This is a genomic window from Salipaludibacillus neizhouensis, assembly GCF_002886185.1.
GTDB lineage: Bacteria > Bacillota > Bacilli > Bacillales > Salisediminibacteriaceae > Salipaludibacillus > Salipaludibacillus neizhouensis.
Map to the genome: position 1 here is coordinate 1,348,930 of NZ_KZ614146.1, position 230,686 is coordinate 1,579,615.

The 230,686-nt window shown below is 36.2% G+C and carries 222 protein-coding genes and 16 pseudogenes (1 of these 238 cut by a window edge); 191 read left to right on the forward strand and 47 right to left on the reverse strand.

Going from position 1 to position 230,686, the window contains the following annotated elements; genetic code table 11:
• From CEF18_RS06390 to CEF18_RS06400, 3 genes are all read left to right on the forward strand, one after another.
• The coding region (locus CEF18_RS06390; protein WP_190238700.1) for a conserved phage C-terminal domain-containing protein at positions 1-409 on the forward strand (409 nt) is incomplete at its 5' end.
• A 3-nt stretch (positions 410-412) separates the two neighbouring features.
• Complete coding sequence (locus tag CEF18_RS06395; protein ID WP_110935700.1) at positions 413-694, forward strand: replicative helicase loader/inhibitor; 282 nt, start codon at positions 413-415, stop codon at positions 692-694.
• A complete protein-coding gene (locus CEF18_RS06400; protein ID WP_110935701.1) occupies positions 672-1,949 on the forward strand; it encodes a replicative DNA helicase in 1,278 nt (425 codons plus the stop codon). Before CEF18_RS06395 ends, CEF18_RS06400 begins: the two co-directional genes overlap by 23 nt.
• Positions 1,950-2,268: 319 nt before the next feature.
• Here the strand turns inward: CEF18_RS06400 and blaI are convergent, their stop codons facing one another.
• Both blaI and CEF18_RS06410 read right to left on the reverse strand, forming a co-directional pair.
• Entirely contained in the window at positions 2,269-2,652 is a 384-nt protein-coding gene (blaI, locus tag CEF18_RS06405) for a penicillinase repressor BlaI (RefSeq protein ID WP_110935702.1), read from the reverse strand.
• On the reverse strand, positions 2,633-4,447 hold the full coding sequence (locus CEF18_RS06410; RefSeq protein ID WP_110935703.1) for a BlaR1 family beta-lactam sensor/signal transducer: 1,815 nt from the start codon (positions 4,445-4,447) through the stop codon (positions 2,633-2,635). The genes blaI and CEF18_RS06410 overlap by 20 nt, the downstream gene beginning before the upstream one ends.
• 231 nt (positions 4,448-4,678) lie before the next feature.
• Between CEF18_RS06410 and bla the strand changes: the two genes are divergently transcribed.
• From bla to CEF18_RS06440, 7 genes are all read left to right on the forward strand, one after another.
• Positions 4,679-5,623: a class A beta-lactamase gene (gene bla, locus CEF18_RS06415; protein WP_110935704.1), complete on the forward strand. Its 945-nt coding sequence runs from the start codon at positions 4,679-4,681 to the stop codon at positions 5,621-5,623.
• Positions 5,624-5,786: 163 nt separating this feature from the next.
• On the forward strand, positions 5,787-5,921 hold the full coding sequence (locus tag CEF18_RS26780) for a hypothetical protein (protein WP_259458003.1): 135 nt from the start codon (positions 5,787-5,789) through the stop codon (positions 5,919-5,921).
• A gap of 72 nt (positions 5,922-5,993) precedes the next feature.
• A complete protein-coding gene (locus tag CEF18_RS06420; protein WP_110935705.1) occupies positions 5,994-6,539 on the forward strand; it encodes a DUF1697 domain-containing protein in 546 nt (181 codons plus the stop codon).
• Positions 6,540-6,860: 321 nt separating this feature from the next.
• On the forward strand, positions 6,861-7,007 hold the full coding sequence (locus CEF18_RS25775) for a hypothetical protein (protein ID WP_183041227.1): 147 nt from the start codon (positions 6,861-6,863) through the stop codon (positions 7,005-7,007).
• A gap of 267 nt (positions 7,008-7,274) precedes the next feature.
• Positions 7,275-7,526 carry a hypothetical protein gene (locus CEF18_RS06430; RefSeq protein WP_120689098.1) on the forward strand — a complete coding sequence of 84 codons (252 nt, stop codon included), beginning with the start codon at positions 7,275-7,277 and terminating at the stop codon, positions 7,524-7,526.
• 85 nt (positions 7,527-7,611) lie between these two features.
• Positions 7,612-8,037, forward strand: coding sequence for a hypothetical protein (locus tag CEF18_RS06435; protein ID WP_110935708.1), 426 nt, complete (start codon positions 7,612-7,614; stop codon positions 8,035-8,037).
• A gap of 41 nt (positions 8,038-8,078) precedes the next feature.
• Complete coding sequence (locus tag CEF18_RS06440; RefSeq protein WP_110935709.1) at positions 8,079-8,285, forward strand: hypothetical protein; 207 nt, start codon at positions 8,079-8,081, stop codon at positions 8,283-8,285.
• Between the two features lie 320 nt (positions 8,286-8,605).
• Here the strand turns inward: CEF18_RS06440 and CEF18_RS06450 are convergent, their stop codons facing one another.
• Together CEF18_RS06450 and CEF18_RS06455 are read right to left on the reverse strand one after the other, a co-directional pair.
• A complete protein-coding gene (locus CEF18_RS06450) occupies positions 8,606-9,430 on the reverse strand; it encodes an alpha/beta fold hydrolase (protein WP_110935711.1) in 825 nt (274 codons plus the stop codon).
• 45 nt (positions 9,431-9,475) lie between these two features.
• Positions 9,476-10,522 carry an SDR family oxidoreductase gene (locus CEF18_RS06455; protein ID WP_183041228.1) on the reverse strand — a complete coding sequence of 349 codons (1,047 nt, stop codon included), beginning with the start codon at positions 10,520-10,522 and terminating at the stop codon, positions 9,476-9,478.
• A gap of 327 nt (positions 10,523-10,849) precedes the next feature.
• Here CEF18_RS06455 and CEF18_RS06460 point away from each other — a divergent pair, with 327 nt between their 5' ends.
• From CEF18_RS06460 to CEF18_RS25780, 5 genes and pseudogenes are all read left to right on the forward strand, one after another.
• Positions 10,850-11,152 carry a Fic family protein gene (locus CEF18_RS06460; protein ID WP_220693840.1) on the forward strand — a complete coding sequence of 101 codons (303 nt, stop codon included), beginning with the start codon at positions 10,850-10,852 and terminating at the stop codon, positions 11,150-11,152.
• A 491-nt stretch (positions 11,153-11,643) separates the two neighbouring features.
• A complete protein-coding gene (locus tag CEF18_RS06465; protein WP_110935713.1) occupies positions 11,644-12,033 on the forward strand; it encodes a PDDEXK family nuclease in 390 nt (129 codons plus the stop codon).
• Positions 12,034-12,976: 943 nt separating this feature from the next.
• Positions 12,977-13,273: a hypothetical protein gene (locus CEF18_RS06470; RefSeq protein ID WP_110935714.1), complete on the forward strand. Its 297-nt coding sequence runs from the start codon at positions 12,977-12,979 to the stop codon at positions 13,271-13,273.
• 1,232 nt (positions 13,274-14,505) lie between these two features.
• Positions 14,506-14,688 carry a dihydrofolate reductase family protein gene (locus tag CEF18_RS27115; protein WP_110937612.1) on the forward strand — a complete coding sequence of 61 codons (183 nt, stop codon included), beginning with the start codon at positions 14,506-14,508 and terminating at the stop codon, positions 14,686-14,688.
• Positions 14,689-15,664: 976 nt separating this feature from the next.
• Positions 15,665-15,892: pseudogene (locus tag CEF18_RS25780) on the forward strand (IS4 family transposase); the annotation flags it as partial.
• Between the two features lie 9 nt (positions 15,893-15,901).
• Here the strand turns inward: CEF18_RS25780 and CEF18_RS26340 are convergent.
• Positions 15,902-16,102, reverse strand: a pseudogene (locus tag CEF18_RS26340) (transposase); the annotation flags it as partial.
• Here CEF18_RS26340 and CEF18_RS26345 point away from each other — a divergent pair.
• The 9 genes and pseudogenes from CEF18_RS26345 to CEF18_RS06540 all read left to right on the forward strand — a co-directional run.
• Positions 16,102-16,176: pseudogene (locus CEF18_RS26345) on the forward strand (recombinase family protein); the annotation flags it as partial. The pseudogenes CEF18_RS26340 and CEF18_RS26345 overlap by 1 nt on opposite strands.
• Before the next feature lie 236 nt (positions 16,177-16,412).
• Positions 16,413-17,189: an HpcH/HpaI aldolase family protein gene (locus CEF18_RS06495; protein WP_110935715.1), complete on the forward strand. Its 777-nt coding sequence runs from the start codon at positions 16,413-16,415 to the stop codon at positions 17,187-17,189.
• Positions 17,190-17,216: 27 nt separating this feature from the next.
• Positions 17,217-18,137, forward strand: a complete 921-nt coding sequence (locus CEF18_RS06500; RefSeq protein WP_110935716.1) for a dihydrodipicolinate synthase family protein — start codon at positions 17,217-17,219, stop codon at positions 18,135-18,137.
• 132 nt (positions 18,138-18,269) lie between these two features.
• Positions 18,270-19,727, forward strand: a complete 1,458-nt coding sequence (gucD, locus tag CEF18_RS06505) for an alpha-ketoglutaric semialdehyde dehydrogenase GucD (protein WP_110935717.1) — start codon at positions 18,270-18,272, stop codon at positions 19,725-19,727.
• Positions 19,728-19,748: 21 nt separating this feature from the next.
• Positions 19,749-20,741 carry a 2-hydroxyacid dehydrogenase gene (locus CEF18_RS06510; RefSeq protein WP_110935718.1) on the forward strand — a complete coding sequence of 331 codons (993 nt, stop codon included), beginning with the start codon at positions 19,749-19,751 and terminating at the stop codon, positions 20,739-20,741.
• A 272-nt stretch (positions 20,742-21,013) separates the two neighbouring features.
• On the forward strand, positions 21,014-22,309 hold the full coding sequence (locus CEF18_RS06515) for an Nramp family divalent metal transporter (protein ID WP_110935719.1): 1,296 nt from the start codon (positions 21,014-21,016) through the stop codon (positions 22,307-22,309).
• A gap of 121 nt (positions 22,310-22,430) precedes the next feature.
• Positions 22,431-23,108 (forward strand): GntR family transcriptional regulator, encoded by a 678-nt coding sequence (locus tag CEF18_RS06520; RefSeq protein ID WP_110935720.1) that lies wholly within the window; start codon positions 22,431-22,433, stop codon positions 23,106-23,108.
• A 93-nt stretch (positions 23,109-23,201) separates the two neighbouring features.
• Positions 23,202-24,125, forward strand: a complete 924-nt coding sequence (gene kdgD, locus CEF18_RS06525) for a 5-dehydro-4-deoxyglucarate dehydratase (RefSeq protein ID WP_110935721.1) — start codon at positions 23,202-23,204, stop codon at positions 24,123-24,125.
• Between the two features lie 1,406 nt (positions 24,126-25,531).
• The gene (locus tag CEF18_RS06540) at positions 25,532-25,924 is read left to right on the forward strand and encodes a DNA/RNA nuclease SfsA (protein ID WP_183041231.1); all 393 of its coding nucleotides are present in this window, start codon (positions 25,532-25,534) and stop codon (positions 25,922-25,924) included.
• A 281-nt stretch (positions 25,925-26,205) separates the two neighbouring features.
• On the opposite strand, the gene CEF18_RS06545 is transcribed toward CEF18_RS06540, so the two are convergent.
• Positions 26,206-26,490, reverse strand: coding sequence for a type II toxin-antitoxin system RelE/ParE family toxin (locus tag CEF18_RS06545; protein WP_110935725.1), 285 nt, complete (start codon positions 26,488-26,490; stop codon positions 26,206-26,208).
• Positions 26,491-26,967: 477 nt separating this feature from the next.
• Here CEF18_RS06545 and CEF18_RS06550 point away from each other — a divergent pair, with 477 nt between their 5' ends.
• From CEF18_RS06550 to CEF18_RS06665, 26 genes and pseudogenes are all read left to right on the forward strand, one after another.
• Entirely contained in the window at positions 26,968-27,186 is a 219-nt protein-coding gene (locus CEF18_RS06550; RefSeq protein ID WP_110935726.1) for a hypothetical protein, read from the forward strand.
• 80 nt (positions 27,187-27,266) lie between these two features.
• Complete coding sequence (locus tag CEF18_RS06555; protein ID WP_110935727.1) at positions 27,267-27,584, forward strand: hypothetical protein; 318 nt, start codon at positions 27,267-27,269, stop codon at positions 27,582-27,584.
• Positions 27,585-28,537: 953 nt separating this feature from the next.
• Positions 28,538-29,153 (forward strand): annotated as a pseudogene (locus CEF18_RS26960) (transposase); the annotation flags it as partial.
• A 291-nt stretch (positions 29,154-29,444) separates the two neighbouring features.
• The gene (locus tag CEF18_RS06565; protein WP_110935728.1) at positions 29,445-30,203 is read left to right on the forward strand and encodes an IclR family transcriptional regulator; all 759 of its coding nucleotides are present in this window, start codon (positions 29,445-29,447) and stop codon (positions 30,201-30,203) included.
• A 311-nt stretch (positions 30,204-30,514) separates the two neighbouring features.
• Positions 30,515-31,273, forward strand: coding sequence for an IclR family transcriptional regulator (locus CEF18_RS06570; RefSeq protein ID WP_223292255.1), 759 nt, complete (start codon positions 30,515-30,517; stop codon positions 31,271-31,273).
• A gap of 23 nt (positions 31,274-31,296) precedes the next feature.
• Positions 31,297-32,190 (forward strand): fumarylacetoacetate hydrolase family protein, encoded by an 894-nt coding sequence (locus CEF18_RS06575; RefSeq protein WP_110935730.1) that lies wholly within the window; start codon positions 31,297-31,299, stop codon positions 32,188-32,190.
• A gap of 14 nt (positions 32,191-32,204) precedes the next feature.
• Positions 32,205-33,221 (forward strand): galactitol-1-phosphate 5-dehydrogenase, encoded by a 1,017-nt coding sequence (locus tag CEF18_RS06580; RefSeq protein ID WP_110935731.1) that lies wholly within the window; start codon positions 32,205-32,207, stop codon positions 33,219-33,221.
• Between the two features lie 33 nt (positions 33,222-33,254).
• On the forward strand, positions 33,255-34,439 hold the full coding sequence (gene rhmD, locus CEF18_RS06585; protein ID WP_110935732.1) for an L-rhamnonate dehydratase: 1,185 nt from the start codon (positions 33,255-33,257) through the stop codon (positions 34,437-34,439).
• Between the two features lie 43 nt (positions 34,440-34,482).
• Positions 34,483-35,547, forward strand: a complete 1,065-nt coding sequence (locus tag CEF18_RS06590; protein WP_110935733.1) for a TRAP transporter substrate-binding protein — start codon at positions 34,483-34,485, stop codon at positions 35,545-35,547.
• Between the two features lie 56 nt (positions 35,548-35,603).
• A complete protein-coding gene (locus CEF18_RS06595) occupies positions 35,604-36,068 on the forward strand; it encodes a TRAP transporter small permease (RefSeq protein WP_110935734.1) in 465 nt (154 codons plus the stop codon).
• The gene (locus CEF18_RS06600; protein WP_110935735.1) at positions 36,065-37,342 is read left to right on the forward strand and encodes a TRAP transporter large permease; all 1,278 of its coding nucleotides are present in this window, start codon (positions 36,065-36,067) and stop codon (positions 37,340-37,342) included. Before CEF18_RS06595 ends, CEF18_RS06600 begins: the two co-directional genes overlap by 4 nt.
• Positions 37,343-37,555: 213 nt before the next feature.
• Positions 37,556-38,119: a helix-turn-helix domain-containing protein gene (locus CEF18_RS06605; RefSeq protein WP_110935030.1), complete on the forward strand. Its 564-nt coding sequence runs from the start codon at positions 37,556-37,558 to the stop codon at positions 38,117-38,119.
• Complete coding sequence (locus CEF18_RS06610) at positions 38,083-38,949, forward strand: IS3 family transposase (RefSeq protein WP_110935029.1); 867 nt, start codon at positions 38,083-38,085, stop codon at positions 38,947-38,949. The genes CEF18_RS06605 and CEF18_RS06610 overlap by 37 nt, the downstream gene beginning before the upstream one ends.
• A 444-nt stretch (positions 38,950-39,393) precedes the next feature.
• Positions 39,394-39,996, forward strand: a complete 603-nt coding sequence (locus CEF18_RS26355) for a helix-turn-helix domain-containing protein (RefSeq protein WP_223292256.1) — start codon at positions 39,394-39,396, stop codon at positions 39,994-39,996.
• 12 nt (positions 39,997-40,008) lie between these two features.
• A pseudogene (locus CEF18_RS27120) lies at positions 40,009-40,236 on the forward strand (conserved phage C-terminal domain-containing protein); the annotation flags it as partial.
• Between the two features lie 3 nt (positions 40,237-40,239).
• Entirely contained in the window at positions 40,240-40,521 is a 282-nt protein-coding gene (locus CEF18_RS06620) for a hypothetical protein (protein ID WP_110935736.1), read from the forward strand.
• Positions 40,518-40,859, forward strand: coding sequence for a helix-turn-helix domain-containing protein (locus CEF18_RS06625; RefSeq protein ID WP_190238679.1), 342 nt, complete (start codon positions 40,518-40,520; stop codon positions 40,857-40,859). The genes CEF18_RS06620 and CEF18_RS06625 overlap by 4 nt, the downstream gene beginning before the upstream one ends.
• 525 nt (positions 40,860-41,384) lie before the next feature.
• Entirely contained in the window at positions 41,385-41,594 is a 210-nt protein-coding gene (locus CEF18_RS26785; protein WP_407690386.1) for a class II fructose-bisphosphate aldolase, read from the forward strand.
• Positions 41,595-42,212: 618 nt separating this feature from the next.
• Positions 42,213-43,049: a sugar phosphate isomerase/epimerase family protein gene (locus tag CEF18_RS06635; RefSeq protein WP_110935738.1), complete on the forward strand. Its 837-nt coding sequence runs from the start codon at positions 42,213-42,215 to the stop codon at positions 43,047-43,049.
• Between the two features lie 57 nt (positions 43,050-43,106).
• Positions 43,107-44,102 carry a tripartite tricarboxylate transporter substrate binding protein gene (locus tag CEF18_RS06640; protein ID WP_110935739.1) on the forward strand — a complete coding sequence of 332 codons (996 nt, stop codon included), beginning with the start codon at positions 43,107-43,109 and terminating at the stop codon, positions 44,100-44,102.
• A 60-nt stretch (positions 44,103-44,162) separates the two neighbouring features.
• Positions 44,163-44,681 (forward strand): tripartite tricarboxylate transporter TctB family protein, encoded by a 519-nt coding sequence (locus CEF18_RS06645; protein WP_110935740.1) that lies wholly within the window; start codon positions 44,163-44,165, stop codon positions 44,679-44,681.
• A gap of 23 nt (positions 44,682-44,704) precedes the next feature.
• Positions 44,705-46,216 (forward strand): tripartite tricarboxylate transporter permease, encoded by a 1,512-nt coding sequence (locus tag CEF18_RS06650; RefSeq protein ID WP_110935741.1) that lies wholly within the window; start codon positions 44,705-44,707, stop codon positions 46,214-46,216.
• 80 nt (positions 46,217-46,296) lie between these two features.
• Positions 46,297-47,295: a PdxA family dehydrogenase gene (locus CEF18_RS06655; protein ID WP_110935742.1), complete on the forward strand. Its 999-nt coding sequence runs from the start codon at positions 46,297-46,299 to the stop codon at positions 47,293-47,295.
• Positions 47,296-47,638: 343 nt separating this feature from the next.
• Positions 47,639-48,655, forward strand: coding sequence for a dihydroxyacetone kinase subunit DhaK (locus tag CEF18_RS26370; RefSeq protein WP_220693825.1), 1,017 nt, complete (start codon positions 47,639-47,641; stop codon positions 48,653-48,655).
• The gene (gene dhaL, locus CEF18_RS26375; protein ID WP_220693826.1) at positions 48,655-49,317 is read left to right on the forward strand and encodes a dihydroxyacetone kinase subunit DhaL; all 663 of its coding nucleotides are present in this window, start codon (positions 48,655-48,657) and stop codon (positions 49,315-49,317) included. Before CEF18_RS26370 ends, dhaL begins: the two co-directional genes overlap by 1 nt.
• On the forward strand, positions 49,310-50,083 hold the full coding sequence (locus tag CEF18_RS06665) for a triose-phosphate isomerase (RefSeq protein ID WP_110935743.1): 774 nt from the start codon (positions 49,310-49,312) through the stop codon (positions 50,081-50,083). The genes dhaL and CEF18_RS06665 overlap by 8 nt, the downstream gene beginning before the upstream one ends.
• A gap of 60 nt (positions 50,084-50,143) precedes the next feature.
• Here the strand turns inward: CEF18_RS06665 and CEF18_RS06670 are convergent, their stop codons facing one another.
• Positions 50,144-50,911: a DeoR/GlpR family DNA-binding transcription regulator gene (locus tag CEF18_RS06670; protein WP_110935744.1), complete on the reverse strand. Its 768-nt coding sequence runs from the start codon at positions 50,909-50,911 to the stop codon at positions 50,144-50,146.
• A 310-nt stretch (positions 50,912-51,221) separates the two neighbouring features.
• Between CEF18_RS06670 and rpiB the strand changes: the two genes are divergently transcribed.
• The 4 genes and pseudogenes from rpiB to CEF18_RS06690 all read left to right on the forward strand — a co-directional run bounded on the left by rpiB (position 51,222) and on the right by CEF18_RS06690 (position 54,484).
• Positions 51,222-51,704: a ribose 5-phosphate isomerase B gene (gene rpiB / locus CEF18_RS06675; RefSeq protein ID WP_110935745.1), complete on the forward strand. Its 483-nt coding sequence runs from the start codon at positions 51,222-51,224 to the stop codon at positions 51,702-51,704.
• A gap of 65 nt (positions 51,705-51,769) precedes the next feature.
• Positions 51,770-52,726 (forward strand): class II fructose-bisphosphatase, encoded by a 957-nt coding sequence (gene glpX, locus CEF18_RS06680; protein ID WP_110935746.1) that lies wholly within the window; start codon positions 51,770-51,772, stop codon positions 52,724-52,726.
• A 368-nt stretch (positions 52,727-53,094) separates the two neighbouring features.
• A pseudogene (locus CEF18_RS06685) lies at positions 53,095-53,469 on the forward strand (transketolase-like TK C-terminal-containing protein); the annotation flags it as partial.
• Positions 53,470-53,518: 49 nt separating this feature from the next.
• On the forward strand, positions 53,519-54,484 hold the full coding sequence (locus CEF18_RS06690; RefSeq protein ID WP_110935748.1) for an ATP-dependent 6-phosphofructokinase: 966 nt from the start codon (positions 53,519-53,521) through the stop codon (positions 54,482-54,484).
• A gap of 350 nt (positions 54,485-54,834) precedes the next feature.
• Here the strand turns inward: CEF18_RS06690 and CEF18_RS26790 are convergent, their stop codons facing one another.
• On the reverse strand, positions 54,835-54,960 hold the full coding sequence (locus CEF18_RS26790) for a hypothetical protein (protein ID WP_259457924.1): 126 nt from the start codon (positions 54,958-54,960) through the stop codon (positions 54,835-54,837).
• Between the two features lie 84 nt (positions 54,961-55,044).
• On the opposite strand from CEF18_RS26790, the gene CEF18_RS06695 reads away from it, so the two are divergent.
• Entirely contained in the window at positions 55,045-55,311 is a 267-nt protein-coding gene (locus tag CEF18_RS06695; RefSeq protein ID WP_110935749.1) for a hypothetical protein, read from the forward strand.
• 16 nt (positions 55,312-55,327) lie between these two features.
• Here the strand turns inward: CEF18_RS06695 and CEF18_RS06700 are convergent, their stop codons facing one another.
• On the reverse strand, positions 55,328-55,828 hold the full coding sequence (locus CEF18_RS06700; protein ID WP_110935750.1) for a hypothetical protein: 501 nt from the start codon (positions 55,826-55,828) through the stop codon (positions 55,328-55,330).
• A gap of 481 nt (positions 55,829-56,309) precedes the next feature.
• On the opposite strand from CEF18_RS06700, the gene CEF18_RS06705 reads away from it, so the two are divergent.
• The 4 genes and pseudogenes from CEF18_RS06705 (at position 56,310) to CEF18_RS06710 (ending at position 57,709) form a co-directional block, all read left to right on the forward strand.
• The gene (locus CEF18_RS06705; RefSeq protein WP_110935751.1) at positions 56,310-56,693 is read left to right on the forward strand and encodes a PDDEXK family nuclease; all 384 of its coding nucleotides are present in this window, start codon (positions 56,310-56,312) and stop codon (positions 56,691-56,693) included.
• A gap of 197 nt (positions 56,694-56,890) precedes the next feature.
• Positions 56,891-57,154: pseudogene (locus CEF18_RS26380) on the forward strand (ATP-binding protein); the annotation flags it as partial.
• Between the two features lie 85 nt (positions 57,155-57,239).
• On the forward strand, positions 57,240-57,416 hold the full coding sequence (locus CEF18_RS25785; protein ID WP_183041109.1) for a hypothetical protein: 177 nt from the start codon (positions 57,240-57,242) through the stop codon (positions 57,414-57,416).
• A 41-nt stretch (positions 57,417-57,457) separates the two neighbouring features.
• Positions 57,458-57,709: a hypothetical protein gene (locus CEF18_RS06710; protein WP_110935752.1), complete on the forward strand. Its 252-nt coding sequence runs from the start codon at positions 57,458-57,460 to the stop codon at positions 57,707-57,709.
• Between the two features lie 97 nt (positions 57,710-57,806).
• Here CEF18_RS06710 and CEF18_RS06715 read toward each other — a convergent pair whose 3' ends face one another.
• Both CEF18_RS06715 and CEF18_RS06720 read right to left on the reverse strand, forming a co-directional pair.
• Positions 57,807-60,320 (reverse strand): DEAD/DEAH box helicase, encoded by a 2,514-nt coding sequence (locus tag CEF18_RS06715; protein ID WP_110935753.1) that lies wholly within the window; start codon positions 60,318-60,320, stop codon positions 57,807-57,809.
• 4 nt (positions 60,321-60,324) lie between these two features.
• The gene (locus CEF18_RS06720; RefSeq protein ID WP_183041110.1) at positions 60,325-62,733 is read right to left on the reverse strand and encodes a site-specific DNA-methyltransferase; all 2,409 of its coding nucleotides are present in this window, start codon (positions 62,731-62,733) and stop codon (positions 60,325-60,327) included.
• Between the two features lie 929 nt (positions 62,734-63,662).
• Between CEF18_RS06720 and CEF18_RS06725 the strand changes: the two genes are divergently transcribed.
• The 9 genes and pseudogenes from CEF18_RS06725 to CEF18_RS06770 all read left to right on the forward strand — a co-directional run bounded on the left by CEF18_RS06725 (position 63,663) and on the right by CEF18_RS06770 (position 74,796).
• Positions 63,663-64,253: a DUF3990 domain-containing protein gene (locus CEF18_RS06725; protein ID WP_110935755.1), complete on the forward strand. Its 591-nt coding sequence runs from the start codon at positions 63,663-63,665 to the stop codon at positions 64,251-64,253.
• Complete coding sequence (locus tag CEF18_RS06730; protein ID WP_110935756.1) at positions 64,216-64,710, forward strand: hypothetical protein; 495 nt, start codon at positions 64,216-64,218, stop codon at positions 64,708-64,710. Before CEF18_RS06725 ends, CEF18_RS06730 begins: the two co-directional genes overlap by 38 nt.
• 1,541 nt (positions 64,711-66,251) lie before the next feature.
• Complete coding sequence (locus tag CEF18_RS06740; protein WP_110935758.1) at positions 66,252-66,620, forward strand: HIT family protein; 369 nt, start codon at positions 66,252-66,254, stop codon at positions 66,618-66,620.
• 18 nt (positions 66,621-66,638) lie between these two features.
• Positions 66,639-68,976, forward strand: a pseudogene (locus CEF18_RS06745) (DEAD/DEAH box helicase family protein).
• A gap of 81 nt (positions 68,977-69,057) precedes the next feature.
• Complete coding sequence (locus tag CEF18_RS06750) at positions 69,058-69,279, forward strand: YdbC family protein (protein ID WP_110935759.1); 222 nt, start codon at positions 69,058-69,060, stop codon at positions 69,277-69,279.
• Between the two features lie 467 nt (positions 69,280-69,746).
• Positions 69,747-70,151 carry a (deoxy)nucleoside triphosphate pyrophosphohydrolase gene (locus tag CEF18_RS06755; protein WP_110935760.1) on the forward strand — a complete coding sequence of 135 codons (405 nt, stop codon included), beginning with the start codon at positions 69,747-69,749 and terminating at the stop codon, positions 70,149-70,151.
• Between the two features lie 83 nt (positions 70,152-70,234).
• Positions 70,235-73,021 carry a DEAD/DEAH box helicase gene (locus tag CEF18_RS06760; RefSeq protein WP_223292258.1) on the forward strand — a complete coding sequence of 929 codons (2,787 nt, stop codon included), beginning with the start codon at positions 70,235-70,237 and terminating at the stop codon, positions 73,019-73,021.
• Positions 73,022-73,213: 192 nt separating this feature from the next.
• Positions 73,214-74,599 (forward strand): YHYH domain-containing protein, encoded by a 1,386-nt coding sequence (locus tag CEF18_RS06765; RefSeq protein WP_110935762.1) that lies wholly within the window; start codon positions 73,214-73,216, stop codon positions 74,597-74,599.
• 11 nt (positions 74,600-74,610) lie between these two features.
• Positions 74,611-74,796 (forward strand): hypothetical protein, encoded by a 186-nt coding sequence (locus CEF18_RS06770; protein WP_110935763.1) that lies wholly within the window; start codon positions 74,611-74,613, stop codon positions 74,794-74,796.
• Between the two features lie 59 nt (positions 74,797-74,855).
• Here the strand turns inward: CEF18_RS06770 and CEF18_RS06775 are convergent, their stop codons facing one another.
• Positions 74,856-75,683, reverse strand: coding sequence for a nuclease-related domain-containing protein (locus tag CEF18_RS06775; protein WP_110935764.1), 828 nt, complete (start codon positions 75,681-75,683; stop codon positions 74,856-74,858).
• Between the two features lie 120 nt (positions 75,684-75,803).
• On the opposite strand from CEF18_RS06775, the gene CEF18_RS06780 reads away from it, so the two are divergent.
• From CEF18_RS06780 to CEF18_RS26795, 6 genes are all read left to right on the forward strand, one after another.
• On the forward strand, positions 75,804-76,478 hold the full coding sequence (locus tag CEF18_RS06780) for a restriction endonuclease (protein WP_110935765.1): 675 nt from the start codon (positions 75,804-75,806) through the stop codon (positions 76,476-76,478).
• A gap of 369 nt (positions 76,479-76,847) precedes the next feature.
• Positions 76,848-77,948, forward strand: coding sequence for an NERD domain-containing protein (locus CEF18_RS06785; protein WP_110935766.1), 1,101 nt, complete (start codon positions 76,848-76,850; stop codon positions 77,946-77,948).
• A 373-nt stretch (positions 77,949-78,321) separates the two neighbouring features.
• Entirely contained in the window at positions 78,322-79,467 is a 1,146-nt protein-coding gene (locus CEF18_RS06790) for an SIR2 family protein (protein ID WP_110935767.1), read from the forward strand.
• 12 nt (positions 79,468-79,479) lie between these two features.
• The gene (locus tag CEF18_RS06795) at positions 79,480-81,285 is read left to right on the forward strand and encodes an ATP-binding protein (RefSeq protein ID WP_110935768.1); all 1,806 of its coding nucleotides are present in this window, start codon (positions 79,480-79,482) and stop codon (positions 81,283-81,285) included.
• 268 nt (positions 81,286-81,553) lie between these two features.
• Positions 81,554-82,378 (forward strand): hypothetical protein, encoded by an 825-nt coding sequence (locus CEF18_RS06800; protein WP_110935769.1) that lies wholly within the window; start codon positions 81,554-81,556, stop codon positions 82,376-82,378.
• 54 nt (positions 82,379-82,432) lie between these two features.
• Positions 82,433-82,558 carry a hypothetical protein gene (locus CEF18_RS26795; protein ID WP_259457925.1) on the forward strand — a complete coding sequence of 42 codons (126 nt, stop codon included), beginning with the start codon at positions 82,433-82,435 and terminating at the stop codon, positions 82,556-82,558.
• A gap of 269 nt (positions 82,559-82,827) precedes the next feature.
• On the opposite strand, the gene CEF18_RS06805 is transcribed toward CEF18_RS26795, so the two are convergent.
• Complete coding sequence (locus tag CEF18_RS06805; protein ID WP_110935770.1) at positions 82,828-83,325, reverse strand: class II fructose-bisphosphate aldolase; 498 nt, start codon at positions 83,323-83,325, stop codon at positions 82,828-82,830.
• A gap of 531 nt (positions 83,326-83,856) precedes the next feature.
• Between CEF18_RS06805 and CEF18_RS06810 the strand changes: the two genes are divergently transcribed.
• The 11 genes from CEF18_RS06810 to CEF18_RS06860 all read left to right on the forward strand — a co-directional run bounded on the left by CEF18_RS06810 (position 83,857) and on the right by CEF18_RS06860 (position 96,578).
• Positions 83,857-84,561 carry a GntR family transcriptional regulator gene (locus CEF18_RS06810; protein WP_110935771.1) on the forward strand — a complete coding sequence of 235 codons (705 nt, stop codon included), beginning with the start codon at positions 83,857-83,859 and terminating at the stop codon, positions 84,559-84,561.
• A gap of 1 nt (position 84,562) precedes the next feature.
• Positions 84,563-85,573 (forward strand): zinc-dependent alcohol dehydrogenase, encoded by a 1,011-nt coding sequence (locus CEF18_RS06815; protein ID WP_110935772.1) that lies wholly within the window; start codon positions 84,563-84,565, stop codon positions 85,571-85,573.
• Positions 85,574-85,593: 20 nt separating this feature from the next.
• A complete protein-coding gene (locus CEF18_RS06820) occupies positions 85,594-86,349 on the forward strand; it encodes a glucose 1-dehydrogenase (RefSeq protein ID WP_110935773.1) in 756 nt (251 codons plus the stop codon).
• Positions 86,350-86,376: 27 nt separating this feature from the next.
• Positions 86,377-87,630, forward strand: a complete 1,254-nt coding sequence (locus tag CEF18_RS06825) for an enolase C-terminal domain-like protein (protein WP_110935774.1) — start codon at positions 86,377-86,379, stop codon at positions 87,628-87,630.
• 35 nt (positions 87,631-87,665) lie between these two features.
• The gene (dctP, locus tag CEF18_RS06830) at positions 87,666-88,682 is read left to right on the forward strand and encodes a C4-dicarboxylate TRAP transporter substrate-binding protein (RefSeq protein ID WP_110935775.1); all 1,017 of its coding nucleotides are present in this window, start codon (positions 87,666-87,668) and stop codon (positions 88,680-88,682) included.
• On the forward strand, positions 88,682-89,188 hold the full coding sequence (locus CEF18_RS06835) for a TRAP transporter small permease (protein ID WP_110935776.1): 507 nt from the start codon (positions 88,682-88,684) through the stop codon (positions 89,186-89,188). Before dctP ends, CEF18_RS06835 begins: the two co-directional genes overlap by 1 nt.
• Before the next feature lie 33 nt (positions 89,189-89,221).
• Positions 89,222-90,499, forward strand: coding sequence for a TRAP transporter large permease (locus CEF18_RS06840; RefSeq protein ID WP_110935777.1), 1,278 nt, complete (start codon positions 89,222-89,224; stop codon positions 90,497-90,499).
• A gap of 36 nt (positions 90,500-90,535) precedes the next feature.
• Complete coding sequence (locus tag CEF18_RS06845; protein WP_110935778.1) at positions 90,536-91,486, forward strand: D-2-hydroxyacid dehydrogenase; 951 nt, start codon at positions 90,536-90,538, stop codon at positions 91,484-91,486.
• Positions 91,487-91,906: 420 nt separating this feature from the next.
• On the forward strand, positions 91,907-93,352 hold the full coding sequence (locus CEF18_RS06850; protein ID WP_110935779.1) for an NADP-dependent glyceraldehyde-3-phosphate dehydrogenase: 1,446 nt from the start codon (positions 91,907-91,909) through the stop codon (positions 93,350-93,352).
• A gap of 893 nt (positions 93,353-94,245) precedes the next feature.
• Positions 94,246-95,388, forward strand: a complete 1,143-nt coding sequence (locus tag CEF18_RS06855; protein ID WP_183041112.1) for an SMP-30/gluconolactonase/LRE family protein — start codon at positions 94,246-94,248, stop codon at positions 95,386-95,388.
• An 869-nt stretch (positions 95,389-96,257) separates the two neighbouring features.
• A complete protein-coding gene (locus CEF18_RS06860; RefSeq protein ID WP_259457937.1) occupies positions 96,258-96,578 on the forward strand; it encodes a PAS domain-containing protein in 321 nt (106 codons plus the stop codon).
• 80 nt (positions 96,579-96,658) lie between these two features.
• Here the strand turns inward: CEF18_RS06860 and CEF18_RS06865 are convergent, their stop codons facing one another.
• Positions 96,659-98,062, reverse strand: coding sequence for an LVIVD repeat-containing protein (locus CEF18_RS06865; protein ID WP_110935781.1), 1,404 nt, complete (start codon positions 98,060-98,062; stop codon positions 96,659-96,661).
• 810 nt (positions 98,063-98,872) lie between these two features.
• On the opposite strand from CEF18_RS06865, the pseudogene CEF18_RS06870 reads away from it, so the two are divergent.
• Both CEF18_RS06870 and CEF18_RS06875 read left to right on the forward strand, forming a co-directional pair.
• Positions 98,873-99,714: pseudogene (locus CEF18_RS06870) on the forward strand (Rpn family recombination-promoting nuclease/putative transposase).
• A 405-nt stretch (positions 99,715-100,119) separates the two neighbouring features.
• Positions 100,120-100,269: a hypothetical protein gene (locus CEF18_RS06875; RefSeq protein WP_110935782.1), complete on the forward strand. Its 150-nt coding sequence runs from the start codon at positions 100,120-100,122 to the stop codon at positions 100,267-100,269.
• A gap of 294 nt (positions 100,270-100,563) precedes the next feature.
• Here the strand turns inward: CEF18_RS06875 and CEF18_RS26800 are convergent, their stop codons facing one another.
• Together CEF18_RS26800 and CEF18_RS06885 are read right to left on the reverse strand one after the other, a co-directional pair.
• A complete protein-coding gene (locus tag CEF18_RS26800; RefSeq protein ID WP_183041113.1) occupies positions 100,564-100,728 on the reverse strand; it encodes a YeeE/YedE thiosulfate transporter family protein in 165 nt (54 codons plus the stop codon).
• An 11-nt stretch (positions 100,729-100,739) separates the two neighbouring features.
• Positions 100,740-101,198, reverse strand: coding sequence for a YeeE/YedE thiosulfate transporter family protein (locus tag CEF18_RS06885; protein WP_110935784.1), 459 nt, complete (start codon positions 101,196-101,198; stop codon positions 100,740-100,742).
• 260 nt (positions 101,199-101,458) lie between these two features.
• Between CEF18_RS06885 and CEF18_RS27125 the strand changes: the two genes are divergently transcribed.
• Positions 101,459-101,614 carry a restriction endonuclease gene (locus CEF18_RS27125; RefSeq protein WP_407690412.1) on the forward strand — a complete coding sequence of 52 codons (156 nt, stop codon included), beginning with the start codon at positions 101,459-101,461 and terminating at the stop codon, positions 101,612-101,614.
• A gap of 111 nt (positions 101,615-101,725) precedes the next feature.
• The gene (locus CEF18_RS06890) at positions 101,726-101,944 is read left to right on the forward strand and encodes a YdbC family protein (protein WP_110935785.1); all 219 of its coding nucleotides are present in this window, start codon (positions 101,726-101,728) and stop codon (positions 101,942-101,944) included.
• A 184-nt stretch (positions 101,945-102,128) separates the two neighbouring features.
• Here the strand turns inward: CEF18_RS06890 and CEF18_RS06895 are convergent, their stop codons facing one another.
• Positions 102,129-103,640 (reverse strand): bifunctional metallophosphatase/5'-nucleotidase, encoded by a 1,512-nt coding sequence (locus CEF18_RS06895; protein WP_110935786.1) that lies wholly within the window; start codon positions 103,638-103,640, stop codon positions 102,129-102,131.
• A gap of 254 nt (positions 103,641-103,894) precedes the next feature.
• Here CEF18_RS06895 and CEF18_RS06900 point away from each other — a divergent pair.
• The 3 genes and pseudogenes from CEF18_RS06900 to CEF18_RS06910 form a co-directional block, all read left to right on the forward strand.
• Positions 103,895-104,176: pseudogene (locus CEF18_RS06900) on the forward strand (IS5/IS1182 family transposase); the annotation flags it as partial.
• 272 nt (positions 104,177-104,448) lie between these two features.
• Positions 104,449-104,679 (forward strand): annotated as a pseudogene (locus CEF18_RS27130) (phosphorothioated DNA-binding restriction endonuclease); the annotation flags it as partial.
• Positions 104,680-104,903: 224 nt separating this feature from the next.
• Complete coding sequence (locus tag CEF18_RS06910) at positions 104,904-105,989, forward strand: PDDEXK family nuclease (protein ID WP_110935788.1); 1,086 nt, start codon at positions 104,904-104,906, stop codon at positions 105,987-105,989.
• 420 nt (positions 105,990-106,409) lie between these two features.
• On the opposite strand, the gene CEF18_RS06915 is transcribed toward CEF18_RS06910, so the two are convergent.
• The gene (locus CEF18_RS06915) at positions 106,410-107,105 is read right to left on the reverse strand and encodes a FadR/GntR family transcriptional regulator (RefSeq protein ID WP_110935789.1); all 696 of its coding nucleotides are present in this window, start codon (positions 107,103-107,105) and stop codon (positions 106,410-106,412) included.
• A 375-nt stretch (positions 107,106-107,480) separates the two neighbouring features.
• Between CEF18_RS06915 and CEF18_RS06920 the strand changes: the two genes are divergently transcribed.
• From CEF18_RS06920 to CEF18_RS07005, 19 genes are all read left to right on the forward strand, one after another.
• Positions 107,481-107,792, forward strand: a complete 312-nt coding sequence (locus tag CEF18_RS06920; protein WP_223292259.1) for a UxaA family hydrolase — start codon at positions 107,481-107,483, stop codon at positions 107,790-107,792.
• Positions 107,779-108,954: a UxaA family hydrolase gene (locus tag CEF18_RS06925; RefSeq protein WP_407690387.1), complete on the forward strand. Its 1,176-nt coding sequence runs from the start codon at positions 107,779-107,781 to the stop codon at positions 108,952-108,954. The genes CEF18_RS06920 and CEF18_RS06925 overlap by 14 nt, the downstream gene beginning before the upstream one ends.
• A gap of 107 nt (positions 108,955-109,061) precedes the next feature.
• The gene (locus CEF18_RS06930) at positions 109,062-110,144 is read left to right on the forward strand and encodes a C4-dicarboxylate TRAP transporter substrate-binding protein (protein WP_223292359.1); all 1,083 of its coding nucleotides are present in this window, start codon (positions 109,062-109,064) and stop codon (positions 110,142-110,144) included.
• Positions 110,145-110,313: 169 nt separating this feature from the next.
• Positions 110,314-110,790: a TRAP transporter small permease gene (locus tag CEF18_RS06935; RefSeq protein WP_110935792.1), complete on the forward strand. Its 477-nt coding sequence runs from the start codon at positions 110,314-110,316 to the stop codon at positions 110,788-110,790.
• Position 110,791: 1 nt separating this feature from the next.
• Complete coding sequence (locus tag CEF18_RS06940) at positions 110,792-112,075, forward strand: TRAP transporter large permease (RefSeq protein ID WP_110935793.1); 1,284 nt, start codon at positions 110,792-110,794, stop codon at positions 112,073-112,075.
• A gap of 62 nt (positions 112,076-112,137) precedes the next feature.
• Positions 112,138-112,902 (forward strand): SDR family NAD(P)-dependent oxidoreductase, encoded by a 765-nt coding sequence (locus tag CEF18_RS06945; RefSeq protein ID WP_317624098.1) that lies wholly within the window; start codon positions 112,138-112,140, stop codon positions 112,900-112,902.
• Between the two features lie 104 nt (positions 112,903-113,006).
• Entirely contained in the window at positions 113,007-114,020 is a 1,014-nt protein-coding gene (locus tag CEF18_RS06950; protein WP_110935795.1) for a zinc-binding alcohol dehydrogenase family protein, read from the forward strand.
• A gap of 127 nt (positions 114,021-114,147) precedes the next feature.
• A complete protein-coding gene (locus CEF18_RS06955; protein ID WP_110935796.1) occupies positions 114,148-115,047 on the forward strand; it encodes a fumarylacetoacetate hydrolase family protein in 900 nt (299 codons plus the stop codon).
• Between the two features lie 49 nt (positions 115,048-115,096).
• Complete coding sequence (gene gucD, locus CEF18_RS06960; protein WP_110935797.1) at positions 115,097-116,563, forward strand: alpha-ketoglutaric semialdehyde dehydrogenase GucD; 1,467 nt, start codon at positions 115,097-115,099, stop codon at positions 116,561-116,563.
• Between the two features lie 92 nt (positions 116,564-116,655).
• A complete protein-coding gene (locus CEF18_RS06965; RefSeq protein WP_110935798.1) occupies positions 116,656-117,426 on the forward strand; it encodes an SDR family NAD(P)-dependent oxidoreductase in 771 nt (256 codons plus the stop codon).
• A 62-nt stretch (positions 117,427-117,488) separates the two neighbouring features.
• A complete protein-coding gene (locus tag CEF18_RS06970) occupies positions 117,489-118,379 on the forward strand; it encodes a fumarylacetoacetate hydrolase family protein (RefSeq protein ID WP_110935799.1) in 891 nt (296 codons plus the stop codon).
• A gap of 386 nt (positions 118,380-118,765) precedes the next feature.
• The gene (locus CEF18_RS26390) at positions 118,766-119,059 is read left to right on the forward strand and encodes a hypothetical protein (protein ID WP_223292260.1); all 294 of its coding nucleotides are present in this window, start codon (positions 118,766-118,768) and stop codon (positions 119,057-119,059) included.
• Between the two features lie 75 nt (positions 119,060-119,134).
• Positions 119,135-119,722 carry a LytTR family DNA-binding domain-containing protein gene (locus tag CEF18_RS26395; protein WP_223292261.1) on the forward strand — a complete coding sequence of 196 codons (588 nt, stop codon included), beginning with the start codon at positions 119,135-119,137 and terminating at the stop codon, positions 119,720-119,722.
• A gap of 162 nt (positions 119,723-119,884) precedes the next feature.
• On the forward strand, positions 119,885-120,733 hold the full coding sequence (locus CEF18_RS06980; RefSeq protein ID WP_110935800.1) for an ABC transporter ATP-binding protein: 849 nt from the start codon (positions 119,885-119,887) through the stop codon (positions 120,731-120,733).
• Entirely contained in the window at positions 120,733-121,428 is a 696-nt protein-coding gene (locus CEF18_RS06985; RefSeq protein ID WP_110935801.1) for an ABC transporter permease, read from the forward strand. The genes CEF18_RS06980 and CEF18_RS06985 overlap by 1 nt, the downstream gene beginning before the upstream one ends.
• Before the next feature lie 857 nt (positions 121,429-122,285).
• Complete coding sequence (locus CEF18_RS06990; protein ID WP_110935802.1) at positions 122,286-123,113, forward strand: STAS domain-containing protein; 828 nt, start codon at positions 122,286-122,288, stop codon at positions 123,111-123,113.
• Between the two features lie 391 nt (positions 123,114-123,504).
• Entirely contained in the window at positions 123,505-124,035 is a 531-nt protein-coding gene (locus CEF18_RS26400; RefSeq protein ID WP_110935803.1) for a general stress protein, read from the forward strand.
• Between the two features lie 124 nt (positions 124,036-124,159).
• Positions 124,160-124,369: a helix-turn-helix transcriptional regulator gene (locus CEF18_RS07000; RefSeq protein ID WP_110935804.1), complete on the forward strand. Its 210-nt coding sequence runs from the start codon at positions 124,160-124,162 to the stop codon at positions 124,367-124,369.
• Positions 124,366-124,683, forward strand: a complete 318-nt coding sequence (locus CEF18_RS07005; protein ID WP_223292262.1) for a hypothetical protein — start codon at positions 124,366-124,368, stop codon at positions 124,681-124,683. The genes CEF18_RS07000 and CEF18_RS07005 overlap by 4 nt, the downstream gene beginning before the upstream one ends.
• 111 nt (positions 124,684-124,794) lie before the next feature.
• Here the strand turns inward: CEF18_RS07005 and CEF18_RS25795 are convergent, their stop codons facing one another.
• Complete coding sequence (locus CEF18_RS25795) at positions 124,795-125,049, reverse strand: hypothetical protein (RefSeq protein ID WP_190238701.1); 255 nt, start codon at positions 125,047-125,049, stop codon at positions 124,795-124,797.
• A 252-nt stretch (positions 125,050-125,301) separates the two neighbouring features.
• Positions 125,302-125,598 (reverse strand): YrhK family protein, encoded by a 297-nt coding sequence (locus tag CEF18_RS07010; RefSeq protein ID WP_110935805.1) that lies wholly within the window; start codon positions 125,596-125,598, stop codon positions 125,302-125,304.
• 820 nt (positions 125,599-126,418) lie between these two features.
• Here CEF18_RS07010 and CEF18_RS07015 point away from each other — a divergent pair.
• Positions 126,419-126,808 (forward strand): DUF1259 domain-containing protein, encoded by a 390-nt coding sequence (locus CEF18_RS07015; RefSeq protein ID WP_110935806.1) that lies wholly within the window; start codon positions 126,419-126,421, stop codon positions 126,806-126,808.
• 372 nt (positions 126,809-127,180) lie between these two features.
• Entirely contained in the window at positions 127,181-127,363 is a 183-nt protein-coding gene (locus CEF18_RS07020) for an aspartyl-phosphate phosphatase Spo0E family protein (protein WP_223292263.1), read from the forward strand.
• A gap of 578 nt (positions 127,364-127,941) precedes the next feature.
• Here the strand turns inward: CEF18_RS07020 and CEF18_RS07025 are convergent.
• Positions 127,942-128,418, reverse strand: a complete 477-nt coding sequence (locus tag CEF18_RS07025) for a hypothetical protein (protein ID WP_110935807.1) — start codon at positions 128,416-128,418, stop codon at positions 127,942-127,944.
• Between the two features lie 603 nt (positions 128,419-129,021).
• Here CEF18_RS07025 and CEF18_RS07030 point away from each other — a divergent pair.
• The 3 genes from CEF18_RS07030 to CEF18_RS07040 all read left to right on the forward strand — a co-directional run bounded on the left by CEF18_RS07030 (position 129,022) and on the right by CEF18_RS07040 (position 131,512).
• Positions 129,022-130,203 (forward strand): aminotransferase-like domain-containing protein, encoded by a 1,182-nt coding sequence (locus CEF18_RS07030; protein ID WP_110935808.1) that lies wholly within the window; start codon positions 129,022-129,024, stop codon positions 130,201-130,203.
• Between the two features lie 124 nt (positions 130,204-130,327).
• Complete coding sequence (locus CEF18_RS07035; RefSeq protein ID WP_110935809.1) at positions 130,328-130,717, forward strand: hypothetical protein; 390 nt, start codon at positions 130,328-130,330, stop codon at positions 130,715-130,717.
• Positions 130,718-130,750: 33 nt separating this feature from the next.
• Entirely contained in the window at positions 130,751-131,512 is a 762-nt protein-coding gene (locus CEF18_RS07040) for a PAS domain S-box protein (RefSeq protein WP_110935810.1), read from the forward strand.
• Between the two features lie 317 nt (positions 131,513-131,829).
• Here CEF18_RS07040 and CEF18_RS07045 read toward each other — a convergent pair whose 3' ends face one another.
• From CEF18_RS07045 to CEF18_RS07055, 3 genes are read right to left on the reverse strand one after another with little or no spacing between them, the layout of a single operon-like run.
• Complete coding sequence (locus CEF18_RS07045) at positions 131,830-132,105, reverse strand: EVE domain-containing protein (protein WP_223292264.1); 276 nt, start codon at positions 132,103-132,105, stop codon at positions 131,830-131,832.
• Entirely contained in the window at positions 132,099-132,491 is a 393-nt protein-coding gene (locus tag CEF18_RS07050; protein ID WP_110935811.1) for a rhodanese-like domain-containing protein, read from the reverse strand. The genes CEF18_RS07045 and CEF18_RS07050 overlap by 7 nt, the downstream gene beginning before the upstream one ends.
• Positions 132,492-132,509: 18 nt before the next feature.
• Positions 132,510-132,929, reverse strand: a complete 420-nt coding sequence (locus tag CEF18_RS07055) for a MarR family winged helix-turn-helix transcriptional regulator (RefSeq protein WP_110935812.1) — start codon at positions 132,927-132,929, stop codon at positions 132,510-132,512.
• Between the two features lie 468 nt (positions 132,930-133,397).
• Between CEF18_RS07055 and CEF18_RS07060 the strand changes: the two genes are divergently transcribed.
• The 5 genes and pseudogenes from CEF18_RS07060 to CEF18_RS07080 all read left to right on the forward strand — a co-directional run bounded on the left by CEF18_RS07060 (position 133,398) and on the right by CEF18_RS07080 (position 136,207).
• Positions 133,398-134,306: an NAD(P)-dependent alcohol dehydrogenase gene (locus CEF18_RS07060; RefSeq protein ID WP_110935813.1), complete on the forward strand. Its 909-nt coding sequence runs from the start codon at positions 133,398-133,400 to the stop codon at positions 134,304-134,306.
• Between the two features lie 94 nt (positions 134,307-134,400).
• Positions 134,401-134,502, forward strand: a pseudogene (locus CEF18_RS26405) (DUF4351 domain-containing protein); the annotation flags it as partial.
• 161 nt (positions 134,503-134,663) lie between these two features.
• Entirely contained in the window at positions 134,664-135,155 is a 492-nt protein-coding gene (locus CEF18_RS07070) for a DUF2975 domain-containing protein (RefSeq protein ID WP_110935814.1), read from the forward strand.
• 9 nt (positions 135,156-135,164) lie between these two features.
• Positions 135,165-135,386: a helix-turn-helix domain-containing protein gene (locus CEF18_RS07075; RefSeq protein WP_110935815.1), complete on the forward strand. Its 222-nt coding sequence runs from the start codon at positions 135,165-135,167 to the stop codon at positions 135,384-135,386.
• Between the two features lie 59 nt (positions 135,387-135,445).
• The gene (locus tag CEF18_RS07080; RefSeq protein WP_110935816.1) at positions 135,446-136,207 is read left to right on the forward strand and encodes an isoprenyl transferase; all 762 of its coding nucleotides are present in this window, start codon (positions 135,446-135,448) and stop codon (positions 136,205-136,207) included.
• Positions 136,208-136,277: 70 nt separating this feature from the next.
• Here the strand turns inward: CEF18_RS07080 and CEF18_RS07085 are convergent, their stop codons facing one another.
• Together CEF18_RS07085 and CEF18_RS07090 are read right to left on the reverse strand one after the other, a co-directional pair.
• Positions 136,278-136,697 (reverse strand): MarR family winged helix-turn-helix transcriptional regulator, encoded by a 420-nt coding sequence (locus CEF18_RS07085; protein ID WP_110935817.1) that lies wholly within the window; start codon positions 136,695-136,697, stop codon positions 136,278-136,280.
• Positions 136,698-136,997: 300 nt separating this feature from the next.
• Entirely contained in the window at positions 136,998-137,630 is a 633-nt protein-coding gene (locus CEF18_RS07090; protein WP_110935818.1) for a type 1 glutamine amidotransferase family protein, read from the reverse strand.
• Between the two features lie 598 nt (positions 137,631-138,228).
• Here CEF18_RS07090 and CEF18_RS07095 point away from each other — a divergent pair.
• The gene (locus CEF18_RS07095; protein ID WP_110935819.1) at positions 138,229-138,639 is read left to right on the forward strand and encodes a hypothetical protein; all 411 of its coding nucleotides are present in this window, start codon (positions 138,229-138,231) and stop codon (positions 138,637-138,639) included.
• A gap of 259 nt (positions 138,640-138,898) precedes the next feature.
• A complete protein-coding gene (locus tag CEF18_RS07100; protein ID WP_110935820.1) occupies positions 138,899-139,315 on the forward strand; it encodes a hypothetical protein in 417 nt (138 codons plus the stop codon).
• Between the two features lie 174 nt (positions 139,316-139,489).
• Here the strand turns inward: CEF18_RS07100 and CEF18_RS26965 are convergent, their stop codons facing one another.
• From CEF18_RS26965 to CEF18_RS07120, 4 genes are all read right to left on the reverse strand, one after another.
• Positions 139,490-139,894, reverse strand: a complete 405-nt coding sequence (locus tag CEF18_RS26965; protein WP_310793578.1) for a CBO0543 family protein — start codon at positions 139,892-139,894, stop codon at positions 139,490-139,492.
• Positions 139,895-140,135: 241 nt separating this feature from the next.
• On the reverse strand, positions 140,136-141,845 hold the full coding sequence (locus CEF18_RS07110) for a GMC family oxidoreductase N-terminal domain-containing protein (RefSeq protein WP_110935821.1): 1,710 nt from the start codon (positions 141,843-141,845) through the stop codon (positions 140,136-140,138).
• 14 nt (positions 141,846-141,859) lie between these two features.
• Entirely contained in the window at positions 141,860-142,594 is a 735-nt protein-coding gene (locus CEF18_RS07115; RefSeq protein WP_110935822.1) for a hypothetical protein, read from the reverse strand.
• A 584-nt stretch (positions 142,595-143,178) separates the two neighbouring features.
• Positions 143,179-145,044 carry a glycoside hydrolase family 15 protein gene (locus tag CEF18_RS07120; protein ID WP_110935823.1) on the reverse strand — a complete coding sequence of 622 codons (1,866 nt, stop codon included), beginning with the start codon at positions 145,042-145,044 and terminating at the stop codon, positions 143,179-143,181.
• Positions 145,045-145,510: 466 nt separating this feature from the next.
• Here CEF18_RS07120 and CEF18_RS07125 point away from each other — a divergent pair, with 466 nt between their 5' ends.
• The 34 genes and pseudogenes from CEF18_RS07125 to CEF18_RS07295 all read left to right on the forward strand — a co-directional run bounded on the left by CEF18_RS07125 (position 145,511) and on the right by CEF18_RS07295 (position 171,708).
• On the forward strand, positions 145,511-146,056 hold the full coding sequence (locus tag CEF18_RS07125; RefSeq protein ID WP_110935824.1) for a GNAT family N-acetyltransferase: 546 nt from the start codon (positions 145,511-145,513) through the stop codon (positions 146,054-146,056).
• A 76-nt stretch (positions 146,057-146,132) separates the two neighbouring features.
• Positions 146,133-146,669, forward strand: a complete 537-nt coding sequence (locus CEF18_RS07130; protein ID WP_110935825.1) for a prephenate dehydratase domain-containing protein — start codon at positions 146,133-146,135, stop codon at positions 146,667-146,669.
• A gap of 598 nt (positions 146,670-147,267) precedes the next feature.
• Complete coding sequence (locus tag CEF18_RS07140) at positions 147,268-147,618, forward strand: RDD family protein (protein ID WP_259457933.1); 351 nt, start codon at positions 147,268-147,270, stop codon at positions 147,616-147,618.
• A gap of 671 nt (positions 147,619-148,289) precedes the next feature.
• Complete coding sequence (locus CEF18_RS07145; RefSeq protein ID WP_220693829.1) at positions 148,290-148,835, forward strand: alpha/beta fold hydrolase; 546 nt, start codon at positions 148,290-148,292, stop codon at positions 148,833-148,835.
• Positions 148,836-148,840: 5 nt separating this feature from the next.
• Positions 148,841-149,107: an alpha/beta fold hydrolase gene (locus tag CEF18_RS26410; protein WP_407690413.1), complete on the forward strand. Its 267-nt coding sequence runs from the start codon at positions 148,841-148,843 to the stop codon at positions 149,105-149,107.
• A gap of 271 nt (positions 149,108-149,378) precedes the next feature.
• The gene (locus CEF18_RS07150; protein ID WP_110935827.1) at positions 149,379-149,825 is read left to right on the forward strand and encodes a GNAT family N-acetyltransferase; all 447 of its coding nucleotides are present in this window, start codon (positions 149,379-149,381) and stop codon (positions 149,823-149,825) included.
• Between the two features lie 148 nt (positions 149,826-149,973).
• Positions 149,974-151,011 carry a serine hydrolase domain-containing protein gene (locus tag CEF18_RS07155; protein WP_110935828.1) on the forward strand — a complete coding sequence of 346 codons (1,038 nt, stop codon included), beginning with the start codon at positions 149,974-149,976 and terminating at the stop codon, positions 151,009-151,011.
• 26 nt (positions 151,012-151,037) lie between these two features.
• A complete protein-coding gene (locus tag CEF18_RS07160) occupies positions 151,038-151,409 on the forward strand; it encodes a GNAT family N-acetyltransferase (protein WP_110935829.1) in 372 nt (123 codons plus the stop codon).
• A 450-nt stretch (positions 151,410-151,859) separates the two neighbouring features.
• Positions 151,860-152,756 (forward strand): GNAT family N-acetyltransferase, encoded by an 897-nt coding sequence (locus CEF18_RS07170; RefSeq protein ID WP_220693830.1) that lies wholly within the window; start codon positions 151,860-151,862, stop codon positions 152,754-152,756.
• Between the two features lie 64 nt (positions 152,757-152,820).
• Positions 152,821-152,931, forward strand: a pseudogene (locus tag CEF18_RS07175) (GNAT family N-acetyltransferase); the annotation flags it as partial.
• A 213-nt stretch (positions 152,932-153,144) separates the two neighbouring features.
• Positions 153,145-153,656: pseudogene (locus CEF18_RS07180) on the forward strand (DinB family protein).
• Positions 153,657-153,831: 175 nt separating this feature from the next.
• A complete protein-coding gene (locus tag CEF18_RS07185) occupies positions 153,832-154,317 on the forward strand; it encodes an HIT family protein (RefSeq protein ID WP_110935831.1) in 486 nt (161 codons plus the stop codon).
• A 259-nt stretch (positions 154,318-154,576) separates the two neighbouring features.
• Positions 154,577-155,284 (forward strand): DNA alkylation repair protein, encoded by a 708-nt coding sequence (locus tag CEF18_RS07190; protein WP_110935832.1) that lies wholly within the window; start codon positions 154,577-154,579, stop codon positions 155,282-155,284.
• A gap of 406 nt (positions 155,285-155,690) precedes the next feature.
• Positions 155,691-156,131 carry a hypothetical protein gene (locus CEF18_RS07195; RefSeq protein ID WP_110935833.1) on the forward strand — a complete coding sequence of 147 codons (441 nt, stop codon included), beginning with the start codon at positions 155,691-155,693 and terminating at the stop codon, positions 156,129-156,131.
• 389 nt (positions 156,132-156,520) lie between these two features.
• Entirely contained in the window at positions 156,521-156,817 is a 297-nt protein-coding gene (locus CEF18_RS07200; protein WP_110935834.1) for a hypothetical protein, read from the forward strand.
• Positions 156,818-157,135: 318 nt separating this feature from the next.
• Positions 157,136-157,909 (forward strand): SDR family oxidoreductase, encoded by a 774-nt coding sequence (locus CEF18_RS07205; protein ID WP_110935835.1) that lies wholly within the window; start codon positions 157,136-157,138, stop codon positions 157,907-157,909.
• Positions 157,910-158,099: 190 nt separating this feature from the next.
• Complete coding sequence (locus CEF18_RS07210) at positions 158,100-159,122, forward strand: serine hydrolase domain-containing protein (protein WP_110935836.1); 1,023 nt, start codon at positions 158,100-158,102, stop codon at positions 159,120-159,122.
• Between the two features lie 148 nt (positions 159,123-159,270).
• Complete coding sequence (locus tag CEF18_RS07215; protein WP_110935837.1) at positions 159,271-159,843, forward strand: MFS transporter; 573 nt, start codon at positions 159,271-159,273, stop codon at positions 159,841-159,843.
• A gap of 75 nt (positions 159,844-159,918) precedes the next feature.
• Positions 159,919-160,242: an NUDIX hydrolase gene (locus CEF18_RS26970; RefSeq protein ID WP_310793579.1), complete on the forward strand. Its 324-nt coding sequence runs from the start codon at positions 159,919-159,921 to the stop codon at positions 160,240-160,242.
• 3 nt (positions 160,243-160,245) lie between these two features.
• Positions 160,246-160,545 carry an NUDIX hydrolase gene (locus CEF18_RS26975; protein ID WP_317624099.1) on the forward strand — a complete coding sequence of 100 codons (300 nt, stop codon included), beginning with the start codon at positions 160,246-160,248 and terminating at the stop codon, positions 160,543-160,545.
• A 466-nt stretch (positions 160,546-161,011) separates the two neighbouring features.
• Positions 161,012-161,476, forward strand: a complete 465-nt coding sequence (locus CEF18_RS07230; RefSeq protein ID WP_110935839.1) for a hypothetical protein — start codon at positions 161,012-161,014, stop codon at positions 161,474-161,476.
• Positions 161,477-161,679: 203 nt separating this feature from the next.
• A complete protein-coding gene (locus CEF18_RS07235) occupies positions 161,680-161,940 on the forward strand; it encodes a DUF4937 domain-containing protein (RefSeq protein WP_110935840.1) in 261 nt (86 codons plus the stop codon).
• 32 nt (positions 161,941-161,972) lie between these two features.
• Positions 161,973-162,272, forward strand: a complete 300-nt coding sequence (locus tag CEF18_RS07240; RefSeq protein WP_110935841.1) for a hypothetical protein — start codon at positions 161,973-161,975, stop codon at positions 162,270-162,272.
• 200 nt (positions 162,273-162,472) lie between these two features.
• A complete protein-coding gene (locus CEF18_RS07245; RefSeq protein WP_110935842.1) occupies positions 162,473-162,901 on the forward strand; it encodes a MarR family winged helix-turn-helix transcriptional regulator in 429 nt (142 codons plus the stop codon).
• A gap of 159 nt (positions 162,902-163,060) precedes the next feature.
• Entirely contained in the window at positions 163,061-163,942 is an 882-nt protein-coding gene (locus CEF18_RS07250) for an NAD(P)H-binding protein (protein WP_223292265.1), read from the forward strand.
• On the forward strand, positions 163,935-164,420 hold the full coding sequence (locus tag CEF18_RS07255) for an anthrone oxygenase family protein (protein ID WP_190238680.1): 486 nt from the start codon (positions 163,935-163,937) through the stop codon (positions 164,418-164,420). The genes CEF18_RS07250 and CEF18_RS07255 overlap by 8 nt, the downstream gene beginning before the upstream one ends.
• A gap of 529 nt (positions 164,421-164,949) precedes the next feature.
• Positions 164,950-165,312: a VOC family protein gene (locus CEF18_RS07260; RefSeq protein WP_110935844.1), complete on the forward strand. Its 363-nt coding sequence runs from the start codon at positions 164,950-164,952 to the stop codon at positions 165,310-165,312.
• 72 nt (positions 165,313-165,384) lie between these two features.
• Positions 165,385-165,531, forward strand: coding sequence for a hypothetical protein (locus CEF18_RS25800; protein ID WP_183041115.1), 147 nt, complete (start codon positions 165,385-165,387; stop codon positions 165,529-165,531).
• A gap of 155 nt (positions 165,532-165,686) precedes the next feature.
• The gene (locus CEF18_RS07265) at positions 165,687-166,367 is read left to right on the forward strand and encodes a class I SAM-dependent methyltransferase (protein WP_110935845.1); all 681 of its coding nucleotides are present in this window, start codon (positions 165,687-165,689) and stop codon (positions 166,365-166,367) included.
• 62 nt (positions 166,368-166,429) lie between these two features.
• The gene (locus tag CEF18_RS07270) at positions 166,430-167,521 is read left to right on the forward strand and encodes a flavin monoamine oxidase family protein (protein WP_110935846.1); all 1,092 of its coding nucleotides are present in this window, start codon (positions 166,430-166,432) and stop codon (positions 167,519-167,521) included.
• Between the two features lie 398 nt (positions 167,522-167,919).
• Complete coding sequence (locus CEF18_RS07280) at positions 167,920-168,285, forward strand: PH domain-containing protein (RefSeq protein WP_110935848.1); 366 nt, start codon at positions 167,920-167,922, stop codon at positions 168,283-168,285.
• 372 nt (positions 168,286-168,657) lie between these two features.
• A complete protein-coding gene (locus CEF18_RS07285; protein ID WP_110935849.1) occupies positions 168,658-169,095 on the forward strand; it encodes a DUF6376 family protein in 438 nt (145 codons plus the stop codon).
• Positions 169,096-169,843: 748 nt separating this feature from the next.
• The gene (locus tag CEF18_RS07290; RefSeq protein ID WP_110935850.1) at positions 169,844-170,839 is read left to right on the forward strand and encodes an ATP-binding cassette domain-containing protein; all 996 of its coding nucleotides are present in this window, start codon (positions 169,844-169,846) and stop codon (positions 170,837-170,839) included.
• Positions 170,836-171,708, forward strand: a complete 873-nt coding sequence (locus tag CEF18_RS07295; protein WP_110935851.1) for an ABC transporter permease — start codon at positions 170,836-170,838, stop codon at positions 171,706-171,708. The genes CEF18_RS07290 and CEF18_RS07295 overlap by 4 nt, the downstream gene beginning before the upstream one ends.
• 183 nt (positions 171,709-171,891) lie before the next feature.
• Here CEF18_RS07295 and CEF18_RS07300 read toward each other — a convergent pair whose 3' ends face one another.
• Positions 171,892-172,023, reverse strand: coding sequence for a DUF4023 domain-containing protein (locus CEF18_RS07300; protein ID WP_110935852.1), 132 nt, complete (start codon positions 172,021-172,023; stop codon positions 171,892-171,894).
• Positions 172,024-172,626: 603 nt separating this feature from the next.
• On the opposite strand from CEF18_RS07300, the gene CEF18_RS07305 reads away from it, so the two are divergent.
• Complete coding sequence (locus CEF18_RS07305; protein WP_110935853.1) at positions 172,627-174,567, forward strand: fructose-1,6-bisphosphatase; 1,941 nt, start codon at positions 172,627-172,629, stop codon at positions 174,565-174,567.
• 208 nt (positions 174,568-174,775) lie between these two features.
• Here CEF18_RS07305 and CEF18_RS07310 read toward each other — a convergent pair whose 3' ends face one another.
• Both CEF18_RS07310 and CEF18_RS07315 read right to left on the reverse strand, forming a co-directional pair.
• A complete protein-coding gene (locus CEF18_RS07310; RefSeq protein WP_110935854.1) occupies positions 174,776-175,405 on the reverse strand; it encodes a cell wall hydrolase in 630 nt (209 codons plus the stop codon).
• Between the two features lie 692 nt (positions 175,406-176,097).
• On the reverse strand, positions 176,098-176,961 hold the full coding sequence (locus tag CEF18_RS07315; protein ID WP_110935855.1) for an SDR family oxidoreductase: 864 nt from the start codon (positions 176,959-176,961) through the stop codon (positions 176,098-176,100).
• Positions 176,962-177,153: 192 nt separating this feature from the next.
• On the opposite strand from CEF18_RS07315, the gene CEF18_RS07320 reads away from it, so the two are divergent.
• The 3 genes from CEF18_RS07320 to CEF18_RS07330 all read left to right on the forward strand — a co-directional run bounded on the left by CEF18_RS07320 (position 177,154) and on the right by CEF18_RS07330 (position 181,581).
• Positions 177,154-177,594 (forward strand): Rrf2 family transcriptional regulator, encoded by a 441-nt coding sequence (locus CEF18_RS07320; protein ID WP_110935856.1) that lies wholly within the window; start codon positions 177,154-177,156, stop codon positions 177,592-177,594.
• 432 nt (positions 177,595-178,026) lie between these two features.
• Positions 178,027-179,004, forward strand: coding sequence for a DUF3895 domain-containing protein (locus CEF18_RS07325; RefSeq protein WP_110935857.1), 978 nt, complete (start codon positions 178,027-178,029; stop codon positions 179,002-179,004).
• 1,074 nt (positions 179,005-180,078) lie between these two features.
• Positions 180,079-181,581, forward strand: a complete 1,503-nt coding sequence (locus CEF18_RS07330) for a malate:quinone oxidoreductase (protein ID WP_110935858.1) — start codon at positions 180,079-180,081, stop codon at positions 181,579-181,581.
• Between the two features lie 77 nt (positions 181,582-181,658).
• On the opposite strand, the gene CEF18_RS07335 is transcribed toward CEF18_RS07330, so the two are convergent.
• Positions 181,659-182,243, reverse strand: a complete 585-nt coding sequence (locus CEF18_RS07335) for a GGDEF domain-containing protein (protein ID WP_110935859.1) — start codon at positions 182,241-182,243, stop codon at positions 181,659-181,661.
• Entirely contained in the window at positions 182,225-183,346 is a 1,122-nt protein-coding gene (locus tag CEF18_RS07340; RefSeq protein ID WP_110935860.1) for a PAS domain-containing protein, read from the reverse strand. The genes CEF18_RS07335 and CEF18_RS07340 overlap by 19 nt, the downstream gene beginning before the upstream one ends.
• A 281-nt stretch (positions 183,347-183,627) precedes the next feature.
• Here CEF18_RS07340 and CEF18_RS07345 point away from each other — a divergent pair, with 281 nt between their 5' ends.
• Both CEF18_RS07345 and CEF18_RS07350 read left to right on the forward strand, forming a co-directional pair.
• A complete protein-coding gene (locus CEF18_RS07345; RefSeq protein ID WP_110935861.1) occupies positions 183,628-184,470 on the forward strand; it encodes an aldo/keto reductase in 843 nt (280 codons plus the stop codon).
• A gap of 162 nt (positions 184,471-184,632) precedes the next feature.
• Positions 184,633-185,457 (forward strand): ion transporter, encoded by an 825-nt coding sequence (locus CEF18_RS07350; RefSeq protein ID WP_110937618.1) that lies wholly within the window; start codon positions 184,633-184,635, stop codon positions 185,455-185,457.
• Between the two features lie 66 nt (positions 185,458-185,523).
• On the opposite strand, the gene CEF18_RS07355 is transcribed toward CEF18_RS07350, so the two are convergent.
• The 5 genes from CEF18_RS07355 to CEF18_RS07375 all read right to left on the reverse strand — a co-directional run bounded on the left by CEF18_RS07355 (position 185,524) and on the right by CEF18_RS07375 (position 191,280).
• Positions 185,524-186,021, reverse strand: a complete 498-nt coding sequence (locus CEF18_RS07355; protein WP_110935862.1) for a PTS sugar transporter subunit IIA — start codon at positions 186,019-186,021, stop codon at positions 185,524-185,526.
• A gap of 29 nt (positions 186,022-186,050) precedes the next feature.
• Positions 186,051-186,761 (reverse strand): trehalose operon repressor, encoded by a 711-nt coding sequence (gene treR, locus CEF18_RS07360; RefSeq protein WP_110935863.1) that lies wholly within the window; start codon positions 186,759-186,761, stop codon positions 186,051-186,053.
• Positions 186,762-187,046: 285 nt separating this feature from the next.
• Positions 187,047-188,750 carry an alpha,alpha-phosphotrehalase gene (treC, locus tag CEF18_RS07365; RefSeq protein WP_110935864.1) on the reverse strand — a complete coding sequence of 568 codons (1,704 nt, stop codon included), beginning with the start codon at positions 188,748-188,750 and terminating at the stop codon, positions 187,047-187,049.
• A gap of 32 nt (positions 188,751-188,782) precedes the next feature.
• Positions 188,783-190,219, reverse strand: a complete 1,437-nt coding sequence (gene treP / locus CEF18_RS07370; RefSeq protein WP_110935865.1) for a PTS system trehalose-specific EIIBC component — start codon at positions 190,217-190,219, stop codon at positions 188,783-188,785.
• A gap of 176 nt (positions 190,220-190,395) precedes the next feature.
• On the reverse strand, positions 190,396-191,280 hold the full coding sequence (locus CEF18_RS07375; protein ID WP_110935866.1) for an SIR2 family protein: 885 nt from the start codon (positions 191,278-191,280) through the stop codon (positions 190,396-190,398).
• Between the two features lie 733 nt (positions 191,281-192,013).
• On the opposite strand from CEF18_RS07375, the gene CEF18_RS07380 reads away from it, so the two are divergent.
• The 9 genes from CEF18_RS07380 (at position 192,014) to nagZ (ending at position 204,017) form a co-directional block, all read left to right on the forward strand.
• Positions 192,014-192,988, forward strand: a complete 975-nt coding sequence (locus tag CEF18_RS07380) for an N-acetylglucosamine kinase (protein WP_110935867.1) — start codon at positions 192,014-192,016, stop codon at positions 192,986-192,988.
• 9 nt (positions 192,989-192,997) lie between these two features.
• Positions 192,998-193,912, forward strand: coding sequence for an N-acetylmuramic acid 6-phosphate etherase (murQ, locus tag CEF18_RS07385; protein WP_110935868.1), 915 nt, complete (start codon positions 192,998-193,000; stop codon positions 193,910-193,912).
• Between the two features lie 78 nt (positions 193,913-193,990).
• Complete coding sequence (locus CEF18_RS07390) at positions 193,991-195,388, forward strand: ABC transporter substrate-binding protein (protein WP_110935869.1); 1,398 nt, start codon at positions 193,991-193,993, stop codon at positions 195,386-195,388.
• Between the two features lie 222 nt (positions 195,389-195,610).
• Positions 195,611-196,504 carry a carbohydrate ABC transporter permease gene (locus CEF18_RS07395; protein WP_110935870.1) on the forward strand — a complete coding sequence of 298 codons (894 nt, stop codon included), beginning with the start codon at positions 195,611-195,613 and terminating at the stop codon, positions 196,502-196,504.
• Between the two features lie 114 nt (positions 196,505-196,618).
• Positions 196,619-197,482 carry a carbohydrate ABC transporter permease gene (locus CEF18_RS07400; RefSeq protein ID WP_110937619.1) on the forward strand — a complete coding sequence of 288 codons (864 nt, stop codon included), beginning with the start codon at positions 196,619-196,621 and terminating at the stop codon, positions 197,480-197,482.
• A gap of 62 nt (positions 197,483-197,544) precedes the next feature.
• Complete coding sequence (locus CEF18_RS07405) at positions 197,545-198,381, forward strand: MurR/RpiR family transcriptional regulator (RefSeq protein ID WP_110935871.1); 837 nt, start codon at positions 197,545-197,547, stop codon at positions 198,379-198,381.
• A 627-nt stretch (positions 198,382-199,008) separates the two neighbouring features.
• Positions 199,009-200,337: an exo-beta-N-acetylmuramidase NamZ family protein gene (locus CEF18_RS07410; protein WP_110935872.1), complete on the forward strand. Its 1,329-nt coding sequence runs from the start codon at positions 199,009-199,011 to the stop codon at positions 200,335-200,337.
• Between the two features lie 172 nt (positions 200,338-200,509).
• Entirely contained in the window at positions 200,510-201,877 is a 1,368-nt protein-coding gene (locus CEF18_RS07415) for a serine hydrolase domain-containing protein (protein WP_183041116.1), read from the forward strand.
• 37 nt (positions 201,878-201,914) lie between these two features.
• Complete coding sequence (gene nagZ, locus CEF18_RS07420) at positions 201,915-204,017, forward strand: beta-N-acetylhexosaminidase (RefSeq protein WP_110935874.1); 2,103 nt, start codon at positions 201,915-201,917, stop codon at positions 204,015-204,017.
• Positions 204,018-204,403: 386 nt separating this feature from the next.
• Here nagZ and CEF18_RS07425 read toward each other — a convergent pair whose 3' ends face one another.
• From CEF18_RS07425 to CEF18_RS07440, 4 genes are all read right to left on the reverse strand, one after another.
• Positions 204,404-205,747, reverse strand: coding sequence for a (Fe-S)-binding protein (locus CEF18_RS07425; protein WP_110935875.1), 1,344 nt, complete (start codon positions 205,745-205,747; stop codon positions 204,404-204,406).
• Complete coding sequence (gene glcD / locus CEF18_RS07430; RefSeq protein ID WP_110935876.1) at positions 205,744-207,156, reverse strand: glycolate oxidase subunit GlcD; 1,413 nt, start codon at positions 207,154-207,156, stop codon at positions 205,744-205,746. The genes CEF18_RS07425 and glcD overlap by 4 nt, the downstream gene beginning before the upstream one ends.
• A gap of 93 nt (positions 207,157-207,249) precedes the next feature.
• Positions 207,250-208,374: a CdaR family transcriptional regulator gene (locus CEF18_RS07435; protein ID WP_110935877.1), complete on the reverse strand. Its 1,125-nt coding sequence runs from the start codon at positions 208,372-208,374 to the stop codon at positions 207,250-207,252.
• A 518-nt stretch (positions 208,375-208,892) separates the two neighbouring features.
• The gene (locus CEF18_RS07440; protein WP_110935878.1) at positions 208,893-209,186 is read right to left on the reverse strand and encodes a hypothetical protein; all 294 of its coding nucleotides are present in this window, start codon (positions 209,184-209,186) and stop codon (positions 208,893-208,895) included.
• 449 nt (positions 209,187-209,635) lie between these two features.
• Between CEF18_RS07440 and CEF18_RS07445 the strand changes: the two genes are divergently transcribed.
• Positions 209,636-210,052, forward strand: coding sequence for a hypothetical protein (locus tag CEF18_RS07445; RefSeq protein WP_110935879.1), 417 nt, complete (start codon positions 209,636-209,638; stop codon positions 210,050-210,052).
• Positions 210,053-210,559: 507 nt separating this feature from the next.
• Here CEF18_RS07445 and CEF18_RS07450 read toward each other — a convergent pair.
• Positions 210,560-210,865, reverse strand: a pseudogene (locus CEF18_RS07450) (transposase); the annotation flags it as partial.
• 645 nt (positions 210,866-211,510) lie between these two features.
• Here CEF18_RS07450 and CEF18_RS26805 point away from each other — a divergent pair.
• The 15 genes and pseudogenes from CEF18_RS26805 to CEF18_RS07525 all read left to right on the forward strand — a co-directional run bounded on the left by CEF18_RS26805 (position 211,511) and on the right by CEF18_RS07525 (position 226,345).
• Positions 211,511-211,642: a hypothetical protein gene (locus CEF18_RS26805; RefSeq protein ID WP_259457934.1), complete on the forward strand. Its 132-nt coding sequence runs from the start codon at positions 211,511-211,513 to the stop codon at positions 211,640-211,642.
• A gap of 45 nt (positions 211,643-211,687) precedes the next feature.
• The gene (locus CEF18_RS25805) at positions 211,688-211,828 is read left to right on the forward strand and encodes a hypothetical protein (RefSeq protein ID WP_183041118.1); all 141 of its coding nucleotides are present in this window, start codon (positions 211,688-211,690) and stop codon (positions 211,826-211,828) included.
• A 348-nt stretch (positions 211,829-212,176) separates the two neighbouring features.
• Positions 212,177-213,166, forward strand: a complete 990-nt coding sequence (locus CEF18_RS07460) for a LacI family DNA-binding transcriptional regulator (RefSeq protein WP_110935881.1) — start codon at positions 212,177-212,179, stop codon at positions 213,164-213,166.
• A gap of 117 nt (positions 213,167-213,283) precedes the next feature.
• Positions 213,284-214,303: a substrate-binding domain-containing protein gene (locus CEF18_RS07465; protein WP_110935882.1), complete on the forward strand. Its 1,020-nt coding sequence runs from the start codon at positions 213,284-213,286 to the stop codon at positions 214,301-214,303.
• A gap of 235 nt (positions 214,304-214,538) precedes the next feature.
• A complete protein-coding gene (locus CEF18_RS07470; RefSeq protein WP_110935883.1) occupies positions 214,539-216,053 on the forward strand; it encodes a sugar ABC transporter ATP-binding protein in 1,515 nt (504 codons plus the stop codon).
• Positions 216,046-216,850 (forward strand): annotated as a pseudogene (locus CEF18_RS27135) (ABC transporter permease). Before CEF18_RS07470 ends, CEF18_RS27135 begins: the two are co-directional and overlap by 8 nt.
• Positions 216,851-216,862: 12 nt before the next feature.
• Positions 216,863-217,897 carry a Gfo/Idh/MocA family protein gene (locus CEF18_RS07480; RefSeq protein WP_110935884.1) on the forward strand — a complete coding sequence of 345 codons (1,035 nt, stop codon included), beginning with the start codon at positions 216,863-216,865 and terminating at the stop codon, positions 217,895-217,897.
• 173 nt (positions 217,898-218,070) lie between these two features.
• On the forward strand, positions 218,071-218,679 hold the full coding sequence (locus tag CEF18_RS07485; protein WP_110935885.1) for a DUF421 domain-containing protein: 609 nt from the start codon (positions 218,071-218,073) through the stop codon (positions 218,677-218,679).
• A 10-nt stretch (positions 218,680-218,689) separates the two neighbouring features.
• Positions 218,690-219,982 carry a voltage-gated chloride channel family protein gene (locus CEF18_RS07490; RefSeq protein WP_110935886.1) on the forward strand — a complete coding sequence of 431 codons (1,293 nt, stop codon included), beginning with the start codon at positions 218,690-218,692 and terminating at the stop codon, positions 219,980-219,982.
• Between the two features lie 345 nt (positions 219,983-220,327).
• The gene (locus CEF18_RS07495) at positions 220,328-221,029 is read left to right on the forward strand and encodes a Rossmann-fold NAD(P)-binding domain-containing protein (protein WP_110935887.1); all 702 of its coding nucleotides are present in this window, start codon (positions 220,328-220,330) and stop codon (positions 221,027-221,029) included.
• Positions 221,030-221,155: 126 nt separating this feature from the next.
• Positions 221,156-221,689, forward strand: a complete 534-nt coding sequence (locus CEF18_RS25810) for a CueP family metal-binding protein (protein ID WP_183041119.1) — start codon at positions 221,156-221,158, stop codon at positions 221,687-221,689.
• 160 nt (positions 221,690-221,849) lie between these two features.
• The gene (locus CEF18_RS07510) at positions 221,850-223,901 is read left to right on the forward strand and encodes a catalase (RefSeq protein ID WP_110935890.1); all 2,052 of its coding nucleotides are present in this window, start codon (positions 221,850-221,852) and stop codon (positions 223,899-223,901) included.
• Between the two features lie 127 nt (positions 223,902-224,028).
• Positions 224,029-224,577 carry a 3-dehydroquinate synthase II domain-containing protein gene (locus CEF18_RS07515; protein ID WP_110935891.1) on the forward strand — a complete coding sequence of 183 codons (549 nt, stop codon included), beginning with the start codon at positions 224,029-224,031 and terminating at the stop codon, positions 224,575-224,577.
• 117 nt (positions 224,578-224,694) lie between these two features.
• Positions 224,695-225,153, forward strand: coding sequence for a MarR family winged helix-turn-helix transcriptional regulator (locus CEF18_RS07520; protein WP_110935892.1), 459 nt, complete (start codon positions 224,695-224,697; stop codon positions 225,151-225,153).
• Between the two features lie 19 nt (positions 225,154-225,172).
• Positions 225,173-226,345: an MFS transporter gene (locus CEF18_RS07525; protein WP_110935893.1), complete on the forward strand. Its 1,173-nt coding sequence runs from the start codon at positions 225,173-225,175 to the stop codon at positions 226,343-226,345.
• Between the two features lie 52 nt (positions 226,346-226,397).
• On the opposite strand, the gene CEF18_RS07530 is transcribed toward CEF18_RS07525, so the two are convergent.
• The gene (locus CEF18_RS07530; protein ID WP_110935894.1) at positions 226,398-227,096 is read right to left on the reverse strand and encodes an HAD family hydrolase; all 699 of its coding nucleotides are present in this window, start codon (positions 227,094-227,096) and stop codon (positions 226,398-226,400) included.
• Positions 227,097-227,252: 156 nt separating this feature from the next.
• Here CEF18_RS07530 and CEF18_RS07535 point away from each other — a divergent pair, with 156 nt between their 5' ends.
• The gene (locus CEF18_RS07535) at positions 227,253-228,728 is read left to right on the forward strand and encodes a protein adenylyltransferase SelO (protein ID WP_110937620.1); all 1,476 of its coding nucleotides are present in this window, start codon (positions 227,253-227,255) and stop codon (positions 228,726-228,728) included.
• A 72-nt stretch (positions 228,729-228,800) separates the two neighbouring features.
• Here the strand turns inward: CEF18_RS07535 and CEF18_RS07540 are convergent, their stop codons facing one another.
• Positions 228,801-229,349, reverse strand: a complete 549-nt coding sequence (locus CEF18_RS07540) for a GNAT family N-acetyltransferase (RefSeq protein WP_183041120.1) — start codon at positions 229,347-229,349, stop codon at positions 228,801-228,803.
• 160 nt (positions 229,350-229,509) lie between these two features.
• On the opposite strand from CEF18_RS07540, the gene CEF18_RS07545 reads away from it, so the two are divergent.
• Both CEF18_RS07545 and CEF18_RS07550 read left to right on the forward strand, forming a co-directional pair.
• Positions 229,510-230,154, forward strand: coding sequence for a CAP domain-containing protein (locus CEF18_RS07545; protein ID WP_223292266.1), 645 nt, complete (start codon positions 229,510-229,512; stop codon positions 230,152-230,154).
• Between the two features lie 323 nt (positions 230,155-230,477).
• Positions 230,478-230,686, forward strand: partial view of a two-component system sensor histidine kinase NtrB gene (locus CEF18_RS07550; protein ID WP_110935897.1) — the 5' portion only. It continues 1,522 nt past the right edge of the window; 209 of the gene's 1,731 nt are visible here — the first part of the coding sequence; its start codon is at positions 230,478-230,480; its stop codon lies beyond the right edge, outside the window.

Sequence of the window (230,686 nt, forward strand, 5' to 3'; positions counted from 1 at the left end):
CCAACCGCAATCGACCGTGAACGAACAAGCTGACACAAACGAGCAAACATCCTTTTTCGAGGAAGACCAAGCACCAGAAGCAGCAGACCGAGCCGAACCAACACCATCACCCGAGAAGATTCCTTACAGCGAGATTGTCGCCTATTTAAATGACAGCACCGGCAAGCATTTCCAAGCAACGGCGGTGAAAACACGAGATCTCATCAAAGCCAGATGGCGAGCTCATCCAAACCAAGACCACTTCGAAAAAGTCATCGACACGAAGACAGACCAATGGCTAAACGATCCAACGATGAACAAATTCTTACGACCAGAAACCTTGTTTGGACCCAAATTTGAATCCTACTTAAACGAAGGCACCACCCCAATAGAAACCGATTTTGAAAAATACTTAAAGGAGCTGGAATAAGCCATGTCACAAGCAGAAACAGCACAAATACTGCAAGAAATCGCCCGGTTTTATCCCGGCAAAATCAACCTGGAACGGAAAACAGTCCAAGCCTGGTACCGCTTATTGAAAACACAGACTTATGAAGACGTCATCGACCGCCTCGATCGCTATGCAGCCGAGAATAAATACTCCCCACTCGTGCATGACCTAGTCGAAAAACCGCGGCCAGAACGAAACAAAGACGTCATCGAAATCATCAGTCTATGGGAGGCGAACGCCAGTGGCGGACCAGTACAACCTTGAAGCGGAGAAAATGCTCCTCGGGTGTCTCCTGCTCGAGTCCTCCCTCGTCAAAGAACTCGAAGTCGAACCGAAGCAGCTCTCGTTCCATCACGAACCCCTGCTCCGCACCATGATCAACCTCGACAACGACAACGAAGACATCAACCGAGCAACCCTATTGGAACGCCTCGGCCCATCATTTATGAACCAAGTCAACATCGGCGAAATGATGCGAGCCGTGCCATCCATCTACGCCGTGAAAAAGTACGAGCAAATCATCATTCGCACCTGGCAGAAAACACAGCTGCGCCAAACCGCCCAAACCTTTCTGGTGAAAACAGAAGAGGTCGTTGATGACGCGACGGTTGATTCCTTTCTTTCCAGTGTTCGAACCATTGAGACCTTCGGCGCACGGGAGGATGATTTTCAATTAAAGAAAGTCTTGGTAACGATGTATGACCAAGTACTGGATGGGGTTGTCAAACGAGGGTTACAAACATCTTTCACTACCTACTACAGATTAACGAATGGCCATAGTGAAGGACAGTTCATCATCGTCGCCGCAAGACCTTCCGTCGGAAAAACCGCCTTTGCGTTAAACGTTGCGATGGGCCACATGAAAGAGAACGCCTTCGGGCATTTATATTCGCTGGAAATGAGTAAAAAGCAGTTTTTGAACCGGATGATCTCCGCCAAAGGAAAGATCGACTCGCAAAAGCTGCGTGATCCGATGAAACGATTTGATGCCGATGATTGGAAGAGATACACCCAGGCGATCAGTGACTTGTCAGAAGAGAATGTGTATATTTCTGATCGTTCCTCGGTCAAGATCCCGGAAATTTACGCGACAACACGAAAGATCATGCGTCAGCACCCGGACAAGCAGCACTTCATCATCATTGATTATTTACAGCTGCTTCAATCCGCCGCCAATAAGCAGAACCGTCAAGAGGAAGTCAGTGAAATATCTCGGTCGTTGAAAGCCATGGCACGCGACCTTTCGGTCCCCGTCATCGCGCTTTCGCAATTATCCCGGGGAGTCGAATCACGAGCCGATAAACGCCCGAATCTCTCAGACTTACGCGAATCAGGCAGCCTCGAACAAGATGCCGATGTCGTTGCGTTTCTCTACCGGGACGATTATTACAACCGGGATGGAGAGTCAGATAATAGCATTGAAATTATCATAGCCAAACAACGAGAAGGTCCCGTTGGCACGGTAGAGCTTGGTTATGAAAAAGCGTTTAATTTGTTTGTTAATAAAAAGGAAGAATGAAGTTGCTATACACAGTAGAGAGTTTTATAAAGTTATCGGTGTTTTAGAGATTGTTGTTTTCGTCGAACAGAGAGGCTCGAATCCGCTCTAGGCGGACGCTTTCCGCGGGCAATGCTTCAGCCTCCTCGGACAAAGACCGTCCTCCGGGGTCTTCACCTATTGCTTTTCCCGCAGGAGTAGCCGCCTTCGCTACTTCGAGCTTTTATAAATCTAGGGTTAAGAAAGCGATAGTTACATGAGAAATAGAAATATGTCCCCAGCTATTTCGATTTCGACCGAAAAAAGCGATTTGGAAAAATTCCCAATCGCTTTTTTAATATTATTGCTTTTTAGGTTTTTTATTTAAAATAGAGCGTAGTTCATTGATATCATCATCAGATAGGGTATCTTCCTGAATGAATTGGACAAGCATGGATTTCAGGGTACCTCCATAGATACGCTTGATAAATGATTCGGTCTCGGCACGCTGGTACTTTTCCTGTGTATAGAGCGGGTAAAAGGTGTAAACTCTTAGATTTTTATTGACACCTACTACATCTTTTTGAACTAATCGATCGAGAAGAGTGCGTATGGTTTTCGGCTTCCAATCTGTACACTCCTGTAAGGAAAATATGATGTCATTCGCTGTTTGAGGGGCTTTATCCCAAAGTACGTTCATGATTTCCCATTCCGATTCTGATATACTAGGAATGTTTTTCTCCATATTTCTCCCCTCCATTTTCTTTATAGATTCCTAAATCTTTTAAAATTGATAAAGTAATTTCTCCCGCCTTGCTTCCAGATGAATCATCTTCATTTTGTATATTGGTAGCAAAGAAATAAGTATTGTTCTTCGTCTCTACATACCCGATAAACCAACCATTGATGTTTTTTCCATTCACTGCTCCTGTACCTGTTTTTCCTGATAGGCGAGCTTCTTCATTCTTTTCTAAGAGTAGTGCTTCCTTCACAGCTTGGGTATGCATTTCCTTATATCCCAATTGATTGTTATAAAAGGCTTGCAGCAGTTGGACTTGCTCCACTGGAGAAATTTTTAATGAGGATTCGTGCCAGAATTCACCAAATCCCCCAGATACATCGTAGTTTCCATAGTTTATCTCTTGTAGATTGGATTGTATTGTTTCAAATCCTGTTCTACGATCTAATTCTTGGAAATACCAGTTTACAGATTTTTGTAACGCAGATGAGACATCCTGATCCATATTCCAAGCGTCATAGGGTTGCTCCGTACCATCCCATAAAAGGGAGGATTCTTCGGGTGATATCACATTTGATTCTAGTGCAAATAAGGCACTATAGATTTTGTATGTGGAATCAGGTGATACCCGCAACATACTTTTCTCTTCATTATAAATGCGATATTGCTGTGCGTTATGATCATATAAAACAAAGCTTCCTTCATATCCTTTAAAGAATTGATGTAAATCCTCATAAACTGCTCCGTCATGATTAAAATAGTATCGGTCGTTTTCCGACGCAAATGCGGAAATGAAAGGTAATTGGATTGTCAAAATGATACTGGCTAACACATAAATAAAGACGCTTTTTCTGATTGATTTTTTTGCGGAATGCTTATAGGCAGAAATTTGTTCCATTCGTTTTTTGATTTGAAGCTTCGAACCGTTTAATTGTGTCACTAACTGTAGCTTACTAGACCGTTTTGAAAGATCCAAAAAATTAATGATTGTATTTCCATATTCACTAAATGAATTATCATCATCTAGTAACTGTAAAACAGATGTATCACATGCGATTTCCCGATCCAATCTCATTTCTCTAAAAGCAAGCCAGACAAGGGGATTAAACCAATAAATGATTTGATAGAACAATATGAAGTAATTTGTCAGCAAATCCTTGTTTTTATAGTGATTCAGTTCATGAAGAAAGATATACTCATAATTTTTCAAATTAAGCCAGTTTTCATGCTGAGAAGGTAAGACGATATATGTTTGAAAAAGTCCGAATATTATTGGAGATTGGACTCTTTTCGAAATAACAATCTTTATTGATTTTTTAATTTGTAGTCTTTTCTTGCATTCTTCGAAAAGCACGAGAACTTCTTGATTGGAAAACGCTGAAGAATAATTCTTTATCCTTCTAAGTGTGAGCCAACCACGAATCATAGTAAAGGTAAATAAAAGCATCCCTGACATCCATAAACCCATCACTCCCATATTAAGTAAGGACAGGTCCGGCCGATTGACCGATACAGAAAAGTCTTGTATCAGGTGTAGGCCCTGCATCATATCAGTTCCAGTTTTTTCCACATTAGAACTGGGAGCATTAGTCTGATATGTATCCCCACCGCTAAAGAGAGAACTAAAATTATATAAATCAGTAGGTATGAATGGAAGTGTTAAAGTCATAAAAAGAAACATCCACAAATGATAGCGCCATTTTGCTGTTAGTTGTCTTCCAAACCATTTTCGTATAAGTAGAATAACGGTAACGGAAAATGAACACACCAATAGACCTATTATAAAATGAGTTAAAAACATGTCCTTCAACACCAACTCTCTTGATTTTAAAATTTTTTAAAAACAGGTATATAGCATATTTATAGTAGCTTGAGTTAGAAAATAAAGAATTGACTTTATTTGATTACATATGTAATACTATACTACAGATGTAATCAGACTACAAATGTAATCCGTTAAAACTCCTTGAATAAGGTTGTTTTTTCAATTCGTACATAAGAGTCTAATCAAATAATTAGGAGGTTTTACATCATGAACAAAAGATGGTTTTATCAAATACTAGCACTGATAGGCTTGGTGCTTATGGTTGTAGGCTGCTTAGATGAGAAAAAACAGGTTGTACAACAATCAGAAACAGAAAATACGGGGGGAACTAACCAAACGTCAGAAAATATAACGGCAAAAGAAACCTCAATGGAGAAATTTGAACAACTTGAGAAGGAATATGACGCGAGGCTTGGGGTCTATGCCATTGACACAGGATCAAAAGAAACCGTGGAATTTTGTGAGGACGAACGATTTGCGTACACATCTACATCCAAAGCCCTAGCTACAGCTGTTTTATTAAAGCAAAATCCGATATCAGTGCTTAAGGAAATAAGGACATTCACCAATGAAGATATTGTTACCTATTCTCCGATTACAGAAGACTTTGTGAACAAAGGGATGAGTCTGGGAAAGATAGCTGAAGCAGCGATGCAGTATAGTGATAATACAGCAGGGAATCTTCTGTTCGAAGAATTAGGCGGACCAGATGGATTTGAAAAGGCGTTACGAGAAAGTGGTGATACTATCACAATGGTTGACCGTATTGAACCAGATTTGAACGAAGCTATTCCTGGGGATTCACGGGATACAAGTACCCCTAAAGCACTTGCAACTACTCTTGAGGTGTTTGGAATCAGTGAGTACCTTCCTACCGATAAGCAAGAAATTTTTACAAATTGGCTAAAAGGGAATACTACAGGTGATTCCCTCATTCGAGCTGGTGTACCAGAAGGTTGGGAGGTTGGAGATAAGAGCGGAGCCGGTGGCTATGGAACTCGAAATGATATAGCGATTGTGTGGCCACCAAATCGAGAACCGATTATTATTGCGATCATGTCAAGTCGCGATGAAGAGAATGCGAGCTTTAATGACGAACTCATTGCAAAGGCTACAAAAGTGATTGCTCAGGCGTTTTCTAACAACAAATAGATTAACATTTTAGAGAGAGAGTACGACTCTTCGGATGAATGTCGTTTTTTACTTGTTAGTAACAGACATATTGTATGTTGAGATGTCAGTTACTGACACAATCTTGTAGATACCCCATATAGGTGGCATATCTAGCGACAACTATGATTTCTAAAGCGAGACTGTGAAACTATATGAACAAGAGATTGAAAATAAACAGAGTGGAGAAAAATTTGAGTTTGATGAAGCAGTGCTTTGGAAGTTTGAAGTAACAGTTGATGATGGGCCTTATAAAAGCTTTGTCGTAGAAGCAAAGTAACTCAGCACTAATATCAATTCAACAATTGGAGCGCAGTTGTTGAATAAGTAAAAAGTCGAAAGGATGATGATTTTGGTTAATGTCGCTCTTCTTCGAGGGATTAATGTGGGTGGAAAAAATAAAATTGATATGAGGTTACTTAAACAAACTTTTGAAAAAGCTGGGATGAATGATGTGGTAACATACATCAATACAGGTAATATTATTTTTTCATATAAAGGTCCATCAACAACCGAGCTACCACGCATTTTGGAAGAAGCAATCCATTGTGATTTTGGATTACAAATTAAAGTAGTAGTTCGTAGTTTCGATGATGTAAGTCGAATCATTAAAGCTATTCCATACACATGGAAAAATGACAAAGATATGAAAAGTGATGTCATGTTTTTATGGGATGAAATTGATGATGAATCTGTACTTATGAATTTGGTCATCAAACCAAATATCGACACGGTAAAATATGTCCCCGGTGCGATTCTATGGTCCGTTGATAAGATAAATGTAACCAGAAGCGGAATGTCAAAGATCGTTGGATCAAAGTTATATAAACAAGTTACGATAAGAAACGTCAACACAGCTCGTAATATATATAAACTTATGCAAAATCAAAATGATTAGTTCACCTGATGGTAATTATACAATTTGATTTTTCTTAGAAAGTGATGTGTATGTGCAACATCTACTCAAGGCAACAGTGTTAGTTGAATAGAAATTAAGTGAAATTAGGATTGAGACCATATTTTAGTTATTCCGTTAAAGGGCGCGATTCTGTAATAAGAATTGGGCCCTTTCTTTGTGAATAGGGGCAGATTGTGGAGAAAATTATATCTTTTTAATTGGATATTTATGTTAAAATAGAATGGGATTGTGAAGAAATATACTTAAATTAAAGGGAAGTATAGATGAATAATAGTGTTGAATTCTACATAGAGAAAATAAATGATTTTAGACTTTTATGGGACTGTTGTACACAAAGATGGAAAAATTATTGCGAATATTTGTAAACAAATAAAAGAAAATTCAAAGACAGAAGCAACTTTATCTGAAGTTGGAGGTTTTTGGTGGACGGAAAGTTTTCTACTCTAATTTGTTGGGGGCGGTACCCTGTGTGAACTGTAACCCGAATAATGGACACTAAAAAAAAGTGCCTCATTATTCGGGTTTTTATTCGTTTTACCTCGGTTGACTGAACGACGCGACTACCCCACCAATGCCAATGAAGCACAGAACCGTCCCCTGTTTCCAATTCAAAACCCTCATCCAAAAAAACTTTCACATTTTTCAAAACACCTCCTCCTTTTTTATCTGTCGTCTGTACATATTCAGTGAAAGACGAAAATGGAAAACGAAAGGATGAGAATGGAAATATGCCCCACTCGTGTAGGGATGACAATCAAGGAATTGTATCAGGAAGCTGTGATCGAAGACTTTAAGAGCCTCATCTATTTAATCGAGTGGCTCGTCTACGAAAAGAAAGCCATTACGATGGATCGTGACGCCAGGAATATTGAATATTTCACAGAAAAATATCGTGGCAGGCTTAATCCGGAACTGGCAGCGTATAAAGCGAAGGTCGAAGGTAGGGGAGAGCAAGAGGTCATCTAGGTCGTTTTCCATTCTAGTAAGCAATGAATATTAAGCAAAATAACAGACAAGCATCATTTAAATTAAAATTATAGGGGGAAGAAACATGAACAGATTAGAGCTAGAATTAGAATTACGAGGATTTTTTGTGACAGAAAAAGAGGGAGCTATCCGATTCAGTGACAAGAACCATCCGGATGATATCGTCCTCCTGAAGAGACAATTGAAAAAACTACAAATTGACCATACGTTCAAAGGAAATGACCTTATTGTGGCAGATGATCAGCTGGACAATGACGTGATAAAACAACTTATTTGGTCGGAAGTGAGAAATACAATGACACCGGCCTTCGGTTTTAGAATGTCGAGCTCATTTGTAAAGTTCAATGGGAATTCTAGCATAAGTACATTCCATTTAGAAGCGGGTGTAGCGCTGTTAGTAAAATCCCTTAACGCTGCAGGTATTTCTACTCTCGCAAGTTGTGACGGACACGGAGAAAAAGCGCCATCTATTATGTTTAACGGTCGTTAGCGTGTTGGTTTAAGCTGCTTTATGAAGAGGTAATAAAAGAAATGGACTTAAACTATCAATGGGAACTCGTTCAAGTAACTAAGTCTGATATGGCAATACAGGCAGTGAGTAAGAATGATACATGGAAGTTAAAGGATGTACTCGCAGACACGTATCAAATGTCTAGATACTTTCGCCATTACGCTCCGACAATGATCAAGATAAAAAAGGAGATTTTTGAAGGGAGAATAACAGTACTGGTAAGGTAGTGAAGGAAATGGATGAGGAAGAACTTTATCGATGGATGGTGGTGGGGAGGTGTTTTGGGGGTAAGCACCAACAAGAGCGTCAGTCCTGGTCTGGTGGTCTTTTAATATGGTTGTTTTCTAAAAGATTGTTGCTTTCAAAAAGATATGATAGCCCTCGATTTCAACAGTCTGATGCTTACCGCCGGGGAACACTTCAGAGCAATACCAGCAAAGGAAGAGACAGTTGACTCTTTCGCTTCTTCAAGCTTTTCTAGAAACAACAAAGATGACGGAAACAGCTTAATGTAAATCTCCGTTTGACCCGTTAGAGAAGCCTCCTCTTATTTGGCAGTTGGCAAATACTGCGGAGAATCATGATGAAGCAGAGAACCGTCCCCATGCTTCTTCATGAATGTTAGGGAGGTGGTGTTGAAGGCTTCTGCGTTTTCGATGTTACATACATGACCACAATCTTCTATAATATGAACATGCGCACTTTGATCATCTTTCACATCTTTTTGTAATCTCTTTATAAATAAATGGTCTTCTTCTCCTGAGATATATAACTTTGGGACATTTTTGCTTACTTCTTGCACGCAAACATACGTACTTTCTACATTTCGAGCTATATCAAACCATTTAATAAAATTATGTCTCTTCATTTTCTTCGCTTCTTGGATAAAGAACTCTCGAGATACCGCATGGTTTTTTTTAGGCATCATGATGTTAGCGAATAATCGGTAAATGAACATATGTGGTGTGACTTCTTTCAACAAGCCCCCCGTAAAAAGAAGGGATTTGGAAAAGAGATTGAACTTTGTTACAGCTCCTCCAAGAATGGCACTTTTAACTCGTTCTGGACGTAATTGGAGTATATTGTGAAGAATGACCGAACCGAGAGATATTCCTACAAAATGACACTTTTTTAAACCAATCGCATCCATTGTTTTAAAGATCTCTTCAGAAACGATATTAAAGCTAAACGGCAGACGATAATCCGCTATATCTGGAGAATTTCCATGACCTGGTAATGTTATAGCGAGTACACTAAACTCTTTTCGATATTTTTTCATTTGTTTATGGAAGACGTTCCGTCCACCACCAATGCCGTGTAACAGAACGATGCATTCTTTCCCTTTATTTTCAATAAACTGATAATCAAGCATAAGCTGACACCTCTTTACCGCTGAAAGGTATTGGTGATCGACACCTTATACTTTTTCAGTAGTTAATTTAGTTGGAATTCTCGCATGTATAATAGTAGATAATATCTCATCTGAGACATCTAGTTCTTTTAAGTTGGAGCATGATAATAATTTTATTGTGTTCTCGTTATGAAACGTTAACTGACGAACAAGGTAGTTTTTCAACGTAGAGATTTTATCATAGAATAGTGTTTCTGATTGATTCATAGACTCTATTTTTAAATCATTCACAATCGTAAATTGGTCGAAGTTCAGCATATCTGTAATCAGTCTGATACTCTTCCTATACGAAGGGGGATGACTATTTGTAATGTGATAGATGGTTTGATTCTCGTCATCTTCTAAACCAGCAAATAAAACGGCGACGACATAATCTACAGGTACAACATTAACGGTAGAGGACCTTGGTGCTATAAAACGAAACGATTCATTTTTTGACTCAGAAAGTTTCTTAATAAGACGTATGATTTTAATGAAGGAATTCAAGGTGAAGTCACTATTGGCTTCTCCAGTTTTCGAATCTCCAATAATAACAGACGGTCTATAAATAGAAACCGAAAAATAGGTGGAGTAAGACATAACCAAATGCTCTGCCATACACTTTGATTTTTCATACGCATTATTGAAATTCGTTTCTTTCGAGTACAATTCTTCTTTGCCTATGGAATTGGATAAACCTAACGTAAAGGCAGTACTGACATATTTAAAGTTCTTAATTTCAAGTAATTTAGCTAAATCTAAAGCGTTTTTTGTCCCGCTATAATTTGTTTTAAGGTATTCGCTATATTCCAAGCCAAATTGGACTTGACCAGCGATATGATACATCGCGTCAATCGGACCATTCATAAGATCATGAAGCTTTTTATTAGATAATCCAAAGGAAGGTTCGTGGAGATCACCGGTCAAAAATGTAATAGTTGAACTTTTAGAAAACTGAGCTTCGGCTTTCTCTATATTTCGAACGACACTGATTACTTCATGTCCTTCTTGCAACAATTTCTTAGTGAATTCACCACCAACAAAACCAGTGACACCAGTTACAAAAACTTTCATTACAAAAACCTCCATAATTCGACAATGAGGAAATTGTATCACATGCGTATGATGTTTAACACAGTATTTCAGTCTAATTATATGTAAAATCAACCAACTGAAAAAATACAGTAGTCTAGCTCTGTAAAACTCAAAGATTAAAGGGAGGTTTTTACATTGTAGAAATGATACAGAAAGTAGTTTCAGAGGCTTAACAGCAGTGTTTGAGGGTTTTTATTTGCAACAGACTCAGTCAACTGTCAATAAATCAAACCATCAGCCGAAAAGAGGCAAGAATGTGACAGTAGGGACGGTTCTCTGCATCACAATTTTTCTAGGCTCCTTTGAATGATGAATAGCCCTGAAGTCAAAGCTAAAAATGAAGCAGAGAACCGTCCCCTTGTTTCCTTTGTTGGAATTTACCCATTTATTGATGGAAAAGATCGAACATCACGTTTGTTATTAAATTTAGAACTCATGAATGTTGGTTTTCCACCAATAGTTATTAAAGTGGAAAATCGAATAGCTTATTATGAAGCATTAGATAAAGCACATACACAAATAGAATATGATGACTTTATTAAGTTAGACACCAACGAAATAGAAGATTCATTAAACCTATATTTAAGTACAATTAATAAAAACGCTTAGTAAAATACATAGAGTTGTCAGCTTAAGATACCCTCCATTATCTAACATTTTGCTAACGCAATAAAACTCTGGTTCCTGCTCCCCAGTCCGTTAAAACATTAACGCACTGGGGGTCAGGCGCTTTTTAACATTAGGTGCCTATATTTTAAACAAAGTGGCCTATTATTTTCTCATCACTCAAACACTGGTGGTCTAATATTTTGCTGGAGTGTGGGTTAATTTTTAATTAACATTCAGTCCAGACAGGCCTCAAATCTCTCATTGGATCTATTTCATACTCAGATCCAATCTCAGAGAGTGGGTCTTACCCTTTACATCCCTCATTTCATCATGTGCCGCCTTTCAACCTTTAATTCCATTTTTAGCTGAAAACTAATTTAGTACACGAACACTTATGAAAATACAACACTTTTCAAATCTCCTCCTCCTTTTATGTCATTCGAGAGTACTTGATATATGAAAGGCTTTTAAATTGAGAGGAGATGAGTAGGATGAATGAAGCAGAATTAACGTATGGACTTATCAATTATTCAGATTTAATTGAACCAGGATTGACGTTTAAAGGAAGGGAAGTAAATCTAGCTGGAAAAAGATGTGATTTATTTTTTGTTGATAAAGATGGAAAGGATCTGTATGTGGAAGTGAAAAAGCATGTAGACCCAAACGGAGGAGGTCAGTTGATGTTTTATAGTGGATTAGTCAGTGATAGTTCGGCACGGTTCATGCTGGTAGCCTTTTCTATCATGGACATGTTATTCATGGGGTGCACAGAGCCGGTTATGAATATTGAAATTAAGGAAGAGGATATCTATTATCGATTCTTCTCCAGTAAAATAAAAGAAGGTGCGCAAAAGATCATTAGTGAGACTTCAAGAAGTTAACATGAAAACAATCAAGCTTATCCCAAAACTGTGAATGACATTGCGCCTATGAACGAAGTAGCATAAATGAACCTCAATTTCTTACATTTACATGGTAGTTTAAACGAATAAAAGGTCCTTCGCTGTTGAAGGATCTTTTATTCGTTTTTTCCTCGGTTGAGTGAACCACGCGAGTCCCCCAACAATGCCAATGAAACACCAAACCGTCCCCTGTTTCCAAAACAAAACCTCCTGCACCAACATCGTGATTCGATCTTGCCTGAAACGAACAAAGATAGATCGCGATGCCAGGAATAAAGAATATTTCACAGAAAAATATCGTGGCAGGCTTAACCCGGAACTGGCAGCGTATAAAGCGAAGGTTGAAAGTGTGGGAGTGCAGAAAGTCATCTAGATCATCTTACATTCTAGCAAGCGATGAATAACAAGTTAAGTAACTTACAGGCATTTAATTTAAAATTATAGGGGGAAGAAACATGAACAGATTAGAGCTAGGATTAGAATTACGAGGATTTTTGTATCGGAAAAAGAGGAAGCTATCCGATTCAGCGACAAGAACCATCCTGATGATATCGTTCTCCTGAAGAGAAAATTGAAAAAACTGCGCATTGAACATACTTTCAACGGAAATGACCTTTTTGTGGCACAAGATCAACTAGACAATGACGTGATAAAACAACTGATTTGGTCGGAAGCGAGAAATACAATGACCCCGGCATTTGGTTTTAGAAGGTGGAGCTATTTTTATAAAGTCCAATGGAAATTCTAGAATAAGTACATTCCATTTAGAAGCGGGAGTAGCGCTATTAGTAAAATCTCTTAATGCTGCCGGCATTTCAACCCTCGCAAGTTGCGACGGACACGGAGAAAAGGCACCATCTATCACGTTTAACGGTCCAACGCGTGTTGGTTTAAGCTGCTTTATGAAGAGTTAATAAAAGAAATGGACTTAAACTATGAATGGGAACTCGTCCAAGTAAACAAGTCAGATATGGCATTACAGGCAGTGAGTAGGAATGATACATGGAAGTTAAAGGATGTACTCGCCGACACGTATCAAATATCTAGATACTTTCGCCATTACGCTCCGACTATTATCAAGATTAAAAAGGAGATATTTGGAACAGAGAATAACAGTATTGGTAAGTTAGTGAAGGAAATGGATGAGGAAGAAATTCATCGATGGATGGTGGGGAGGTGTCAGGCGTTGAGAGGGGATTTGGCCAAAGAGAGTGTTTGAGTTTGTGGGGAAAGGAATGAGTAGATTATTAGACTCGGATTATGATTTGAACCATCATCCGAGTGTTTTTTGCGTTTTATGGAGGTATATGAGAATTAATGTCGAAGGAGTAATGGCAGAGTAGTAATGTTGTATGGAAATAGAAAGATTTATATGCAGCCCTCTACAAACTAATTGATTATAGACGACGGTGGATGACATTGGTTTGTGTAATTAGAGTATACCTCAACTGAACAAACAAGAATGTAGTCTTACTAGGTTGTTGAATTGTTCATTTAGGGTTGTTCAATTAATAAACAGAGATTTGTACATTATTTCATTTATGGTAAAATAAAGGTGCCTCAAAAGTAATCATAGCTTCACCCTCTTTCTAACTTTGGAAAGAGCCGGGAAGTCTAAGTATTTTTCAATGCTTGGGCTTTTTTTGCTTACAGAAAATGAAATTGTACCAATGAATAACAGACTATAAATTCTGGATGTTCAAAGCTAAAAATCCATAGATTTATGAATCAAAGATTTTATAATTATACTTGTCGTACAAATTGACAAGAAGAATAGTCTTCTCAATAGGGGCAGATTGTGGAGTAACTGTCATAATACGTAGAGACTTTTACTGCGCAACAATTGTTTTCGTTTTCAGGTGGATTTGTTAAATAATATACTTAAGCTAACGGTTTCTTCAATTCAAGTGTTACCTCTTCATCTGCAATAAACTTTAAAAATCGCTTCCATTCTTTCTCTTTGTTCACGCCTTCGCTTCCTCGTGGTACCCTTTGAAGAATTCGAACACAAACTTAAATAACTGATGAAACATGACGTTGGAAAGTATGACATTCTCTTCTCGTATTCAGCGAGGTCATCCATAAATTTGTCGCATGCACTAACCAAAGTGTTAAGAGGTACTAACTTTGTACTTTTACCACCAATTGAAGTACTGTTCATTTCAATTTGGCATTCAGATAGGACTTTCGATATGTCAATGACCGCAAACATAAAACGGGTCCGAGGATCAGCATCCCTATATACATTTACCGCACGGGTAGAGTTGGCTTTGGTATTCCCTTGATTCCATTGAATCTTTACTGGGCCGAAAGGCGAAGAAGACGACATGGTAAGCTGGGCGATGCCTGGCATCATAGATTCCACAGATTACTCTCTGATGTAATGTCGAAAATAAGGGACCTAAATAGAGAAGTCAAGGGTGATATTATTGTTTCCGCAAGCGCAGGCTTATTCAAAGTCTGATAAATGCTATTTTACTTGATGAACTGCGAATCATCATTCATCCGGTCATACTGGGCAGCGGTAAACGTTACTTCGACAACATCGACACACGTCAGGATTTGAAGTTGATAGAAACCAAGCTTTATAAAACAAGTGGTTCAATGCTGATGCGATATGAGATCGTTAAATAATGGCCATTGTTTTTTTGGAATATAATTAAACTGAGGTAAAGAAGGTTCTTAAACAATCAGGCGCAATTGTTGAAGATTAGGAGTCTAATTCCTTGTTAATAATTTGAGGAATTAGACTTTTTTATCTTTAAAATCCTTAACTTTGTAAATTAGTATTTTCTTGGAAAACACTCCCTTGGTAAAATGCTTTGGAAACAAGTGGAAATTCTTGTGTAATCAGTGCGTTAGCAAAATGCTAACATTTTGCTAACGCACTGAAGTAAAAAACGTAAATTAACATGAAAGATGTTACAGCTAAAAAATTCAAAAATGTTGATTTACCACGATTTTATCACTTATCGTTAAAACACTCTCACCTTACTGGCGGCATGATGTTAGTTGCCCCCAAACCCCTTGATACGTGAGGGTTTTATGTAAGGTGAGAGTGAAATGCTAACATTTTGCTAACATAGAGGATTTTTAATCGAGGCTTCTCATGAGTTCAGCGAACTTTTGGGAAGCTTCTTTTTTCATTTCTTTCATGACGTGAAGATAGACATTCTTCGTAATTTGATCATCGCCAAATAGGCTCTCCAAAAAAAATGATATTAAATGAAAAATGAATGTTATTCTAATGTTCGTGGACATGTTGTGGTATTGTTTCATTTTCTACACTTGATTTATTGCTATCTATCGTTTGTAAGGTCCCCAATGAATGAACCAAAAAAAATGACATTAAGGGAAAAAATTATACAAAGAATAGCAATATTTTTATGAGGATAATTTTTTACTATTTCGGGAAGTTTTTGTGGTCAGAAATAACAGTGGTAAAAACTTATAATATATATATAATCAGTTGCTATGACCATGGTGAAAATTTCAGTTGGTGAGAGCATCACGCCTAACATAGCACCCATTAAGATTGAAGCTTGTGCCTCAAGTAGCCCGTTTATTCCAAAACCTTTACTTATGAATGCTACTAATGCGCTTATTATAAAAGAGTTCTCTCTATTCGAGGATCGGTATGGAAGAATTCATGAATCAACTAGGACCAGGAGAAACGCATGAACTATCCGAAGCTTGTATTCGAAGCAATCACAAACTACCTTCCCGAGTCATCATTCATCGATTTACCCAGGAGCAAATGGAAAAGAGATTGAAAGATCAAGAGAAGAGAGAAAAAAAGAAAGGGATTACGTATAAAGAACGAAACAAACGATTAAGCGTTTACCTTTCCATTTCGATAATATTCGGGATTCTCATTCCTTATATAAATCCTTGTATTCCCTTTTAAACGGGAGATATAATAAGCTTATTTTTCATGAATCATGAATAGATCTTTTAAATCGAAATAGCCTAAATCTCGTATACATAAATCTTTCTTCTGTACGCTGTGAAGACTAGTTGAACCGAAGCTTTTATCATTTTCTCTTCCTTTCACAAAAGGGAGCGCATTTAAAAAGTTTAAAGGAGTCCTGGCTTGATACAACAACTACCCATGGGAAAATGTAGTTTACTATCTTTGTGGGTATTGCTCAATTTGAGAGAGATTTAACTTCTGAAAGCATATTTATTCGGATACTTTTGACTTTTACAATAAATTGAAAAATCTGAATTTTCTATTGACGTGTACAACAACCTGATATATCATATATCATATATCATAAAAAAGTGTCGCTTTCGAAAATCCATTTGATCTATTCTATTTGTACAGAAATTGACCAAATATAGGAAGGGTGAAACATATGTTTCAAAACCAACTGAAACAAAAATTAAATGGACCGACTAATGAACCCTCATTGGGAGTTTTCATTGGCTTTCCATCGACCCAGCTAGTTGAAATGGCGGCACTAAATAACTTTGATGTGGTAGTAATAGACAATGAGCACGGCATGCTTTCACCTGAAAATGTCGAACATATGGTAATTGCTGCTGAGAATCGGGGGATTACACCTTTAGTTAGAGTAGTTTCAAGTAATCCCCATGAGATTTTAAAAGTAATGGATAGAGGGGCCCACGGTGTTCATGTGCCTCAAGTGGATTCTAAAGAAGAAGCGGAAAGGGTCGTCGAAGCTGTAAAGTACCCTCCTTTAGGTAAGAGGGGAGCGGCGTTTTCCATGAGGGCTGCTGATTACGGAAATATTCCAATCTATCAGTATTTAGAACAGGCGAATCAAGAATCACTTATCTGTCTCCATATTGAGAGTGAAAAAGCAATGAAAAATCTAGATGAAATCCTAAGTGTAAAAGGAATTGATATGGTTTATATTGGTCCGACGGATCTGTCTGTATCGCTTGGGTATGGCGGACGAATGGATTCCCCCCAAGTATTAAAATCAATTGATAGAATTTACCAAACTGCTCAAGAGGCGCGAGTAAAAGTGGGAATCCATACAAAAGATAGCAATGGAGCACAAATGAGAAAGGAATGGGGAGCCGATTATATTGGTGTTACTGTAACCTCACTGATCAACCAGTCCTTTTCTCACTATGTAAATGGTGTGAACTTAATGAAACTATAATTTATAAAAGTTGGGAGTGTTATTTTTATGGGATACGCACATCTTATCCAAAGGTTGAATACGATTTCGGCGATTAACTTGACCCCTTTTTATGAGGATACGAAAGAAATAGATTGGGATAGTCTCGAAAAAAATACTAATTTTCTTATTGATCACGGAGTAAAAGTAATTGTTCCTGGTGGAAATACCGGAGAATTTTACGCATTAAGCCTTGATGAAATGAAAAAAGTGACAAAAAAGGTTATTGAAATTGTTAATGGAAGAGCATTAGTGATGGTGGGTATAGGATACGCTGTACCGACAGCCATTGAATTAGGTAGGTACGCCCAAGCAGCAGGTGCCGATTGCGTAATGATACACCAGCCAATTCACCCTTATTCAAATAATGAAGGAGCAGTTACTTACTTCAGTGAAATTATTAATGCTCTTGAAATTCCATCTGTTATATATTTCAAAAATCCAAATCTTAGTGATGACGTTTTATATAAATTAGCTCCTTTAGAAAAATTTATTGGTGTAAAATATGCGATTAATGATCTACCTCGTTTCACAAAAATCATCCGTTCAATTTCAAAAGAACACCAAATTGCTTGGATCTGTGGCACTGCCGAAACATGGGCACCATATTTCTTTCAAGCTGGCGCAACAGGCTTTACGTCTGGTTTGGTTAACATCCATCCAACGAAATCTTTTGAATTATTACAGGCACTTGAAAAGAAAGAAATGAACAAAGTATGGGAACTATGGGAGGAATTGCTTCCGTTTGAGGAACTAAGAGCAAAAAATAATGATGGAAACAATGTTGTAGTAATTAAAGAGGCACTAAGACAAATTGGTTTTACCGCAGGAGTTACGAGACCTCCAGTGGCTGAGTTGGATCAAACGGACAAAGTAGCAGTAGCAAAGATTCTTCAAGGCTGGGGATTAATAAACAATACCATTGTATAGGAGAAAAAAAGCTATTTTGGAACATATGGCGAATTCTTTAAAGCTATCCTTTGATTAATTAAACAATCTTTTATTGAAATGAGTTAAAGCATAAAAAAAATTTATTTATTTTTATAAAAGGAATGGTGCAAAATGTGCAAAGTCTATTTAAATTATATAAATGGCGATTGGTCTTCTGGTAGTAATGGTGAAACAATACCAAGTGTTAATCCTGCTAACACGGATGAAATCGTCGGTTACGTGCAGAGTTCAACCGTTGTTGATGTAAATATTGCAGTAAAATCCGCCAAAAGTGCCCAAAAAAAATGGGAGAATATTTCATCGGTTCAAAGAGGGAATATTCTTCATAAAGTAGCAAATGTGCTAGAAGCAAGAACAGAAGATATTGCTGTGACAGCTACAAAAGAAATGGGAAAAACATTGGCCGAAACTACGGGTGAGCTAGCACGTGCGGTCTCCATTTTACGATTTTACGCACAAGAAGGTTTAAGAAAAACTGGAGATGTTATCCCATCTCAAGACAACAACAATTTACTTTATACAACAAGAGTCTCACTTGGTGTAGTTGGAGTTATTAGTCCATGGAACTTTCCTATTGCAATTCCTGTATGGAAAATTGCACCTGCTCTCGTTTTTGGGAATACCGTTGTTTTTAAACCAGCAACAGAAACTGCCATAACAGCAGTTAAAATCGCCGAGGCATTTCATGAGGGAGGTATTCCGAAAGGTGTTTTTAATTTAGTTACAGGCAAAGGATCAGTCATCGGGGATGCTCTTATTGAAAATGAAAGTATTGATGGAATTTCCTTTACAGGCTCGAATGTTGTTGGAAAGAAAGTCGCCTTGGGGGCAATCGAAAGAGGAGCTAAATATCAGTTGGAAATGGGCGGGAAGAATCCAGCCATAGTCATGGACGATGCAGATTTAGATGTTGCAGAAGAATTGACAGTGAATGCAGCAATGAAACATACAGGTCAAAAATGTACGGCAACAAGTATAGTATATGTGCATTGTGACATATATGATGAATTTAAAGAAAGAATACTAAAACGAGTTCATGATATAAAAGTCGGATCCGGCATAGATCCATCTGTATATATGGGTCCACTTTCCTCAAGAAATCAGTTAGAAGGAGTTATGAAGTATATTGAGAAGGGAATAGAAGAAGGGGGAAAGTTGATTTATGGAGGTAAGAGAATGGAAGGTCTAAAATATGATAAAGGTTACTTCATCGAACCAACAGTATTTGAGAATGTCTCCAAAAATATGACCATTGCCCGTGAAGAAATATTTGGACCTGTACTTGCCTTAATCAAGATAGAATCTTTAGAGGATGCATTGACCCAGGCGAATGAATCAATATTCGGCTTAAGCTCTTCTATCTTTACACGTGACCTAGCTAAATCTTTACAATTTGTGAAGGAAATACAAGCAGGAATGGTAAAGGTAAATGGAGAAAGTGCTGGTGTTGAACCTCAAGCTCCATTTGGTGGTATGAAACAATCTAGTTCAGGTTCAAGGGAGCAAGGTACAGCAGCTATTGAGTTTTTCACCTCTATAAAAACAATAACAATTACACCATTACTTTAAATCCGAATAGGAGAGATTGACATGAAACCAAAGGTTATTTTATATAACCGGTTACCAGAAGACTTACTGGAGAAGTTAGAGAAAAATTGCGATGTACGTCAGTATAATCTGGAATCTAGTTCAAATCCTGATTTTTTACAGGATCTACAGGAAGCTGAAGGGATTATTGGGTCCGGTTTAAAGGTAAACGGAGAACTATTGGACCAAACACCTAAGTTGAAAATCGTTACGAACATTTCGGTAGGTTATAACAATTTAGATATTGAGGAACTAACCAAACGTAACATTATGGCGACAAATACACCAGATGTACTTACAGACACGACTGCTGACACAGTTTTTGGCTTGTTGTTGTCAACAGCTAGAAGAATACCAGAACTTGATCATTATGTTAAATCCGGTCAATGGCAGCAAAATATCACACAAGATTTATTTGGTGTTGACGTTCATCATAAAAAGCTGGGTATAATTGGCATGGGAAGAATAGGATATGCCATTGCTGAAAGAGCACATTTTGGTTTCAAAATGAACATTTTATATAACAACCGTTCACGAAACATCTCTTCTGAAAATGAATTGAACGCAGAGTTTACTAGTCTTGATGAATTGTTGGTTAATTCGGATTTCGTATGCCTGATGGCCCCTCTTGTTCCTGAAACAGTAAATTTAATTGGAAAAAGAGAATTTCGTCTGATGAAAAAAAGCGCAATTTTTATTAATGGGTCTCGTGGAGCACTTGTAAATGAAGATGAGTTAATTTACGCCCTGACGAATCGGGAAATTTTAGCAGCAGGATTAGATGTTTACAAGGAAGAACCATTAAACTTAGAAAGTCCACTTCGTAATTTAAAAAATGTTGTTACGTTGCCTCACATTGGTTCGGCAACAGAGGAAACAAGGTACAAAATGGCACATCTCGCAGTAGAGAATCTTATTAAAGGCTTACAAAAAGAAACACCTCCTAGTTTACTAAATACTGAAGTTTTAAAACTGTGGGAAACAAACGGACTATAATTTACACAGAACCAGGGAGGGGAGAGATTTTTAATTTGTTCTGCCCTCAGATAACAGAATATTAGTAATTTTTGAAATAATTAATTTTTTCTCCATCCTAACAAATTTAAAGGAGATGAAACATTTTACCTACAAAAGGTGAAGTATTGATAAAAAAGTAAGCGCTTTCATATTTTCGTAATTAAACTTAGTCTTTTTTATTAGAAATTGAAGTGTTTGGCCGGTAAAAAATCTTACAATTACTTATTATTGAAATGGAGGTTGAATGAAAAATGGAATTACAAAAAGAAATTAATGCCCAACCTGATAAGACTCTTCTTCAAAAGATGAAGGATACGCTAAGATTATATGGACCGGGAATTGTTATGATACTCACAATGATGGGTGCTGGTGACCTCGTGAGTTCATCAGTATCTGGTTCAAACTATGGCTATGCCCTAATGTGGCTTCTTGTTGGATCATTATTAATTCGCTATGTCATCTGTAATATTATGGGGCGATTCCAGATGTTCAATAATCAAGAAATGACTATTTTAGAAGGCTATTCACGGATCCACAAATTTTTTCCATACTTTTTTGGGATTGCTTCCTTAATTATAGGACATTTAATTATTGCACAAATGATAAAAGGATCAGGAATAGCACTTGCATGGATGTTTGGTGTTGGGGATGAGTTCCTTTGGTCAATTGGAGTCGTGTTAACTAGTTTGTTTATTATGGGAAGAAATGCTTACCGAAATGTAGAACTAGTTATGAAGGTATTATTAGGTGTTTTAACTTTCTGTTTTGTAGGATTGGCAGTATATAGCGGACCGAGTGTGGGAGGCATTATTAAGGGGACAATTGGATTTGGATTACCAGAAGAAACAGGTACTTACAGTGTTATTCTAGTGGGACTTGCACTAGTGGGCGCAGTAGCTGGTTCGCTTACAAATTTAATTTATCCATATTTTTTACAAGATAAAGGCTGGACGAAGCCAATTCATAAAAAAATTCAGCGTAATGATTTATTGTTTGGATTTATTTGTGCAATCATACTTAATTTAGCTATTTGGATTGTTGGTGCGGAAATACTTCGTCCGAATGGAATTCAAGTGGAGAGCGTAGAGGATATTTCTCGTGCTTTATCCATGCACATGGGCCAACTTGGATCTTGGATTTTCTACTTGGGTGTTTTTGGAATTCTATACAGCAGTGTAATTGGAACTGCAAACGGTTATGGGAAAGTAATTACGGATTGTTATTATAAGATTACGAATAAAATTTTGAAGAAAGATCAGAAAATAGAGGGTGATCCGACATTTAAATGGATCAGTTTATTCCTGCTTATTTCCCCAATCATCTGGTCAATACCAGGGGTTACTGGATTTATAGCGCTTGTACTCTTTACGAATGCACTAAATGTAGTAGGTTTACCAGCAATTGCCGTTGGTCTTCTCATCATTTCTAATCAAAAAAAATATTTAGGTAAAGCTACAAATAACTGGTTTGAAAATACCGTGCTAGTAGTGACAACAGTGTTAGCTATTTGGGGATCTTATAAAATACTAATGAGTTTCTTTGCTTAATTTGAAAGTTAATTAAATTCATTTCAGAAATAGACTTGTTGTAACTTAAGAGTTAAATGTTAATATAGTATAGTTCAAATGCTATACTATATTAACACTGTTCCCGAAGGAGAATTTTAAAATGGAAGAAATAAAAAAAAAGATAAAAATGCAATCACGGCCTGTTCGAGAGATGATTTATGAAGAGCTTAAAGAAGGAATATTAAATGGAAATTACGAACCGGGATTTCATTTGAGAGAAAGAGAGTTAGCTAAAGAGTTTGATGTAAGTACAACACCCATCAAAGAAGCATTAAGACTTCTTGAAAATGACGGGTTAATAGTTACACAAGCAAGAAAAGGTTCATTTGTTTCCACCAGTGTCATGAGTTCAGTGGAAGAAATTAGATGGGCAAGAGCTGCACTGGAGGGTGTTTCCGCACGTTTAGCTGCTATTAAAAGGACTGAAGAAGAATTAGAAAAACTTGAATCTATCATTAAAAGTATGAAAATCTATACGCAGGAAAGAAATAGCGAAATGTTGGAAAAATATAATAGTACATTCCATGACTTCATTCAACAAATTGCAAAGAATAATTATATCTCCAACCAAATAAATGCTGTTTGCTCCTTCGACAAGTTTTTCCGTAAAAGGAATATGTCTGATAAGGAGGAACACGATCGAGCTTTTCAAGACCACTTTTTCATTTTCGAGAAAATAAAAGAGCAAGATGCGGTAGGAGCAGAGGATGCCATGCGAAACCATATTAATCGTTCGACAACATTTGCATTAAACAAGAATAAAGTCAACGATGAATAATACCAAAGATAGTGCTCACTTAAGATTTTAACTGCAAAGGTAATTTTGTTGATATATCAAATATCAAATGATAAATTGAAAGGATGATATTTCATGAATAGTCAAAGAAAATCACCTACAGGGATCCTAGGTTTCCCTATCACACCATTTGATGAGCACGGAAGAATTGATGAACAGGCGTTATCACGAAATGTGGAATTTTTAATAAATAACGGGTTAGAAGCTATCTTTATTTGTGCAGGATCAGGAGAGTTTCAGTCACTTAATAGAAATGAATATGAATTGATGGTCGATATAGCCGTATCAACAACGAAAAATAAAGTGCCTGTCTATACTAGTATAGGAGGAAATATTTCTACTTCGATAGAATTAGCTGAAATTTCAAAGGATAAAGGGGCTGATGGTTACCTTATTTTTCCTCCTTACTTAATTGATCCGGAACAAGAAGGTTTATATAACTATTATAAAACATTAATAAGAAGTACAGATCTAAATGCCATTATTTATCAACGTGGAAAGGCCGTTTTTACAGTTGACACAATTGAACGATTGGCGGAATTTCCTCAGTTCGTCGGATTAAAAGATGGAATTGGAAATATGGAATTGAACATTGAATTAACTCAAAGCCTCGGCGGTCGTCTCGAGTGGATTAACGGCATGCCATTTGGAGAAATTACAATGCCTGGTTATTTTGGTACAGGTTTTCATTCCTATTCATCAGCTATAGCTAACTATATCCCACATATTGCAAGGACATTTTTTGAGGCCTTGAAGCGGAATGATAAGGAATTAGTAGATGAACTTTATAAAAATGTACTGTTTCCTATTAATAATTTGAGGAAACAACGAAAAGGATATAATGTTTCCCTTATTAAAGCAGGGATGGAAATCATAGGTCTGCCAATTGGTTCAACGGTGAGACCACCATTAATTCCTGTTGAGAAGGAACACTTTCTTCAATTAGAAACCATATTGAAGGAAGCACTAGAAAAATATCCTGTACACATTTGTAAATGAATAGAATATAACAGAAAGTCTGCCTCTGTAGGTATGAAGAGGTACCGTCAGGAAAATACGGTTTTACAACGCTAAGCCATTGTTCTGTTAAGTAACTCCTAAAATAAAGTCCACTTATTCCACAAACTGGCCTTTAACTTAATAATAGTTATTTCAATTTTCCTATATTTTAACAAGGAGTTACTTAACAATCTGTCCCGATTGTTTCAACCACCTTTGAACCAAACTAACGATAACTCTCGAAGTGACCTAATAAGTCCTAAAAACCCCTTTTATCTCAGTTTCAATGATAAAGGGGGGCGGAGATGATGTTCTCTCTTTATTTAGTCCTCATTAAGTGTAATATATAATCTTATAAAACTTGCTCTTATTCAAGCATGGGGACGAAAGTTTCCATCTTGGTTGTTGCTCGCTTCAGCATGGGTAGCGTTCTAGTATTGGGCTTGCGCGGTGGTATGGGCAAAATTCAAACCATGTTGGAATTAGAAGCAGTCCCTTTACTATTAGAACCGTTTTTCTTGTTAGGAGATATCTTGTATGGTCTTGTTGCTTTTCTTAACATTTATGCCTCCAGTAATGGAGGCATAATAAAACGGAACGGGATAAATATGAGGTGACCTATCGTTATTCTAGAAACAGGCGCTTTTCCGGAATAACGATAAAAGTCCAATTTCTCAATTTTAATGCTGAGAAATTGGGCTTTTTTATATTATAACGATTTAATCTGTAAAAATGGTGTCGACAATATTTACATGAATTTCAGTTGTATTTAATTGATGGATATTTAAATCCTCATCTTTAATTAAAAGTGGGAGTTCTGTACACCCAATATGACACCTTGTTATATCACCTCTAAGCACCATTTCATTGATGATATTTAAGAATACTTTTTTAGTTTCAGTATTCACAACGTTTGGTCATGTTTGATTCTCCTAGGTTTTTATTTGATCCAAGTCTAATTGACCTTAACCAAATTGTCCAATCAAGTGTAACCTATTCAGAATAACGGCTATCGCTTATTGTGCATCCCTACTCGATTTGAAACTTTCTTAAGAGGATGTGGACAACTCGGGATATTTTCCTTTTAAATGGAGTGCCGACAAGTTGTGTAGATACTAATAAATGCCTGAATCTCAGTAAAAAAAAGAATGGATAACTTAATGAGTAAATAACAGTTCTGGTGTGATTTGTTATAATTTTTACTAATAAAGTCCTTGCTTACCCTTTAGAACTCTCATTTCATCATGTGCGGCCTATCAACCTTTAATTTCATTTTTAGCTGAAAACTAATTTTTTACACGAACACCTATGAAATGACAACACTTTTTAAATCTCCTCCTCCTTTTATGTCATTCGAGTGTACTTAATATATGAAAGGGCTTTTAATTTGAGAGGAGATGATTAGGATGAATGAAGCAGAATTAAAGTATGGACTTATCAATTATTCAGATTTAATTGAACCAGGATTGACGTTTAAAGGGAGGGAAGTCAATCTAGATGGGAAAAGATGTGATTTACTTTTTGTTGATAAAGATGGAAGGGACCTGTATGTGGAAGTGAAGAAGCATGTAGACGTAAACGGAGGGATTCAGTTGATGTTGTATAGTGGATTAGTCACTAAAAGATCCGCACGGTTCATGCTGGTAGGCTTTTCTATCATGGACAAGTTAATTCATGGGGTGCATAGAGCCGGTTATGAATATGTTGAAATTAAGGAAGAGGATATCTATTATCGATTCTTCACCAGTAAAATAAAAGAAGGTGCGGAAAGAATTATTAGTGAGACTTCAAGAAGTTGAAAACAATCAAGCTTATCCTTTAGGGAATTGATTGGAAGAAACATAGTCAATGATATTTTATTTAATAATGACATATTATAAGGAAAAAGGGGTTCCTTGGCTGGAACCCCTCTTCATATTTGCCTGAACTCTGGATCCTGGCCCCCAGTGCGTTAATGTTTTAACGTACTAGGGGCCAGGCGCTTTTACCAAGAGGAAGAGCCAAATTTTTATGTAGCACTAATCGCATTTTCACAATTACGACAAAAAAATAATAATAGCATAAAAAGCCATGATGAATATTATTCTAACTCATTAAAAAGCCTCGCGTTGTGAATATTACGAACGATCTCCATTGTTTCATTATTAATTTTATGTATCATTCGATAATTTGTTAAAACTAGTTCTCTTATCATTTCATTTATCAATTCAGGAACTACCCTACCAGGGAAAACAGCGAGTGTCTCAATCGTATCAATGATTTTACTGGCAAAAATACTAGCATATTCATCAGAACCTTGAGGGATATATGCACAGATTCCTTCTAAATCTTTAACAGCAGATTCTGCCCATATTAATTCAGGCATTTCCCTAATTTCTCCTTAACTTCATTATGAGAAACAACCTTGCCAGAATGGGGATCGTGTAGTCCTGTTTCAATTTTTTTAAACATAAAGCTCCTTAATTATATCCTCAATAGTAACATTTTCTGGTAAATCTTTTATAAGTTTTATTACTTCCTCTTTCGTGCTCACAGTTTATCTCTCCTTCCACTAATATCATTATAAACCATGTGTAAGCAAATATGATCATGTCATAAGCCAGGATTTGGGTTACCACAGTTCTAAGCAGATCCCTTCCTAAAAAAGATTATTAATTTTCTATTTAAATCTTGTTATAGAAGACCCCACCGGTGCCAATGAAGCACAGAACCGTCCCCTGTTTCCAATTCAAAACCCTCATCCAAAAAAACTTTCACATTTTTCAAAACACCTCCTCCTTTTTTATCTGTCGTCTGTACATATTCAGTGAAAGACGAAAATGGAAAACGAAAGGATGATTAAATGACGATCAAGGAATTGTATCAGGAGGCGGTGATCGAAGACTTTAAAAGTCTTATCTATTTAATAGAGTGGCTCGTTTACGAAAAGAAAGCCATTACAATGGATCGTGACGCCAGGAATATTGAATATTTCACAGAAAAATATCGTGGCAGGCTTAATCCAGAATTGGCAGCGTATAAAGCGAAGGTCGAAAGTGGGGGAGAGCAGAAGGTCATCTAGGTCCTTCCATTCTAGCAAACGATGAATAACAAGGTAAGTAACATACAGGCATTTAAATTAAAATTATAGGGGGAAGAAACATGAACAGATTAGAACTAGGATTAGAATTGCGAGGATTTTTTGTAACAGAAAAAGAGGAACTATCCGATTCAGCGACAAGAACCATCCTGATGAAGAGACAATTGAAAAAACTACGAATCGAACATGCATTCAAAGGAAATGACCTTTTTGTCGCACAAGATCAGTTGGACAATGAAGTCATAAAACAACTGATTTGGTCAAAAGCGAGAAATACAATGACACCAGCCTTTGGTTTTAGAAGATGGAGCTCTTTTGTAAAATCCAATGGAAGTTCTAGAATAAGCACGTTTCAGTTAGAAGCGAGAGTCTATGTTTGAATTGAAATTTTTTCTTTATAAAATAGGTTGTTAAAGGCAAATTTATAGGTTTTAGAAAACGCGTTCTAAAAACATACCTTTATAAACTTACCGTAACAAATTTTTGTAAAAGCAGGTAGTTTGACAAAAATTGTTGAATTAGTCAAAAGGGTAATGCAAATTGATAGGGGATAAACAGAGGAGTGTGAGTATTAATGAATAGAATTAATTACTTGAAACAGCAGTATATGAATCATGAGAATTGGATTAATCACTTATCTTACCATAATCATGACAGCCCATATATTTATAATTTACTATTTGAACAAAAACCTATTACCTATAATTATTATAGACATTTTTCATAATTGTATATAAAGAAATTAACAGGAGAATAAGGTTTCTGAGAATAAACATAACAAAATGAAGAAAATCGTAAATTGAACTAGGGTAAGTCCCAATGGAGTACATTCTATTGGGGTATTTTGCATTTATTAATTTTCAAGGGTTTCGAGTATCCTATTTACTTATTCCAAAAGTAGTTGTTGACATGTTTGTTCAAGGTGTACTTTAATTGAATATCCAAAATCAAAGATAAATTAATTAAAATAAATCTTTTGAATTTCATTTATGAAAACTGGAGATAAATATAGCTAAGAGGAGTTGAGTAAATTGATAAAAACTATGAAATATAATTTTAAGTTTGATAAGCAACTTTACAACCTGTTGAATGGAATACAGAATTTTGTTTTAAACAGTAACCATAGCCTGAGATTGGCAGCAATTCAGTTTCAGCTATAATAAGCGTTTTGGCAAATGACCAAAGGAAAAAGAGTTCAACCAGTAATAAACTGAAGTTGTTATATAGTCGAATGAATTTCGTAATTATTAGTCCATATACACTAAGGGTTTCAAGACACAAAGAAAAGGGAGTATCTCAAAACTTGCCATTACTATAAAAATCAATAGATTGAAGTACATTGCCACTTAATTTAACTAGCTATAAATGGACAAAATGCCGCAAGACAAAGGCTGGTGTGAAATTACATCTACTCCTTGTGTTTATGGAAAAGGGAACTTCCTAACCAGAAAAGGCCGTTATAACATCGGAAAAAGAACATGATCGTGGTCAGTTTGAAGCATGGTGGGTACTTTTTTCTTTCAATGCTACGAAAAAATGATGTCACACGTGTTGTCTACGACTTTACGATGATACCGCAGTTTTATCCGGAGCAAATGTTTTAAATGTATGACACAAACCGAAAATAATTTTCGGTTTGTGTCATACATTTAAAAGGAAATGAACTCCATTTAATTACAAATCGTTTTGATTTGAGTGCCGAAGAAATTTCAGAGATGTATAAGTCTAGATGGGCCATTGAATTGTTTTTTAAATGGATAAAACAGCATCTCCGTATCAAAAAGTTCTACTGTCAAAGTGAATAGCAATCCCAAATCAAGTATTCATTGCGTTAATTGTTTTTTGCCTGCGCATTCTCGCTCAAATAGCGACGAAAGCGAAAAACCTAACCGATTAGGAAGCCAGAGAATATTTGGCTGCGTAAAATTCAAGGAAAAACGATTCCTTAATAAGCTAATAAATCTACCAAATGGATAAAGCCACCTTTAATAGGGTATTTACTTTTTAGGCTCTAAACAGAATAGGAGATTAAACTGAAAATTAAGACAATACAAATGCAACACTAGTGGTATAATATAGTTAAATTATCTTGTTTTTGTTTTAGATTTAGGTTAACAGTTTTAATACTAGATCCTGTTGGGGATTTTCAAGATATTACAATTCAAGGTATTATAATAATATAGGACATCATTATAAATGATGATGTAAGCAAGTATTAACAATAAAAAGGTGTGAAAATATTGGTTTATAAATATTGGGTTCCTGGAATAGAACGAGCAAATTTAGTACTTAATTTAATTGCAAGAGAACCAAATCAATACCGGTTAATCGATATAACAAAAACTATAGAGATAAATAAAAGTACATTATTTTCCCTATTAAATACACTTGAGACCCTTGGTTGGATTGTTAAGGGAAAAGGTGATACTTATTCTCTTGGTCCAACATTAGGATCACTAGGTGCTGCATATTTTAAGCAGTTTAATATTTTGCAAGCGTTTTACTTAGAGGCTGCTAAATCAGTCAATGTTGTTAATGAAAATATTCAGTTGGGTATTTTAGATGGTACGGATGTTGTGTACTTGGCAAAAGAAGAAGGAAAATCACAGGTTAGATTATTAACAGACCCTGGAATGCGTTTTCCTGCCCATGCTTCAGCAATTGGTAAAATTCAATTATCAAAATACAGTTTAGAAGAATTAAACAGGCTATATCCGGAAAAAAAATTAGAGCAAAAAACACATAAAACTATTTGCTATCTAAATGAGCTTTGGGACCAATTAGTTAAGGCTAAAGAACAGGGTTATATTTGCGAGGAGCAAGAAGGTTCATTAGATTTTTTTTGTGTAGGTGCTCCGGTATATGACCATGAAGCTAAAATTATTGCAGGTGTTAGCTTTACAATGCTTGAGAATAGTTGGTTGAAAAAAAAGGAAGTAGCGATAGAAGAGATAAAAAATCTAGCGCAACGTTTATCAAATCAAGCAGGGGCATTATAGTTTTGGGTATGGGACAGTTTTAGCTAATTTATAGAATTTAGATAATTTTTAATTTAGCAAAAAAAAGTATTCCTTAACGTATTTGGCTTTTTTACACGGTGGTGCTTCATATTAATTCTTTTCACGTCGGTGCTAATAGCGTGGGTGATAGCACATATATTGGTAAAAACCTTAGTTCTATACGAGCTAGGGCTTTTTTTTGTTTAAATATTAAAAAAAGTTTGATTATTATGTATTTTATGATAATATGTATTTATGAGTTCACAATAAAAAACCTGGTTCTAAATAATAAACCATAAAGGGGGACAGTGGTGAAACAAAAATATTGGGTACCTGCAATAGAAAGAGCTAATTCAATAATTGAATTAATTGCTAATAACTCGTCCCAATTAAGGTTAATAGATCTTTCAAAGCAACTAGAGATTAACAAAAGTTCGATGTACTCATTGTTAAATACACTTGAGACGATTGGCTGGATTAAAAAAGATAAGAATGAACTGTATAAATTAGGGGCAAAATTAGGCTCATATAGTTCTGCTTATTTTAGTCAATATAATATTTTGGAAGCGTTCTCTTTTGAAGCGAGGAAATCTATTGATGTTGTCGATGAGCATATTCAGTTAGGGAGATTAATAGGAGGAGAAGTATTTTACTTAGCTAGGGAGGAAGGGAATTCACCAGCAAGATTGGTAACTGATCCTGGTATGAGATATCCAGCCTATGCTTCTGCTATTGGAAAAATGGTGTTGACTCAATTTAATTACGAAGAGTTAATAGAAATATATCCAGAGCGAGAGTTTGAAAAAAAAACAGAGAACACAATTGAAAATGTAGATGAATTATGGGAGCAATTATTGCAAGCTAAAAAAAATGGTTTTATCACTGAAGAGCAAGAAGGAGCTATAGGTTTTTGTTGTGTTGCTGCACCTATATACAATAAAGAAAAGCAAATTACTGCTGGCATTAGTTTCACAATGTTAGAAAATGTGTGGATTAAAAAGCAAGATCTTGCTACAGAGGAAATTATAAAATTAGCAAAACAACTGTCTGCTAATGGTGGATATAAATAAATTAAAGAAAAGGAGTATTTTAAATGAAATTAGTAACATTTCAAGAGAACAATGAAGAAAAGGTTGGGGTTTTAAAAAATGATAGCGTGTATACTCTATCTAAGCTAGTAGAACTTTATAACGTATCAAATAATGAAAGCGTATTAATGGAAGATAACATGCTTTCAGTCATTAAAAATAATGATCGAGATATAGCAAAGGTGTGGGATTGGGCCCAATCTGATTTTGGTCAGGTATCAGCTGCTGAAAGTTCAAAGAATGAAGTGAAAATTTCTGCTCCGATTTCAAACCCAGGGAAAGTGGTTTGTGTAGGTAACAACTATATGGACCATTGCATTGAACAAAATGTTGAGCCACCTAAAAAGCCAATGATATTTTCAAAATGGCCGTCTTGCATTATTGCAAATGGGGAAGAAATTAAATTGCCAAAAGATTCTGAGCAGGTTGATTATGAAGCAGAGTTGGCAGTTATTATTGGTAAAGGAGGAAAGAATATTTCCGAAGAGGATGCACTGGATCATGTGTTTGGTTATACCATTATTAATGATGTAAGTGCACGTGATATTCAGTTTGAAGATGTACAGTGGGTTAGAGGTAAGTCGTATGATACATTTGCTCCGTTAGGGCCAGTTATTGTGACAAAGGATGAAATTGAAGATCCTCATAATTTAGATATCAAATTAGAAGTGAATGGTAAAGCGCTACAGGATTCTAATACTAAGAATTTAATCTTTAAAATTCCTAACATTATTTCTTACTTATCGAAAGGTTTTACGTTTGAGGCGGGCGATATAATTGCAACTGGAACTCCTCACGGTGTTGGTGTATTCCGTGATCCGCAGGTTTTCCTACAATCAGGAGATACATGCAAAATTGAAATTGAATCAATCGGTACATTAGAAAATAAAGTGAAATAGGAGGTATGAAAAATATGAAAGTTTTATCATGGAATGGGCCAAAACGAATAGATGTAGAAGATCGCCCAGTACCAGAAATCAAAAGAGATGAAGTGTTAGTTAAAGTAGATGTCGTTGGTATTTGTGGATCGGAAATTGAGGGTTTCCTAGGTCATAATAGTTTACGAATACCGCCATTAGTAATGGGGCATGAGTTTAGTGGGTATGTAGAGAAAATCGGGGAAGAAGTGACACATTTATCTGAAGGAACTAAGGTTGTTGTTAATCCTTTAATTAATTGTGGTCACTGTGCAAAGTGTCGGAAGGGTTTAGAAAACTTATGTGATGAGAGACAAATTATAGGAATTCATAGACCTGGAGCTTTCGCTGAATTTGTAGCAGTACCTGGAAGTGCTGTAATTGAAGTGCCTTCAACTTTAGATTCATATACGGCCTCTCTTGCAGAACCATTGGCCTGTTGTCTAAGAGCATCAAGAAGAGCTGTAGCTAATCATAGTTTTTCAAATGTTCTAATATATGGGGCGGGCGCAATTGGTGTTTTAAGTGCATTTGTAGCAAAAAATTTAGGCGCTAGCCGTGTTATAGTTGCAGACATCAATGATGATCGTTTAAAAACAGTTAGAGAAGTAGGTATAAAGGACACACTTAATCCAAATGATGAAAATTTTGAGCAGAACATTAAAGCTATTGCTGGAGATAAAGGTATAGATGTAATTATTGATGCTGTAGGTTTTTTACCAACTAGAAAACAAGCTGCCAACCTAATCAATACCGGTGGTGTGATAATGAATATTGGATTAGGGATTGACGAAACTCCTCTTCCAATTAATAACTTTATCAGAAGTGAGGTTACTGTTCTAGGGTCTTTTTGTTATACAAAACAAGATTTCTATGATGCAGTCCAACTTCTTGTAGATTCAAAGATTAATATTAAAGGATGGACAGAAGTTCGAAAACTTGATGAGGGCCATCAATCTTTTATGGATCTTATTGAGAATAAAGTTGAAAAAAGCAAAATTTTCTTAGATTAATCATGAAGCATTATTTTTAGGAGGTAAAAGTTTATGGGTTTAACAGGACGTAAGATTGTTAGTATTCGTGCCTATGTGGCAGGGGGTGGTGGTGGTGATTACCACGATCAAAAAGAGGATCATTGGATTGTAAATCAGATTTCTACTCCGATGAGTATATATCCGGAATATAAGAAAACAAGAACAAGTTTTGGTATTAATGCATTGAAAACGTTAGTTGTTGAAGTAGAGTCTGATAATGGAGAAATCGGTTTTGGAGTTTCAACTGGTGGATATCCTGCAGCATGGATCGTAATGAATCATTTAGACCGTTTTATCGAAGGTCAACCTGTTGAAAATATTGAAAAGATGTGGGATCAGATGTATCGTTCAACAATGTATTATGGGCGTAAGGGGGTGGTAATGAATGCAATCTCAGCTATCGACCTTGCTTTATGGGATTTGTTAGGGAAAATTAGACAAGAGCCTGTTTATGCCATGATTGGCGGGAAAGTTCGTGAAGAAATTCCGTGTTATGCGACTGGGCCACGACCGGATCTAGCAAAAGAAATGGGATTCATCGGGGGAAAACTTCCTTTAGTTTATGGTCCTGCAGATGGAGAGGAAGGTTTAAAAAAGAACTTAGAATTAGCTGAGTCGATGAGAAATAAAGTTGGGGATGAATTTTGGCTTATGTGGGATTGCTGGATGTCATTAGATCTCCAATATGCTCAAAAGCTTATGCAGAAATCAGATGAACTAGGTTTTAAGTGGATAGAAGAGTGCTTTAATCCAGATGATTACTGGGCTTACAGAGATTTAAAAAAGAGAGCATCTAATAACATATTAGTTACAGGGGGTGAGCACGAAGCTACTAGATATGGGTTTAGAATGCTATTAGAATTCTGTGATTTAGATATTATACAACCAGATGTCGGCTGGTGTGGTGGTTTAACTGAATTAATAAAGATTGGAAATATGGCTGAAACTTATGGTAAATATGTTATTCCACATGGCAGTGGAATATATAGCTATCATTATGTTATTACAAAAACGAACAGTCCATTTGCAGAATATTTAGTTATGAGCCCTAAAGCAGATAAGGTTGTACCACAATATTATCCATTATTAGAGGGTGAAGTCGTACCTGAGAATGGCAAGGTTAAACTAACTGAAAAACCTGGATTTGGAGTAACGTTAAACAAAACTAGAAATTTAGAATTAATATACAAAGATTAAAGCTAACATGTAAGCGCTCAATAAAAGAAGGAGGCTGAAAAATATGAAGAAATTATCTTTGTTTTTTGTAATGATTATTTTATCAATTGGACTTGTTGCATGTGGTGGAAATAATGAAGGGGTAAATCAAGAAGTAAATCAAGAGATAGAAACAGAGCCTACTAACACAGATTCTGCTACTGAAACTTCTAGTGATAAAGAAGATAGTATAACAATTCGTCTAGGTTCACATTTACCACCTAGCCACTCTGTTATTGCTGTAACTGAAAAGTTTAAAGAAATTGTTGAAGCTAATTCTGAAGATCGTATTACTATTGAAATTCACCCTTCAGGTGAGCTTGGTGGGCAGAGTGAGTTAATTCAATCACTACAGATTGGTTCTTTGGAAATGACAATTAATGATGCTGGCGTTTTATCTAATTTTGCACCAAAAGTCGGGGTGTTAGACCTACCATATACTTTTAATGATTACGAACATGTTCATGCTGTACTAGATAGTCCAGTTACAGAAAAATTAGAATCTGAACTAGACGCAATAGGTATTAAATCAATTGGTTGGGTTGATTCTGCATTCCGTGATCTATTATTGAATAAGGAAATTTCTTCTATTGAAGATGTTGATGGACTAAAAGTACGTGTTCCTGATGCTCCACAATATTTAAGAACAGTAGAATCTTGGGGAGCAGCAGCTACTCCAATCTCATGGGGGGATCTATATACCTCGTTAGAAACAGGAGTAGTAGATGGTTTTGAAGGCTCTGCAGAAAGTATTTATGCTTCAGCATTACACGAAGTAGTAGGTTACCGTGTACCAACCGAACATATCTTTACAGTACTTTCTTTAAATATTAGTAAGATAGTTTTTGAAGAATTATCAAGTGAAGATCAGAAGTTAATCGAAGAAGCAGGTCGTGAGGCGGCTATTTATGGTCGTGATTTGGCTATGGAACGTGATGTTGAGTATAAAGAAAAGTTAGCAGAAGAAGGTTTACAATTAATTGATATTGATAAAGCAGCGTTCAAAGAAGCTGCTATGAATTTTGTGAATAGTTACGCTCAAGAAATTGAAGTTACTGATTATTTGGAAGAAATCAGAGAACTTCAATAAACAAATGAGCCAGCATTTTTTGCTGGCTTTCCTTTTTAAAATAAGGAGTGATACTCTTGGAGAAAATATTTAATAAAATAATGCGAGTATTGTTAGCTACATTATTTAGCGTGATCACTTTAATAGCTGTATTACAAGTGTTATCTCGGTTTTTGGGGATATCAATGAGCTGGACTGATGAAGCAATGAGGTTTCTCTTTATTTGGTTTACGTTTCTAGGTACAGGATATGCAATACGTGAAAAGAAACATATTGTAGTAGATTTCTTAAGTGGATCGATTTCCGAACCTGTTTTAAGAATAATAGATATCTTTGTACATTTGATAATGTTATTTTTTATTTTTGTGTTAATTAAGTACGGCTTCGAAGTAACACAAGTCACAGCTATTCAGAAATCTTCGGTGATGAGAATATCTATGTCTTATGTGTTTTGTGCCATACCGGTGAGCGGTATTCTGATGATGTTTTACACAACTTTGAATATTGTAGATTTACTAAAAGGGAAGGAGGGGAGGTCATGACACTATTATTAATGTTTGGGACTTTATTGATTCTGCTTATTTTAAGAATGCCTGTAGCGTTTGCCATTGGTGTATCCTCGATTGTAACGCTTTTGGTAACTACTGATATAACTTTATCCCTTATTATCCCAAGAATGTTAAATACGTTAAATAGTTTTACCTTTCTCGCCATTCCATTTTTTATGTTAGCTGGCTCAATTATGGAGCATGGAGGAATATCAACCCGCCTAGTTCGTTTTGCTAATAGTTTATTAGGTCATATAAAGGGTGGCCTTGGCCATGCCACAATATTTACAAGTACAATTTTTGCTGGTATTTCTGGATCAGCTTCAGCGGATACATCTGCTGTTGGTTCAGTTATGATACCATCTATGGTTAAACGTGGATATCCAAAAGGATATGCGGCTGCATTAACTGCTTGTGCAGGTGCCATTGGACCAATCATTCCCCCCAGTATAATTATGATCATTTATGGATCTTTAACTGGATTATCCATTTCAAAGTTGTTTTTAGCTGGTGCAATTCCAGGTATAGTTATGGCTATAGGGTTAATTATTATTAATTATCTAGGAGCAATAAAATACAATCTACCTTATGAAAAACGCGCCTCTTTTAAAGTAGTATGGAATAGTTTTATAAATGCTTTTTGGGCTTTGCTAGCTCCTGTAATCATTATTGGCGGTATCTTATTAGGTCTATTTACTGCTACTGAAGCAAGTGTTGTTGCTGTTATTTATTCGCTCGTTATTAGCATGTTTATTTATAAAGAATTAAGCTTTAAAGACTTATATAAAGTGTTAGTTCAAGCCACACATACAAGTATAATGGTTTTATTTATTGCAGCTACAGCATCAATTTTTGGTTGGATATTAGCTAACGAAAAATTGCCATTAAAAATATCAGTGTGGTTAAATGAATTTACAACTAATCCCTATATAATAATGTTGTTAGTTGTAATTATTCTTTTAATTATTGGGTGTGTAATTGAAACGATTGCCGCATCAATTATTTTTATTCCAGTTCTGGCAGTTATAGCTGAGGCAAGTGGGTTTGATCCATTTCATTTTGCTACTGTTGTTGCCATTTGCTTAATTGTTGGTGGCGTTACACCTCCAGTCGGGGTACTACTTTTCATAACTAATAGTATTGCAGAGGCGAGGTTTAAAGATACTCTAAGGTATCTAATACCATTTTTCACTCTAATACTAGTCGTAATATTACTAGTAGCGTATATCCCAACTTTGTCAACGTTCTTACCAGGTTTGTTAGAGTAGGTCATATTGATATTACGAACCTTTCTCCATAATTTAAGTTTTGGAGGAAGGTTTTAAATGTTTTATTACACCTTTATTAATGAAAAGAATATCAAACTATCTATATGAACTGTAACCCGAATAATGGACACTTAAAAAAAGTGCCTCATTGTTGGGGTTAGGTACCGACCCCCGAAAGTTAGAGTAGAAAATCTAACTTTCGGGGGTGTTTTTATGGCCAAATATAGTGAAGAATTTAAAATGAAGCTCGTCACCGAGTATTTGTATGGGAATCTTGGATACAAATCGTTGTCGAAAAAATATAATATACCCAGTTCCACCCCATTAAAAAATTGGGTGAGATCCTATAAAACACAGGGCATGGATGGATTAAAACGAAGAAAGATGCAGGAAGGGTACTCTGTTCAATTTAAATTAGATACGATACAATTTATACTAGAGACAGGTGCTTCTTATCAGGAAACTGCTGATCAATTTAGATTGAACAATCCTTCCTTAATTTATCGTTGGATGAAAACATTTAATGAACGAGGGATAGAAGGCCTAAAACCAATATCAAAGGGGCGACCTTCTATGTCTAAGAAACCAACTAAATCCAAGAATAAGGAAGAGACAAAGTTAACACGTGAAGAAGAATTAGAACGTGAGAATGAACTACTAAGACTAGAAAATGCTTACCTAAAAAAGTTGAAAGCTTTTCGGGAGAATCCAAATGCCTTCCACGAAAAGCACAGGCAAAAGTGGCATTCGAACTCAAAGAAGAAGGATTCCGATTAAAAAATATATTCATTGTTGTAGGTATTCCTGAAGCAACCTATCACTATCATGTGAAAAACTTTGGACAAGAAGACTCAGATACAGAACTAAAAAAACTGATTACAAGCCTATTTAAGCAGTTTCATGAACGCTATGGTTATAAACGTGTCACAAGAGAATTAAACAAATTAGGACATTCTATCAACCATAAAAAAGTGTATCGCATTATGCTGGAACTAGGGTTAAAATGTGTGAAATTTATGCGGAAATCCCGTAAATACAATTCATATAAGGGAAACGTAGGAAAAGTAGCGATAAACCGATTGTCCCGCCGCTTTAGCACACCTATCCCTCTTCAAAAGTTAGTAACCGACATTACAGAATTCAAATGTCTAGGCGAAGAGAAGTTATATTTAAATCCAATTCTTGACCTTTATAACGGAGAAGTAATTGCGTTTGAAATCAGGAAACGTCCAACACTAGATCTTGTCATAGAACCTTTAACAAGGGCGCTACAGATAATAAAGAATCATGCAACTTATCGCACTACCATTCATTCTGATCAAGGTTGGCATTACCAGCACAATCAATGGGTGAGGACATTAAAAGAAAATAAAGTATTCCAAAGCATGTCACGTAAAGCAACCTGCGCAGACAACGCTTCAATGGAAAATTTCTTTGGCATCTTAAAACAAGAAATGTATTATGGGGAAAAATTAGTAAGCTATGAAGAATTAAAAAGACGGATAGAAGAATATATCGACTGGTATAACAATGAACGATCAAAAATAAAATTGGCCGGATTGAGTCCAGTAGAATACCGAACTCAATCCAGCCAATCAGCTGCATAAAAAAACTCTAACTTTTGTGGGTAGCCACCCTGTTGAAGGGTCTTTCATTCGTTTTCCTCGGTTGATTAACCCACGTGAGTCTCCCACCCGTGCCAATGATGCACAGAACCGTCCCCTTGTTTCCCGTGTTTCCAAGCACCAGCTTGGTGGTTGGAGCTTGCACAGCGGAATTTTGAAATTCCCTCAATGGTTGAACAATACCAGAGATTACTACCAGAGATTACTTCAGAGAATACATACAGAGATCTCTTGAGACCTCCAAGCCTTCTCCAAAATCTTGCCTGAAACGAACAAACCCCAGCCCATAAAACTCTAACCCAAAACCTTCCCAAAACCCTCAGCCAAAAAAAATTTTCACATTTTTCAAAACATCTCCTCCTTTTTCATCTCTCGTCTGTACATACTCCTTGAAAGACGAAAACGAGAAACGAAAGGATGATTAGAATGAAAGGATTTAAACGATCGGTCATTAAAGAAGAGCTGTTGATGCTCACAGGAGACTATAAACTAGCGATTATGCTGAACCAAATGATCTACTGGTCCCAGTGCGTCAGAGATTTTGACAAATTTATTGCCGAAGAGAAAAAGCGAAACGAGGATTACGAGTTAGAGCTCACCCATGGCTGGTTTTACAAAACGGCCAATGAACTTGCTCAAGATACACTAACCGCCATGGCACCATCGTCCATCCGTCGCTATTTAAAAAAACTTCTCGAAGCCGGATGGGTAGAAGAGCGCGGCAATCCAAAAATAAAATGGGATCGCACCAAGCAGTACCGCGTGAATCTCGTTAAAATCCAACAAGATCTAAACCGAATCGGACTGTATTTAGAAGGCTATAAAACCGATATTCCGGTTCCAGCCGAGGAACTCGACCTAGACTACCAACCGCAATCGACCGTGAACGAACAAGCTGACACAAACGAGCAAACATCCTTTTTCGAGGAAGACCAAGCACCAGAAGCAGAAGACCAAGTCGAACCCACACCCAAGAAGATTCCTTACAGCGAGATTATCGCCTATTTGAATGACAGCACCGGCAAGTAATTCCAAGCCACGGCGATGAAAACACGAGATCTCATCAAAGCCAGATGGCGAGCTCACCCAAACCAAGACCACTTCGAAAAAGTCATCGACACGAAAACAGACCAATGGCTAAACGATCCAACGATGAACAAATTCTTACGACCAGAAACCCTGTTTGGACCCAAATTCGAATCCTACTTAAACGAAGGCAGCACCCCAACAGAAACCGACTTTGAGAAATACTTAAAGGAGCTGGAATAACCGATGACCCTAGCAGAAACCGCACAAATATTGCAGGAAATCGTCCAGTTTTATCCCGGCAAAATCAACTTGGAGCGGAAAACAGTCCAAGCCTGGTACCGCTTAATGAAAACACAGAACTATGAAGACGTCATCGACCGCCTCGATCGCTATGCAGCCGAGTACAAATATGCCCCACTCGTGCATGACCTCGTCGAAAAACCGCGGCCAGAACGAAACAAAGACATACTCGAAATCATCAGCCTATGGGAGGCGAACGCCAGTGGCGGACCAGTACAACCTTGAAGCCGAGAAAATGCTCCTCGGGTGTCTACTGCTCGAGTCCGCTCTCGTACTATCACGAGCACCTATTACGCCAGTTTGCAGAAAAGGAACTAGGAAATTCATTAAAGTATAATTTAGAAAATGATACGGAACTGACGAAGACCCCTTATGTTTACTTGGTCAATGAATGTAACATGTACAAGACGGCTAAAGAGTTAAATCTTTCCGTTAGTGGCTTTCGTTATCGTCTAAAGCGAATTCTAGAAATCTATCCGAAAAATATCCAATCTGCTGAAATTTTTCAATTATTCATACCTTTAAAATATATCTTAACGAATGAACTTGAGATTACGCCATGATCTTTTAAACCCTTGACAGGTTGCCTAGTTGTTGAGGTGTTTTTAAGTTTGCTCCTTAGGATGGGTGACGAATTCTGCACAATGAAGATATACCATTCTTCAAAAATATTCAAGATCATAAAAAGACATTAGTGACCTAATCTAATTTGATTCTAAAAATTCGATAATTCATATTGTAGTCCAAATAACGCATAATTGTATCAATTTTCGCATGACGTAGTTGTTCCTGAATAGAAAATTCATTAACTCCATTTTAAAAAAGAAGTTGGTCCATGGTATGCCTGATGCTAAGGCACTTGAATTGTTTAAAATCGGAGGCAATGGTTTAATGTATAAACTTTTGTTTTCTACAGGATTAAAACAAAGGGAAATTTTAGCATGTACAGAGGGTAATGATTTTTTAGTTATGAAACAATATTTTCGCTTTTATTTGAAATGAGGTAAGACGTTAAATATAATGAAGATAATTTAATATATTTAACCGTAGTAATACATTGTTACTAGAAGGACTAGGGCAATGGATTAGTGAACCTCACTATATCCATGCCCTTTTTATTATTTGACAGTTTTGATTACATAAGGCAACGGGAGGAGGAAGCTAGTGTTCTGCACGGTGGTTCTGGTACACCAGATGAGATCCTCATTCAAACGATTCAATCAGGAATTTGCAAAATCAACGTAAACACAGAAGTATCGATTTCGGTTATCAATTATTTACAGCATGCTAATAGTTAACAATCAGCATCTTTCTGTTGTGATGGCAGAAATAAAAAAAACGATGGTAAAGTGATGACAAAGTTTGTTCGGCTATTTGGAAATGTGAAATTAGTAAAGAGAGAATTCTACTTTACTTGGGTTAAGGTTATAGAGCCCCATAAGTTAATATAGAGCGTCCGCCTTAATTGGAAGAGCGCTCTTTTTCCAGCTGTGATGAACCTTTTTAAGTATAAATTACTTAATCATAATATACAGATTCATTTAATCGTAACCCTAATGTTCATGATTAGTTCTGTTGAATGCTAAAATGAAGTTGTAGGCTGTTTTTAAAAAGGGGAAAGAGTAATTTTTGCAACAGAAAAAGCAGAATAAAAACTATCTTTGTTACAAAAAGGGCTATTAGAATTTTTCATTTATAGCAAACAAAAAACTTTCGTTTATTTTTGTTTACCTTTCGTTTGTTATCTTATGATTATATTATTAACTTTTTTTGTTATTTAATTTTGTTTTTTTGTTATTTTAAGTTGACAAAATAAAAATAAATGATAATATAAAGAAAGTAAGGTGATGAAAACGGTTACAAAAATAGGACATTAAAATTCTGAATTTTACTACTACTTTTAAGGAGGGAGAAGGATGACAATGAAATTTGGATGTCATGGATCTACATGGGAATTAGATTATGACAAGGAATGTGACTATCTGGATAAAATAATGGATACCGTCAAGGTAGCAGGATTTAAGGGTATTGACGTTCAAGTAGCATTATTAGGAAAATATAAAAATGAGCCTGAAAGACTTAAAGAGGAGCTTGCAAAAAGAGAAATAGAGTTGGCTGCCTTAACTGTTCCGTTTACTTGGTTAAGAGAACAGGAATCGGATGAGGAGAAAGGGCATGCAAATTATTACATTAATTATTTGAAACATTTTCCTGGTTCTGTTATGAATGTTCCTGCTAGAGTAGGTCCAAACAGAGATAGTTTATTAAGGAGACAAACAGAAATTATTAGTTGTGTCAATGATCTTGGAAAACGTGCATACGAAAATGGAGTCACAGCGTCTTTTCATCCTGCATCTCCAAAAACCTCTTATTTTAGAATAAAAGAAGACTATGATGTTCTTTTTGAGAAACTAGATACAAAGTATATTGGTTACACTCCAGATGCAGGTCATATTATGGCTGGCGGAATGGATCCTATCGAAATTATAAAAAATAACTTATCTATTATAAAACATATTCATATTAAAGATTGTTCAAATACTTTTGAATGGAGAAAAATGGGGACAGGAGATATTGATTTTCTGGCAATTATGGAAACGCTTTATAACAATCATTATAGTGGATGGATTATGGTCGAAGAGGAAACAGAAGAAGCATCTCAAGATCCTGATAATGTTATTCTTGAAGTTAGTAAATATATTAATAGTCATTTACTTCCCATTACTAGAGGAGTAAAAAGTAGTTTTCAATAAGTTCAGAGATTTAAAAAATCATAACTTAAAATAGAAAATTAAAAGGGGGAATTAATAATGAAAAAATTAATGGGTAGTATTCTTCTGGTTGGTCTTGTATCTATATTAGCAGCATGCGGTGGGGGTTCAGAGCAATCTGGTGGATCTTCTGATGAAGGTGTAGCTGCAGAAACTACTTATCCTGAAAGAAACATTGAAATTCTAGTAGGGCATGGTGCAGGTGGAGGAACTGATATGTTTACAAGAGCAGTAACAAAAGAATTAGAAGGGATCTTAGATGTTAATATCAATGTTGTCAACCAAGAAGGCGGAGCAGGGGTTATCGCAGCGAAAAATGCATTTAATGCACCTGCTGATGGTTATACTTTAGTTGGAGATGCAGCATTTCCTATCACAACTGCAGCGGGTACTAATGAACAAGGGCTAGAAGGCTTTATACCAGTTGCTCGTTTCCAAAGTGATACTTATGGTTTATGGGTAGATCCTGCAAAGTATGAAAGCATTGATGATTTTATTCAAGCAGCAAAAGATAATCCTGGAAAGCTTACAATTGGTGGTACAGGATCTATGGGAATGGATGAAATTACAGTATTTTTACTTGGGCAAGCAGCAGAAGTTGATATAAGCTTTGTTCCAATGTCAGGCTCAGGTGAAATGCATGCTGGTGTTATTGGTGGTCATTTAGATGCAATGGTAGATGAGTTTGGTCCAACAAAAGCTTTATATGAGGATGGATCAGTCAAGCCACTTGTAGCATTTTCAGAAGAAAAATTAGAGCAATTCCCTGATCTTCCAACTACTGTAGAAAAAGGTTGGGATTTAACCGATGGAAATGAACGCGGCTTCTACATTAAAACGGGAACAGACCCAGAAATCATTAAAGTTTTAGAAGATGCGATGAAAACAGCCTATGACTCGGAAGAATATCAAAAATATGAAGAAGAAAACTACCTACATTTAAGAGAAGGTTGGTTGAACTCTGAAGAATTCACAGCACGTACGGAAGAATTAATTGAGAAGTATACAGGTGTTATGGCAAAACTTCAAAAATAAAAATGATAGTGTAGGAGGGTTAGCCTCCTACCTTATCTAAATTAGTGAGGAGGGATAAAAATGAGCAATATAAAAAAAGATTATATATTCTACAGTATAGTCATTGTATTTGCTATGATCTTTCTAACAATGACCCCGCAAATTAAAATTACTAATGCATCCTTTATTATCGGACCAAAGACTTGGCCTTATACATTATTAATTTTATTATTGGTTTTGGGAGCTTATGGAATTATTAGTAGTTTCTTTAAATCAAAAAAAATACAAGAAACAGAAGCAACGGAGGATAATGAAGACAATGAGCCTGAAAGAAGATTGTTTAAATTATCTATACCTATCGTTTGCTTAATAACTGTTATATTATATGTTCTATTACTTAGTGTATTTGGTTTTATTCTCTCTTCGCTTATATTTTTATATGGTTTATCCTTCTTGCTTGGAGAGAAAAAACAATTGAATGCAATCATATTTTCAATCGCAACAACGACAGTATTTGTCTTTTTATTTCCGGTTTTATTAAGCATTCCGTTACCTAGGGGGATGGGGGTATTCAGGCATTTCAGTCTACTATTCTATTAAAAAATAAGGGAGGGGGGGATAATATGTTTGAATATTTGATTACTGGTTTACTTAATGTGTTAACTGATCCAATGAATATCGTGATGTTACTTGCAGCAATTTTTATAGGCTATATTGGTGGTGCTATACCTGGAGTAAGTGGAACGATGCTAGTTGTTATAATGATTCCAGTAACATACACATTAGAGCCAGAAGCAGCTTTTATATTACTCACAGGTATTTATGCCATCACATCATTTTCTGGAGCAATCAGTGCTATTTTACTTAGAACTCCAGGTACACCAGAAGCGGTAGTAACAACATTTGATGGCTATCCAATGGCTCAGCAAGGAAACGCAGGCCGTGCGTTGGGGATAGCCATTCTTTGTTCAGTCGTTGGAGGCGTTATTGGAACATTATGTTTAATCACGATAACCCCAGCTCTTGCTAAAATAGCTTTATCCTTTTCATCTCCTGAATACTTTGCTTTAGCAGTCATGGGTCTGACTGTCGTTGCCTCTCTTAGCGGTAAAGAGTTAGCTAAAGGATTAATTGGTGTTTTATTTGGATTAATGATAGCAGTAATCGGAATGGATCCTTTAACTGGAACATTACGTTTTACATTTGGAACAACAGCTTTAACTTCTGGTATTAATTTAATACCAGTCATTATAGGACTTTTTGCTTTATCAGAATTTCTAAAGAAATCAAGAGATAGTCATGTTGTCCAAGAAGCTATTTCAAATGTGCAAACAAAAATCTTTGAGTTAGAAATTTTCAAGAAAATATATAGCACAATGGCTCGATCTTCAATTATAGGTGTATTCATAGGAATACTACCTGGAGTAGGTGCAACAACAGCTTCCATGTTAAGTTACAGTGAAACAGTTAGATGGTCAAAAGAAAAAGAAAAAGCAACTTATGGAAAAGGTAATCCTAAAGGTATTGCTGCATCTGAAGCTTCGAATAATGCTGCAGCAATGGGAACGTTAGTACCCTTGCTTTCACTAGGTATTCCAGGTGGGGCAACAGCAGCTGTTCTATTAGGTGCTTTTATCTTACATGGCATGCAACCAGGTCCTATGTTATTTAAAACAGAACCTGAACTTATGTATACAATTTTTGCTGCTTTATTATTAGCTAATATTGCAATGTTAATTGTTTCAAAACCTTTCATCAAAATTTTCCAAAGAGTAGTGAATATTCCTTATTATGTATTGGGTCCATTAATTGTTGTATTTTGTGTAATTGGAACATACACAGTAAGAAATAACTACACGGATATTTTAATTATGGTATTGTTTGGAATACTAGGTTATACCCTTGAAAAATATAGATTCCCATTAGCAACTATTATTTTGGGGGTTGTATTAGGACCGCTTACGGAAAGCGAGTTTCGCCGCTCAGTTGAGATGGCAAATGGGGACTTTTCAGTATTTTTTACACGTCCAATTAGTTTAACCCTATTAATTATTTCTGCGTTAATGTTATTCTATCCAATGATTAATGACTACTTTAAAAAACGGAAATTAAAAAATACTGATATTGCAGTTTGATAAAAATGTGACGGCTACAGTTTTATTAAATATTTTAAAAATAATGAAGGCAGTTAGATACTTACTGAGGAGGAAAAATAATGAATAAACCTAAAATTGGATTGTTATACGGAGATGCTGCAGGTGTTGGACCAGAATTAGTGGCAAAGGCTTTAGCGAAGAAAGAAATTTTAGAATCAGCAACTTGGATCTTAATGGGTGATGAAAGGGTTTTTAATAAAGGTGCTAATATAGTTAGTAAAGAATTAAACTATCAAAAAGTAGAAAATATAGATGAGGTTAATCCAGAGGTTTCTTCACTTTGGTTAATAGATACAAAAGTTACAGATCCTGACGAGATTGAAATGGGTGTTCTTTCAGAGAAATCTGGGAAGGCTGCTGGAGATAATTTAATGTTTGCTTTAAACCTTGCAAAAGATAATAAATTAGATGGTCTTTCTTATGCACCTATGAACAAAAGTGCACTCTATAAGGGAGGCTACGAGTTCATGGATGATATTCATTTAGTAGCTTCTGTTTTTGGTCTCAAATCAGGGTTTAGTGAAGTAAACGTAATGAATGATGTATGGTTTACACGTGTTACTTCACATATTCCGTTAAAAGAAATTGCTGAAAATATTACAAAAGATAATGTTTTAGAAAGTATCTATTTTGCTAATGAAATTGTATCTAAAGCTGGTATTACTCCCAGATTAGCTGTTGCAGGTTTAAATCCACATGCTGGAGATGATGGATTATTAGGAGACGAAGAAAATGACATTATTATTCCTGCAATTGAAGAAGCTAAAAGCAACGGAGTAAATGCATTTGGACCTTTCCCTGCTGACACGATGTTCTTACGATTAGAAAAAGAAGGATATAATTGTTTATTAGCTATGTACCACGATCAAGCTCAAATTGGTATGAAAACGATGGGCTTTAATAAAGGTGTAACAATTAGCGGTGGACTTCCTATCGTTATTACAACTGCTGCGCATGGTACAGCTTTTGATATAGCCGGAAAAAACATAGCAGATCCTGGTGCATTTGAGGAAGCTTTAAAGATGAGTGTAAAACTGATTAATAATGGATATAAGTAATATTCAAGTTAAAGCACAGTTAAACGACAGTGTTGATAATTAAAGGGAAACTTCTGAGACTTAGCAATTAATAAGTTATCATAAAAGCAGAATGCCTTTCCATATAAGAATCAACAAAAGGATATATGAAAGACTATTAAAAGAGAAAGGGAGTGTCTAGTCATTAGTTTGTGGCTATTAGACACTCTTTTTTAGAAATATGTTAATAATCTCAAGTTTAACAATATGAATATAAAATGCAAATTGACAGAAAATAAATAAAAGTTTAAAATAATAAATGAAAGTAAATAAAAGAAAATTAAAATAGAAATGAAGATTCATATCCTTATAGGAGGTTCTTGAAATGAAAAAAATTATAAATAATCCTGGTAATGTTGTTGAAGAAGCAATAGAAGGCTATATGTATGCATACAAAGATTCATTAACAAAAGTCAACAATGTAAACGGAATCATCCGTAAGGATCTTAAAGATAAAGTTGCAATCATCATAGGTGGAGGAAGTGGACATGAACCATTATTCCTTGGATTTGTCGGAGAAGGGCTTGCTGATGGAGTAGCAATTGGTAACGTATTCGCAGCACCAACGCCAAATACTATTCAAGACGTAGCAAAGTCTGTTGATCAAGGAAAAGGTGTTTTATTTATATATGGGAATTATGCAGGGGATGTTCTTAATTTTGATATGGCAACTGAATTATTAGAATTTGAGGAAATTCAAACACAAACCGTTTTAGTAGCGGATGATGTGGCATCAGCACCAGAAGAACGTAAAGGTGACCGCAGAGGAATTGCTGGAGATGTTGTTGTATTTAAAATTGCAGGTGCAGCATCCGAAAAAGGGTGGTCTTTACAGGAAGTAGTACGCGTAACACAAAAGGCAGCAGATCAAACATTTTCTATTGGTGTGGCTACAGCGCCAGGCTCCATTCCAGGAGAAGAGGAACCACCATTTGTACTAGGTGATGATGAAATCGAAATAGGTATGGGGATTCACGGAGAACCTGGAATGAAACGCACGAAACTAATGGAAGCAGATGATTTAACAGATGAGTTATTAGACATATTATTAAAGGAAAGTAAAATACAAACAGGTGATGAAGTAACTGTTTATGTAAACGGCTTAGGATCTACTACATTATTAGAATTACTTATAGTGAATCGTAGAGTAGCACAAATTTTAAATAAAAAAGGAATTAAAATATACGATATGGATGTAAATAGTTACTGCACAACACAAGAAATGGGCGGGTTTTCTATTACATTTTTAAAATTAGATGATGAGTTAAAAGATTTATATGATGCTCCTGCCGATTCACCTTATTACAAAAAAACTCAAAAGATTGGAGAGGAAGTTAAATAATGTCTATTGAAACAGTAAACAGTGTGAACACAAGACAACTGAAAGATATGTTTTTATATGTGGGGGACCAGGTAGTTGCATGTAAACCTTTACTTACTAAAATTGATAGTGCTATTGGGGATGGTGATCATGGCATAGGAATGTCTGTTGGTTTTACAAAGGCTGATGAGAATTTAAAAGCAAATGAATTTACATCAATTAATGATGTGTTTAAAACAATAGGCATGTCTATGATTTCCTCTATGGGTGGCGCATCAGGAATTATTTTCGGTACAATGTTTGTTGGAGGGATAAAAGGATTAGAAACGAAAGTTTCTTTAGATTTACCGTTATTAGCTGGGATTTTTAATAAAGCGTTAGAAGCTATAAAGCAACGTGGTAAAGCTGACCTTGGTGATAAAACTATGATTGATGCTTTGCAGCCTGCAGTTGAAGCTTTAGAAAAGAGCGCCGCAGCAAATGAAAGTTTAGTAGAAGGGCTTAGAAAGGCAGAGATTGCTGCACTTCAAGGAGTCGAAAATACAAAGCAGTATATTGCAAATTTCGGTAGAGCTAAATCTTTAGGAGAAAGAGCCATTGGTCATCAGGATGCAGGTGCTACTACGGTTTTGATTATTTTTAAATCAATGAAGGAATGGTTAGAAGGACAGGAAAATGGATAAAATATGGGTTGGTACCAATTGGAAAATGACGAAGACGATATCTGAAGGAATCTCCTATACAAAGGAGCTTAAACATTTAGCTGAAAAGATTACTTCTGATATTGAATTGTTTATCATCCCTTCCCATACAGCTTTGATTGATATAAAGAGAGAGGTTTCTAATTCCAGGATCCGATTAGGTGCACAAAATATGCACTGGGAAGATAACGGAGCGTATACTGGTGAAATCTCACCAAGAATGCTCCATGAAATAGGGATAGACTTAATTGAATTAGGTCATTCTGAGCGAAGGCAATATTTTAATGAAAATGATTATGAAATTAATAAAAAGATATTTGCTGCATTAAGATATGGGATGAAACCAATAATTTGTATTGGGGAAAATATCGAACAAAAAAACAACTCTGCTTCCTATGAAACACTTGCTTCTCAACTAAAAATATGTCTAAACGGATTGACGGAAAAGGAGGCCAAACAGGTTCTTGTTGCTTATGAACCTGTTTGGGCAATTGGTGAAAAAGGAATTCCTGCTGATTCTAAATATGTAGGTGAAATACATACATACTTACGTCAAGTATTAGTTGAAATGTTTCCAGAAAGTGGTCTTCAAATCCCATTGTTGTATGGGGGAAGTGTAAACTTAGATAATTTTTTGAAATATATTGAGCAAAAAGATGTAAATGGTCTTTTTGTTGGAAGAACTGCTTGGAATATGGAGACGTTTACGGTAATGATCAAAGAGCTGGAGAAACATCTTTATAATTAAAATGAAAAAAGGATACTCCTAGGAGTATCCTTTTTTCTTATTCTAGATAAAAAGAGCTTTTTAAATAATTTCTATATTTTCTCGAACAATTTTGTTATGAAGTTCCTTATCTAAAGATTTATCAGTGATAATCGTATCGATTTGCTCACATGTTGCAAAGGTGGCTATTGAGCTTGTTCCTATTTTGGAATAGTCCACCATCGCAACAATCTTATGAGCCTTTTCAACCATAAATTTTTTTAATTCTACTTCATATACATTAAAGTCTGTAAGTCCTTCTTCTATACTAAATCCGCTAGCAGATGTAAACATAGTGTCAATATTGATTTTATTCAATATACTTGTTCCTAGTAATCCCTCTAATGCCATTGAACCCATTCTGACCATTCCGCCTACTAATATGACATTAATTCCAGGATTCTCTTTTAACTCGATAGCAGACGATAAACCGTTAGTTACAACGGTAATATTTAAGTTGGAACCTCTTAATAATTTTGCCAATTCAAGAGCTGTTGTACTTGCATCAAGTAGTATGCAATCTTTTTGTCTAATATGTTTAATGGCCTTCTGACCTATGATTACTTTTGAATCACGGTTTTTCTTTTCGCGTTCAGAAAAGCTCTTCTTTGAAGAGAAGTCTTCATTTAAAACAGCCCCACCATGAGTGCGAGTTAACAGACCTTCTTCCTCTAAAATATTTAAATCAGTTCTTAATGTGGCTTCGGAAACATTTACATCTTTTGCTAAATCTTTAACAGTTACTCGTTTTTTTTTCTCAAGTATATTTAAAATTAATTGTCTTCTTTCACTTGCGAATAATTTATTCATAATTACCCCTCTTTATTTTGATATTCCATTAATCATTTGAATATAAATAAAAACAAAAAAAATAAAAAGTTAAATAAAACATATTACCTGTATTATAAGTCTAATTCAGGTCTAATTCAAGTCAAATCTCTTATGAATTCGTATTTTCAGAGGTAAAAAATGATAATTAATTTTAAAATATAAATATATCTTCGATAAAACAAAAGTAAACGAAAATAAACATTGAAAAATAAAAACAAATGTAATAAAATAAGAATAGGGATAATAAATAAATAAAGTATATTAAAAGAAAACGAAAGGGGATTTTTAAATGAAAGTTGGAATTGGTTGCGATAACAATGCTTTTGATTTAAAAGAAGTAGTAAAAAATTATATTGAAGAGTGTGGCCATGAAGTTGAGGATTACGGTTGCTATTCACAAGATGCTATTGATTATCCAGATGTTGCCTTAAAAGTTTCAAAAGGAGTAAGTAATGGCGTTGTAGAACGTGGGATTTTACTTTGTGGTACTGGAATTGGAATGTGTATAGCAGCTAATAAGTTTCCTGGTATTCGTGCTGCACTTGCCCATGATGTTTATTCAGCTGAAAGAGCACAACTAAGTAACGATGCACAAATTTTAACAATAGGTTCTCAAATTATTGGATCCGAGGTTGCGAAAAAAGTTGTTTCTAGTTACTTAAATTCTAATTGGTCAGGCGGTTCTCAACGTAAGGTAGATAAAATTGTTGAAATAGAAAATGAATATTTCACAGAGGTTAGCAAAGAATTATCTTCTAAATCTTGTAGTTGATTTACTAAAAGCATTAAAAAATATTTACTTTACCTATTAGGCAGTTTAAAAGGAGTGGGTCTCAAATGAATCAATTAATATATGATTTTTTACATGTTACAGAATCGGCAGCATTAGCATCACTACCGTGGATTGGGACTGGGAACAAAATCGAAGCTGACAGAGCAGCAACAAACTCCATGCGAATCTTGCTGAATAAAATATCAATGGATGGTGTTGTGGTGATTGGGGAAGGTGAAATTGATGAAGCGCCAATGCTTTTTATTGGTGAGAGAATAGGAACAGGAACAGGACTAAAAATCGATTTAGCTGTAGATCCCATTGATGGTACTACTTCTACTTCAAAAGGAAAAAATGATGCCATCACAGTTATTGCAGCTGCTCCTAAAGGTAAATTACTCCATGCTCCAGATATGTATATGGAAAAAATCGCTACGGGGCCAAAGGCAGCAGGGAAAATAGATATTGATGCACCGATTGAAGATAATCTGTATGCGGTTGCAAAAGCTACTGGGAAACAAATAAATGAGTTAACGGTCGTCATCCAGGATCGAGAAAGACATCAACAATGGATAGATACCATTCGAGGATTAGGTGCGAAGACTTACTTGTTTGAAGAGGGTGATGTTATTCCCGCGATTGCAACTTGTATCGATTCATTAAATATTGATTTATTTTTAGGTATTGGAGGAGCTCCTGAAGGTGTATTAGCTGCAGTTGGAATAAAAAGCTTAGGCGGAGATATGCAAGCTAGACTTTTACCAAAAACTGATGAAGAGTATGAAAGGTGTAAAAGCATGGGGATTGTGGAACCAAATCAATCATTGAAACATGAACAATTAATAGGTACCGATAATTGTGCATTTGTTGCAACAGGTATTACAAGTAATATGTTGCTAAAAGGTATCCGATGTGATCAGAAAAAGTTTATTACTCATTCAATGGTGATAAATGGATTAGACAAAAGTTTGAGGTGCACGGAAACGGTGCATTCGGCACTTTTAAGCGAAACGATAGTCTAGTAGCTTTTTAAACTCCTTTATATAGAATAATCTACTAGTTTTGCGGTAAAGAGAAGTTAAAGAGCAATTGAGGAGATTCAGTTGCTTTTTTTCTTAAATTGTTTGTGATTAATTTGACTCAGTATCATCAGGATGTAACTTAAAAAAGTAAGCAAAGACTGAATACTATTAGGAAGAATAGTCATCTTCAATTAATGATTTTAAAAAAACTTATTCTTTCAAAAATAATCAATTATTGAATGAACTTAAAATGATAGGTTTTGACATAAATAGGTTTATAAAGAGGTTTTATGGGGAGGAATTAATTTGATCAGAGACAAAGTGAATATTGATCAGTTATCTGTTCAAACAATGAACAATCGATGCAATTGAAAAAAGGAGCATATGTTATTTCTGAAGCAAATGAAAAGATCGATGGTCTTCTATTAGCTTCTGGATCTGAAGTGTCATTAGCGAGTGCATCTCAAAAAGGTTTAGAAAGAGAAGGGACTTTTGTTTCGGTTATAAGCATGCCGAATTGGGATCGTTATGAGAAACAACCACATTCTTATAGAGAAATTGTCATTCCGAAACATGTCAAGGTACGTCTTGGAATTGAAATGGGCGTATCATTTGGTTGGGTAAGATACGTAGGAGATAACGGGTTCGTTCTAGCTATTGATCATTTTGGGGCTTCGGCACCTGGAGAGAAACTGATAGAAGAATACGGTTTTACTGTAGAAAATGTTATAGCGCGTTTTAAAAACTACTTTAACGTACACATTTTTAATGAGATGAAACGGGGGCGGGAAAATGAAAAAAATTGCAGTTTTAACTGGTGACAGTGCTCCAGGAATGAATGCGGCCATTCGTGCTGTTGTACGACAAGGGATAGGTAAAGAAATGGATGTTTACGGTATCCAAGGTGGTCTTACAGGACTAATTGATGGGAATATTATTGAAATGTCACTGGAGATTGTATGTGACTTAATTCATAGAGGAGGATCAGTGTTACAGTATTCACATTTTGAGGGTCTCGAGAATGTCGATATTCAACAAAAAGCATTAGATCAAATTGAAAACTTAGGTATCGAAGGGTTAATTATTCTTGGTGGAAATAGAACTATGAGAGCTGCAGAGAAATTAAGCTCCCTAGGAGTTCCTACGGTTGGAATTCCTGTAACGATAAATAATGACATTGCTGGAACAGAATATACAATTGGATTTGATACAGCTGTAAATACAGTAGTAGAAGCCATTGATAAAATTCGATATACTGCATCATCAAATGAACGAACCTACGTTATAGAGGTGGCAGGAGGCCGAGTTGGGAATATAGCTCTTTGGTCAGGCGTGTGTACAGGAGCGGAATCGATTATTATTCCGGAAGCAAAACATGATGTTGAAGATATTACTGACCGAATTCATCAAGAATATGAGAGGGGAAAAAACCACAATATTATTGTAGTTGCAGAAGGAGTAGGTGTAGGAGCTGGAAAAGAGTTAGGTAAGATAATCCAGGAAAAAACCAACTTAGATACAAAAGTAACAATTCTTGGACTTCTTCAACGTGGTGGCCCACCAAGTGCATACGACCGAATGATAAGTAGCCAAATGGCAGCTGAATCTGTGGACTTATTAGTGGAAGGAAAGAAAGGTATCATGATTGGATTGAAAAACGGTAGATTGATTCATACACCTTTTGAGGAATTAGGAAAAGATAAGCCTGGGTTCGATCACAACACATACCAATTAGCAAGAAGTCTAGCAACATACTAATTATAAAAAGTAAATGGGGGAGTACATAAGTTAATTTTTCATTGAAACTGCAAGTCTTGAAACCTGACGTTATGGCAGGACAGAACATAAATACATCATAGATTTTATACTTGCTATTCATTATCTTCGACAAGGAAAAATATATTGTTAAAGGTATTACATACTCCCACCTCACGGACGGCATGAAGTAACAATTTCAATGTAGAAAATATATTAGCATTGTATTCAGTTTTGCCTTTCAATTATTCAAAGACATGACTTTTGATTAAGGGTTGACATCATTGCGATATTTTTTGCGAATGTTTACAAAGAAGCTAAAGGCCGTTCCCTTAATGTGCAAAGTAGTTTGTTTAACAAAGACTCTTCTCCAAGGAAGGGTCTTTTTTGTATTTTTCTTCGTTTTGAGTGAACCATGTGTGTCTTCCACCAATGCCAATGAAGCACAGAACCGTCGAACCGTCCCCTTGATTCCACATTTTTTAAAACACCTCCTCCTTTTTTATCAGTCGTCTGTACATACTCATTGAAAGACGAAAATGGAAAACGAAAGGATGATTCGAATGAAAATATGCTCTACTCGTGTAGGGATGACAATCAAGGAATTGTATCAGGAGGCTGTGATCGAAGACTTTAAAAGTCTGATTTATTTAATCGAGTGGCTCGTCTACGAAAAGAAAGCCATTACGATGGATCGCGATGCCAGGAACATTGAACATTTCACAGAAAAATATCGTGGCAGGCTTAATCCGGAACTGGCAGCGTATAAAGCGAAGGTCGAGGGTGGGGGGGAGATTACAAGAGGTCATCTAGATCGTATTGCATTTTAGCAAGTGATGAATACTATTAAATTAGAAGGTTATAATTTAAATTAGATTGTTCTGTAGCAATATCAAATATGACATTGACCAATGAGTTTAACTCATTTTCCTCACATAATTTAATAAAGTCTTCGTATTTTAATGCGCAAAAATTCATTCCTTTGTTTTCAAGTAAACCACTTTTTATAAATTTCAGATTCTTTATTGTTCTTTCTGGATTGTAGTGTTTATTAGCATGAATAACTAAGAATACCTCTTCTGATGTATTTTCCTGATATAATTCATTCAGTAAAATATATTGACCAACAATTAACTTTGCATAATTGCCTGTATCGAATTCTATAAGAATAGTTGAATTATCTGTACAATCTATTTTTTCATCTACCGAAATACTCACCGAATCTTCATTAGAGAAAGTTGTATTTCCAATAAAATACTCTGACCCATACTTTTGCCTCAAGTATCTTTTAAATTCGTTCTCCCTAGTTCTAGCTTTCGGCTTTTTAACCTGTTTCAATTCATTCATTATAACCCCCAAGTTATACATGTTTACTTTTTCATTCTAACACTATTTTTGTACTAATGTTATTCTTGTTTTGGATAAACACTAATACATTAACTTATGTAAAGGGAACATAATAGCTGTTTAGTGAATTTGTAGCTAGAAGTGTTACTAGTAAAATATTAACATTTTGCTAACGTAATCTCATTGATGCACTTCCACAACCACTTCTATTTTCCACACCTTCCTGATCCCAAAAAATCAGTTATTTTTATACTTCCTTATAATAACTGATAGGTGAAGATTTGAGCAGAAATTGTTCAGTTTTAGTTTAGCAGTTACACATGAGAAGCCTATCAACCTTTAATGTCATTTTTTAGCTAGAAATAATTTTGCACACAAACACCTCTGAAATTACAACACTTTTCAAATCACCTCTTCCTTTTATGTCATTCGAGTGTACTTGATATATGAAGGGCTTTTAATTTGAGAGGAGATGATTAGGATGAGTGAAGCAGAGTTAAAGTATGGACTTATCAATTATTCAGATTTAATTGAACCAGGATTGACGTTTAAAGGGAGGGAAGTAAATCTATATGGGAAAAGGTGTGATTTACTTTTTGTAGATAAGGATGGCAAGGATCTGTATGTGGAAGTGAAGAAGCATGTAGACCCAAACGGAGGGGGTCAGTTGATGTTGTATAGTGGATTAGTCAGTAATAGTTCGGCGCTGGTAGCCTTTTCTATCATGGACATATTTATTCATGGGGTGCACAGAGCCGGTTATGAATATGTTGAGATTAAGGAAGAGGATATCTATTATCGATTCTTCTCCAGTAAAATAAAAGAAGGTGCGGAAAGAATCATTAGTGAGACTTCAAGAAGTTAAAATAAAACAATCAAGCTTTCCTTAAGGGAATTGATTGGAAGAAACATAGCCAATGAAATTTTATTTATTAATGACATATTATAAGAAAAGAGGGGCTGTAAATGACATTGCACCTATGAACGTAGTAGCATAAATTAACCTCAATTTCTTGCATTTACATGGTAGTCTAAACGAATAAAAGACCCTTCGCTGTACACGTTGAGATGCTTTTTATTGATGATTTATTCAAACCAACTAGAGGTAAGCGACGAGCTACAGAGTGGCAAGTTGAACAAACACATGCAATGATTAATTACCGATATCTAAATCACAAACCAATAATGATCTCATCGGAATTAACTATAGATACAATATGTAATATTGATGAGGCGCTTGGAACACGAATATATGACATGTGCAGGGACTTCACAGTAACAGTTCAAGGTTATCCTAAAGTCTTGAATTATCGTCTAAGGGATTAACTGAAGAGTGTATTTTAAATCCTTATTATCATGAAAAAATCTCTATATATGCTTATACATTGGCTTTTTTAGGAGTTCAAAAAAAGTGAGTGATAATAGACGAGGGGTAAAAATATATAAATCAAGTCATGTACGTGTTCTATTAAATCGAGTAGTAAATGAGATGCTTGATAACGATACAGATTTAGCTACAAAACGCACTAGGGTTGTCGTTACAGTGCGTGTAATACTATACTTAAAATTTTGGAACAAGGGGAACTAGAAGAGCGGTTAGACAAGCTAGAAGAACGATATAAGGGGGGGATGTCTATTAACTGTAGGTTCAGTAGACTGGAAGTTAATCAAAATAAAAAAGTTGATCCAATAATGACAGAAGAGGAGTTTAGAGAATGTCGGGAAATGGTAGAAGAATTTTTTCCTAATAAACAGTATGAAGAAAACGGAAAAAATGAAGAAGGAAAGTATCATTCTTTATTGGAATCATTGGACATAGACGAACTTAAATATCTTCAATCCGAATTTGAGCAAGATGAAGATTCAGAAAAATTGGAATGATGGAACTAGGGGACTTGTTACAGTCCCTAACAGTAGGGATACTGCAGAAACAGTCAACCTAAAAAGGCAACCCCGTTGTGGAGTTGCCTTAAGTGCATCACAATGTTTCGCCATATTCTATAAATAAATCATCTAACTGTGTATCAGTCGTTATTTTCAATACTTTTTTTCTAACACTCGTGTTGGACACGTTTAGTAAGTAATAGCGTTCTTGCTTATCTTTTCCATTTTGTTTTCGAATTAGTCCAATTCTCGGGAACAAAGTCCAATACTTCTCAGCATAACGAGCTAGACCTTTAATTTTTGGTACATTATCTTTTTTATTCGAATCATGTGGGTCAAATAAATCAAATACATACTTATCATTCTGCTTACGAATAAAGATGAAATCTGGGAACATTGGAGTAATTTTGCCACCATCTTCATACGGAACACACATAGACCAATATTTCCTGTCTGGGTTTCTTAACCATGCATACACGTCAGTTTTTTCAAGCATTGTTTTTACAACATCTTTTTCCCAACCATTAAGCTCAATTTTGAATTTACCTTCCTTATCAACGTAAATATGCTTTTCAATTTCAATCGATTTATCACTTACGGTATATCCAACAACCTCAGGAAGATAAAACGGTTTATCGATTGGATTTTCTACTTGTGAAAGAAGTCGCTTAAACTCAGACCCTATATCTTCTGTTTGATTGGCTATATCAAACTTCCAAGTTTCATATAAATCATTAAATTGATTTTCGCAGTAAGTAAATAATTTTTTCATCTGTTTTTCAGAATTATATAAAACAAGCACTTCAAGTTTAAGTTGACGATAATTTTTTTCGACTTTAGTGTATTTAGACCAATAAAAAACATTTAGACCATCAAATAAACTCTTAAGCTTATCAAATGCCGTCGATATATCAACTACATCCGCTATTAATGAATACTGATTTGTTGTATCGACCACATTATCTCTCACACTAAATTCAATTTGATTGATACCAATATTTTCGATTGTTTCTCGGATTGAATCAAATTCACCATCAGTTTTCATTTCTTCTATTAATTCTCGCATTTTTGTAACAATTGCATCGTACGCATTTTTCTGAGCTTCCATATCAATCTGATTCATAGTCAATAGCCTTGATAATCTAGAATACTGCTTCAAGAATGAAAGTGAACTTTTCCCTGGAACTTCATATGTAGTTATAAAATTAAGCTCGGGGAATAGTTCTTCAAATTCGGTACTTCTTACATAATCAACGAGCGTTCTCTTTGTCCCTGTTTCACCGGGAACAAGAGCATCACTTTCTTGTAGAGAAATTACTACTCTATTAACCGTTTCTTGATCGTATCCAGGAAGGAACAACGAAACAGAGTTCAATTCAGAATTGGTACTAATTCTTCGGGCGAGCGGTGTTCGAACCATACGACCAAGTAGCTGAGCAATATAAGTAGCATCGTTTGCCGTACGATAGGAAACCATTGTTTCAGCTCTAGGACAATCCCACCCTGTAGATAGATTCATTTTGAATAGAACAAATCGGATATTCTCATCATCTTGAATTCTATACGGTTCAACATATGGGATGACCTTACCACCTATTTCCATAGATGATTTCAAATCAAAAGTTTGAATCAGTTCTCCATCGTATAACTCTCTTCCAAGATATTTTTCAATGGTTGCAACGATTAAAGCTAAATCTGTATTAGAAATATTATCCTTAGAACCGTCAGCAACTTGAATAACCATAATAGGTTTAACCAAAGTCTCATCTTGGCCATCTTCATAATATGATTTCCATTGCTTACCTTTATTGTCCCAATCAGTTAATGCATCATTTAGCATCGTCACCTCATTATCTAATGCTAAAGCAGGATAGGCTATTTTAATTCGGTCTTTTATCAATCCCGACTCTCGAACATCCTCTGGCTTAAGCAATATCTTTAATGCAAGTGATTCACTTTGCTTAATAAGTTGCATAAATCTTTCGGGTGTCGCAGTAACCCCAATTGTTAGTGGCACAGGAGATAACTTATCTTCTACACTACCTAACAAAAACTTCTGCATAATTGACTGTGCCTTCTTTTCTGACTTGGCATTATATACAGCACCTCTATGGGCTTCATCGATAACCAAATAGAAATTTGAAGGATACTTTCTAGCTGTATTTTCAATCGTATCCCAAATTGTATATTCTCGTTCATCTGAATATGAAGTGAGTTTCTTATCCGACCCTAACTTCTGTGTATTTAAGAAGTAGAAATGACCAAATTCAAAAAATTCCTTATCAAACGCCTGTTCAATTTGTACTATTTGGTTTACATTTATCTTATTTGATTGAGCTTCAATTTTGCTTTGCGTTTGTTTATTTAACTCTGGCGAATCAGATAGCCACAAAAATATTGAATTTTTATTACCTTCATTTACTTCTGAACCGAACAATATTTCTTCATATAGCTTTATAATTACAATTGTTTTCCCGGAACCTGTCGGAGAAGAAAGTGAGATTACTGAATTTTTACCAAATTGCTCATTGGTTGATTGTGCAAATTTAATATTTTCGTGAAGACTAACCAGTGCTTCCTCTTGAAATGGAAACAATACTGTTCTCATTATTTTACACTCCTTGTATCATGAAATTATCTAAGTAATCTTTATACAGTTGATAACTATTGACACCCGAAAATTCTGAAGCCATTTCTGAAAAAGCTTCATTTGAATTCGTAACTATATAAAAATATTCAATACCAACGTGATTTTTCATTTCTTCTTTGAACTGAGCAAATGCATATTCATTAATTAGAACTGAGAAATTGCTTTCGATTGGGAAGATAAAATCAACATCTTCGACATTCTCTGGGCGCATTCCAACACAACCCGACTTAGCCCATAAAATAGGAAGAATACTCTCGAATTCATTTCCTAGCTCGACATCATCCTTGTTTAAAAAGTCTAATGAAAAAAACTCACAGTTCGATTTAAAACCTACTGACTTCGCTCTTTCTTCTTGAAAGTAAGAATCTTTGGTACCGAGAATTTCAATACTCTTCTCAGAAATTCTTTTATAAGCCGATTTATCTTCTGTGACAATTAGAACCTCAGTGACATTATCTTTGGCCTCGAGCTCTTGATACCATTCTTCCTCATATGACAAATCAAATAGAATTGCTGTTGGCTTTTCATTGTCTATTGCAAAAGCGCCCGAGCTTACAAGTTTTGTGCTTGGAATTCTTTTCGTTCCTAATAGAGAAATAATCTTCTTCTTCTGTGCTACAGTCGTCACCTTGGAAGGCGATAAATAGTCAATTTGCTTAACCGTTCTTTTCTTACTCTCCATTCGATACTTATCAAGATAGTAATTTCCATCAATTGAAACTCCATCAGTATCTACACCTAATATTGAGTGTTTCACACGTGGCCAAGTCACGGAACGACATATGCCGTTGTCCTCCCATACATCATCACCTGGCAAGTATCCTTTGCCTAGAAACTCGGTCTCCTCGCTCGAAGAAACTTCATTATTAGTTACTAAAATCCCTCTTCTGTTACCGCCGTCTTCTAAATTTAATAAGTTCAATGCATGTAAAGTTGTCCCACTTCCTGCAAAGAAATCAACTACAAGTCCATCCTTCTTATTACTCAAAAAGGATTTGAGAGTGTCATGAACAGCATATAAAGATTTTGGAAAAGGAAATTGTTTGTTCTTAATAATTGAACTGACAATCTGTGTCCCATACTTATTAGCGTCGTAAAGATTTTTCTTCCAGACAGTTGTTTTTCTCTTAGAGGAACTTTGGGTACTAACAACAATCTTTGAACCATCATCTCTTCGACCCACAACACTATAATCTCCATTTTCTACCTTCACTATTGAAGGAGCAGTTACATATTTTATTGTATATGGTTGAAATTTATTTTTTTTATTAAAGTTAACCTGTACATAATCCTCATCTACTGCTAATTGAAGGCTTGGTCCAGTTAACCCCCAAATCATTTCTAGACCTTCTTCAGTCACAGGAAACACAGCTGTACATCCATTAATTTGCGGGACACTATTTCTATCTACCTCAATTGTTATTGGTTCACCAATTTTAAAGATTTTTTTTGTTTCATTTTCAACATAGATCGGATAGAATTGATTTTTTCGCGAGGAACGAACAGATGAGGGTTCACTTCGTCTCAAATAAGGCCATCTTATCTCCTCTAGCCCTCCTTCATCTAACATTTCTTGAGCTCCACCATTCCCGAAATATACCACCAAAAGATATTCATCTACTTGTGAAAGTCGTTGTTCCCGAGCTTTTCCTTTGGGATTTATAGTAATATTAATGATTTGACGTTCTGAGCCTTTGAATAGCTCTTCTAGCAACATACCAAGAGCAAACAATTCACTGTCGTCAATTGCGATAATTAAAACAGAATCATCTGGCTTCAAAAGTTTTTTTGCTAATTCTAAACGACGTTTCATAAAAGCTAACCACTTACTATGTCGCCATTCGTCATTACTATCTACAAAACTATTATTGTATTTCCAATCTCTAGCTCCTGTATTATACGGAGGATCAATATAAATGCAGTCGACTTCTCCAGGATACAGATAATCTAATAATTGAAGGGCATGATAATTATCTGCTTCAATTAGCATATGCCAAGCAGCATCTTTTGAACCTTTTTGCACTGAATCAACATGTTTTAACACAGGAAAGACAGCTTCTCCAAATCTACGAATTTGAACTACTTTCCGTTTTTCTTCTGAAAATAACTCACCTGTCTTCAAGTTTCTTAGTGTGACCTCGTTATCATTTATATCTGTAACTAGATATGTATCATCAACAGACTTGTTTTTATAGCAGACCGTCATACCTACTTGTAATTCTGAATTGTATAATAAAGTCTTCTCTGGTAAGTGTTCTTCAAAGACTAAACCAAACTTTTTCTTTTTCGTCAAATATGCAACTTCTTCAGACAATCTTGCTCTAAGGTGTACATCTGAAATTTGATTAACCAAGTCATTTATTGCTGCCATCATTCTTCCTCCAATTTCCAAATTCTATAACTTTAATTTTATCATAATTAGCATAATAAAAATCGCCAATATCAGACAAAAACTAAACTGTTATTGACGATAGTTTAATTTTCTTGATATTTGGTGGGAAACCATAAGGTAACTTTAGCCATTTAAATAATGGTGAAATAATTTCAATTGATATTATTGATGCAGAAACGGTATTTAATCATGTTTCTTCATATGAATTTTCAAAATCAAAGAGCGTAGAAATACGGTACTAAATGAACTCCAGCTTGTTTTAGCTGGGTATTCTTAATATTTAAGGTTTATAGTGAGACATCATACTTTTCTGCAATATCCTTATTTTATGCCTTCCACGTATCAATTTTGTTTATAGGTAGTAAAGGTAATAATTCTGTTGTAGATAAAAGCCTTAATGCATTCCTAATTTATCAGATGTATAAACAACAAATTACGAGTATAATTAATTGACCACATAGTCTATATAACTATACATAACTATACAGATATAAATATAACAGGTAACATATGAAAGTATTGTTTTTAAAGATTTTACAAACATAATGAAAATGAAATTTATCAGAAATAACATAGATGCGCTATGGGCGGAATGATGTATAAAGGGAGTCAAACCCCTTTTATATCAACGTTCATAACCCTTAATTTCTAACTTAGTGTCCGAAAAAGTGTCGGAGCAATTCTATAAATGTCTGTTTCAATCATTGCTGTTTCCTCCATTGTCATTTGTAATTTTTCCTTTTGTGTTGTCCTAAAAGTATGCTTTTTTATGAATGTACAAGGAAGTTACTTATGCATTAGAACTATAATTAGAAAAAAATTAATTTATTTTTGGATTTTTTCTTAAAACAAGTAGGAACACCCTCTTCTTCTGTCGAAATGTTTAAAGCAGTACTAGGAGGGGAAAAATGTCTATAATCTTACCTGAAATACTTTATCATGGAACTACAACAAAATCGTTACATATAATGAAAAAAGAATTAATAAACAAGGGTTATTGGAAAACTGGTAGAGATTTTGGAAAAGGCTTATATACAACTGTGAATTTGGCTCAGGCAAAAGTTTTTGCTAACATAAAATCAAATAATCCGAAAAATCTACCCTGTGTGATTAAGTTAAAAGTCGAAAATATTGATTTAAGCACATATAGAAAGAAAATTTTTTTAGGAGCTTCAATAAATTGGGCTTCATTAATATATAATCACCGGATTCATGAGGTTGGATTTTCCGAATATGATCTTATAGTAGGTCCACTTGCGGACAGTTCAATGAGGAAGGTTATCTTAGAATGTAAATTGAAACAACACAGTATAAATTGGTTTTATGAAAACGTAATAAGAAATAAGGAAAGTAAACTGATTGAGGATTTAGGAAGTCAAATTGTTTTTTCTAACGGTGAATTCGCAAAAGAGGTTCTATCTATTGATGGATGGTATATTAGAAGTAATGGAGGGTGGATCTATGAAAGTGTTGGCAAAAGAGATGCAAGCTCATTATAAAATAGAAATTGTGGCTACACTCAGAAAATTGGGGAATTTTAATCAAGAAAAAGCTTTAAAAATATATAACGATTATCAAGAACCAATTAAAAACTTAAATAGTTATCTGAGTCCGGAGGATGTAGCTGAACAAGTTTATGATAATTATTTAGACCGTGTAACCGCAGAAGAATGGATTTCCCACTTAGAATGGTTAAACTCAGATGACGACGAAGGATTTGTTTCATTTCGTAGTGAAAACAAAGAAATTAAGAGGGGAAAAACAGGTACAGGAAGGGTCCTTGTAGTATCTGCGAGCAATATAAAAAAAACTAATTATGTGGATGAAGTACCCAAAGTAGCCTGGAGTAAAGAAACAAAGAAAACTGTGACTCCGAGAAGAGTAATGGTGGGAAAAACATCTAACGATAAATCATTTAGGGGAGTTACAGGCAAAAGATTTACACAAAAAAAATAATAAAATCGAATGAAGCTCCTATTAGTGCTTTTATTATGTCTTTGTAATTCGGGGCAACTGATTATTATGAAAAAGGGTAAGGAAAAGTGCCTTACCCAATGATTATAAAAAAGCTCATAATATTGCTCATAGTATTTCTCTATTTTTTTCGTTGATGAATGGGCGAAATGATGTAAAAGAGTAAAAAATAAGTGTATAAAGTATATCTGATAAGTGGATCGGTGATTCATTTTTGACCACATTTTGACCACCAAATATATATTATTGTGTTTATTCCATTTACACTTTACAGATGAAAGAGCTTGTTAAATCAGGCACCTTTAATATTTTATTATTTCGTGTTTCTTCATATTATATAGATAAATCAAAGAGCGTAAGAAATACAGTTTAAAAAACTCTTTACTCGTTACAAACCAATTTAAATCGAGATTTAAATTGGAGTAACATGCGGGTAACGTAATATCGAAATAAATTATTATTTAGCGTTAAAGATGTTACAAAAGAAACCCTATAAAAACGTTTGTATGACGTGAGTTAATAGGCTTACGTTAACTTACGTTAAACATGTTACACAGCGACGGACTTATGGGCGGCATGATGTAAGTTGGCCCTGAAACCCAAGATATTAAGGATTTTTAAATGATTTGCTAACATTATGTAAAAAAGTAGAAGAGGCTTCTCATTAGTTGACTAAACTAATGGGAAGCTTCTTTTTTAATTTCTTCCATAATTTGTTCTAGTGCTACACTAGCTTCTGCTAGAATAGAAGTGTGTAATGTGTGAAGTAATGTGGGCTTTGTGTTTGAATGATTTTAAAAAAGTTACCTCCAAAAATTCTTCGTATTAACCCTTTAGTAAACGTTTTTTAAAAATTGTTTTTGATATTTTTCACGAACAGTGCCAGGAACTGTTCGTAATAGCAGAATAACGCCTATCGCTTATTGTGCATCCCTACTCGATATGAGGATTTCTTAAGATGATGTCGACAAATCGGGAGATTTGGCTTGTAAATGGAGTGCGATAAGTTGTGTAGATACCAATAAATGCTTGAATCTCAGTATAAAAAAAGAATTGATAACTTAATGAGTATATAACAGATCTTCTCGGTTATGAATATGTTGAAATTAAGGTAGAAGATATATATTATCGATTCTTCTCCAGTGAAATAAAAGAAGGTGCGGAAAGGATCATTAGTGAGACTTCAAGAAGTTAAAACGAGAAAAATCAAGCTTATCCTTTAGGGAATTGATTGGAAGAAACATAGTCAATGAGATTTTATTTATTAATGACATATTATAAGAAAAGAGGGGTTCCTTATTGGCTGGAACCCCTCTTCATATTTGCCTGGACTCTTGTTCCTGCCCCCGGTGAGTTAATATTAAGACACTGGGGGGGGGGCTGGCTCTTTTATCCAATTTATTTAATTGGGTTCAAGAATTTTAATGTCACCTAGAAAAAAAAGTTATATTTCATGGTGTTATCAAAAGAAAAATAGTAAAATGTACCCTATATTGATCTTTAGGAATGGAGAATTATTGTTTATGAGTAATGAATGCGCATTTTGTCAGTTGAACAAATACATACTAGAAAATAACCTAGCTTTTGTGATATACGACAAATACCCTGTAGCAAAGGGACATGCCTTGGTGATTCCGAAGCGGCATGTGGCGGATTATTTTGATACGACGGAACAAGAAAAAAGAGCGATGCAGCAATTAGCCGAAGAGATAAGGGGAATTCAAATAGCAGAGTTTTCTCCTGATGGATTTAATATCGGTATCAATTGTGGTGAAGCGGCAGGGCAAACGATTTTTCATGTTCACATGCATGTGATTTCTCGTCACAAGGGAGATATGAAAGATCCGGCTGGGGGAGTTCGTGGAGTGATTCCAGGAAAGCAGAAATACTAAGGAACCAGGAGGATGAATATGAGTGAAGTCAAATTAATCACCAAACAACTGATTCAAGAAATTACAACGAAAATTGATCAAGCTTCGACGATATACATCCTCGTTTCGTTCTCGATGAAAACTGGTGTCAAACTATTAGCACCACCTTTAAAACGTGCTGCTGATCGGGGAGCAGATATTAAAATATGTACGGGTGACTACATGTATGTGACTCAACCAGAAGCGCTTGAGATGTTAATACATATTGATTCTCGCATTGAAACCCGCCTTTGGAGAAGTGAGGGGAAGTCATTTCATCCAAAGGCTTATTTGATAGAGGGGGAAGAAGAAGGATATTTATATGTTGGTTCATCAAATCTTTCTTCATCAGCACTTACAAATGGAGTGGAATGGAACTTAGCCGTTTCGAATAAAGTGGCAGCAGAAACAATAAATGAAGCTCGAGACGAGTTTCTAGGTTGTTTTACTTTGAGCAAACAGTTTCTTTAAATGAACTAACATTGAAAAGTTATCAAAAAGTATATGAAGAGAAACGTCAACAAGTACCAGAGTTTGTTCGGTGGTGGACAGAAGACGATGAAAAAAGTTTAATGCTAGCTGATGATCGTCAAGAAGTGAGTAAGGTTGCGGAAACGAGAGAAGAATATAACACGTTGATTGAACCACGAGGTCCACAAATCGATGCGTTGCAAGCTTTGGATAATACAGTTGAAGAAGGATATGACAAGGCGATGATTGTCATGTCAACTGGACTTGGTAAAACATACTTGGCTGCCTTTTTTGCTAAGAAATATAAGAAAGTTCTTTTCATTGCACATCGTGAAGAGATTTTATTTCAAGCACAGCAGTCTTTCAAACATGTGATGCCAGATAAATCTCGCGGTATTTTGAATGGGAAATACAAAGAATCGGAAGAAGATCATGTCTTCGCCTCGATATTCACGCTTTCCAGCGACCGTCAATTGAAGACATTTGATCCAGATGAGTTTGACTTGATAATTGTGGACGAGTTTCATCACGCAGCAGCGAATTCGTATTCAAGGGTGATCGAGTATTTCGAGCCAGCCTTTTTGTTGGGCCTAACAGCAACGCCTGATAGAATGGAAGGTAAAGATGTGTTTGCGATTTGTGAAGGCAATATCGCCTTTCAAATGCATTTTCTTGAAGCGATCCAAATTGGCTGGCTCGCTCCGTTCAAATATTATGGCATTTATGATGATACGGATTACTCGCAAATTACATGGCTCGGAACGAGCATAAACAGTCAAGAACATTGGCTTTTTGTTCATCTATTAAACAAGCCTCTTTTTTAACCCAGTTTTTCAGTAAACAGGGTGTGAAAGCCGTTGAAATTCATTCTTCTGCATAAGGAATGAACCGAAAAGAAGCGATTAAACAAATTAGCGAAGCAAAGATTGATATTATATTCACGGTAGATTTGTTTAACGAAGGGACAGATATCCCATCTTTGGACACGCTACTATTTGTACGTCCAACGGAGTCATTGACGATCTTTACTCAGCAAATTGGACGGGGCTTACGTCTTCATGAAGCGAAAGAGCATTGTGTCGTTATTGATTTGATAGGAAACTATCGAAATGCAGATCTCAAGCTAAGTCTGTTCGATACAAGAGCAGAAGAAACAAGGGGAAAAAGTCGAGATGTTGTGCCTCAAGTACCAGCTTCTTGTTTGATCGATATTGATGTTCGTGCCATTGATTTATTGGAAGAGTTCAAGAAAAAGCAGCAACCCCGAAAGCAAAAGATATTAAGTGACTACCTACGTTTTAAAGAAGAGTTTGGTTATCGTCCGTCTTATTTGGAATTTCATCGTCACGGTTATGAGAATTCAAGAGCGATTCGACAAGAATTTAAATCGTATGTTGGCTTTTTATATTGGGCTGATGAACTGTCAAATAAGGAACAACAAGCATTTAAGGACGGAGAAGCATGGCTTATTGAAGTTGAAAAAACTTCCATGAGTAAAAGCTATAAAATGGTCGTTTTGCAATACATATTGAAGCGTGGAGCAAGTGAATGGTTGAAGCCAGTCACACCAGCTGAAGTGGCACCTTATTTCTTTACCTATTTAACAGAAAAAGAATACCGCCGAAGAATTGACTTTAATGACAAAGATAAGAGAAACTGGACAGAAGATGATGTCACGAAAGTCGCCAAGTTAATTGCACGAATGCCGATGACGAAGTTCGGTGGTAGTACTTCCTTTGATGGCGAGTTGTTTAAACTCGATCTTGATTTTGACGATGACAATCAGGATGACATTTATAAATGGACCCAGGAGATATGTGAGTATCGGTTGGAGAGTTATTTTGAGAAGAAGGAAGAGAGAAGATAGCCTAATTAGCGAGTTTAAAAAAGACTAAATGTTGAAGTAGCTTATTTTAAAAATTAGAATTTTTAGGAGGACATAGAAATCATGGCAGAAATCAAATACGAAATTGTTGAACAACTAGGAGTATTATCCGAGTCTTCTAAGGGATGGAAGAAAGAATTAAACCTCGTAAGTTGGAATGGAAGGGACCCAAAATACGATGTTCGAGAGTGGTCACCAGATCATGAAAAGATGGGGAAAGGGATAACTTTAACGAAAGAGGAAGTTGAATCTCTCACAAGAATATTGAAAGGCCATCTTGTATAAAAACATCGGTAGAATAAGGGGAAGCTCCAACATAACGGGAATGTGAAACTGAATTGTGAATAGATGTCGATGCAAAAATGGCTGAAAGAACTTTTCGGTTGGTCTAGCATATTTTTGCATGCCCTAAAACAGATTGGGGATGTTTTAATTTGCTTATCTATCAAAAGTTGTTAAGATTTCTAAGCATTTGAAGGAATTTGGTATAATTTGTTGAAACATACAATATAAGATTAATTAATTGAAGTTAAGTACGGCCATAGTATTGGAGTGTCTAAAGTGAAAATATCATTGAAGAAAAGATAATAATTTAAATATTAAGGAACTAAAAGAACTGATAAAAAACAACCGACGTATATAATATGTGAAAATGACGTTCTTTTTACTAAATAACAAAAGTGAAGTTGAAGCAATTCATCGGAAATTATAGTTTCCGTATATTAAAGACAAAAATGTAAACGGAGGACGCCATGAAAAAAACAATTCGTGTTGTTGGTGCAGTCATTATCGAGAACGGAAAAATATTGTGCGCGCAGAGAGGCCCTGATAAATCTTTGCCATCCATGTGGGAGTTTCCAGGAGGTAAGATAGAAGCTGATGAGAGTCCGGAAGATGCGTTGAAACGAGAAATTCAGGAAGAGATGCTATGTCACGTAGAGATTGGTGACCAGGTTGAACGGACAGTTTATGAATATGATTTTGCAATAATCGATTTAACGACGTTTTATTGCAAGTTAATAGAAGGAAAACCAACGTTAACCGAGCATGAAAGAATAGAATGGTTACTTCCAAATGAATTAGCGTCACTAGAATGGGCACCGGCAGATATACCTGCTATTGAAAAGCTTGCTAAAGTTAAGGTGGAGGAACTTTAAGAACAAAGATATTTTTGAATGCGGTATGTAAAGTTAAAATGATGAATTAGGTGATAGTATTGGATGTTGAGAAGAGACTGATAGTGAATTCAGGTAAAGGAAACTTGTTGAATGAATTGGTGAAATCATTAAAGGAATGTGAGAGCTTTTATTTTAGCGTGGCATTTGTTAATTTTAGTGGTCTGCAACTATTACTAGATTCTTTAAAAGAAGGTCAGGCAAAAGGTGTCAAAGGGAGAATAATTACTTCGACGTATTTAAATTTCACGGAAGCAAAAGCGCTTCACAAAATTACGACTTTTAATAATATTGATTTGAAGGTATTTGTAACCGATAGAGACATAGGTTTTCATACGAAGGTATACATATTCGAATTCAAAGAGTGTTACAAGGTCATTATAGGTTCTTCCAATATCACACAAAGTGCTTTGAAAAGTAATATTGAGTGGAATGTAGAAATTATCTCCAAATATAATGCGGCGTTTTTAAGAGATGTCTTGAAAGAATACGACACTTTATGGAAGAGCAGTGTGAATGCTGACAAGCGTTTTATCGATGAGTACGAGCAATTTATCAAAACGCTCACGACGGAACACAAAGTTCCAAACCTTATTTTTGAAAACTCCGAATACATTGTTCCAAATCGTATGCAAAATCGAGCAATGGAAAACCTCGAGAGAGTGAGAGCCTTTGGAGAGAGCAAAGCACTCGTAATTGCCGCAACGGGAACAGGGAAGACATATATGTCAGCGTTTGACGTGAAAGCTTATAAGCCTCGTAAAATGCTGTTTATTGTACATAGAGAAGAAATATTAAAGAAAGCGAAAGAAACGTTCGAGCATCTCATTCCTAACAGAGGGATCACGTTTGGTCTATTAACAGGTAATCATAAAGACCATGAGGCCGATTATTTGTTTGCAACAATTCAAACGATGTCGAGATACTATACTAATTTCACACAAGACGCTTTTGATTATTTAATAATTGATGAAGCTCATCACGCAACAAGCCCAACATATCAAACCGTGCTCAATTACTTTAAACCAACATTCACCTTAGGAATGACGGCAACGCCAGAACGAAGTGATCATAATAATGTGTTTGAACTATTTGATAATAATGTCGCATTAGAAGTCCGATTACATGAAGCGTTGGAAGATGAGCTCGTTATTCCTTTTCACTATTTTGGAATTACTGATATCGATGAAGTGGATTTAAGTGATATAGATATCGATGATGTCGCAGAAGTAACGAGGAGATTGAAGGTCAATGAACGCGTGGACTTTATCATCGAAAAAATGACGTTCTATGGAAATGATGGCGTAAAACGAAAGTGCCTTGGTTTTTGCGCTAGTATTGATCATGCCAAATATATGTCCGAGCAGTTTAATGTGCGAGGAATTAAAAGTATTCATCTATCTGGGGAAGATTCTGTAGAAACACGGGAGAAGTTCACGAAAAGATTAGAAGATGATACGGATGAACTTGAAGTCATCTTCACGATTGACATTTTTAATGAAGGAGTCGACATCCCTTCTGTAAATACTGTCTTGATGTTAAGACCTACGAACTCGCCGATTATCTTTATCCAGCAATTAGGTCGAGGGCTTCGTAAACATGAAGGGAAAAACTTTTTAACTGTACTCGACTTTATTGGGAATCACAGTAAAACATTTTTAATTGCGATTGCTTTAAACGGAAGTCGCTACTATGACAAAGAAAGTTTGAAAGTGGCGATCGCTACCGACTTTGCGAATATCCCAGGTGCTACACATATTCAAATGGATGAGATCGCACAGGAGAGAATTCTAGCTCAAATTGATCAAGAAAACTTCAACTCGATGAAATACTTAAAGGATGAGTACTTTGAATTTAAAAAGATGAATGAGGGTTACATCCCTTATTACCTCGTTGATTATTTGAAATTTGACGGTGCACCTGATCCGGTTAAATTTATTGATAAAGAAAAAACGTACCTTGGTTTTGTCGGCAAAACAGAAAAAGATGATACGTTGAAAGCCCTGTTAACGAATGAAGTATTCGAAAAAGCTCTGAAAGAATTATCTAGTAAACTACCATTAAAAAGAATTCATGAATTCGTGATTATCAAGTTTCTATTAAAACATGACAATATTTCCATTGACAGAGCGAGAAGAGAAATACTTAAATTTGTCAAAGAAGTAGATGATGATACTATTCTGCATGCTTTTGAGTGCTTAAATCAAGATTACTATGATAGTTCGCAACAGAACAGGACCGTAAAGCTTTGTGAGTTGGAGAATGGCCAATTGTATAAGAGTAATGCATTTACGTCACTTCTCGAAAATGAAAACTATCTAAGTTATCTAGAAGACGTCTTAGTTTACGGAATCTTCCGATATGAAAAAGAATTTAAACAAGATTACTATGGCGTCCCACATTTCAAGTTATTTGAACAATATCAAATGATAGATGCAGCTTTGCTTTCGAATTATCGAAAAACGCATTCGGCCTTTCGAGGATCAGGCTTATTAGCCAATGGGAACGAATATTTTCTTTTCATCGACTTGCACAAAGAAGAAGACATTGACGAAAGCATCAATTATAAAGATAAATTTATCGATCAACAATTCTTCCAATGGCAAAGTCAAAATTCTACCAAACAATCATCTGAAAGAGGAAAAAACATCATTATGAACAGACAAAGAGGCATCAACCTCCACGTATTTGTACGTAAATACAAAGAGCTCGATGGCAAAACAGAGCCATTTATTTATATTGGCACAGGCAATACCGTTGAATACGAAGGCGAAAAGCCAATCACCGTCAAACTAGAACTGGAAAACGAAGTCCCACCAAATATTTATACGGAATTTGTAGAAAAAGTGTAGCCTTCTCGGATGAGGAGGTTTTTATTTTTCCATATTTTTTTCGATAAAGTTAACGATATCAAATAAAATATAAATTATTGATGAAAAACATGTATTTAGAACCATAATTTGGTGATATAGTAGAAGGAGTATAGTCCTATTCAGTAGAAATGAATCTTGACTAACCAATAGAAATTGAGAGGGAGAATTAAAATGAAGAAGAAATTATTATGTTTTTCAATTATTTTGCTATTATGCTTTTCTGTATTCACTACGGTCAATGCTCACTCGGGGAGAACAGATAGTAGCGGTGGTCATAACTGTACGGAAAAATCGGTTGCAAAAGGTTTGTGTACGGAGTATCACTATCATAACGGAGGTACTAGTGAAAGTTCGCCTTCCTCATCTAGTGGCTCAACTTCTACCCCTGTAGAAACAAAATCAGCAACTCAAATTGCTCAAGAAGAGAAAACAGAAGGAGAGAATAAAGGTTACACAACTGGAGTGAATGAAGGGTATGAAGGTCAAAAAACCAATTCTACCTCTAGCGGTTCGGATGCTTATAAAGAAGGGTACCAATTAGGCTATGAAAAAGGATATAGTGAAGGTTTAGCCAAGTTAGAAGCGGAGAAGAAAAAGAAATTAGAACAAGAGAGAGCAGAAGGAGAAAAAGAAGGATATTCGGTGGGAGGGGATGATGGTTATGAAGGAAAAAAGACCAATTCTACTACCAGCGGAACAAATGCTTATAAAGAGGGATATGGTACAGGGTATGACAATGGATACGAAGAAGGAGTAGAGAAATTTGAAAAAGAAAGAGCAAAAGGAGAAAAAGAAGGATATGCAATAGGCGTGGCAGAAGGTTATGAGGAAGAAGAGATCGATTCGTCTACAAGTGGTACTGATGCTTATAAAGAGGGATATAAGAAAGGGTTTGAAAAAGGGTACGATGAAGGACTAGAAAAATTAGAAGAAGAGAAAAAGGCTGCGGAAGAATCTGGGGTTGAACAGGGGTTGGCTCAAGATGAGATCGATATACCTGAAGAGTATGAAGAAGATGATAAATTAAAGAAAGCTTATGAAGTTGGTTTTAAAAAAGGCGTAACAGAGCGTGATGAAGAAAACATGAAAGTGTACATGGAACAAGGCGTTAAAGATGGAAATGCAGATAAAAGAAATGAACCAATGGATGTAAAGGCAATTTACATTGAAGCTTATGACGAAGGTTATGAAGATGGACAAGTTCAATTAAAAGATAGTTATATTGAACAAGGGTTTGAAGCAGCATTCACAATGCTTGCTTACGAGGAACCTAATTTAGCTAAAGATAGTTATAATGAGTGGTATAAAGAAGGTTTTGATTCTAATACGAAGATTTCTTCTATAGTCGAATCAGCATATGATATGGGCTTAAATGGAGACGATCTAGTTATTCCTGAAGAGTATGATAAAGCAGAATTTCTCTATCAACACCACTATGATCTGGGGAATCAACAAAGAAGTGCGGATAACACTAAAACAGCTGGTGGACTGTTCGGGGCTGGCTTTTTAAGTTGGTTTGGAAGACGGTTTTATGTAGCTAGAAAAATGATTAAATAGGAGGAGAATAAATGGGTATTTATCAAAAGCTTTGTTACAAAGTAGAAGATGCATTTGTAGGTGTGATGGCTAAGAAACAAGACTCGGAAGTGGTTAGAGAAAAAGTTGAAAGTTATAGAATATCGAAAGAAGATGCTAAAAAAACAACTAAATTAGAAAAAGTGCCTGAGGAAGAACAAGTGGAAGAGGTTAAATAATTTTTCTGCACCATGCTCACATAAGTGGTTTTATGTGAGCATGGTTTTTGTTTAAGGATTTATTTAATCGCTTTCTGATGGTCAAAACAATATATCTCACCTTTGAACTTCTGTTTAGACAAACAATAGCTCCTCACTTTAGCAGAAACAGGCTTATGACATTTTGCACAAGTAAACGGTTGATTTGTAACTTCGTTGATAGTCTGGTTTTTCAATGCTTGAGTATGTCTTTCTCTGATTTTTGCATCAGCAATGTTCGCATTTGAAAACCTCTTATAAATGATAGAAATATCATCACTACTTAATAACGGTTCCTTATGTTGGAGTTTCAAAGTGGAGATTTTCCTATGTATGAACTCTGATAATTCGATGTCATATACAAGAAGTTCATCAGAAGTAATTTTACGGTAATCGACTCCTACTTTAAATGTGCAGCGCTTTGTAAATGATACCATTGAAATGAATATTTCTTTATGGTTTAAATCTACTAATGTTTTTAGTGCTTGTATATGACCGTAGTTTTGTACAAAGGGGTTCATCATTTTGAACTTCCCGTTTACTAACCACGTATTTCTTTCCTTGCCGCCATAAATGGTCCCCTTGTAATTTTTCGTTTCAATCACAATGATGCCATAAGGAGAAAGTATGACGTGATCAATTTGTGAATAGCCGGATTTTGCTTTCTTGTTTTCTATGAGTAGATCACTTAAATACAGAATATCTTTTGGTAACTGATCCAATTGAATATCAATCTTATATTCTCCGATTTCTCCCTTTCTAGCAGCAACCATCTCTGTCGAAATATTAGGCTTTGGTGGGTGAGTGTTCTTTTCGCTTTTTTTAGAAGGCTCATCTTTCTTTTTCTTAAAGAAGTTTAAAAATGACATAATATCCTCCTTATTTGATTTTACATTCCCTTTAACACATCTTTAGAACCATGTTAAGAACATAATAACATATTTATATGATAAAATAGACTCATATGATAAAGAGGGAGGAAAATCTAAATGACTAAGAAGACCAAAAAACAATTATCGAGAGGTATTGCTGCATTTATTTTTCTTGTAGGGATATATTTTTATTACATGATTTATGAAGGGACAAGTGTAGTAATTTTCATTGGTTTGTTCATAGCTGTTCCAGTTATTGAAGGAGTACTTAATATGCTACTCAATAATAAGAAAACCTCTAAGAAGAGTGTGCAAAGACAGCCAAGTAGTAAAAATATCCGAGTAAAAGAAAAATCTAACCGGCTATTACCTGATAAAGAACTAATTAATATCTCATTGGGTGAGCTGTCATGGCGTGAGTTTGAAAGGTTATGTTTCTTGTACTTTAAGGCAATGGGATATAAGCCAAGAGAAACTAGACAGGGGGCGGATGGTGGTGTGGATTTAATCATCTACAATCGTTACCATAAAGCAGATGAAGCAATTCAGATCAAACATTACATACATTCCAAAAATCAAATTACTATTAAAACCATCCGAGAATTAAATTCAGCGAAACGTAATCATAATTGTATTCTATCAAGGTTTATTACTTCATCAACCTATACAAAGAAAGCTTTGAAACAAGCTGATGATTTAAAGATGACTTGTAATGATATTACATGGGTGACAAACAAACTTGTAAAATGGCAGGAACAAGAACGTATGAAGAGAGTCGGAAAAACTGTCTAGTAACTATATATAGTCTTAAACTGCTGCTTGGCATTTAAACAGGAGATTAAGAGGTTGTTTTTGATTAACGAGGACTTACTAACCTTAAAGAATATCATGTAACTAATTTAGTAATTGATTGAATGGCACTGAGAACTCTTACTCTTAGCTATCTGAATAAGAACTAAAAAATGTAAACATAAATTTCAATATTTTCTAGAGATGAGCATTCTAATCTCTATATGAATTTTTCAGTTTTAAATAGGTTATACGGGACTTTTCTAGTGGTATTTAATAATAATTGTCTTTTTCAACAAATTTCGACGGTATATTTATAGGGATAATGATATAGTTCGAACATACATACATAATTAAAAGGGTGTGCTGTGAATGTTATTAAAGAATATTTTCAAAGCCTTGTCTGATAAAAGGGATATAAAAACAGCAATTTTTAAAAAGGAATTCTCAGAAATTCCTCAGAATATTACGCAATTACAGTCATTATTGGAGGATACATCAGGGATCATTGATAAAAAACGTGTAGAAAATGATCTGAAGTTATTTAAAATCGGGTTAATTGGCGAATCAAATGTGAACTACGAGTTAAAGAACTCCATGCTTCCGATGATTTGTTTTCATGATGTTCGATTACAGGTGGAGGATTATACGGCGCAGTTTGATTTCATTGTCGTTACCCACAGTGTGATCTATGTCATTGAAACGAAGAAACTATATGGAGACATTGAGGTCAATGATTCTGGCGCATTTATTCGGAAAATTAGGTATGGCAAGGGGCTTAAAAGAGAGGGAATGTATAGCCCTATCACACAAAGTGAAAGACACTGTAGGATCCTCAAGAAAATCTTAACCGATCAAGGTTTTATAAAGAAAACACCCGTTAAACCCGTTGTTGTACTCGCTAATCCTAAATCAATTATCGATAAAAAGCGTGCCCCACAGGCTGTGAAGGATCTCATTATAAAGTCTGATCAACTCGTAAACTATTTATCAGAAGACATGAAACGACATAGAAAAGATCGCTATATGATGGACGATTTCATCACGAATATTAGTGATTTCATAATGGCCAATAATAAAACAGTAGACATAGATATGGAGAAATATAAATTAGACGCAAAACGTAAACCAGCAACAAAAACAAGAGTAGTGCTAGACACGGAACTAAAAACGAAAACAGAATCTGAGCCAAAGTTAAAAGTAGAGCCTGTGAAAAGTATAAAGCCTATTGCACCGATTAAGAAAGAAACTAGTAAAGAAGCGCTATACACAGAGCTTAAAGAATACCGGCTAAAGCAAGCAAAGCTTGAGGAAATGAAACCATACTTGATCTTCTATAATTCAACATTAGATGAAATCATTGAGAAAATGCCGACAAGTGTAGATGACCTCTTGAACGTAAAAGGCTTTGGAAAAGTTAAAGCAGAGAAGTACGGCCCGGCTGTTATTGAGATTGTGAAGATGTATCGTTGAGTAAAATAACATTACTGGCTTACAGGTAATGGTAGAGGCTCTACTTTAATAGAGTAAGGAAAATTGCTAGTTGTAAAACATGTATACTCTGTATACTCCATTAAGATAACCCTCTGAATTGGCAGAGCTATTTATGAAATCAAATCAAATGAATAAATGGTAATCTGGCAAATACTGTGTAGCGTGCAATATTAGGAGAAAGAGGCTTTTTAAATAGCAGAAATTATTTTACTTATAGTATATATAAATGAATATGAGCTTGCAGTGGTAATTTACAGGGAAGTTTACTCTATTACTTTAATGAGTAAACTTCACATGATAACTAGAAATTTAACTAAAAAACTTTCAAGGTCCTATACTAGGAGTGATAGATATGAGTAAATTTGATCAATTGTTTGAAGAATTAAATAAGCACCTTGATAGCACTAATCAAAATTGGCTCTTTGGAGCTGGAATAAGCTATCAATCGAATATCCCTTTAATGATACCAATGACTAAAAAAATTGAAGAAGATCTTCTTCAAGATAATACGACAACATTTTTAAGTATAAAGGAATTTTTACCTGTTGATTCTCACATCGAGCATTATTTAAGCCATATTGGAGATTTAATAGCCTTAATAGAAAGATCGAATAAGCATGAATTAACAATTAATAATGTAACTTATAATTATTATTCTTTAGTAACTTTGTACAATGAAATCATAAGCCTAATAGGAGACTTAGTGAGATATGGGTATAAGGAAAGTGAAAAAATTCAAGGCAACATAAATTGGCCTATAGTAGAAATTAAGTATCATAAAGCTTTTGTAAGAACACTATTCAATAGAAGATCAAACTTAGAAAACATTACAAATATTAATTTTTTTACTACAAACTATGACACGTTGTTAGAAGATGCTCTCGCACTTGAAAAGAAGTTAGTTATTGATGGGTTTACAGGTGGATCTATGGGTTTTTGGAATCCAAAAGTATTTAATACTAGCTATCAAGCTAGCACATTCAAACTTTTTAAACTTCATGGTTCTATCGATTGGCATAAGGATGATGAAAATGGCTTAATTAGATGCAGATATGGGACGAAATACTTGTCAGATAATTCTAATCTTTTAATCTATCCCCAAGCAACCAAATATATTGAAACACAAAAAGATCCATTTGCTTTTCTATTTAATAAATTCAGAGAAAGCCTCAATATAGAAAGAGATAATGTTCTAGTTACATGCGGTTACAGTTTTGGTGATAACCATATAAATAATGAGATTGAAATGTCAATGTCTCTACCAGACAATAAAACTAATCTCTTAATATTTATTAAAGAGAGCTGGATAGAGGCTGAAGACAAAACTACACTGCCAGAGATACTTATTAAATGGTTAGATGATAGTAATTTTCGGAATAGAGTATTTGTAATGAGTGATCAAGGCTTATATAACGAAAGTAGTAATATAGAGAAGGAACAAGGAGAAAATACATATGATTGGTGGACGTTTGAAGGATTGACTAATTTATTAGATTAACGGAGGTTCTTGATGGCAAATTTTTCAGTGGTTAACGATTTGAGTTTAGGAAGAGTTGTCGAAGTTGAAGGCACGAGTATTAAAATTGAACTAGATAACAATTTAACAGACTTAACTCGCTCTTATAACGGCAGAGTTTATTCAGTAGGTCAAATAGCTAGTATTTTGAAGATACATTTCGGTAGAAAAATATTATTTGTATATGTAAAATTGTTAAGAATGAGCTCTGATGTTGAAAATCAAGAGAAAAGTTCTTCGATCAATGCCGATTCTAGAATTATAGAGGCTGACTTGTTAGGTGAAGGTGTATGGGATAAATCTAATAAAACATTAAAGTTTTCTCGAGGTGTAGAGTTATACCCTTTGCCATTACAATCAGTCTACTTAATGACAGATTATGAGTTGGATGCTTTATATAGTGGTGCTGAATCGGATGCTCAAAATAATTCTGTAACACCTTTGGTAGAAATAGGTACTTATTCTGGAAGTAATCAAATAGTCAGAGCAAATATAAATAAATTATTTGGTAATCATTGCGCTATACTTGGTTCGACTGGATCGGGTAAGTCGGGAACTGTAGCAGCAATTTTACACTCAGTAATTGATGCTACTGGAGTAGAAAATAAAACTCTTCATCCTCGAATTATTATGATAGATCCTCATGGAGAATATGGAAAAGCCTTTAATGGAAAGGCAGTTGTTTATAACGCATATAGCGATGCAACAGCTGAAGCTAGTTCTTCTGAAGAAATTATTTTACCTTTTTGGCTTATGACGGCTGATGAATTTCGGTCTTTAGTAATAGGGAAGACAGAATTTGAAGCAACTTCTCAGAATAATATAATTTACGAAGCATTAGCTTATGCAAGAATGGTTAATTTAGGGATATTGAAACGAATTGAAGATACCGATCCAAAAGGAGGTACAGAAGCTGACCTGCAGGATGGGAAATCGGAGAAAGACAAATTACTATTTGATAGGGATAAGCCAATCCCCTTCAAGCTAGAAGACTTTCTATTTCATATTGACAAAATTCAAGGCAGGAAACTTGGAAAAACCGAAAAAATTTCACAATCGGGTAGAGAAAGTATTGACGGTATTTTAAGGAAATTTAGGATTTTAAGATCGAACCCACAATTAAATTTTATTATGAAAGAATTAGATGGCGATACACCACAATTACCCGAGATCATTAGTCAGTTGTTAGGAGAAAACGCAGGGGGGAATTTAAGGATAATTGATATATCTGGTCTTCCTAATGAAGTAGCTGGAATTTTAACCGCATTAATTGCAAGATTAACATTTCAGTATAAATTATGGCAATCGCGTGAAGAAAGAGAAAAAGATCCAGTTTTATTTGTATGTGAAGAAGCACATAGATATGTGCCTAAATTTGGAGAAGCTCAGTATAAAGAAGCACAAGTAGCTATTAGAAGAATTGCTAAAGAAGGTAGGAAGTATGGTATAGGCTTAATGTTAATTTCTCAACGACCTTCCGATGTAGAGACAACGGTTCTTTCGCAATGTAACTCTTGGATTATTTTACGATTAACAAATTCGAATGACCAAAGCTATGTTTCAAATTTTATTCCTGATAGTCTTTCAGGATTAACAAAAATTTTATCTTCTCTAACTCGTAGAGAAGCAATATTCGTTGGAGAAGCAGCTGCACTTCCTAGTAGAATTAAAATACGAAAATTAACTAGCGACAAACTGCCGGATTCTTCGGATGTAGATTTCTTAAAAGGCTGGAGTGCGCCTCAACTTACTCTGGATGACATAAAAAAGACTACGGAAAAATGGGTTAAAAATACTTAGTTGTAACAAATCTTATTCGAAAAATTAAGAATAAATACGAAAAAACGGTTAAGAGAGAAAGGATCTACAGTCCAATCGAATAAAGTGATAGGGATTGTAGACTTAAAGAAAATTTTAGTAGAGAATGATTCCATCAAGAAGACATTGGGAAGGTAAAGGGTGAAAAGTACGGACTATCGATTTTTGAGAGAATCGGCAGTAGGCATAGGTAATAATTAGGTCTGCAATACTATCATTAAAAAATCTATATATAGAGGAGGAAATCTAATTGTTTATAAGGGATGGTAATGAAGTTTTAAAAGACATTTTAATTAACAATTTAGAAAGTGATTCCTCTGTAAAATCTACTTCTGTAAAACACCCAATATATAGCCATGATTTAAGTTTAAGAGAAAAAAATATTGTGGAAAGCTTTTTTAAATATGTCTATTTGATTCATCCATCAGAAGTCGAAAAAGCACCTGTAATACATCCAGAGTTCATAAGGTATCCAACTGATAAAGAGGTATATAAAGAACCAAAACAACTAGATAACTTCTTTCTTGGCAGGAAGTGGTCAAGATACGTAACTGTTGACGGAAAAGAATATCGAGCAGCAAAAAACAATGTAAGAGCAAAATATGCATTTAGAGATTATACTAATGTAAATTTAACAAATGATAAAACATCTAATAGGCTATATGGCTACACTGTTGCACATATATTTGGTGGTGCAAACAATCCAATTCTCTTTAGTGCTGGTTTTAATTTAGCTCTAATTTTAGATGGTTTTGTTAAATTTACAGATGAACAGCACTTAAACAGTGAGATATTCTGGGCATTAACTTCTGCTAGTTATTTACTTAATTACTCAATATTAAATAATCCTAGATTAATTCATCAAAAGTACGGCATACCTTTTCAAGAAAATGATTTGTTTCCCTTATTTCCCATGATGAAAGATAATAAAATTATTAAAGAAGGGTTTAGAATAAAATACCAAAGAGTACCTGCTTTTCCTTTTTGGTTTGATATCAACGTAATTAGGAAGAACGGAAATACATATAAGATCGAAAAAGTAAGACCAGATTGTAAAAGAAGAGGACTTCAATAAGTAAAAGTGAATATATAACAATTTAGTATACTTTCATTCTTTTGGAGGGGTGCTATGTCTTTAACTTACGTTTTTGAGGACTACAGTAACAGTACGGAATCTATTGATCATATTCACCCTAAGCGAATCTCCATAAGCAAAATAACTGATAATGCCGGAGTAAAATTGATCCATGCTTAATATTTGTTATTAGACCTTATCAGCAAGCGATGGGGGTCAGGCATTTTTTTTCAGTTTTTCTGGACAGCGTTGTACGGCAATTAAATTTTTAATAAGCCTAAAGTTCGACAGTGTGATATTTTAAAAGGATCTGTTCTCTTAACAGTGTAAGAACAGATCCTCTATAAAAAGATAGCATTATCATTAAATAGAAAAGAACTGTAAGTAACTACGCTTGAAAATAAATGGGTGATTCTTATCTTTGACATTTAAATGATGTTTTTTTACGCTCATACCTTAGAATTACTACCGAAAAGTTGCATTTTGTTTCTGACAATGTTTTTCATTGCTTCACGACCGGCTCCTTGGTAAGCTCTCGGATCAAATGCATCTGGGTTAGCTTGAAGATATTTGTGTACAGCATTTGTATAAGCTACACAACTTTCTGTGTTAACATTTATTTTTCCTACTCCCATGGATATTGCGTCGACAATTTGTTGATCAGGGACACCTGAGCCCCCGTGAAGGACAACCGAGACTCCAATTGATTCTGCTACTTTATGGATATTATCTAATTGAATTTTAGGTTCTTTTTTATAAATACCATGTGCAGTTCCAACTGCAATTGCCATGGCATCTACTTTTGTTTCGTTCCAAAAATAGATCGCTTCGTCAGGGTCCGCTAACATGGCATCTTCCTCAGAAACTGACAGCCCGTCTTCTGTACCACCAATCGCTCCTAATTCACCTTCTACCGATACTCCCACTGCATGGGCAGCTTCAACCACTTGTTTTGACGTTTTATATTTTCTTCCAAATTATATTTTGAGCCATTACGAACAGTGCCTGGCACTGTTCGTAAAAATGTAGCCAAGTGTAAAGGGACATCTCTCTATTTCTTTTTATGGAAATCATATTGAATGAGGAGAACTGTCGAATCGCCCATGGGATACTTCTGATGAAACAGTAATTCTTAATAATGAATTGCTGTTTTTTGATTTCATTTTCTTAAAAGGGAAAAGAAGAGTGTCCACATTCTTAATAATGATTATCTATCAAAGTAATTTTCTAATTAGGAAACTAGGTGGCTAATCTTTTGTTTGCTATATAATAACCTCGGCTGTGCTTGATATTCAGATATTTTTGGTTGGATTTTCTGTATATGAAGTTATCTTGATTAAATTGTGTAAACACTATGAATTTAGAAAAAAAGTATTGTAAACGCTTGCAGTAATTAAAAGACTGTTGTATACTTCTATCTAACAGGTTGAATACATTGTATACAACGTATTCACAATACATAAAATGAGGTGAAAACAATGAAGTTTCCGATAGATAAATTAAATCCTTCTTCTAAAGGAGAAGAAATTGCGGGATTAATGCGTTTTGAAATTATTTCAGGGCATTTAAAACCAGGGGATATTGTGTCAGAAAACTCCATCGCTAAAAAATATAACTCTAGTCGTTCACCATCAAGAGAAGCATTACGTATTCTTCAAAATGAAAGATTACTTTCCTTGAACAGAACAGGGGTTGAAATCATTGGATTATCTCAAAAGGATATTGAAGAATTAAGTGATATTCGATACTTAATTGAAAATTTCGCAATAAAAGAATGTACTAAGAAGAACGATGACGAACTTATTGCTTTCTTAAATTTCACAGTAGAAAAAATGAAAATTGCTATTAATAAAGAAGACCCGACAGAATTGGCATTTCAAGACATAGCATTTCATGAAGCAATTATAAAAGCTAGTAATCATGATCAAATACATCATTGGTGGAAAAACATTGAAAAACTAATTGTAACGGCACTTTTAATTGCTACTGAAAAAAGGTTTTCGACCGAGACGAAAACCGACTTTAAAGAATTTTTAGTTGAGAGTCATTTAAATATTGTAGACGTAATTAGGGATGGAAGAATTGATGAAGTTGAAGAAATTCTTCAAACTCATTTCATTGATACTAGAGCTACAGTAAGAAAAAGTGTATTTATTAATAATGAATTTAAAAAGGGGCATTGAAATGAAGGCTGGAGTATTTAATGGACCAGAAATTGTTGAAGTAGAAGAAAAAAGTATTCCTATTATAAATGAGAATGAAGCGTTGATTAAAGTCTCGTATGCAGGAATTTGTGGAACAGATATGATGATATATTCTGGTTCACATCCTAGAGTAAAACCACCATTAATAATGGGACACGAGTTTTCAGGTCAAGTAAAAGAGATAAAAGGTAACGAAACGATTAAACCAGGTGATAGAGTTACGATTAATCCTCTTATAAGTTGTGGAAAGTGTTATGCGTGTCACATAGGAGAAAATCATATATGTAATAATTTGAATTATATAGGAATCTATAGCTCTGGTGGATTTGCTGAGTACGTGAGAGTACCTTTAAATAATTTAATGTTGTTAGATTCTTCAATAAGTGATGAAGAAGGGGCTTTAACGGAACCTCTTGCTGTGGCAGTTCATTCTCTTAGAAAATCAAGTTTAAGATTTGGTGATGTGGCCGTAATTCTTGGGGCTGGTCCAATTGGTATGCTAATTGCTATGCTTGCAAAAAAAGCTGGAGCATCACATGTTGTAATATCAGATGTTAATGAATATCGACTAGATTTAGCGAAGAAATTAGGTTTCTACACAGTAGATGCAAGAGAAGAGAATGTAGTTGAGGTTACTCGTGAATTGACTAACGGGATTGGAGCGGATGTTGTATTTGAAGTGGCAGGTACTCAAAGTACTGCTAATCAGATGATTGACGCTATTAAACCACAAGGAGAAATTTTATTAGTCAGTGTCTATAAACAAGCACCTCAAATAAATTTAGCTCAAATGCATTTTAGAGAAATCTCATTAAAAACTACGAGATGTTTTTCAACATATGATTTTGAACGAGCGCTTCATATTTTACGAAATAAAGAAATAGATGTTAAACAAATAATCTCTCATAAACTTTCGATTGAAAAGTTTGATGAAGGATTTCAACTTATGAAAAATGGGAAGGAATCTTTAAAAGTATTATACGAATTTTAAAAATAAGGAGGGGTTTTATTATGTATAGTAAGGACATGTTGAAAGGGCAAGTTGCAGTAGTAACAGGAGCAACAAGAGGAATTGGGAAATCCATGGCAGTTGCGTTGGCAGAAACTGGAGCTGACGTGGCATTAATTCAACGATCAGAAAATGAAGAAACGAAACGCGAGATTGAAAGTTTAGGGGTGAGATGTGAAATATTCCATTGTGATTTAAACAATATGGAGAGTGTTAGGTCTGTGATACCTGCAATTGCGAACGAAATGGGTACAGTTGATATTCTTGTAAATAGTGCTGGCATTCAGAAGCGACATCCAGCTGTAGAGTTCCCTGAAGAAGATTGGGATCAAGTCATTAATATTAACCTGAAAGCTGTATGGATTCTATGTCAAGAAGCTGGAAAAATTATGGTTTCAAAAAACAGAGGGAAGATTATTAATATTGCGTCTCTAGTATCTTTTCAAGGAGGAATTACAGTACCGGCTTATACTTCATCTAAAGGCGCTGTAGGACAACTTACTAAAGCACTTGCCAATGAGTGGTCCTCAAAAGGGGTGAATGTCAACGCCATTGTTCCAGGTTATATTGACACTGATATGAATACTGCTTTAATTAATGATCCTACTCGTAGTCGTCAAATATTAGAAAGAATTCCTGTAGGTCGTTGGGGACGACCAGATGATTTCAAAGGTCCCGTATTATTTTTAGCGTCTCCAGCATCAGAATATGTACATGGCCATTTATTAGCTGTAGATGGTGGATGGTTAGGAAGATAAAAACTAGAAAGGGGGAGAATTTTCACGTTGAATAATTATAAAATTCTAGATGTAGAGGTGTTTGTAACTGCTCCAAATAATATTGATTTGGTAGTAGTAAGGATAAAGACAAATAAAACCGGCTTATACGGACTTGGTTGTGCAACGTTTACTCAGCGTGCAATTGCTGTTAAACATGCAATTGAAGACTATCTAAAATCCTTCTTGATAGGAAAGGATCCTTCTAACATAGAAGATATTTGGAATAGTGCAAATGTAAGCGGATACTGGAGAAACGGTCCAATTATGAATAATGCTTTATCTGGAATAGACATGGCTTTATGGGATATAAAAGGAAAAATTGCAGATTTACCTGTGTACGAATTACTTGGTGGAAAGTCTAGAGATGGAGTCGCTCTTTATCGTCATACGGACGGATCTTCAAAAGAAGAAGTGGTAGAAGATATTCGTCAGGCCATAAAAGAAGGGTATCAACATGTTCGCTGTCAATTAGGAATGTATGGGGGGGCCGGCACTGAAGATACTGGTTTAATCTCAAAAAAAATGGAAGCAGCTAAAGGGTTGGTGAAAAAACGCTCCCCTGATAACTTAAGAGAAGGTCAATATTTTGATACTGACGGATACCTTAAAAGTGTAGTAGAACTTTTATCTTATATCAGAACTGAGGTAGGGGAAAATATCGAATTAATTCATGATATTCATGAAAGAGTTTCGCCTATTGATGCTATAAAACTCGCTAAAAAAGTCGAAAAATTTAATTTATTTTATCTGGAAGACCCTTTCCCACCCGAAAATTTAGAGTGGCTTAAAATGTTAAGAGAGCAAACAAGCACTCCAATTGCTATAGGGGAATTATTTTCTCACCCCAATGATTGGAAACAGCTAATCATTTCACAGCAAATTGATTTTATTCGGGCACATATCAGTGCCATTGGGGGGATTACACCTGCAAGGAAATTAGCTGTATTAGGAGAAATCTTCGGCGTAAGAACTGCTTGGCATGGACCTGGTGATATCTCACCTATTGGTGTTGCAGCTAATCTCCACCTTGATATCAGTGTCTCAAACTTTGGTATTCAAGAATGGACACCTATGAATCAACAATTAAGAGAGGTGTTTCCAGGTGGACCTATAATAAAAGAGGGATATGCATATTTAACCGATGCTCCAGGTTTAGGTGTAGATTTTTGTGAAAAAGCGGCATTAGCTCATCCTCCACGTAACGAACCTCCAGAGTGGACGCTGGCTAGAACATATGATGGGACTTCAGTGAAACCTTAGTTTTTACTATAAAATTATAAAGGGAGTAGATTGTAATGAAAAAATATTTATTTTCCATTTCAGCGACAGCATTAATCATTGCTTTATCGGCGTGTCAAGGAGAAGAGGGATCTAGTAATGCTACTAGTAATGCGAATGAGGAAAATGAAGAGGAGCATACCATTCGTATTGGAATAACTCAAAATGACCAAAATGCTGAGTATAAAGGATTGGAGCAATTTAAAGAAGGTGTTGAAGAACGCACAGATGGTGCTGTTAAAGTTGAACTTTATCCTAGTGACCAACTAGCTAGCATCCCGGATCTCGTAGAACAGGCTTCATCTGGTACCAATGTAGGTACAATAACAGACGCTGGACAAATTGGAGATTTAATGAATGAATTTTATATTTTGCAGTCCCCTTATATGTTTGAAGATTACGAAGAAATAGATAAATTGTTAGAATCAGACCTTTATCATCAATGGGTGGAGGATTTTACAGATAATGGTATCCGGATCCTTTCCTTTAATTGGAAATTAGGGGAAAGAAATTTGGCCACAAACACAAAAATTGAGACTCCAGATGATTTAGAAGGTAATGTCATTAGAACAAATGGTTCTCAAATAGTTGATGGTGCCATTTCAGCAATGGGTGGTTCACCAAGTGGAATGCCTTGGACTGAAGCATATCCTGGATTAGAGCAGGGTGTTATAGACGGAGTGGAGGCACATAATCTTGCTATTTATGAATCTAGTTTATATGAGGTCATTGATCATATCGCTTTGACTAATCATTTTCAATTGGTTTCAGGTTTGGTTGTAAGTAATGACTGGTATAGCGAATTACCTGAGGAGTACCAGGATATTTTGACTGAAGAAGCTCAAGGGGCTGGTGAGACTGCTTTTGAAATTGCAAATGAAACCGCAAAAGAGTACGAAAAATTAATGAAAGAAGCGGGCGTAGAATTCTCAGATGTGGACAGAGAAGCGTTTAAAGAGCGTGCACAAGATGTATATTCAGAACTTGGATTGGAAGACATACAAGCTCAAGTGAATGAGGTGCTAAATGATTAATGTTTAATAGTGCATTTTTCCCAAGAATAAGAAATGGTTATATTAAAATCGAGAATCTCGTGCTAATAACCTTGCTTACCTCACTAGTGGCACTAGTTTTTATGGAAGTTGTTGTACGCGCTTTCAATCAGCCGACGAGGTGGTCTGTTGGAGTAGCTCAATTAATATTTATGTGGGTGATCTTTTTAGGAGCTAATCGTGGGCTAAGACAGAATTCTCATATTGGTATTGATTTATTTACTAACATGCTTCCTAAAAAAGTTCAAAAATATCTTGAAATTTTTAATCAGGTAGTAATACTTACTTTTTTATCGGCATTAATTTATTACGGATTTCAAATGACATTTGCAAATACAGGTAGATTGATTACTGGTACTTCTATAGGTTACTACTTTATTACACTAGCGATACCTGTTGGAGCAACTATAATGATTGTTACTGCAATATGCAAAATGATTACGTTAATAAAGGATCGTAATAATACAGATATTCAAGGTGAAATATGAATATGAGTTATCAGAAATATAGGTGGTTATAGTATGACTATGATGCTAATCGTGTTTTTTATATTGATATTTGCTAATATTCCTATTGCTTTTGCTATTGGTATATCCGGGTTACTTTATTTTATTACATCCCCAGATATTATGAACATGGTTGCTATACAACAATATACGACGGGGACACAATCATTTCCTTTGTTAGCCGTACCGTTTTTTGTATTAGCGGGTCATATTTTAAATGTATCTGGTATTACAACAAGATTAATAAATTTTGCAAATTTACTGACCGGTCATTTAGTAGGTGGATTAGCACATGTATCAATTGTATTAAGTACTATGCTAGGTGGGATATCTGGATCTGCAACAGCAGATGCTGCCATGCAAAGTCGAATCCTTACAAATGATATGGTCAAAAGAGGGTATTCAAAAGGATTTTCGATAGGGGTAATTGGCGTTAGTTCATTAATTACCTCTACTATACCTCCAAGTATAGGGTTAATCTTATATGGATTTATTGGTGGGGTATCCATTGGCGATCTATTTATGGCGGGTATCATTCCAGGAATATTGATGTGTTTTACTTTAATGTTGACAGTATATCTTGTTTCCACAAAGAGAGGTTATGATGCAGGAAGGTCAGTTGAGAAACCTACATTCAAAGAACTTGTAGTTAGTTTTAAAGACTGTATATGGGCTCTATTATTTCCAATTATATTATTGGTGGGAATTCGCTTCGGAATATTTTCCGCTTCTGAAGGAGGAGCAGTGGCAGTAGTATACGCTATTTTGGTAGGGAGACTCATCTACAAAGAATTAACTTGGAAGAAATTTAAAACAGCGATTGTTGATGCCGTACAAGATAATAGTATGATTATGTTAATCATAGCTGCAGCGTCGATATTCAGTTACGTCATAGCATTTGAAAATTTACCCAGAAGCTTCTCAGAATTTACTATGGGGGTGACTACTAATCCGACACTCTTATTGTTACTAATCTTGCTCATCGTTTTTATTGCGGGCTTGTTCATGGAAGCGACAGCAAACACCTTATTATTAACTCCAATTTTTCTTCCAATAGTACAACAAGCAGGTGTTGATCCGGTACACTTTGGAATACTGATGATTGTATTAATTACACTCGGGGGTATGACTCCGCCGTTAGGTGTTACAATGTTGGCGGTTTGTTCTATTACAAAAACATCAGTTACAGAGTTTAGTAAGGGAGCATTTCCATTTTTAATCGCAGTAATTTTCTTAATTATAATATTGGTATTCTTCCCGCAAATAGTTTTATTTTTACCCAATACATTTTAAGCGTTATTAGTACGAACAAAATTAGGAGGGAACATCTTGAACATTCTATCATCAGCAGCATTACCTATAGAAAACCGTAAAAAACTAAATAAAACATTTCCAGAAATTAATTTTATATTTTGTGAAAGTATTGAAGAAGCAAAAGATCATCTTTCAACAGCTGAAATCATAATCACGTATGGAGATGATTTATCTGAAAATATATTAAATCAAACGTCAAATTTAAAGTGGGTCATGGTCATTGCAGCAGGAATTGACAAACTTCCATTTGAAGCATTACACAAACGTGACATTTTAGTTACTAGTGCAAAAGGGATTCATAAAGCACCTATGTCAGAATATGTTTTTTTTATGATGATGTCAGTGTATAGGCAAGGAAAAAGATTAATCGAGAATGAAAAGAATAAGGTTTGGACCCGGGACATTCAAATGGAGGAAATAACAGGAAAGAGTCTATTAATTGCAGGTACTGGAGTAATTGGACAAGAGATTGCAAAAGTAGCTAAAGCATTTCAAATGAAAACCATAGGGGTTTCACGAAGTGGTAAAACAGTCAATCATTTTGATAAAAATATCACTCATAAAGAAATGAAAACTCACCTTAATGAAGTAGACTTTGTCGTTTCAGTACTTCCAAGCACTTCAGGGACGCAGGGATTTTTCAAATATGAACATTTTGAAGCTATGCCTAATCACGCTGTATTTATAAACATAGGGAGGGGAGATGCCGTTCGAGCAGAAGATGTCCTTAAGGCTGTTCAAGAAAAAGAAATATACCATGCGGTCTTAGATGTCTTTGAAACAGAGCCCCTTTCTTCTGATCATCCTTTTTGGGAAGAAGAAAATATTACGGTAACTACTCATTTATCTGGAGTGTCTCCTCATTATTTCAATAGAGCACTAGAAATTTTTTCGGAAAACTTAAAATCATTCCAAGAAGATGGTAGAGAATTAGTGAATATTGTAGATACTCAAAAAGGTTATTAAGCGTGAATCCCAGGTTTAAATTAAACTAGAGAGTTCAGATATCGATTAAGAAAGAAATGTTTCTGTCGTTAATAAATCTATACTGATTGATTATGATTAGAGTTCTACTAGCTTGCTGAAGAACGCTAGATGTATGGCGTTCTTTATTTATTTAATATCCCCATATTAGTAATAGTTTTTACCAACATTTAAATTCTAGCCTTCGATATTATTAGAATGAGAAAGATAGCTGGTTGTATTCGCTTTTAGAAGAAAACTAAATCTAAATGTCTATGGTTAAAGAAAAATAATTTATAACTTAGCTTTTTGATTATATAGAATGATTACACTGAGTATTCCACTTAATTCTAAGTCCTCTTTTGTATTAGATATTAATATCTATCAAATGCAGTTATATAAAAATTTTAAAGGAGATGTATCATGCCATTACAAAAAAACTTTAAATTACATCAGTATCTTTATAACAATGAATGGAAGAGTAGTGACACAGGGAACACTATTGAAATTAACTCCCCCGATGATGGAAGTATCGTAGGTGTAGTACCTGCAATGTCCCAGGAAGAAGTAGATCGATCAATAATTAAAACTGCTAATGTACAAGAAGAATGGGCTGCAACAGATGGTCATGAAAGATCAGATCTCCTTCATAAATGGGCTGAAGAGCTTGAGAATATGAAGGATGAAATTGGGAATATGATACATTTAGAAGTAGGCAAAACTTTAACAGCAGCTAAAAGTGAAGTGAAGCGTACAGCTCAATTAATTCGTCATACAGCAGAGGAAGGTCTTCGAACACACGGAAGCTTTATTCAGGGAGATGCGTTTCCAGGGGCCTCTAAATCAACTAAAGCAATGGTTCAAAAAGTTCCTCACGGTGTTGTACTTGCTATATCTCCATTTAATTATCCTGTTAATTTAGCAGCATCAAAAATTGCACCTGCACTCATTACTGGTAACACCGTGGTGTTTAAGCCAGCTACACAAGGTGCTATTAGTGGTCTTCTCATGATAAAGGCTTTAGTTAAAGCCGGGTTACCTAAAAGTGTAGTGAATGTAGTTACTGGACGCGGTTCTATCATTGGTGACTTTTTGGTCACTCATCCTGAAGTGGATATGATTACTTTTACTGGCGGTACCTCTACAGGACAACATATTGCAAAGAAAGCATCAATGATACCTGTTGTTCTTGAGCTAGGAGGTAAGGATCCTGCAATAGTTCTAGAAGATGCAGATTTAAATAAAGCAGCTAAAGAGATAGTAAGTGGTGCATTAAGTTATTCTGGACAGCGTTGTACGGCGATTAAGCGTGTAATGGTAATAGATAAAGTTGCAGATGAACTAGTAGAGAAAATAAAAACTAATATAGCTACATTGAAAGTAGGGAAATCTACTGAGGAAGCAGATATTACCCCTTTAATTGACCAAAAATCTGCAGATTATGTTATTTCATTAATTGATGATGCAGTGAAAAAAGGTGCAACGGTCGTATCAAAAGGAATTATTCAAGATAATTTAATCGGTGTAACATTACTTGACCATGTTTCAGAGGATATGAGAATTGCTTGGGAAGAACAATTTGGTCCAGTATTACCGATCATGAGAGTTTCAAACGAACTGGAAGCTATTGATTTAGAGAAACGTAATGAATATGGTCTGCAAGCAAGTGTTTTCACAAAAAACCTTGAAAAAGCCTTCGTATTAGCCGATCGACTTGAGGTTGGAACCGTTCAGGTTAATGGGAAAACATCACGAGGTCCAGATCATTTTCCTTTTTTAGGTGTTAAGAATTCAGGACAAGGCGTTCAAGGAATCGGAAGAAGTATTGATTCTATGCTACGTGATAAAGTACTTGTACTTAATCTCTAATTCTTGAGTGAGCAAAACTAAAGGAAATATGTTCAGTGTAAGAATGTTAGGAGACCTGTGCTCCTAACATTCTTTTTAATGATGTCGATAATTAAACGCTCTGTATTTTTATGTTAAATAAAGAGGAATAACCCTAAGTTATTAGGACGCAATTTGCGAATTATCACTTTTTTAACAAATGGAAAATAACTATCGGTGGGGACATGCACTTTTTACCGATTAACTCAGCCAGGAGACTACTTGTCTTAGAAGAAGCAAATGGCAATGGGTTTGATGAGTGGCGCATGAGTTTTCACGAGAGAGAAATTTGTTCGTGAAGCAGGGGACGGTTCTCTGCTTCATTTTTGTTGTGTGAAAGAAACAGAGAATTGTCTTGTTAAAACGCTGAAAATTTTTAAAATGGAAATTGTCGATGTTGGATGTTCAGTATATAATGTTTTACTCAACGTTGGTTGCAGAGGAGCACGTGTTAACGGAACATGAGAAGATTAGCGTGGCTTTCTCCAAGAGAGTTGAATTCACTTGAGTGGGCACTAGCTTTAGCCTTTGACCTAAAAGCATATGAAACGATAGGGGTCAGGCACTTTTTTACTTTTTTAAAATAGAAAGTATGAAGAAACAGGGGAATGGCACTCTTATAAAGAAGCTATTATTCACGAATAGTGTCAGGAGCCGTTCGTCAAAGAATAAAGCATAAGAACTTCAACTTGCTGGTTGCACTGGTGAAATATTGAAAGTAGAGAAGCTTGTTTCTATTGAAAAGAGCAAAGACTTGATTCATATAGTTCTGGCTTATGAATGATGGCTTTCTCTCTATCATACAACTATAAAAGAGGAGATGAAATCGCAGAAGATAGTGCATGCCCCCAGCATATAGAGAAGGGAAAAAGATTATGAGCCTAAAGTTGAAAGGTTATGTAATAGTTCTAGGTACGTTATTCCTACTCATACTTTATTTAACGTTATGGCCGGTACCGATTAATCCTCCTTATTGGGAAGCTCCACAGGCGGAAGGATATACAGGTCCTCATAAAGAGAATAATAGGCTAGCAGGTATGGAATTTATTGAACTAGATAATTACAAACAACCGGAGCATATTGTGTATCGGAAAAATTGGCTGTATGCCGCGATGAAGGATGGAGAAATTATTCGCGTTCGTCCTGATGGATCAGAAAGGGATGTTGTAGTAGATACAGGGGGGGGGCCGCTTGGATTTGCATTCGATTCCAAGGGAGCACTTATCATTGCGGATCCTTTGTATGGAGACCATGGTGGATTGCTTCGGGTGACAAACACTGATGGGGAAGCAGAGATAGAACTTCTAACAGATTCCCACGAAGGAAATCCAATTCATTTTCCTGACGCAGTTGTAGTGGCAAAAAACGGGTTGATTTATTTTTCGGATGCCTCATCACTAGTGAAGGCAAAGGAAATTGGTGATGTTGGAAAAGCTGGTGAACTAGACATATTAGCCAATAGCAGTACAGGAAGGGTATTGGAGTACAATCCTAAAACACAACAGACACGAGTATTAATGAATGACTTAAGTTTTGCAAATGGAATTGCTTTAAGTGAAGATGAACAGTATTTATTAATCAATGAAACAGGAAAATATCGTGTTTGGAAGTTAGATGTAACTGCAGTAAATATCAGTGCATTTGAACAGAATATATCAGCAAAAATAGTCATTGATAATTTGCCAGGTCTACCTGATAACATCATGCAAGGGGAAGATGGAAGGTACTGGATCGGGTTAATCTTACCTCGAAACGACTTTTTAGATTATAGTGCAAACAAACCATGGCTTCGATCTATAGCGATGCGTTTACCAAATTTTTTGTTGCCTAAAGGTAATGGATATTCCCATGTTATAGCGATTAATGAGTCCGGAGATATTTTAGCTGATTTACAAGATTCAGGTAGTTCATATACAGAAATAACTGGAGCAACGGAGTCAGACGATAAGTTGTTCTTCCATCATTTAAATAATACGAACACAATTGGTTGGATTAAAAAAGAAGATATAGGATTTTGACTTAGAGAGTTACACTAGTTTTATTTAATGGGCGGTAGCTCATGACAGAGAGACATATACCTGATAGATTGAAAGGTTGTTAATGATCTACTGTGACTTTCTAAATAGTAGGAAACAATCGCTTTGAATTTAAGGGCTTGGTTAATATTCCTTGCACCCCATAGTCTGTCAGACTATTAAAAAACAACGTAGGGATGGTTTGATACGAAGCGGGATTCTGCTTTTTCCGCAGGTCGGCAAACCCCTTGATGACACGTTCACGATAAAGGGATTTGATATCCGCATTTACACGTCAATCTGAATGAAAACTGGCAGGAGATCCATGAACGATTGTTGGAAGTACTTGGCCTTAAATGAGGTTAAAACGGGCATGGATTTTTAGGAATGGAGACGATACATATGGAGGAATCAGAACTAAAAGACCGTCTGTAGCAACTAAGTATCTGGAAAAAGGGAGATCAGAGGGCTCCTCATGCCGAGTGTCAACAATTTCAATAGGGTCCTGAATTTCTAAAATTTAAAAATTCATGAGATTCACCTCTTTTTTGTGGTACTATACCCAAAATTTTCACCCCATAACTTCACCAAAAGTACGTAAGAATCTCTCATATGTAGTTTTTGGCAGTATGTTAATCAACAAAATTGTATAATCCTTTTTCTTATTGAACAAAATTCTTCTTCTTGTGTACAACGATAAAATGATTTACTCTTTGTTTAGGGAGAGATAGTCATGAGTGAAAATATTGAAGGTATTGATTACAAAAAAGTAATTTTGAATATGCACTTGATCCGCTAATTGTTCATTCGCAACTGAAATATATATAAATGAAGCATCAGAAAATTTTTTTAGAGCTTCAAAAGACGAGATAATTGGGGCAAGTCCTTTGGATATCTTTAAAAGTACCTCTAAACCCGCGATTATAAAAAGAATATCTGGGGCTTATAGGGAACCAGCAGAGCTTATTGAGGAAACTATCTATAGAATGGATGGGACCTCAGTTGATGTTGAGTTATATTGTCATCCTATCAAGATAGGAGAAACACGAGCCCTTCAAACTTATGTAAAAGATATCACAGAGAGAAAGCAACATGAAAAAGTACAATATGAAATGAATATACAAATAAATGAACTAGCCAGCAAAATTGTACCACTTTTATGCACATACTCTAGCAGTTACATTTTTAAATAAACGACCATTCAAAATAGATAAAAATAAGCGTCAGCAACTTAGGCTAACGCTTATTTTTCCGTTGTTACAGGTAACTTATTTTACTTCCCTCTTGTAAGTACCTTCAACCCTTGTCCCATATCTGAAGCAAGGATATAATTGCGGTCAACGAACACACCCCATACATCTGATTGAGCTGGAACATACTGACCAATTTGCGTTGGCTTACTTGGGTTTGAAATGTCGACCATATAAACCCCGCCAGAATAATGGCTTAAATAAAGAGTATTTCCATGAACTTTCGGGTCGTGGACTGTATTAGCAAACGTCCGTCCATCCTCAATGTTATCTACTAAATCTGTTTTAAATTCGCTTAATAGAATTGGATTTGACTTATCTTTGATATCGAAAATACGTGTATAGCCATATGATGATTCAAATCCTTCTCTAACTGGATTAGAAACCTCTCTCGTTTCAATTAAGATGTTTCCACCTTTAGCAAGTGCTGCAGAGTGGGCAGACCCTTGTTGGTCAGACGCATAATCTGTACGACCAAGGTAGACTGGATTTTCAGGATCTTTTATATCAAAGATCACAGTTCCTAAATCCCACATTGAAACGTACGCGTACTGGGCATTGTTATCTGTTATGACGCTATGGTTGAAGACAGCTCTTGATTTGCCATGTTCATCTGTCCAATGGTAGCCATTGAATGTGGGATTTGCTTGAATTTCCGGCAACGTTCTTGGGTCAAATTCCCAAATAGTCTTTGGCTCAGCTGGATTCGTTACATCAACGATTTGGAAGTCTTTTTGTCTACGTTCTTCTGGCTCGTGGTAAGCTGTACTATAGTAATCTGCATACGGATTTGATGCAAATACTAGTGTACGGTCCCCTTGTTGTGCTAAGTAAAGCTCATGAGTACCGTTTGTCCGATCATACGTTTCCCAGAACCCTAGTTTTTTAGGATTATAAGGATCAGTTACATCATATAATAGAAATCCACCAGCTGTATCTGCATTGCTATTCAACTGCTGTACACTAACAACAGCTAAATCTCCTTTAAAGTGCGGTGTATTTACACTTTTGACAATCACTTTTTCTTGCCACGTTCCTGGTACATCATCGTTCGCAAACACAGCTACTTCTTTTGGATCTGAAGGATCTTTTAAATCAAAAACACGCACGCCACCGTTCGCACCGTTTGCAATATGGGTTCCTAAATAAGCAAATCCTTTATGTGCATAAACGTCGGCGGTGTTATTTTGAACACCATTTAATTCACTAATCTGCACGGCAGCTGCCTCACTAAAACTAGAAACCTTCTTCTGGCCATTAAAGCTCGCCTCTGGCAAACTTTGTACTTGAACATTCGAAAGAACCGTTCGTTCACCTTTTGATACCCCATCAACTTCTAATTCATCATGCGCAAATACTGCTGGCGCCACTGCAGACATCGCCATGATACACGCCAAAGTCGTGCTTAAAATAACTTTCTTCTTCAATAGAATCCCTCCATGAAATAAAGTTTTGTGTAACGAAGTATTTCAAGGAAAATTATATCACTAAGATAATTAGTTTTACTATCGTAATTTTCAGATTAATCAAAACTGGTTATATTTAACTATAATGTAACTTAGTAGTCTATCTTTGCTCCCTTAACAAGCTCGTTCTAGGTAGTATCTATTAACTTTCTCTACCTAACTACTTAATTTCTCTGGAAATCTAGTGTGAGAAATTTAACTTCCATTGCTATAGTAGGGAATGTTTTTTGTTTTATCTAGGTATAAAAGAGGAACAATCAAGTTAAATTTAAACGAGAAACATTTATGATTTATCAGAAATCCTCGCATCCCAATCACCATGTTCACTGTAATTAAAAATCCAGGTGGTCAAAGGCACACGAACTTCTAGAATAAAGGAACTCTTGCAAGAAACTCTTTAAACTCTATGCATAGCATAGGACAATCACAAATGCTCATAAGTATCTCTTATCTAAAAGACTTTCTGTACCAAAGAGCAGAATGGAGGAGTTTAACGGGAACGATTTCTGTCTTTTATAGGGAGACACTGGATTTGCACCGATTCTTCTTCTTTTCATCGCCATGCCTAGAGTCTCTTCTTTGATGAGATTCTAATAACATTCATGAAGTGAGGCAGGGGACGGTTCTCTGCTTCATTTTGTTGGGTTTAGTAAGCCATTAATCAAGTTTTGGACATACTGTAAAATATTGAAAATTGGTGTTGAAGATGTTGGAAGCTCCGTATATAGTAAGATCATAGGAATGTATGTTCGATTAAAAAGGAGGGTGCCAATGGCTATTGACCATGATCGTTTATTTAAGGAGTTATTATCCACGTATTTTGAAGAGTTTATGATTGCATTTTTTCCTGAGGCTTATGAAGAGATTGATTTTAATCACGTAAGATTTCTTTCGGAGGAACTCTACACAGATGTGACAGCAGGGGAAAAATACCGGATTGACCTTTTAGCAGAGACGAGGCTGAAAGGAGAAGAAGCCTTGATCATCGTTCATATGGAACCTCAAAGTTATGTGCAAAAGAAATTTAACGAACGCATGTTTATTTATTTTAGCCGATTGTATGAAAAATATCGATGCAAGATCCTCCCCATTGCCATATTTAGTAACGATATGATCCGTGATGAAACCGCTACCTTTCAGCTAACCTTTCCGTTTGCTAATATACTAGACTTTAAATTTTTAAAACTAGAACTAAAAAACAAAATTGGCGTGATTATATCCGTACACCAAACCCTGTCGCTGCTGCATTGCTCTCCAAAATGGGCTATACTGAAGATGAGCGAGTTGAAGTGAAAAAAGAGTTTTTACGTATGATTGTAAAAATGAATATAGATATGGCTAGACAAACGCTAATTACCGGATTTTTCGAAACGTATATCCAACTGACGCCCACAGAAGAAGAACAATTAATGAATGAGGTGAAACAAATGGACAAAAAGGAAGGAGAGAAAGTCATGGAAGTAATGGTTTCTTATGAGCGGAAAGGCGTGGAGAAAGGAAAAACGTCAATAGCAAAGAATATGCTAAAAAAAGAAATGGAAGTAGATCTTATTGTTGAATTGACGGGACTTAATAAAGAGGAAGTATTGAAGTTGAAAGAGGAGATGGATTGAATCAGGGAACGAATTTTTGGTGGCTGCCCCACTAATGTAACGTTTTACAGTGGTGGGGGCAGGCACTTTTTTCAGATTTTCATTATGGAGTCGTTGAAGTTTTAAAGGAAGAATATGATTGTATACTCCTGCTAAGAATGAACCTCATCGTCACTGTATTTACAAAAGAATATACAGAATAATAAAATTGCTTTCCGTTTAATCTAATGTGTAAACTATATAAACATATCTCTGAAATGAATACCATTTGGCGATGATTTATTTTACTAAGTTTTTATTGTTTTTATTGATATATGCAAAGTTAGCAGTACACTATTAAAGTAATAAGGTTTACTTTAGTAAAATAAGGTATATTATATTTGTTGAATAGATTATTTTTAAAGAAAAGAAAAGTAGGTGAACAAAGTGGGGAAATATCAATTGGATTCCAAAAGTAAGGCAGCAGTGACAAAGTTTCATGAAAAACAGAAGTCTGCCAAATTTGATAAAAAGCAACAAATTGAAAAAATACGTGCGGAGTATTTGAAAAAGAAGCAAAAACAAACAGATAAATAATATGAATGAAAACATAGGAAGACTAAAACCTCCCTATGTTTTTCTTATTCGAAATTCTTTTTTGGGTGGACCACACATCTTAACCTTATCTAAGGTGTGTGGTCTTTTCGTATCAACTGCTTTCCTTATCTGACGTTTTGTATTTATTTTTCATTTTCTGAGCTGATGGGATACTTATAATCATTAATAAAAATAATGACAAACATCCTGTGAGATAATCGATCTGCACAGGATGTTTTTGAATTTTTGGTTGTCTGTTAGGGTACCGGGAGAAAAAATACATACGATATTGGCTTATTTAGATGCTAGAAAAGGAATTTTCCGGCTGATGATGTAGGCTGTATAAACCCCGGTTACTGCCATGCCTGTCCAGATCCAGGCATGCAAACTCATGGATGCGACACCACTGAAATAAGCGCCTACGTTGGCTCCCGATGATATAGTTGCTCCGTAACCCATAGGTATACCCCCTAACAGGTAATACCCGCCATTCGAATGGTAATCTTCGCGAAACGAAAAAGACCAGCAAGTGCCATCGTAAGGAGTGCACATGTTATTATTCCGAAATTTAATACACTAATACTGCTAGTGAAAACGGAATCGGTTAGTTCGTGAACAGGTTCCTGTTCTCCCCAGTAACTCCATGATACAGGATCAAATCCCATTTGATCAGCGAGCTTTGAGCCCCATAGGGTAAATGCACCTGTTACTTTCCAAGGGCTGCCTTGTACCATAAGCACTGCGGCATTTAATAGGGTGAAGGCTGTAGCACCGACCCAGATTGGCCAAGTTCGAAACAGAATTTCCGTCCGATTTGTACCGCGAGGCATCGGTGGAAGGGGAGGTGGTAGTTTCCGTTTATGGTGTAAATAGGTTCCGATAATAACGGTGGCAAAGATGACGGCTTGAAGAAGCCATGCGTCTGTGATCTTTGGTTCCTGGCCCCCAGTGCGTTAAAATGTTAACGCACTGGGGGTCAGGCGCTTTTTTTCTGAAAGTAAATTTTGTAGAAGTCGCCAATATTATATTAGATTTGATTCCACCATCGAAAAGAAGGTTTGCAGAAAAACTTAAGATGAAGATGTAAAACTAATTATAAAGCTGCCGAGCTAATTCGTGACCTTGACACTCACTTGGAAAGTACAATCGTAACTGCTAAACTAAAATGGACAGTCCAGATTGGGCTGTAATGCTAGAAAAAGAGGGAACCAAAAAGCCTTATTTTGTGGTTGTAACTAAGGGTAGTACTGACAAGTTAGATCTTAGGTTAAGTGAACAAGGAAAGATAGGCTGTGGTCGTAAACACTCTCCGTGTTTCCGTGTTAGAAACGAATGTCGAGTATAAGCTAGTTGATAGCTACGATTCATTAAAAGCGAATTTATAGTTAATTGTTTAAAAAGACTAAATATTGAAGTAGCTAACATTAAAACTATAATTTAGGAGGGCGTAGAAATCATGGCAGAAATCAAATACGAAATTGTTGAACAATTAGGAGTATTATCCGAGTCTTCTAAGGGATGGAAAAAAGAATTAAACCTCGTAAGTTGGAATGGAAGGGACCCAAAATATGATATTCGAGAGTGGTCCCCGGATCATGAAAAAATGGGGAAAGGGATAACTTTAACGAAAGAAGAAGTTGAATCTCTCACAAGAATATTGAAAGGACATCGATGAAAAATGTCTGAAAGATCTTTTCGGTTGGTCTAGCATACAGACATATGTGTTTGCGATTCATAAAGACACAAACAAGTCCTTATCACAGATTCGAGAGTAATATATGAGTGTAAGCGTAAAATAGTCCACATCTATTTTACGCTTACAGAAAAAGGGCATTTCTTTTCAAGGACGTAGATTCGACTTATTGAATTACCTGTATTCTTTTATCTAGGCTTGCGTTAATCGTACCTAGCTTGCTTGCATATTGTATCAGAACTTCCGCATCTGTTTGAGCATTGGTGTCGTCTATTAGAATCTCGCTTTCGGCAAACATTGTATAGCCATCTCCACCATTGAAAATATAATTTGGCATGGCAACGAGATAGTCTTTTTCTAAATCAATGGGTTCATTGTTAATTGTAATTGACTGCACCCTTGCTCCAACTGGAAGATTTGGATTATAGGAATATTGGATTCCGGATACTTGTAAAAATCCTCCTCCTAAACTTTCTACATGTGAAACACTGTTCTCAAACGCAGCTTGAATTGTCTCTCCTTTTACATTACTAAGAATTATTTTATTGCCAAAAGGTAAAATTGAGTATGCATCTCGTAATGAGAATTCTCCAGCAGGAATACTTGTACGAATTCCGCCGCCATTCATTAGCCCAATATCCGCGTTAAAATGATCGCGATAACTATCAGCCACAAAATTACCAATATTGGTTTCCTTGTATCTTGATTCATGATTATTTCCATAAGCTAAAGGATTATCTAATTGCGCAATCGTTTGACCTAGATCTTCTTCCAGTTTGTTTTGGTAATAGTCAGCTAACGCTTTTAATTCTGGGTCTTCCGGAACGGTGTGATCAACTTCAATAACAGTAGGAATGAGGCTAATATCCTTCGCATGTTTCGTAATATCTAAGCGAATCATCGAACCGATATTTCCTTCTGATGCTAATATATAATCGTTACCATGTTCTATAATAAAGGACCTGTCCTCTGCTTTTTCCTCTGTAAATACGGCGTCAACTTCTGGTACAGCATCTAGCAATTGCTTGTCCTTCTCAAGCGATTCCTGTGTCAATGCAATAATCACATCAATTTTTTGTGTATTTTTGATTTGCTCGACAGCTTTTTTAGCTGAAGAAATAATATCCTGCTGAATAATCTTCCCGTCATTTGTTGTCGTATACATGTCATCCGTTAAGCCGATTATTCCAATTTTAATACCACGTTGATTGATAATTTGATAGGTTGGCAGACTAGCAAATGCATTACCTTCTATATCTGTTAAATTAGACGTAATCCATTGAAATTTTGATGCTTTAACTAACTGCTCAGTCACCTCAGAACCGAAGTCAAAATCATGCTGTCCAAAATTGGCAATATCAATTTCTATTTGATTAAAAGCTTCTACAATTGGAAACCCCTTGTATACACCACCAAAGAGTGTTCCACCACCTAAATCACCACCAAAAGCAACGGAGGTATGTTTATTATCTTCTTTCACACGATCGATTACAGTTTTCAGTCTAGCGACACCACCACGGTCGCCATAATCGTTTACAACAGGGCTAATTTCGTGGGCATCATTAAAATATAATATAGTTGCTTTTCTTGGTTCCTTCGCATCTGTAGGACTTGATTGTATAAGAAAAGTACACAAAAATAGGGTTACACATGATAAAACAATCACAAGTTTCTTCATCTCTCATCCTCCAATTTTTCTATCTTATAAATAAGTATAGCTTTTTAATATATAGAGATTATGAAAGATGGATAAACTTTGAGTAAAGAAAATGTTACCCACCTTTAGATTTTAAATAAAGTCGTACCGTTTAACAAAGTTATACAGTTCTATCCCCTTTGGATTTTTTATTAAAAGGAATGTTTTCGTTGTATATCTCCAACTGGACCATGGGGATCAAAATAGCTTAACTGATATTCATATTCTTTGTTGTTGATAACCATTTTTCCCCCACATGTTTTGAGAGCATTCCTACCATTATGATAGTTTCGATGCCAAATATGAAACCTTAAAATATACAAAACCAAAAGAATGTAAAGAATGTTCACTAGCAAATGAAGGTATTTGTAAAAGGTATATAAGATAAAAATCACAACAGACTTCCGAAAATATACATAACCAGCACGAGGGTCAAAGGTATGCAAGACCCTTTTCGCCGTTCTGCGGTAGAACGTGTGAACGGATATCTGAAAGAATATTTTCAATTGAACAACGTTTAAAGAGCTGGTGCCTGGTGTGGTCAAGCCCCCTAAATATGGACAATAATAAAAATCGGCAAATTACTAGTATAGAAACTTTGGATTAGTTAATTTATTCATACTAAAAAATAGTAATTTAGTGGACTCAAACAGCTTTCAAATAATTTAATAAATACTTTTTCGGAGCTATAAGTCCTAGTTTATATTGGCTTCGTTTTTCATTGTAATACTCATATATTTGTTCAAATTCTGTTCTAACGAATTTTATTTAGAAGAGTCCTCCTTAGAGCTCCATGCACCATAAACTGTTTGACCGCGGTGTATTCACAATCAACTCATCCAGGAAACTACTAGTCTCAGAAGAAGCAAATGGGACTAATGGTTTTGATGAGTGGCTTATGAGTTTTCATGGCAGAGAAATCCGTTCACCAGTCCATCCCGCCTACGCTCCACAAGAAAGTTTTATGAATTGGCATGTCAGCGAAGTTTTTAAAGGACCGGAGCGGTATTTTGGGAATTAAGGAGAATTCGTACATAAAAGATAATCGTTTTATGAACAGATTCAAGAGCATTCTCATTGTGCCCTTATAAAAGTAGGAAAAGATCACTATGGAAAAACAAGTGATCTAAGTTAGAAACCAACCTTCCCAGTTAATACCAGTGTTGTAATTGCTGTTTTTTCGAAGAATCTATGGAATAAGTATTAGTAATTAACATTATAAAATACAAATAAAGGAGTTTTCCTATGTATAAAGTTGATATGACTAATAATGAGTTGATAGAAATTGAAACTACTAACTTTTCAGAACAGAAGATAAAAGAAAGAGAACATATTGAAGAATGGATTAGGAAGAGTCCTCAAACATTAGGAGAAGACTTACTTATTATTGGTCATGAGTATGATAAATTTGAAAATAACGAACGTCTTGATTTGTTAGCCTTAGACACAGATGGCAATTTGGTTATTATTGAAACAAAACAAGACTACGCGAGTTCAGGAGTTGATTTCCAGGTTCTAAAATATTGTTCTTATTGTTCAACGTTAAAGCCAATTGACATTATAGAAATTTACGAGGAGTATATTAAAAAGTTTAGTCTGCAAGGTGATGCTATTGATAATATACTTGAGTTCCTAGACATTGATTCCCAAGATATCTTAAACAATTTATTAAACAAAAGCCAACGAATTATTATTGTCGGCAATGAATTTGATAGAAGAGTCCTTTCTGTGGGAGCATGGTTGCATCAGAATGGGATTGATATCAAATGTATATCCATCAAACCATATATAGGAAATAATCAATCAGAATTACTAATAGATTTAAAACAACTTATTCCTCCTCAAAATATTGAAAATTATTACATTAAAAAGAAAGTCCAAAACACAAAATCTCAAGGTGATGTTTACCAGTCAGGTAATGTCATTCAATTTTTTGAGAAAACTGTTGAAAACGCAAAACGAAAAGGTCATCAAGCATATTATCATCCGAGGAAATCTTATTGTACTGTAAAATCAGGATACAAGAACATTTCGTTTACGCTCATATATCAAAAGAGTTTTTCTCATTTTGTTATTGAAGTGGTTACTAGTGATCCTGAAGTAAAAAAGGACATTTTTTCTGTATATCAAGGCAATGAAGACATGATTACTTCAAAAACCCAATTAGAATTTAAGACAGAAAGTGGGAAAAGAAATCCAGATTGGGGAAGAATCATAGGGTATCAAAAAATAGATAATGACGTAGCCATAGATCATTATTCTGAAGATATAAATAATAAATTCATCATGACAATTGAAGCTTTTAAAGAGCTCTTTAAACCAGGTATGTAAGGAATTATAATGAAGCTGGAGGGTCTACACTTCATTTTTGTTGTATGAATTTTTGGTGCTTAACGTTACAGTAGTGGGGGGTCAGACACTTTTTTTCGTTTTCAATCTATTTCTTTCTATATATAGTGTGGGTTTGCTCTCTTCGCATAAAACATCTTCACTAATTTCTACATTGTTGTCATCTCGAAATTGCAGACGACAACAGGGGCAAATGTCAAAAGAATGATCATTATATTCATCATATGCAGGTTCGCCTAACTTACATATTAATATGTTCAAAACTATAATCTGCCGCTATACTAATATTTAGTGAAAGACTAATTGGTAGGAATACGAACAGTGCCTGGCACTGCTCGTATGTCAGCTCCTATTTATCTGGAGTTATATCTCCATAGGCACAAACCTTTAAAGTCAGCAAACTTAATCAACGTTCATATAAAATTGTTTTGCTCGAGAGAAATTGAGTTCGATTGCCTGTTTTATTTTCTGATTATCTCTGTCTGTAATAGCTTGCATTAATTTTTTTCGACACTCTATACTGTTTGTCCGAGCACCGGGTACATTAAGAATTTTTGTCATTGATTCGTTCCGTAAATGCACGATTGTTTGCATTAGTTTGCTATATATTCTGTTACTACTACAGTGACCCATATGCAGATCAAATTCGTCAAGTAACTGTTGGAAGGTGTTATTATTCTCTGAATTATCATTTAGTTTATTTAATATGCCTTCTAGTTTTATTATGTCATTATTTATCATATTTTGAGAAGCTTCAAAGTAAACTTCAGACTCAATTAGCTTACGTGCAGCATAAACTTCTTCTAAATTATTAACTTCCTTATAATACATCCAACCAATTGTTTCAGCTGGAATAGTAGACTCTTGTTTATTTACAAAGCTTCCTTCTCCAGGCTTTATCGTAATAAGACCAATGAGAGCTAGTGCACGTAATCCTTCCCTTATTCGACCTCTATTGACTCCAAATTCCTCAGCCAAGGTACGTTCATTAGGGAGTTTCTCCCCTGCCTTTAATTGATTGGTAGTTATCCAAGAAGCCATTTGTTCCATAATCTGTTCAGTAATAGTTATTCTCTTAATTGGATTGATCTTAACCATCTTATAATCCCCTTTTTGTTATTTATCGTTTTTATAAATCATATGTTACTGGTACTACCAGAGTATCACAATTTATTTATAATAGGTATTCCCCATCTCTAAACGAATGCTGCTAAAAGCAAATTAGATGAAAGAATATTCGAAGTATTTAATTTATACTTGTAAACGCTTTAATCGCGTGGTATATTTTAGGTGTTGTGGTACTACCACCGAATAACTTTAAATGAAAACGCTCTCTTAATGGGGGTTGTAATTAAGAAAAGAAATATATTGTCACTTTCATTTGCATTTATTGGTACTACCACAGTACCAAAGAGGAGTTGAACTAACTTATTGAAAGCTAATATTAAAATTAAACAGAGAGGAGAAAAAAATGTGAGTGACCATATTTTCAGATCAATTGTAATGAAGCCATTGGATGACGTAGCAGTTGCTTTACAAGAGATTCCAGATGGAACTGAAATTGAAGTACATTTTTCGGAAGATCAAACGGCTAAATTGGTCTTAAAGGAAATAATATCTTTTGGTCATAAGTTTGCTATACGGACAATTAATAAAGGAAGTGAAATCAAAAAATATGGTGAAGTAATTGGGAGAGCTTCAAGAGATATTGAAATAGGTCAACATGTTCATGTGCACAATTTGGAAGGAATTAGAGGAAGAGGGGATAAAATTGTTAGAGATTGAAGAAGGGAAATTCTTAGGGTATCGTCGATCCAATGGAAAAGTTGGTGTTCGCAATCACGTCCTTATATTACCAACTATTACATGTGCTACGCAAGCTGCAAAGCAAATTACAGAGCTGGTAGATGGAACAGTTTCCTTTATACACCAACATGGATGTGCTCAAGTTGGAGATGATTATGAACAAACATTTCGAACTTATGTAGGTTTTGGTGAAAATCCGAATGTATACGGTGTAATAGTACTTGGATTAGGGTGCGAAACCCATCAGGCAAAAAGTGTTGCTGAGGAAATAGCTAAATCAGGAAAACCTGTTGTAACAGTTTCCATTCAGGATCACGGAGGAACGTTAACAGCAATAGCTGAAGGAGCAAAGGAAGCTACCAAACTAGTTCAAGAAGCGTCAACTCAATTAAGAGAATTGTGCGATTTCAGTGAATTGATTATTGGTACTGAATGTGGTGGATCTGACGCCTGTTCTGGATTATCTGCTAACCCAGCGGTTGGTGCTGTTAGTGACAAGATTGTTGAAAAGGGTGGGACTGCTATTCTAGCTGAAACAACAGAGTTAATAGGAGCCGAACATTTGTTAGCTAACCGTGCTTCTAACGATAAAGTTAAAAAACGTGTATATGAAGTAATAGAGTCTATGGAAAATCGTTCAATGCAAATGGGTATTGATATTCGTACAGGTAATCCAAGTCCTGGAAATATTGATGGTGGATTAAGTTCACTAGAGGAAAAGTCATTAGGAGCTGCAAATAAATCGGGGACTAGTCCTTTAAATCAGATAATAGATTACGCGGAAGAACCAACAGAGAAAGGTTTAGTTTGGATGGATACACCGGGCCATGACATAGAGCAATTAACTGGAATGGTAGCTGGAGGGGCTCAAGTTGTCTTATTTACAAGTGGAAGAGGGACACCTACAGGCTCACCAATTGCTCCTGTCATAAAAATTGCAACAAATACTCCTATGTTTGAACGTATGGGAGAAAATATGGACCTAAATGCAGGGAATATCATTGAGGGAACAGAAACAGTTGAAGAAGTTGCTAATAGAATATTCAACGAAATAGGATTAGTTAGTACTGGTAAAAAAACTAAAGCAGAAATCCTAAAACAACATGACTTTGGCATTTGGAGAATTGGACCAACGTTTTAATAATTATACGTATTAATAGTATGGTAGATAACTGTTAATAGATGTTAAGAGTTCTTCCTATCATACTTTAATAAACAATAAAAAAGGAGATGGTTATATTGAAAAAAATGAATAAGTGGATGTTTATGATTTTAGTAGTATTTATTATTACACTGGTTACAGCATGCTCTAATGAGGAAACTTCTTCTAACTCACCTGATGAAGCAGAAAATGAAACAACAGAAGATTCCTCAAATGATTCTAATGAAGCTAAAGAAGAGAACGAAGCAAATGGGGTAGAGGCAATTACTATTAACATTGCTCATGGCAATCAACCTGATGAGCCTGTCGGCCAGTTAGCGCAAAAATGGAAGGAGTTGGCTGAGGAAAGAAGTGATGGAGCACTTGAATTAAATCTTTATCCAAGTTCTCAATTAGGTTCTGAAAAAGATGTATTGGAGCAAGCTATGATGGGTAATAACGTAATTGTCATGGCAGGGTATGACTTCTTAATGGATTATGTTCCAGATGCAGGTATATTAACTGCTCCTTATTTAGTAGAAGACTTTGACGAATTATTATATTTAACCGAAACGGAATGGTATGAAAGTTTAGTTGATGATTTAAATGGTGAAGGGATAGATATCGTTACAACAAGAACTGTTTATGGGGAACGTCATCTTTTAACCAATGAAGAGGTACAAACACCAGCAGATTTAGAAGGGAAAAGTATTCGGGTTCCAAATAACCAAATGTCTATTGAAACATTTGAAGCTATGGGGGCTTCAGCTACACCGACACCACTTGGGGATTTGTATACTTCACTTCAACAAGGACTTGTAGATGGTGCAGAAAACCCGCTTCCTGTACTTCAAGGTGTCAAGGCACAAGAAGTTTCAAAACACCTTGCATTGACAGGACATCAAAAATTTATTACTGCTTGGATAGGTGGAACTAGTTACTTAGAAACATTACCAGAGGATCTAGTGCAAATTTTAAAAGAGACTGGTGATGAAGCTGGGGATTATGCTAGAGGAATTTTAGATGAAGAAACAAAATCAGTTTTGGCTGAATTTGAAGAAGAGGGTGTAGAGATATATGAAGTGGACCAGGAGCCGTTCAGGGAATCAGTTCAAGAAGTTTATAACTCATTTCCATCTTGGACGCCTGGTTTATATGACCAAATTCAAGAATTATTAGAAAGCCGTTAATAAGTTTAGTCAGTAATAAACAGGTTGTATTAATTGGAGTAGTGGTGAGCGTGGGCTATTTGCAATCATGATCACCACACTCTTCATGTTAAAAGCCATATGATTAATTATCAATTTCACTTAAATAATTAGCCGAATTTTTTAACATGTTCTGTCAGGGGGGAGTTTAATGATTAAAAAGTGGTTTAATGCTATTGATGATGGGGCGTCTACTTTCGCACTTTTTGGAATTATCATACTAACTGGTATAAACGTTTTTTCCAGGTATGTATTAAACAACTCATTACCATGGATTGAAGAAATTGCTATTGGTTTATTTGTTTGGTTTGTTTTTGTAGGTATGAGCTCAGCAATGAAGGAAGATAAACATATAGGAGTTGACTTCTTTGTTAAGAAAATGCCAAGACAGATTCGTATTATTGGTTTTATAATTCGTGCTGTAGCCATTTATTATGTTCTCTTCTATGTCTTTATCTATCTTGGATACGATTTAATGAAGACAAGCAAAATAACGCCAATTTTAGGAATTAGTTATAAAATAATTAATTTAGCTGTCCCTATTGGTGGATTATTAACGGTTATTCATTTTACTAAGGTATTGGTAAAGTCTTTTCCTATAGAATTTGGAAAAGAAGGGGGATCATGAGATGGCTTTAACTGCCGTATTAATAGTTTTAATATTGTTATTCATTTTAAATGTACCAATAGCATTTTCCTTAATTATAAGTACATCCGTATACTTCTTCTTTACTGATAGTTTTTCAAGTACAGTCTTAATTCAAAGAATGATTGGTGGGGTTCAATCAGTTCCTTTGCTTGCTATATTATTTTTTGTTACAGCAGGTATCTTAATGAATTATACGGGTATTACAACAAGGATGCTCCGGTTTGCACAAATTTTAACTAATCGTCTCCCTGGATCTTTAGCCCAAGTAAATGTGGTTTTGAGTACATTAATGGGTGGATTGTCGGGATCAAATGTTGCAGATGCAGCTATGCAATCGAAGATTCTAGTCCCTCAAATGGAAAAAAAGGGGTACAGTAAAGCATTTGCAACAGCACTTACTGCATCAACTTCTTTAATTACACCAATTATTCCTCCAGGTATTGCTTTAATTATGTATGGTTATATTGGAAATGTTTCAATTGGCGATTTGTTTTTAGCCGGCGTTCTACCTGGACTCGTTTTATGCTTGAGTTTTATGATTTATGTTCATTTTTATGCCAAAAAACATAAAATTGAAACAGAAAATAAAGAAAAAGTCACAAAAAAATACTTTTTCTTAACCTTTAAGGATGCAATCTTAGCATTATTATTGCCAGTAGTTATCATAGGTGGAATACGGTTTGGAGTATTTAGTGCTACGGAAGCTGGAGCAATAGCGGTATTCTATGCATTTTTTCTAGGGTTGGTTGTCTATCGTGAAATGAAGATAAATCAATTATTTGGTGCACTTATTGAAACTGTGCATACAGCCGCTTCTATATTACTCATAATTGCTGCAGGTTCGGCGTTTGCTTGGGTACTAACATTAGAGCAAGTCCCACAGAGAATGACAGGGTTAATGGTTAATTATATTTCCTCTGAATTTATATTTTTTATTGTTGTTCTTATTTTCCTATTAATCGTAGGAATGTTTATTGAAGGTAATGTTTCTATCGTTATTTTAACACCTCTGTTTATGCCAATGATTCAACAATATCAAATAGATCCAGTTCATTTTGGTATTTTCTTTATCGTATGTATAAGCATAGGAACACTCACACCTCCTTTAGGTACAATTATGTACACAACATGTGCGATTACAGGTACAAAGGTTGAAGAATTCATAAAAAGTAGTGCTCCATTTTTATTAATTCTAATAATAGCAGCATTACTTCTCGCATTCGTACCAAGTATTTCTCTTTGGTTACCATCAGTTTTAAATTAGTTAATAAGATTATCTTTCATGTCTTTATAGATTTTCCAAATAAGATATTAAGAGGTGCAATGTTGATTAATATTAATCTAGAAAAACAAACCGTTTTAATAACAGGTGGTGAAACTGGCATTGGGAGAGCGATAGCTATTAAGGTCGCTGAGGCCGGTGCTAGAGTAGCTATTAATTACAATAGTAGTAAAGAGAGTGCTGAACAAGTTACTTCTGAAATTATTGCAAATGGAGGGATTGCTTATAATTATCAATGCGATGTCACTAAAGAAGAACAAGTAAAAATAATGGTATCTAACATTGAGGTTGACCTTGGTTCGGTGGATATTCTTGTTAATAATGCTGGCTCACTAATAGAAAGGTGTAGGGTTGATGAGATGTCTTCGGAACTTTGGGAAGAAGTAGTAAATGTTAATCAAAAATCTGTCTTTCTATGTTCTAAATATGTTATCCCAGCTATGAAGATGAATAATTATGGCAGGATAATTAATGTCTCTTCTATTGCTGCAAGAAACGGAGGAGGAATGGGGGCCGTAATTTATGCATCTACTAAGGCTGCAGTGAGTGCATTTACAAAAGGCTTAGCGAGGGAACTGAGTGAATTCCAAATTTCAGTAAATGGTGTGGCACCAGGTACGATAACAACTGCATTTCATGATAAATTTACGGAAAATAATGTAAGAGAAAAGGTCGTTGAAACGATCCCATTAAAGCGAGAAGGAACGCCAGAAGAAGTAGCTAATGCGGTACTATATTTGGCATCACCTTTAAGCTCGTTCTTATTAGGTGAAGTGATTGAGGTTAATGGTGGACAGTTAATGGATTAGTAGTACAGGGGTTTGGAGATATAATAGCAAACAATTATATCTCTAGTTGTGAAAGCGTCATCTTATGGTTCGAATTGATAAATTAATAGGAGGTAGGAAAAGAAATGAGAGTAATTAGTTGTGAAGATCCTAAGCTATTTGTGGAAAAAACCGAAGGAAAACCTAAAATAGTAGACGGCGAAGTACTGATAGAGATAAAAAAAATAGGCATTTGTGGTACGGATATTCATGCATACCATGGTAGTCAACCTTTCTTTACTTATCCAAGGGTATTAGGTCATGAATTAGCTGGTATTGTAAAAGAAGTGGGAAATAACGAAAATAAATTGAAGATAGGTGATCAAGTAACGGTTATTCCTTACATGGAATGTGGGACCTGTAAACCTTGCAGAAGTAGAAAAACGAATTGTTGTACAAATATAAAAGTATTAGGGGTACACATAGATGGGGGAATGAGAGAATACTTGCGTGTAGCAATTGATCATGTGATTCAAGTAAATAATATTAGCTTAGATGAAGCCTCGATGATAGAGCCATTAAGTATTGGTGCACATGCAGTAAAACGTTCAAATCTTCAAGAAGGACAGGTAGCATTAGTTATCGGTGCTGGACCTATTGGATTAGGTGTAATGAAGTTTGCTAAATTAACAGGAGCAAAAGTGATAGCCATGGATATTAATGAGGATCGTCTGAAATTTTGTAAAGAATGGGCAGAAGCTAACCACACAATTAATGCCTTAGATGACGCTAAGGATCATTTGAATCGATTAACAGATTCTGATTTTCCAGATGTCGTTTTTGATGCAACTGGAAATAAAATGTCTATGATGAATGCATTTAACTATGTTGGTCATGGTGGTCAACTAGTTTATGTTGGACTAATTAAAGAAGAGTTAACTTTTAACGATCCAGAATTTCATAAAAGGGAAATGAGTTTACTGGCGAGTCGAAATGCAACTTTACAAGATTTTAACTATGTCATTAATTGTATTGAAAAAGGTTTAATTGACGTAGACAAAATCATTTCAGATCGAATTAGTTTCTCTAACCTTATTGATGAATTTGAAGAGTTATTTGAACCATCAAGAAAAGTAATTAAAGCGGTTGTAGAATTGTAAGAATATGATCCAAGTGAACTGGAATGCCATTTCCCTATTCATAGTTAAACCGGAGAAGTAGTGGAATAATAGTTTCGAATAAATACAAAACCTAGTTTTAGATTTTAAAGCAAATGGAGGAGTTTTAATGAGGATAATTCGATTTGAAGAGAAGGAATCAAAAAAAGTAGTATTAGCAGCTGTAACAGAAGGAGGTAAAATATATTCACTTCCGTATGCTAGTTTCATAGATGTAGTAAATGTAGCAACGACCAAAAGTGTTCAACCCCTTGAATTAATTAATGAGATTATTTTAGATACTCTACCGTTAAATTATTCTTTAGAAAAGTTAAATCTGTTAGTACCAATTGAGGCTCCAGAAGTTTGGGCTGCGGGAGTAACGTATCAAAAAAGTAAGGAAGCTCGAAATCATGAAGCTACAAATGGAAAACTAGATGCAACTACCTTTTATGACAAGGTTTACGATGCAGAAAGACCTGAAATCTTTTTCAAGTCTACAAAGGAACGAACAATTGGTCCTAACAGCCAGTTATATTTAAGAAGTGATTCAAATTGGCAGATACCTGAGCCAGAATTAGGGCTGGTGCTTGACGGTAAGGGGGACATTCTAGGATATACGATAGGAAATGATATGAGTTGTCGTGATATTGAAGGTGAAAACCCGCTTTATTTACCGCAAGCAAAGGTATGGGCACGCTCTTGTTCCATTGGCCCAGCTATTCTTCTAGCAGAATCTGTAGAAGATCCTTATAACTTTGATATCATGTGCAAAATTTACCGTAACGAAGAGCTAGTAGTCGAAGGTTCTGCAAGTACTAGTCAACTTAAACGCAAGTTTGAAGAGTTGGCTGGTTTTTTAAAAAGAGATAATATCGTGTTTCCAGGTACGGTCTTGTTAACAGGAACATGTATTGTTCCTCCAAATGATTTTACTTTAAATGATGGAGATCAAATTGAAATTGAAATTTCTGGAATTGGGAAATTAACTAATTTAGTTAAAAGCCAGGTTGTTCAAATTGTAAGATAAAAGGTAAAATTTTACGAAAATTGAAAACAAATTCTAGGAGGAATTTTTTATGGTAATAAAAACAGAAGCTACTACATTTTTAAATTTTGTGAACGGTTCGTGGGTCAAAGCATCGAGCTCAGAAGTAGAGGCAAGTATTAATCCAGCTAATCATAATGAAATTGTAGGGTATGTACAGAAATCATCTCTTGAAGACTTGAATACTGCAGTTGAAGCTGCCAAAAAAGCTCAAAAACCATGGGGAAAACTTTCCGGTGCAGAGAGAGGGGATTATTTATACAAAGTTGCTGATATTCTCGAAAAAAACATAGAACAAATAGCTGAAACAATGACAAAGGAAATGGGTAAAACCTTACCGGAAGCAAAAGGTGAAACCGCCCGTGGAGTTGCAATCTTAAGGTACTATGCAGGAGAAGGTATGAGAAAGGTTGGGGATGTTATTCCTTCTACTGACAGTGAAGCACTACTGTTTACAACACGTACTCCTCTAGGAGTGGTAGGCGTTATTACTCCATGGAACTTTCCAGTAGCTATCCCAATTTGGAAAATGGCACCGGCATTAGCATATGGGAATACGGTGTTGATAAAACCTGCTGGAGAAACATCGGTAACTGCAGCGAAAGTAATGGAATGTTTTGCTGAAGCAGGATTACCAGAAGGTGTTATAAACATGGTAACCGGTTCAGGTACGGTAATCGGTCAAGGGATTATTAATCATGAGGATATTAATGGAATTACATTCACAGGCTCTGATAGTGTGGGAAAACTAGTTGGTCAAGGGGCATTAGCTCGAGGTGCAAAATATCAATTAGAAATGGGTGGTAAAAACCCAGTTATTGTTACTGACGATGCCGATATTGACTTAGCTGTTGAAGCGACAATTAGCGGAGGACTTCGATCCACGGGGCAAAAATGTACGGCAACAAGCCGTGTTATCGTACAAAGTGCCGTATACGAAGAATTCAAAGAAAAATTAGTCTCAAGAGTAAAAGAGTTAAAAGTAGGTGACGGCTTACATGAAGAAACGTGGATGGGACCTTGTGCAAGTGAGGCGCAAATGAATACAGTTCTTTCTTATATTGAGAAAGGTAAAGAAGAAGGGGCAACTCTTCTCTACGGTGGAAATAAACACGAAGAAAAAGGATTAGAAAATGGATTCTATGTGCAGCCAACATTGTTTGATAATGTCAAAAATGACATGACTATTGCTCAAGAAGAAATTTTTGGGCCAGTATTAGCTTTAATTAAAGTTGATACATTAGAAGAAGCTGTTCAAGTAGCTAATGATTCAAAATTTGGCCTAAGTGCATCGATCTTTACAAGAAATATATCTAATATGCTTTCCTTTATCAAAGATATGGATGCAGGTCTTGTTCGTATTAATGCTGAGAGTGCTGGTGTTGAACTCCAAGCTCCATTTGGTGGAATGAAACAGTCTAGCTCGCATTCGAGAGAACAAGGTCAAGCAGCTATTGAATTCTTTACTTCTATTAAAACCGTATTTGTAAAATCATAGTATTTTTATAGAATAATAATACAAATGAAAGGTACTCCGATCCCAGGCTATCTAATGGTATGTAATTAATTAATCAGAAAGAAGAGGATAATTTGAGACTTAAGAATAAAGTCGCCTTAGTAACCGGAGCAGGATCAGGAATAGGGAAAGAAACCGCACTAACATTTGCTAAAGAAGGTGCATTCGTTATTATTGCAGATATAAATGAAGTGATGAGTTATGAGACTGTCCAAGAAATTGAAGCGATAAGTGGAAAATCATTTTTTGTAAAAGTTAATGTTACAAATGAAGACAGTATCAAAAATATGGTTAAAGAGGTTCAAGAAAAATGTGGAAAGATTGATATCTTATTTAATAATGCTGGGATAAGTGGTGTAGGTCAATTACATGAGATAGAACGAGAAACGTGGCAAAAAGTACTTGACGTTAATGTCACGGGAGTTTTTTTAGTTTCAAAAGCGGTCTTGCCTATCATGATGGATCAAAACAGCGGTTCAATAATTAATATGTCTTCTTGTATTGCAGAAATAGGTTTGGCTAACAGGGCTTCTTATGCTGCAAGTAAAGGAGCTGTTCTATCTTTAACGAAGTCGATGCAAGTTGACTATGCTAAATATAATATTAGAGTAAATGCTTTAATGCCAGGAACTATTTATACGCCATTTGTGGAAGACTATTTATCGAGAGAACCTAACCGTAATGCCGCAATTGCAAAGATAAAAGATAGACAGTTAAGTGGTGACTTAGGTAAACCAATTGACGTAGCGTATGCTGCACTATATTTAGCCTCTGATGAATCTAAATTTATGATGGGAACACCATTTGTAATAGATGGAGGAGTAGTTAACGGGAAGTCTAGCTGAAGGAGCTCTTACCACTATTACAAAGGATGTTAAGACTATATTAATACATGGAGGCTTCTTATATGAAATTGCTTACGTTTTATGAAAAAGGAGAGTTGAAATTAGGAGCTAAGACAGAAGCAGGGATATTGAATATTGAAAAGGCCGCAACTTATTTCAATATGGAAGTGGTTACTTCTTTTGAGGATGTGATTGGTAATGAAGGGGCTATCGAAGCTTTTGAATCTTTAATAGAATTAGCTATCGAGAATAAATCTAAGCAATTAATTTTAGATGAGGAAAGTATAGTTTTTGGCCCTTCAATGCCGAAGCCTGGAAAAATAGTTTGTGTGGGGTTAAACTATCAAAAACATGCAATAGAATCAAATATGCCATTTCCTGAATATCCAATTTTATTTAATAAATTTGATAATGCAATTGCAGCACATAATGAAATTATAAACCTACCAATTAATTCAGATGAAATCGATTATGAGGCTGAGCTTGCTATCGTAATTGGGAAAAAAGCAAAGCGAGTAAAAAAAGAAGAAGCATTAAATTATGTGTTTGGCTATTGTAATGCAAATGACTTATCATCTAGAGATTTACAGTTCCGTACAAATCAGTGGTTATTAGGTAAAACTTGTGATGGATTTAGTCCACTGGGTCCCTATTTAGTCACAAGTGAAGAAGTTGGAGATCCGAACGACCTATCGATTAAGACTACTGTTAATGGTGAAATGCGGCAAAATTCTAATACATCAGATATGATTTTTAAGTGTGATGAAATTGTTAGTTATATTTCCGAGTATATGACCTTGAGTCCAGGTGATATTATTTTAACAGGCACTCCTGCCGGGGTGGTTTTTGGATTACCAGAAGATAAAAGAGTGTATTTACAAGACGGTGATGAAGTGACAATTAATATAGAGAAATTAGGAAAGCTTACTAATACATTTAAAAAAGAAGTATAATACGAATGAATTTCATAAATAAGACCTGGTGCCTGCCCCCGACCACTGTAAAACATTACAGTAGTGGGGCCAGGCACTTTTTTTCCATTTTCAATCTATTTCTTTCTAGTGTGGGTTTGCTCTCTTCACATAAAAACATCTTCACTATTTCTACTTTGTAATCTTCTCGAAATTGCAAGCCCAACAGGGGCAAATGTCAAAAGAAGGATCATTATATTCATCATATGCAGGTTCGGCTAACTTACATATTAATATGTTCAAAACTAAAATCTGCCGCTATACTAATATTTAGTGAAAGACTAATTGGTAGGAAGAATATCATCATTATAATGGTATACTATGGTAAATTAATACAGGGATTTTTCCATTAAAAAGGAGTTTGTTAGATGACGAGTTATCATTTAAATTATGAAACTGTGAAAAGCAAGATCTTGCCGTCGATTTCCCTTAGCTTAAATGAATCACAAACTACTGCGATTTACAGTGATACAGATATGCAGGCGGAGTTCATAGATACACTTCTTAGTAATGGAGATATTACCGTGTTTGATCAGAAGGAAGGATTATATGATCGTTTGACGGTAGTTGATAATGTTACTTTTTATCATAAATGGTTCGGTTGTTCGATACCATTGCCTGAAATTCTTGTGATGTTCGAGCTGCAAATGTTTGCCACATAGCCTTTGCGGAAGTGCTCGCCGTCTGAAATTGCTCGTGTATACTATGCAAAATACTTTATGTCGGATACGTATCCAATGGTATTTCAAGAGCCGATTCATGGTGTCGATATCAAGACGATCAATATCTTTATCAGCATGCTAAAAAAGATAACAGACAATAAGGTACCAGCACTTATTTTAGTCTCCAATATTGAACATGCTCTGCTTCTTAGCGATGTTGCCTATAGGTTACGGGAAAATGGATTGCAGGAGATTGAAGTAGATAACGGGGAGAAGGATGAGAGTGCACCTGATGCTGAAACAGTTTCTACATTATCAACAGCAAAGTTATTTAAGATTCCTGCCAAGATAGATGATAAAGTCATTTTGTTCGACCCGATGGAAATTGATTATATCGAAAGCCAGGAGGGAAAGGCCATGATTGTCGTAAATCATGAATCTTTTTCACTCGATTCGACGTTGGCTGAAATAGAGAAAAAATTAGAGGTATATGGTTTTTATCGGTGTCACCGATCATACATCGTCAATTTGCAAAAAGTACGTGAGATCATTACATGGTCAAAAAATACATACTCACTCCGGATTGATAACCAACCCAAGTCAACCATTCCATTAGCTCGGACAAAAATGCAAGGTATCCAGGATATGTTTAACCTGAAATAAGTACCGTTCAGCTTTTACTTGGAACAAAGCTCCTTTTGCGATATCCATTCATCAAGAAATGGGTACATTTTAGCTTCCTTTTGGTACATCTTGCTTTGATATTACTGCATTCACAAGCAATACAGGATACGATATGCAGAGATCACAAAAGGAGGAGTTCAGTTGGAAAATGCAATTAAAGTTACGGAGTTAAGAAAGGTTTTCGATCACCATGTCGCCATTGAAGATATCAGTTTCTCTGTGAAGCCCGGAGAAATTTTTGGTTTGTTGGGACCGAGTGGATCAGGTAAAACAACAACGATCAAAATCTTAACAGGAGAGCTTGGCCAAACAGCGGGTGACGTCAACGTATTAGATATAAGTGCTCCATTATTTAGAACTGCTGATTTTAAATCTAAAATTGGGATACTATCCGATAATAGTACGTTGTATGAACGTCTAACCGTGTATGATAATTTGAAATTGTTTTGTAAGTTGTATGATGCACCATTAGAACAAATTGATGTCATGCTGGATCAAGTAAATTTGAAAGAGGCACGCAGCAAAGTCGTGTCTAAATTATCAAAAGGGATGAAGCAGCGTGTTCTGCTGGCAAAAGCGCTTATTCATAAACCTGACCTTGTATTTTTAGATGAACCTACTTCGGCTTTGGACCCTGGGAATATGGCACATATCCATCGTGGGCTGCAGAAGCTGAATGATGCAGGGACGACTATATTTATAACCACTCATGATATGGAGGAAGCAACAGAATTATGTGATCGTGTTGCTTTTTTAGACAACGGTAAAATACAGGAATTGGGCAGCCCGGCTGAGCTCCGGTATAAATACTCCACCCACGCCTTTCATATTGAAACATTTGAGAATGAACGACTGGTGATGGCAAATGAGGCCGGGAGTGCGGATAAAATCAGGGATCTAATTGCAAACGGAAAATTAAAATCCATCCAATCGGATCATCCCACACTCGGTCAGGTCTTTTTAAAAATAACCGGAAAGGAGCTGGCATAATGAACACACAACGAATAGGCGCCATTTTTGAAAAAGACTTAAAAGATTTTATGAAGAACATGATGCTTTTGACGATGCCAATCATCCCTATTATACTGGCGCTAATTTACAGTCGTTTAGGCGGAGATGAAGGACTCCCGATCTCGATGTTATATTTAATTGTCGGGGTCACCTTTTCTTCTGTAACATCAAGCTGCATGATGACGATGATGGCGGAAGAAAATGAGAAGAAAACATTACGAGGACTTATGCTGTCACCTGCCTCTTTTATGGACATCATTGTTGGTAAAAGTCTTGTAGTCGGGCTCATGACTTTCATAGCTTTAGCTATTTCTCTGCTCCTCGTTGGCATGAAACCTTTCCTGAATGTTCAGGCAATCATTGGGTTAATCTTATTATTTCTTTTCTTTTTATTCCTTGGGATTGGCATCGGATTATTCACAAAGTCGGTTGCCTCAACCTCTGCCTACTTAATGCCGGTAATGTTTCTGTTTGGATTCACACCGATGATTGATTTCCTCGGCCTTGGAGAAGACAGTATTGCGATTACGGTAGCAGAGTTATTTCCCTTAATGCAGTTAATAATCATGCATGAAACCAATTCCTGGGTGCCAATAGGTATTGTTGCGATTTGGACGATTGCCGCAGCAGCATTCACTTATATCTGTTTTAAAAAGGAAAGAACCGATGACTGATGCAGGGTGATGCAGGGGACGGTTCTCTGCATCGCTTCCATACACGATGATAATGGAAGTGCAGAGGCCTCCTATGAAATATTTCTTCAAAACAGCGATTCTTTCTAAATTGCTATTTTGAATGAGCATTGCCTGGCACGACCCGAATTTTGTTATATTTTATCGATAGATTAGAGAATTAATAGCACTTAATTAGCAATGTTATGACACTGAGAATACTTAGCTGTCTGAATAAGATAAGCATCTAATAATGTATTATCCTGATTTTGGGATAAGGGATTTTTCGATGCCTACTGAATAAGAACTAAATAAGTTAAAGATAAAGATCAATATCTCCTGGTGATGAGCATTATCGTCGCAAGGGGATTTTTTAAGTTTGAAATAAATTATTCGAGAATAAAAGACGGTAATGCCGTTACAACTTGAAAACATTTCCAATAAATTTCAAACGGGATAAAGGACGAGGTCATTTAAGGTTTGGAAGAGTCGTTTTGATAGCACTATGACTGGAGTTGGACAGAGTTTAAAAACCAAGTATATTATTGTATACTGTGAAGTAGTAACTAAATTTCATCTAAGATTATTGGAAAAACTTCACAAGGATATTAAAGGTAGTTCAACAATTGGGCGTAATTTTCGTAGTGAATGACCTCATTATCTAGATTAATGTTGGTTTGTTGCTTTATTAGATTTTTATTTAAAATTAATGAGTAATTATGTTTATTTACTACTTAAAAAAGGTATTTACTAATGACACTTGTATAATTTCGATTATTATCAAGCAAGGAGAAAGTAATACACATTGATACTGCACATTCTAGTTTATTTACTATTAAAAAAGTGGTGGGGGAATTAAAGTGAATATTTATTTAGAATCTTCATCTGAATTAAGAAAATTTTTCAAGGCTAATAAGAATAATTTTGAATCTACTTTGTTGGATGAAGCAGTAAACGTTAAAAATAAGATCAATCAAATTCTGACAATCGGTAATATAGATTTAGTTAATAATGCACATCAGTTAACTGTTTACATTATTAATAATGAAGATAATGAACTAAAACTATTTGCGAAAAAGGAAGGGATAGCCTGGGCAACATATTCTATGGAATTAACTTTTAAGCTGGAATGGATACAAGCTATTCGTAGAACTTTATGGATTTTTATACATAAGTATTTTGATCTTTCAAATCAATATAATATGAACGATTTTTTTAATCTAGAAGCAGAGATAAATAATAAAGTAGACATTTTTTTAAATGCATTTTTTATTAGTTACTCTACATACAAGGATTCACTGATTAATGCACAAAAAAAGTTAGTCGAAAATTTATCGGTTCCAATTATTCCGATAAATAGTAATATTAGTATATTGCCATTGATTGGATCAATTGATGGCAATCGTATTGAGATTCTAAAGGAAAAAGTATTAGGAGAGGTATCAGGTTTACGAATTCAAACGTTAATAATGGATCTTTCAGGTATCGCTAATATGGAAGAAGAAGTTATCTATGAATTTTTGAAAGTTATTGATGGTATCTCATTAATGGGATGCTCAACTGTATTAACAGGATTACGAAAGGAACTAGCAAAAGATATTACGGAATTGGGAATTAAATTCAGTCCAGAAACTAAGAAGTTAGGAACTTTGCAACAAGCACTAGATGAATACCTAAAACACGACTAAAACAGCTAAACTTTAAGTCGGATATATGTGTTTAAATCAAAAAATTTAAAAGTTAATCAAATGGACGCAATCATAAGGTAAAATGGTTGCGTTTTTTTAGTAGAACCGTTAACTATTGGGGATTGACAAAATAGTTAACACACATATTTCTAAATAATCGTTAATTAAATTAGTTCTATCTATGCGATAAATTAACAAAAATATATACTTCTTCCAATTGTATATTTTTAATAAAGGCTCTGTTAAAGGTAAATGTTGATTTTTGATAACTGATTGACTTCTTGATTTTATCAACATAAGAACAAACATTCGGGGGCCGTATCTATATTCAATATGTTGTTTTCTTATACCAATTTAATCCTAATGTATAGCAGAGAGGTGAGTGGTAAATTTGAAAAAAACATTGGAAAAAAGGTTGGCTCATTTATATTCTGGGGAATTATTTTCTATAATCACTTTTGTACCTGTTAGTTATTTTCTAAATTACGCATTCCCCAATCTACAATTGTATACTCTATATTCATTTTGGGTATCTTTTATCCTTTTAGAGTTTCTTTTATTACAAGCAACGATTTATTGGTATGTAAAACTTAAAAGACTAAGAAATGAGAATAATCCTATAACTCCGATTAAGGTTATTCGACAGTTACATTGTTTAAAAACGGTGAACAAGGTTATGATTCCGACTACAATTGTTGTATTTGTTTTTGATGTCATTAAATGGTATCCATCTTTGCCGTTAGGCGGGTTAACAATCACCTTCTTCATATATATCTTTGCGGGTTTAGAGTTTATTAACTACTTTTACATTCAACTCTCATACGATAATGTCTCTGACGTTAAAAATTTGTTAAGAAGTAGAAAATTGAAGAATTCCTGTATGAATAAAGATTTTAAACGAATTTTGAAATTGGAACTCTGAAAATTGAGTTCCAATTAATTTTTACCCTAGTAACATTCCATCCTTGATAAAAAGTAAAGTAAATTTGTCAAAAAGTAAAGTATACTGTACAATTTAATTACTGAAAGATTAAAGGGTGAATTATATGTTATTAAAAAATCGAGTAAAGGAATTAAGGGCTAAACATAATGTGACGCAAAGTGTTCTTGCAGAATCTGTAAATGTTACAAGACAAACCATCGTTTCTTTAGAGAAGGGAAACTACATTCCGTCACTTTTACTAGCTATGAATATTGCACATATATTTCATTTACCAATTGAAGAAATATTCTTTTTAGAGGAGGGTGAGAAATGAGCGTTTCTCGAAATACATTAATCACAGTTATTGTAATCATATTATTTGGGTGGGCGATGACTGCATTTTATTATGCTTCGATTGACATCTCAGAGTATTTAAACGATACTAGTCGTTCTACTATGTTTGAACTAAATTTAACGCCATTAATAGCTTTTGCTTGTTTGGTAGGTATATTGTCTTTTATTGGTTTTAGTAAAAAGAAAAAGAAATCGTGGGCAAAAGCACTACTACTACCTGATGAATTTGAGGAAAATGACGAACGTGAAAAACAGATTACTAGCCACCATGCAGAGCTTCTTACGTTAGCATGATGTATGCAACACCTATAATTGCAAGTCTATTCTTACTTTATCCGTTTGTATCTGAGTCCATCCCATACTATCCTATTGTTATATTTTTGTTGCTGCCACTAACACAAATCGTTACTTACCTTGTCTCATGGAAACAGAATTATAACTAAAGGAGTATTTAGGAAAGAGGTTATGATTTAGAAGAAGCAGGATTTTTGGTACCTGACCCCCATGACTGTAACATGTTACAGTCGTGGGGGTCAGGTATTTTTTTTTGGGGTCTCTTTTTTCTAAATTAGCGGTGTATTTTTCGGGAATCCATTTTATTCGTAATTCATTTTGTCCTAAAGAAAGCTTTTCAGAACGTTCTCTTATCAATTCACTCATGAACTTATCCTTATATTTTTTAAGACCTGTTGACGACTGGTACTATCCGAAGTTTAGTAGATATTCAGATTAATTTGTTTTTGATCTACTGTGACTCTCCAAATAACATATAAATGAAAAGTAAGAAACAATCCCTTGGAAAGAATTTGCTTTTTAAGGCCGTGTTTAAGATTCCTTGCATCCCATAAACAACCACCCTTGTGCTTCTATAGTTTTAAGAATTTAAGATTAACGAAGCCAAGTAACTGCCGTTCATTCAATAATAGATTCTTGTTGCTGAGCTTCGTCCATTTTTTGTTGTTCAACCATTATATTTTCTTTTATGCTTTGAATAGACCGACCAGCTAAAATTAAACTTCCCGTTAGATAAAGTATGGTACCAATAATAACAGCAAAGCCTAAGAAGTGAAGGAGACTGCCGATTAAAAAGGAAAACGCGATTAGCACGTCGTTAACTGTTTTCAACAGCCTGCACTGTTTTTTAAAAACTATCCGGGAAGTTCCACATCTTATATCTAAAATATCTTCCTTATTCTTGATGCTTAGCATGTCAATTCCTCCTTTATGAAGACATCTTTCACGACGGAATTTCACTATATATGTTGTATTACGCGGAAATTAACTAGTTTAATTTGAATAGAACCTATTATATCTTGAATAGTAATGTTTTCTGCTTATATATTGATAATTACCGAATTTTCTAACGCTAAAACTTTATATGAATGAAATTAATTTAATATTAATAAACAGTAATTCAGTGTAATATTTTCAAAGACTATTGGACTACAGATCGAGGGCTCCCCCGTTTTGCGAAATCCATCAAAATATGGACAGTGGCACAGTAACCGACCTTGACTCAATCTCAATGAATAGGGGGAAGATTATTCCATACTGTACACTCTCGAAAACTCGTTTTATAGATGTTGTAGGTCTCTTAATTAATAAACAATATAAGAGAGTATGTTCGCTTATAGATAGAGTTTTCTACTTAATAACATAAAAGTATCAATGATAGCTAGCAGATATCAAGGTATTTTGGTAATTTTTGTTGATTACAGCCACAAGAATGTACCATCTTTGCTATGTTTTTTACCAGCAGTTGCCACGAAATTTACCACTTGCAGTCAACACGTTTACCAGTAAAAACTTCAAGGATTTTGAAGTGAATAAGCCTAATCCTCTAACTGGGGGATTAGGCTTTTAGTCTTCCGGACTCACGCCAGAATAGTAACATTGTACTGCTCATTAAATTGTTTCTAATAACTACATCTAACTATTTTTATTTATTTACTACTATCATTGTGTGTTTGTCCAATCAAGCTTGTACCTACTTACATATCCTATTAATAAATGTAAGGAGGTGAGAAAAATGGCATCAACTTGTGATAGATTGGCTAGAATAATAGGTGGTACTGCTCAAGTTTCAAATGGAGTATGTGTAGTTTCACGACTCCGAAATATTAATGCGACTATATTAGATAGAAGAACACAATCACCTCTGTCTCTTCCATTCGCCTTATCATTTGAAAATCCAAAGAATGGAAAGACATTAAATTTGGGTGAAACAGTAATTCTTCAGAAAGAAATTAATCCTTTTATTTCAGAACTCCGAAAGAGAGGAATATTAGTTACAGCCCTCCACAATCACTGGTTATTTGATGAACCTAGATTAATGTATATTCACTGGGAAAAAGTTAGCAATCCATTTGAATTTGCTAGAGACAGTTTCGAAGCTGCTAAAGAAGCAGGTTTATTATAATTTAAGATAACCCCCTTTTTAAGAAGGGGGGTTATTTCTCCTCTAAATTCATCTACTTACCCTACTTACTTCACTTTTTGTGTCAACAATTTGTCCTAACCCTTATCAAATACGGCTTACGATTCATGGCTTGGTCCCTTAGTGGTTTGACAATCCATGGCAATTTCATTCTTATCCTCCGCCTTCTGGTGTCATCTTGCGGATAGTAATATCGTTCATACTTTCACCCCCACTTTTCAACTCAGTAACCATTAATTTTGTCGGAATAATATAACCTTTGTCGATACACTTTTAAATTGTTTATACCTATATTAAAATAGCTCTTGTGTGTTTTTTAAGTTCTATATTCCCATTCCACAGGAGGATAATTATATGAAACCCCCAAATATAGCAATTATTTTGTTAGAATTTAAAATTAAAGTACTGCGTTTGCGTATGGTTTTTAATGGTCGATCAAAAGGGCTTACCCACCCTCATACTATTAAACTTAGTCAAAAACTGGATGTTCACTTGTTTAAATATCAACTAATAACAATGCTTATAAAAAGTACATAATATCAATGAACAGTTTCGGTCTACTAAGTAATACAAGAGTCAAGAAGTGAAGGGACGGTTCTCTGCTTCGCTCCCATACACGATGATAATAGAAGTGCAGAAGCCTCTTATGAAGTACGTCTTCAAAACGGCCATTCTTTCTGAATAGCTGTTTTTTGGTTTAGACTTGTTTCTTGAAAGGTTTAGGAAGATACTAGGGGCTTTATTCAAATGAGATCCTTACTATTAAATTAATGAAATTAGGTAGAGCATGCAATTTGATTATCGTGTTAAAGTTTTTTCGGATTAATCGGAATGAACTGTATCATAAATAGAGGGAAGGAGTATCATTTGATTCAGAGGGAATCCATGTGGTAATTGTCATAGCTGTGGACATCTTCGCAATAAAAAGGCCTACCAAGGCGCAGGCCAAGCCAATGTAAAATGTGCGGAGTTTACTGCTTAGCACATTTTGTGGAGCAAAGTAATCGCTACTATAAAGTAAACGTGGACAAGTCTTTGAATCGGAGATTTCCATGTTTTCGATTACTTCACTTTCCTTCCCAAATGAGGGAGACATCAAGTCAGTTCTTGGTCATTTATGAGTTTCGCTTGGGCTGTTTGAACACTTCGTCCTGCCACAGTTGATATAGATAGATGATAAGCGAAAAACCGATCATCATAGCAACAATAGCTATTGTCGGCAAAGTCGATTCACTTGAAGCAAGCCCCATCCGTTGCCATACCGGGTACATGATGTACATAAATAACCCATCCAAAAGTATATTGACAGTCAAATACAACCAAAATTTCCCGAAAGTAAAACGGAATATCCAGATAACTATAACTAAATATGCTCCATACACCCAAGGAACCGGGACGACTTTATCCCACCCGAAAAGACTGGAACCAGCCTCTTTCCACCATCCGTAATGATAAGCCGCTTGATATGCCAAGGTATGAATAACGGTCATAAATAGAGCGACCGGCATGTACCGGCGCACAATATCCATTTTCAAAAAAAACAAGGACGCCCAAGGCAATACCAAGAGTGACCATAGAATAATCTGTTTCATGTCTTAATACCCCCATTAGTTTTATGTGTAGTATTACATTCGGTGCATATATTTATTCAGTATCTGATGAAAGTAACTGAAACACCAACTTGGATAAGGAGAGTAACATACCGATTGGAATAATATTTACTAAGTATGGTGCTTTCTATTTAAATGCTGAAATATACTTTATGGTCAAATAGAAATTTGTGTTTATATACATTACGTTAAACCGTATCATAAATAAGGCGAATTTTTCGAAATAGAAATAAAATTGAGAATAAGATGTTGTTTGCGCAGAATAAGATAAATTACTATGGCATATCGAAATTTTTAATAAAAAAGGGGGTAGTTGCTTTATTGTTCTTAAGGACGGTTCATTATTTAACCTGATATGTTGGTAGTAAATGAACCAAAGGGTGCTGGTGTCGCATTTGATGAAGAAAGATTATCTCGATGAGGCAGGGGACGGTTCTCTGCTTCATTTTTGTTGTGTGAATGATTAAACTTCTTGTTTTAGACATACTGTAATATATCGTAAAAAGGATAAATTCCTGGCTAGGAAATAGATGTATCATAATCTTCATAAGATGTTGAGAAGGCACGGAAAGGTGATTGATAGAAGTGAATGTCGAATCTTTTTTTCCCGAAAACATTAAAACGCCACTTAAGAATGATCCGCCGGGTGAATGGATGCCAACTCTTCCGGATAAGTGTATTCGTTTAAGTTCTGGTTTTCCCGCACCTACTCTTGTACCTGTTGAGCAGCTAAAGGCAGCGGTCATAAGCTTACTTGAAGAAGAGCAGGATTTACCGTTGCATTATGTTGGGAGCCCTAAAGTGGCGAAACTCAAGGAGCAGATTCAAGAAATGTTGCTAGAATATAACATTCGTGTATCGGGAGACGAGCTTTTAATTACATCCGGCGCATGTCAGGCGATTGATCTGGTTGCTCGCATTCTCATTGATGATAGCACAATCATTGTTATCGAGGCGCCAACATATATGGAGGCGTTAGAAGTATTTCAAAACTATACAAAGCATTTTATCAGTATTCCAATAGATGAGCATGGTCTCCAAACAAAAGTGTTAGAAGAAGTGCTAGAGGAAAGGAAAAAGAAAGGGCTCACCCTTCCGCGTTTGTTATATACCATCCCAACGTTTCAAAATCCAACAGGAACAACGATGTCAACGGAGCGACGGAAGCATGTTATGAAGCTTGCCGCCAACTATAATTTCCTTATTTTAGAGGATGATGCCTACAGAGAATTGTTCTTTGATAAGCCATCGATCCCATTAAAAGCAATGGAAAGGGAAGGTCGTGTTCTTTACGTTGGTTCTTTATCTAAAGTCGTTACAACTGGGATGCGGATTGGATGGGTAGCAGCAACTCCTGAATTTATTACTGCTTTAGCCTGGTTTAAAAAGGATTTGGGCCATCCGTTTGCACAAGCGACAATGGCTTCGTTTCTAGAAAATACCGATATGGAGACACGACTGAATTTCTTAAGAGACACGTACAAAGCGAAGTGTGAGGTGTTAATTTCTGCACTGGAACGATACCTTCCAAAATCGGTATCATGGTATATACCAGAAGGTGGTTATTTTGTGTGGCTCAACATTGCAGGTGTCGATACGTCGCAATTATTAACTGAGGCTCTCTCTGAGGGCGTCTCCTATGTACCAGGTGAATACTTCTTCTTAAATCGACAAGATGGAAAAGAGTTTCTCCGTCTTTCATTTAGTTATGCCAATCAACAGGACATAGTCGAAGGAATTCAAAAACTAGGTAACGTTATAAAATAATGTGAGGCAGGGGACGGTTCTCTGCTTCATTTTTGTTGTGTAAATGAAGTAATAAATCAAGTTTTTGAGATGATGTAAAGTTTCGAAAAATGGTATTGTAGATGTTTCTTACGAGGGGAAAGGTATGGAGAAAAAGAATAAATATAGTGTCTGTCCGCCCAGCATAATAAGAAGGGAAAAAGATTATTTAATAGTTTTAAGTACGTTATTCCTACTCACACGTTATTTAACGTTATGGCCGGTACCGATTAATCCTTCTTATTGGGAAGCTCCGCAGGCGGAAGGATATACTGGTCCTCATAAAGTGAATAACGGGTTAGCAGGGATGGAAGTTATTGAACTAGATCATTACAAACAACCGGAGCATATTGTGTATCGAGATAATTGGCTGTACGCCGCGACGAAGGATGGAGAAATTACCCGCGTTCGTCCGGATGGATCAGACAGTAATCAACAAAATTGTATAATCCCTAATCTTATTGAACAAAATTCTTCTTCTTGTGTACAACGATAAAATGATTTACTCTTTGTTTAGGGAGTGATAGCCATGAGAGAAGATATTGAAGGTATTAATTACAAAGAAGTAATTGAATATGCACTTGATCCGCTAATTGTTCATTCGCAACTAAAGATAATATATATAAATGAAGCAGCAGAAAATTTTTTTAGAGCTGCAAAAGACGAGATAATTGGGGCAAGTCCTTTGGATATCTTTAAAAGCACCTCTAAACCCGCGATTATAAAAAGAATATCTGGGGCTTATAGGGAACCTGCAGAGCTTATTGAGGAAACTATCTATAGAATGGATGGGACCTCAGTTGATGTTGAGTTATATTGTCATCCTATCAAGATAGGGGAAACACGAGCCATTCAAACTTATGTAAAAGATATCACAGAGAGAAAACAACATGAAAACGTACAATATGAAATGAATATACAAATAAATGAACTAGCCAGCAAAATTGTACCACTTTTAGAAGGCATTGCTGTACTTCCTTTGTTAGGAGAAATAAATTCGGATAGGGCAAAAATACTGTTAGAATTAGTACCAGTAAATGTTCAAGAGCAAAAGGTAAGTTGTTTAATTATAGATTGTTCAGGAATTTATAAAATTGACCATTTAGTTATTGACTTTTTTTCTGAAATTAACAGTGTACTAAAATTACTTGGGGTAAAGTGCGTTTTGACTGGGGTAAGGCCCCAATTAGCTTTAGAAGCAGTTACATTCGGCCTCAACTTAAAAAACTTAATTACTTTTTCCGATGTTAAGAAAGCCTTATACTTTTTAGGGGTAAATAATACGGAGTAAAGTAAGAATTGTCTTCAGTAGAATTGATGGCACCTGAGTGGGCTCTAGCAGATTTACCTGCTGTAGGGAAGTTGGACGGACTCTAATATATTGCTGTTTTTATCGTGAGTATGACAATTTTGTGCAAAGGACCAGACTAATAAGGTGGAGTCGTACTCGATAAAGAATATCTCAACAGGACAAAGAAGATTAGATATTTCCTAATCTTCTTTTATACCCATTTGTTTTGCGATAAGATCAAAATCCTGCTTACATATCTCTAAGTGACCAATGAAATAAGGGATGGAATTAAGTAACGAATGGGTGTTTCTTTACACCTAATAAAATCTATTTCTTCGAAAAGGAATAAAACCATTTATATCCATATCAAACTGGTAAATATGATCATTGCTAACTTTACCGACAGCAGTAAATTTTTGATAGGGAATATCTTCATTGAAATTCTTTTTTGACGAGTAATAAATGATCCAATCACCAGTACTCATCTTTTTTAAAGGAGCCTTTTTGCCATGACAAAGTTGAGCAAATCCTTCATAGACAGCCTTCATTACATCGTCGTAAGTGGCAATTCCAATCCAGTATTTTGTCAACACCCGCAATCGCCCTCGATGTTATTCTCTTCAAGAGTGTTTGAAACAGGAAAGTTCATTTCTTGCCATGCTGCAATACCACCGGTCAATTCTTTAACTGTATAACCTTTTTCTAGTAAATGCTTTGCTACTTTGGCTGCAGTATTACACCATACATCCCAGCAATAGACAATAATTTCTTTATCCATTGGGATTTCATCTAAACGAGTGTGTAATTCCTGTTGAGGTATAACTGTAGACCCTTTTATAATAATACTTCTTAACTTCTCTGGTCCGTTTCTTACATCGATTAAGAAATATGTTTCAGGATTTTTCTTACTTGACATTAAATAATCCATTGGACTGAGTGTTGCTTGTAAACGGGCATTAAAGTAATCAAGTGCATTCATAGTATAACCTCCTGATTTTTATAACGAACTCCAAATTTTTATAAGTATTTCCTTCAGAAACTGCTTATCTTTATGGTTTAAGGGTGATAAAACTTCCGTTTCGGTTTTCGTCAAAAACTCCCAACATGACTCCAATACACTAGTACCTTTTTCAGTGACGATAAGACTGTAAGCTCTTCGGTCATTTGGATTTTTAGTTCTCTCAACAAATCCTAAAGTTTCTAGGTGGTCCACATGACTCACCATAGTTGTCCGGTCTATATATATTTTTTGAGAAATGTCTTTTTGTGAAGAGTAAGGATTTTCCTTGATAAATAAGAGAACTCCATATTGTCTAGCGTCGATATTAAACGGGATCAGTGTTTCAGCAAACTTATTTTCCATTTGTTGTAGAACTTTACCAAACAGAAAACCATAAGATTGATTTAGTTGATTCAAATAAAACTCACCTCCTTAAATAATCAGCTTAATATATAATCAGTATATCTGACTAATTTAAGAAGTCAAGGGGACGGTTCTCTGCATCATTTCCATACACGATGATAATGGAAGTGCTGATGCTTCCTATGAAATATATCTTCAAAACAGCCATTCTTTCTGAATAGCTGTTTTTTGGTTTAGACAAGTTCCTTGAAAGATTTAGGGAGATAATAGATGTTTGATTTGAATGTATGTAATCCATACAAGGGGAAGTCTTAAAATAAAAAGGATTTTTAAAAGATTTATAGAAACTAAACTAATGAAATTAGTCAGGGCATACAATTTGATTACGGCCACCGAAATGTGCCAACCACGCCATCGTTTTTACCATAGAGTTAATTTAAACCGATGTGTTGGTTGTACATGAATCAAGGGTGTGGTGTCACGCATTTGTTGAAGAAAGATTATCTCTAAGGAGGAGAAAGCATGAAAGCAGTTGTATATTTGAAATACGGCTCACCCGATGTTCTTCAGCTGAAAGAGGTAGAAAAACCTTCACCCAAGGACAATGAAATACTGGTGAAGATATATGCGACTACGGTAACAGCCGGGGATTGGCGCCTTCGAAAGGCCGACCCATTCGCTGCTAGACTTTACAATGGTCTCATAAGGCCAAAAAAAGTAACCATATTAGGGTTTGAGTTAGCTGGGGAAGTTCAAGAAGTAGGTAAATCTGTAGAACGATTTAAGAAAGGTGATCATGTTTTTGCGTTCTGTGGTATTGGCTTTGGTGCATATGCCGAGTACAAATGTCTGCCTGAAGATGGAGTAGTGGCCATAAAACCGATTAATATGACTTATGAGGAGGCCGCCGCTGTTCCTACTGGCGGAATAACTGCCTTAAATCTTCTTAGAAAAGGTAAAATCACGAGTGGAATGAAGGTTCTTATTTATGGAGCTTCTGGAAGTGTAGGTACTTATGCGGTCCAGCTTGCCAAATATTATGGGGCAGATGTAACAGGGGTATGTAGTACCACGAATCTTGAAATGGTCAGAGCTATAGGAGCCGATATGGTCATTGATTATAAGAAACAGGATTTCACAGAAAATGGAGAAAGGTATGATTTAATCTTTAATGCCGTTGGGAAAAAAATATCAAAAATATCAAAATCAACGTGTAAAAAAGTGCTTCGCGCAAATGGAAAATATGTAAGTGTAGACATGTCACATAAGCCTCGTGTGGAAGATCTAAACTTCCTCACAGAGCTTATTGAGGCTAGTAAAATCAAACCGGTCATAGATAGACGCTATACGTTTGAAGAGATTCCCGAGGCCCATAGCTATGTCGAACAAAAACACAAGAAAGGGAACGTAGTCATAACTGTCAGGAAATGATGCAGGGGACGGTTCTCTGCTTCATTTTAGTTGCGTTAATGAAGCAATAAATCAAGTTTTTGAGATGCAGTAAAATATCGAAAATTGATAAAAGATTGATTTCAATGACGAGAGATTTCTTTCGGAAGAACTCTACACCGATGTGACGGCAGAGAAAAAATACCGGATTGACCTTTTAGCAGAGACAAAGTTGAAAGTTAGTTTAGAGAAAAGAGCATTCTAATAAAGAATGCTCTTTATTTTTGACTATTATTATTGATTTCAATAAAAACATTAACAAATTTGATAAATTTTTATTGCGAAACGATAAAAAACTTGTTAAAATCAAATTTATAATAAATAAGTGAGGTGTTTTTTATGAAACAGGGTTCAACCATCTTTTTAAAAATAGCTGTTTTTCTTATTGGAATACCGTTTCTTGCTATATGTATCTTTTTGTTGCCACAAATAGCGATTGAAGCTTTTGGAGAAGCAAAAAATGGTGCAGAGTTGGCTTATGTGGTATTTGGCATTTTAATTGTTATGTATGTATCGATGATCCCGTTTTGCTATGCATTGTACCAATCATTTAAACTTTTAAGTTATATCGATAAGAACAAAGCATTCTCGGACTTATCTGTAACAGCACTAAAGCGTATAAAAATCTGTGCCATCACAATAAGTGGCTTGTTTGTGATAGCCCTGCCTCTTATTTATATCATTGCGGAGTGGGACGATGCACCGGGTCTTATATTAATTGGAATGGTGATTATTGGTGCTTCATTGGTTATTGCAGTCTTTGCTGCCGTTCTCCAAAGACTTTTACGGGAAGCTATTCATATAAAATCTGAAAATGATTTAACGGTCTGAGGTGATAAAATGGCGATTATAATCAATATTGATGTGATGCTTGCTAAAAGAAAAATGAGTGTAACAAAACTTTCGGAGAGCGTTGGTATAACAATGGCAAACCTTTCTATTTTGAAAAATGGAAAGGCAAAGGCGGTTCGTCTATCAACTTTAGAGGCGATTTGTAAGGCGTTGGATTGCCAACCGGGGGATATTTTAGAATACAAAAGTGACGAAGAAACACAAGGGTAATAAAGTAGGGATAGCGGAGAGTAATTGAAAAAGACAACAATATTTTGAGGGGATAAAAAATGGCAATGAAAATTCCTTTTTTCAATCAAAAAAAACAGGAAGAATCCTTCCATTATTCGGAAGAGAGTACACCGGAACATATAGCGATAATTATGGACGGAAACGGACGTTGGGCTCAAAAGCGTGGAAAGCCAAGAGTTGCCGGCCATAAGGAAGGATTATCTGCTGTCGTAAAAATTGTCAAGGCAGCTGCTAAATGCAAGGTGAAAATTCTGACTCTGTACACATTTTCTACGGAAAACTGGAAACGTCCAAAGTCCGAGATAGACTTTATATTGAGACTTCCCAAGGAGTTTCTACATTTTTATCTCCCAGATATTATCTCCAATAATGTACGCATTAAGGCAATCGGTAATATGGAAGAGCTTCCAGAAAATACACGTGAAGCGATACAGTATGCTATCGACTCTACCAAGGATAATGACGGTCTTCAGCTGAATATTGCGCTCAATTATGGAAGCAGGCAGGAGATTGTGATTGGCATGAAAGAAATGTTCGCGGATATTAGAGATTCAAAACTGTCACTTGATAAGGTAGATGAACAGCAGTTTTCAGGATACCTATATACAGCTGGTATGACAAGTCCCGATCTGCTTATTCGAACAGGCGGGGAAAAACGCCTAAGCAATTTCCTGCTCTGGCAGATGGCCTACACGGAGTTCTTGTTTACCGATGTACTGTGGCCGGATTTCTCCGAGAAGGAATTTATACATGCACTTGAAGAATACCGGCACCGAAAGCGAAGGTATGGCGGAATATAAAGAGACTGAGTGTTGCTTGTAAACGGGCATTAAAGTAATCAAGTGCATTCTTAGTATAACCTCCTGATTTTTATAATGAATTCCAAATTTTTATAAGTATTTCCTTCAAAAACTGTTTATCTTTATGGTTTAAGGGCGATAAAACTTCTGATTCCGTTTTCGTCAAAAACTCCCAACATGACTCCAATACACGAGTACCTTTTTCAGTGACGATAAGACTGTAGGCTCTTCGGTCATTTGGATTTCTAGTTCTCTCAACAAATCCTAGAGTTTCTAGGTGGTCCACATGACTCACCATAGTTGTCCGGTCTATATATAGTTTTTGAGAAATATCTTTCTGTGAAGAGTAACGATTTTCCTTGATAAATAAGAGAACTCCATATTGTCTAGCATCGATATTAAACGGTATCAGTGTTTCAGCAAACTTATTTTCCATTTGTTGTAGAACTTTACCAAACAGAAATCCATAAGATTGATTTAGTTGATTCAAATAAAACTCACCTCCATAAATAATCAGTCTAATATATAATCAGTATAACTGACTATATTTGAAAATACAAGTCAAGGGGACGGTTCTTCAAGGGAAATAAAAGATAACCTTTGCTTGTTAAATTAACGCGGGAGCAATAGTGGAACAAACTGTCGCTTCCATTGTTGAACTAACGAACAGTTAGTTTAAGAAGGTATGATATTATTTTTGACACTTTGAGTGATTTGAAAGGGGGGAAATTTTTAGTTGAAGATGGTAATGATTGAAACTAATATAAAACTGCTAAGTTGATTTTTCGGCTCATCTATTTATTGAATTCAATAACTGGAAGAAATATTGAGGGTCCTGAGTCTTATTTAGGTTATACCATGCTTGTAATGTATCGGGTGCAAATACATCTAATTTATTCAGTACTTCCATCGTAAATTCCAGAGGTGCTACCCCTGAAGCAGTAACCAAATTCTCACCAGTTACGGAAGGTCTCATCTCATAAAATTCTTCTCCTTTATAATTAGGACAGACCGTTTTAATATATTCTAAGTCATTGCTTGTGTGTTTTCTAGAATCTAAGTATCCCATATTCGCAAGGGCCTCAGTTGCACCACAAATTGCAGCAACAACAGTACCAATCTTTAAAGCTTCACCAATTTTTTTTAAGAAAGGCTGATGAATATCTTCTCTCCAAGTATTCCCTCCAGGCAAGACTATAAGGTCTTCACTCTCTAGAGTACATTCATCAAGGGAAATATCTGGTTGTATGCTCAGCCCTCCCATCGTAGTAACACCTTCTTTATTCGTTCCTACTGTAACTACTTTTAAAGGAACTACATCTTTTTTGAAATATCTTCCTGAGTTTAATTCAGCAATTAAATACCCATACTCCCAGTCTGACATTGTATTAAATACATAAAGATAAACCTTTTTTGTTTGCATTCAAGTAACACTCCAATCTATTGATACTGTCTACTATAATATAACTTACCTTACAGATAATGCTAGGGAAATTATATTCCTTGATGAAATTTTTGCCAGCTGACCCCGACCACTGTAACGTTTTACAGTGGTCGGGGTCAGGCACGTTTATTCAAGTACTCTAATATATGGCTATCGTTATCCTGATTATATGACAATTTGTGCAAGGAACCTGCCTAATAATGAACAACTTTTATTGGTAAAGAACACCAGTTGACAATAGTTACTAAATATCCCTATGGATTTGCACTCTAATCAATAGGGATATTTTTAAATCCTAGAAATTAAAGAGCATGTATAGACAAGAAGGAATAAAAGAGCTAAGAAAAATACAATGAAACGAAGAGGAGCGGGTTTTTATGATAAGAATCTGAAGATAGGGAAATTAGTTCGTTAACCGTTTTCATTTCTGTAAGTTGGTAGATCAGTAGACAGCTTTAAAGAAATTGGTCTTTCCACTTATGATGAAGCGATCGCAAGAAATGCCAAGAAATTCGATTCTAGCTATGATTTTGCGAACTATCTTACGTTAGGGATATCGGGTGGTACCATAAATAGTATGGATACAAGGTATCAGGCGATGAAAGGTGACGGGAACATAGCCACTTTTCTAGATTACATAACCATGGGTACATCGGGCATGGTAAAGGAAGCAGTCAATCCGAAAGAACCCTATTCAGCAGAACACTGGATGAATAGTATTGGATTGGCAGGGACTTTAGCAGGTGGAGGACTTGCGGGGAATACTTTGAAAACTAGTGGAGGATCTCCAAAAGTAACGAAAAGCCCTAATAGAGAAAAAGATTCGGATGTAGATGTTGGTAAGGGTACGGGTAACCTTGCAGATGCGATGCTTAAATCAAATTCTGCTAAAGCATGGGGAACTCTCGCTGATAGAACTAACCAAGGTGTTAAGCACTTTAATAACTATTGGGAGTTATATCCTGAACGGATCCCTTCATTAGGCTAATCGTTTAGGTGTTGACCCTAATGACTTTGCAAATACAGTTCAAGGATTTGAGAATTTCACCAACTCTGCTAAAAATGTAATGGCGAATTATACTTCAATGAGAACAGTTGGTGATAAAACTATGTATTTTGTCGAAGGTGCAGAAAAAGCTAAGAAGGGTGTTGCGGTAATTGTTCAGAATGGAAAGATTCAAACAATGATGCCAACTTCACCAAAAGACTTCTTAAAACTACAATAATAAGGGTATAGGGAGGTAATTATGCCTAGAGCTAGGATTAATGAAATGAAGTATGATGGATATGAGAGACTCTATTTATTGGAGTTGATAGAATCGAATAGCAAAGTCTGGGCGTATGGTTTAGAACATGATAATTATGTTGAGAGTGGATTTAAAATTATGGAAGAAATAGTTGGAAAAGAATGTGATTTTTCAATAGAGTGGGTTAACAAAATCAAGGTAGCTATCTTTGATGTTGACGAAATTGTACAAGATAAACTAGGCTCATCTCACACAGCATGCAATGTTACTGTTTCAAAAGTAATAGACTTAGACTCATTTGAATTTTTTAGTGAGAGTTTAGGAACAGTTGTCGTAGAGCTTGAAAATGACGTTGATTTCTTGGGAGTTGACAGTAAAGTTTCATTTACAGGAAACCTACGTGCAGATTTTATTTAGTTCCTATCTACCAGATAAATGATTATATAGGCGGTTGTCTTATGCAACCGCTTTCTTAGTTTCTTTAACAAGCTCGCGAAGCGTACGAAACAATAACACTGTTATACATATCAGTGGCGTCTTCTGTTGATAAGAATAAAAGCAACCTAGTTAAAGAATATAGATCAAAAGTTTTTAATAGAAATCGACCTTATTAAATTCTTTTTTAGGGGTGTCAGCAGGCTTTCTTTTTTTATCTTTAAAGCGAATTCCTGCAATGAATAATCGAACAAACCAGAACGTAGCAGACAGAACTGCGACAGTATAATACCCATTCCACCCTTTTCTAAATTCTACGAGTTTTGTGTATTTTTCAAGTATATTTTCTAGAAGAGCCATTGGTACGCTAAAAAGGAAAACACTAAAAAAAGTTTTTATTGGTTTCATTTTATAAGTAAATTGGTTATATATAACACATGATAAAGGGAACAAAATGTAAAGAAATACAATATTTGAATCAAAAAGATTTGGGAAGTATCTCTTTGGATATTGAACATATTTGGTCTTTATTATTGGACCATCTATCAATGTAGAAACCAATGTTTTAAATAGATAAATGAGAAACCAATCTTTAAGGTCGCCTTTTCGGCGGAATAGGAATGCCCATCCCCTATTCCTATTAATGTAATTATATGTAATAATGTTCGCTCTCTCATATAACCGCTTCCTTTATGGTGAGATTTTACAAGAATGTCTAAAGAATTATAAATTAGTATCATCCAATCTTTTGTATTATATACACCTCATTTTCTTTTAAAAAGAGTACCTTTTTCAGATACTCTCAACTAAAATATTTCATTGCTACTTTCTCTGCCGTTCTGGTTGCTAAAGCTTGAGTGGTAAGGGTGGGATTTGCCCCACCGATGCCATTATAATGAACACTGTTATCAGCAATAAACAGCCTTTTTACTTGGTATGCTTCACAAATGTCATCAACGACATGACCCATGCGCATCGTCGATTCAATATGGGCAAATAAATGGGCTGGCCAATTGGTACGAATAATCTTTTTTGCCCCAGCCTTGAGTAAGATCTCCGCAGAAATTTTCGCTAATTGATCTCTCTTTTTCTTATCTTCCTTGCTTGGTGTATAGCGGATGCTAGGAATAGGGCCATGTTCATCCTTTAGTATTGGGTCAAGTGTTACTCCATTTTTCTTTTGGGGCTGGTCATCGGTAAGAATCAAAATGCTTAACGTATTTTGGTAGTTATGCATCCATTCTTTTAACTCATTTCCAACAAGTCGTCCTTGTAAATCCCATGGATCTTGAGCAGAATGTTCCTGCTTGAATGCATAGCCGCTTTGACTGAAACCAAAAGTTAACCCTGAAAACAAACCAGGACTTACACCAGATGGTTGGATACATCCTAAACCAGGATAATCAAATCTGGCACCTGATGTTGGACCAACAAATGGATTAATATGTTTTTGCCCTAAAATACCCATAATGTCTTTTTCATCGAATACTCCAGTTATCCAATCCCAATAGTGATTAGTTAATCCTCTTCCGACCCAAGAATTATTAGGGAGTTGTGAATTAAGCCATAGCCTTGGGCTTTCAATACATCCTGCTGCCATGACAATCACTTTTCCATATAGCTCTCCAGTCTCGCCTGTCCATGTATCTCTGTATTCCACTCCAATGGCTCGTAACTCTTCCTTTGGATCATGCTCCGTCAGTATTTTTGTTGTAAAAGTGTTAGGTCGAATTTCTACATTTCCAGTTGCAAGTGCAAGAGGAACATAACTAACGTTGGTCGATCGCTTTGCTACTTTATCCATTGATGGGCCGTGCGGGCAACCATTCACACAATGACCACAAAGAGTACAGCCCTCTAATTTTGATATTTCCTCTAAGCTCTTACTTGTATCCATCAATTGTTCATTCGGATGTAAGATAGCATTTGGCTGAGGTCGATAACCAGGTGTTGTAGGGTTTAATGTATTAAGGAATGGCCAGCCGGCTTTTTTTGCTCCATAATAAAACATTTCCTCTTTTGCTGTGGTAGGTGCAGGACGAACAGGCAATGTTGCCTCCACTTTTTCATAGTAAGGCAGTAACTCCCGATACGAAATCGGCCAGACATCATCAATCGCCATTGAATAAGCCCGAGGAGAATTAGCCCAATAATGTTGAGTCGTACCGCCAACACCAGTCGCTTGCCAAAGCTTCCCCCCAGTAGGAATAATTCGCTGCCAAGGGGCACGCCTGCGATCAGCAGCTCCCCAGCGCAAACGGCCGGATGTTGTATCGTTCATCGAGTGTTCAAATTTCGTATATTGTTGACGTAAGAGGCTAATGTCTAGGTCATCGGGGCTAGAACTACTCACGGGTCCACGACTTTGATTAGGGTGACTCCATTTCTTATTTCCATACCAAGGACCTGCTTCTAGAATAAGAACCTTAACTCCTAACTCGCCTAATTCTTTCGCAGCAACGGCCCCGCCACCACCGGCTCCAATGATGATTACATCAGCATCAAAATTCATCAATTACCACCTTCTTATTCTGAAAATTTTTTCACAAGAAATCCACGCAGGTCGCGATAACCAAAAGCAGGACCAGGATAGTTAACAAGATCCCATGTCATAAACGGTCTTTCGATTCTCCGATTTTCTGGAGGGGCTATACGAGTTGTACCTAGAGAAAACCATTCGGAATAGTAACCAAGCAATAGCATTTGATGGATGTTACCTAATATATTTTGCACTAAACCTATATTTCCCTGAAAAGGAGAAGGGAGACTCTCCATATCAACTCGACCATTTTCTAATAAATGAATGGCTTCAAATCGATTATTAATTGAAAGGGCGGCAAATGGCCCTCCTTCTGGGAAGATTGAATGATTTGGTGTCTCTAGTACTTGACCTGAAAGTACAAGTTGCTTAGCACCTGCATCAAGAACTCCAGCTGTTGCAGAGGATAGCTGAATCTTGTTCCCGCCCCACTCTCCTTGAATAGAAATATAATGATCTAACCCCCAAATAAGATAATCATCCAGTCGTAAATCTAATGCACCTAACGTTGAAGGAATAACAGCATCTACGAAAGCCATAAAGGTAGCTTGGGTATGAGCAATACTTGTTTGACTAGCTTTTAATGGTAACTGTATCGGGGCAGGTGTCGGTAAAGAAGGTGGATTATGGGAAACGAAAGTAGTCAATGACTGTTTAATATCGTTTAAAATGCTTCTTTTCTTCTGATGAGTGGAACTAGACTCTCTTTCAGGTAACTTCATCGTATAATTCCTTTCTTGTTTTTTTATATTATTGTCAAATATGGATTAAATATTCGCCTAGTAAAACACATTTATAGAAAGAACTAAAATTAAAGAGAAATAAATTGAAATCAACTTGGAGTGAATGGTAAACGAGTTTTAAACTTAATATAGTGGTCGGTGAAAGAGGTTACCATGTAGGGTGAAAAATCAGTTTTGATCTTTAGCAAGAGAGCTAAGCTCTAATAAATGGGCATAATCCATGAAGTAAAAAATGAATATAGAGTATAAGTATGATATAGCAGAGTGCGTTGCATGTATGGGAACCCGCTTATGCATACTGCAAAATGAGAGATTATTATTAAGAAACCGTGTGCTGATAAATAGTATGCACACGGTTTCTACTAGGTATACACACTACCTTGGTAGGAGTGAATAGTGAAGCCTTCGGGATTACCTCGTGACTGAAGGGCTTCCTCTAAATGTGTCAATCACAAGCGACGTCTGTTGATATTATACAGCTTGTACGCGACGATTTCATTATGGAATGGATCCATGATTGTATGAAACTTTGGGTTATTTCTTTCGAAAAATCACAATTAATCTTAACCAAACAATCTATTATATAACAATAGTGATCTTATCACACCTGATTGAGAATAACTTGGCATTCCAATCCCTCTTGGTCGACCTTTGCTGTACAATAATTCGGGTAAGAGACCACAAAAAGCACTGTTATTGTAATTATGGTTAAAGTACTTCCAGGCTTGGTTTACATCATGGTTAACTAAAAATGCTTCACCCAACCAGAAGGTGGGTCCGGTCCACGGCTTTAAATCGCCTTCTTCTGTTGTTAAACTCTCATGTCTCCAAATGCCTCCAATGAAGGGATCTTCAAGTCTTTGCTGAATAGCTTTAAGTGTCGGTTTTAACCACTCTTTTGGAAAAATAGGAAATTCAGAGAAGAATAGAGTAACAGATGCATCTAATAAATTTGTTTCCATCGATCGAGTAACAATTCCGTTGTGAACGTTATGTCTATAAATCGCCTGAATTAATTCAGATGAACCTTGTCTAAATCGATTAGCTTTTTCATTTTCAAAGATAACGTCAGCCATCTCGGCTGCTCTTATTAATCCAAACGCAGAAATACCTGATGTCCATGTCATATGTTCGAAGGTTTCCCCTAAATGTGGTCCAAATGTTTCCCAAATCCCTGCATCTGGGAAGATAAGCCCAGTTGAATCACGGTTCTTCAAAATCCATTCGGCCGATTGGTTTATAATAGGCCACAGATCACGTATGATTGTATCTTCTTTTACTAACGACCAAACTTGCCATATTCCGTATAAAATAAATCCAGTAGTATCGTTTTCAAAAGCATGCTCGTTTGGTAAACGTGTAACAACATTATAAGCAAAAAAATAGTTACCATCAGGACGCTCTATTAAATAACTAAGTGTTGCATACAATGCTTTTACTGCGTCTTCTAGATGTCCAGCTAATGCTAATGTAGATGCGATCCACAAGCTATCACGAATCCATACATTGCCTTGGTAAGGTTTAAATCCAATGATAATAGGAGTTCCATCTTTCTGTAGGCTCATTTTTGTTAACGTGTTACTCATCTTCCAAAAATATTTTAGCTCAGGTGTGAGCGTATTGATCTCTACTGTTTTATTGTGCCATGCTTGCCATACTTTCAATGTTTGATGTTCACTTTGATTAATGTGGGCCAATGTTTTCTCTAATTCTTGAAGTGCCTCCTCTTTAGAAGCGCCGGCTGCAAATAATTGAAAGACAGGCTCGCTGTATTCTGGGCCTTGGACCTTTTGAGCGGGAATAGTAAAGATCAATGGAACAGGGAGTAAACTGTGTTCAAAAATAGTTGCCTGACCTCCAGTTACTGCTTTAGAAATATTGCCTGTTATTCCTTCAGCAGAGGGAGAAACAGTAGTTGCAAGCCATTGGTTTTCAGAGAGTCGAGAAATAAAGGTGTTATCAATTCTTTCAACAATATTTTTTAAGTGTACGACAGGAAAAATCGATATTTCTGAAGGGTTGCTACGGAGAGTTTTAACTTCAATTGAGCGTATGAAAGAGTTTCTATTAGGAGGAGTCCATGTTTTTGTCCTGACTACGGTATTACCTTTATGAGTAACTACTTCATATATTCCATAGCCATGAATATACCTCGTACTATTTAATGAAATAATTTCCCCGATTTGTCCCAATTTCTCTTGAACTATTCCATATGGATCATACCAAATTTTATCGTTCTGGTCTTTTGCTAGTATATAAGAACCTGAATTATCTAAAAGTGAACTGGACAAGTCATAGTTTCCGAAAAAAAGTTGACTTATTTTATCAACTGGAAGACAACCAACATCATATTGCTGAAGCCAAGCTAATACATTACCATTTGAAATAGGAGCATGATTATCTTGATTTTTACCAATAAAATAATTCATTCATCTCACTCCTCAATGAGAAATTTCAGGCCTTCAATAATAATATTATATCTTTGAAATTTTTATGTTATTAGGAGAAAATTAAAAACTATAAGAAAATAATCTAGTGAGTTAGCTAGTTATAAGGAAAATCTCATTTAGATACACCACGGTGAGCCTATCACAACTTGAGGTATAGAAAAGGGTTCCACCCTAAATATCAAATGAGACTATACAAATCCCTGAAATTTCTTGATATACCGTTAGCAATTGGGAAGCATTTTAAGTGATCTCCTGCTATTATTGAGTAGGTCAGGAACGTTACCACTCCCTCATAAGAACCGCATGTGTGCCTTGTCATGATTATTTTACTAAGGAGCTACAATTGTCTAATGTTGTACTTAAATTAACGGGGAGAAACCGGCGCTAAAGGTGAAGATTGTTGAATAACTAAGTAACAGAGATAAAGAACATTGGGGGTGATTAAGTGGTGTTGAAAAAGATGATACCAAGCGTGTGGGAGACAAAAAGGCTCACGATTAAAGACCTTACTGAAGAAGAAATTCCAACTGCTCAAAAGTTATATGACCAAGGGAGTTTTATTCACCAATGGGACGGCGGTAGCTTAGATAAAGAGTATGTATATCGTTGTTTTACCGTTGGTGACTTACCGCCTAATGGCCTCAATGAGCAATTTAAAATCCAAGTTATACGAATGCAGGAAACGGGACTCATTGTTGGATTACTTACTACGTATCACGGATATCCAACGCCTGAAACATTTTATATTAACTACCTGTATATTGACAAAGAGTATCACAAACAAGGACTTGGACAAGAAGTGGTTAATGAATTATTAGATATATTGAAACAGACTAAATATAATGAAGTGCGGGCAAATGTTGCAATAAAAAATTGGGCAGCGCTTAGGTTTTGGACCAAACTTGGACTTAATACAATTCAAGGGATTTTCGGAGACAAAGAACACGGTGTTGATCATTACGCTGACATAGAGGTAATTAAGTATTTATGAGATTTTTCTTATTCAATTAACGGGGGAACATTAGCACAACAGCAGATGTGAACAAAATAATAAAAAGGAGCAAAAAATGATTGTTTCTATTTGTGGGATAAAGGGCAGCTATGCTGAAATAGCGGCACTAGAAATGTTAGGAGAAGGAATATCTCTATTGTACTGTAATAGTTTTCAAAGTGCTTTGGATTCAGTAAAAAATAAACGGTCAGATTATGCGATTATACCCGTGAAAACATCAAATTCGGGATATGTATCAGAGGTGAATGAGTTGCTTTCTTCTGGTAATTGGGGAGTAAAGCAAAAATTTCACCTTCATACTCACCATTGTCTTATGGCTGTAAAAGGTCAAGAATTAAATAGGATTAAATCAGTTTATTCTCATCCAAAAGCACTACAAGAATGTGAACTATTCCTAAGCAAGTTAAATGTCTCGTTGCGAGATTTTTTTAATACGGCTGCTAGTGCAAAGCATGTTGCTGAAAATAATCTATTAAACACGGCAGTTATTGCATCTAAGCAAGCGGCTCAACTTTATCGATTAGAAATCCTAGCTGAAAACATTGAAAATAACAGTGATGTAACAACTTTTTACACAATAGTTCCTAGATAGTGAAGCAGGCAGGTGAAGTCGGGGAAGGTTCTCTGTTTCCTTTTATTGTTATGAAAGCGATCAATCGTGTTTTTGCCTACTGCAAACTCTCGTAAATCGTATTTTATGAGTTTTAGGGCACGTAAAATTGTTTTATTGATAGGGCGGATTTTTGAAGACACCGGGTGAAAGGTCAGCTAGTAAATTTAAAGTATCTTGGTAATTTCTGTTGAATGAGTTTAGAGAGTAGTGATTATGTTAATAGTTTCAATTATGGATAAAGAAAATTCTGTTTCTCAAATCATTATTCTAGGAAAAGGTACATTTACAATAGTTTTACAAGAAGACGATTGTTACAGATGCAGCAGCTAATCCAGAGTTGAAAGTAATGATTAGAGAAAGTATGAAAGATTACATTGAAGGAAGAACTATGACGACAAAAGTGTTAAGATAATCACTATCTCCAAAGAATTTCTACGAGTGAATTCCAATCAGGTATGAAGCAGAGAACCGTCCCCTGCATCAATACGAGAGGAGAGTGTCATTTGGAAGTTACTAATCCAGCAGGTTTTCAAACAGATTTTTAGCGAGTTTTTTAGATTTTATCATTATATTTTTGGTGACAGGAATTATCTCATACTTTCTCTATGGAGTATTCTATAATAGTGACAAAAACTACCCTTCTGACATATTAAGATTCTTCTATACTTTGTTATTGCCTGTTTTATGGTCTGGGTACACGATAGGAAGAAAAATGGTAGGAAATCGTATCGTTAGAATGGATGGGAAAAAAGTTGGAATCGGCACAATTTTATTAAGAGTAATAGTAGCCGGAATTGCCTATGCTCTCACATTAGGAATTGGATTGATTGTAAGTGCCTTTATGGTAGGGATACGAGAAGATCAACGTGCGATTAATGACTTTATTGCACAAACTTATGTGACAACAAACCCACCTACGAAAAACTAAATAGTGGAAGATGCCAGTTAAACAAACGGGGAAATCTTTAGTTTAGCAAGCATTTGAAAATAACTATAAAAAATGGGTTAATTCTCTGAAATGGCCATTTTATTTTTGCAAACCAAAAGCACCACAATTGTGGTGCAAATAGAGATAACTTTCACCACATTTCATTTCCAAGTGTAAATTTCAGTTTCGGGATAGGTAACGGAATCCATGAAAGTTAAATTTTTCTTCTGGAACAACCATCACATACTGCTATATCCTTTTCTTGATTTCTTTCTAACACTCTTTTACATTTCATACAACGCTGTAATTGATTCACTTTTTCTTGTTCTCTAATTAGTTTACTATAACCGATATATAATCATCTCCTTTATTTATCTTATTCAATAACCGGAAGTTGAATTCCTTTAAATTATTTAATCTTGATGTAGGGGACGGTTCTCTGCTTCATTTTGTTGTTCTTATGAAGTGATCGATCGTGTTTATGCCATACTGCACACTTTCGTAAATCGTATTTTAAAATATGATATTGTTTTACAAAATCGATTGATTTTCAATACGAGCAATTTATCCCCGCAATAAGGCAACATAGTGAAGTAAGGCTCTGGAATTATCAAGGCTTTATGGTATAAAAATGATGTACTAATTAAGCATAGTGAAAGGAGACAAGATTCATGGGACAACATAGACTAACCAAGAGCTTTTCCTCAACATATGGAAAAATAAGTTATGATATAAAAGGTGAAGGACCCTCCGTTGTGCTCGTACATGGAACCCCTTGGTCTTCTTTTAACTGGAGACATATTATTCCTGCACTTAGCCAATGGGTTACTGTGTACTACTACGACCTTCTTGGATATGGTTATTCTGAGAAGACTGATATAGATGTCTCATTAGGAGTTCAAAATAAAGTTCTTTCTGAACTACTTGAATTCTGGGGATTAAAGAACCCGATGATGATTGGACATAACTTTGGTGGGACAACTGTCTTAAGAACTCATCTTTTAGAAGAACATAATTTCGAAAAAATAATACTCATTGATCCAGTAGCAATAGCACCATGGGGCTCACCTTTCTTCTCCCACGTAAACAAGTACGAATCTGCGTTTCAAGGCATACCTGAATATATACATGATGCAATGGTTTCGACGTATGTTCGGGGAGCAATGTATAAAGAGATGGACAATGAAACCTTAAAAGGGATAAAAGATCCTGGTTAGGCTCTATAGGGCAGCAAGCTTTTTATCGTCAAATAGCACAAGCGAGTCAAAAGTATACTGATGAAATTGAACCTGTTTACAGCGCGATAAACAAGCCAGTATTAATTATATGGGGAGAAGAGGATACTTGGGTACCCATTGAAAAAGGTCAAAAATTACATAAAAAAATGAAAACTTCAAGTTTTATTTCGATACCTAGAGCCGGTCACTTAGTTCAAGAAGACCAACCAAGTATTCTATTATCTTATATTTTGAAGTTTCTGGTTAAGTAGGGACCATGTAAAGTTTTTATAGGAAATGAAATGGGAGATTATATCGTAAAATCAGCATGTAGACCTCGTTAGACAAGGAACGTTTCAAAAATTAATTCATTAAAAGGCGCAAATTTGAACTAAGAATTGCGCTCTTTTTTTGTGTATAGAGGAACGTTCTTACGTATTTCATTAGAAGTAAATAACTTCACTTAAGCTATTGTTTGCTTCATAAGGAAATTTTACAAAAGTTAGGTTAGAAGAAATTTTAAAGTTATAAGGGGGAAGTAAATTGACACGAGTTGCTTCGTTATTAGATATTCCTGCAATAACATTACTAAAATTAAAAATGTTTAAAGAAGCTGGCATGGAACACGTTCTTAGAGAAGATTTTGTTCATGAAGTTGAGAACACCTACAAAGAGTTGTATGAAACAGGAAAAGCTACACATTTTGTCATGGAACACGATAATGAAATGAGTGCGTTTGCTGGGGCATTTATCAAAGAAGACATTCCTTATTGTTTCTATAAAGAAGCTCAGTATGGATTTATTGGAGATGTATATGTCGATCCTCGGTTTAGAAAACAAGGCTATGCACGAAAGTTAACAGACGAAGTGTTAGATTGGTTTTCTGAAAAAGAAATCCATACTATTCGTTTATTAGCTAGTGATAGCGCAAAAAAACTATACCAATCCATAGGTTTTAAAGGAACTGACCAGATGATTTTACATAGATAAGAGGGGATGCCGTGTATGACAACATACAAGCTGCATTCTTAGAACAAATGATAAAGTGAATATAAAAAAACCACTATATTCCAACCACGGAACGTTTGTTCGCGTTACAATGTTTGTATGTAAATTAATAACATTTGAGGTGGTTACTATGAAATTAAAAAATATCAACATTGAGGAACGAATGGAACATTATCGTGTAAATGGTTTAAGTATTGCTTTGATTGAAAACGGCCAAATTAGTGGAACAGAAAACTACGGATTACTGGAAGTTAAAAGCGATAGAGAAATAAACGAGAATTCGATTTTTGGTGCGTGTTCGATTAGCAAACTTTTAACTGGAGTAGCGGCTATCAAACTTATAGAGAAGGGAATTCTTGGTTTAGATGAAAATGTAAATGAAAGACTTATAACATGGAAAATACCTGAAAATGTATTCACAAAAACTAAAAAAGTTACGTTAAGGAACTTGCTTAGTCATCAATCCGGAATCAAGGATCCCGAAGGAAGTTTTTCTGAACTAAATACAGATACAGGTATTCCTTCAATGGTTGAATTATTAGAGGGGGAAACTCCGTATTGTAAGGATCCTATTGAAGTACAGTACGAGCCAGAGAGCAAATTCCATTATTCAGATGCAGGTTTTTGTGTTGTTCAGCAACTAATTGAAGATGTGACAGAAAAATCGTTTTATCAAGTGGTGAATGAGTTCATATTTAAGCCATTAGGAATGGAAAATAGCTATTTAAACACAACGATGTTAGAGATGGATAACCAGTACTTCTCTTGTGGTCATACTAAAAATGGTGATTTAGTAGAGGGGAAATATCCTATATACCCTTATCCAGCAGCTTCTGGATTATGGACGACTTCATTGGATTTAGCTGCATTAGTTCTTGAGCTAATGAATGCTCTAAAAGGAGAAAGTAAAATTGGCATTTCAGAAAGTTTAGCAAAAGAAATGATAACTTCTCAAAGAGGGAAAAGTTGGACAGGATTAGGTGTATTCTTAGACGGTTCTGATAAAGAATTAGAAATTTCATCTCTGGGTTGGGGAGTAGGCTTCCAATGTATGATATTTGCATCTCCACACTTAGAAAAAGGTGCCGTTATAATGACGAATGCAGAATTAGGTGTTCATCAATTAAAGGGGATTATAGGAGATATTTATAGGTCTCTTATATCTTAACAACGTTATGTTAAAGGGGGAGAAAGATGCAAATAACTTTAGCAAATCCTAATCATATATCTGACGTTATGGCTTTCTTTAATGAGATTTTAGACCGTAATAATAGTGCAATTTATTCGGAAGAGTTTTTATGTCCTCTTGGAATTAAAGCGGCCATAAGACGAGAGCAAATGATAGTAGCAACAGTAGAAGATCAAGTAGTGGGAGCAGTTCGCTTTTATCGAAAGAAAACGCAAAACAAAATTTCTTTATATCAATTTGCGGTAAGTGAGGGTTATCGTGGTAAAGGATTATTAAAAACGATGTTAAAGACGATAAATGATTTACCTATTGTTGTATTGTGTCCGACAGATTCGAAATTCAATGATTATTATTACAAGACAGAATGGAGAATTTAAAACATGGGTTTATAATGATGAATAAGAAAGATTAATATAAAATCACAACATATTTTCAAAAATTGATTGTAAGGGAGTTTAATTGTGTGAACCTCTTAAAGTTTTTTGTTTACCAAATTGCTCTTTCTATTATTGGCATAGCAAATAATTATTTTTTCAAGGATTTTCTTTATGAGCACTTCAATATACATAATAAATTGATTTCTTCATTAATTGCGACACCTATTGATATGATTATCATTTATTTCACCTTTAAGTTATATTCCTTATTAAAAACTAAGCTGAGATACAAGGTTTTAATTCATATAGGTGCATTGATTACAGGGTTTTTAATTTTTGGGTTAATAACTAATCAAATTTCTTTGTGGTGAATGTTCAACTAGGTCTAGCTATGTAGAAAAACCCCTATACTTATAATTTTTTAAAACAGACATGGAGATATATGCAATTATGAATCAAATAAAAAACGCCAGTATAAAATTAAAAGGGCAATTAGATCAACAGGAATATAAAGATATAAAAAGTCTTAAGGAGTATTGTGGTAGTAAAGATAAAGTAACAGTAAAGCTAGAGCTTGATTATAAATGGAGCAAAGCTCTAGATAAAAGTGTGGACAGTAATGAGATCAATGAATTTATGTTCTATGATGAAGGTATGCTTATCGGTTATATTGGAATATGTCAATTTGGTGGAGAAACGTTGGAAGTTAATGGCGTAGTCCATCCTGAGTTTAGGAGAATGGGAGTCTTCACCAGGTTATTCTCGTTGGTGAAGGATGAGTGGTACAAAAGAAAATCACAGGATCTGCTTTTACTGAGTGATCAAAACTCACTATCTGGTCTTGAATTTATCAAGAGTACAGGTGCGCATTATGAAAACTCAGAATATGAAATGTTTCTTAAAGGTGAACCAACTCTAGGATCAGCTTTAAATAAGTTGATACTTAGAAGAGCACTCAATGAAGACGCAAAAGAAATAGCAAGACAAAATAATATATATTTCCAATCTGACTCCGAGGAACTAGAGATTCTCCCCGAGGAAGAAGCGAAGCGCGGAGTAGATATTTATATTGCTGAAATTGATAACGAAATCATAGGGAAGGTACAAGTAAGTGTAGATGCTGGTATAGGTGGTATTTACGGGTTAGGAGTCCTTCCAGAATATCGAAGAAAAGGTTATGGTAGAGATATCTTAATGAAAGCGATAGAGAAGCTGAAAGAAAAGCAAGTACATGAAATAATGCTGCAAGTTTCTGTGGAAAACAAGCATGCCTTAGAACTCTATAAATCCTGTGGTTTTGAGGAGACTTCTACGATGGATTATTATAAACTAAGCAAAAAACAATGATGCAGGGGACGGTTCTCTGCTTCATTTTTATTGTTATTATGAAGCAATCAATTGTATTCTAGTCATTCATGTATACAGACGTATGGGCTTTATAGAAGAAGGTAGACAGAAGAAACAATTAAAATATGAAGATGGTTCATATGGTGATGACATATTGATGGCTTTTTATATTTAATAACAAGATTTTGAATTAAATTAATAGGGAGCTATCTCTAAATTCTGGTGCTAACGTGCCCTGCAAGAGGGGTAAGAAAAAAGGCAACACTGAAAATAATCAGGTTGCCTTTTCTGTATGATTAACTAAATTATACCATATATTTTCACGAACTATCAGTCTATGTTTTTCCTAATTTATTGGTAGTGTTGTACTTAGAATGGAGGTAGATTCATGATTGAATACAGAATAAAAACAAACAAAGACTTTACTGAAAAAATTGGGGAACTTGTATGTATGCTTGAACATTCAAGGGAAGTTACCTTAAGTGAAATTTCTAATCTAAACCAAAACGATTTAGATTATTTACCGAATAATCGTTCAAACTCGATTGGTTCTCTTTTATCACATATTGCGTCCATTGAGTTTGTACATCAGTGTATTTCGTTTGAAAACAGGGATTTTACAAACGAAGAATACTTCGAGTGGGGAGCAGCTCTGGAATTAGGGGATAAGGGAAGAGAAGTGATTAGAAGTCATTCTATTGATTATCTCAATTATCACAAGTTAGAAACAATACATTAACCTATTTGAAATCGAAACAAGATAGTTGGTTATTTGAAGTGAATAAATGGGGTAATGGTGTTTCTTATAATAATTACTATTTATGGTTTCACGTGATGGAGGACGAAATCAGCCATCGTGGACAGATTAGAACAATTAAAAAACTGCTGGAAAAAAGCTAAACTTAGATCAGCTAAAGAGGAGCAAGAGCTGAACAGGTATTTTATTAAACTATTGTACATTTAGTGGAACAAACTGTCCCTGCTCTTGTGTCGCAAACAAGGGGAGGATAGTGGAAGTGAAGCAATATTTTTATTATCAGTATTAGTGAAGTGCATAAATATAGGAGGAGAAGTAGTGCGAGAAATAACTTTGTCTAATGGTAAAACAGTAGAAGTAGAGTGTTTAAGTTGTGCGTTAACAAGTGGATTAATACAGCCAGATGGTGGTGTGGTCCTGGAAACGGAGTATTTCCACGCACATCAAGATGTTGCATATCCCATAAAGGGGCTAATAATAATAGCTTCTAAACGGCATATTAAACGTTTTGATGAATTAACAGAATATGAACAGGTAGATTATATTACGGTTTTATCAAGGATAAGGAAGGCACAAAGAGATATTTTAGGAATTGATTATGTTTATTATTTTTATAATGAAGACACATCTCATCATTTCCATACTTGGATGGTACCAAGATACGATTGGATGTATGAATTTGGTCGCTCTGTTGAATCAGTAAGGCCTGTTCTGCTCCACGCTCGTGAAGAAATGAATAACGATGAGAATATTCAGGAGGTAATGGAAGCAATTAAGTCTTTAAGGAAAGAATTAAATACATAAGTTTGTATTCCACTAACGAGCGTAATTCTGAAGGAAAGAATTGTGCTCGTTCTTTGTGTATAGGGTTATTTAATGGCATGGAACTTCCAAATATACTGGATATTTATGTTAGAATTGGTGTAAGGTTTTATAGAAATGTCTTTAGTTAAAATGGCAAAATACTAAGATTCGATAATGATAAAATATCGGTGTATGGCAGACTTAATGTATAAACTAGTTGGTTACAATTAAAAAGGAATAAGGAAGGAAGTCTAAAACTATGGATTTCGAAACAGTTATGCAGGAGCTTGAATCTCTCGGTAAGGAACGAACTAAAAAAATGTACCTATCCAATGGTGCGCACGAGCCTCTTTTTGGCGTTGCAACAGGTGCTATGAAACCAATCGTTAAGGAAATAAAAATAAATCAACGTTTAGCTGAAGAGCTTTATGCTACAGGTAACTATGATGCCATGTATTTTGCAGGCATTATTGCAGATCCAAATGCTATGACTGAGTCGGATTTTGATCGTTGGATGGATGAAGCGTATTTTTATATGCTATCTGATTATGTAGTGGCAGTAACGTTATCAGAGGCAGATATTGCACAAGACATTGCTGATAAATGGATTGCAAGTGGCGACGAGCTGAGGATGTCAGCGGGTTGGAGTTGCTACTGCTGGCTTTTAGGGAATCGCCAAGACAATGAATTTGCCGAAAACAAGATTTCTAATATGCTTGATAGAGTGAAAAATTCTATTCATGATTCGCCGGAAAGAACGAAAGTGTCTATGAATAATTTTATATACACCGTGGGGACTTCCTATTTGCCGCTACATGAAAAGGCTGTTGTGACCGCTAAAGAAGTAGGTATAGTAGAAATCAAAAGGGACAACAAAAAACCTAGTTCCCTAAATTCTTATGAAAATATTCAAAAACAAATAGATAAAGAAAGGCTTGGTTTCAAACGCAAGCATGTTAGATGTTAAAAACTGCTTTGTATCGGGGTGTTGATCCAAGAAGGGTCGATAGTGAACCAATTATAAAATACATATCTCATTAATGAAATACTACGTTTTATTTTTCTAACTGTTGTTGTTTTTTATCACTATAACTGAGGTTTTCAGAAGGGTGATTTAATGGAGGCAATCAAACTAGGATTAGCTATGTTATTCGCAATAATAGTAATTGCGATAGTTTTTTCTTTAGTAAGATTAATAGTAAAGCATTTTTTTGATGACTTTTATCGGGCACTCTACCGAAAGTCATATCGTTTATTCCATAAAGTTTTCAGGAATTAAATTTTTGTTCGCCCAATTGGTGGGGTTTCTTTGTTTTTATTTCGCTAATGGCCAGAAAAGTTAAAGTAGATAAAAAATTGAAAGTGAGGACAAAATGAATGAAATAGCATGGGACATACGTGAGGGCAAGCGTTTGAAAAAGATTCAATTAGTCCAAAGTAATCTCGTGACGCTCTTGTTATTCGTTCTATGTGCTTATTTTTTGAAGAACGGAATGGAGGCTTCCTTCCTTTTTGGAATATGTTGCGCGGTTTTCTGGCTCTATTTAGCAAGTATGGTGTACACCCTAAATACAGGACGAACAATCGGTACAAAGACTAGTAGGCGTGTGCAGGACTTTGATAAAGACCATTTTGGCGAGAAGCGCTGGAAGAGAAAGAAAATTATAGAGGTTGTATTCAGTAATGTTATAACTGTTGTTTTTACAGTGTTATTGGTTAATTTAGATTTTAATTTTGAAAGATTGGACTTTCAAGTCATTGCTATTCCATTTATCGGGGCTTGGATTGGCCATAATATAGGAGAGATTATGTGAGGCAGGGGACGGTTCTCTGCTTCACTTTTTGTTGTGCTTAACAAACAATTAATCGCGATTTTGACATCCTATAGAAACATATATGAATGAATGTTCTTTTATGGAAAGAGAAGTGCTACTATACATAGTTTTTCACTCACAAAATAGTATACCAATAAATGAAACACTGTTTGCCATTTCATACTTTGGGAATAAATATGTTCTTGTTTGATTGGTTTAAATATGATCACTCTTCTACGTTGGGCAATTTAATAGAATAAGGCTCCTAAACAAAAATGGATATTTATGTTAATATTGGCATAAGGTTATGAAAGTAATTAAACTTCAGCAACAGGAAACTTTAATACTTCCTTAATACAACCTTTCATGAATTTTAAGGAGGAAAAATAGTGAGAATAGTTTTAGAATCACTACGTTTTATAGGTATCTATTTTTTACTTCTGACGATATTAGGCGTAATTACTTATCTTATTTTATCAAGTTTCGGTTTAAATGCTGAAAAATATAGTTGGACGGCAATCGTTAGTGCATTTATCTTAATTTTCGTACTATACAAAAAGATGGGTTGGGGTGAGGGGTATAATAACCCCATTCTCTGCATTTCGCTTATGTTAATTATCATCTTTTCATTGTTAATTCCAGATACAAATTTGTTTATCAGTATGGTTTCCCGTTTAAGTTATTAACGTTATATATTGAAAATGGGAGCAGATTCGTTATTCCCAATCTATTTTCTGGAGGTATCACGGGTTGGAATGTGAGTATGGGTGTCTTTGGTAATTTTATAGTCTTCTATTTCACTTTACGCTTCATATTTAAAAACTTAGCAAATAAAAAAGAAGATCTTGTTAATAGGATGAGTTAATACATGTGATGCAGGGTCTTTTGTCTATTTTCCAAGTGTTTGTATACTTATAAGCTGTTATGTAAGCAAAATGGGTGCAATTAAATTTAGATTGTTAAGGTGATTAGTTTGAGTAGTAATTTCATTTGGAGGAATATTTATGAACCAATTAAAGGATAAAATTGCAATTGTTACGGGTGTAAGCCGTTTAAAAGGGATTGGAGCAGCTATTTGTAAGGAGTTAGCAGAAGCGGGTTATCACATCTTTTTTACTTATTGGATGGATTATGACAAAGAAATGCCTTGGAGCATTAATTTAGATGATCCATTGAAACTTAAAGAGGAATTGTTGGGAAAAGGTGTGAAAGTATCATGTATGGAACTGGATCTAACGCAACATAATGCACCGGAACAACTTATAAATAGAGTTTCTGAACAACTTGGTTCTCCTTATATTTTGATTAATAATGCCACACACTCAACTAACAACGATTTTTCTACTGTGACTGCCGAAATATTAGATAAACATTACATGGTAAATGTACGAGCGACGACACTGTTAAGTAGTTTATTTGCGCAAAGATTTAATAAGAAATCTGGTGGAAGAATCGTCAATATTACTTCGGGGCAGTTTCAAGGACCCATGCCTGGTGAATTAGCATATGCAACAACAAAGGGAGCTGTTGATGCTCTAACTATTACATTGTCGGCCGAACTTGCTCCGTTAGGCATCACAGTCAATGCCATAAATCCAGGTCCAACTGATACTGGTTGGATGACAGATGACATCAAAACGAAATTAAGACCATTGTTTCCGTTCGGTAGAATAGGCGATCCGAAAGATGCTGCAAAAACAATTAAATTCCTAGTGAGTGAAGATGCGGATTGGATTACAGGGCAAGTTATTCATTCAGAGGGTGGATTTAAAAGATAAACAATTCAAAAAGGCTCTTATCATAGAGCCTTTTTGGTGTATTATTAAGCATAAGTTTGTGAACTAAAGTACTAATTCAAGGATAGCTTTGCTTTAATACCGGTCTTTGATTGTAGTCAATGAAAATGAGTTAAGAATTGCGCTCTTTCTATGTGTATAGAGATAGAAAAATAGTGTTGGAGGGATAGAAATGAAAAGCAACATTTTAAATCGTATTACCAATATCCAAGAAAAAGTTGAATTTTCTGGAAGCACTCTCGTTAAGAAAAATAGCGATATTTTAGCAGAGACAAGCTACGGTTATGCTAACCGTTCGGAGCAAATTAAAAATAGTATGCATACAAGATATGGCATAGCTTCAGGTTGCAAACTTCTTACATCCATTGCAATCTGTCAACTTGTAGAGAATGGGAAACTTTCTTTTGATACAAAATTAGTAGATTGCCTCGATGTTCATTTCCCTCATTTTGATATGGGTATAACCATTCATCATCTATTAACACATACATCAGGGATACCAGATTATTTTGATGAAGAAGTGATGGATGATTTTGAGGAATTGTGGGTTAAGAATCCAATGTATCTTCTTAGAACCTTAGAAGACTTTTTACCCCTTTTCCAGAACCAGCCAATGAAATTAAAAGTTGAAGAGAGATTTCATTACAACAATGCTGGCTATATCTTACTTGGTTTAATTGTAGAGCAAGCAAGTAAACTTGCATTTTCCGAATATGTTAAAGAAAACATCTTTATAAAAGCGGATATGGATGACTCTGGCTATTTTGAATTTGATTCTCTCCCCAAGCATACAGCATTAGGTTATATTGAACGTCCAGATGGTAAGTGGAAAACAAATATTTACTCATTACCTGTAAAAGGTGGTGCAGATGGTGGAGCCTTTGTAACCGTCGACGATATGGCAAAATTGTGGGATTCGCTTTTAAACAACCAATTACTTAATGAAGAACATACTAAAAAGTTACTTACTCCTTATGTTCAAACGGATGACAAACATAGCTTTTACGGTTATGGAGTATGGATTGAGAAAAATGATGAAGAGATTTTAAAATTTCATATTATGGGTTATGACCCAGGTGTTAGTTTTCATGCTGCTTTTTATCCGAAAATTTCAATAATAACAGTAATATGTTCAAATAAATCCGAAGGTGCATTCGATATTATGAGAGAAATTGAAGAAGAAATTTCAATGTAATCTTCGGTTTGTGAAATAAAGCTATTAGATATTTGTGTTAATGTAAATGAATTCTAAATTAATGATCTAATCTTGTTAAGGAACTAAGCAAGGCCAGGATAGAAGATCTATGGATTACCTCGTACACTTGATACGAGGTGATTTACATATGTACTTAAAAGTTTTGAAAAACACGAATATCTTAAATTATTTACTTGGAGCAGGTGTTTCTAATACAGGCAACGTTATTGCTGGTCTTGGTTTCTTGTTTTTAGCTTATGAACTAACGGGATCGAGCCTTTATACGACTGGAGTAGTTATCTCACAAGCAGCCCCATATCTTTTATTCGGTCTAATTGGCGGAGTTATTGCAGACTGGACGGATAAAAAAACGTTACTTATATGGATTGAACTTATCCGAGTGCCAATTGTTTTATCTCTTGTATTATTTTATCGATTTGAGATATTAAATTACTGGCATCTTGTTTCAGTCAGTTTTATCATTCAGAGAATAGGCTGTTTTTATAATCCTGCTCATCGGGCAATATTACCTATGATTACAATAGAAGAGGAGAGAACGACTGCTAATAGTTTATTAGATACGGTAACAAGGGGGGGGACCAAAGTCCATAAAGAGGGCTACTGTGCAAACAAACCCTTTTGTTATCATTTTTCTATATTCGATCTTGAACATAGCAATCAAGATAGTTTTCCATTTTTGTGGATTGTAAAAGTTAGTTAGGATTTTGGAAAACAGAATAAGAAGAACTTGAATACCATCGATAGTATATAAGAAAAGATAGAAAGTGGGTGCTTTATGGGAGAACAAGAGAAATTAAAGATCTTTGATGATAATAGAAACCAAATAGGAATTGCTTCTCGGAGCGATGTGCATAGGGTTGGATATTGGCACGAAGTTTTTCATTGTTGGTTTGTCTGCAATATACAAGGAACAGATTATATCTATTTACAGCTTCGTAGTAATAAGAAAAAAGACTATCCTAACCTATTAGATATTACTGCTGCTGGACATTTATTAGCCGATGAAACAGTAAAAGATGGTGTAAGAGAAATAAAAGAAGAAATCGGAATAGATGTGGCTTTTGAGGAGTTGAAACAGTTAGGTGTAATCGATTACTGAGCTATGAAAGATAATTTCATCGATAAAGAAATAGCGAACGTTTTTTTGTATATGAATGAGAAGAACTTTGATGACTTTACTCTTCAAGAAGAAGAAGTTTCTGGAATAGTTAGAGCTAAATTTATTGATTTTGCTCAACTTTGGTTTGGCGAAAGAGATGAAATAGAAATCAATGGATTTGAAATTAATAATGATGGAAAAAAGCTTATTATTAATACAAATCTAAACAGAGATAAATTCGTACCACACGAAATTTCTTTTTATAGAGAAGTTATTCAAAAGATACAGGAGCAGATAAAATAGAACTTTAGTTGTGTAAAGTTGAATTAGAGAAAGACAAAACTGAGCCAGGAGTGCAAAGGTGAAGGGTGGGGTAATTTTGTTTGTCGGCCGTTCTTTATACATATTAGGTTTGCTATTTGTTTTCTTTAGCATAATCATATTGGTAATGTTGTTATTCTCAAATAATGGGAATCCGCTTATGCCTCTAGTTGCTTTACTTAATGGTTTTATGGCAATGGGAATTGGTGATATAGTAATAGACTTAAATCATAAAAAGAGCATAGAAAAGAAGAAGTAATTAAAGATTGCTCAACTAAAGTATCAAGAGTAGAAGAATAGGTTATTCAACGAAAGAGTGCATTTCTGAACTAGAGAATTGCGCTCTTTCTATAGTTATAAGGATATTTAATGAAAGGAGACTTTTAAACCGGGCTGGATATTTATGTAAATATTATTTTGAGGCTTTACGTAAAAAGGAGGTTGATTTATGTCTGAAATAACATTTTTAGCTTCATCTAAACCTTTTATAATACCTGATGAAATTCAAAAGTACAACAATCGTACTGTTTTTGAACGAGAAGTAGACATTATTAATTTATGGGTGAATGAAGTTGATACATTTGGATGGGGGGGATTTGTAGAGGGACTCTTTACTATGCCCTACATTTATGAAATCTCTGGTGCTGGTAATGAATTATTCTTATTGTATCTTGAAATGCATATGGAAATAGGGGATGTTTTAGAGCTATTACATTTTCCTAATCAACATGCCTTCGAGTATTATCAGAGAAGATTAATGGAAAACCCCGAACCGATTAATATTAATGGTGGAAAATTAACTTATCAAGATAAATATGGAACTTATCAGTTAAATCCAAAAAAATGGGTAGAAGAGTTGAGTCATAAAATTTATTTAACAGAATATGGAGTTACAACGATTGTTAAGTATTAATAGAGGCATTAAAAAAGGATTGGGAAACCGCAGTCCATATGAATTTCCATAAAGTATATTTAAAAATCAAAATTAGAGTTCAACAGAGCCATCAATCATAAATTAAAACCTTCATATAATAGAGCTATTACTCTTAAGGGTTAAAAAGATGCATTGTTTAATTAAAATTCTGTTGAAGAAATGGGTTTAGGAGGTCTTAGTCAATGATTATAAAGAGAATTTCTTGTAAGGTGAGAGAAGAAAACAAAGACGTATTTTATAAACATCAAAAACAATGGAAATCTCTTAGTGATGCAAAAGGTTTTTTAGGTCAAGTTGGTGGTTGGGATATAAAACAACCATTAACAGCATGTGTTTACTCTTGTTGGCGTAATTTAGAAGATTATCAACATTTTATGAAAGAGGAACATGACAAAATCTTTTTTAATTCGGGGCAGGAAAATACCTATGAATCATTTAAGTAAGTTTATTTCAAGAGAAACTAAAGGTTCCTGGGATGGGAGATAATATTGTTAATGTTTTAAGAAGATCTAAATATATACGAGTTGCATTAGGACAAGTTAAAGAGCACAAATTAAAGAAATTTATTGATATGCAAAAAAAAGTTTGGAATGTAGAAATGCAAAAATCTCAAGGGATGCTTGGGGGAACATTCACTTTCTCCAAAAAGAATAGCAATGACTTCCTCGTATTAACGGGGTGGGAGAGCGAAGATTCTCAAGAAGCATATGCGGAAGAAATTTTCCTTGAATTATTAAAAATTGCAAAACCTAAGAATGATATTTGGTACATTTAGGAGAACAATTTAAAGTTGAAGAAGGATGGCGTGTCTACCCAAAACATTTTTACAACAGATTGTGAAAAAAATTACGTTATCTCTAAAAGTTTTAATTTTTAGCAACTGTAAATTTTTCGAATATTTCGAATGACCCATTTACAAACTAATTTCAAAACGATATAATTGTTTGCACAAGCAACTATAAGGAGATATGATTTATGCTCGAAAAATATCTAACTGAGTGTCTATACTTTACAGCTAGCAGACTAGATCGAATAATTACCAAAATGGCCGAAGATGAATTTTCAAAGACAGGGTTGTCCCCTACAGCAGCCTATTTATTAATGGTTGTATATGAAGATGAAGGTCTATCTCAAAAAAAGATCGGAGAGACATTATACTTAAAACCATCAACCGTAACAAGAACAATTGACAACCTAGTTAGAAAAGAATTAATTAATAAGGAAATTAACGGCAGAACTACCTTAATATATTCAACAAATAAAGGCAAAGAATTAAGTACTTTAATTCATGAATGCTGGTTTAGCCTTAGAGACCATTATTCTTCTATTATCGGTAAAGAAGATGCGGATGAAATAACTAATAAAATAAGTAAAATTAATGATCAGTTAGATATAGTAGATTAAAAATATATCTTTTTAAAGGATATATTTTTTAATAAAATAGTTGCTTGTGCAAACAAACTATTTTGGTTGGCACAAATTCTTGTTAAGGAGGTGAAAAAAGAAAAGGTAACATATTCACTTTTATTATTTTAGCTAATTTAAATTAATGGAGGTTAGAAGATGAAGCGTAATGAAGAAAAATTATCAGAAGAATACATGGATAGTAATCCGGAAGATAAACCGGTTCTAGTTATTGGAGGAACAGGTAAAACTGGAAGACGTATTGTAAAACGGTTACGAGATCATCATATTCCCGTAAGAGTTGGATCACGAAAGGAAAATCCTTCTTTTAACTGGGAGGATAGAACAACATGGGAATCAGCTTTACGCGGAACAAAATCAGCATATATATCTTATTATCCTGATTTAGCGGTCGAAAATGCAGCTAAAGACATTGCGGATTTTTCTGCGATTGCAAGAAAAAATGGAGTTAATCGTCTCGTTTTATTATCAGGTCGAGGGGAAGAAGAAGCTCAAAACGCAGAAAATATGTTAATAAAGTCAGGTGTTGAATGGACGATCATTAGATGTAGCTGGTTTTGCCAAAATTTTAGTGAAGGCTTTTTATTGGATCAGATTAATCATGGGGAAGTCTCTCTCCCTATAGGAGATGTAAAAGAACCCTTTATTGATGCAGAAGATATTGCAGATGTTGCATTTGCAGCACTCACCGAGCAAGGGCATGAAGGCAAACTATATGAGATGACAGGTTCTTCTTCCATTTCTTTTGAAGAAGCTACAAATAAAATTGCAGGAGCAATTGGGAAGGATATTAAGTATAATCATATATCCATTGAAAAATTTGAGGAAATGTTAAAGAAAGATCAGACACCAAGAGTATATATAGATTTCCTTATCGAATTATTCACTCAAGTATTCGACGGTAGAAATACTAATTCGGAAGTTGGGGTACAGGAAGCACTCGGTCATAAACCGCGAAGTTTTGATGATTATGTCAGAGCTACAGCTGAGTCAGGAATTTGGACAATTCAAAATGCCTAATTCCATCATTTACACAGTAATTTTCTTTACATGTATTGGGACAGGAATATTGGCTGGCCTTTTCTTCTCCTTTTCCACATTTATTATGGAAGCATTGGGTGAAATATCTGCCAAAAGTGGAATGAATGCTATGAAAGCAATAAATAGAACAATCCTAAACCCATTGTTCGGGCTCATCTATTTTGGTACAGCTTTAATGACCCTATTTCTATTAGTCGCTACGCTATTCAACTCAGAATGGAATGGTAGAATTTATATTATATCCGGTAGCTTACTCTACTTGGTTGGAACATTCTTAGTAACTATTATTTTTAATGTTCCCTTAAATAATCTACTTGAAAGAGGGGATTCAACTGACTACTCTTCTCAACAAATGTGGAGAAGTTATATAAAAAAATGGACTGTATGGAATCATATCAGAACCGTAACAGCAGTTGGAACATTGGCATGTTTTGTTTTAGGATTTAAACTACTCTAAATAAAAATTCATAAACACTTAGGGGTGTATTTCTTATTTCAGAAATGTACCTTTTTTTAGTTTTTCGGTCTTTAGTGTTAAATTTCCTTTGATTTCTTTAGCAACTCGAGTTCTCTCTAGTATTATATTTTGCATTAATCATCCCTTCTAATTGTAGTGGAAGATTTAAAAATAATTTATTGTGGATCTCAGATTTACTAAGATCCTATCATTAAACTACCAATTGTCACTTATCTTTTAATAATGTTTTCTTGTAACAACCTATTGTAATTAAGATTGCAATAGTGTAACTTTTTAGACCTTCGAACTGGGAAATAGTGTTAAACTAAAGAAGAGACTAGTAGAGAGTGTTTTTTAATAAAAACTATCATTCATTCGTTTTTTTTTCGAATATTGATATCAGTATTTATTCATATGTTCATTGAAATAGCTAAAAAATTGTATCATTAAATTGGTTCACGATTTAAATTTTATAAAATTAATCGTTTCATTAAAGTATTTATAGACTTAATTAGGAGGACTAGAATTTATGATTATTGGTTTGCATCACGCACAAATTACTATTCCTAAAGGTGAAGAAGAGGAAGCTAAAAACTTTTATTGTAAAGTATTAGGACTAAAAAAAGTTGAAAAGCCTGATTCTCTAAAAGGTCGTGGAGGTTTTTGGTTACAAGTAGGTGAGACACAGGTACATGTAGGAACAGAAGAAGGATTTGACCGACTAACAACGAAAGCCCATTTGGCATATCAAGTAGAAGATGTTTCTTATTGGAGAGAGACATTGGAGGAAAATGGCATTAAGGTTTTAGATTCGGTTCCTATTCCTAACTTTGAAAGGTTTGAATTTAGAGACCCATTTGGAAATAGAGTAGAGATTATTAAAGAAATTTGAATGGACTAAATATGTACATATATAAGAAAAACATTTTTATATTAGCAAGTTGTGTTGCAGGAGGGACTTTCAGTGTGGAGATTTGTTGATGATTTAGCTGGAGCTCTGTACGATATTTTTAAATTTATTCTATGGTCAATTAGCTATTTACTTGCAGGGATGATAATCGTTGCAGTTCCAATGTATCTGATTGTTTTGGTAGTCGGTTACTTTCAGTAATTTAACACAAAAAAGCGATTTCTCAACAAAGGGTAATCGCTTTTTATGAAGAACGACTTAATTTACGAGTAGATTAGTGAAAACCATTTTCCATTTAAATTATGAAGCAGAGAACCGTCCCCTGCATTATAGATCTAGAAGAAGGATGTGAGAGAATGAGCTCTTTTGATTGGCATAAAGAAGCAAAAAATCTTTGGGATGAGAAGGCTGACTTTTGGAATCAAAGCAGCGAAGGAATGTGGGAAAATGGCAGCCGCAAGTCCATTGTTCCCTTTGTACAAAAGCACTTCCCTAAAGGCAGTTTTATAGCAGATTTAGGTTGTGGGGATGGATATGGCTCTTATAAGTTGGAACAGGCCGGATTTCAAGTGACGGGCATAGACTTATCGGAAGAAATGATTGAAGCTGCAAAAAGAGAAGAGAGAAATAAGCGAGTGAATTTTGTACAAGGTGACCTAACAACATTGCCGTTTGAAGATGAAACGTTCTCAGGGTTAATGGCCATTAACTCGATCGAGTGGACAGAACATCCTTTAAAAGCATTAGCTGAGATGCACCGAATAGTAAAAAAAGATCATTTATTGTGCTTAGGGATACTCGGACCAACAGCAGCACCACGAGCGAATAGCTATAACCGTCTTTACGGGGAATCAGTCATATGCAATACGATGATGCCGTGGGAATTCGAACAATTAGCACAAGAAAACGGCTGGGAAATCATTGGTGGGGAAGGTGTCTTTAAACAAGGAGTCGACGAAAAAATGGTCTCCCACTTACCAAAAGAATTGAAACAATCACTCACATTTATGTGGTTGGTCATGTTAAAGAAATTATGATTAAATGATAGCTTCATGAATAAAACCAGTGACTACAACACACAGCGATTGGAGGAATGAATATGAGTGATCCTATTATCATTGTTGGGGCAGGTTTAAGCGGGATTCGTGTGGCTTCTTTGCTTACTTCAAAGGGTATCGAGTGTTGCGTACTAGAAGCGAGAGGGCGAATTGGAGGCAGAGTTTTAAGTGAATCTTCCGTGGACAGGCCTGAACTTGGTAAGTTTGACCTGGGACCAACATGGTTTTGGCCACAGCAGGAGCCCATTATTTCTAGTCTAGTAAATGAACTCGGTTTACAGACATTCGTACAGCATACCGATGGAGATATCCTTCTCGAGCGATCTCAAAGTCAACCTCTAGAGCGACATAAGCTACCAGAAGGGGCTACCCTAAGTTCGGTTCGGCTCAGTGGTGGAGTTCAGTCCCTTATTGATGCCGTAGCGGCAACTCTTCCCCGGGGGACGGTTGAATTAGGAACGAGTGTGACAACAATAAGTATGGATGAAGCAGGAAAGGTAACTCTTGAAGCAGACCTCGCTGATGGAAAGAAGAAAAGTATACGTGCAAGAGCTGTGATCTTAGCATTACCGCCCCGAATTGTGGCGAGTCGCATAGCCTTCTCCCCACCTCTCTCAACCCAGCTTATGACGAGTTTGCAAGACAAGCCCACGTGGATGGCGGGACAGGCCAAGGTGATTGCGATATATAATCGTCCTTTTTGGCGAGAAGACGGACTATCCGGCCAGGTTATGAGTTGGGCAGGTCCCTTGCAAGAAATTCATGATGCATCACCGGATTCAGGATCCGGGGCACTTTTTGGTTTCTTTGGAATATCCGCAAAGATGCGCCAAGAGCTTGGTAAAGAAAGAGTTCTCAAACTAGTTGTCACCCAGTTGACACGACTCTTTGGGCAGTTAGCTGAAAAACCGATTTCTCTGTTATACAAGGATTGGTCTATTGACACTGAAACGGCGGTTGACGAAGACTCCATACCGATTAGCGATTTTCCCAACTATGGTCAACCGGCAAATTTTAGTTCGGGGAAAAAGAAAATCATTTTTGCCGGGACGGAAACCTCTTCAGAACACGGGGGACATCTTGAAGGAGCACTTCGATCAGCTGAACGTGCAGTTGCCGAACTGATGGAGTGAAGCAGGGGACGGTTCTCTGCTTCACTTACAGGTCAGAATTTGTATAATTCTTGATTTTTAGAGGTTGTTATATGCTTTCGAACAGAGGCGGTGAATCCGTTCCAGGCGGCTGCTTTTCGAAGGAGTCACCGCCTTCGCTTGTTCGAGTTATTGGTTCAGAAAGTCAATTAGACAACCTTTTTACATGGTTGGTTTTTATTTGCTTTTTCAGTGCCCGATGCAATGATATTAAAACGAACTTTCGGAGTGATAATAATCACGAATAAAAATCAAATATACGAGGAATTAGTTAATTACATGAATGAAGGGATATATTTATATTTATCCCATTTTATAGTCCTTCGATGATATAATTGTACCGGGTATTAAGAATTGAAACTGGAGAGGATGAAACGTAAATGGCGGAAATAAATTCTATTATGTCTTGGACGTTTAGTGGAGAAACATCGATTCCAAAAGAAATTAATGAAGTGTTAGTAGAAGGCGAAGTCCCAGAAATAGCTTATAAAACGGTTCGAGATGTTGCGGTAGTGACTAATAAAAGGTTTATTATTGCTGACAAACAAGGGCTTACTGGGAAAAAAGTTGAGGTTTATACCATTCCATTTAAATCAATCATTATGTACTCTAGTGAAAATGCGGGAACACTGGATTTTAATTCGGAGCTTGAGCTTTGGACAAAGGCTGGCACTTTCAAACTGAACCTAAGTAAAAAGGTTGATATAAGAAAACTAGATCGATTAATAGGAAAGTATGTTTTATAAATTGAAGGTTTTCTTTTAAAGCAATGGAAAGTTTGATAATAGTACATATTATAAGGGTCCGTTCTCTCCTCTGTGAGAGAATGGATCCTTTTTTGAAAGACCTGGCGACTTTCACTGCCTGCTGAAGTTGCGTATTTTACCGGAAAGCGAGAAGGTCAAGAATTGCTCAGTGTGGTTAAATGGCTTAATTTCTTCAGTTTAAACGGTAGGGAGCAGACTTCTCTACTTCTTTTTATCGTTGTAAAAATTGGAAGCAGAGAACCGTCCCTTTGTTAGTCAGCGTGATGCTTAAAATTATTGACTGTTTTCTGAAAATAGCTTATATTTAAGATTGAAATGTATATTCGTATACGATTTCAAAGGAGAAATAGGATGAAAAAAATTATGTTTATACTATTCACTTTTTCTATTGTTATCCTTAGTGGATGCTCGGTTCTTGAAGAAGTAAATAGCTCACTGAATTATGCAACTGAATCAACAGATTATATTAATGACCTACAAACATTTGGAGAGGAAGCATCTTCACTTGTCCAAGACGCTGCCACAGATCCTGATAAAAAAACTGAATTAGAGGGAAAAATAACAGACCTTGAGGCAAGAATCAAGGAATTTAATGAAATGAAAGCACCGTCTATTGCTACTGATCTTCATGAAACGGTTGTTGAAAAAAATGATCAAATCCTTGAGGGGATTAATACAGCAAAGGAAAACGGCGAACTGTCAGTTGAAAAACTAAAGGATACAGAAATTTTTAAAACAATAAATGAAATGACTGACCTAATAGATCAAATAAAGCAGCTTGAATTGTGAAGCAGGGGACGGTTCTCTGCTTCTTTTTTTGTGCTTAATGAAACAAATTTAATTTTCTTAAATTTCATGTTTCGCAGCTTTTGTACCCACATACAGGTCGATACTAAATTCAAAACTTATGTTTATTTCATTGATTTCTTAGTAATTTCTTCTAACTTTTAACTATCACACAGAAATTTTTCACAGTATTCTCCATTAACATTTTACGAGATTAGTAATATTTTTTAGCGTCTTTTTTCGTGTAGAAAAATTTGCTTTCATTACTTTGGACTGTGTTTTGTAAAATAATTTCCACATCAAATAAAATTGGTTTATAGGATAATCTTCGATAACTTATCAGTTATTAATTCTTTTAATAATAAAAAGTAATTTGAAATTTATGGCAGATAGATATTGTGGATGTTAAAAATTCAGTTTATAATAATAAATAGGAACATACGTTTGAATGAAGGAGAGATACCAATACTGTTGATTATAATTAACCAATATAATCATACTTAGTTGGTTTCTTTAATTTCTTTAACTCATTTCCTCCTTTAGATGGAGAGTAAATCATCCTCTAGTATGTTAATGAGATGTTGATAAGTTGATATAGTCTATTTATAGAATTTTAAAAGGTGGCATGAAGTAATGAGCGAACACATAGAATTCCCTCTATACAGAGGAGATTGTTTGTTCAGAATAAAATTACTTAAAAAGAACTATCAGGTCACCCAATACTTCTACAATTGTTGAAAGGATGAAAACAATGAATAATACAAAAAAATACGAAAACAATACGGAATTGGCCATTCAAGCTACTGGTCTCGTTAAGAAATTTGGTGACAATTTTGCAGTTGATGGTGTTGATTTAGAAGTACGGAAAGGAACAGTCTATGGTTTCCTCGGACCAAATGGTGCAGGTAAGACCACGACTATCCGCATGCTGGCAACTTTGCTGCAAGTCGATGGCGGATATGCCAAAATTTTCGGTCATGACCTCGTTGAAGAGGCAGACAAGGTACGCAGCAAAATCAGTTTAACCGGGCAATTTGCCTCGGTCGATGAAGATCTCTCTGGGATAGAGAATCTCATATTAATTGGTCGTCTTATGGGCTATTCCAGACGAAAGGCTAGAGAAAGAGGGAGTGAACTCCTTCAAGCATTTAGCTTAGGAGATGTAGCAAAAACTCAAGTTAAAAAATATTCTGGTGGCATGAGGCGTAGAATAGATATCGCAGCTAGTATCGTGGTCACACCGGATATTTTATTTTTAGATGAGCCAACGACAGGATTGGACCCGCGCAGCCGCAATCAAGTATGGGATATAATAAGAGCACTTGTGAGAAATGGAACGACTGTATTATTAACTACTCAGTATCTGGATGAAGCAGATCAACTAGCGGATCGAATTGCTGTTATTGATAAAGGAAGAATAATTGCTGAAGGTACAAGTGGTGAGCTTAAGGCATCTGTTGGCTCAGGTACGCTTCATGTTCGGTTGCTCGATGCAGATTCCAGACCTCAGGCTCAGAAACTATTGGCTGAGATATTGGAGACGCCGATCGAGCTATTATCAGACCCTACGGCACTTTCAGCTCTTGTTTCAGATAATGAGCGCGTAGCGAAGGCGCTTGGAGAGTTAGCCAGCGCCGGTATTAAGGTGACTGATTTTTCGCTTGGTCAGCCTAGTTTGGATCAGGTCTTTCTTACCTTGACTGGGCAATCAGACACAGAAGACAAGACTGAGGAGGCTAACTCATGACAAATTTTTCATCGCATTCAGATAATAATAACGATACTGAAAAAAGTGGTAACGATAATGGTTTAGATGAAGCACTAAACAAAGCGATTGCAAATCGCATGCGTCCTTCTAAACCTAATGGGATAAAGACATCACTTACCTTTGCATGGCGGGCGTTACTTAAAATCAAATACGTCCCTGAACAGCTTATGGATGCGACTGTCTTTCCGATCATGTTTCTACTAATGTTTACGTACCTATTTGGAGGGGCCATCGCTGGATCTACTGCTGATTACCTTCAATTTCTCCTACCTGGTATTCTCGTTCAGACGATCGTGACGATTACGATGTACACGGGGATCGAGTTGAACAATGACATTACAAAGGGGATTTTCGATCGTTTTCGGACTTTGCCTATATGGCGTCCGTCTGTCCTCGTTGGTGCCTTACTAGTTGATACTGTGCGTTATTCATTAGCAGCTTTTATTATGATAGGGTTAGGTTTAGTACTAGGTTTCAGACCTGACGGAGGTCTGCTTGGAGTTTTATTAGCTATGGTATTGCTACTTATTTTTGCGTTCAGTTTATCCTGGATATGGACGACACTTGGCTTAATCATGAGAACGGAAAAGTCGCTTATGGGTGTCAGCATGATGGTAATGTTTCCCTTGACCTTTATTAGTAATGTATTCGTTGATCCGGAGACCTTGCCGACGTGGCTGCAAGGATTTGTTGAAGTGAATCCCATTTCACTTGTTGTGACTGGTGTGCGAGGGTCGATGCACGGCATTGTAACCCTAGAAGAGATCGTTTGGGTGCTGTTGTCGTCTGCAATAATTTTGGGGATTTTTGCACCGCTTACGATGTATTTATACCGTAATAAGAAATAAGGATGCGGTTCTGGATTGAAGTAGGCATGGCATATGCACGAAACCAAGAAAGCTGATCTGAAACGCGAATTTTAACGTGGAGACAAAAAGTAGAATTACTAACTGGTAGCTGTTCTCTGCCTTATTTTGTGGAGTGAGACAGAGAACAGTTCCTCAATAATTGCTGGATGTATCTAAAGAGAATCACTTATTCGTGCTGTGCTGCTTGCTAGGTAATTTACGATTTGCGTGTGCTTTCCCTTGACGCTTTTCATTCTGCTTCGCTTTTTCCTGCTTTTCATGTAATTTTTCTACGAACTCATGTGTATCATCCATAAGAAACCCTCCTTATCAGAACTCGTTGTTCACATCTTCTCCGGTTCAAGCAAATGATCAAATGCCTCACCACTCCAAGAGCCACTTTTTTTGATATTATAAACGTTATTATGTGGATTATAGAAGCTATTATACGAAATGACACCTTTTCTTTTTTTACATTCCTCAAGGTTGAATAACCAAAAGGCATTTAAATTTGGTCTATAGAAGTCAGTATTAACAGATCAAATTATGCAAGAAAAATTTTATATTATAATGTAGCTGGACTTGTTCAGGAAGCTAACTAGTATATAGGGTAATGTGTCGGTACCGGTTAACTGGGCACAGTGTCCTAACACTATTTAATTAGTTTTGGGAGCTGGCAGGGATTTGTCATCGTGGTATAGAAATCAAGAAGTAGGGATCAGATTTCCTACCTTTTTTAGCATCATAACTAAATAACGAGGTTAGTAAAATTACACATGCATTTTCTGAGCTACCATAGAAAGAATTTTAATTGACAGATATTGTTTAGGATGGACAAAAGTTAGTACATATTCTTGTATAGGTTAAATCTATATTTTACATTCGCAGGATAGATTTTAAAGGATGGGGGTTCAAGAAATGGATACTAGCTACTTAGATTTACTTGCAAAAATATATGATAAAGAGAGTAAAGTTGTTACCGAAATGATTAATCTTGAGGCCATTCTGAATTTACCAAAAGGAACGGAACATTTTGTCAGCGATCTTCACGGAGAATTCCACGCATTCCAGCATGTGCTAAGAAATGGATCGGGAAATGTTAAGACGAAGATTAATGATCTGCTTAAAGATGAACTTTCTGATGATGAAATAAATGAATTTGCTACACTAGTTTATTATCCAGAAGAGAAATTGAAGCTTATAAAAAACGAAATGGAAAATAGTCAATCGCTCAATCAGTGGTACAATAAAACCATTGAACGTATGATAAATTTGGTCCTTTTTGCCTCATCAAAGTACACTCGAACAAAGGTGAGAAAAGCTTTGCCGAAGCAATTTGATTATATTATTGAAGAGCTGTTGTATAAAACGGATGAATTATCGAACAAGAAAAATTATTATCATAAAATTGTGGAGCGAATCATTTCACTAAGGCAAGTAGACAAGTTTATTGCTGGCCTGGCTTATACAATTCAGAGGTTAGTTGTCGATCATCTTCATGTTGTAGGGGATATCTATGACCGCGGGCCTCAACCAGATAAGATTATGGACACACTTATCAATTATCATTCCGTTGATATTCAATGGGGTAACCACGATGTCCTATGGATTGGGGCTTATTCTGGATCAAAGGTATGTTTGGCTAATTTAATTCGAATTTGTGCTAGATACGATAATCTTGACATTATTGAAGATGTCTATGGAATTAATCTCAGACCTCTTCTGAATCTAGCCGAAAAATACTATGATGATAACCAAGCTTTCCGACCGAAAAACAATGCATCAGAAGAAAATATATTTGAAAATGAACAATTGCAAAAAACAAAAATTCACCAAGCAATTACAATGATTCAATTCAAACTAGAAATGCCAATCATTAAGAGAAGACCAGATTTCAATATGTCTCGTCGGCTTGTACTTGAGAACATTGATTATGAACAAAAAATTATCACGCTTTATGGGGAAGAATACTCATTAGAAAATGATTGTTTTGCAACGGTGAATCCAGATCAGCCTGATCAGCTGTTAGAGGAAGAAGAACAAGTCATGAATAAACTGCTGTTTGCTTTCCAGCACTCGGAAAAATTGGCTAGACATATGAAATTTTTCATGAAGAAAGGCAGTCTTTATTTAAAGTACAATGGGAACTTACTCATTCATGGATGCATACCGTTAAATGAAGATGGTACCATGAAGGAAATGGTAATTAAAGATAAGTCGCATTCTGGAAGAGAGTTACTCGATATTTTTGAGTCATATTTACGCTACAGTTTTGCGCATCCTGAACGAACGGATGATCTTGCAACAGACATGGTGTGGTATTTGTGGACTGGTGAAAACTCATCTCTTTTCGGTAAAAAAGAAATGACAACCTTTGAAAGATATTTTATTAAAGATAAGGTAGCTCATGTAGAAGAAAAGAACCATTATTACTATCTTCGTGCAGATGAGGAGGTTTGTCGAGAAATTTTAAAGGAATTTGATCTCGATCCAGATCAGGGGCGTATTATTAATGGGCACACACCTGTCCTAGAAATAAGTGGTGAAAACCCTATAAAAGCAAATGGAAAAATGATTGTCATTGATGGTGGTTTTTCAAAGGCTTACCAATCTAAAACTGGAATTGCGGGGTACACCCTTTTATATAACTCATTCGGTATGCAGCTTGTTGCCCATAATAAATTCACTTCAAAAGAAGATGTTCTTAAGAATGGGACAGATGTTTTATCGGTTAAACGATTAGTCGATAGAGAAGTGGAAAGAAAGAAAGTGATGGAAACCAATAATGGCGAGAAAATATTACAACAGATATCTGACTTAAAACATTTGATGGAATACCGTTACCGGATTGACCAGTGAAGCAGGGGACGGTTCTCTGCTTCATTTTAATAGCTGTTGCAATAACTTTAATATTTTTTGAATTTCTACTTATCGGACTAAGTGATGCTATGTAATTGATTCCACGTATCACTAAATAACAAGCCCTACGCAGAAAATATTTAAAGAGTCAGTTCCGAAATGAGATTATATGAAAAGACGTCTCCCTGAAGTGGAGACGTCTTATGCCTTATTCTAAAAATTCGTGGTCGTCAATTGTCGTAACAACTGTCATTTTTTCTAACCAACGTGAAGTAGCAGTGGTTGAATTCCAGAAGTACAACGCTCCATCCACAAGGTTAGTTCCTTCCAACGCTTCTTGCACGGCAGCTATGGTATCTGCGTCTGGACTGTTTTTAATAGTCCCTGTTGCGTAAGGTTCAAACTGTCGTTTTTGCGTAATCACTTCATAGACATTGTCAGGAAACTCGTTACTATCTACACGGTTCAACACTACTTCTGCTACTGCAACCTTGCCTTCGTATACCTGACCACGTGCTTCTGCATGTACAAGGTGTTCTAGTAGATGACGGTCATCGGTGCTTAAGGTTGCCCTTTGTGTTTCTACTCTGTCAATGCTTACTGATTCCCATATTTGGTTACTAGGCGTATCCGTATGCAATGAACCAGATACAATGAATGGGTTAAATTTGTCTAGGTTGTCCAATTCAACGCTGTGACGCTTTTTAATATAGTTGATCGTATCCCCTTCGATTGCTTGGGACGAATTTTCGTCTTGATAATTGAAACTAGCCATTGTTGAGGTTGCTGCAGTAAATGCTAGGATGCCCGCTAGTAATAATCCTATTAATTTTTTCATATCTCAAATATCCCTTTCTATTAACCTATTAGCCTGTGAATAGCTGTGTCCATGCGTTATCATCGTACCTTACGTCAATAGCCGTAAAGTCATCGTTTACAATGTTCTTCCTTTGCCCCTGCGAATTTATCTCAGCTTTCACAATTGGCTATTGGAGATTTATTTTCTTGAACTCTACAGTAACGCACGAAACACGTAAGGGTAACCCCTCAAATTATTCCACCTTATCTAGATCTTGTCGGAAAAATAGAAGATTAAGAGATAAATTAAATGTCTAAATGGTCTTAAAAGTAGGAAGCAGGGATAGGTTTGGAATTTATTATTTAGGTCACAGCACTTAAGAAAGAGGAAGTATTGAAGATGAAAGAGATTGTTGATTGAAGAAGGAAACGGCATATGAACTATACAAAAACCGAGAAAGCCGAGCTAAGACGAGAATTTGAATGTGGAGACGAAGAGGAAAAAGATTGTTTCACGTTAATTAAGAAAAGGCGTGGATACTAAAATCATTGCTGAATCTGTTGAATTGTTTGAGGGAGAGATAAATATAATAGAGAAGTAGAGTAGTTAACATATTGACTTGGAGGTAATCTATTATTTTTTCGAATTGGAGGTGTGTGAATCTTATATATCAAAACCGACCTTTCTAAGTAGGAAGGTCGGTTTTGAAATACGTTAATTATGCTGATTTTTTAAGAAAGACCTTTAACGATTTGAGGTAACCCCTCACTAAGTGGTGATGCTGGTCGCCCAAGAAGTTTTTCGAAATCGTTGCTTTCAATTGATAATGAACCTGCACGAATGCTTTTCTGGATGTCAACAAGAAAAGGTAGAAGGAAATCCGGCACGCCAGCATCTTTCATAATGTCCGCGTAAGCAGTATCACTAACTTGCTGTACTGGTACTTCTTTACCCAAAACAGTACCGAGTGCAGAAGCGAATTCTTCCTGAGTTAATAACTTACCGGATAGCTCGTAGGTTGTATTTTCGTGCCCGGTTCCAGTGAGTACCGTTGCCGCAGCTTCTGCATAATCTTGTTGTAACGCCCAGCCTACTTTTCCACTTCCGGCTGATGTCACCCATGGAGCTCCAGCTAGTACTCCTTGAATACTTGAGGTTTCATTCTCCATGTACCAGTTATTGCGTAAGAATGAATAAGGAATGCCTGTTTTTATAATAGTTTCTTCAGTGACTTTATGCGTGGATGCAAGGAAGTTTTCACTTTCATTTGCATTTACTATGCTAGTATAAGCAATAAAATTAACGCCGACACGCTCTGCAGCAGCTACCGCATTAGCATGTTGCTTCGTTCTGGTTTCATTTTCCCCATCTGTAGAAATAATTAAAAGCCTGTCAATACCTGAAAAAGAAGAATCAAGTGTTTCAGGGTGGTCAAAGTCTCCTTGACGAACTTCTACTCCACGAGCTTGTAATCCTTCAGCTTTTTCCGGGTTCCGAACACTTACTGCAAGTTGGTCCACTGGGACAGTTTTCAATAAAGTTTCTACAACTTTCGTGCCTAATTTCCCAGTTGCTCCTGTTACTAGCATTTTCATTTTGTTATTCCTCCAATTTATGTAATATGATATTAAGTATTTAACCTGTATCCATTTAAGATACCTGTATTCATAGTAGATACTCATGAGCGTTTTGTCAATGAGTTATAATAAACCTTTATTCATTTTATGGATTTTAAGGTATAATACGTTGTATTGAAAATTGATACAAAATTAGGTAGGTGAATGAATATGTCCATCAGTAGCCGTTTTACAGTTGGCGTTCATATATTAGCTCTTATTGAACTTAATAAAGATGGGATCAGTTCATCTGAATTTTTAGCAGGAAGTATAAACACGAACCCAAGCTTGGTAAGAAAAATTATCGGAATGCTGAAAAAAGTGGAAATTGTGGAAGTTCGCCCTGGGGTAGCAGGGGGGAAACTTGCAAAGGATCCATCTAATATAACATTATTTGATGTTTACAAGGCAGTCGATGTGGTGCAGGAAGAAGAATTGTTTACAGTGCATGAAAATACACATCCTGATTGTATTGTAGGAAAGAATATTCAAAACTCAATTGCTCCTGTATTATCAGCAGCACAATTAGCTATGGAACAGGTACTCGGAAGTGTAACCATTGCGGATGTTGTAAAGGATATAGTTGAAAAAGAAACGTATAAAATACAGTAATTTGATCATTCATTCAGACATTCTTGAAGTAGGAATGTCTTTTTTTACAAGGTAAGAAAGTATAAGATGATGGCTATCTTTACGCCACACGCATCAAGGGAGGGGCGTCCTTGATGCTTAATGATGGAAGCGAAAGATCACGCTGTATTTAACAAAAGACGCTTTGCGTTTTTCTTAAGCTTTTTTATCATTAACCATAAAGGTTACATATGCTGCACGTTATAAATAATTGTTGGTTTGTAAGAATTCGCGAGATCCTGCAGTGACTCTTTGTTACAATGAAAGGTGTTTTCGTAGTTCCACATAGTTATTTTAACGATAATTGTTCTAAATTATCGCTTTATGCAGGATAATAATAATAATTGTTGAAAGTAATTAAATTAGGAACTTAGATTCACTTATTTTGAAATAATTTATAAAGGGGTGTAAACGATGAATGAAATTTTAACAAATGAACTTAGAGATCAATACTTAAAAACACTTTCGCCGGAACAAACAGATTTCATTCGAAATCATGTGAGACGTGGGAAAAAGACGATTTTTGCGAATTCTATGGCAAAGGATAAAGGAATTGTTCTTCCAGAAGATTTAAACAGCGAGGAAATTGAGCATTTATTAGAAGACTGGGTGTTAATTGATTACATTGATAATGGTTTTGTGAACCCAGATACCCCATGCGAATGTGGAAGGCCACTTCGATATCAATATATTGTAAAACACAACAAATCAAACGAACAGAGGACGTTTGGAATCAATCACTTTGAAGAACATACAGGGTTACCACCAAACATCGTTAAACTTATTAAAAGCGGTTTCCAGACAATTGAATACGAAATGGATGAGTTATTAATTAAAATTTTTAACAATTGGAATATAGAAGAGGAAGTACCCTTTACTCTGGATGAAGATTATATTTACCCAATAGATATGCAAAAACATTTGGATGCGAATGTCCCCTTATTGGATCGGCAAATAAAAAGAGTGAAACAACAAATCTTGTCATTAAGTTCAGGACCAAAAAGAGAGGTTACGGATAGAGAATTCGAAGCAAAGGATACTCAAAAAATTAGCCCATTTTATGCAACAGAAACTCAAGAACCAGATCCTATTAACTTGTTTAGCGAAGAGGAAATGCCTTTACCTAAGAAAGAGAATGACTTGAAGCCGTATGCGCTTGCAAGTGAGTATAGAGACGCGGTGTTCGGATACTTAACGGAAGGGGTTACTAGTACTAGAATAATCTGTGAATTATTAATGAAGAACTATCATGCTCCTTCTGAGAGATATTACTCAGGAAGACCTAAAATATATGTTAGCGTATGTTTTTACTTGGATTTATTAGTAAGTAAAGAGAAGGCATTACATATAGGCTCTCTTAATCTCGACGACCGCTATTATAAACTAACGTGATGCAGGGGACGGTTCTCCGCATCATTTTTTTGAGTGAATAAAATAACTAATAGTCTTGAAGAAGGCAGGGAGAACGGAAACACTCTTTAGTAAAAAATATGCTTTGAAAAGGAACAGAATTGGAATTCATTTCAGTAGGGAAAGGATTTAAGAATGAGGAAGTCTAGAAGTTAATAGAGGAATGTGTATTTCTCTTTTTCTATGATATACCGGTAGTACTTATGTTTCAGAAGATTGTAGACTGACTAAAATGTATTCCTATAAAGAGATAAGAAACAAATGCCCTAGCGAATGGACAATCGTTTCTTATCTCTTTATGCTTATTTTACTGCTGTTTTAGTTTGTTTTCTTTTACTTTTCTGCTCATGTTGATGAATAGCCCAATACAACTCTTCATCAGTATATAGGGACATTTTGATATTTTTCATGTGTTATCCCTCCTTTGTTCTTAGTAATTACAAGTATAGACCAAGTAATTGGAAGGATGTTCGATAGCGTTAGGTTTTATAACAGAGAAATTTGGATGGTGGGGGATGGTTGCTTCTAAAAATAAGAATGTTGATTTTTAAACAGAGACGTTCGAATATCCTCTAGGCGGCTGCTTTCTGTGGGCAATGCTTCAGCCTCCTCGAACAACGATCGTGTTGTGTGATCTACTCAGATAGCTTTTTACCGTTGGAATCTTTTCCCTTGGCTTCTTAGAGGTTAAATTAAGAGAGGGTTAAGCGAGCATACGTCTGTTTTTTAAAACTTGGCACTTTGGAAGCAGAGAACCGTCCCTGTGATATAGTATGATTATCAAAAATGATGTATAATTAAATATAGTAAAGTGAATACAGTGGATATTCTTTAGTACATAGTGAGCGCTTAAGTTCATCTATTCACAAAAATAAAAACTATCATTTTGGTCCATATAATCATTAAGGTTGCTGGTTTTGAGAGTGATATTATCATATAATAGTATATATATTATTATATAAATAAATGATATGGTTATAATTGTGACAAAAATGGTGTTTCACTAGGTCACACTTAGCTAAGTGTGACATCTATATAGGGGAAAGGTTGGTACAAATGAGCATCAGAGAAACAGAAACAGACGTCATTTTAATCGGCGCAGGAATTATGAGTGCTACTTTAGGGACACTCTTAAAAGAATTGGTACCCGAGTGGGATATTAAAGTGTTTGAAAAGCTGGCAAACGCTGGTGAGGAAAGCTCAAATGAATGGAACAATGCAGGAACAGGACATGCGGCACTTTGCGAGCTTAACTACACGGATGAAAAACCGGATGGTTCTATAGATATCAGTAAAGCTACAAAAATTAATGAACAATTTCAAGTTTCCATGCAGTTTTGGTCTTCCCTTGTAAACAACAAACTAATACAGAAACCACAGCAATTTATTATGCCATTGCCTCATATGAGTTTAGTGCAAGGAGAACAAAATGTTACTTTTTTAAAGAATCGTTTTAAAGCGTTATCAGAAAACCCTCTTTTTAATGGGATGGAATATTCAGACAACCCTGAAAAACTGATGGAATGGATTCCACTTATTATGGAAGGACGCGCATCGAAAGAACCTATCGCAGCGACGAAAAGCGATGCGGGAACGGATGTTAACTTTCGAACCCTGACGCGCATGTTATTTAACAACTTAGAGAGTAAAAATGTTGAAATGAATTTTAAGCATATTGTAAGCGACATTACCCGCACCAACGAAGGCTTGTGGGAATTGAAAGTTAAAAATTTGGAGAGCGGTACTGTCGAACGCCATAAGGCAAAATTTGTGTTCATCGGTGGCGGTGGTGGCAGCTTGCATTTACTGCAAAAATCCGGTATTCCAGAAGGTAAAAAAACGGGAGGGTTCCCTGTAAGCGGATTGTTTATGGTGTGTAATAATCCAGAAATTATAGCGCAGCATCATGCTAAAGTTTACGGTAAAGCTAAGGTTGGCGCTCCGCCAATGTCTGTTCCACATCTTGATACAAGATTTATCGACAACAAAAAAACGTTACTGTTTGGACCATATGCGGGATTCTCACCAAAATTTTTAAAATACGGGTCAATTTTTGATTTGTTAACGTCCGTAAAGCCGAATAATGTCTTAACGATGTTAGCGGCAGGCGCAAAAGAGATGTCATTGACTAAATATCTGATTCAGCAAGTGATGTCATCGAAAGAACAGCGCATGGAAGACTTACGTGAGTTTTTCCCGAACGCTAGAAGCGAAGATTGGGATTTAGTAGTAGCTGGTCAACGTGTACAAGTTATCAAAGATACGGAATCTGGAGGGAAAGGGACACTTCAATTTGGTACGGAAATGATTACTGCCGCTGATGGTTCCATTGCAGCGTTACTTGGCGCTTCTCCGGGTGCTTCGACGGCCGTTCACGTCATGCTTGAACTACTCGAAAAATGCTTCCCGCAACATATAGAAGAGTGGGAACCAAAAATCAAAGAAATGATTCCTTCTTATGGCTTGTCACTATTGGAAAACCCAGAGCTTCTGAAGGAAATTCAAGCTTCAACAGGGGAGTCGCTAGGACTAACCGAAAAAAAGCCAGTGTTTAGTTAATATTTAAGGAGGCAGGGGACGGTTCTCTGCTTCTTTTTTTTTGTGGATTTTGAAGCAGAGAACCGTCCCTATGTTTTTTAACCATGTAATTTAATTTGATTTCTGCCAGAGCGTTTCGCTTCATATAATGCTGCATCTGCTTCTGTGATCATATCTGTCGGTTGGCTTGACGGTGTTACTAGCTTCGTAGAAATCCCTATGCTTAGAGTAAGAATTTCTCCATTTATATTTGAACCGTTATGAGGAATGCGGGCACTTCTAACTGTTTCTTGAATTCTATTGGCAATGTCAATCGCCTGATCGATACTTCTATCAGGAAGCAACATCACAAATTCTTCTCCTCCATACCGGGCTGCTAAATCCTCCGTTCCTATCGTTATATTTCTGAGGAAGCTCCCCAATTGTTTTAAACAAGCGTCGCCAGCCTGATGCCCATATAGGTCATTAAAGGCTTTAAAAAAATCAATATCTAGTAATATAAGGGATATTGGTATTGAAACATCCAATCGTTTATTCCACTCTCGCACCAAGGTATCATCAAAACAACGGCGGTTAGCAATCCCGGTCAAACCGTCTTGCAAAGAAAGCCTTTCCAAAAGTTGGTTAGCCTTTTTAAGCTTCTGGTCTGCGACCGTCTTAACAGTTACATCTCGAAAATCCATAAATAACCATCGAAAAGACCACCATCCATCATAGGTATCGAATCACGTTCGATGGTTCGACCGTTTATTAATTGAATTTCTTCAGATCGATGGGTTTGAAGATTCTTCGTTATATTTTTCTTTTCACGTAAATAAGAGTCATAATCTTTCATCATATGTTGCGCTTCATTCACCAATAATTGCTGATCATCTAATGTATTACTTTTTGGGAAAATATTTAAATAGGCATCATTAAATAAAGTCACTTCCCCAGTCGCGTCTTCAACTTTAACCCCATAAGGAAGAGATGCAATGAGTGTTTCAAACTTAATTGTTGTTTGACGAAGTTCTTCCTCCGCTTTTTTCCTTGCAGTGATATCTCTACTCACCGATATCACTTGAATTTCACCATTTGGACCTTTTATAGGGGTGCCTTTCATTTCTAAATCTAGCCAATCTCCATTTATATTCATACAGCGATATTCTATACCTAGTGTACTCCAAGTGGAGACCATCTTATGAAAGAAATGAAACATATTTTCCCAATCATCAGGATGAATATGCTTAAGCGGATAGCTACCAACGTAATCATCAAGCTCGAAACCTAACACTGTGGTATGAGAAGGAGATGCGTATAGCGCTAATCCGTCCTCTGCAAGTACAGCAACCATATCTGATATGTTTTCAGAGATCAGTTGATAATTAATAATGTTATTGTGGAAAGCTTCAATATTCGTTTTTCGTGATGATAAACCAGTAATAGTTCCTGAAAATGATGCTATTTCTTGGTTTTTATCAAAGTCTATCTTTAAAAATAAATGAACCTTTTCCTCTTTCCCTTGCTTGGATACTAACTTAAATTCCTTTAGAATTCCATCGCCACTGCCTTCTAGAAGTGCTTTCAATTGTTCTTCAACACTGGATTGCTCTTCAGCTTTAACATAAGATAAAAAGGGCGTCCCTAATGCTTCTTCAATTGTGTAATCTGTGATATCCGTCCATTTTTTATTTAAGGCAATATAGTTCCATTCTTTATCGAGTTGGAAAATAACTGCGTTAGGGATTTCTATTAGTTCTTGATACTTTTTATTACTTACATTAGAAGATTTTTCTTTGAAATCCATTCTATATCAACTCCTATCCAGCTCTCCGTATTACTTCATCTAATAAGCACAGAGACACACATATATATGCTATATTATATCTTTAGAACCAGTGAAAAACCATATCATTTAGAAAAGGCAATTAATTAGTCCTGCATTCGATTTGGAGAAACAAGGGACGGTTCTCTGCTTCTTTTTTTGTTGTTTTTGAAGCAGAGAACCGTCCCTATGTTTGCCTAAGTTTGGATTTATTTAGATATAAATGGTAACCTTAATTTACTAGTGAAGGGGAGTGATTTGTAATGAGTATTGCTGTACCGGAGATTACACTTAATGATGGCCTGTCTTTGCCAGTTATGGGTTTTGGTACATACAAGTTGAACGGTAATGATGGAGCGAATGCCATTCACAGTGCCATTAATAAAGGGTATCGACTGATTGATACTGCTTATAACTATGAGAACGAAGGAACAGTAGGGGAAGCCGTTCGACGCACTTCTATTCCAAGACATGAATTAAGAATTACGTCTAAATTACCTGGCCGATATCAAACCTATGATAAAGCTGTTAGTACCATTCAAGAATCCTTATATCGAGCTAAACTGGATTATTATGATTTATATCTCATTCATTGGCCTAATCCTCAACAAAATAATTTTGTAGAAGCATGGCAGGCATTAATTGATGCTAAAAAATGGGGACTGATTCGATCTATTGGTGTTTGTAACTTTTTACCTGAACATTTAGAACGATTGGAAAAAGAAACTGGTACGAAGGCTAGTATTAATCAAATCGAATTACATCCATTTTTCAACCAAGAAGATCAAAGAAAATGGCATGAAGAGAATGATATCAAAACGCAATCTTGGAGCCCGTTGGCTCACGCAAATGATGTTTTGAATAATGATACACTAAAGAAAATTGCCGACAATCATAACAAGTCGATTTCTCAAGTTATTTTACGTTGGCACTATCAACTTGGGGCAATCTCAATTCCTAAATCAGCTTCACCAATTCGACAGTTGGAAAATATATCGATTTTTGATTTTTCATTAGATGATACAGAAATGAGTATGATCTCAGCATTAACTCGACAAGATGGCAGAATTAACAATCAAGATCCAGCTGTTTACGAGGAATTTTAAGTGAAATACGGGGACGGTTCTCTGCTTCATAAAATGAAGCAGAGAACCGTCCCTTTGTTTTCCTAAACTTTTTTTACGGTAGTATATTTTATTTTGTGGAATAACTGATATAATAATAGAGTTAGACAGTAAATTGGTGGAAGGGAAACGTGGTTGAATCAAATGAAAGAAACAGAAGAAAATAAAGTAACTAGCAATCAGAATCCTTTGAGAAAAAAGGTCAAACAATTGGTTGAGCATAGACTGTTCCAACCGTTTATAATTGGAATCATTTTATTCAACGGATTGGTTATTGTCACCGAATCCTATCTTGTTGGGAATGACATATTATTAGTTCTTGATGTAATGATTGTCTGGATCTTTGCTATAGAAATGATCCTGAAAATTGTTGGTCTCGGTTTTAGAGGCTATTTTTCTGATCGATGGAATATTTTTGATTTTAGTATTGTCTTAGCAAGCTTATTATTTTACGCAACTCCGTTCGTAAGTGTTTTAAGACTGATAAGAGTATTACGTTTGATCAGAATGATTCCGGCAATTCCAGCTTTAAGAAAGATAATCGATTCCCTAATGAAATCTGTGCCAGCTCTAACAGGTATTTTAGGATTGACGTTTTTGATCTTTTCCATTTACGCCATTATTGGAACAACATTTTTCAGAGATGTTCTTCCGTATGAATTTTTTGGGAGTTTTCACACCTCGCTTTTCACATTGATGCAGGTAGTAACCTTTGAATCGTGGGCGAGTCAGGTAGCAAGACCGATTATTCATGAAGTACCATGGGCGTGGGCTTATTTTATATCATTTATTGTCATTGGGGCATTAGTTATTTTAAATCTTGTAGTTGCCGTAATATTGGACTATTTGGGTCATGAAGACGAAACGCTTCAAAAGGAACAAATGGAAAGATTGTACAAAGACAACCAGGATTTAAAGAAAGATATCCAGGAAATTAAGCAATTACTTCTTGATAAAAATCAAAAATAACCATGGAAACAATAGGGGACGGTTCTCTGCTTCATAAAACGAAGCAGAGAACCGTCCCCTTGTTTCTTATTTAACTGTCACAATAAGTACTTCTGTCTCACTTGTTTTTGCGTTTTCCGTAAATTCTTTTTCTACATTTTCAACGACTTCATCCATGTTCGTAATAATTAAAGGAGAGATAGTACTAGTTGCCTTTTCATTAATGATTTCTAAATCGAAGCTCACCAGTTTATCACCGCGTTTCACTTTATCTCCGGCTTTAACAAAAGCTTCAAAGCCTTCTCCATCTAAATTAACCGTGTCAAGACCTATGTGGATGAGAAGTTCTAGTCCAGATTTAGTCTTTAATCCAATAGCGTGTTTTGTAGGGAAAACTTGGACAACTTCTCCGTCTACAGGACTGACGACATTTCCGTCACTCGGTTCAATGGCGATTCCTTCTCCCATCATTTTTTGAGAAAATACCGGGTCTGGAACCTCTGTAATATCCACGACTTTACCATTAATAGGAGCAGTAATTCGTTCTACAACACTTTCCTTTTTACCGAATAGTTTCTTTAACATGAAAACATCCCCTTTTGAAAAATTTGGACTTAATGGGTTCTTCGGGCAAAGTCAACGAATCGAAACTTGTCTGGTCTGTGTCTGGACTCTGTGTATTGAAAAAGGGTCGTATCATCAAAATAGACGTAGTTTTTGATGACAACAACATTATGAAACCCATCAAGGTCTAATAACTCGCGGTCTTCCGCAGTCGGCTCAACGACAACAATTTCCTTTTTTGCAAAACTGATGGTGAGGTGCAGCTCGTTTTCAACGTAATTATAAATAGAATCTGCACAAATTTCTTCTGTTAATCCAGGGACCAGCTCTTCAATGAGGTAATCCTTATCTAAGATAATTTTCTCCCCATCAATTTCCCTGATTCTTCCTATCTTCCAAACAGAGTTATTGCTGGTTAGATTTAACTGGCGTTTCATGTTTGCATCAGGTTTAATGAGTGATAATTCGCTAACAATGGTTTTAACGTTATCCATTTTTTGTGCCAATTCTTTGAAACTAACAAGTCCGGATATCGGAAAATCAAACTTATTGACATCGATCACGATAGAACCTTTGCCTCTAACCTTTTGGATAAACCCATTCTGAGACAAGAGGTTTAACGCCTTGCGAATTGTTTCTCTCGAAGTATCATAACGAACTGTCATGTCGTTTTCTGAAGGGAGAAGTGTATCAGGTGATATTTCTCCAGACTTTATTTGTGTTGCAATCTCATCATAAATTGATAAATATTTGTTTTTCATAGTGCAGCCCCATTTATTAGTAAAAGATAAGATATACGTTCGCATCTGCCTTTAAACTGAAAAAGGGGGATCAAGGTGACTCCTTTTTTCCTTCTCCATTAACACCTGCACCCACTGCGAAGGTGTTACAGGAATTGTGGCAAAAGCTCACGATGTAGTTTAGCTTAACTGTTTTTCTTAAGAGATAAGAGAATTTATAAAATTGGCAGCTATCTTTACGCCACAAGTATCAAGGGAACCCCACCCTTGATACTTAAATGATGGTGGCTAAAGATCACGCTGTATTTAATAAAAGACGGCTCTGCCGTTTTTCTTAAGATGATAAACAATGGATTCATAGGGTCTTAACTTGATTTGTTGGATGTCCTTTGGTGAATCAGGGTAGTTGGCTAGTAATTGATCGCATGAATACCCATCAACATCGAATGTTTCCGGCAGAGTAAAGGTTGTTTCTCGCCCATAAAAATTACTTACCATGAGTAACTTTTCTTCTCCATTGCTTCGTACATAAGCAAAAATATCATTATCTTCTTCTAAAAGCAACTGATAGTCTCCACTGGTGATGATATCGTATTCTTTTCTGAGTTTAATTAACTGTTGGTAATGATAAAAGACCGAGTTTTTATCGGCAACAGCTTGTTCCGCGTTAATTTCGCGAGAGTTATCTGCTGTCTGTATCCATGGCGTGCCTGTGGTAAATCCGGCGTGCTTCCTTGCATTCCACTGAACAGGTGTTCGTGAGTTATCTCTCGACTTTTGCTGTAATATTTCAATAATATCTTTGTCTTGCATGCCTTCTTCTTTCTTGGCGTTATACATATTTAACGACTCGACATCACGATAGTCATCGATGTCGTCAAATGCTGGATTCGTCATACCAAATTCTTCGCCCTGATAAATATAAGGGGTTCCTTGCATCATATGGATCGTTGTTGCCAGCATTTTTGCAGATTCCGTATGGTACCTTGTGTCATCGCCAAATCGCGAGACGACGCGGGGTTGATCGTGATTACACCAGAACAGAGCGTTCCAACCGCCACCTTTATTCATTTCGACTTGCCATGTTGATAGAATTCGCTTTAATTCATGAAAATTAAAATCAGCTTTTGTCCACTTTTCACCATGAGGATAATCTACCTTTAAATGATGAAAATTAAAGGTCATGTCTAGCTCCTGACGTTCCGGGTTCGTATACTTAATACAATTATCAATCGTCGTCGACGACATTTCACCGACGGTCATGATGTCATGCTTTGAGAAAACTTCCTGATTCATCTCCCGGAAAAACTCATGAACTCTTGGTCCATCCGTGTAAAATTTCCGCCCATCTCCAGGAGCAACACTTCCATCATCATCAGGAAAATGCTGATTTTTTGAAATTAAATTGATGACATCTAAACGGAAACCATCGACGCCTTTCAGAAGCCAGTAATCCATCATCTGATAGACTACTTTTCGCATTTCTTCGTTCTCCCAATTTAAATCAGCTTGGGTAACATCAAACAGGTGCAAGTAATATTGCTCGGTTGATTCCTCATACTGCCAAGCAGATCCCCCGAATTTCGAAGCCCAATTGGTGGGGTCATCGCCATCTTTACCATCCTTCCAAATATAAAAATCGCGATAAGGATTATCTTTTGACGACATCGATTGTTGAAACCACTCATGTTCAGTGGAGGTATGATTAATGACAATATCCATAATAATTTTCAGATTGATTTGATGTGCTTCCTTTAATAGTTGATCAAAATCCTCCATGGAGCCATATTGCTCGTAAATGTTGTAATAGTCACGAATGTCATAGCCATTATCTCGCTGAGGCGAGTCGTAAATGGGGGTCAACCAAAGAACATCGACCCCTAGTTTTTTCAAATAAGGTAATTTTTCAATAATCCCTTGAATGTCTCCAGTGCCATTACCAGTCGTATCGTTGAAGCTCTTTGGATAAATTTGATAGACAACCGCTTTTTTCCACCATTGTTGATCCAAATTGAACACCTGCCTTTTACTAAAAGAATAATCTATTTTTTCCCAAGACGTTTGTAAGCATTCACGCCCATTTTGGTTTTAGATAAAATAATCGTTAACACGAATGGAACAGCAATCGCTACAAACATGGCGATGAAAAAGATAATCCAGTATTGGAACTGAATGGAAAGGAATCCGGGAATGCCGCCAACCCCAATCGAGTTAGCCATGACACCGCCACCTACGGATATTACCGCGGCAATGGAAGACCCAATCATCGCTGCTAAAAATGGAAACATATATTTTAAGTTTATACCAAACATGGCGGGCTCGGTTACGCCTAAATAACAAGAAATTGCTGCTGGAACAGATACTTGCTGTTCTTTTTCGTCTTTTTTATTTAGGAAGATCATCGCAACAACCGCAGACCCTTGTGCAATATTCGACAGGGCAATCATCGGCCATAAATTCGTGCCATCAAATTCACTCATTAGCTGTAAATCAATCGCATTGGTCATATGGTGCAGCCCAGTAATAACTAGAGGTGCATAGGCAAAACCAAACATCGCTGCAAACAACCACCCAAATGTAGAAGTTAAACCTGAGTAGACTACTTCAGAAATCCACGAACCCATTGTCCAACCGATAGGGCCTAGGACAACGTGAGCAACTAACACTGCTGGAATAAGTGCAAAGAATGGAACAAAAATCATTGAGATTACATTCGGGATAACTTTTCGTAAACCTAGTTCAAGATAAGCAAGGACAAAACCTGCTAAAATAGCGGGAATAACTTGTGCTTGATACCCGATCATTTCTACTTGTGCAAAACCAAAGTCCCAAAACGGTATGTCTCCTCCACCTGCAACGCCGTATGCGTTAAGTAGTTGAGGGGAAACGAGAGTTATACCTAAAACGATACCGAGAATTTGGGTCGTTCCCATCTTTCTGGAGATGGCCCATGTTATACCGACGGGTAAGAAGTGAAAGATCGCTTCACCAATTAACCATAAGAAAGCATGGGTTCCGGCCCAAAATTGGGAAACTTCGACTAATGTTAAATCGTCTGGTCCGATCATACCTATTTCACCGATAACGTTTCTAAAACCTAGAATAAGACCACCGACAACAAGTGCGGGAATTAATGGTGTAAAGATATCTGCAAGGTGTGAGATCATTCGTTGAATAAAACTCATATTTTGTTTTGCAGCAACTTTTGCTTCATCCTTTGATGTATCACCAACACCGGCGATTTCGGTAAACTCATTGTAAAAAGAAGCAACGTCGTTACCAATGATAACTTGAAATTGCCCAGCATTCGTAAATGTACCTTTGACGAGAGAGATCTCTTCAATCTTTTTTGCATCTGCCTTGTCATTATCATTAAGTACGAAGCGCATTCTTGTCGCACAATGTGTGACAACGGAAATATTATCACTTCCCCCGACGTGTTCAAGTAATTCCTTCGCTGGTTCTGTAAACTTACCCATTTTCCATTCCTCCTTTATTGTATAAAAAGCTGTCTTGAGTCGAGCTTTATCGAACTTGTATATACAAGTCATGATTACGTTTTCATTATATCTTGTATATACAAGTTGTGTCAAGAAGGATTTTTAGGGACGGTTCTCTGCTTCATTTTTATGAAGCAGAGAACCGTCCCTTTGATTTACCAAGGAAGGCCTGCTGCATTGGTGGGGAGTCGTTTCAGGTTTAATTCATCTATTTTCTTAAGTAAGTCGGGGTTTGGTTTTGGATCGACGATAATTATTTTTGTATCTGGTTTAAGAGAAACCAAATATTGGTCCACTTCTTGGCGGTCAGCTTCGCCGTAGGAATGACCAACAATAATCAAGAGATTAATATCTTTCCCACGTGTGTTAAATTGGTCAATCCCATTTTTCACCCAACTTAGGATCCGTTGATAATTATCTTTATGAGGTGGAATAATATCCGCCTCCAGTCTAGGTTCTAACCAATCTTCTTTCGGAACAGTTGTTACCTTACCGTTATCCTGAAGTAAAGTTGTCATTTGCCAACGATCTTCCACAGAATACTCGGATGTATTGGTTTCAAAGTCTATAGATCCATGAGGCTTAAAAATAGGTATGCCTGTCTGATTCTCAAGGGAACCAGTCCGGAAAAAATGTATGTTAGAGGTTTCTAATGCTTTTTCGAAAACTAAATCGTAATTAAATGACACGACAAAAATCAGGTCTTTGTAATTTTGTTGAAGCCATTTGGTCCATTTCCAATTTACGATATTTTTGCTGTCAGCATAAATTTGAAAACTTGCATACGATAAGGATAAAAAGCGGCGGAGTTGACAATCCTTATCCCAATTGTAGTTTCTACTGTTCATAAAACGTTCTATCGCTTCATATTCATTCGGTTCGTACTGTGCAAGCTGAAATAGCTCATTTTGGATATATGGTAGTTTGTGAATGTATTTTTCATAAGACAGATTTCTTTTTCCGAAATGGGAGAGTGGAGCTGAAGGATTAAGTCCATAGCGGGAGCCGAAGTCTATGGTAAAACCATTCCCGATGAGCATGCAAAATTTCTCTATGATTAACCCCTCCTTTCAAGTTTCTTCTATATTGTTGTAAAAATCCTTGATATTATACAGGAGGCAAGGGACGGTTCTCTGCTTCCGTTTATGGAGAGTCGGAATCAAAAAGCAGTCCCCTTAAAAACTACTAAGAAAAACACGTAGCGTCTTTTGTTAAAAGTAACCTTCCATAATAACAAAACAACAAAATAGATATAAAAGACACTAAGTTTTTTCAAAATACTGCCATGCAGGTTTTCTTATTTAACTATCTCCCCAGCGGAACATTATTTCAAGACTGTCATGAGTACTGTGGAAGCTGAACTTCTTGAATGGGATTTAAACCATGTAACTTTTCCATAATAAGGGCGTATGAGAGACTGTAAATATATAGAGTTTTAGATTTGAATGTTTAAGATTGGAGGTCGATGTACAGTGAATTCATGCGTTAATCGCTAAACCGTTGTCAGAAACCGGGGTCAAACGATGAATAAATTTGGTGAATTCTAGTTATGAAGATAATGTAACTACCATGGTCAGTCCCACGGATAAATAAGTGGAGAAATATAGTGGAGGATTTTGTTGATATGTAAAAAACGCTCTATTGAGCTAAATGTTATTCTTATTGTCACTCTTATCACCATTCTGAAATATTATTACATTATTTATAAAATAAATTGACAATTTAATTCACGCGATTTATAATAAAAACAAATCATCCCCATGGAGGTTTGAAATGGCTTATGTAATTGGGATTGACGGTGGTGGTACAAAAACTACCTGTCTATTTAATAATATTAATGATTTTTTACCACATAAAGAATCCGAATCCTTGACTGTGATTGGGGAAGCATCAAACCCACATGTAGTCGGATTCGATGAAATGAAGACGAGACTTCAACAACTCATTGCGCATGGGGTGGCGAAATACTCCATTCAACCGAATGATATCAGTGGAGTTAGTTGTGGGTTAGCTGGAGTAGGAAGGAAAGAAGATGTACGAGAAATTGAAAAAGTATTTCAACAAATTTTTTTTGAACTCCAGTTTTCTGAACATTCAATATTTTCCGCTCACTCAGACTCCTACATTGCGCTTCGTGGGGCTCTCCAACCAGGTGCTAAGGAAGGGATATTAGTTGTTTCTGGAACAGGATCCAGTGCTACTGGAATAGGGAGTCAAGGTAACGTGTATAAAAGTGGTGGTTGGGGACATATTTTAGGTGATGAAGGTAGTGGCTATCAAATTGGAATGAGAGCGCTTAATAAAATTACGAAAGCATATGATATGAGAGAGAAGAACACGATACTAACTGATCTGGTTTTAAAAGAGTTAGCGTTGGAGCATCCTAAAGACCTTATCAGTTATATTTACGGCAGGAAACCAGAAAAGAAAGATATTGCTAGATTAGCCAAACAAGTGATGGAAGCAGTGAGTCATGGTGATGATGTTGCCGAGGAAATTTTAATCGGGGCTGCAAATGAGTTAGTCAGTCATGTGGAAAGCTTGCATAAAAAGTGCCCAAGTTATAACGAAAGAACGCCGATTATGACAACTGGTTCTATCTTTACGTATTCTAAGGACTTAGAGAGATATTTTATAGATAATATCCATTTAAAAAAACTAGGTTTCTATCAGACTGCATATTCTTCCCCGGTGTATGGGGCTGCAATGATTGCTAGAGAGAATTGTACAGACATCAAAAAAAGTTAGGTGTTGACTATGGAAAAAGAATTATCGAAATTAACGACAGAAAGTAGAAATGTAAATAGCATGAATTTAAGCCAATTGTCCACGTTGGAAGTCTTGCAAACGATTAATAAGGAAGATAAAAAAGTAGCTTATGCAGTAGAAAAGGTGTTACCTGCAATTGAAGTTGCCATTGAACACGTTTATCAAGCTTTTCAAAAAGGTGGTCGACTGTTTTATGTAGGTGCAGGAACGAGTGGTAGATTAGGAGTGATTGATGCTTCTGAGTGTCCACCAACGTTTATGACACCGCCGGAAATGGTGCAGACGATAATGGCTGGAGGAAATGAAGCTTTTACCAATGCAGTGGAAGGGGCAGAAGATAATGAAAAACAGGGTGCCAATGATTTGTTTGGGAGGGCGTTAACAAAAAATGATGTGGTCATTGGAATTACTGCAAGTGGACGAACTCCATATCCGATTGGTGCTGTGAAATATGCTCGTGATATAGGCGCATTTACGGTATCGTTATCCTGTAATGATGATGCAGAAATCAGTAAATTTGCTGCGTGTAATATAGAGGTAATTGTTGAACCCGAGGTATTGACGGGATCAACGAGAATGAAAGCGGCCACTGCTCATAAGATGGTTCTTAATATGATAAGTACGACGGTCATGGTAAAACTCGGTAAGGTTTATGAGAATCTGATGGTAGATGTCCATGCTAGCAATCATAAATTAATGGAACGAGCAAAAAGCATTATTATGGAAATAACGAATGTACCTTATGAAGAAGCAGAAAAAATATTGGTACTAGCGGACAACGAAGTGAAGCCTGCGATCGTCATGATTGAAGCAGAAGTATCGTTGGAAAAGGCGAAAGAAGCTATTTTGAAAAGTAATGGCTATGTTGGAAAAGCTATTGAACATGCCAAAAAGGACGACTAACGTTTTTGAGACCGTACGGAAGGTATAGAGCCTTCCATACGTTTCATATAAAACATTAACATAAAGGGGGATATGTAGTTGAAAAAATTATTTACTGGACCAGTTTTATTATTGGTAACTGTTTTGTTTATTGTTGGATTGTTGGCAGCGTGTTCGTCAGATAACGACGAAGTCAATGGAAGTACTGAGAACAATGGAAATAATGAGGAAGATAACAATCAGAACAATGATTCCAATGATGGTGATGCCGCTGTCAGTGGAGATGGAGACATTTCAGGTGAACTTGAAATTCAGTACTTTGTTGGTGGATATGGTGATTCATGGTGGAAGGAAGTCATTAGTGACTTTGAAGACCAATATCCAGATATCACAATTACGGAGCATGCGGGGCCAAACATCAACGATGAAATGAGATCTCGTTGGGTTTCTGACGATCCACCAGATGTTGTATACATTGATGGGGCAGGGTCTAGTGAAACTCAAATGGTTGAAGATGGTCAGCTTCTGGATTTAACCGATTGGATAAATGACGTGAAAGCAGAAAATGGCTCTCCTCTTTTAGACAATTTAATTGTAGAGCCAGCTAGATATGATGGAGATATTTATAGTTTACCATTAGTATTTGACACTTGGGGTACATGGTATAACGAAACACAGTTTGAAGCAGAAGGCTACGAGGTTCCTACTGATTTCGACAGCTATATGAGCACAATGGAAGCTATTCAAGAAAATGAAGGAATTGCGCCGTTTGCCACGACTGGGCAACACCCATACTACTTCCTTCGTGGGGCATTAACTCCAGCATTTGGTGCTGCAGGTGGCGATGAATTGCTAGCTGATATCGTTACTGGGGCAGAAGGAGTTTGGGAACGAGAAGAAGTTGTAGCTACCATGGAAAAGGTTGCGCAAATGCAAGAAGCTGGATACATCTACGACGGCTTTGGTGCTTACAACCATACGCAATCTCAAATGAACTTCTTGCTCGGTGATCATTCCTTTATTCCTGTAGGATTCTGGTTACCAAATGAAATGGCAAATGATGTTCCTGATGGATTTGAGTTTGGATTTATTCCAACACCAATGCAAGATGCTGGTGAGCCATTTGCAATTGTTCCAGATTTACGTCCGCTAGCAATTGCAGAAAATGCAAGTAATCCGGAAGCGGCAAAAGCATTTGTAGAGTTCGTGTTTACTCAAGAGTATGCAACAGCATTTTCTGAGCACACTGGAGCAATCATGAATCTAATGGGTGTTGATTTGTCTGATAATGAAAATGTACCATCATACTTGATCGAAGCAAATGCAATGATTAATGATCCTGATCAAGTACAAATTTATCACAGACCTCACCCAATGAGCGCTGATTTAGAAACACCTATCGGCGACGCGTTGATTTCGTTGATGTTAGGTAATATGACAGTAGAAGAGTTTACTGAAGCGGCAGAAGATGCAACAGCAGACTACCGTGGTGAGTAATTAGTGAGTAGAAGAATGATAGGCTAAAAAATTGTATGGGATGTAAAGGCAAAGTGACGTCTTTGCATTCCATTTTCTATTTATTTTAATTAAAGACTCGTTTTATAAAAAACTTCATTTTTTCATGCCCTCGTACTATATTATTTTATAATGTTAGATCTTAAATATGTAAGTTAAAGAGTAGTGAAACAAGACGACATACATAAGGAAGGAGTGATTCAATTGGTACAAACGAAGAAACAAAAATACTTATTTTTGGCGTTTTGCTTAGTACCTACATTTCTATTATTTTCAATATTCACGCTATATCCTTTGTTTAGTGGTTTATATTATTCCTTTTTCGACTGGTCGGGATCGGCTGCGAGTATGGAATTTATCGGATGGGGTAACTATGTAAGGATTTTTAATGATTCTATAATTCCGCGAACAATCATGCATGATTACTTTCTTGTTGTAACGAAGGTGTTTGGAATCATGATCTTGGCAACATTTTTTGCGGTTGCTATTATGCAATTGAAGATAAAAGAGGCTCCTTTTTATCGAATCATCTTTTTCTTCCCGAACATTATGTCTGTGGTTGTTATCGGGATACTATGGACGTTTATTTATAACCCTAGTATGGGCCTTGTAAACTCAGGCTTAGAATTTTTAGGTTTGGGTAGCTTGACTCGTCCTTGGCTTGGAAGCGAAACCTGGGCGTTACCGTCAATCGTTTTACCGTCTATTTGGGCAGGAATTGGACTTTTTATGCTTATGCTCATGGGGGGGATTGGTACGATTTCCAAAAGTTATTACGAAGCAGCGGAGCTTGATGGTGCTAACGAATGGCAACAATTTTGGAAAGTAACCTTACCACTGATCTGGCCACAAATAAAAGTTTCCATCCTCTATATCGTTATTACGACATTGAATGGATCTTTCATTATTGTTCAGGTTATGACAGGTGGTGGGCCGAATAACTCGACTCACGTGATGGGTTCGTATTTGTATCAACAAGCGTTTGTACAGTATAACTTCGGTTATGGGGCAGCGATTGGTGTCATGATATTGGTGCTTTCATTAATAACTATTTTCATATTACAAATATTTTTGCGTAGAGATAAAGTTCAATATTAGGATCAGGATCCTGGCTTTATATAGAGAGACTTCCTCTTAGAGTGAATGATTATATTTTTTAATAAAGGAGGGAATAAAGTGAAACAAGAAACGAATACTCGTAATCGTAATATAATGTCACGTAAAGGGACAGTGAAACGACAAACAACTGGTCATATAATGTCACGTGTAGGAATACGACTACCGCTCATTCTATGGTCACTTGCTGTATTGTATCCAATCATATGGATGATCATAGGTTCCTTCAAATCCAATGCAGAGATTTATGCTAATCCTTGGGGAATACCTGAGTCGTTTAATTTTCAGAATTTCATAGATGCGTGGCAAAATTATAATATAGGTGTGAGTTTGTTTAATAGTTTGATCGTAACGGTCCTAGGATCATTACTAACGTTAGTTTTAGCTGTACCGACTGCCTACGCCTTAGAGCGGATGGTATTTCGAGGGAGTACATTGTTATTTAACTTGTATATTTCTGCAATGATGATTCCCATGGTGCTTGGTTGGATTCCATTATTTTTCCTTTTAATGAATTTTAATATGTTAGATAATATATATGGGCTTACTGTTGTTTACGCTGTTTCACAATTGCCATTTAGTATTTTTGTTTTAACGACATTTATGAGTTCTATTCCAAAAGAATTAGAGGAGTCAGCGGCCATTGATGGGATGTCACCGTATGGAGTGTTGTTGAAAATTATTACCCCACTAGCCACGTCTGGTATTATTACAGTGACGATTATGAACGCAATCCAATTTTGGAATGAGTATTTCATGGCACTAATCTTTTTGCAATCAAGAGAGAACTATACGTTAGGGTTAGCGATTGATTTTATAAGTAATGAAGCAGAATATACGAATGCATGGGGAACCTTATTTGCAAGTTTGACTATTGCGATGATCCCTGTAATTATTTTGTATGCGATTTTCCAACGCCGTATTTCAAAAGGAATGACCGAGGGTGCTATAAAAGGATAAAAACGTGAGTGAGAGGGTGAAGTTAATTGAAGGGAACTAATTCTCTCTCTGGGGGACTTATTATGCTTAATGAAATAAAAAGTAAGTTACCCCCTTCTGAGAAAAAGATTGCTGAATTTATTTTAGCAGAACCACATGAAGCGATACATTGTACTGCTGCAAAACTAGGGGAATTAAGTTTAACGAGTAGTGCAGCTGTCATCAGATTGTGCAAATCGCTTGGATTGAAAGGGTTTCAAGATTTAAAGCTCCGGATATCGGGTGATTTACAAAAATCACCCGATATTAAGTATAGTAATATCGAACCGGGAGAATCTCAACAAGCAATTGTTGAAAAGGTAACCAACAATGGTTTGCAAGCGATCAAAGAAACAACAGAACTTGTTAATTTTGAATCTCTGAGTGCAGCGGTGGATGCTTTACAAAATGCTAATAAAATTCACTTTTTTGGCGTGGGAGCTTCAGGAATCATTGCCCAAGATGCCCATCAAAAGTTTTTGCGAATGAATAAAGCTGTTTCTTCTTTTACTGATATTCATAATGCGGCCATGTATATCGCCAATGTGGATAAAAATGATGTCGTGTTTGGTATTTCATTCTCAGGCGAAACCTATGAAACGATAAAAATCATGGAGCTTGCTAAGAAAAAAGGGGCCACGACTATAAGCCTAACTCGTTATGGTAACTCTTCGGTCGCAGTGAATGCCGATATACAATTGTTTATCTCCGCCTCACGAGAGGTCCCAGCGCCATTTCGTAGTGGGGCGACGTCTTCTAGACTTGCTCAATTACATATGATTGATATCTTGTTCGTCAGTGTTGTAACGGATCAATACGACATCGCTTCCGATTACCTAAAAGAAATTACAAAGGCGATGGATTTTCTGAAGAACAGGTAGGAAGTGGAAACGGACAGTTTCAAGGGTTATAAACGAGAGAAGTAACAATATTACTAGAGCGAGTTCAAGAAGTAATCGGCAATGGCTTCACAAGCTGCACGTCGGGTATGAAAAAACCTTCATAAAAGCCTTTAAATTACTGCAGCTGCTTCCCTCATTGCTTCAAGAATGTTCAAATGTAACCTTTTTGAACATCCTCTACTAGAGAGAATATAGTGGAAAGAGCCTACTGTTTTAAATAACAGTAGGCTCTTTTCTTAAAAGATAATTGGCTGTTACCTACACGCAATTGATCTGTGCTACTTGGGCGATAGAAGCTGGACCTGTAACTCCTTACTTAATGTTTTAAAAGCGTAAATCACATACACAATGATAAGACCTTTAAATTATACACTTTATTTCCATTTTTAACATCCCAAATACTTACACATAATTTAGTTTTTGATATATTCAGACTATTTAATGGTATTGGACTATACAACTAGTGTTACAGATGATAAATTTAACTTGTAAAATAAAATTTCAAAAAAATTGTTTTTTATTGAAATGGGAGGGAGTTGGTTTATTACACAAATATGTCACTTATTTACAGATGTTTTTAGGTGCTATAATCAAAAGGAGGTTAACATGAATAAAAAGTTATTAGTTATTCTGTCCATCGTATTACTGATGTCATTCGTTACGACTGCTTTTGCTGGTCAACCTCAGAGTAATAAAGGAAACAAAGGTGATGATTTTTCACTTGGGATTGATATTTTACTAGAAGATCAAATAGATTTAATAAGCGGAAAAAAAGTAGGTCTTGTTACGAACCCAACAGGAGTAGATCAAGAATTAAACAGCATAGTTGATCTTCTTTTTGAACATCCGGAAGTTGATTTAACAGCATTATATGGACCTGAACACGGAGTTCGGGGAGATGCTCAAGCGGGTGACTATGTGAAATTTTACATTGATGACCGCACTGACCTTCCGGTGTATAGTTTGTATGGGGAAACAAGGAAACCAACAGCAGATATGCTAGAAGATGTGGAGGTTCTCTTATTTGATATTCAAGATGTAGGGACCAGGTTCTACACTTACATTTATACTATGGCCTATGTTATGGAAGCTGCTGAAGAAAATGATATTCCGGTTGTAGTGCTTGATCGTCCTAACCCTATCGGGGGCGATAAAGTAGAGGGACCAGTCCTAGATCCAGAATTTGAGTCCTTTGTAGGTATGTATCCGATTCCATTACGTCATGGTATGACGGTAGGAGAATTAGCTTATTTATTTAATGATGAATTTGGGATTGGCGCAGATTTGACGGTCGTGAAAATGGATGGCTGGGAGCGTTGGATGCACTATGATGATTTACCGCTTCATTGGGTTCCTCAATCACCAAACATGCCAACATTAGATACAGCGCTCGTTTACCCAGGTGCAGCATTGATAGAAGGAACGAATGCTTCCGAAGGCCGAGGAACGACTAGGCCATTCGAGTTGATTGGCGCACCATACATGGACTCAACTGAGTTAGCGGCTACATTAAATGAACTTAGTTTATCGGGTGTAACATTCCGTGCCGCTTCATTCACTCCAGCTTTTTCTAAGCATGCGGGTGAACTAACGAATGGGGTTCAAATTCATATTGATGATCGCGATCAGTTTAAGCCCGTTGAAACCGGATTGCATATCTTAGCAACTTTGCAAGATTTATATCCAGACGACTTTGAATTTACAAACCCATGGGGGAGCTTCTTCTTTGATAATTTAATCGGAAATGGTGAAACTCGTCAAAGTATCTTAGATGGTGAACCTGTAGAAGAAATCATTAATTCTTGGCAGTCTAGTTTAGATGATTTTAAAGATCTAAGACAAGGTTATATTCTTTACGAAGAACACAATAAAGGCAGATCACCAGGTAGTAAAAGTCACCCAGGACAAGGAGATAACCCACCAAGCAACAATTAAGGGGCAATTGAGTGAAAAATATTAAATAATTTCTGATTTTGTTTATAGAGGATGTTCAAAAAGGCAACATTTGAACATTCTCTTATAGAGTGAGCGTCCTGTTGATTTAAAAGATAGTCCCCATATATCAATCAGGAGGTCTCTTATTAAACTAATGAAGGAGGAGGAATATATGTTTACGTTAGGAAAAGCCGTTTTCTGCTTATTATGTATGACGCTTGTCGTTTCCTTTTCGCTCCCGCAGCAGCTTTCTCATGCTGAGGAATCCGTTCAATTACCTATAGAACGAGAACATTTGGAAGATACAATACCTAGTTTCTTCTCCTCTCACGCCACCCCGCCCGAATGGGCAGAAGCATGGGAGAGAGCAGGGAAACCAAAAAATACATTAAGTGAAGGGAATGCTCAAAAAGTTCAAATGTTGCCAACTTATTTAGATGAGATCGATGATGTCATTCAATCTGGTATGGAGGAAGACATGTACCCTGGTGCAGTAGCATTAGTAGTTAAAGAAGGTACTATTGTCAAACATGAAGCTTATGGGGATGCCCTAAAATATGCGAGTACCAGTGAGTTACTTCCTTTGGAAAAACGATTGGCTACCAAGAAGGATACGATCTATGATATGGCTTCAATAACGAAAATTTTCACCTCAATTGCTAGTTTGCAGTTATTAGAAAAAGGATTAATCGAGTTAGATGAACCAGTGACAAGCTATATACCAGAATTAAACGATGATAGTATAACAGTCCGACACTTGTTGACCCATACGTCAGGACTACCGCCATGGTTACCTATATACACATATGAAACGATAGAGGAACGAATACAAACGGTTTATGAAGCCGAAACAGTTAATGAGCCTGGAACGACTTATGGCTATAGTGATCTAAACCTAATAGTATTAGGGAAAATTGTCGAAACGGTATCGGGAGAATCATTGGATGAATATATTTTCAACAGCATTACGGATCCGCTTGGTATGAACGATACAATGTTTAATCCATCGTCTGACATACAGTCCAGAATAGCTGCTACGGAGCCACAACCATATTTAGACCGTGGAATGGTATGGGGATCGGTTCATGATGAGAATGCTTTTTCTCTAGATGGGGTAGCAGGTCATGCTGGTATCTTTAGTACTGCAAAAGACATTGCGATCCTATCACAAACCATCTTAAACGGAGGGAAGTACGAGCAAACTCGAATATTAAAGACAGATACAGTATCTGAAATGCTCACTAATCAAATCACAAATGAATCTAGCCTTGCTCAAGGATTAGGTTGGCATTTAGATCGGAGTTGGTTCATGGGTGCTATGTCATCTCCAGTTACGGCCGGTCATACAGGATTTACTGGAACTTCATTCGTGATTGATCCGGAACGAGAGGCTATCGTCATCTTGCTAACAAATAGGGTTCATCCGACACGAACAGCAGGTTCCATTAATCCATGGAGGCAAGAGGTTGTTGACAAAGTAGTCAATGCTATTGATCAACATCCAAACACTAATGGGCGGAATAGTGAAAATGAAAAGTAACAGCTACTTATTGAGTGATAATAGAAGGGAGAGTATTATGAGACTGAAGATTTCCTTGCTTATTACCGTGTTAATGATTTCTCAAATTTTGGTGGGGGTGCAGCCCTCAAAAGCCACTAATGAAAGTACGGTCAATGATTTGATTATTTACGAAAATATACCTGAGGTAGATCCGGAATTTTCAGATCAAGGAACGGAATTGAAAGCGCTCTATTTACACAAAGAAGGCCATTTTACAGAAGTCTCACTGGGGTTGAATTGGAAATCGTCAAACACCAATGTGGCAACTGTTGATGATAACGGAAGGATTGAATTTACTGGTCAAAGAGGGAGGACGTTTATTTCTGTCACGGATGGGAACTATACAGATCGCATTGGATTACACAATAAAGCAAATCCGGCTCAAAAAAGTAAAAGTGGAAATTCACCCAATTTAATCGAAGTATTGAAAGAAAGTGGCGATAGATATCAAGTTATTGATAGATCTTTGGATTCTTTAACCATTGAAGAAAAAATAGGGCAAATGATGATGCCAGACTTCCGCCATTATAATGGAGAAGCAGTAACTGAAATGCTCCCAGAGATTGAGGAATTAGTAGAAGAATACCACCTTGGTGGGGTGATTCTTTTTGCTGAAAATGTTGTTGGCACTGAGCAGACTAGTAATCTTGTAAGCGATTATCAAGAGACTGCAGATAAGTTTGGCTTATTAGTAACCATAGATCAAGAGGGTGGTATTGTTACAAGACTTCAGACTGGAACTCATATGCCAGGGAACATGGCTTTAGGAGCGACACGTTCTAATGAATTGGCTACTCAGGTAGGTGACGTTATTGGTGCAGAATTGTCAGCACTAGGTATTAATACAAACTTGGCACCTGTTGTGGATGTGAATAACAATTCAGACAATCCAGTTATTGGTGTACGTTCGTTTGGCGAAGATCCAGAGTTGGTAGCAAATATGGGTGTGAACTATATAAAGGGATTACAGCAAAATGGTATCGCAGCGACAGCCAAACATTTTCCAGGGCATGGAGATACTGCGGTGGATTCTCATTTAGGATTACCGGAAGTTCCTCATGATAAAGAAAGATTACTAGATGTAGAGTTATATCCATTTCAAAAAGCGATGGATCATGGGATTGATGCGATCATGACAGCCCATGTAACATTTCCACAAATTGACGGAAGCAAAGCTATTTCACAAAAAGATGGGACTGAAATTTCAATCCCTGCAACATTATCTCGTAAAGTTTTAACAGACTTAATGCGAGATGAAATGGGATATGAAGGTGTTGTTATGACAGATGCCATGAATATGAATGCTATCACTGATCATTTTGGTTCTGTAGATGCCGCGATACGAGCTATCAATGCGGGAGCAGATATTATCCTTATGCCTGTTGGCCTTGAAGCAGTTGTGACGGGCGTTCTTGATGCAGTAAATGATGGTGATATAGAGCTAGAAGAAATTGATCAATCTGTTAAACGTATTCTCACACTAAAAGTTGAAAGAGGTATTTTCAAAACCGAAGAGACCATAGACCGAGAAAAACAATTGGAAAATGCTATACAAACCATTGGGTCTGATGTTCATCGAGCAATAGAACAAGAAGTAGCTGAAAAATCAATCACTATGGTAAAAAACGACGATGTATTACCACTTAGCTTAGAGGACAGTGATGAGGTAGTTGTGGTTGGAACTAGTTTCATAGCTGGATTAACTAGTGCGATAGAGAAACACCACGATAATGTGACAACGATATCTCTTAGTTCACAACGGCAATTAACCAGCGATCAAGAAGCACTGATTGAAAACGCTGATCAAGTTATTATCGGCTCATATACGTTTAATGTCGCAGGTAGATCACCAGGAAATGCAAATATGCACGTTTTTAATCAAATTCTTGATATGAAAGAGGATGTAGTTGGCGTAGGAATCCGGAATCCGTACGATATTATTGGTTATCCAGACGTTGATGCGTATTTAGCACAGTATGGATTTAGAGATGCTAGTTTCCAAGCAACAGCGGATACGATTTTTGGAGATAATAATCCGACAGGTCAACTTCCTGTTACAATCCCAGATTTTGATGAGGGTGTACTATATCCATATGGTACTGGGATTAATTATGAATGATTATGGATGCGGTTTTTCGAACGATGATCTCTAAACAACATGAGTGAATGACACACAGGTTGTTGCGTCGATTATTAAAAAGAAGAAAAAATGGCCACCAGTAATGGGGGCTATTTCTAATCTTAATACTGATTATCCCTTTAGTTCACAAACTTACTACTATCAAATAATATCGATAGAGCATAACGAGCCGACGGGCGGAGGTCCAGTCTGACCGTGCGAGAGCGGAAAAGCAAAACCAAGGACCCCCTTATCAAAAACTTGCGACGAGTAACCGAAGGCGCAGATTTTCTCTTCATTCTGAGCAAGGGGGATTCTCATTACCTTAATTTAAAAAGAAAGTGCTGACTTTTAGAAATTATTGTAGAACTGATAGAAGACTCGATTTATCGTTCCATTTCACCAACAGAAGTTTGTGCTGCCTCAAGGAGTAGATCGGCAATATGAACGGCACGAAGGGTATCTGATAATCCTTCACGTTCGATCCCTAATTTCATTTGCAATAGGCAACCTGGGTTGGACGTGACGATGGTTGTTGCTTCCGTTGCCCTTGTTGCTTTCATCTTGGAGTCCAGGATTTTCATCGACATGTCGGATTCCACAATATTATAGGTGCCCGCTGAACCACAGCATTGATCGGCGTTCTTCATTTCACGGTACTCTGTGTTTTGAATCGCAGTTAACAGCAATCGAGGCTCGGCTTCCGTTTTCATCACATTTCGTAAATGACACGAGTCTTGATACGTAATCACCTGATCGGGTAGGGATAACATCTGCTTATCAAACTCTAATTCTATCAGAACACTAGAAATATCTTTTAATTTTTTTGAAAACTCCTTTCCACGTAACGCCCATGTTGGCTCATCTTTAAGAAGGTGGTCATAATCCATTAAAAAGGCACCACATCCTCCTGCATTTGTGATGATATAATCGACGTCAAGTTCATCAAATGCAAGAATATTACGTTTTGCGAGCTCCTTTGCTCCATTTTTTTCCCCACTATGACCATGAAGGGCACCACAGCACGCTTGATTACTCGGGATGACAATGTCGCAGCCTGCTAGCTGTAATAGCTTCATTGTCGAGTCATTCGTTCTCATAAACATCGTATCCATTATGCAACCTGAGAAAAATGCGACTCGTTTTTTAACAGGTATTTTTGCTGGAAGATAGCTTGGTCGATTTTTCATTTCTTTCAAGCTAGGAACAGGCGGTAAAACTTTTTCCATCGTCGACAAACTGTCGGGGAACAGTTTCATCATGCCACTTTTGTGTGCGACTTTTTGTAAACCGAACCGTTGGTAGAAGCCGAGTAAGCCTGTGACTGCTTGCACGCGGTTTTGGTATGGAAATAGTCCTTTAAACACAGCTTTACGAACCGTACGAACGACTAAAGAGTGCTTTTTATTTTGATTAATGACGTCACGTGCTTCCTCAAGTAAATGACCATAGTTCACGCCTGACGGACAAACGGGTTCGCAAGCTCTACAACCTAGACACATATTAAGGGAGCGTTCAACATCTTCATCAGGTTCAATGAAGCCATCGACTACTCCTTTCATCACAGCAAGCCGTCCTCTTGGTGAATGGGATTCTTGAAAACCGGACTCAATATAAGTCGGGCATGAAGGTAAGCAAAAGCCACAGCGCATACAGTTTAATAATTCATCGTCACTCAGTCGCTCTTTAAATTGCCATTGAATGGTTTCTCGTTCTTTTGTAGTCGTCATGTTGTCACCACCACTCGTTTTCTCGAATCTTTGGCAAACATTTTTCCAGGATTCATAATGTTGTTTGGATCAAGCGAGTCTTTAATCGCTTTCATGGCAGCAATCCCTGCCTGACCAAGCTTTAATTCAAGGTAAGGAGCTTTCACGGTGCCAACACCGTGCTCTCCTGTAATGGTTCCACCAAGCTCAATTGCCTTCATAAAAATTTCCTCGAACGCTTTTTCAACTTGTTCAATTTCTTCGTGATTTCGAACATCTGTTAAACAAGTAGGATGAAGATTCCCATCACCGGCATGGCCAAAAGTACAAATATTAAGCTGATACTTTTCAGCAATCTCATTGATAGCTATGACCATTTTGGCTACCTCAGAGCGAGGCACCGTCGCATCTTCTAAAATGATCGTTGGCTTAAAGCGAGCCAAAGCAGAAAGAGCCGTTCGTCTTGCTGTTCTCAAACCATCTGCTTCTTCTTCTGATGTTGCAATTTTTACTGACACAGCACGTTCTTGCACACATAAACGAGACATCTTTTCAATATCCTGCTTTACCACCTTGATTGGTCCATCCTGTTCAATAAGGAGCACAGCCTTCACGTCAGTAGGTAAGCCAATTTGAGAATACTCTTCAACAAGCTTTAATGTCGGTTGATCCAAAAATTCAAGCGTGGTAGGGATTATTTTGTTCGCGATAATAGTGGAGACAGATTTGGCGGCTGCTTCAATGTCTTGATAATGAACGAGCATTGTCATCTTAGACTCAGGGGTGGGAATGAGCTTCAGAGTCGCTTCAGTTATAATCCCAAGCGTTCCTTCAGAGCCGACCATTAAGCGAGTTAAATCATAGCCAGCAACATCCTTTGCCAACTTACCACCTGTGCGAATAATCTCTCCGTTAGCTAAGACAATTTCTAAACCGATTACGTAGTCGCGTGTTACGCCGTATTTTAGACCACGCAGGCCACCGGAATTTTCGTTAATATTTCCTCCTAAAGTTGAAATTTTCATGGAGCTTGGATCGGGCGGGTAAAATAGACCTTTCGATTCCACTGCATGGATCATGTCTAACGTTATAACTCCAGGTTGAACGGTCACGGTTAAATTTTCTTCATCAATTTCTAAGATAGCGTTCATATGTTTAAAAAGAAGAACGAGTCCTCCTTCTGTTGGACAGGTTCCTGCGCAAAGATTGGTGCCCGAGCCTCTTGGGACAATCGGGATCCTACGTTCATTACATAGTTTCACAATGTAGGAAACTTCCCCTGTATTCCTTGGAGCGATAACTCCATCAGGTAAAGATTGAAACATTGGTGTTGCATCATAGGAATAAACAAGTCTTCCTACTTTGGTATCATCAAAGTTTTCAGGACCAACGATTTGTATAAGCTTTAATTTTATTTCCTGTGATAACATAGTTCATCATCCTCCAATATTTATAACTTACCTTTAATCATAAGAAAAAAAAGGATGATAAACTATGGATATATAGCTAGAATTTAAGGGTTTTCATCCCTGGTTTTTTAGATGATCATCTAAAAATGTAACGGCGAGGTAGAGTGTTGCCATGTCGTGAAATTCACGTGGATTTAACTCCGTTACATTTTCAATTTTTTTCAATCGATAGTGAAGCGTATTAATGTGAATATGTAGTGCGGATGCTGTCTCTTTAAACGATTGATTATGAACAATAAAGGCTCTAATTGTATTCATTAACTCAATATCTTTTATAATAGGGGCAATGGTTCGATGAACAAATTCATTGCGCGTATGTTTTTTAATATCTTGTAAGCACATTTCTAAACGAAGCTCGTCTTCAAAAACAATCGATTGGGTACGTATAGCCACTGCTAACGCCCGATCCGCCTGCTCGAAAGATCGATAGATTTCACGAGAAGAGACCATTTGACCAATTCCAAAAGACAGGGTTTTATTATACTTTTCTTTTAAATACCTTTGCAATTGTTCAATAAAGTGAAGCATACTTTGCCTTTTTTCATTCCCTTTTCTTGTTCGTAATAGAACGAAGCGTTCGTTTCCCCAACGGACAAAGATATCATTTTTATCGTGAACAATGGTTTGAATGATGTCATTCCATATTTTTCGTTGATTAAAATCATCTTCTGTACGTGAATAGTGGCCAATAATGATTTGTCTATCAATCGATAAATTAACGTCTAATAATGTAGATTGGTTCAAAAAGGAAGTGGACCATTCTTTTTGTTGAATCCAATCAAATACAAATGCCTCAAGCGTTCGTGAGTGCCATTCTAGTTGCTCGGAATAATAGCTTTCTTTAATGAGTAGTTCGGTCATTTTTTTTAATAATTCACCGTAGGGAGAAACTTTACTAGGTTCTCCGGTAATACCAATAACGCCAATAATTTGTTTTTGAAAGAAAATTGGAAGGTTAATTCCTGCCTTCACACCAGTTAATTTACGTTGGTCTTCCTTCGTGATAATGATTTTGTTGCGTTCACTATAGCAGGTTAGAGCACCTTCATGAAATGTACCTATCCTATTTTCGTCAGTGCTAGCAATAATGATGCCGTTGGTATCAACGACGATTAAATCTTCATCAATGAGATTTCTAACTTCTGAAATAATATTATTTGCTAACGAAGGTCGAATCATAGGGCACTCTCCTAGTAGTTGGCTGGTCGTATCTGTCACCAAGTTAGTATTATTATTATAAGTATGGAAGACTTGTTGGTAGGATTGAACTTTAAAATTCTTATGTTTATGAGGCAGGGGAGATATTTATCCTTTGACTCATTACGAAATTCTCTTAGAATGTAACTTAATAGTATGTCTATTGTATAATTCTCTCCCTTATAAGTAAATGTAACGAGGGAGGCGGAAGAATATGTAACCGAAGATGTGAAATTGATGGATGAGGAAGGAAACCAGATGATCTTAGAAGATACATACGCGTAATGCCGTTGCGGCTTAAATACTAGGGAAGTTTGTGCAGATGAAGTTTTCGTTGGTACTAAGAAATTTTCTATAACATAGTTCGGAAAGTAACTCTCCCACAAAAGAAGACGTGATCGAGCATTTTGGAAAAGCGGAAGAGAACTAGGTTTACAAAAGGATATAAAAATGTCCCCAAAAGGTTCAAAATTTAGAGGCATTCAATATTTTACTTAGTTTTAAACTTTCTCGTCCTTATATCTAACATTAATTTCATAAGAATCAATGTTAGATATTGATTTTAGTTCTTTGGATTTTAAGATATTTTCACCATCTTTTTCTATTGCATGTGCGATATCTTCTGTCTTCGATTCAGAACTGTCTAATGAAGTTCGTACAGTAGTTAATTCTTGATAATCGGCTACTATGTCTCCTATTTCCTCATAATCTTTTTGTAATATTTCTTTGATAGTTACTAAAGTTCTTAATTCTTCATTAGTAACATTGGAATCTCCAAGGTTTTCTTCAGGCACTTCCTATACTACATCTTTTGATTCTTTTTCATTTGATTTTGAACTAAAAGTCATTGATACCCCTATAAAAATACCTGCAATTACGACTAGACTAATGAATAAAAACACACTTTTTCCATGAATCCCCCTCCTTCCCTTTAGGAGTATGTCCATATTAATGAGAACATTCTTTGCAGGGGGCCTAGTAATACTATTTTTATTTCAAGGCTCTCAAAAAGCCTGAGGAGGCTCGCGATCGTCCACGGAAAGCAAGCGGGAATTCTTCAAAAACAACATATAACGATAACAGAACCTAATTAAAAGGGTGGGGGGACTCTGCCGACATGGCTGCAGGGATTCGTTGATATTAATCCAATTTCACTTGTTGTGACAGGTATATTTACTCCTTACAGATACTGGGACATTTTTTACGAGAATGATTAAGTTTTACACGAAAGACCCCTATAATCATGCATCCATTTATCGGTGGATTCGTCAAAAAGAATATGCACGGAAATATTTTCAATCAAACAAGATGTACTATTTATAGTTGTAGTGTCACTAGTGATCAGCTTCAAAGAATGGAATATTTTATAAAAGAAATCGAAGCGAAAAAACATCTCTATCGCTATAATTTATTAGGGTTATTTGCACTAATTCTAAACAAACGAATGAATAGGAAATACTCTTTCTTTTGTTCCCAATTTGTTGCAACCGTATTGCAAGAATGTGAGATTGCAAATTTTAAAAAACCACCCTCACTTATTAGATCGAACGAGCTAATAGAAGGAGCTAATTTTCAATTGTTGTATCAAGGAAATCTCGAAAAAATCTGCAGAGGAATAGATGTAAAAACAAATGTAGACATGGCATGTATGAATATTTAATTTTTAAAAAGTGCAAATATAAGGGCCAGTGGCGTACTCACTATCAATTCATCTAGAAAACTACTCGTATCAGAAGAAGTCAACGGCTCCCAAGGTTTTGACGATTGGCTCATAATTTTCACGGAAAAGAAATCTGCTCGCTGGTCCAGATTACGACCCTCAAGAAAGCTTCATACATTGGTATGTGATAGAAGTTTTTAAGGAGGCGGAGAGGTGTTATGTTTGAGGTTGCAAAATGGCTGAAATGTTATAGATTTAATATCTAAAATTACCTGAATTATTCATACTTACAAGTTCAACTATGAATATAACCGAAATCACACATTTTCTTGTTCCATTAAGAAAAATCATGATGATTTCGCTACTTTTTGACGTTCCCTATAAAGACTGCTTAGAATAGTTGAGTTTTTGGGCAGACTACTCCCTTGGTCGTACACTGAATTTTTAAAAGCTGATTTCAGGGTGATATACTCCAGCTGTAGGGAGCGATGATGATCAAACCGTCTGAAAAAAACGGGATAGACTAGGTTGAGAAGTTAACGCATCGGTGCCAATGATTTGTGTGAACACTGGATCTTTTTTCAAATGAGCCGCGGCATCATATTAGGAATATCAAGCAATAATTTGATATACTTTTTGACGAAGCAAATTTTCATTCGAATGAAAATAGTAAAGCCTGTTGTCTTTTAGCTTGAGATGTTGAGCTAACGTTTTTGAAAAAACAATTTTTTCATCGAATTCCCTAAAGACAAACTCACCCGTATCAGAGGAAAGGGAACCATAAGGATGGCTTACCTTGTTGGCTTTATTTATATGTGTTTAACAATGAATTCAGAATTATATTTCAGTTGTATTTTTTCTGTTGGACTGAATCTGTTCGCTTTTCCGTGGATGAACCGCCAAGCCTCCTCAGGCTTACCAAACAACCTTCGATAATAACTAAGCAACAAATTCACCAAATTAGAATAAAAGATTTTTAAAGATTGCAATGCAGTTTTTCTTAAATACAGCGTGAGATTTCGCCACCAAGAAAGCGTCAAGAGAGTTGTCACCTTAAACTTTTTTATCTGTTAAAAAATAAATTGACTTAATTTTAAATCGCACGTATGATAAGATTACAAACTTCATACATAATCTCCTAAAGGGGAGTAGCTTTTACAATATAGTCGTCATTTCGGAGTGAAAGCTCCCGGCTATATTGGCGACTGAAAAAGTTGTTAGCAAGACCTTTACATTGCGTAAAGGTCTTTTATTTTGTGGAAAACCTTTACTTCGGTAAAGGTTTTTTGTGTTTTTAGAGATAAAGGCTCCGTTAAAAGGAAATAAAAAGAAGTGAATGTTGATAATACAAAGGTTCTTAGTTTTAGAAGAAATGCAATTTCATGTAGATGAATGCAATCACATGAAACATGTTAGTGGTTACTCATTTTAAATCCTACCTAAAAGGAGAATGGTGAAATGAAATCTGTTAAGAAATATGATGACGGAGTTAGTGAAGCATTAAGAGGATTAGTTATAGGGGTAATAATGATGGTTGTTGTCTTTTTAGTGCTTCACTTTGTTTTTGGTATTCAAGCTTTTGAAAACTAAAGCGGAAATTGTTCCCCTTTTAATTGTGTGAATGGGAGAAATGTGATGACGACATCCACAGATTTTATCATGATTGGTTTTACAACACTTGGTAGTATAGAATTTATTGCGAGTTCCGTTTTCGTGTTGGTGTTAGCCCTGTTGTATAGAAATAGAAAGTATTTTAGAGATGCTGCCTGGTGCTGAACGAGCGATTGAAACATTCCATGGTAGTTTTGAAATGACTTGCTATAGTTTTCCGAGTGGACATACGATGAGAGCATCACTCTTTTTCTTCACAATAATTTTCTTAAAGGAACATAAACGAATAATAGTATAGGGGACCAAGTGGACGGTTCTCTGCTTCTTTGAACGTTTCAAGGAGGCAGAGAACCGTCCCTTTATTTCTAATAAATTGTAATCCGTTACATTTTAATTAATTCCCTATATATCAATGTTTTTGTCAATAAATAAATAAACATTGACAATAAAAATGTAATCCATTACTATAAAGTTGAAAGCGGTTACATAATCGGAGGGAGAGGGACATTCAAAATGGCTAATATACATCAAGTTGCAAAACATGCTGGGGTGTCCGTAGCTACAGTGTCCAGAGTGTTGAATGGTCAAGATACGGTGACTCCAAAAACGAGAATAAAAGTCGAAGCTGCAATTAAACAATTTAATTATGAACCTAGTATGTTAGGAAGAAACTTGAGAAATTCGGAAAGTCGATTATTATTAGTGCTCATACCTAAAATATCAAATCCCTTCTATTCCGAAATAATTAATGGCATTGAAACAACAGCAATTAAAAATGGTTACAATATTATTTTATGTGAGACGGATTCAAAACCGGAAAGGGAAAATATTTATTTTGATCTCGTTCGTAATAAAATGACTGACGGAATTATTTCCATGGATCCAGCAGTTAATGTGGAGTCGTTAACAAAACTTGCAGAATCATATTCTATTATTCAGTGCAGTGAATACGTGGTAGATAGTGGTATCCCGTATGTCACCATTGACAACGAGGAAGCAGCCTATAAAGCAGTGAAACATTTACTGAAAATCGGTCATTCAAAAATAGCACTTATGAATTCAGATGAAAGGTACCTCTATGCTCGTCAGCGTGAGCTAGGTTATCGTAAAGCTTTAAAGGAACAAAATATCGTGGTTAACGAGGATTGGATTTATTATACGCAGGAATTGGGGTTTGAAAATGGGCAACAGGCTATGAGAAAAATTTTGATGCAAGATGAGAAACCGACTGCTGTTTTTGCTGTGTCAGACCTTTTAGCGATTGGTGCCTTAAAAGAATTGAACAGTCGTGGGCTAAAAGTTCCTGAAGAAATGGCTCTCATTGGATTCGATAAAATTGAGTTTTCTAACATGACGCAGCCAACATTAACAACTGTTGCGCAACCAATGTATAAAATGGGTACGGTTGCAGCGAATATGCTGATTAATAAAATTAAAGGAGAATATGTTGACAATGTAATTCTTGATCATGAATTAGTGATTAGGGAATCTACTCTGGGTTAAACGTTGGCTAAGAATAGCGCTCTGTTATTAATAAGATTTAATAGTAGAGCGCTGGCCTTAGTTGTGAACGGTTACATCAATGGGCGGCCTAAAAAAAGACGGAGGGGTGAATTTTTTATGAAGAAATTACTGATTTTGTTTCTGTTTTTATTTGTAGTAACTGTACTTACAGCATGTGGTGGAAACGAAGATAGTGGTGGTGATGTCGAAGAAACAGATCAAGCTAACGAGAATACCGCTGGGGAAAATAATGTTAAGGAAGAAGCAACCGATTTGGTAATTGGTATCTCTTTGCCGGATGCTACTCACGGATGGATGGGTGCTCTCATTGATAATGCTGAACAACAGGCGAAAGAAATTAAAGAAAGTGAAGGCATTGATTATATTATGACAAATGCAGCAGATCCGAACTCTCAGGCTAATGATGTGGATGATTTGATTTCACAAGGTGTTGACGTGATTGTTATGCTTCCTATCGAATCAGCAGCACTTTCTCCAGTAGGACAGAAAATTAAAGATGCTGGGATCCCTCTTGTGATTGTAGATCGTGAACTTGAAAATGATGCGGCCGATGTTGTTGTCAAAGGGGATAATGAAGGAATCGGCATTAATGCTGGTAAATACTTTATTGAACAATTAAATGGAGAAGGTAAAGTAGTTGAAATTGAAGGCCCTCCAAGCTCTGTAACAAATCAAAGAGGCTCTGGGTTCAAGGAAGCGATGGAAGGAGAAGAAGGCATCGAGATTGTTGCTTCACAAAGCGGCGACTTTTCGACGGAAACATCTTTAGAAGTGATGCAAAATATATTGCAGGCGCAGCCGGAAATTGATGCCGTATTTACCCAAGATGACGGAATGGCGTTAGGTGTCCTTCAGGCAATTAAAGAAGCTGGACGGGATGACATTCAGTTTGTCACTGGTGCCGGTGGAGCTAAAGCTGTATTTGAAGATATACAAGATGAGGGCTTAATGTCAGCAACCTTCCTGTATTCTCCAACTATGGTTAGAGACGGCGTACAGATCGCAGCAGATATCGCTAAAGGCGAAGAACCTGAAGAGACAATGGTAGTCAAAGAAGCTACGCAAGTTACAAAAGAAAATGTTGATGAATATTATGATCCGGAGTCTAAGTTCTAAACAGACTTTTAGAAGGAAATACAATAATTGAACCATAGCTTATTGTATTTCCTTTTCTTATAAGGTAAGAATTTATAAGTTGACAGCTATCTTTACGCCACGCTTCAAGGGAAGTTCGCCTCCTTTCGAGTAGCACCTACACTCACTACGTAGGTGCTACTCGGGGCTGGTTTTAAAGATCACGCTGTCTTTAATAAAAGACGCTTTGCGTTTTTCTTAAATAAGGGGCGATTATATGTCTGAACATTCATTATTAACGATGACGAATATAAACAAGTCTTTTAATCGTGTAACTGTTTTAAAGGATGTTAAGTTATGTGTAGAACAGGGAGAAGTTCACGCTTTATTAGGAGAAAATGGTGCCGGTAAATCTACTTTGATGAATATACTTGGCGGGGTTTTGCAACCTGATGAGGGCTCGATTTACCTTAATGGAAAAGAAGTGAAAATGTTGAACCCAAGATTAGCACAGAGTAATGGCATTAGTTTTATCCACCAGGAACTTAATGTGGTAGCAGATCTGGCAATATATGAAAATATGTTTTTGGGAGTTGAGCTTCGCAACAAGTTTGGCTTTTTAAATGTACGCGACATGTGTGATAAAACAACCGAAATTATGACTAAATTAGGTGTGGATATTGATCCAAAAGAATATGTCCGAAATTTAGATACGTCGTATAAACAATTAATTGAAATAGCCAAAGCTCTATTGCACAATTCATCAATTATCATTATGGATGAACCGACATCAGCTTTAGCGGAGCATGAGGTCGAACGACTATTTGATTTAATGAGAAAACTTAAGGAGTCAGGTGTCTCTATTATTTATATTTCCCATAAGTTAAAGGAAATTCAAGCAGTATGTGACAGTTATACCATTTTGCGTGATGGTGAAATGGTAGGGAGCGGAAAAGTAAAAGAAGGAAGCTTGGAAACTATAACAAAACTGATGGTAGGAAAATCTGTTTCAGACAAGCGTCTTTATCAAGAACATGAATTAGGTGCGAAAATATTAGAAGTGAAAAATTTATCAAGTCCAGGTTTATTTAAGCAGATTGATTTTACACTCCATCAAGGGGAAATACTTGGCTTTACAGGACTAGCAGGAGATGGTCGATCGGAGCTGTTTGAAAGTATTTTTGGTTTTCGGAAAAACTACACCGGTGAAATTAAAGTGAATAATGAAGTAGTTAAAATAAATCATCCTAAAAAAGCATTAAAAGCGGGCATCGGACTTGTACCAAAGGATAGAAAAGAAAATGCTATTATCAAAGATTTAAGTGTGATTCATAATATGAGTTTATCTTCCATGGGGCATTTTGAAAAAAAGGGCTTTATTCATGAAAAAACGGAAAAAGACAGGTTTCAGCATTACAAGGATCAATTAAATATAAAAGTACACGATCCTAATGTGACGATCGACAAGTTAAGCGGTGGTAATCAACAAAAGGTCGTTATTGCGAAGTGGTTAGAGGTTAATGCAAATGTGATCATTTTTGATAATCCAACGCAAGGAATAGATGTTGGGGCAAAGACAGAGATATACGAGCACATTGTTCAATTGGCCGAACAAGGAAAAGCCATCATTATTCTGTCCTCGGAGGCTCCGGAAGTTCTTAGAATTTGTCACAATATCAATGTGATGTATCACGGTGAGATCATTGCCAGATTTAAGCGAGAGGATGCTAGCGAAGACGAGATTATGGGCTATGCAACGGGCGCAAAGAAGGAGGCAGAAATCATTGGCTAATCCAGAACTAAAACATGGTGATCAGCAACCGAAATCACAGTCTAAAATAAAGACGAGCAGGCTTTCATGGTTATGGTCGGAGTACAGTGTTGTGATTGCATTTTTATTAATCTATGTTGTTGCAGCAATTATGAATCCACGTTTTATAGAAATGAATAACCAAATAAATATATTAATGCAGGTGTCCATTATTGGAATTATCGCGTTAGGCATGACGGTTGTCATGCTGTCAGGTGGTATTGATTTATCCGTTGGTTCTGTCCTGGCTTTCGTTGGGGTAGTGACTGTGTTAGCTTTAAATGCATCAGGCAGCATTATTGTAGCTGTTATCGTTGCTTTTTCTGTTGGTGCTTTAGCTGGTTGTCTTAATGGTTTGATGGTAGCCAAAGGGAAAATTGCATCTTTTATTGCCACGCTGGGCATGATGGCAGCAGCTTGGTAGTAATGAAAAAGCAGCGTTATTGTCAACCATTCGCGTGGACCGAGTAAAAATTGGTGTATATAGCCTGGCGGGACTATTAGTCAGTTTGGCAGCAATTATTGAGACATCACGGCTCAACTCCATTTCTTCATCCAGTTCCGGTCAGGCATATGAACTCGATGCGATTGCTGCTGTAATTATTGGCGGCACGCGAATGACTGGTGGGCGCGGGAAAATAATCGGCACTTTATTCGGCGTGTTAATTTTAGGTATTTTGAATAACATGATGAACCTTATGAACGTTTCTCCGCACCTTCAAGGATTTGTTAAAGGTCTAATCATTATCGTCGCTGTTGTCTTTCAAAAGCGCGAGTAGGAGGGTATTAATTTGGGATTAAAGGTAGGTATTATCGGTTGTGGTTCGATTACAAAGTTTCGCCATGGTCCAGAATATCAGGCGAATCCATATGTAAGTGAACTCGTGTTTTTTGATCGGAATCCAGAAAGAGCAAAAGCTTTAGCAGAACAATTCGGAGGTTCTGTTGTCCAATCAGCAGAAGAGATATTGCAAGACGCCTCGGTAGATTTAGTGAGTGATTGCTCTTCCAACGAATCACATGAAATTTTTTCAACCGAAGCGTTATTAGCTGGAAAGCATGTCTTGTGCGAAAAACCAATTGCTTTAACACTTGAAGGTGCAGGTAAAATAGTTGAAGCGCAAAAGAAATCTCAGAAAAAATTAATGATTGATCATAATCAACGTTTTACACCCGCTCATCAAAAAGCGAAAGAAATTATTTTGAGTGAAAGTCTTGGTAAGGTATTAACATTTAAAACAACTTTTGGTCATTCTGGTCCTGAATTCTGGGGAGTGAATAAATCAAACAATACGTGGTTTTTCAAAAAGGATCGATCCGGTTTAGGAGTAGCAGGGGATTTGGGTACACATAAGATTGATATACTTCATTATTTGCTCGACGATGAAATTCAAGAGGTGAGTGCTTTTCAAGGAGCACTTGATAAGGTAGATGAACATGGTGAATCGATTGAAGTGTGTGATAACCTGGTTTGCAGCTTGAAAACAAAAAAAGGACGGATAGGGACTGCCTCCTTCTCGTGGACGTATTATGGCGAAGAAGATAATAGTACCTTCATATATTGTGAAAAAGGAGTGCTAAAAATCTATCACGATCCGGAATTTCAACTGGAGGTAATCACACAAACGGGAGAAGAAGTGAAGTATAAGTTAGAAACCGTGATGACAAATGCTAATCAAACAAACACGGGTGTGATCGATGCTTTTGTAGATTGCGTTCGTCTTGATCAACCTCCGCAAGTGACAGGAGAAGACGCATTATTATCGTTGAAAGTCGTGTTAGCCTTGCTGGAATCAGCAAATACAAAAAAGGTCATCACAGTTTAAAGTAAGGAGCAGGGGACGGTTCTCTGCTTCTTTTTGCGTTTCAAGGAAGCAGAGAACCGTCCCCAAAATTCCTTTCATAATACTTGGAACAATGAGCCATCCTACATATATCGATAAGATTCATTACATATTTTAAGAATAGACGTAGAAAAGTGTCGAAGGAGTGAAGCGACTTGGATTTACACTTTATATGGAAAGCCGTGGTCATTGTTATTGGCGGGGTACTTATTTTGCGATTGGCGGGAAGAAAATCAATTTCTCAACTGACGGTTGCTCAGACAGTGATGATGGTAGCTGTTGGTTCATTAATTATTCAGCCAGTTGGCGACAGAAATATTTGGATTACGATGGTGATTACACTTTTACTTGTACTTACATTAATTTTCATTGAATATATTGTGTTGAAATTTGACAACCTTGAAGGGTTTATATACAGCAAAGCAGTCTTAGTCGTTGAAAACGGTCAAATAAATGTAAAAAACTTAAGAAAGTTACGTTTATCAGTGGATATGCTTGAGGTGCGATTGAGACAGCAAAGTGTGCAAAGGATCAGCGATTTACAATGGGCGACGATCGAATCGAATGGTCAGTTAGGCTTTATGCTAAAGCCTGAAAAGCAATATTCTACCAAAGAAGATATTCAAAAATTGATGATGATGATGCAGTCAAACGCTTCCCAGTCTTTCACTGAAAATCAAACGAAAGCTTATGAATCAAATGATATTTTTATGGAGGTAACCAAAAATAAACACGAGGAAGAACCTCCAGATTATTTGAAATGAGGAGTCTTGCATGAATGTGAAAATTAAAAAGTTTGCTGTAACTCTATTCAAGTGGATATTTTTTGGAGGGGTTATTGGTATAGTCGTTGGTTCCTTGACTAGCTTCTTGTTAAAAACGAATGATTTTCTTGGTGATGACATTAGAATGAACCATTTTTGGTTAATCTATTTTCTTCCTCTTGCAGGCATCGCTGTAGGCTTTCTTTATATGAATTACGGCAAGAAGGAAAGCGTTGATTCCGCGAAAGGCAACAATCTTGTGATAGATGGAGTGCATGGGAAAGCCGGGGTATTAAGGAGAATGGGTCCGATCGTCTATTTGGGCACTTTTATAACTGTGTTATTTGGCGGGTCAACCGGAAGAGAAGGGGCAGCCGTACAAATGGGTGGAAGTGTTGCTCAAGCTCTCAACCAGTTTTTTAAAGTAAATCTACTAGACACAAAAATTTTTCTAATGACTGGAATTAGCGCTGGTTTCGGTGCAGCTTTTGGAACGCCGATAACCGGGGCTGTTTTTGGAATGGAACTCACTGCTTTAGGGAAAATGAAATACGAAGCACTGGTACCTTGTCTCGTTTCAAGTTACAGCGCTCATTTTTTAGCCACAGCAGTATGGAGAATAAAGCATGAAGAATTCATCATCGAAACTGTACCGAGTCTTTCTGCGTGGACATTCGCCAAGGTTATTTTGGCGGTATTAATTTTTAGTTTATTAAGTGTTATTTACTGCCAGTTGAGACATGGCATCCAAAAGTTCACAGAAAAATTCTTCCATAAAAATCATATGAAAAGAGCGTTTGTTGGAGGTCTCCTCATTGTAGGATTAACTTTAATCGTCGGAACACAGGATTACAATGGTCGAGGGTTAGAAATGCTTGAACATTCCTTTACAGAGGATGTTCCTCCATTTGCATTTCTAGCAAAGCTTATTTTTACTGCGATAACATTAGGCACCGGTTTCGTCGGTGGGGAAGCAATCCCTTTATTTTTTATGGGGGCAACCTTGGGCAATACATTGTCAAACATGATCGATTTACCAATGTCTTTCCTAGCAGCAATAGGGCTTGTCGCAGTTTTCTGTGGCGGTGCAAATACACCAATAGCTGCTTTTCTCCTGGCTGTTGAGTTGTTTGATGGAAAAGGAGTGGAGTACTTTTTTGTTGCGTGTATTGTAAGTTATATCTTTTCAGGTCACCATGGGCTTTGGCCTTCTCAAACAATCCATGAACCAAAGAGTAGATTGTATAGTACGTTGGGCGGGGAAACCATTGAAAGTATTGAGAGTAAGAAAAATCCTAGGTGATATTAGATGATTAATAAACCCGGGATTGCAAATTTCCAATGAGATGATCACCTTTTTATTTTGCTCAAGCCCCATGAGCAGCTGCTCCTTTTTGCGTTTTCCATCGCATTGACACTCATAATTACAATAATAAATTCTTCGGAAGACAACTCTTTAGCTTCATTCTTCATTAGATAGTTTATTTGCCCCCGAAGCGGAAAAGTGCTAATTCGTTTATCGTTTAGGATAAGAAAATTTTTTAGGAAATAATGTATAATAGTTTCATAGAAGGTAAACGGAGGGACGGTTCTCTGCTTCGGAAGCAGAGAACCGTCCCCTTATTTGCATAAAAAGGGAGTGAATTTTATGGAGGAAACGAAATGGGGGATTGTTGGAATTGGGAAGCTGGGCACAGCGATCTTAACTCAGTTTGAGCAATTTCAGATGCTGACAGGAGTTTTTCATCCGGATACGGACAAAACCGAATTAATAGAAAAGCAATATTCATACACTTGGAAACTGCAAAAAGACGATCTAGCATCTTTGGATCACCTAATCTTAGCACTCCCGGCGAGTGCAATTAGTTCTTTTATTAATAAGTATTTAGCTACTGGTTTGACGGTGCACAGACCTGTTTTAATCAATATGGCGACAAGCTTACCTACGGAGAAGCTTAATCTACAATATCCACACCTTACATGGCTAGGTATCAAATTTCTAGGTCATTCTGAAAGTTTGAAGAGATACGGAGACGGACTTTTTATTATGGAAGAAAATGACATGGGAAACCAAGAGTTCTGTGAAGTGATGAAACGGTTTTCCAAGCTAGGTCAGGTGGAAGCAGCGGATGAATCAATCGTAGAGAAGGTAAACAAGTTGGCCACCTATCAAGCTATAAAGGCAGCGAGAGAAGTTGAGCTAAAAATGGATGAAGAAGGATTGGCGGATAAATACAAAGAGCAGGCATTGCGTTCCATTGTTCCTGAAGTCATTAGAGCCTATTCCAATGGTAAACTAGGTCATTTTGCACAAGAAATCGTCCAAAAACTGAGTCGAGAAAGCAAGTAAATAAGTTTAGACATTGTGAATATTATCACCTATACTATAAGAGCAATGATTACTTTGAGAAATAATTTCCATTTAAAAATAAGTTAATGAGAAACGAACTTTGAATGGACAAGGAGAGAAATATACATGAAGAGATATCTTTTTCTGATAATTGGATTGATCGCTGTTGTAGGATATATATTAGTAGGAAATACAGGAATTAATGAGCAGGCAGAAGATAAAGAAGCAAAAAATATTCAGGAACTGGTTCACGACTATAGTGCAGGAAACAAAAAAAGCCTTTCTGCATCCATCACATCACAACAACTCATTGTAAGTGACAGTGAGAAAGGTGAGATCACCTATGACCTGCCCGAAGATGAATTTTTCGTTTCCATTGCACCTTATGTGGAAGAAACACATCCTTGAGCTGTCCATAACTTGACAGGTTGTCAAGGAGAGTTGATCGAAGAAGAATTTAACGTTTATATTGAGGACATGGAAGGCAACGAGATTGTTAACGAAGCATTGACATCTCAATCTAATGGATTTATTGATTTGTGGTTACCGCGAGACAAAACGTATCGCACAGTGATTGAGCACGACGGAAAAAGGGTGGAATCTGAAATATCCACTTTTGATAATGATAATACTTGCATTACAACCATGCAGTTGATGTAGAAAAAAGCACCTAACCAGGTGCTTTTTTTGTTGCAAGGGGACGGTTCTCTGCTTTGGAAGCAGAGAACCGTCCCCTTGTTTCCAGGTTTGTCCTCATTTTAAATTGGGTATAAATTCTTTATGTTGAATTCATATGATTTAAAAGGGAGGAAGAAATGGAATGAGTGATGATCACAAAGTGAATGGCAGCAACAGTAAAAAGGAACAGTTGGACAAGTTTACAACAGACGATCAAGGAAAGAAACTAACAACAAACCAAGGCTTAAAAGTGTCGGAGGATGAGTTTTCTTTAAAGGCTGGCGAACGAGGTCCGACTTTAATGGAAGACTTTCATTTCCGTGAGAAAATGACCCATTTTGATCATGAGAGAATCCCCGAACGGATTGTCCATGCACGTGGTTTTGCAGCACATGGTGAATTTCAAGTGTATGAGTCAATGAACAAATACACAAAAGCAGGGTTTTTACAGGACCCTTCTAAAAAAACACCTGTATTCGTTCGTTTTTCAACCGTCGCAGGTTCACGCGGATCGGGTGAGTTGGCCAGGGACGCTCGCGGGTTTTCTACGAAGTTTTACACAGAAGAAGGAAATTATGACTTAGTCGGAAATAATATCCCCGTATTTTTTATCCAAGATGCTATAAAATTTCCGGATTTAGTTCATGCATTAAAGCCAGAGCCACATAATGAAATACCACAGGCCGCCTCTGCACATGACACATTTTGGGATTTTATTGCGAATAATCAAGAATCGGCACATATGGTCATGTGGGCGATGTCGGATCGAGCAATTCCAAGAAGTTTCCGGATGATGGAAGGATTCGGCGTTCATACTTTCCGTTTTGTGAATGAGGAAGGGAAGGCTCATTTTGTTAAATTTCATTGGAAACCACTTCTAGGAACGCATTCCGTAGTCTGGGATGAGGCCCAAAAAATTAATGGAAAAGACCCTGATTTTCACCGTCGTGATCTCTGGGAAGCGATTGAAAATGGGGATTACCCAGAATATGAGTTAGGTGTACAAATTCTTTCGGAAGAAGATGAATTTAACTTTGATTTTGATATTCTGGACCCGACGAAGCTTTGGCCTGAAGAGGAAGTGCCGGTCAAGCTTATTGGAAAAATGACGTTGAACCGTAATGTCGATAATGTTTTCGCTGAAACAGAACAAGTTGCTTTCCATCCAGGGCACGTCGTTCCAGGCATCGATTTTTCCAATGATCCGTTATTACAAGGAAGATTGTTTTCTTATACTGATACCCAATTAATTCGACTTGGTGGCCCAAATTTTCATGAATTACCGATTAATCGTCCTGTTTGTCCTTTTCATAATAACCAACGTGATGGATACGGTCGTCAAACGATTAACAAAGGACCTGTAAGTTATCATAAAAACTCACTCGCGGCTAACACACCTGAACTTGCAACGGAAAAAAAAGGTGGTTATACACATTATCAAGAGAAGACGGAAGGCCATAAAGTGCGGGCTAGAAGTGAAAGTTTTAAAGATCATTTTTCTCAAGCTACTCTATTTTGGAACAGTATGAGTAAAGCAGAAAAAGAACATATTACGGAAGCCTTCAGTTTTGAACTTGGTAAAGTGAAAAGCGAGTTCGTTCAGCAACAAGTGGTGGATATGTTTGGCAATGTCAGCAAGGAGCTTGCGACAACTGTTGCTGAAGCAATTGGTGCTAATCCTCCACAAGGAGAAGAGAGTAATGATACGAAAACTTCTCCTGCTTTAAGTCAGGAAAACACGAAGAAAAAGCCTTCTACGCGTAAAGTAGCAGTTATCATTGACAATGATTTTCATGGAGCAGAAGTTAGTCAGGTTTTAGATGCTTTGAAAATAGAAGGGGTACAGCCCGAGATTGTCAGTGGAAAACTGGGAGTTATATCCGGCTCTGATGGAAAAGAGTTAAAGGTTGATCACACTTTCCTAACCGCAGACTCTGTGTTGTTTGATGCTGTGTATGCTGTTAGCGCCGGTCAGGGAAACTCTGCTTTTTACAAGCAAGCAGCGTACTTTACAAAGGAAGCATTTACTCATTTCAAACCAATAGGTGCCACTCATCATGGGGAGAAACTGCTTACGGATAATAATATGGAATCAAGTCCAGGCGTTATTTCCGGTGGCGAGGTAAAATCGTATACCGACCGATTTATCCAAGCAATTTCAGCTCACCGATATTGGGAACGGGAAGTGATTTAAAATATCGACATAGATTTTTTGTTATAATAGGGGGAAATGGAGGTAAACGGGGGGACGGTTCTCTGCTTCGTTTTATTGCGTGAAAACAAGGAAGCAGAGAACCGTCCCTTTGAAATAGGAGGTACATATGGAAATAGAGCAGTCAAAGGTGTTTCTTGAGGTTATTGATATAAAAGAAATAGGAGAAGGTATGCGCGTTTGTATTGATTTTATTGATGTACTTCAGCAAAATGACGGTCTTTACGTTGGAAATACAGGACATGGATATATCAAAGTTCTATCGGAAAATCGCCAGTCTGATGGCTATCCACCAAGACCGTTTCGGATTAATTGCGGTTCTTACCATCAATATTTATTTCAGGAAGATAAATCAATTTATTTACATGAAGTGGATGCTGGAAATCAAATCGAGGTTACTGGTGAACAAGACAATAAAAGTCTTTCCGTTGGTCGTGTTAAAATTGAAAAACGGCCTTTTTTAAGAGTAGAATGCAAAAATGGGGACTCTATCGTTTCCGCTACACTTCAAAAATCAACAAGTGTACACGTAGTTGAAGAATCAAAAGGTGACACTTCCATTATTGATTTAAATGTCGGCGATCGAATAGCATGCATGGAAGACATGCCAGGACGACATTTAGGAGAAAAAATTGATGAATTTATCATAGAAAAGTGATCAGGGGGACGGTTCTCTGCTTCAATGGAAGCAGAGAACCGTCCCTTACAAGCAAAGTACTTGCATAAACAAGTACTTTGCTTGTAAGATAGGTAAAGTGAAAAAGGGGATGATTCAGTGTCTGAATATCGGTTAGAGGATTCACTTGGTTTTCTTGTTGGAAGGGCTGGTCGATCTTTATCTAATAGTGTGCAACGAACATTTTCGGAACATGGCTTTAATGCAACGACAGAGCATTGGACAGTGTTGGTTCAGCTATGGAATCAAGATGGTCTCAGCCAACTCGAACTTGCAGAACGAACCGGAAAAGATCAAGCGAGTATGTCCCGGCTTATACAAAATATGTTGAATCGAGAGCTTATATATAGGAGGAAAGATCCTGTTGATGCACGGTGTAAACGGATTTTTCTAACGGAAAATGGAAAAGAGCAACAAGAGCGATTAATGGATCTTGTTAACGATACGTTAGAGAAGGCGACAGAAGGAATAACAGAGGAAGATGTGGCAATAACAAAGCGTGTTCTTAAAAATATAGCTTCTAAAAATTTAACAACAAGTTGGATGAATGAAGAGTAAAATAGAAAGTTGGGTTTAGATGAACAAAGTACTTTTAAAAATGGCAATTCTGTCTGTTTCGCTGTTAACAGTGATGGCTGGAGCTGCAATTTCCCCTGCATTAGGTGATATTGCACTTGCTTTTCCTGATGTAAGTGAAACAACCATAAAATTTATATTAACGTTACCTTCCGTAATGATTATCCCTTTTATCTTTATTTCTAGTCATTTAACAAGACGTTTTTCGAAGAAACATATTTTGTTTGCCGGAATGTTCTTTTACCTCATTGGCGGGCTTGGTGGTGGTTTTGCCTCAAGCATTGAACTTCTCTTGCTTTGCCGCGCTATTTTAGGGATTGGTGTAGGATTACTGATGCCAATATCCACAGCACTAGTGGCTGACTTTTTTGACGGGGAAGAAAGAACAACGACAATGGGGCAAGTGAGTGCGGCGAATAACTTAGGTGGAGTTGCCTTGTTTCTCATGTCAGGTTTTTTAGCAGCTATTAGCTGGAGAATGGCATTCAGTGTTTATAGTTTAGTCATTGTTGCTGCAATCATTGTGTTTTTCTATTTGCCAACCACGAAGCCTGAAAAAGATACGCCAGGCATGACAAGAGCTCCTTTACCTAAAAAACTTTATGCTTATGGAGCTGCGATGTTTTTTATTGTCTTAGCATTTTACTCGATTCCTACGAATATGGCATTGTTTATCCAAGAAGAAGGAATTGGAAACTCGCAAAGTGCGGGGATGGTTATATCAATAGCAACTGCCGCAGGTTTCTTCGCGGGAATATTCTTAGGGAAAGTTAAACGGTTATTCAAGACATATTTTGTAGCCATTCAACTATTACTAATGGGGAGCGGTTTTTTCATTATTGCTGTCTCCAATCACTTAGTGCTGATCGGCATGGGTGTTGGTTTTATGGGATTTGGATTTGGTTCGATTTTGCCTACTGTATTTGACCAAGTTTCGCGACAAGTTCCGAAATCGCAAACCGTACAAGCGATGGCGATTGTCACAAGTATGTTATTTTTCGGTCAATTTTCATCGCCGATTTTTCTGGATGGAATCGGTATTTTATTCGGAAATGAATCCATTCGTTTTATGTATACGTTCCTTTCAAGCAGCATGATTTTTGTCGCTCTGGCCTTTTTCGGTATTGCATTCAAGGTAAATTTAACACACAAGAAAAAACTGGCCATGGAATAAGAGCAAGGGGACGGTTCTGTGCTTCGAACGAAGCACGGAACCGTCCCTCTGTTTATTTTTGGAAGCTATCCAGTAATTCTTTCGTGTTACTAAAGACGAGATCTGGTTTAATACCAATATCAGGCATCGCTCGTTTACGATGGTTCATCCAAATCGAATGCCATCCAACTTGTTTGGCTCCAACGACATCATTTTCAAAGGAATCCCCGATATAAACGGTTTTGGATTTTTCTAACTGTAGCTTTTTTTCAATATGTAGAAATACTTCTTCACTTGGTTTCCCATAGCCTATTTCGTTTGAGATAAAATGATGTTCTTTTGGGATCCAATTTATCAACCCTAGCTGTTTAATTTTCATAGATTGATGTTCTTTATCCCCATTTGTTAAAAGAGCAATCTGTTTATTTTTACTGTTCAAAAAATCCAGCAGTAATTCTATATCCTTATATAACATTATTCTATGTTGTTCCTCTAAATAATTCTCCTGAAAATCAACTGCCTCCTGAAAACTAATATTTATTCCACTTTCTTGGCATGCTGCAGTAATGCGGTAGGTCTGCATATCCAGTAAGGAGACTTCTCCCGATAGATTCTTTTCAAACAAGGCATCACTATGCTTTCTACTCGATACATACATTTCATGAAGTAATTGTTCAGATACAGAGTTTTTCAGTAATTTGCGAAGAGCAATCTTAAAAGGAACTAGTTGGTCGTAAAGTGTATCATCAACATCAAAAATAATCGTATCCATAAATTTCGTATCCTTTCTGTAGGAGATAGGGGACGGTTCTCTGCTTCATTCGCAGTATGTTGGAAGTAGGAAGCAGAGAACCGTCCCTATGATTGTTACTAAAAATATTATATCATGTGTACAATAGAAAAATAAAAAGGAAGAAAAGGGGATATGATGACAAAAAATAACGAAATTAAAGAAGCTGGGTGGAACTTAGATAACAGTTATGCAGACTTGCCGGAAACATTTTATTCTAAAATTGACTTAAACCCTGTGAGTTCACCTGAAATGGTTATTTTAAATCATTCGTTGGGTACATCGCTTGGACTGAATTCAGGTGCACTGGAAAGCGAAGAAGCAGTAGCAGTATTTGCTGGCAACCGAATTCCTGACGGTGCTCTGCCTCTTGCTCAGGCCTACGCAGGGCATCAATTTGAGAATTTTACGATGTTAGGGGATGGACGAGCGCTATTACTCGGTGAGCAAATGACTCCCCAAGACGAACGAGTGGATATTCAACTTAAAGGATCAGGCAGAACACCATATTCACGAGGAGGCGATGGTCGAGCGGGACTTGGTCCAATGCTACGCGAGTACATCATGAGCGAAGCCATGCACGAGCTAGGTATTGCTACTACCCGTAGTCTGGCTGTTGTGACAACAGGTGAATCGGTCTTCCGGGAACAAGAACAGCCAGGTGCCGTTTTAACCCGTGTCGCTGCCAGTCATTTGCGCGTTGGAACTTTTCAATATGCTGCTAAATGGGGAACTGTTGAGGATCTCCGTACACTGGCAGAGTATACAATAGAACGCCATTTTCCAAACGTAAAGGATAACGAAAATCGATATCTTTCCTTGTTTCGCGCCATCATGGAACGACAGGCTGCGCTCATTGCTAAATGGCAGCAAGTTGGGTTTATTCATGGCGTGATGAACACAGACAACGCGGCGATTAGTGGAGAAACGATTGATTATGGCCCTTGCGCTTTTATGAATACCTATGATCCCGCAACTGTTTTCAGCTCCATTGACAGGCAAGGTCGTTACGCTTATGGTAATCAGCCGCCTATTTCGGGATGGAATCTTGCCCGATTTGCTGAAACTATATTACCACTGTTGCACGACGATCAGGAAGAAGCACTCAAACTGGCCCAAGATGAGATTTCGGGATACATGGATTTGTATCGAGGTTATTGGCTGGCAGGAATGAGGGAAAAACTGGGGTTATTTACTGAAGAGGCAGACGATGAATCTCTTATTGAAGACCTTCTTAGTTTGATGAAAAAAAATGAGGCTGATTACACAAATACTTTCCTGGCATTAACTTTTGATAAAACGGAGGATACGGCTCTTTTTGGGACTTCAGAATTCACTGCGTGGTTTGAGCAATGGCAAACAAGAAGAGACAAGCAGCAGGAATCCAAATCCTCTTCAGATGAGTTGATGAAAAATAGTAATCCTGCGCTAATCCCCCGTAACCACAGGGTAGAAGAAGCTCTGGAAGCTGCAGTGGAACAAGGGGATTACAGCGTGATGGAGCGTCTTCTAGATGCGCTTTCAAATCCTTATGCACACACACCCGAACAGGGTAAATTTTCCTCCCCACCACCTGAATCCAATCGTCCTTACCGCACATTTTGCGGCACATAAAGGTGTCACTGGGGACGGTTCTCTGCTTCATAAACATAGGAAGCAGAGAACCGTCCCTTTGCTTTACCTTTTTTAATTTAAATCCTCTGTCAATACGGAAAAAGGCTTTAAATTATCCCAACCATAGGCGATCTCTTCCAATTTTTCTCCACCGATGGTAGTTGACTTTTCATACACCTGCTCGCCGTCAAGATGTTTGAAGAAAGCACCTGATTGGAGATCTTTAAATGTCCATAAAGCAATGGTTGAGAAGTGAACAGAAGTAAGATGTTGTATAGCACATTCAAAAAGTTTTCTGCCATATCCTTTTCCTTGAACATCAGGATGCACATACACCCCATATATCTCTCCAGTATATTTTATTCTTAACCGAGCATCCCTCATAGTTCCAGCTAGAGAAAATCCAACTATTGTACCATTACCGTCTTCCACAACATAGGTCATCGTTCCTCCAGTTGTCGAGGACGGAAGATCTTTTTTCCATCGTTGCTCTCTAGTGTTATACGTGAACTTATCTAAAGTATCGGGTGGTAAAATATTCTTATATGATGAGCGAACACAATCAACATGAACACGAGCTATTCCTTTCCAGTCATTCACTTTCGCTTGTCGAATAATCATAAGGTTTCTCTCCCTTCTCCCTTGAAACATTTGAATTCTCTGTTAGAATAAAGAACCGTCCCTCTAATCGTGGTGGAATAATTTGGAGGGTTACTATCTCATGCCTCTTACGATATCGTAATCTTATAAATAAATTAAGTTAAACGAGGGGATGAAGAACGTGAAAAAATACAATAAATATATTAGTGCTGTTTTATCGGCAACAGTAGCGCTAGGGATTTATGCAAGTTCGGCAAGTGCATATGAATACTTTAACGAACCGCCATTTAAAGCATACAAAGTGAGTAAAGGTGATAGTTTCTTTTATATTGCAAATCGTTACGGTGTAGACTATCGTGAACTTCAACGGATTAATCCTAACGTTGATGCGCGTAACATGCAAGTGGGATCTGTTATTCGACTAATAGAGGATAAAAATAACCAAACACAATCAGCAGATGCTACATATGAATACGAGGTTGTTAGACTTGTGAATGTAGAACGAGAAAACCGTGGATTGAAGCCACTATCCATAAGAACTGAATTACAAAACGTTGCAGAAGCGAAGTCTAAAGACATGATTAACAACAACTATTTTAATCATACGAGTCCAACTCATGGTTCTCCTTTTGAAATGCTAGATGCATATGGCGTTCAATACCGAACTGCTGGCGAAAACATAGCCAAAGGACAACGCACTCCAGAAGCAGTTGTAAAGGCCTGGATGAATTCGGCTGGTCATAGGAAAAATATTTTAAGCACTAGCTTCACGCATATTGGTGTAGGATACTATAAAAACGCATGGACCCAGCTTTTCACAGGTTGATAGGGGAAGCAAGGGACGGTTCTCTGCTTCATTCAAAGATAATGCAGGAAACAGAAATCCCGTTCTATAGATACCTAAAGATATTTTTATAAAACTTTTCACTCTAAAACGCTCGGATATATTATCAAAGCGTTTTTATTTTGCTCTTTTTTACAATATGTAACCGTATTACTTAAAAAAGAAGCAGAGAACCGGCCCTGAAAAACATAAAAACTATTAAAAAAATACTATTTTTTTCCTGTAATTTAATATAGTATGTATTCTAGACTGAAAGTACTATGTGAGAATGAATTTTCTATAAAAAAACAAGTGAGTGATTGAGGATGGCGGATAGTCTTTTATTTAATAAAAAAAGAACAATATTTATGCTGATGGTTCATTTATGTGGATTAAGTGTATTTCTAACTAATTCTGATTACGCTATGATACCAAGTGATTGGGTATTATTTTCGGTTTTAGTTGTAGCTTTGATATTGTCAAATTACTTCTATTTACCTAAATTACCAAAAGGTAGTAGCGTTTCATTAGATAC

Excerpts from the sequence above, each read along its gene's own strand:
- CEF18_RS26805 (WP_259457934.1), top strand. The coding sequence starts at position 211,511 with ATGAAATCTGTTAAGAAATATGATGACGGAGTTAGTGAAGCATTAAGA.
- CEF18_RS26370 (WP_220693825.1), top strand. The coding sequence starts at position 47,639 with ATGAAAAAAATTATAAATAATCCTGGTAATGTTGTTGAAGAAGCAATA.
- CEF18_RS06730 (WP_110935756.1), top strand. The coding sequence starts at position 64,216 with ATGAAAGTGTTGGCAAAAGAGATGCAAGCTCATTATAAAATAGAAATT.
- murQ (WP_110935868.1), top strand. The coding sequence starts at position 192,998 with ATGGAAAAAGAATTATCGAAATTAACGACAGAAAGTAGAAATGTAAAT.
- CEF18_RS06940 (WP_110935793.1), top strand. The coding sequence starts at position 110,792 with ATGGCTTTAACTGCCGTATTAATAGTTTTAATATTGTTATTCATTTTA.
- CEF18_RS07145 (WP_220693829.1), top strand. The coding sequence starts at position 148,290 with ATGGGACAACATAGACTAACCAAGAGCTTTTCCTCAACATATGGAAAA.
- CEF18_RS06520 (WP_110935720.1), top strand. The coding sequence starts at position 22,431 with ATGGAAGAAATAAAAAAAAAGATAAAAATGCAATCACGGCCTGTTCGA.
- CEF18_RS07510 (WP_110935890.1), top strand. The coding sequence starts at position 221,850 with ATGAGTGATGATCACAAAGTGAATGGCAGCAACAGTAAAAAGGAACAG.
- CEF18_RS07095 (WP_110935819.1), top strand. The coding sequence starts at position 138,229 with ATGGATACAAGGTATCAGGCGATGAAAGGTGACGGGAACATAGCCACT.
- CEF18_RS07260 (WP_110935844.1), top strand. The coding sequence starts at position 164,950 with ATGATTATTGGTTTGCATCACGCACAAATTACTATTCCTAAAGGTGAA.
- CEF18_RS27125 (WP_407690412.1), top strand. The coding sequence starts at position 101,459 with ATGCTAGAAAAAGAGGGAACCAAAAAGCCTTATTTTGTGGTTGTAACT.
- CEF18_RS07290 (WP_110935850.1), top strand. The coding sequence starts at position 169,844 with ATGAATAATACAAAAAAATACGAAAACAATACGGAATTGGCCATTCAA.
- CEF18_RS06720 (WP_183041110.1), bottom strand. The coding sequence starts at position 62,733 with ATGGCAGCAATAAATGACTTGGTTAATCAAATTTCAGATGTACACCTT.
- CEF18_RS07405 (WP_110935871.1), top strand. The coding sequence starts at position 197,545 with ATGCTTAATGAAATAAAAAGTAAGTTACCCCCTTCTGAGAAAAAGATT.
- CEF18_RS07080 (WP_110935816.1), top strand. The coding sequence starts at position 135,446 with ATGGCAATGAAAATTCCTTTTTTCAATCAAAAAAAACAGGAAGAATCC.
- CEF18_RS07190 (WP_110935832.1), top strand. The coding sequence starts at position 154,577 with ATGGATTTCGAAACAGTTATGCAGGAGCTTGAATCTCTCGGTAAGGAA.
- CEF18_RS07515 (WP_110935891.1), top strand. The coding sequence starts at position 224,029 with ATGGAAATAGAGCAGTCAAAGGTGTTTCTTGAGGTTATTGATATAAAA.
- CEF18_RS07010 (WP_110935805.1), bottom strand. The coding sequence starts at position 125,598 with ATGCTAAGCATCAAGAATAAGGAAGATATTTTAGATATAAGATGTGGA.
- CEF18_RS06765 (WP_110935762.1), top strand. The coding sequence starts at position 73,214 with ATGAAGAAGAAATTATTATGTTTTTCAATTATTTTGCTATTATGCTTT.
- CEF18_RS26355 (WP_223292256.1), top strand. The coding sequence starts at position 39,394 with ATGAAAGGATTTAAACGATCGGTCATTAAAGAAGAGCTGTTGATGCTC.
- CEF18_RS06645 (WP_110935740.1), top strand. The coding sequence starts at position 44,163 with ATGAGCAATATAAAAAAAGATTATATATTCTACAGTATAGTCATTGTA.
- CEF18_RS06600 (WP_110935735.1), top strand. The coding sequence starts at position 36,065 with ATGACACTATTATTAATGTTTGGGACTTTATTGATTCTGCTTATTTTA.
- rpiB (WP_110935745.1), top strand. The coding sequence starts at position 51,222 with ATGAAAGTTGGAATTGGTTGCGATAACAATGCTTTTGATTTAAAAGAA.
- CEF18_RS07400 (WP_110937619.1), top strand. The coding sequence starts at position 196,619 with ATGTCACGTAAAGGGACAGTGAAACGACAAACAACTGGTCATATAATG.
- CEF18_RS06690 (WP_110935748.1), top strand. The coding sequence starts at position 53,519 with ATGAAAAAAATTGCAGTTTTAACTGGTGACAGTGCTCCAGGAATGAAT.
- CEF18_RS06715 (WP_110935753.1), bottom strand. The coding sequence starts at position 60,320 with ATGAGAACAGTATTGTTTCCATTTCAAGAGGAAGCACTGGTTAGTCTT.
- CEF18_RS07255 (WP_190238680.1), top strand. The coding sequence starts at position 163,935 with ATGCCTAATTCCATCATTTACACAGTAATTTTCTTTACATGTATTGGG.
- blaI (WP_110935702.1), bottom strand. The coding sequence starts at position 2,652 with ATGGAGAAAAACATTCCTAGTATATCAGAATCGGAATGGGAAATCATG.
- CEF18_RS06395 (WP_110935700.1), top strand. The coding sequence starts at position 413 with ATGTCACAAGCAGAAACAGCACAAATACTGCAAGAAATCGCCCGGTTT.
- CEF18_RS06890 (WP_110935785.1), top strand. The coding sequence starts at position 101,726 with ATGGCAGAAATCAAATACGAAATTGTTGAACAATTAGGAGTATTATCC.
- CEF18_RS06555 (WP_110935727.1), top strand. The coding sequence starts at position 27,267 with ATGAACAGATTAGAACTAGGATTAGAATTGCGAGGATTTTTTGTAACA.
- CEF18_RS07020 (WP_223292263.1), top strand. The coding sequence starts at position 127,181 with ATGAAACCCCCAAATATAGCAATTATTTTGTTAGAATTTAAAATTAAA.
- CEF18_RS26975 (WP_317624099.1), top strand. The coding sequence starts at position 160,246 with ATGAAAGATAATTTCATCGATAAAGAAATAGCGAACGTTTTTTTGTAT.
- CEF18_RS06650 (WP_110935741.1), top strand. The coding sequence starts at position 44,705 with ATGTTTGAATATTTGATTACTGGTTTACTTAATGTGTTAACTGATCCA.
- CEF18_RS06440 (WP_110935709.1), top strand. The coding sequence starts at position 8,079 with ATGGACTTAAACTATCAATGGGAACTCGTTCAAGTAACTAAGTCTGAT.
- CEF18_RS06950 (WP_110935795.1), top strand. The coding sequence starts at position 113,007 with ATGAGAGTAATTAGTTGTGAAGATCCTAAGCTATTTGTGGAAAAAACC.
- CEF18_RS06635 (WP_110935738.1), top strand. The coding sequence starts at position 42,213 with ATGACAATGAAATTTGGATGTCATGGATCTACATGGGAATTAGATTAT.
- CEF18_RS07025 (WP_110935807.1), bottom strand. The coding sequence starts at position 128,418 with ATGAAACAGATTATTCTATGGTCACTCTTGGTATTGCCTTGGGCGTCC.
- CEF18_RS06670 (WP_110935744.1), bottom strand. The coding sequence starts at position 50,911 with ATGAATAAATTATTCGCAAGTGAAAGAAGACAATTAATTTTAAATATA.
- CEF18_RS07340 (WP_110935860.1), bottom strand. The coding sequence starts at position 183,346 with ATGGATTTCAAAGAAAAATCTTCTAATGTAAGTAATAAAAAGTATCAA.
- CEF18_RS26800 (WP_183041113.1), bottom strand. The coding sequence starts at position 100,728 with ATGGGTTACGGAGCAACTATATCATCGGGAGCCAACGTAGGCGCTTAT.
- CEF18_RS07050 (WP_110935811.1), bottom strand. The coding sequence starts at position 132,491 with ATGAATGCACTTGATTACTTTAATGCCCGTTTACAAGCAACACTCAGT.
- CEF18_RS06465 (WP_110935713.1), top strand. The coding sequence starts at position 11,644 with ATGAATGAAGCAGAATTAACGTATGGACTTATCAATTATTCAGATTTA.
- CEF18_RS07270 (WP_110935846.1), top strand. The coding sequence starts at position 166,430 with ATGAGTGATCCTATTATCATTGTTGGGGCAGGTTTAAGCGGGATTCGT.
- CEF18_RS07130 (WP_110935825.1), top strand. The coding sequence starts at position 146,133 with ATGATTGTTTCTATTTGTGGGATAAAGGGCAGCTATGCTGAAATAGCG.
- CEF18_RS07305 (WP_110935853.1), top strand. The coding sequence starts at position 172,627 with ATGGATACTAGCTACTTAGATTTACTTGCAAAAATATATGATAAAGAG.
- CEF18_RS06795 (WP_110935768.1), top strand. The coding sequence starts at position 79,480 with ATGGCAAATTTTTCAGTGGTTAACGATTTGAGTTTAGGAAGAGTTGTC.
- CEF18_RS06780 (WP_110935765.1), top strand. The coding sequence starts at position 75,804 with ATGACTAAGAAGACCAAAAAACAATTATCGAGAGGTATTGCTGCATTT.
- CEF18_RS06430 (WP_120689098.1), top strand. The coding sequence starts at position 7,275 with ATGAGAATGGAAATATGCCCCACTCGTGTAGGGATGACAATCAAGGAA.
- CEF18_RS06545 (WP_110935725.1), bottom strand. The coding sequence starts at position 26,490 with ATGCCTGAATTAATATGGGCAGAATCTGCTGTTAAAGATTTAGAAGGA.
- CEF18_RS07110 (WP_110935821.1), bottom strand. The coding sequence starts at position 141,845 with ATGAATTTTGATGCTGATGTAATCATCATTGGAGCCGGTGGTGGCGGG.
- CEF18_RS07345 (WP_110935861.1), top strand. The coding sequence starts at position 183,628 with ATGAGTATTGCTGTACCGGAGATTACACTTAATGATGGCCTGTCTTTG.
- CEF18_RS07250 (WP_223292265.1), top strand. The coding sequence starts at position 163,061 with ATGAAGCGTAATGAAGAAAAATTATCAGAAGAATACATGGATAGTAAT.
- kdgD (WP_110935721.1), top strand. The coding sequence starts at position 23,202 with ATGAATAGTCAAAGAAAATCACCTACAGGGATCCTAGGTTTCCCTATC.
- CEF18_RS06510 (WP_110935718.1), top strand. The coding sequence starts at position 19,749 with ATGAAACCAAAGGTTATTTTATATAACCGGTTACCAGAAGACTTACTG.
- CEF18_RS07320 (WP_110935856.1), top strand. The coding sequence starts at position 177,154 with ATGTCCATCAGTAGCCGTTTTACAGTTGGCGTTCATATATTAGCTCTT.
- CEF18_RS07495 (WP_110935887.1), top strand. The coding sequence starts at position 220,328 with ATGGAGGAAACGAAATGGGGGATTGTTGGAATTGGGAAGCTGGGCACA.
- CEF18_RS07100 (WP_110935820.1), top strand. The coding sequence starts at position 138,899 with ATGCCTAGAGCTAGGATTAATGAAATGAAGTATGATGGATATGAGAGA.
- CEF18_RS06460 (WP_220693840.1), top strand. The coding sequence starts at position 10,850 with ATGATGAATAGCCCTGAAGTCAAAGCTAAAAATGAAGCAGAGAACCGT.
- gucD (WP_110935797.1), top strand. The coding sequence starts at position 115,097 with ATGGTAATAAAAACAGAAGCTACTACATTTTTAAATTTTGTGAACGGT.
- CEF18_RS07300 (WP_110935852.1), bottom strand. The coding sequence starts at position 172,023 with ATGGATGATACACATGAGTTCGTAGAAAAATTACATGAAAAGCAGGAA.
- CEF18_RS07115 (WP_110935822.1), bottom strand. The coding sequence starts at position 142,594 with ATGAAGTTACCTGAAAGAGAGTCTAGTTCCACTCATCAGAAGAAAAGA.
- CEF18_RS07040 (WP_110935810.1), top strand. The coding sequence starts at position 130,751 with ATGAGAGAAGATATTGAAGGTATTAATTACAAAGAAGTAATTGAATAT.
- CEF18_RS07170 (WP_220693830.1), top strand. The coding sequence starts at position 151,860 with ATGAATCAAATAAAAAACGCCAGTATAAAATTAAAAGGGCAATTAGAT.
- CEF18_RS07465 (WP_110935882.1), top strand. The coding sequence starts at position 213,284 with ATGAAGAAATTACTGATTTTGTTTCTGTTTTTATTTGTAGTAACTGTA.
- CEF18_RS06855 (WP_183041112.1), top strand. The coding sequence starts at position 94,246 with ATGAGCCTAAAGTTGAAAGGTTATGTAATAGTTCTAGGTACGTTATTC.
- CEF18_RS06725 (WP_110935755.1), top strand. The coding sequence starts at position 63,663 with ATGTCTATAATCTTACCTGAAATACTTTATCATGGAACTACAACAAAA.
- CEF18_RS07075 (WP_110935815.1), top strand. The coding sequence starts at position 135,165 with ATGGCGATTATAATCAATATTGATGTGATGCTTGCTAAAAGAAAAATG.
- CEF18_RS07210 (WP_110935836.1), top strand. The coding sequence starts at position 158,100 with ATGAAAAGCAACATTTTAAATCGTATTACCAATATCCAAGAAAAAGTT.
- CEF18_RS07295 (WP_110935851.1), top strand. The coding sequence starts at position 170,836 with ATGACAAATTTTTCATCGCATTCAGATAATAATAACGATACTGAAAAA.
- treP (WP_110935865.1), bottom strand. The coding sequence starts at position 190,219 with ATGGGTAAGTTTACAGAACCAGCGAAGGAATTACTTGAACACGTCGGG.
- CEF18_RS06935 (WP_110935792.1), top strand. The coding sequence starts at position 110,314 with ATGATTAAAAAGTGGTTTAATGCTATTGATGATGGGGCGTCTACTTTC.
- CEF18_RS07410 (WP_110935872.1), top strand. The coding sequence starts at position 199,009 with ATGAATAAAAAGTTATTAGTTATTCTGTCCATCGTATTACTGATGTCA.
- CEF18_RS07325 (WP_110935857.1), top strand. The coding sequence starts at position 178,027 with ATGAATGAAATTTTAACAAATGAACTTAGAGATCAATACTTAAAAACA.
- CEF18_RS06705 (WP_110935751.1), top strand. The coding sequence starts at position 56,310 with ATGAGTGAAGCAGAGTTAAAGTATGGACTTATCAATTATTCAGATTTA.
- CEF18_RS06740 (WP_110935758.1), top strand. The coding sequence starts at position 66,252 with ATGAGTAATGAATGCGCATTTTGTCAGTTGAACAAATACATACTAGAA.
- CEF18_RS06655 (WP_110935742.1), top strand. The coding sequence starts at position 46,297 with ATGAATAAACCTAAAATTGGATTGTTATACGGAGATGCTGCAGGTGTT.
- CEF18_RS07205 (WP_110935835.1), top strand. The coding sequence starts at position 157,136 with ATGAACCAATTAAAGGATAAAATTGCAATTGTTACGGGTGTAAGCCGT.
- CEF18_RS06710 (WP_110935752.1), top strand. The coding sequence starts at position 57,458 with ATGTCTATTAACTGTAGGTTCAGTAGACTGGAAGTTAATCAAAATAAA.
- CEF18_RS06985 (WP_110935801.1), top strand. The coding sequence starts at position 120,733 with ATGAACACACAACGAATAGGCGCCATTTTTGAAAAAGACTTAAAAGAT.
- dhaL (WP_220693826.1), top strand. The coding sequence starts at position 48,655 with ATGTCTATTGAAACAGTAAACAGTGTGAACACAAGACAACTGAAAGAT.
- CEF18_RS07215 (WP_110935837.1), top strand. The coding sequence starts at position 159,271 with ATGTACTTAAAAGTTTTGAAAAACACGAATATCTTAAATTATTTACTT.
- CEF18_RS07035 (WP_110935809.1), top strand. The coding sequence starts at position 130,328 with ATGGAGAAAAAGAATAAATATAGTGTCTGTCCGCCCAGCATAATAAGA.
- CEF18_RS06580 (WP_110935731.1), top strand. The coding sequence starts at position 32,205 with ATGAAAGTTTTATCATGGAATGGGCCAAAACGAATAGATGTAGAAGAT.
- CEF18_RS26395 (WP_223292261.1), top strand. The coding sequence starts at position 119,135 with ATGGTATTTCAAGAGCCGATTCATGGTGTCGATATCAAGACGATCAAT.
- CEF18_RS07060 (WP_110935813.1), top strand. The coding sequence starts at position 133,398 with ATGAAAGCAGTTGTATATTTGAAATACGGCTCACCCGATGTTCTTCAG.
- treR (WP_110935863.1), bottom strand. The coding sequence starts at position 186,761 with ATGAAAAACAAATATTTATCAATTTATGATGAGATTGCAACACAAATA.
- CEF18_RS07470 (WP_110935883.1), top strand. The coding sequence starts at position 214,539 with ATGTCTGAACATTCATTATTAACGATGACGAATATAAACAAGTCTTTT.
- CEF18_RS06590 (WP_110935733.1), top strand. The coding sequence starts at position 34,483 with ATGAAGAAATTATCTTTGTTTTTTGTAATGATTATTTTATCAATTGGA.
- bla (WP_110935704.1), top strand. The coding sequence starts at position 4,679 with ATGAACAAAAGATGGTTTTATCAAATACTAGCACTGATAGGCTTGGTG.
- CEF18_RS06835 (WP_110935776.1), top strand. The coding sequence starts at position 88,682 with ATGTTTAATAGTGCATTTTTCCCAAGAATAAGAAATGGTTATATTAAA.
- CEF18_RS07015 (WP_110935806.1), top strand. The coding sequence starts at position 126,419 with ATGGCATCAACTTGTGATAGATTGGCTAGAATAATAGGTGGTACTGCT.
- CEF18_RS06820 (WP_110935773.1), top strand. The coding sequence starts at position 85,594 with ATGTATAGTAAGGACATGTTGAAAGGGCAAGTTGCAGTAGTAACAGGA.
- CEF18_RS07000 (WP_110935804.1), top strand. The coding sequence starts at position 124,160 with ATGTTATTAAAAAATCGAGTAAAGGAATTAAGGGCTAAACATAATGTG.
- glpX (WP_110935746.1), top strand. The coding sequence starts at position 51,770 with ATGAATCAATTAATATATGATTTTTTACATGTTACAGAATCGGCAGCA.
- CEF18_RS07160 (WP_110935829.1), top strand. The coding sequence starts at position 151,038 with ATGCAAATAACTTTAGCAAATCCTAATCATATATCTGACGTTATGGCT.
- CEF18_RS06810 (WP_110935771.1), top strand. The coding sequence starts at position 83,857 with ATGAAGTTTCCGATAGATAAATTAAATCCTTCTTCTAAAGGAGAAGAA.
- CEF18_RS06700 (WP_110935750.1), bottom strand. The coding sequence starts at position 55,828 with ATGAATGAATTGAAACAGGTTAAAAAGCCGAAAGCTAGAACTAGGGAG.
- CEF18_RS07540 (WP_183041120.1), bottom strand. The coding sequence starts at position 229,349 with ATGATTATTCGACAAGCGAAAGTGAATGACTGGAAAGGAATAGCTCGT.
- CEF18_RS06775 (WP_110935764.1), bottom strand. The coding sequence starts at position 75,683 with ATGTCATTTTTAAACTTCTTTAAGAAAAAGAAAGATGAGCCTTCTAAA.
- CEF18_RS07240 (WP_110935841.1), top strand. The coding sequence starts at position 161,973 with ATGGGAGATAATATTGTTAATGTTTTAAGAAGATCTAAATATATACGA.
- CEF18_RS07375 (WP_110935866.1), bottom strand. The coding sequence starts at position 191,280 with ATGCTCATCGGGAATGGTTTTACCATAGACTTCGGCTCCCGCTATGGA.
- CEF18_RS26970 (WP_310793579.1), top strand. The coding sequence starts at position 159,919 with ATGGGAGAACAAGAGAAATTAAAGATCTTTGATGATAATAGAAACCAA.
- dctP (WP_110935775.1), top strand. The coding sequence starts at position 87,666 with ATGAAAAAATATTTATTTTCCATTTCAGCGACAGCATTAATCATTGCT.
- CEF18_RS07425 (WP_110935875.1), bottom strand. The coding sequence starts at position 205,747 with ATGACGACTACAAAAGAACGAGAAACCATTCAATGGCAATTTAAAGAG.
- CEF18_RS26790 (WP_259457924.1), bottom strand. The coding sequence starts at position 54,960 with ATGTGGAATCAAGGGGACGGTTCGACGGTTCTGTGCTTCATTGGCATT.
- CEF18_RS06450 (WP_110935711.1), bottom strand. The coding sequence starts at position 9,430 with ATGCTTGATTATCAGTTTATTGAAAATAAAGGGAAAGAATGCATCGTT.
- CEF18_RS06755 (WP_110935760.1), top strand. The coding sequence starts at position 69,747 with ATGAAAAAAACAATTCGTGTTGTTGGTGCAGTCATTATCGAGAACGGA.
- CEF18_RS06815 (WP_110935772.1), top strand. The coding sequence starts at position 84,563 with ATGAAGGCTGGAGTATTTAATGGACCAGAAATTGTTGAAGTAGAAGAA.
- CEF18_RS07435 (WP_110935877.1), bottom strand. The coding sequence starts at position 208,374 with ATGATTCGACCTTCGTTAGCAAATAATATTATTTCAGAAGTTAGAAAT.
- CEF18_RS07245 (WP_110935842.1), top strand. The coding sequence starts at position 162,473 with ATGCTCGAAAAATATCTAACTGAGTGTCTATACTTTACAGCTAGCAGA.
- CEF18_RS07330 (WP_110935858.1), top strand. The coding sequence starts at position 180,079 with ATGAGCATCAGAGAAACAGAAACAGACGTCATTTTAATCGGCGCAGGA.
- CEF18_RS07380 (WP_110935867.1), top strand. The coding sequence starts at position 192,014 with ATGGCTTATGTAATTGGGATTGACGGTGGTGGTACAAAAACTACCTGT.
- CEF18_RS07280 (WP_110935848.1), top strand. The coding sequence starts at position 167,920 with ATGGCGGAAATAAATTCTATTATGTCTTGGACGTTTAGTGGAGAAACA.
- CEF18_RS06410 (WP_110935703.1), bottom strand. The coding sequence starts at position 4,447 with ATGTTTTTAACTCATTTTATAATAGGTCTATTGGTGTGTTCATTTTCC.
- CEF18_RS06540 (WP_183041231.1), top strand. The coding sequence starts at position 25,532 with ATGAATGAAGCAGAATTAAAGTATGGACTTATCAATTATTCAGATTTA.
- CEF18_RS06640 (WP_110935739.1), top strand. The coding sequence starts at position 43,107 with ATGAAAAAATTAATGGGTAGTATTCTTCTGGTTGGTCTTGTATCTATA.
- CEF18_RS06750 (WP_110935759.1), top strand. The coding sequence starts at position 69,058 with ATGGCAGAAATCAAATACGAAATTGTTGAACAACTAGGAGTATTATCC.
- CEF18_RS06915 (WP_110935789.1), bottom strand. The coding sequence starts at position 107,105 with ATGGTTAAGATCAATCCAATTAAGAGAATAACTATTACTGAACAGATT.
- nagZ (WP_110935874.1), top strand. The coding sequence starts at position 201,915 with ATGAGACTGAAGATTTCCTTGCTTATTACCGTGTTAATGATTTCTCAA.
- CEF18_RS07460 (WP_110935881.1), top strand. The coding sequence starts at position 212,177 with ATGGCTAATATACATCAAGTTGCAAAACATGCTGGGGTGTCCGTAGCT.
- CEF18_RS06435 (WP_110935708.1), top strand. The coding sequence starts at position 7,612 with ATGAACAGATTAGAGCTAGAATTAGAATTACGAGGATTTTTTGTGACA.
- CEF18_RS07525 (WP_110935893.1), top strand. The coding sequence starts at position 225,173 with ATGAACAAAGTACTTTTAAAAATGGCAATTCTGTCTGTTTCGCTGTTA.
- CEF18_RS06840 (WP_110935777.1), top strand. The coding sequence starts at position 89,222 with ATGACTATGATGCTAATCGTGTTTTTTATATTGATATTTGCTAATATT.
- CEF18_RS06455 (WP_183041228.1), bottom strand. The coding sequence starts at position 10,522 with ATGAAAGTTTTTGTAACTGGTGTCACTGGTTTTGTTGGTGGTGAATTC.
- CEF18_RS26795 (WP_259457925.1), top strand. The coding sequence starts at position 82,433 with ATGTCTTTAACTTACGTTTTTGAGGACTACAGTAACAGTACGGAATCT.
- CEF18_RS06695 (WP_110935749.1), top strand. The coding sequence starts at position 55,045 with ATGAAAATATGCTCTACTCGTGTAGGGATGACAATCAAGGAATTGTAT.
- CEF18_RS07310 (WP_110935854.1), bottom strand. The coding sequence starts at position 175,405 with ATGAAAAAATTAATAGGATTATTACTAGCGGGCATCCTAGCATTTACT.
- CEF18_RS07535 (WP_110937620.1), top strand. The coding sequence starts at position 227,253 with ATGACAAAAAATAACGAAATTAAAGAAGCTGGGTGGAACTTAGATAAC.
- CEF18_RS06665 (WP_110935743.1), top strand. The coding sequence starts at position 49,310 with ATGGATAAAATATGGGTTGGTACCAATTGGAAAATGACGAAGACGATA.
- CEF18_RS07415 (WP_183041116.1), top strand. The coding sequence starts at position 200,510 with ATGTTTACGTTAGGAAAAGCCGTTTTCTGCTTATTATGTATGACGCTT.
- CEF18_RS06785 (WP_110935766.1), top strand. The coding sequence starts at position 76,848 with ATGTTATTAAAGAATATTTTCAAAGCCTTGTCTGATAAAAGGGATATA.
- CEF18_RS07530 (WP_110935894.1), bottom strand. The coding sequence starts at position 227,096 with ATGGATACGATTATTTTTGATGTTGATGATACACTTTACGACCAACTA.
- CEF18_RS06770 (WP_110935763.1), top strand. The coding sequence starts at position 74,611 with ATGGGTATTTATCAAAAGCTTTGTTACAAAGTAGAAGATGCATTTGTA.
- CEF18_RS25795 (WP_190238701.1), bottom strand. The coding sequence starts at position 125,049 with ATGAGTGAATTGATAAGAGAACGTTCTGAAAAGCTTTCTTTAGGACAA.
- gucD (WP_110935717.1), top strand. The coding sequence starts at position 18,270 with ATGTGCAAAGTCTATTTAAATTATATAAATGGCGATTGGTCTTCTGGT.
- CEF18_RS07120 (WP_110935823.1), bottom strand. The coding sequence starts at position 145,044 with ATGAATTATTTTATTGGTAAAAATCAAGATAATCATGCTCCTATTTCA.
- CEF18_RS07350 (WP_110937618.1), top strand. The coding sequence starts at position 184,633 with ATGAAAGAAACAGAAGAAAATAAAGTAACTAGCAATCAGAATCCTTTG.
- CEF18_RS07235 (WP_110935840.1), top strand. The coding sequence starts at position 161,680 with ATGATTATAAAGAGAATTTCTTGTAAGGTGAGAGAAGAAAACAAAGAC.
- CEF18_RS06495 (WP_110935715.1), top strand. The coding sequence starts at position 16,413 with ATGTTTCAAAACCAACTGAAACAAAAATTAAATGGACCGACTAATGAA.
- CEF18_RS07355 (WP_110935862.1), bottom strand. The coding sequence starts at position 186,021 with ATGTTAAAGAAACTATTCGGTAAAAAGGAAAGTGTTGTAGAACGAATT.
- rhmD (WP_110935732.1), top strand. The coding sequence starts at position 33,255 with ATGGGTTTAACAGGACGTAAGATTGTTAGTATTCGTGCCTATGTGGCA.
- CEF18_RS06850 (WP_110935779.1), top strand. The coding sequence starts at position 91,907 with ATGCCATTACAAAAAAACTTTAAATTACATCAGTATCTTTATAACAAT.
- CEF18_RS07265 (WP_110935845.1), top strand. The coding sequence starts at position 165,687 with ATGAGCTCTTTTGATTGGCATAAAGAAGCAAAAAATCTTTGGGATGAG.
- CEF18_RS07285 (WP_110935849.1), top strand. The coding sequence starts at position 168,658 with ATGAAAAAAATTATGTTTATACTATTCACTTTTTCTATTGTTATCCTT.
- CEF18_RS06620 (WP_110935736.1), top strand. The coding sequence starts at position 40,240 with ATGACCCTAGCAGAAACCGCACAAATATTGCAGGAAATCGTCCAGTTT.
- CEF18_RS06470 (WP_110935714.1), top strand. The coding sequence starts at position 12,977 with ATGGACTTAAACTATGAATGGGAACTCGTCCAAGTAAACAAGTCAGAT.
- CEF18_RS06550 (WP_110935726.1), top strand. The coding sequence starts at position 26,968 with ATGACGATCAAGGAATTGTATCAGGAGGCGGTGATCGAAGACTTTAAA.
- CEF18_RS07445 (WP_110935879.1), top strand. The coding sequence starts at position 209,636 with ATGCATCCATTTATCGGTGGATTCGTCAAAAAGAATATGCACGGAAAT.
- CEF18_RS07070 (WP_110935814.1), top strand. The coding sequence starts at position 134,664 with ATGAAACAGGGTTCAACCATCTTTTTAAAAATAGCTGTTTTTCTTATT.
- CEF18_RS06955 (WP_110935796.1), top strand. The coding sequence starts at position 114,148 with ATGAGGATAATTCGATTTGAAGAGAAGGAATCAAAAAAAGTAGTATTA.
- CEF18_RS06910 (WP_110935788.1), top strand. The coding sequence starts at position 104,904 with ATGTATAAAGTTGATATGACTAATAATGAGTTGATAGAAATTGAAACT.
- CEF18_RS06575 (WP_110935730.1), top strand. The coding sequence starts at position 31,297 with ATGAAATTAGTAACATTTCAAGAGAACAATGAAGAAAAGGTTGGGGTT.
- CEF18_RS06515 (WP_110935719.1), top strand. The coding sequence starts at position 21,014 with ATGGAATTACAAAAAGAAATTAATGCCCAACCTGATAAGACTCTTCTT.
- CEF18_RS06970 (WP_110935799.1), top strand. The coding sequence starts at position 117,489 with ATGAAATTGCTTACGTTTTATGAAAAAGGAGAGTTGAAATTAGGAGCT.
- CEF18_RS07155 (WP_110935828.1), top strand. The coding sequence starts at position 149,974 with ATGAAATTAAAAAATATCAACATTGAGGAACGAATGGAACATTATCGT.
- CEF18_RS26390 (WP_223292260.1), top strand. The coding sequence starts at position 118,766 with ATGACGAGTTATCATTTAAATTATGAAACTGTGAAAAGCAAGATCTTG.
- CEF18_RS07005 (WP_223292262.1), top strand. The coding sequence starts at position 124,366 with ATGAGCGTTTCTCGAAATACATTAATCACAGTTATTGTAATCATATTA.
- glcD (WP_110935876.1), bottom strand. The coding sequence starts at position 207,156 with ATGTTATCACAGGAAATAAAATTAAAGCTTATACAAATCGTTGGTCCT.
- CEF18_RS07090 (WP_110935818.1), bottom strand. The coding sequence starts at position 137,630 with ATGCAAACAAAAAAGGTTTATCTTTATGTATTTAATACAATGTCAGAC.
- CEF18_RS06500 (WP_110935716.1), top strand. The coding sequence starts at position 17,217 with ATGGGATACGCACATCTTATCCAAAGGTTGAATACGATTTCGGCGATT.
- CEF18_RS07230 (WP_110935839.1), top strand. The coding sequence starts at position 161,012 with ATGTCTGAAATAACATTTTTAGCTTCATCTAAACCTTTTATAATACCT.
- CEF18_RS07335 (WP_110935859.1), bottom strand. The coding sequence starts at position 182,243 with ATGGATTTTCGAGATGTAACTGTTAAGACGGTCGCAGACCAGAAGCTT.
- CEF18_RS06930 (WP_223292359.1), top strand. The coding sequence starts at position 109,062 with ATGAATAAGTGGATGTTTATGATTTTAGTAGTATTTATTATTACACTG.
- CEF18_RS25775 (WP_183041227.1), top strand. The coding sequence starts at position 6,861 with ATGATTTTAGACTTTTATGGGACTGTTGTACACAAAGATGGAAAAATT.
- CEF18_RS06790 (WP_110935767.1), top strand. The coding sequence starts at position 78,322 with ATGAGTAAATTTGATCAATTGTTTGAAGAATTAAATAAGCACCTTGAT.
- CEF18_RS07195 (WP_110935833.1), top strand. The coding sequence starts at position 155,691 with ATGAATGAAATAGCATGGGACATACGTGAGGGCAAGCGTTTGAAAAAG.
- CEF18_RS06605 (WP_110935030.1), top strand. The coding sequence starts at position 37,556 with ATGGCCAAATATAGTGAAGAATTTAAAATGAAGCTCGTCACCGAGTAT.
- CEF18_RS25805 (WP_183041118.1), top strand. The coding sequence starts at position 211,688 with ATGACGACATCCACAGATTTTATCATGATTGGTTTTACAACACTTGGT.
- CEF18_RS06895 (WP_110935786.1), bottom strand. The coding sequence starts at position 103,640 with ATGAAGAAACTTGTGATTGTTTTATCATGTGTAACCCTATTTTTGTGT.
- CEF18_RS07315 (WP_110935855.1), bottom strand. The coding sequence starts at position 176,961 with ATGAAAATGCTAGTAACAGGAGCAACTGGGAAATTAGGCACGAAAGTT.
- CEF18_RS07490 (WP_110935886.1), top strand. The coding sequence starts at position 218,690 with ATGAATGTGAAAATTAAAAAGTTTGCTGTAACTCTATTCAAGTGGATA.